Origin of the sequence: Vescimonas fastidiosa (genome assembly GCF_018326305.1) — a bacterium.
In the GTDB taxonomy this organism is placed as follows: Bacteria; Bacillota; Clostridia; order Oscillospirales; family Oscillospiraceae; genus Vescimonas; species Vescimonas fastidiosa.
On the sequence record NZ_AP023415.1, the window covers coordinates 974914 to 1205599 of the forward strand.

The 230686-nt window shown below is 57.5% G+C and carries 204 protein-coding genes, 2 tRNA genes, 1 pseudogene, 3 riboswitches and 1 other annotated feature (2 of these 211 running past the window's edge); of the genes and pseudogenes, 70 read left to right on the top strand and 137 right to left on the bottom strand.

Annotation, left to right across the window (positions count from 1 at the left end; all coding sequences use genetic code 11):
• The 5 genes in view from KI236_RS04785 to KI236_RS04805 are tightly spaced (at most 15 nt apart) and all read left to right on the top strand, a layout consistent with a single transcriptional unit that may run on beyond the window.
• Positions 1-456, top strand: the 3' portion of a protein-coding gene (locus KI236_RS04785; protein ID WP_212819759.1) for a DUF512 domain-containing protein. 843 nt of this gene lie to the left of the window's left edge; only the last 456 of its 1299 coding nucleotides appear in the window; its start codon lies beyond the left edge, outside the window; the stop codon is at positions 454-456.
• A 12-nt stretch (positions 457-468) separates the two neighbouring features.
• Complete coding sequence (der, locus tag KI236_RS04790) at positions 469-1797, top strand: ribosome biogenesis GTPase Der (protein WP_212819761.1); 1329 nt, start codon at positions 469-471, stop codon at positions 1795-1797.
• Positions 1787-2452: a glycerol-3-phosphate acyltransferase gene (locus KI236_RS04795; protein ID WP_212819763.1), complete on the top strand. Its 666-nt coding sequence runs from the start codon at positions 1787-1789 to the stop codon at positions 2450-2452. The genes der and KI236_RS04795 overlap by 11 nt, the downstream gene beginning before the upstream one ends.
• A gap of 15 nt (positions 2453-2467) precedes the next feature.
• Positions 2468-3403 (top strand): DMT family transporter, encoded by a 936-nt coding sequence (locus KI236_RS04800; protein ID WP_212819765.1) that lies wholly within the window; start codon positions 2468-2470, stop codon positions 3401-3403.
• A gap of 15 nt (positions 3404-3418) precedes the next feature.
• Positions 3419-3667, top strand: a complete 249-nt coding sequence (locus tag KI236_RS04805) for a heavy-metal-associated domain-containing protein (RefSeq protein ID WP_212819767.1) — start codon at positions 3419-3421, stop codon at positions 3665-3667.
• A 169-nt stretch (positions 3668-3836) separates the two neighbouring features.
• Here KI236_RS04805 and KI236_RS04810 read toward each other — a convergent pair whose 3' ends face one another.
• The 3 genes from KI236_RS04810 to KI236_RS04820 form a co-directional block, all read right to left on the bottom strand.
• Entirely contained in the window at positions 3837-4667 is an 831-nt protein-coding gene (locus tag KI236_RS04810) for a M15 family metallopeptidase (RefSeq protein WP_228738087.1), read from the bottom strand.
• Between the two features lie 18 nt (positions 4668-4685).
• Positions 4686-5600, bottom strand: coding sequence for a nucleotidyltransferase family protein (locus KI236_RS04815; protein ID WP_212819769.1), 915 nt, complete (start codon positions 5598-5600; stop codon positions 4686-4688).
• A 71-nt stretch (positions 5601-5671) separates the two neighbouring features.
• Positions 5672-6520 (bottom strand): PhzF family phenazine biosynthesis protein, encoded by an 849-nt coding sequence (locus tag KI236_RS04820; RefSeq protein ID WP_212819770.1) that lies wholly within the window; start codon positions 6518-6520, stop codon positions 5672-5674.
• Positions 6521-6669: 149 nt separating this feature from the next.
• Between KI236_RS04820 and KI236_RS04825 the strand changes: the two genes are divergently transcribed.
• Complete coding sequence (locus KI236_RS04825; protein ID WP_212819772.1) at positions 6670-8010, top strand: MATE family efflux transporter; 1341 nt, start codon at positions 6670-6672, stop codon at positions 8008-8010.
• A 132-nt stretch (positions 8011-8142) separates the two neighbouring features.
• Here the strand turns inward: KI236_RS04825 and yqeB are convergent, their stop codons facing one another.
• The gene (yqeB, locus tag KI236_RS04830; protein WP_212819774.1) at positions 8143-8973 is read right to left on the bottom strand and encodes a selenium-dependent molybdenum cofactor biosynthesis protein YqeB; all 831 of its coding nucleotides are present in this window, start codon (positions 8971-8973) and stop codon (positions 8143-8145) included.
• A 120-nt stretch (positions 8974-9093) separates the two neighbouring features.
• Between yqeB and yqeC the strand changes: the two genes are divergently transcribed.
• A complete protein-coding gene (gene yqeC, locus KI236_RS04835; protein ID WP_212819776.1) occupies positions 9094-9765 on the top strand; it encodes a selenium cofactor biosynthesis protein YqeC in 672 nt (223 codons plus the stop codon).
• Positions 9766-9868: 103 nt separating this feature from the next.
• On the opposite strand, the gene KI236_RS04840 is transcribed toward yqeC, so the two are convergent.
• The 4 genes from KI236_RS04840 to KI236_RS04855 form a co-directional block, all read right to left on the bottom strand.
• Positions 9869-11110: a threonine synthase gene (locus KI236_RS04840; RefSeq protein WP_212819778.1), complete on the bottom strand. Its 1242-nt coding sequence runs from the start codon at positions 11108-11110 to the stop codon at positions 9869-9871.
• A gap of 17 nt (positions 11111-11127) precedes the next feature.
• A complete protein-coding gene (locus KI236_RS04845; protein ID WP_212819780.1) occupies positions 11128-11610 on the bottom strand; it encodes a transposase in 483 nt (160 codons plus the stop codon).
• Between the two features lie 75 nt (positions 11611-11685).
• Positions 11686-13167 (bottom strand): pyridoxal-5-phosphate-dependent protein subunit beta, encoded by a 1482-nt coding sequence (locus tag KI236_RS04850; protein WP_212819782.1) that lies wholly within the window; start codon positions 13165-13167, stop codon positions 11686-11688.
• Positions 13168-13188: 21 nt separating this feature from the next.
• Positions 13189-13824 carry a helix-turn-helix transcriptional regulator gene (locus tag KI236_RS04855; protein ID WP_212819784.1) on the bottom strand — a complete coding sequence of 212 codons (636 nt, stop codon included), beginning with the start codon at positions 13822-13824 and terminating at the stop codon, positions 13189-13191.
• Between the two features lie 282 nt (positions 13825-14106).
• On the opposite strand from KI236_RS04855, the gene KI236_RS04860 reads away from it, so the two are divergent.
• From KI236_RS04860 to KI236_RS04895, 8 genes are all read left to right on the top strand, one after another.
• Positions 14107-15504: a YgeY family selenium metabolism-linked hydrolase gene (locus tag KI236_RS04860; protein WP_212819786.1), complete on the top strand. Its 1398-nt coding sequence runs from the start codon at positions 14107-14109 to the stop codon at positions 15502-15504.
• 103 nt (positions 15505-15607) lie between these two features.
• Positions 15608-16801: a knotted carbamoyltransferase YgeW gene (gene ygeW, locus KI236_RS04865; RefSeq protein WP_212819788.1), complete on the top strand. Its 1194-nt coding sequence runs from the start codon at positions 15608-15610 to the stop codon at positions 16799-16801.
• A gap of 135 nt (positions 16802-16936) precedes the next feature.
• On the top strand, positions 16937-17872 hold the full coding sequence (gene arcC / locus KI236_RS04870; RefSeq protein WP_212819790.1) for a carbamate kinase: 936 nt from the start codon (positions 16937-16939) through the stop codon (positions 17870-17872).
• Positions 17873-18176: 304 nt separating this feature from the next.
• The gene (locus KI236_RS04875) at positions 18177-19430 is read left to right on the top strand and encodes a BMP family ABC transporter substrate-binding protein (RefSeq protein ID WP_212819792.1); all 1254 of its coding nucleotides are present in this window, start codon (positions 18177-18179) and stop codon (positions 19428-19430) included.
• A 448-nt stretch (positions 19431-19878) separates the two neighbouring features.
• The gene (locus KI236_RS04880; protein WP_408059043.1) at positions 19879-21390 is read left to right on the top strand and encodes an ABC transporter ATP-binding protein; all 1512 of its coding nucleotides are present in this window, start codon (positions 19879-19881) and stop codon (positions 21388-21390) included.
• Positions 21383-22474, top strand: coding sequence for an ABC transporter permease (locus KI236_RS04885; RefSeq protein ID WP_212819797.1), 1092 nt, complete (start codon positions 21383-21385; stop codon positions 22472-22474). Before KI236_RS04880 ends, KI236_RS04885 begins: the two co-directional genes overlap by 8 nt.
• A 3-nt stretch (positions 22475-22477) precedes the next feature.
• A complete protein-coding gene (locus KI236_RS04890) occupies positions 22478-23473 on the top strand; it encodes an ABC transporter permease (protein WP_212819800.1) in 996 nt (331 codons plus the stop codon).
• Between the two features lie 69 nt (positions 23474-23542).
• Entirely contained in the window at positions 23543-24898 is a 1356-nt protein-coding gene (locus KI236_RS04895; protein WP_212819802.1) for an 8-oxoguanine deaminase, read from the top strand.
• 290 nt (positions 24899-25188) lie between these two features.
• Here KI236_RS04895 and KI236_RS04900 read toward each other — a convergent pair whose 3' ends face one another.
• A complete protein-coding gene (locus KI236_RS04900) occupies positions 25189-25899 on the bottom strand; it encodes a beta/alpha barrel domain-containing protein (protein ID WP_212819804.1) in 711 nt (236 codons plus the stop codon).
• A gap of 248 nt (positions 25900-26147) precedes the next feature.
• Complete coding sequence (locus tag KI236_RS04905) at positions 26148-27251, bottom strand: DUF362 domain-containing protein (protein ID WP_212819806.1); 1104 nt, start codon at positions 27249-27251, stop codon at positions 26148-26150.
• Positions 27252-27331: 80 nt separating this feature from the next.
• Here KI236_RS04905 and KI236_RS04910 point away from each other — a divergent pair, with 80 nt between their 5' ends.
• Complete coding sequence (locus KI236_RS04910) at positions 27332-28213, top strand: RluA family pseudouridine synthase (protein ID WP_212819808.1); 882 nt, start codon at positions 27332-27334, stop codon at positions 28211-28213.
• A 164-nt stretch (positions 28214-28377) separates the two neighbouring features.
• Here the strand turns inward: KI236_RS04910 and KI236_RS04915 are convergent, their stop codons facing one another.
• The 8 genes from KI236_RS04915 to KI236_RS04950 form a co-directional block, all read right to left on the bottom strand.
• Complete coding sequence (locus KI236_RS04915; RefSeq protein ID WP_186918186.1) at positions 28378-30066, bottom strand: recombinase family protein; 1689 nt, start codon at positions 30064-30066, stop codon at positions 28378-28380.
• Between the two features lie 125 nt (positions 30067-30191).
• Positions 30192-30458 (bottom strand): DUF6870 family protein, encoded by a 267-nt coding sequence (locus KI236_RS04920; protein WP_186918185.1) that lies wholly within the window; start codon positions 30456-30458, stop codon positions 30192-30194.
• A gap of 447 nt (positions 30459-30905) precedes the next feature.
• Positions 30906-31328, bottom strand: a complete 423-nt coding sequence (locus KI236_RS04925; protein WP_186918184.1) for an RNA polymerase sigma factor — start codon at positions 31326-31328, stop codon at positions 30906-30908.
• 505 nt (positions 31329-31833) lie between these two features.
• Complete coding sequence (locus tag KI236_RS04930) at positions 31834-32022, bottom strand: cysteine-rich KTR domain-containing protein (protein ID WP_178870371.1); 189 nt, start codon at positions 32020-32022, stop codon at positions 31834-31836.
• Positions 32023-32055: 33 nt separating this feature from the next.
• Complete coding sequence (locus KI236_RS04935) at positions 32056-32454, bottom strand: DUF3887 domain-containing protein (protein WP_186918183.1); 399 nt, start codon at positions 32452-32454, stop codon at positions 32056-32058.
• Positions 32438-33139: a YhfC family glutamic-type intramembrane protease gene (locus tag KI236_RS04940; RefSeq protein ID WP_186918182.1), complete on the bottom strand. Its 702-nt coding sequence runs from the start codon at positions 33137-33139 to the stop codon at positions 32438-32440. Before KI236_RS04940 ends, KI236_RS04935 begins: the two co-directional genes overlap by 17 nt.
• Positions 33140-33153: 14 nt before the next feature.
• Positions 33154-33807, bottom strand: a complete 654-nt coding sequence (locus tag KI236_RS04945; RefSeq protein WP_186918181.1) for an SdpI family protein — start codon at positions 33805-33807, stop codon at positions 33154-33156.
• On the bottom strand, positions 33797-34075 hold the full coding sequence (locus KI236_RS04950; RefSeq protein ID WP_212819811.1) for an autorepressor SdpR family transcription factor: 279 nt from the start codon (positions 34073-34075) through the stop codon (positions 33797-33799). The genes KI236_RS04945 and KI236_RS04950 overlap by 11 nt, the downstream gene beginning before the upstream one ends.
• 182 nt (positions 34076-34257) lie before the next feature.
• Between KI236_RS04950 and KI236_RS04955 the strand changes: the two genes are divergently transcribed.
• Positions 34258-34617 carry a helix-turn-helix transcriptional regulator gene (locus KI236_RS04955; RefSeq protein ID WP_178870382.1) on the top strand — a complete coding sequence of 120 codons (360 nt, stop codon included), beginning with the start codon at positions 34258-34260 and terminating at the stop codon, positions 34615-34617.
• A 199-nt stretch (positions 34618-34816) separates the two neighbouring features.
• On the opposite strand, the gene KI236_RS04960 is transcribed toward KI236_RS04955, so the two are convergent.
• The 25 genes from KI236_RS04960 to KI236_RS05080 all read right to left on the bottom strand — a co-directional run bounded on the left by KI236_RS04960 (position 34817) and on the right by KI236_RS05080 (position 55566).
• Complete coding sequence (locus KI236_RS04960; RefSeq protein WP_212820660.1) at positions 34817-36175, bottom strand: relaxase/mobilization nuclease domain-containing protein; 1359 nt, start codon at positions 36173-36175, stop codon at positions 34817-34819.
• 143 nt (positions 36176-36318) lie between these two features.
• Complete coding sequence (locus KI236_RS04965; RefSeq protein WP_186918179.1) at positions 36319-36612, bottom strand: CD1845 family protein; 294 nt, start codon at positions 36610-36612, stop codon at positions 36319-36321.
• A gap of 160 nt (positions 36613-36772) precedes the next feature.
• Positions 36773-37120, bottom strand: coding sequence for a plasmid mobilization protein (locus tag KI236_RS04970; protein WP_186918178.1), 348 nt, complete (start codon positions 37118-37120; stop codon positions 36773-36775).
• Positions 37117-37296: a DUF4316 domain-containing protein gene (locus KI236_RS04975; protein WP_186918177.1), complete on the bottom strand. Its 180-nt coding sequence runs from the start codon at positions 37294-37296 to the stop codon at positions 37117-37119. Before KI236_RS04975 ends, KI236_RS04970 begins: the two co-directional genes overlap by 4 nt.
• Before the next feature lie 10 nt (positions 37297-37306).
• Positions 37307-37906 (bottom strand): defense against restriction DarA-related protein, encoded by a 600-nt coding sequence (locus KI236_RS04980; RefSeq protein WP_212819813.1) that lies wholly within the window; start codon positions 37904-37906, stop codon positions 37307-37309.
• A 9-nt stretch (positions 37907-37915) separates the two neighbouring features.
• Positions 37916-38872, bottom strand: a complete 957-nt coding sequence (locus KI236_RS04985) for a hypothetical protein (RefSeq protein ID WP_186918175.1) — start codon at positions 38870-38872, stop codon at positions 37916-37918.
• Between the two features lie 163 nt (positions 38873-39035).
• On the bottom strand, positions 39036-39404 hold the full coding sequence (locus tag KI236_RS04990) for a cysteine-rich VLP domain-containing protein (protein WP_186918174.1): 369 nt from the start codon (positions 39402-39404) through the stop codon (positions 39036-39038).
• 4 nt (positions 39405-39408) lie between these two features.
• Complete coding sequence (locus tag KI236_RS04995; RefSeq protein ID WP_186918173.1) at positions 39409-39585, bottom strand: hypothetical protein; 177 nt, start codon at positions 39583-39585, stop codon at positions 39409-39411.
• Entirely contained in the window at positions 39582-40352 is a 771-nt protein-coding gene (locus tag KI236_RS05000) for a DUF4366 domain-containing protein (protein ID WP_186918172.1), read from the bottom strand. The genes KI236_RS04995 and KI236_RS05000 overlap by 4 nt, the downstream gene beginning before the upstream one ends.
• The gene (locus tag KI236_RS05005; protein WP_186918171.1) at positions 40349-40606 is read right to left on the bottom strand and encodes a DUF4315 family protein; all 258 of its coding nucleotides are present in this window, start codon (positions 40604-40606) and stop codon (positions 40349-40351) included. Before KI236_RS05005 ends, KI236_RS05000 begins: the two co-directional genes overlap by 4 nt.
• Before the next feature lie 18 nt (positions 40607-40624).
• On the bottom strand, positions 40625-42280 hold the full coding sequence (locus tag KI236_RS05010; protein ID WP_186918170.1) for a CD1108 family mobile element protein: 1656 nt from the start codon (positions 42278-42280) through the stop codon (positions 40625-40627).
• Entirely contained in the window at positions 42261-44654 is a 2394-nt protein-coding gene (locus tag KI236_RS05015; RefSeq protein WP_408059044.1) for a VirB4-like conjugal transfer ATPase, CD1110 family, read from the bottom strand. The genes KI236_RS05010 and KI236_RS05015 overlap by 20 nt, the downstream gene beginning before the upstream one ends.
• Positions 44575-44958, bottom strand: a complete 384-nt coding sequence (locus KI236_RS05020; protein WP_186918169.1) for a PrgI family protein — start codon at positions 44956-44958, stop codon at positions 44575-44577. Before KI236_RS05020 ends, KI236_RS05015 begins: the two co-directional genes overlap by 80 nt.
• Positions 44936-45544, bottom strand: a complete 609-nt coding sequence (locus KI236_RS05025) for an MT-A70 family methyltransferase (protein ID WP_212819815.1) — start codon at positions 45542-45544, stop codon at positions 44936-44938. Before KI236_RS05025 ends, KI236_RS05020 begins: the two co-directional genes overlap by 23 nt.
• A complete protein-coding gene (locus KI236_RS05030) occupies positions 45541-46326 on the bottom strand; it encodes a DNA-methyltransferase (RefSeq protein ID WP_212819817.1) in 786 nt (261 codons plus the stop codon). Before KI236_RS05030 ends, KI236_RS05025 begins: the two co-directional genes overlap by 4 nt.
• A 15-nt stretch (positions 46327-46341) precedes the next feature.
• Positions 46342-47208: a VirB6/TrbL-like conjugal transfer protein, CD1112 family gene (locus KI236_RS05035; protein ID WP_212819819.1), complete on the bottom strand. Its 867-nt coding sequence runs from the start codon at positions 47206-47208 to the stop codon at positions 46342-46344.
• Between the two features lie 11 nt (positions 47209-47219).
• Complete coding sequence (locus KI236_RS05040) at positions 47220-47432, bottom strand: Maff2 family mobile element protein (RefSeq protein WP_212820662.1); 213 nt, start codon at positions 47430-47432, stop codon at positions 47220-47222.
• Between the two features lie 100 nt (positions 47433-47532).
• Positions 47533-49371 carry a VirD4-like conjugal transfer protein, CD1115 family gene (locus tag KI236_RS05045; protein WP_212819821.1) on the bottom strand — a complete coding sequence of 613 codons (1839 nt, stop codon included), beginning with the start codon at positions 49369-49371 and terminating at the stop codon, positions 47533-47535.
• Positions 49358-49792, bottom strand: a complete 435-nt coding sequence (locus tag KI236_RS05050; protein ID WP_212819823.1) for a PcfB family protein — start codon at positions 49790-49792, stop codon at positions 49358-49360. Before KI236_RS05050 ends, KI236_RS05045 begins: the two co-directional genes overlap by 14 nt.
• A gap of 83 nt (positions 49793-49875) precedes the next feature.
• Positions 49876-50589 (bottom strand): antirestriction protein ArdA, encoded by a 714-nt coding sequence (locus tag KI236_RS05055; protein ID WP_212819825.1) that lies wholly within the window; start codon positions 50587-50589, stop codon positions 49876-49878.
• Positions 50576-51643, bottom strand: a complete 1068-nt coding sequence (locus tag KI236_RS05060) for a DNA cytosine methyltransferase (RefSeq protein ID WP_212819827.1) — start codon at positions 51641-51643, stop codon at positions 50576-50578. The genes KI236_RS05055 and KI236_RS05060 overlap by 14 nt, the downstream gene beginning before the upstream one ends.
• The gene (locus tag KI236_RS05065; protein ID WP_186918161.1) at positions 51633-51986 is read right to left on the bottom strand and encodes a DUF7768 domain-containing protein; all 354 of its coding nucleotides are present in this window, start codon (positions 51984-51986) and stop codon (positions 51633-51635) included. The genes KI236_RS05060 and KI236_RS05065 overlap by 11 nt, the downstream gene beginning before the upstream one ends.
• Before the next feature lie 282 nt (positions 51987-52268).
• Positions 52269-53729, bottom strand: coding sequence for a ParB/RepB/Spo0J family partition protein (locus tag KI236_RS05070; protein ID WP_186918160.1), 1461 nt, complete (start codon positions 53727-53729; stop codon positions 52269-52271).
• A gap of 535 nt (positions 53730-54264) precedes the next feature.
• The gene (locus KI236_RS05075; protein ID WP_212819830.1) at positions 54265-54990 is read right to left on the bottom strand and encodes a ClpP family protease; all 726 of its coding nucleotides are present in this window, start codon (positions 54988-54990) and stop codon (positions 54265-54267) included.
• A gap of 48 nt (positions 54991-55038) precedes the next feature.
• Entirely contained in the window at positions 55039-55566 is a 528-nt protein-coding gene (locus KI236_RS05080) for an SLOG family protein (RefSeq protein ID WP_408059045.1), read from the bottom strand.
• Between the two features lie 155 nt (positions 55567-55721).
• Positions 55722-55844, top strand: a riboswitch (FMN riboswitch).
• Between the two features lie 87 nt (positions 55845-55931).
• On the opposite strand from KI236_RS05080, the gene KI236_RS05085 reads away from it, so the two are divergent.
• On the top strand, positions 55932-56537 hold the full coding sequence (locus tag KI236_RS05085; protein ID WP_212819834.1) for an ECF transporter S component: 606 nt from the start codon (positions 55932-55934) through the stop codon (positions 56535-56537).
• A gap of 92 nt (positions 56538-56629) precedes the next feature.
• Here KI236_RS05085 and KI236_RS05090 read toward each other — a convergent pair whose 3' ends face one another.
• Positions 56630-56920, bottom strand: coding sequence for a hypothetical protein (locus tag KI236_RS05090; protein ID WP_212819836.1), 291 nt, complete (start codon positions 56918-56920; stop codon positions 56630-56632).
• Positions 56921-57077: 157 nt separating this feature from the next.
• Here KI236_RS05090 and spoIIP point away from each other — a divergent pair, with 157 nt between their 5' ends.
• On the top strand, positions 57078-58214 hold the full coding sequence (spoIIP, locus tag KI236_RS05095; RefSeq protein ID WP_212819838.1) for a stage II sporulation protein P: 1137 nt from the start codon (positions 57078-57080) through the stop codon (positions 58212-58214).
• On the opposite strand, the gene KI236_RS05100 is transcribed toward spoIIP, so the two are convergent.
• The 10 genes from KI236_RS05100 to KI236_RS05145 all read right to left on the bottom strand — a co-directional run bounded on the left by KI236_RS05100 (position 58206) and on the right by KI236_RS05145 (position 68780).
• Complete coding sequence (locus KI236_RS05100; protein WP_212819840.1) at positions 58206-59624, bottom strand: hypothetical protein; 1419 nt, start codon at positions 59622-59624, stop codon at positions 58206-58208. The two genes, spoIIP and KI236_RS05100, sit on opposite strands and share 9 nt — an antisense overlap.
• Positions 59621-60358 (bottom strand): ATP-binding cassette domain-containing protein, encoded by a 738-nt coding sequence (locus tag KI236_RS05105; protein WP_212819842.1) that lies wholly within the window; start codon positions 60356-60358, stop codon positions 59621-59623. The genes KI236_RS05100 and KI236_RS05105 overlap by 4 nt, the downstream gene beginning before the upstream one ends.
• Before the next feature lie 13 nt (positions 60359-60371).
• Positions 60372-60863, bottom strand: coding sequence for a hypothetical protein (locus tag KI236_RS05110; RefSeq protein WP_212819844.1), 492 nt, complete (start codon positions 60861-60863; stop codon positions 60372-60374).
• Positions 60832-61623 carry a hypothetical protein gene (locus KI236_RS05115; RefSeq protein WP_212819846.1) on the bottom strand — a complete coding sequence of 264 codons (792 nt, stop codon included), beginning with the start codon at positions 61621-61623 and terminating at the stop codon, positions 60832-60834. The genes KI236_RS05110 and KI236_RS05115 overlap by 32 nt, the downstream gene beginning before the upstream one ends.
• Entirely contained in the window at positions 61620-61970 is a 351-nt protein-coding gene (locus KI236_RS05120; RefSeq protein ID WP_228738088.1) for a GntR family transcriptional regulator, read from the bottom strand. Before KI236_RS05120 ends, KI236_RS05115 begins: the two co-directional genes overlap by 4 nt.
• A 386-nt stretch (positions 61971-62356) precedes the next feature.
• Positions 62357-62839 (bottom strand): 2-C-methyl-D-erythritol 2,4-cyclodiphosphate synthase, encoded by a 483-nt coding sequence (ispF, locus tag KI236_RS05125; RefSeq protein WP_212819850.1) that lies wholly within the window; start codon positions 62837-62839, stop codon positions 62357-62359.
• On the bottom strand, positions 62836-63573 hold the full coding sequence (gene ispD, locus KI236_RS05130) for a 2-C-methyl-D-erythritol 4-phosphate cytidylyltransferase (RefSeq protein WP_212819852.1): 738 nt from the start codon (positions 63571-63573) through the stop codon (positions 62836-62838). Before ispD ends, ispF begins: the two co-directional genes overlap by 4 nt.
• 165 nt (positions 63574-63738) lie before the next feature.
• Entirely contained in the window at positions 63739-64806 is a 1068-nt protein-coding gene (locus KI236_RS05135; protein WP_212819854.1) for a helix-turn-helix domain-containing protein, read from the bottom strand.
• A 123-nt stretch (positions 64807-64929) separates the two neighbouring features.
• Entirely contained in the window at positions 64930-66270 is a 1341-nt protein-coding gene (locus KI236_RS05140) for a butyryl-CoA:acetate CoA-transferase (protein ID WP_212819856.1), read from the bottom strand.
• A gap of 206 nt (positions 66271-66476) precedes the next feature.
• The gene (locus tag KI236_RS05145; RefSeq protein WP_212819858.1) at positions 66477-68780 is read right to left on the bottom strand and encodes a tetratricopeptide repeat protein; all 2304 of its coding nucleotides are present in this window, start codon (positions 68778-68780) and stop codon (positions 66477-66479) included.
• A gap of 606 nt (positions 68781-69386) precedes the next feature.
• On the opposite strand from KI236_RS05145, the gene KI236_RS05150 reads away from it, so the two are divergent.
• Both KI236_RS05150 and KI236_RS05155 read left to right on the top strand, forming a co-directional pair.
• The gene (locus KI236_RS05150) at positions 69387-69737 is read left to right on the top strand and encodes an Asp23/Gls24 family envelope stress response protein (protein ID WP_212819860.1); all 351 of its coding nucleotides are present in this window, start codon (positions 69387-69389) and stop codon (positions 69735-69737) included.
• Positions 69738-69759: 22 nt separating this feature from the next.
• Positions 69760-71433: a DAK2 domain-containing protein gene (locus KI236_RS05155; protein WP_212819862.1), complete on the top strand. Its 1674-nt coding sequence runs from the start codon at positions 69760-69762 to the stop codon at positions 71431-71433.
• 160 nt (positions 71434-71593) lie between these two features.
• Here KI236_RS05155 and pfkA read toward each other — a convergent pair whose 3' ends face one another.
• A complete protein-coding gene (gene pfkA, locus KI236_RS05160; RefSeq protein ID WP_212819864.1) occupies positions 71594-72571 on the bottom strand; it encodes a 6-phosphofructokinase in 978 nt (325 codons plus the stop codon).
• A 138-nt stretch (positions 72572-72709) separates the two neighbouring features.
• Between pfkA and KI236_RS05165 the strand changes: the two genes are divergently transcribed.
• From KI236_RS05165 to KI236_RS05185, 5 genes are all read left to right on the top strand, one after another.
• A complete protein-coding gene (locus tag KI236_RS05165) occupies positions 72710-72970 on the top strand; it encodes a hypothetical protein (protein WP_212819866.1) in 261 nt (86 codons plus the stop codon).
• Between the two features lie 561 nt (positions 72971-73531).
• Entirely contained in the window at positions 73532-74524 is a 993-nt protein-coding gene (locus KI236_RS05170) for a C40 family peptidase (protein ID WP_212819868.1), read from the top strand.
• A gap of 348 nt (positions 74525-74872) precedes the next feature.
• Positions 74873-75733 carry a transporter substrate-binding domain-containing protein gene (locus tag KI236_RS05175; protein ID WP_212819870.1) on the top strand — a complete coding sequence of 287 codons (861 nt, stop codon included), beginning with the start codon at positions 74873-74875 and terminating at the stop codon, positions 75731-75733.
• A gap of 87 nt (positions 75734-75820) precedes the next feature.
• Positions 75821-76552 carry an amino acid ABC transporter permease gene (locus KI236_RS05180; RefSeq protein WP_228738089.1) on the top strand — a complete coding sequence of 244 codons (732 nt, stop codon included), beginning with the start codon at positions 75821-75823 and terminating at the stop codon, positions 76550-76552.
• Position 76553: 1 nt separating this feature from the next.
• A complete protein-coding gene (locus KI236_RS05185; protein ID WP_408059056.1) occupies positions 76554-77282 on the top strand; it encodes an amino acid ABC transporter ATP-binding protein in 729 nt (242 codons plus the stop codon).
• Between the two features lie 131 nt (positions 77283-77413).
• Here KI236_RS05185 and KI236_RS05190 read toward each other — a convergent pair whose 3' ends face one another.
• From KI236_RS05190 to trpS, 6 genes are all read right to left on the bottom strand, one after another.
• Positions 77414-77836 (bottom strand): flavodoxin, encoded by a 423-nt coding sequence (locus KI236_RS05190; protein ID WP_212819874.1) that lies wholly within the window; start codon positions 77834-77836, stop codon positions 77414-77416.
• 36 nt (positions 77837-77872) lie between these two features.
• Positions 77873-78424, bottom strand: a complete 552-nt coding sequence (locus tag KI236_RS05195) for a DUF3793 family protein (RefSeq protein WP_212819876.1) — start codon at positions 78422-78424, stop codon at positions 77873-77875.
• A gap of 149 nt (positions 78425-78573) precedes the next feature.
• The gene (locus tag KI236_RS05200) at positions 78574-78969 is read right to left on the bottom strand and encodes a Fur family transcriptional regulator (RefSeq protein WP_212819878.1); all 396 of its coding nucleotides are present in this window, start codon (positions 78967-78969) and stop codon (positions 78574-78576) included.
• A 256-nt stretch (positions 78970-79225) separates the two neighbouring features.
• Positions 79226-80224, bottom strand: coding sequence for a GGGtGRT protein (locus KI236_RS05205; protein ID WP_212819880.1), 999 nt, complete (start codon positions 80222-80224; stop codon positions 79226-79228).
• A gap of 16 nt (positions 80225-80240) precedes the next feature.
• A complete protein-coding gene (locus KI236_RS05210; protein ID WP_212819882.1) occupies positions 80241-80933 on the bottom strand; it encodes an iron-sulfur cluster assembly scaffold protein in 693 nt (230 codons plus the stop codon).
• A 326-nt stretch (positions 80934-81259) separates the two neighbouring features.
• Positions 81260-82264 (bottom strand): tryptophan--tRNA ligase, encoded by a 1005-nt coding sequence (trpS, locus tag KI236_RS05215; RefSeq protein WP_212819884.1) that lies wholly within the window; start codon positions 82262-82264, stop codon positions 81260-81262.
• A gap of 198 nt (positions 82265-82462) precedes the next feature.
• Here trpS and gltX point away from each other — a divergent pair, with 198 nt between their 5' ends.
• The 3 genes from gltX (at position 82463) to KI236_RS05230 (ending at position 86837) form a co-directional block, all read left to right on the top strand.
• Positions 82463-83947 carry a glutamate--tRNA ligase gene (gene gltX / locus KI236_RS05220; protein ID WP_212819886.1) on the top strand — a complete coding sequence of 495 codons (1485 nt, stop codon included), beginning with the start codon at positions 82463-82465 and terminating at the stop codon, positions 83945-83947.
• Complete coding sequence (locus tag KI236_RS05225) at positions 83947-84564, top strand: stage II sporulation protein M (protein ID WP_212819888.1); 618 nt, start codon at positions 83947-83949, stop codon at positions 84562-84564. Before gltX ends, KI236_RS05225 begins: the two co-directional genes overlap by 1 nt.
• Before the next feature lie 176 nt (positions 84565-84740).
• A complete protein-coding gene (locus tag KI236_RS05230; protein ID WP_212819890.1) occupies positions 84741-86837 on the top strand; it encodes a glutamine synthetase III family protein in 2097 nt (698 codons plus the stop codon).
• Between the two features lie 289 nt (positions 86838-87126).
• Here KI236_RS05230 and KI236_RS05235 read toward each other — a convergent pair whose 3' ends face one another.
• The 8 genes from KI236_RS05235 to KI236_RS05270 all read right to left on the bottom strand — a co-directional run bounded on the left by KI236_RS05235 (position 87127) and on the right by KI236_RS05270 (position 97877).
• Entirely contained in the window at positions 87127-89412 is a 2286-nt protein-coding gene (locus KI236_RS05235; protein WP_212819892.1) for an EAL domain-containing protein, read from the bottom strand.
• Positions 89405-90064: a signal peptidase I gene (locus KI236_RS12250; protein ID WP_212819895.1), complete on the bottom strand. Its 660-nt coding sequence runs from the start codon at positions 90062-90064 to the stop codon at positions 89405-89407. The genes KI236_RS05235 and KI236_RS12250 overlap by 8 nt, the downstream gene beginning before the upstream one ends.
• Complete coding sequence (locus KI236_RS05245) at positions 90064-92553, bottom strand: hypothetical protein (RefSeq protein WP_212819897.1); 2490 nt, start codon at positions 92551-92553, stop codon at positions 90064-90066. The genes KI236_RS12250 and KI236_RS05245 overlap by 1 nt, the downstream gene beginning before the upstream one ends.
• A 20-nt stretch (positions 92554-92573) precedes the next feature.
• Positions 92574-94142: a hypothetical protein gene (locus KI236_RS05250; RefSeq protein ID WP_212819899.1), complete on the bottom strand. Its 1569-nt coding sequence runs from the start codon at positions 94140-94142 to the stop codon at positions 92574-92576.
• A gap of 80 nt (positions 94143-94222) precedes the next feature.
• Entirely contained in the window at positions 94223-94963 is a 741-nt protein-coding gene (locus KI236_RS05255) for a S24/S26 family peptidase (protein ID WP_212819901.1), read from the bottom strand.
• Between the two features lie 249 nt (positions 94964-95212).
• Positions 95213-95941: a hypothetical protein gene (locus tag KI236_RS05260; protein WP_212819903.1), complete on the bottom strand. Its 729-nt coding sequence runs from the start codon at positions 95939-95941 to the stop codon at positions 95213-95215.
• Between the two features lie 378 nt (positions 95942-96319).
• Positions 96320-97093, bottom strand: a complete 774-nt coding sequence (locus KI236_RS05265; RefSeq protein WP_212819905.1) for a hypothetical protein — start codon at positions 97091-97093, stop codon at positions 96320-96322.
• Positions 97077-97877: an EAL domain-containing protein gene (locus tag KI236_RS05270; RefSeq protein ID WP_212819907.1), complete on the bottom strand. Its 801-nt coding sequence runs from the start codon at positions 97875-97877 to the stop codon at positions 97077-97079. Before KI236_RS05270 ends, KI236_RS05265 begins: the two co-directional genes overlap by 17 nt.
• Before the next feature lie 53 nt (positions 97878-97930).
• Positions 97931-98014: riboswitch (cyclic di-GMP riboswitch) on the bottom strand.
• 193 nt (positions 98015-98207) lie between these two features.
• On the opposite strand from KI236_RS05270, the gene KI236_RS05275 reads away from it, so the two are divergent.
• The 3 genes from KI236_RS05275 (at position 98208) to KI236_RS05285 (ending at position 99780) form a co-directional block, all read left to right on the top strand.
• A complete protein-coding gene (locus KI236_RS05275; RefSeq protein WP_212819909.1) occupies positions 98208-98777 on the top strand; it encodes a manganese efflux pump MntP in 570 nt (189 codons plus the stop codon).
• Between the two features lie 12 nt (positions 98778-98789).
• Positions 98790-99605: a TrmH family RNA methyltransferase gene (locus KI236_RS05280; RefSeq protein ID WP_212819911.1), complete on the top strand. Its 816-nt coding sequence runs from the start codon at positions 98790-98792 to the stop codon at positions 99603-99605.
• 99 nt (positions 99606-99704) lie between these two features.
• Positions 99705-99780: transfer RNA gene (locus tag KI236_RS05285), tRNA-Ala, on the top strand.
• A 296-nt stretch (positions 99781-100076) separates the two neighbouring features.
• Here the strand turns inward: KI236_RS05285 and KI236_RS05290 are convergent.
• Together KI236_RS05290 and KI236_RS05295 are read right to left on the bottom strand one after the other, a co-directional pair.
• Entirely contained in the window at positions 100077-100781 is a 705-nt protein-coding gene (locus KI236_RS05290) for a DUF421 domain-containing protein (RefSeq protein ID WP_212819913.1), read from the bottom strand.
• A 108-nt stretch (positions 100782-100889) separates the two neighbouring features.
• On the bottom strand, positions 100890-102161 hold the full coding sequence (locus KI236_RS05295) for a chloride channel protein (protein ID WP_212819915.1): 1272 nt from the start codon (positions 102159-102161) through the stop codon (positions 100890-100892).
• 297 nt (positions 102162-102458) lie between these two features.
• On the opposite strand from KI236_RS05295, the gene serC reads away from it, so the two are divergent.
• Both serC and KI236_RS05305 read left to right on the top strand, forming a co-directional pair.
• Complete coding sequence (serC, locus tag KI236_RS05300; RefSeq protein ID WP_212819917.1) at positions 102459-103547, top strand: 3-phosphoserine/phosphohydroxythreonine transaminase; 1089 nt, start codon at positions 102459-102461, stop codon at positions 103545-103547.
• Positions 103548-103972: 425 nt separating this feature from the next.
• Positions 103973-104878 carry a D-2-hydroxyacid dehydrogenase gene (locus KI236_RS05305; protein WP_329958968.1) on the top strand — a complete coding sequence of 302 codons (906 nt, stop codon included), beginning with the start codon at positions 103973-103975 and terminating at the stop codon, positions 104876-104878.
• 1023 nt (positions 104879-105901) lie between these two features.
• On the opposite strand, the gene atpC is transcribed toward KI236_RS05305, so the two are convergent.
• The 19 genes and pseudogenes from atpC to KI236_RS05395 form a co-directional block, all read right to left on the bottom strand.
• Entirely contained in the window at positions 105902-106318 is a 417-nt protein-coding gene (gene atpC, locus KI236_RS05310) for an ATP synthase F1 subunit epsilon (protein ID WP_212819919.1), read from the bottom strand.
• Between the two features lie 9 nt (positions 106319-106327).
• Positions 106328-107710, bottom strand: coding sequence for a F0F1 ATP synthase subunit beta (atpD, locus tag KI236_RS05315; RefSeq protein WP_212819921.1), 1383 nt, complete (start codon positions 107708-107710; stop codon positions 106328-106330).
• Positions 107711-107734: 24 nt separating this feature from the next.
• Positions 107735-108607: an ATP synthase F1 subunit gamma gene (atpG, locus tag KI236_RS05320; protein WP_212819923.1), complete on the bottom strand. Its 873-nt coding sequence runs from the start codon at positions 108605-108607 to the stop codon at positions 107735-107737.
• Positions 108608-108638: 31 nt separating this feature from the next.
• A complete protein-coding gene (gene atpA / locus KI236_RS05325) occupies positions 108639-110144 on the bottom strand; it encodes a F0F1 ATP synthase subunit alpha (RefSeq protein WP_228738115.1) in 1506 nt (501 codons plus the stop codon).
• A 30-nt stretch (positions 110145-110174) separates the two neighbouring features.
• Positions 110175-110879, bottom strand: a pseudogene (locus tag KI236_RS12115) (F0F1 ATP synthase subunit delta); the annotation flags it as partial.
• A gap of 7 nt (positions 110880-110886) precedes the next feature.
• Positions 110887-111330: an ATP synthase F0 subunit B gene (locus tag KI236_RS05330; RefSeq protein WP_212819927.1), complete on the bottom strand. Its 444-nt coding sequence runs from the start codon at positions 111328-111330 to the stop codon at positions 110887-110889.
• Positions 111331-111365: 35 nt separating this feature from the next.
• Complete coding sequence (gene atpE / locus KI236_RS05335; RefSeq protein ID WP_212819929.1) at positions 111366-111596, bottom strand: ATP synthase F0 subunit C; 231 nt, start codon at positions 111594-111596, stop codon at positions 111366-111368.
• 526 nt (positions 111597-112122) lie between these two features.
• The gene (atpB, locus tag KI236_RS05340; RefSeq protein ID WP_212819931.1) at positions 112123-112794 is read right to left on the bottom strand and encodes a F0F1 ATP synthase subunit A; all 672 of its coding nucleotides are present in this window, start codon (positions 112792-112794) and stop codon (positions 112123-112125) included.
• 17 nt (positions 112795-112811) lie between these two features.
• On the bottom strand, positions 112812-113135 hold the full coding sequence (locus KI236_RS05345; protein WP_212819933.1) for a hypothetical protein: 324 nt from the start codon (positions 113133-113135) through the stop codon (positions 112812-112814).
• Positions 113136-113395: 260 nt separating this feature from the next.
• Positions 113396-113944 (bottom strand): LOG family protein, encoded by a 549-nt coding sequence (locus KI236_RS05350; RefSeq protein WP_212819935.1) that lies wholly within the window; start codon positions 113942-113944, stop codon positions 113396-113398.
• A gap of 109 nt (positions 113945-114053) precedes the next feature.
• Positions 114054-115094: an AAA family ATPase gene (locus KI236_RS05355; protein WP_212819937.1), complete on the bottom strand. Its 1041-nt coding sequence runs from the start codon at positions 115092-115094 to the stop codon at positions 114054-114056.
• A gap of 69 nt (positions 115095-115163) precedes the next feature.
• A complete protein-coding gene (locus tag KI236_RS05360; protein ID WP_212819939.1) occupies positions 115164-115676 on the bottom strand; it encodes a Gx transporter family protein in 513 nt (170 codons plus the stop codon).
• 11 nt (positions 115677-115687) lie between these two features.
• Positions 115688-116089: a NusG domain II-containing protein gene (locus tag KI236_RS05365; RefSeq protein ID WP_212819941.1), complete on the bottom strand. Its 402-nt coding sequence runs from the start codon at positions 116087-116089 to the stop codon at positions 115688-115690.
• The gene (locus KI236_RS05370; protein WP_212819943.1) at positions 116064-117080 is read right to left on the bottom strand and encodes an FAD:protein FMN transferase; all 1017 of its coding nucleotides are present in this window, start codon (positions 117078-117080) and stop codon (positions 116064-116066) included. Before KI236_RS05370 ends, KI236_RS05365 begins: the two co-directional genes overlap by 26 nt.
• Complete coding sequence (recR, locus tag KI236_RS05375; RefSeq protein WP_212819945.1) at positions 117077-117676, bottom strand: recombination mediator RecR; 600 nt, start codon at positions 117674-117676, stop codon at positions 117077-117079. The genes KI236_RS05370 and recR overlap by 4 nt, the downstream gene beginning before the upstream one ends.
• Before the next feature lie 4 nt (positions 117677-117680).
• Positions 117681-118325, bottom strand: coding sequence for a ribulose-phosphate 3-epimerase (rpe, locus tag KI236_RS05380; RefSeq protein ID WP_212819947.1), 645 nt, complete (start codon positions 118323-118325; stop codon positions 117681-117683).
• A gap of 412 nt (positions 118326-118737) precedes the next feature.
• Positions 118738-119973, bottom strand: coding sequence for an aminopeptidase (locus KI236_RS05385; protein ID WP_212819949.1), 1236 nt, complete (start codon positions 119971-119973; stop codon positions 118738-118740).
• Positions 119974-119987: 14 nt separating this feature from the next.
• Complete coding sequence (trkA, locus tag KI236_RS05390; RefSeq protein ID WP_212819951.1) at positions 119988-121346, bottom strand: Trk system potassium transporter TrkA; 1359 nt, start codon at positions 121344-121346, stop codon at positions 119988-119990.
• Positions 121343-122224: a YihY/virulence factor BrkB family protein gene (locus KI236_RS05395; protein WP_212819953.1), complete on the bottom strand. Its 882-nt coding sequence runs from the start codon at positions 122222-122224 to the stop codon at positions 121343-121345. The genes trkA and KI236_RS05395 overlap by 4 nt, the downstream gene beginning before the upstream one ends.
• 325 nt (positions 122225-122549) lie before the next feature.
• Here KI236_RS05395 and KI236_RS05400 point away from each other — a divergent pair, with 325 nt between their 5' ends.
• Genes KI236_RS05400 through KI236_RS05410 form a run of 3 tightly spaced genes read left to right on the top strand, consistent with a single transcriptional unit; the run spans position 122550 to position 124197 of the window.
• Positions 122550-123002, top strand: coding sequence for a hypothetical protein (locus KI236_RS05400; protein ID WP_212819955.1), 453 nt, complete (start codon positions 122550-122552; stop codon positions 123000-123002).
• An 18-nt stretch (positions 123003-123020) separates the two neighbouring features.
• The gene (locus tag KI236_RS05405; protein ID WP_212819957.1) at positions 123021-123677 is read left to right on the top strand and encodes an ImmA/IrrE family metallo-endopeptidase; all 657 of its coding nucleotides are present in this window, start codon (positions 123021-123023) and stop codon (positions 123675-123677) included.
• 22 nt (positions 123678-123699) lie between these two features.
• Positions 123700-124197: a hypothetical protein gene (locus KI236_RS05410; protein WP_212819959.1), complete on the top strand. Its 498-nt coding sequence runs from the start codon at positions 123700-123702 to the stop codon at positions 124195-124197.
• A gap of 126 nt (positions 124198-124323) precedes the next feature.
• Here the strand turns inward: KI236_RS05410 and KI236_RS05415 are convergent, their stop codons facing one another.
• From KI236_RS05415 to KI236_RS05460, 10 genes are all read right to left on the bottom strand, one after another.
• Positions 124324-125946, bottom strand: coding sequence for a peptide ABC transporter substrate-binding protein (locus tag KI236_RS05415; protein ID WP_212819961.1), 1623 nt, complete (start codon positions 125944-125946; stop codon positions 124324-124326).
• A 31-nt stretch (positions 125947-125977) separates the two neighbouring features.
• Positions 125978-127138 (bottom strand): DEAD/DEAH box helicase, encoded by a 1161-nt coding sequence (locus KI236_RS05420; RefSeq protein ID WP_212819963.1) that lies wholly within the window; start codon positions 127136-127138, stop codon positions 125978-125980.
• A 384-nt stretch (positions 127139-127522) separates the two neighbouring features.
• Entirely contained in the window at positions 127523-129934 is a 2412-nt protein-coding gene (locus tag KI236_RS05425; RefSeq protein ID WP_212819965.1) for a glycogen/starch/alpha-glucan phosphorylase, read from the bottom strand.
• Complete coding sequence (gene glgA / locus KI236_RS05430; RefSeq protein WP_212819967.1) at positions 129931-131382, bottom strand: glycogen synthase GlgA; 1452 nt, start codon at positions 131380-131382, stop codon at positions 129931-129933. The genes KI236_RS05425 and glgA overlap by 4 nt, the downstream gene beginning before the upstream one ends.
• 1 nt (position 131383) lies before the next feature.
• Positions 131384-132481: a glucose-1-phosphate adenylyltransferase subunit GlgD gene (glgD, locus tag KI236_RS05435; RefSeq protein ID WP_212819969.1), complete on the bottom strand. Its 1098-nt coding sequence runs from the start codon at positions 132479-132481 to the stop codon at positions 131384-131386.
• Positions 132478-133695: a glucose-1-phosphate adenylyltransferase gene (locus KI236_RS05440; RefSeq protein WP_212819971.1), complete on the bottom strand. Its 1218-nt coding sequence runs from the start codon at positions 133693-133695 to the stop codon at positions 132478-132480. Before KI236_RS05440 ends, glgD begins: the two co-directional genes overlap by 4 nt.
• Positions 133692-135548, bottom strand: a complete 1857-nt coding sequence (glgB, locus tag KI236_RS05445) for a 1,4-alpha-glucan branching protein GlgB (RefSeq protein ID WP_212819973.1) — start codon at positions 135546-135548, stop codon at positions 133692-133694. The genes KI236_RS05440 and glgB overlap by 4 nt, the downstream gene beginning before the upstream one ends.
• Positions 135549-135717: 169 nt before the next feature.
• Positions 135718-136914 (bottom strand): 5-bromo-4-chloroindolyl phosphate hydrolysis family protein, encoded by a 1197-nt coding sequence (locus KI236_RS12255; RefSeq protein ID WP_212819975.1) that lies wholly within the window; start codon positions 136912-136914, stop codon positions 135718-135720.
• Positions 136915-137092: 178 nt separating this feature from the next.
• The gene (locus tag KI236_RS05455) at positions 137093-138307 is read right to left on the bottom strand and encodes an L-serine ammonia-lyase, iron-sulfur-dependent, subunit alpha (protein WP_212819977.1); all 1215 of its coding nucleotides are present in this window, start codon (positions 138305-138307) and stop codon (positions 137093-137095) included.
• 208 nt (positions 138308-138515) lie between these two features.
• The gene (locus KI236_RS05460; protein WP_212819979.1) at positions 138516-138965 is read right to left on the bottom strand and encodes a sortase family protein; all 450 of its coding nucleotides are present in this window, start codon (positions 138963-138965) and stop codon (positions 138516-138518) included.
• Positions 138966-139602: 637 nt separating this feature from the next.
• Between KI236_RS05460 and KI236_RS05465 the strand changes: the two genes are divergently transcribed.
• From KI236_RS05465 to KI236_RS05530, 14 genes are all read left to right on the top strand, one after another.
• Complete coding sequence (locus KI236_RS05465; protein ID WP_212819980.1) at positions 139603-140151, top strand: hypothetical protein; 549 nt, start codon at positions 139603-139605, stop codon at positions 140149-140151.
• Positions 140148-141875, top strand: a complete 1728-nt coding sequence (locus tag KI236_RS05470; protein WP_212819983.1) for a carbon starvation CstA family protein — start codon at positions 140148-140150, stop codon at positions 141873-141875. The genes KI236_RS05465 and KI236_RS05470 overlap by 4 nt, the downstream gene beginning before the upstream one ends.
• Before the next feature lie 935 nt (positions 141876-142810).
• Positions 142811-143857 (top strand): Fic family protein, encoded by a 1047-nt coding sequence (locus KI236_RS05475; protein WP_212819985.1) that lies wholly within the window; start codon positions 142811-142813, stop codon positions 143855-143857.
• A gap of 420 nt (positions 143858-144277) precedes the next feature.
• Entirely contained in the window at positions 144278-145402 is a 1125-nt protein-coding gene (locus KI236_RS05480; protein WP_212819987.1) for a restriction endonuclease-related protein, read from the top strand.
• Entirely contained in the window at positions 145395-148478 is a 3084-nt protein-coding gene (locus KI236_RS05485) for a pPIWI_RE_Z domain-containing protein (protein WP_212819989.1), read from the top strand. The genes KI236_RS05480 and KI236_RS05485 overlap by 8 nt, the downstream gene beginning before the upstream one ends.
• On the top strand, positions 148468-150942 hold the full coding sequence (locus tag KI236_RS05490; RefSeq protein ID WP_212819991.1) for a pPIWI_RE module domain-containing protein: 2475 nt from the start codon (positions 148468-148470) through the stop codon (positions 150940-150942). Before KI236_RS05485 ends, KI236_RS05490 begins: the two co-directional genes overlap by 11 nt.
• 392 nt (positions 150943-151334) lie before the next feature.
• A complete protein-coding gene (locus tag KI236_RS05495) occupies positions 151335-152939 on the top strand; it encodes an N-6 DNA methylase (protein WP_212819993.1) in 1605 nt (534 codons plus the stop codon).
• The gene (locus tag KI236_RS05500) at positions 152926-154053 is read left to right on the top strand and encodes a restriction endonuclease subunit S (RefSeq protein WP_212819995.1); all 1128 of its coding nucleotides are present in this window, start codon (positions 152926-152928) and stop codon (positions 154051-154053) included. Before KI236_RS05495 ends, KI236_RS05500 begins: the two co-directional genes overlap by 14 nt.
• A complete protein-coding gene (locus tag KI236_RS05505; RefSeq protein ID WP_212819997.1) occupies positions 154050-155450 on the top strand; it encodes a hypothetical protein in 1401 nt (466 codons plus the stop codon). Before KI236_RS05500 ends, KI236_RS05505 begins: the two co-directional genes overlap by 4 nt.
• Positions 155451-155454: 4 nt before the next feature.
• Positions 155455-158778 carry a type I restriction endonuclease subunit R gene (locus KI236_RS05510; RefSeq protein ID WP_212819999.1) on the top strand — a complete coding sequence of 1108 codons (3324 nt, stop codon included), beginning with the start codon at positions 155455-155457 and terminating at the stop codon, positions 158776-158778.
• A gap of 66 nt (positions 158779-158844) precedes the next feature.
• Complete coding sequence (locus KI236_RS05515) at positions 158845-159855, top strand: O-acetyl-ADP-ribose deacetylase (protein ID WP_212820001.1); 1011 nt, start codon at positions 158845-158847, stop codon at positions 159853-159855.
• A 5-nt stretch (positions 159856-159860) separates the two neighbouring features.
• Positions 159861-160208, top strand: coding sequence for a hypothetical protein (locus tag KI236_RS05520; RefSeq protein WP_212820003.1), 348 nt, complete (start codon positions 159861-159863; stop codon positions 160206-160208).
• 85 nt (positions 160209-160293) lie between these two features.
• The gene (locus KI236_RS05525; RefSeq protein ID WP_212820005.1) at positions 160294-160611 is read left to right on the top strand and encodes a hypothetical protein; all 318 of its coding nucleotides are present in this window, start codon (positions 160294-160296) and stop codon (positions 160609-160611) included.
• Between the two features lie 81 nt (positions 160612-160692).
• Positions 160693-161328, top strand: a complete 636-nt coding sequence (locus tag KI236_RS05530; RefSeq protein ID WP_212820007.1) for a vWA domain-containing protein — start codon at positions 160693-160695, stop codon at positions 161326-161328.
• A gap of 123 nt (positions 161329-161451) precedes the next feature.
• Here the strand turns inward: KI236_RS05530 and KI236_RS05535 are convergent, their stop codons facing one another.
• Complete coding sequence (locus tag KI236_RS05535; protein ID WP_212820009.1) at positions 161452-162528, bottom strand: DUF6076 domain-containing protein; 1077 nt, start codon at positions 162526-162528, stop codon at positions 161452-161454.
• Positions 162529-162838: 310 nt separating this feature from the next.
• Between KI236_RS05535 and KI236_RS05540 the strand changes: the two genes are divergently transcribed.
• The 5 genes from KI236_RS05540 to KI236_RS05560 all read left to right on the top strand — a co-directional run bounded on the left by KI236_RS05540 (position 162839) and on the right by KI236_RS05560 (position 166992).
• Positions 162839-163048 (top strand): helix-turn-helix domain-containing protein, encoded by a 210-nt coding sequence (locus tag KI236_RS05540; protein ID WP_212820011.1) that lies wholly within the window; start codon positions 162839-162841, stop codon positions 163046-163048.
• Complete coding sequence (locus KI236_RS05545; protein WP_212820013.1) at positions 163045-163482, top strand: helix-turn-helix domain-containing protein; 438 nt, start codon at positions 163045-163047, stop codon at positions 163480-163482. The genes KI236_RS05540 and KI236_RS05545 overlap by 4 nt, the downstream gene beginning before the upstream one ends.
• Positions 163483-163790: 308 nt before the next feature.
• Positions 163791-164198 carry a hypothetical protein gene (locus KI236_RS05550; protein ID WP_212820016.1) on the top strand — a complete coding sequence of 136 codons (408 nt, stop codon included), beginning with the start codon at positions 163791-163793 and terminating at the stop codon, positions 164196-164198.
• Between the two features lie 104 nt (positions 164199-164302).
• Complete coding sequence (locus KI236_RS05555) at positions 164303-165505, top strand: tyrosine-type recombinase/integrase (protein WP_212820018.1); 1203 nt, start codon at positions 164303-164305, stop codon at positions 165503-165505.
• The gene (locus KI236_RS05560; RefSeq protein ID WP_212820020.1) at positions 165469-166992 is read left to right on the top strand and encodes a tyrosine-type recombinase/integrase; all 1524 of its coding nucleotides are present in this window, start codon (positions 165469-165471) and stop codon (positions 166990-166992) included. The genes KI236_RS05555 and KI236_RS05560 overlap by 37 nt, the downstream gene beginning before the upstream one ends.
• 94 nt (positions 166993-167086) lie before the next feature.
• On the opposite strand, the gene KI236_RS05565 is transcribed toward KI236_RS05560, so the two are convergent.
• From KI236_RS05565 to uvrB, 20 genes are all read right to left on the bottom strand, one after another.
• Positions 167087-167641, bottom strand: coding sequence for a hypothetical protein (locus KI236_RS05565; protein WP_212820022.1), 555 nt, complete (start codon positions 167639-167641; stop codon positions 167087-167089).
• A gap of 56 nt (positions 167642-167697) precedes the next feature.
• On the bottom strand, positions 167698-168849 hold the full coding sequence (locus tag KI236_RS05570) for an XRE family transcriptional regulator (RefSeq protein ID WP_212820024.1): 1152 nt from the start codon (positions 168847-168849) through the stop codon (positions 167698-167700).
• Positions 168850-168955: 106 nt separating this feature from the next.
• Positions 168956-169720 (bottom strand): DUF5986 family protein, encoded by a 765-nt coding sequence (locus tag KI236_RS05575; RefSeq protein ID WP_212820026.1) that lies wholly within the window; start codon positions 169718-169720, stop codon positions 168956-168958.
• A 149-nt stretch (positions 169721-169869) separates the two neighbouring features.
• Positions 169870-169945, bottom strand: a tRNA-Pro gene (locus KI236_RS05580).
• A gap of 567 nt (positions 169946-170512) precedes the next feature.
• A complete protein-coding gene (gene metK / locus KI236_RS05585; RefSeq protein ID WP_212820028.1) occupies positions 170513-171697 on the bottom strand; it encodes a methionine adenosyltransferase in 1185 nt (394 codons plus the stop codon).
• A 99-nt stretch (positions 171698-171796) separates the two neighbouring features.
• Positions 171797-171925: riboswitch (SAM riboswitch) on the bottom strand.
• A gap of 200 nt (positions 171926-172125) precedes the next feature.
• Entirely contained in the window at positions 172126-172905 is a 780-nt protein-coding gene (locus KI236_RS05590) for a PhzF family phenazine biosynthesis protein (protein WP_212820031.1), read from the bottom strand.
• A gap of 12 nt (positions 172906-172917) precedes the next feature.
• Positions 172918-173598 (bottom strand): DUF2461 domain-containing protein, encoded by a 681-nt coding sequence (locus KI236_RS05595; protein WP_212820033.1) that lies wholly within the window; start codon positions 173596-173598, stop codon positions 172918-172920.
• A gap of 427 nt (positions 173599-174025) precedes the next feature.
• The gene (locus tag KI236_RS05600) at positions 174026-175216 is read right to left on the bottom strand and encodes a pyridoxal phosphate-dependent aminotransferase (protein WP_212820035.1); all 1191 of its coding nucleotides are present in this window, start codon (positions 175214-175216) and stop codon (positions 174026-174028) included.
• 443 nt (positions 175217-175659) lie between these two features.
• Positions 175660-176694 (bottom strand): rod shape-determining protein, encoded by a 1035-nt coding sequence (mreB, locus tag KI236_RS05605; RefSeq protein ID WP_228738090.1) that lies wholly within the window; start codon positions 176692-176694, stop codon positions 175660-175662.
• A 136-nt stretch (positions 176695-176830) separates the two neighbouring features.
• Entirely contained in the window at positions 176831-177772 is a 942-nt protein-coding gene (locus KI236_RS05610) for an AEC family transporter (RefSeq protein ID WP_212820039.1), read from the bottom strand.
• A gap of 1 nt (position 177773) precedes the next feature.
• Positions 177774-178454, bottom strand: a complete 681-nt coding sequence (locus KI236_RS05615) for a ComF family protein (RefSeq protein WP_212820041.1) — start codon at positions 178452-178454, stop codon at positions 177774-177776.
• Complete coding sequence (recD2, locus tag KI236_RS05620) at positions 178451-180661, bottom strand: SF1B family DNA helicase RecD2 (protein WP_212820043.1); 2211 nt, start codon at positions 180659-180661, stop codon at positions 178451-178453. The genes KI236_RS05615 and recD2 overlap by 4 nt, the downstream gene beginning before the upstream one ends.
• A 12-nt stretch (positions 180662-180673) precedes the next feature.
• Positions 180674-181051, bottom strand: a complete 378-nt coding sequence (locus KI236_RS05625; RefSeq protein ID WP_212820045.1) for a hypothetical protein — start codon at positions 181049-181051, stop codon at positions 180674-180676.
• Positions 181048-183876 (bottom strand): excinuclease ABC subunit UvrA, encoded by a 2829-nt coding sequence (gene uvrA, locus KI236_RS05630; protein ID WP_212820047.1) that lies wholly within the window; start codon positions 183874-183876, stop codon positions 181048-181050. The genes KI236_RS05625 and uvrA overlap by 4 nt, the downstream gene beginning before the upstream one ends.
• 39 nt (positions 183877-183915) lie before the next feature.
• Entirely contained in the window at positions 183916-184260 is a 345-nt protein-coding gene (locus tag KI236_RS05635; RefSeq protein WP_212820049.1) for a DUF2116 family Zn-ribbon domain-containing protein, read from the bottom strand.
• A gap of 249 nt (positions 184261-184509) precedes the next feature.
• Positions 184510-185001 carry a Cys-tRNA(Pro) deacylase gene (gene ybaK, locus KI236_RS05640; protein WP_212820051.1) on the bottom strand — a complete coding sequence of 164 codons (492 nt, stop codon included), beginning with the start codon at positions 184999-185001 and terminating at the stop codon, positions 184510-184512.
• An 11-nt stretch (positions 185002-185012) separates the two neighbouring features.
• A complete protein-coding gene (locus KI236_RS05645; protein WP_212820053.1) occupies positions 185013-185723 on the bottom strand; it encodes a TraX family protein in 711 nt (236 codons plus the stop codon).
• A complete protein-coding gene (locus KI236_RS05650) occupies positions 185701-186597 on the bottom strand; it encodes a DMT family transporter (protein WP_212820055.1) in 897 nt (298 codons plus the stop codon). Before KI236_RS05650 ends, KI236_RS05645 begins: the two co-directional genes overlap by 23 nt.
• Positions 186594-187247 carry a DUF1643 domain-containing protein gene (locus KI236_RS05655; protein WP_228738091.1) on the bottom strand — a complete coding sequence of 218 codons (654 nt, stop codon included), beginning with the start codon at positions 187245-187247 and terminating at the stop codon, positions 186594-186596. The genes KI236_RS05650 and KI236_RS05655 overlap by 4 nt, the downstream gene beginning before the upstream one ends.
• 217 nt (positions 187248-187464) lie before the next feature.
• Positions 187465-189429, bottom strand: coding sequence for an excinuclease ABC subunit UvrB (uvrB, locus tag KI236_RS05660; protein WP_212820057.1), 1965 nt, complete (start codon positions 189427-189429; stop codon positions 187465-187467).
• A 309-nt stretch (positions 189430-189738) separates the two neighbouring features.
• Here uvrB and KI236_RS05665 point away from each other — a divergent pair, with 309 nt between their 5' ends.
• Genes KI236_RS05665 through KI236_RS05695 form a run of 7 tightly spaced genes read left to right on the top strand, consistent with a single transcriptional unit; the run spans position 189739 to position 196789 of the window.
• Positions 189739-190299, top strand: a complete 561-nt coding sequence (locus tag KI236_RS05665) for an HrpE/YscL family type III secretion apparatus protein (protein ID WP_212820059.1) — start codon at positions 189739-189741, stop codon at positions 190297-190299.
• 12 nt (positions 190300-190311) lie between these two features.
• Positions 190312-190833 carry a hypothetical protein gene (locus tag KI236_RS05670; protein ID WP_212820061.1) on the top strand — a complete coding sequence of 174 codons (522 nt, stop codon included), beginning with the start codon at positions 190312-190314 and terminating at the stop codon, positions 190831-190833.
• 18 nt (positions 190834-190851) lie between these two features.
• Positions 190852-192582, top strand: a complete 1731-nt coding sequence (locus KI236_RS05675; RefSeq protein ID WP_212820063.1) for a V-type ATP synthase subunit A — start codon at positions 190852-190854, stop codon at positions 192580-192582.
• A gap of 10 nt (positions 192583-192592) precedes the next feature.
• Entirely contained in the window at positions 192593-193891 is a 1299-nt protein-coding gene (locus tag KI236_RS05680) for a V-type ATP synthase subunit B (RefSeq protein WP_228738092.1), read from the top strand.
• Between the two features lie 10 nt (positions 193892-193901).
• Positions 193902-194516, top strand: coding sequence for a V-type ATP synthase subunit D (locus KI236_RS05685; RefSeq protein ID WP_212820065.1), 615 nt, complete (start codon positions 193902-193904; stop codon positions 194514-194516).
• Complete coding sequence (locus KI236_RS05690; RefSeq protein ID WP_212820067.1) at positions 194513-196336, top strand: V-type ATP synthase subunit I; 1824 nt, start codon at positions 194513-194515, stop codon at positions 196334-196336. Before KI236_RS05685 ends, KI236_RS05690 begins: the two co-directional genes overlap by 4 nt.
• 18 nt (positions 196337-196354) lie before the next feature.
• Positions 196355-196789, top strand: a complete 435-nt coding sequence (locus tag KI236_RS05695; RefSeq protein ID WP_212820069.1) for a V-type ATP synthase subunit K — start codon at positions 196355-196357, stop codon at positions 196787-196789.
• An 814-nt stretch (positions 196790-197603) separates the two neighbouring features.
• Here the strand turns inward: KI236_RS05695 and radC are convergent.
• A complete protein-coding gene (gene radC / locus KI236_RS05700) occupies positions 197604-198275 on the bottom strand; it encodes a RadC family protein (protein WP_212820071.1) in 672 nt (223 codons plus the stop codon).
• A 273-nt stretch (positions 198276-198548) separates the two neighbouring features.
• Between radC and KI236_RS05705 the strand changes: the two genes are divergently transcribed.
• From KI236_RS05705 to KI236_RS05720, 4 genes are all read left to right on the top strand, one after another.
• Complete coding sequence (locus KI236_RS05705; protein ID WP_212820073.1) at positions 198549-199037, top strand: NADH-quinone oxidoreductase subunit NuoE family protein; 489 nt, start codon at positions 198549-198551, stop codon at positions 199035-199037.
• Entirely contained in the window at positions 199034-200929 is a 1896-nt protein-coding gene (locus tag KI236_RS05710) for an NADH-quinone oxidoreductase subunit NuoF (RefSeq protein WP_212820075.1), read from the top strand. The genes KI236_RS05705 and KI236_RS05710 overlap by 4 nt, the downstream gene beginning before the upstream one ends.
• Positions 200930-200932: 3 nt before the next feature.
• Positions 200933-202639 carry a [FeFe] hydrogenase, group A gene (locus KI236_RS05715; protein ID WP_212820077.1) on the top strand — a complete coding sequence of 569 codons (1707 nt, stop codon included), beginning with the start codon at positions 200933-200935 and terminating at the stop codon, positions 202637-202639.
• A 172-nt stretch (positions 202640-202811) separates the two neighbouring features.
• A complete protein-coding gene (locus KI236_RS05720) occupies positions 202812-204011 on the top strand; it encodes a coenzyme F420-0:L-glutamate ligase (protein WP_212820079.1) in 1200 nt (399 codons plus the stop codon).
• 175 nt (positions 204012-204186) lie between these two features.
• On the opposite strand, the gene KI236_RS05725 is transcribed toward KI236_RS05720, so the two are convergent.
• The 11 genes from KI236_RS05725 to KI236_RS05775 all read right to left on the bottom strand — a co-directional run bounded on the left by KI236_RS05725 (position 204187) and on the right by KI236_RS05775 (position 218545).
• On the bottom strand, positions 204187-205176 hold the full coding sequence (locus KI236_RS05725; protein WP_212820081.1) for a sensor histidine kinase: 990 nt from the start codon (positions 205174-205176) through the stop codon (positions 204187-204189).
• Complete coding sequence (locus KI236_RS05730; protein ID WP_212820083.1) at positions 205173-205844, bottom strand: response regulator transcription factor; 672 nt, start codon at positions 205842-205844, stop codon at positions 205173-205175. Before KI236_RS05730 ends, KI236_RS05725 begins: the two co-directional genes overlap by 4 nt.
• Positions 205845-206492: 648 nt before the next feature.
• On the bottom strand, positions 206493-208565 hold the full coding sequence (locus KI236_RS05735) for an ABC transporter permease (protein WP_212820085.1): 2073 nt from the start codon (positions 208563-208565) through the stop codon (positions 206493-206495).
• Entirely contained in the window at positions 208562-209326 is a 765-nt protein-coding gene (locus KI236_RS05740) for an ABC transporter ATP-binding protein (protein WP_212820087.1), read from the bottom strand. Before KI236_RS05740 ends, KI236_RS05735 begins: the two co-directional genes overlap by 4 nt.
• Positions 209327-209601: 275 nt before the next feature.
• Positions 209602-210711, bottom strand: a complete 1110-nt coding sequence (locus KI236_RS05745) for an AfsR/SARP family transcriptional regulator (RefSeq protein ID WP_212820089.1) — start codon at positions 210709-210711, stop codon at positions 209602-209604.
• Positions 210705-212258, bottom strand: coding sequence for an amidohydrolase (locus tag KI236_RS05750; protein ID WP_212820091.1), 1554 nt, complete (start codon positions 212256-212258; stop codon positions 210705-210707). Before KI236_RS05750 ends, KI236_RS05745 begins: the two co-directional genes overlap by 7 nt.
• Before the next feature lie 369 nt (positions 212259-212627).
• Positions 212628-213644 (bottom strand): serine hydrolase domain-containing protein, encoded by a 1017-nt coding sequence (locus KI236_RS05755; RefSeq protein WP_212820093.1) that lies wholly within the window; start codon positions 213642-213644, stop codon positions 212628-212630.
• A 12-nt stretch (positions 213645-213656) separates the two neighbouring features.
• Positions 213657-214364, bottom strand: a complete 708-nt coding sequence (gene cuyB, locus KI236_RS05760) for a cysteate racemase (protein WP_212820095.1) — start codon at positions 214362-214364, stop codon at positions 213657-213659.
• Positions 214365-214376: 12 nt separating this feature from the next.
• Positions 214377-215417: a DmpA family aminopeptidase gene (locus tag KI236_RS05765; RefSeq protein WP_212820097.1), complete on the bottom strand. Its 1041-nt coding sequence runs from the start codon at positions 215415-215417 to the stop codon at positions 214377-214379.
• A gap of 106 nt (positions 215418-215523) precedes the next feature.
• On the bottom strand, positions 215524-217146 hold the full coding sequence (locus tag KI236_RS05770) for an amidohydrolase (protein ID WP_212820099.1): 1623 nt from the start codon (positions 217144-217146) through the stop codon (positions 215524-215526).
• Positions 217139-218545 carry an APC family permease gene (locus KI236_RS05775; RefSeq protein ID WP_212820101.1) on the bottom strand — a complete coding sequence of 469 codons (1407 nt, stop codon included), beginning with the start codon at positions 218543-218545 and terminating at the stop codon, positions 217139-217141. The genes KI236_RS05770 and KI236_RS05775 overlap by 8 nt, the downstream gene beginning before the upstream one ends.
• A gap of 319 nt (positions 218546-218864) precedes the next feature.
• Between KI236_RS05775 and bsh the strand changes: the two genes are divergently transcribed.
• A complete protein-coding gene (gene bsh / locus KI236_RS05780; RefSeq protein ID WP_212820103.1) occupies positions 218865-219860 on the top strand; it encodes a choloylglycine hydrolase in 996 nt (331 codons plus the stop codon).
• 373 nt (positions 219861-220233) lie between these two features.
• Here bsh and KI236_RS05785 read toward each other — a convergent pair whose 3' ends face one another.
• Entirely contained in the window at positions 220234-225489 is a 5256-nt protein-coding gene (locus KI236_RS05785; RefSeq protein ID WP_228738117.1) for a CehA/McbA family metallohydrolase, read from the bottom strand.
• Positions 225490-226024: 535 nt separating this feature from the next.
• Here KI236_RS05785 and KI236_RS05790 point away from each other — a divergent pair.
• A complete protein-coding gene (locus KI236_RS05790) occupies positions 226025-227245 on the top strand; it encodes a YibE/F family protein (protein WP_212820107.1) in 1221 nt (406 codons plus the stop codon).
• Between the two features lie 272 nt (positions 227246-227517).
• On the opposite strand, the gene KI236_RS05795 is transcribed toward KI236_RS05790, so the two are convergent.
• From KI236_RS05795 to KI236_RS05805, 3 genes are all read right to left on the bottom strand, one after another.
• A complete protein-coding gene (locus KI236_RS05795; protein WP_212820109.1) occupies positions 227518-227754 on the bottom strand; it encodes a hypothetical protein in 237 nt (78 codons plus the stop codon).
• A 93-nt stretch (positions 227755-227847) separates the two neighbouring features.
• A complete protein-coding gene (locus KI236_RS05800; RefSeq protein ID WP_212820111.1) occupies positions 227848-228054 on the bottom strand; it encodes a hypothetical protein in 207 nt (68 codons plus the stop codon).
• Positions 228055-228175: 121 nt separating this feature from the next.
• Positions 228176-228610 (bottom strand): hypothetical protein, encoded by a 435-nt coding sequence (locus tag KI236_RS05805; RefSeq protein WP_212820113.1) that lies wholly within the window; start codon positions 228608-228610, stop codon positions 228176-228178.
• Between the two features lie 1046 nt (positions 228611-229656).
• Positions 229657-229899: a binding site (T-box leader), on the top strand.
• Between the two features lie 40 nt (positions 229900-229939).
• Here KI236_RS05805 and asnB point away from each other — a divergent pair.
• Positions 229940-230686, top strand: the 5' end (the start) of a protein-coding gene (gene asnB / locus KI236_RS05810) for an asparagine synthase B (RefSeq protein ID WP_212820115.1). Its footprint extends 837 nt past the window's final position; 747 of the gene's 1584 nt are visible here — the first part of the coding sequence; its start codon is at positions 229940-229942; its stop codon lies beyond the right edge, outside the window.

Below are 230686 nucleotides of genomic sequence, written 5' to 3' on the forward strand. Positions count from 1 at the left end.
TACGAGGGCTACCGGCAGCTGGAGAACGGCGTGGGTATGCTCCGCTCCCTGGAGGGTGACCTGCTCCGAGCCCTGGACCTGATGGATCAGCCCCCTGCCCCCTCCCCCTTCACCATTGCCACAGGCCGGGCCGCCGAGGGCTTTATGGGCCACCTGCTGACCCTGGTGCAGCAGCGCTTCCCCCAGGTACAGGGCAAAGTGGTGGGGATAGACAATGACTTTTTCGGCCACACCATTGATGTGGCGGGTCTTTTGACCGGGCAGGACCTGGCCGCCCAGCTGCAGGCCTGCAAGCCTCTGGGCCGGGTGCTGATCCCCCTGCATATGCTCCGGCATCAGGAGGATGTATTCCTGGACGACTGGACCGTCCCTCAGCTCTCGCAGGCGCTTAATGCGCCGGTGCAGGTGGTAGGCATTGACGGCTTCGACCTGTGCGATGCCATTTTCGGACTGTAAGGAGGTAAACCTATGGCAAAACCTATGATCGCTATTGTGGGCCGGCCCAATGTGGGCAAGTCCATGCTGTTTAATAAACTCATCGGCCGCCGGCTCTCCATTGTGGAGGACACCCCCGGCGTAACCCGGGACCGCATCTACGGCGAAAGTGACTGGTGCGGCCGCAAATTCACCCTGGTGGATACCGGCGGTATTGAGCCCAATACCGACAATCAAATCCTGGCCTTCATGCGCCAGCAGGCCCAGATCGCCATTGATAATGCCACCGTTATCGTCCTGGTGGTAGATAGCAAGACCGGCATGACCGCCGCCGACCAGGAGGTAGCCGGAATGCTCCAGCGCTCCAAAAAGCCCATTGTCCTGGCGGTGAACAAAATGGACGCCACAGGCCCCGTAGACCCTGAGTTTTATGAGTTCTACAACCTGGGCTTAGGCGACCCCATCGCCGTGTCCGCCATCCACGGCCATGGCACCGGTGACCTGCTGGACGCCTGCCTTCAATACTTCCCCCCCGAGGACGGGGCGGAGGAGGATGACGATGTGATCCAGGTGGCCATCATCGGCAAGCCCAATGTAGGCAAGTCCAGCCTTACCAACCGCATCTTGGGCCAGGAGCGGGTCATCGTCAGCAATGTGGCGGGCACCACACGGGACGCCATCGACTCCTATTTTGAAAACGAGACCGGCAAATATAACTTCATTGACACCGCCGGTATGCGCAAAAAGTCCAAGGTGGACGACACCATCGAGAAGTACAGCGTCCTTCGGGCCACCATGGCCATTGAGCGCAGCGATGTGTGTCTGATCCTCATCGACGCCAATGACGGCGTCACCGAGCAGGACACCAAGATCGCAGGTCTGGCTCATGAGGCCGGTAAGGCCTGCATCATCGTGGTAAACAAGTGGGACATGGTGGAAAAAGACGGTAAAACCATGGACCGGATGCGCGAGGACATCCGCCGGGACCTGAGCTACATGACCTACGCCCCCATTCTGTTCATCTCCGCCCTCACGGGCCAGCGGGTAACGCGGCTGTTTGAGCTTATAAATTATGTGCATAACCAGGCCTCCACCCGCATCACCACGGGTATGCTCAACTCCGTCCTGGCCGATGCCCAGACCCGGGTGCAGCCCCCCACGGACAAGGGCCGCCGCCTGAAGATCTATTACATGACCCAGGTGGGTGTTAAGCCCCCCCATTTTGTGATCTTCTGCAACGATAAAAAGCTCTTCCACTTCTCTTACCAGCGCTATCTGGAAAACCAGATCCGCAGCGTGTTCGGCCTGGAGGGCACCCCCATCATTCTCTCCATTCGTCAGAAAGGAGACGATGAAAATTAATATGTCCATCTACTTTGTAGTGGGGCTGACGCTGCTGGTTTCGTACCTGCTGGGCTGCTTCAACGGCTCGGTGGTCACCTCCCACTTCATCATTCGGGACGATGTGCGCAAGCACGGCAGCGGCAATGCCGGACTCACCAATTTTTACCGCACCTATGGTGCCAAATACGCCCTCATCGTGATTTTCTGTGACATGGGCAAAACCGTCCTCTCCTGTCTCATCGGCGGCTATCTGATGCTCTGCACCAACGGCGGCTGGACCCTGGGGGTGCTGCTGGGCGGCATCGGCTGTGAGCTGGGGCATATGTTCCCGGCCTACTACGGTCTCAAGGGCGGCAAGGGTATCCTCTCCGGCGGTGTGCTGGTGTGGATGCTGGACTGGCGCATGGGCCTCATCGCCTGGGGTCTTTTCGTCCTTCTGTGGCTGCTGACCCGTTATGTATCCTTAGGCTCCATTGCGGCCACAGCCAGTATGCCGGTGTCAGCGTTTTTCGTCTTTCACCATGATCCGCTGCTGACCCTTCTGAGCGCGGTCGTGGCGGCGCTGGTCATCTACTGCCACAGAGAAAATATCCATCGTCTGCTCCACGGCACGGAGCACAAGTTCCGCTGGCATGTGAACCCCATAAATCCCGACGAAAGCGATTCGGAATAGAGAAAGGAAACAGCTATGAAACACAACCAAGTTCGCCAGGTAGTGTTCCCCGTCATCACCGCTATGATCTGGGGTACCTCCTTCGTGGCCCAGAGCACCAGCACCGAGCATGTGGGGGCCTACACCTTCAATGCCGCCCGTTCCTTTGTGGGTTTTTTGGCCCTGCTGGTGGTCATTCAGATCTTTGACGCGGTAAACCGCCGCAAGCAGGCCTCCGCTTCTCCGTCCCAAGAGCAGTCCGCCCCTGCCGAAAGCCGCAAGACCCTGGTCATCGGCGGTATCTGCTGTGGCTTCGCTCTGGCCCTGGCCTGCAATTTGCAGCAGTTGGGCATGGTGGCCGGTGCCGGCGCCGGAAAGACCAGCTTTATCACCACCCTCTATGTGGTGCTGGTTCCCATCTGCGGGCTGTTTCTCAAGAAAAAAGTCTCTCCCGCTGTGTGGCTCAGTGTTCTGCTGGGCGTAGCGGGCCTGTACTGCCTGTGCATCAAGGACGGCTTCACCATCGCTCCCAGCGACCTTTTGGTGCTGCTATGTGCCTTTGGCTACACTCTGCACATTCTGGTTATTGACCACTTCACCCAAAAGGTGGACGGCATTAAAATGAGCTGCATTCAGTTCCTGACCTGTGCGGTGATCTCCGCTGTTTTGATGCTCATTTTTGAGCATCCCACCTGGGCGGACATCACCCCCTGCATAGGTTCCATCCTGTATGTAGGCGTTTTCTCCAGCGGTGTGGCCTACACCCTGCAAATCCTGGCTCAAAAGGACTCCAACCCCACCATTGTGGCCCTCCTCCTGAGCCTGGAGAGCGTATTTGGAGCCGTGTCCGGCGCCATCTTCCTGCACGAAACAATGACCGCTAAGGAGCTGATCGGCTGCGTACTGATGCTGATTGCCGTGGTGCTGGCTCAGATCCCGTTCCCTCTCAAGAAAAAAGCAAAAATCGCCTAAAGGAGGCAATTTACTATGACAGAAACCATTTTGAAAATTGATGGTATGATGTGTGGCATGTGCGAAAACCATGTGTGTGATACGATCCGTAATCAGTTCACCGTAAAGAAGGTCAGCGCCTCCCACACCAAGGGCATCGCCACCATTATTTCCCCGGAGCCCCTGGATGAGGAAGCCCTCCGCAAGGCTATCGCCGAAACCGGGTACGAGCTGAAAAATGTGGAGTCCAAGCCCTACGAAAAGCGGGGCCTCTTCCACCGCTGAAAAAGCTTAAAAACAAGGAACGGTCCATCCTGAAACCGTTCCTTGTTTTTTTGCCGCGCAGCACCCATCCATAGAGGGATTTTTGCCTAAGCCGCTGCCTATGAACAAATAGGAAATGCGGTGAGACCCGGATCGTCTCACCGCATAGGATGCGTGCTTTTTTAATGCTTTAATGGGCGGTGCGGCCCAGGTACTCCTCCAGGGTAATGCCCCGCTCATAGATCTCCTTAGCCACCTGGCAGCCTACATAGCGGTAGTGCCAGGGCTCATAGATGATGCCGGTAATGTCGGTGGTGCCGTTGGGATAGCGGAGAATAAAGCCGTAGCGCCAGCTATTGGCCATGAGCCACTGTTGGGTGGGCATACTCTCCTGGGACTCGTCCAGGTTCCAATTGTTGGTGTCGATGATGTCCACCGCCAGGCCCAGCTGATGCTCACTGGTGCCGGGAACAGCCACCTCTTTGGCAGCCAGCCGCCGGGCCTCCTCGTCGCCATAGCCCTGATTTTTGAAAGCGCTGATCTGCCTGTCGAAATTTTCCTGTTGCATATCCCAGGTACGGTAAGACGAGCAAATGTAGGGGGAATAGCCCTGGGCGCGGCAGTCATCCATCATTTTTTGCAGCTGCGGATAGCAGCGCTTGTCTACGCCCCGTGTATTATCCAGCGGCTCAATATCCACGGAAAATCCTTCGGGCAGGGGATTCCAGGGATTCACCAGCACCAGGTTCCATACGCCGTCAGTCTGTTCGCCCTCGGTATAGCTGCCCTGGGTGGGCGCAGGCTCCGGGTCAGGCTCCGGTTCCGGCTCGGGGGTAGGCTCCGGCTCCGGGGTAGGGGCGGGGGTAGGCTCCTCAATGTTGGGCTGATCAGAGATATCGGGTTTCTTGTCCTCGCCGCCGCGCAGTGCTAAAAACAGCACCAGGGCGATAACAACTACACCCAGGGCGATGCCGCCCAGCCAATAGGGATTTTTGTACCAAGGTGATTTTTGCATTTTCATTTTATTGCCTCCGCTTGCTCACTGATGGAGCGTTTTGGGATAGACCCCGGCGTCGTGAAGCCGCTGCAGCTCCCGGGCGACGGCTTGGCGGTCCTCGTGATAGGTCATGCCGAACCAACGGTCAGCCGAGTGCAGCACCGAAACGGACAGCTTCTTTTCGGCAATGCGCTGGCCCACCAAATTGGGCAGCAAACACTCCGCCTTGCAGTTGTCCCCCGCCTCATAGCGCAGGAAGTCGTGGAAATAGGCCTCCAGCTCATCGAAAAACGACGGCATAAAGCCCCAAAAGTTCATGGATACCACCGTGTCCGGTGAAAGTGTACCCTCCACCTCGTCGACAATGGTGCCGTCGGGATCCAGCCGGATTTTCAGAGTCTCCTTTACGCCGGTCAGGTGGCCGTTTTCCACCTGGCAGACCCCTCGGGACACGGTGCCGTTGGCACTGACGGTATTTTTCAGCAGGTAGCCCACCATAGTGGCGCTCCCCTGCTCCGGCAGACGCTGCAGCTCCGCATACATAGCCCGGTAGGCATCCACGCCGTAGTAGTCGTCGGCATTAATGACACAGAAGGGCTCCTTCACATAGCTCCGGGCGCATAGAACAGCGTGGACCGTTCCAAAGGGCTTCTGCCGCTGGGGCGGGATGGTATAAAAGTCGGGCACACTGGTAAAATCCTGCACCGCGTAGCAGACCTCCACAGGGGAACCGTCGGCAGCGGTACGGCGGGCAACATAGTCGCCGCAGATGCGGTGCATCAGATCCACCATGTCGGGCTTAATGATGAAAACCACCTTGGTAAAACCGGCTCGAATGGCGTCATAAATGGAATACTCCATCAGGATCTCCCCGTCGGGGCCGACTCCGTCCACCTGCTTGTTGCCGCCGTAGCGGGAGCCGAGACCTGCCGCCATGATGACCAGCGCTGCTTTCATATCCTGTGCCTCCTGTGTTTCTTTTGAATGATGCCATATATTATATCATATATGTGAGGTAATTACAAGTCTCACAGGTCCATTTCGCCGGAAAGGCTCAGCACCGCCTGACCGCCGATGCGCACTCGGACCGCACCGTCCTCCGCCGTAAGGCGGCTGTAAATACGAGAGGGGCGCCCCATATGCTCTCCCTGAAGGAAGAGGTTTTCCTTCTCCGGCTCCACCAGGCCCCGCTCATAGAGATAGTAGGTCAAGGCGCCGTTGCTGGTGCCGGTGGCACACTCCTCGGGAATATCGTATAGAGGGGCAAAATTGCTGCAATAGACCTTGTCCTCCCCCAAGCAGAACATATGCACCCCTGTCACATCGAAATGTTTGGAAAGGGCCGTGACCGTCTCCTCATTCTGCTTTGCCCGCATAAGCGTCTCGTGATCCGTCACGGGCATCATAATGTCCGCCAGGCCCGTGCTGACGATCTCCGGCTCCAAGCCCTCGGGGCGGTCCGCCAGCGTCAGGCCATAGGTCCCGTACAGCTCCGCCCAGCTCTCCTGGGGCAGCACGCCCAGGGTCTTGGGCGGTGCCATGTCCATCCACACGGTTTCGCCGCTGACGCCGATGTCCAGCTTCCCGGCCCAGGTATGGGCGGTGTGGGTGCCATCGCCGATGCGGCCCAGGCGCCGCAGTAGCGCAAAGGTCGCCACCGTGGCGTGCCCGCACAGGTCCACCTCCCCGGCGGGCGTAAAGTAGCGCAGATGCAGGCCATCCTCCCCCTGTTCCACGAATACCGTCTCCGAATGCTTCAGCTCTGCGGCTACCTGCTGCATCACCCCCGGCTCCAAGACCTTGTCCGCCAGCACCACTCCCGCCTGGTTGCCTCCGAAAACCCGGTCGGTAAAGGCGTCCATCACATATACTTTCATAGCTGCATCCTCCTGATTTTTTCTCTATTATAACGCACCTGATTTTACTTCGCAAGAGTCCATCTTGACGAACGCTTTTTCCTCTGCTATACTATTTTTGTGAAATTGAATTGCGGTGATCCGCTGAAAAGAAAGGAATTTCATCCAAAATGCAAAAAAAGCAGAGCCTTCTCAAGCAATTTTTCCACTTCTCCGCAGCCACGGTGGCCTCCCTCATGGTCTTTTCCCTCTACTCCATCGTGGACGGTCTGTTCGTGGCCCGAGGCGTAGGGGAATACGCCATGACCGCCGTGAACCTGTCCGTACCGTTTGTTAATCTCTTATTCTCCATCGCGGTCATCTTCGCCGTGGGCACCTCCACCATCATCGCCTATCTCCTGGGCCAGAAAAACGCCCAGAGTGCCAACAAGCTGTTTTCGCAGAATTTGGCGACCCTGGTGGTGATCGGCGTGACTATTTCGGTGCTGGTGCTGGCGTTCACAGAGCCCCTTGCCCGGCTGCTGGGGGCGGAAGAGGTCACCCTAGAGTACACCATACATTATTTGCAGGGCCTGGCCCCCTTTGCCGTGTGCTTTATGATCTCCTATAATCTGGAGGTACTGGTGAAAACCGACGGGCGGCCCCGGCTGGCGCTGGTCACCGTTTGCGTGGGCTGCGTGACCAACTGTGTGCTGGACTATCTGGCCATTTTCCACTGGGGCCTGGGCATCTGGGGCGCAGCGGCGGCCACGGGTTTGAGCCAGCTGCTCACCTGCATCATCTACCTGACCCATTTCCTGGGAAAGCATACCACCTTCCACCCGGTGCGCTTCCGCATGGACTGGAAGATCTACCGCCGTCTGCTGCCCATCGGCATCTCCGACGGACTGACAGAGCTGTGTAACGGCCTGATGATCTTCCTCTTCAACCACACCATTCTCCGCTGCATCGGCACCGACGGCCTGGTGGCCTACACCATCATCGCCTACGCCAATACCCTGGTCATCAATATCACCATGGGTGTAAGCCAGGGCAGCCAACCCCTTATCAGCTTCCAAAATGGCCGAGGCGACGGGACCGCCATCGGAAATCTGCTGCGCTATGGGCTGCGTACCATGTGCGGCATCGCAGCGGTGTGCTTCACGGTGCTGTTTTTGGCAGCTCCGAAGCTGGTGGCAGTTTATCTGCCGGAGGCGGGAGCGGAGATGCTGACCTTCGCCACGGATGCATTCCGGCGCTACAGCCTGTGTTACCTGCCGGTAGGATTCAATATCTATATTGCAGGCTTCCTTACAGCCATGGAGCGGCCGCTCCCGGCGGTAAGCATCTCTACCGGACGGGGCCTCATCCTCCAGGGCAGCATTCTTTTGCTGCTGGCTGCGGTGCTGGGCGGCAGCTCCATTTGGTTTGCGCCGGTAATTTCGGAGGTGCTGTGCCTGGGCCTGTCGGTGTTTTTCCTGCTACGGCTGCGTCGGACGCATCCGGTGTTTGCCAAGGGTAAACCCGCATAAGCTTATATTTTAAATAAGCTCCCTCCGTAATGCCATATGCTCCCTCTATGAAAGACAGCGAGAAAATAGGCTGTCGATCATGGAGGGAGCATTCATCTTTCGCCAAAAATTCAGCATTGCCTCCGGGCATTGTCAAGGGCCAAAGGCCGCCCCGGGACCTTCATTCAGGAGCATATCCGGCCTGCATCCGAAGTGCAGCAGTGCCTCCAACACACCGCCGCCCACGGCCAGGGCCTTGTCCGAGGCCCGGAAGCAGTGATCCCGCTTGCACCGAGGGTCTATGTCGCCGCACTTCATGCCCTGGGGCACCGTGAGCCCTCCCTGCAGCAGGCCCCGCAGGCAGCCGTCGATGGTGCAGCGCATGGGAACGCCGCCCACCAGCGCCGCCACCTGGCCCGCTTTTACCATTTGACCGATCTCCATTTTCGGCTCAAAAACCCCTGCCGCCGGTGCGCGCAGTACCCGCTCCAACCCGTAGCCGCCGACAATACCGGGAATCCCGGTGTTGGGAATGGGTGTGCCACGATAGAGTACCCGCCCCAGGGTGTGGCCGCGCATGGTCTCCACGGCGGCGTGGCAGTCCTCCCCGGCGGTGAAGCCGGGCCCCACGCCAATGACCACCGGAGCCATGTCCCGGCTGGTGCCCAGGTTGCGCTTGGCCAGAATGGCATCCACCAGAGCCGCCGGATATAGCTCGGGCAATAATGCGCAGGCCGGATCCGCCACCACGGCTATCTCCCCCGCCCCGGCAATGTCCAGAGCCTCCCGGGCCGAGTCCGTCCGCCGGGCCCGCACATCCTCCACCAGCACCTCTCGCAGACGCAGCGCCTCGGAAAAACACACCGTGCGCCGGATGGAGGTGGGCTGGGGCAGATCTGTCATGATGATTTGAAATCCCGCCCGGTGCAGCCGCAGGGCAATGCCCGTTGCAATATCCCCTGCGCCGCGAATGATCACTGCCATACTATCATGATCCTTTCAAAAGAATAACGCTGTGTCTATTTTACCTTTTTCTTTCCCCTCTGTCAACTGGACAATACCCGCCGGCTGCGGTATACTATTTGAAAAAAGGAGGCCGCAGCCATGAAACTCGCTCCCCTTCTGAAAATTGAAAAAGGCGTCACGGCCATCATCGGCAGCGGCGGGAAAACCACCCTGCTGCGCACCCTTTCAGGCGAGCTCCCCGGCCGGGTGCTGCTGTGTACCAGCACCCACTTTCAGGGTTATGCGGACCTGCCCACGGTGCTGGACCCCACGGAGGCCGATTTGCGAAAGGCCCTGGCAGCGCACCCCATTGTCTGCGCCGCCGGACGCTCCCCCACGGGAAAGCTGGTAGACTGCGGCCTGCCCTATGAGACCCTGGCGGACCTGGCGGACTTCGTGCTGGTGGAGGCGGACGGCTCTCGTCGGCGGCCGCTGAAGGCCCATGCGCTCCACGAGCCGGTGATTCCCCTCTGCACCCGTCAGGTCATCTGCGTGGTGGGCCTGTCGGGCCTGCACCGCCCGGTGTCAGAAGTCGTCCACCGGCCGGAGCTGTTCTGTCCCTTGGTAGGCTGCACCCCGGAGGACGAGGCTACACCGGAGCGGGTGGCCCGTGCCTTGGTGCAGGAGCATTTGGCGGATACTTATTTTTTGAATCAGGCGGAGAGCAGCTCCGCTTTGCAGGATGCCAAAATCATAGCATCCCACCTCAAGCCTCAGGGCTCTTCCGTGGTAGCCGGAAGCCAGTGGGAGAAAAGCTATTGTGTGCTTTGAAGCGTTTGCCGCCCGGAGACGGGAAAAATCCACAGGATTTTTCGGCAGTCACAAAAAACGGACCTGTCGGGTGACAGGCCCGTTTTTATGTGTAGAACGGGAATTACTCCACCGTCACGCCCCGCTCGGCGAAGCCCTTGACCATGAGCTCCAGATCCGGCTCGATATGCAGCGGCTCCCCGGCGGACTTGATGGCGTTGGCCACATCCTTCAATCCGTTTCCGGTGACCACAGACACCACGGTGGCGTCCTTCTCAATGAGGCCCTCCTGGCAGGCCTTCTTCAGGGCCGCCGCGCCGGTGACACCTGCCGGCTCACCGAATACGCCGCAGGTGCGGCCCAGCAGACGCTGTGCGGCCAAAATCTCCTCATCGGTGACGCACACGGCGATACCATTGGACTCCCGAATGGCAGCCAGAGCCTTGTCGGCGTTCCGGGGCACACCCACGGAGATGGAGTCGGCAATGGTGTTCTCCTCCATGGGCTCCCAGGGCTTATTCTCCTGGATGGCCCGGTTGATGGGATAGCAGCCGTAGGACTGGGCAGAGATGAGTCGGGGCAGCTTGTCGATAAAGCCGATGGCGTACAGGTCTTTGAAGCCCTTCCACACCCCCGCGATGGTGCAGCCGTCTCCCACGGAAATGGCCAGATAGTCGGGCATCTCCCAGTTCAGCTGCTCGGCGATCTCCAGGGCCACGGTCTTTTTACCCTCGGAAAGGTAGGGGTTGATGGCGGCATTGCGGTTGTACCAGCCGTACTTCTCAATAGCCTCAGCGGACATCTTGAAGGTCTCCTCATAGTTGCCCTTCACAGAGATCACATTGGCGCCGAAGATCATCAGCTGAGCCACCTTGCCCTTGGGAGCCCGCTCGGGCACAAAAATATAGGTCTTAAAGCCCGCAGCGGCGGCGTTCCCCGCCAGGGAGGAGGCGGCGTTGCCGGTGGAGGAGCAGGCGATGGTCTTGGCGCCGGCCTCATAGGCCTTGGCCACGGCCATAGCGCTGGCCCGATCCTTCAGGGAGGCGGTGGGATTCTGCCCGTCATCCTTTACCCACAGCTTCTTAATGCCCAGCATCTCGGCCAGCTTGGGCTCCTCATACAGGGGGCTCCAGCCCACCCGCAGGGGGGTGTCAGGGGTGGTCTCCTCCACAGGCAGCAGCTCCCGGTAGCGCCACATAGACCGATTTTCCCGGTTGGCCAGCTTCTCCTTGGTAAGCACGGACTTAATGTAGTCGTAGTCGTAAATAATGTCCAAAATCCCGCCGCAGGAGCAGTTGGTCAGGTCGGGCGTAGCCTCATAGGTTTTCCCGCAGCGGACGCACTTGCCGTATTTTACATTTTTCATGTTGTGTTCTCCCTCAATTAAATGTAGTATTCATCCTCCGCCCAGTGAGCGGGATTGTCGCCAGTGTATTGCCAGATGCGGAGATAATCCGCCTCGTTGCGAATAACATGGTCGAAATAGGAGCGTTGCCAGAGCTTCCGGCCTGGTGTGTTCATCATCTGATTGATTGCCTTCGTTGTTCTGGATTTGAATGCCCCGATCACGCCACTCAAATTATGCGTAGGGGCGGGGCTCTGCCCCGCCCGCTGTACAGTCAGCAGGATATGTATGTGGTTTGGCATAATGATATATTTGTCGATAACCACTTCATAGCGTTCCGACAGCGCAAGCAATTCGTTCTCCACGACCTTCCCGAACGGGCGGGGTAGAACCCCGCCCCTACTCACATCAGAGAGACATTTCCGCTTTTTATCGGTACAAATCGTAACAAAGTACGCGCCGTTTTCGCTATAATCATGCATGGGCAGTCGGCATCTTTTTCTTTTTGCCGTATGCTCCATTTCCCCCATCTCCCGACAATAAAATCCCAGGGGCGGGACGGCTGTCCCGCCCCTGCGGCGAATTTGGGGTTTTTCTTACAGATTCTTCAGCAGACCCGTTGCCTCGTTGAACTCGCAGATCAGCTCGTCCAGCTCCTTGGCCTGGGCGTGAACGGCATCCCAGGTGTTCTTAGTGTCATACCACTGGGCGTTCAGGTCCTCCACGGTCATGCCCTGCTGCTCCACCCAGGTGTAATACTTCAGGTTGTGGACGCGCTTGCGCTCGGCATAGCCCATCTCCATCATGCTGTCGGTCTTCAGACCCAGCATATGCAGAGCGTGGTCCATGGCGGCCTCATGGGCATTGTATGCGCCATGCATCTGATTCAGCTCCTCCACCCGGCTGGCGTACATGGCAGCGGAGTCGGTGAGGACGGTGGCGACCACATCGTTCTCGGTGAGCTCATAGTACTTGGCCATCTTGATGCAGCACAGCACATTGGCGATGCCGGAGATACCCAGCCAGCTCATCTTCTCCACCTGCTCGTCGTCCATGCCCAGCTCGCTCTTCATATAGGCCTTGCCCTCCTCGGTGTTGAACAGGCGCAGCAGGCGCTGGGAGTCCTCATCATCGATGGCAATGGCCATGTCGGTGTTCTTCACATTGTGGATCCAGGGGATGTGCTTGTCGCCGATACCCTCAATGCGGTGGCCGCCGAAGCCGTTATCGAGGATGGTGGGGCACTGCAGGGCCTCACCCACAGCCAGCTTCAGGTGGGGATAGCGCTCCTTCAGCAGGTCACCGGCGCTCATGGTGCCGGCGGAGCCGGAGGTGAAGCAGGCGCCGGCGAAGTTCTGGCCGGGCTTCTTCACAGCCTCAAACAGGTCAGCCAGGGCATAGCCGGTGACATTATAGTGCCACAGGGGATTGCCCATCTCGGCAAACTGGTTGAAGATCATCATGGTAGGATCCTTCTTCAGCTCCCAGGTCTTGTCGAAGATCTCCTTCACATTGGACTCGCAGCCGGGGGTAGCGATGATCTGTCCGGCAATGCTCTTGAGCCAGTCAAAGCGCTCCTTGGACATATCCTGGGGCAGGATAGCCACAGACTCGCAGGCCAGGAGCTTGGAGTTGAAGGCGCCGCCGCGGCAGTAGTTGCCGGTGGAGGGCCAAACAGCGTGATGATAGGTAGCGTCGAACTGACCGGTGACCAGGCGGGGAGCCAGGCAGCCGAAGGAGGCGCCCACCTTGTGGCAGCCGGTGGGGAACCACTTACCGGACATGGCAATGATGCGGCAGGGCACGCCGGAAAGCTGGCTGGGGATCTCCACATAGTTGGGCACAGCCTGGAACAGGCCGCCCTTCTCCTTGGCCTCATTATGCCAGGAAATGCGGAACAGGTTCACGGGATCCACATCCCACAGCCCGGTCTTGGAGAGCTTGGCCTTGATCTTCTCGGGGATCAGGTCAGGATTCTGCATCTGAGCGATGGTGGGAATGATGATGTTGTTTTCCTTGGCCTTTTGGATGTTATGCTCCAGGCCGGTCTTGTTGATGGACAGATCGATTTTACCCATATTTATTTTCCTCCTGTAATTTTACTTCTTGTTAGCGTCGATATAAGAATAAAGCGTATATTTGGAAATACCGAAGTATTTTGCCACTTTGTCGCCGGACTTAGTCACCAGGAAGGCTCCGTTCTCGTTGAGGAACTGGATAGCCCGGATCTTGTCGTCCTTATTCATCAGAGCCACGGGCTTGCCCACCAGGGCCACAGACTGATCAATAAGCTCGTCCAGCACATTATTGACATTGATAATGCGCTCCGGCTCCGTTTGGACCCGGTCGTCGGTCTCCAGCATATCTCCGATGGTCTGCTGGATCATCAGCAGTCTGGACACATCGTAGTTGATAGCCAAAATGGCCACCACCAAGCCGCGGCTGTTGCGGATATAGATAGAGGAAGATTTCAGTATCTTCCCATCCGGCGTCTTGGTCAGATAGCTCAGGTGATCCTTGGGCTGCGCGCTGTGGTCGAGCATCTGCTCCAGAGCCACCTGGGAGGCACCATCGCCGATCTTCCGCCCGGACACATGGCCGTTTACGATATAGACGATGGAGTGATCCATCCGGCTGCTGCTGACCTCGTGAATGACCACCTCGCAGTTGCTCCCAAACTGGGCCGCAATGCCATCGGCTATTTGCTTCAGCGATTCCAATCGTTTTGTCTCCATAGCCCCACCTTTCCCTGCGGCACAGCCGGACTGCCCCGCATCCTATAATTTTCTATACCATCCATTAACAAGGGCAAACACGCCCGCCCCTATTAACCGATGGTATCATAATAGCATATTTTTTGTAAAAATCAATCCCTTTCCAAAAAAATAATTTGGTTTCATAAATTTTTGTTTGACATCGGCGCAAGTTGTGATATGATAGGTTTGTGTGCAGAATCGACAACACTCGATTCGTCTGCCTCAAGCTGTTTAATATTTTTGAAAATATGGAGGTTCACTATGGATTTTGAAGCCATCAAGAAAGCCGCGGAAGGCTATAAGCCTGCAATGGTCAAGTTCCTGCGCGACATGATTGCCATTCCCTCTGAGTCCTGCGAGGAGGAGGGCGTTGTCAAGCGCATCGCCGAGGAAATGAAGTCCCTGGGCTACGACAAGGTCGAGTTCGATAAGCTGGGCAATGTCATCGGCTGGATGGGCTCCGGCGACAAGATCATCGTCATCGACTCCCACATCGACACCGTGGGCATCGGCAACATCGAAAACTGGGAAGCTGATCCCTACAAGGGCTACGAGACCGAGGACATCATCTATGGCCGCGGCAGCAGTGACCAGGAGGGTGGCATGGCTTCCGCCACCTATGGCGTCAAGATCATGAAGGACCTGAACCTGATCCCCGAGGGCTACAAGCTGATGGTGGTGGGCTCCGTTCAGGAAGAGGACTGTGACGGTATGTGCTGGCAGTCCATTGTAAATGAGTATTTCGGCGGTCCCGAGGATGCCCGCAGCAAGGTGGAGTTCGTCATTTCCACCGAGCCCACCGACGGCGGCATCTATCGCGGCCACCGGGGCCGTATGGAGATCCGCGTGGATATGCACGGCGTTTCCTGCCACGGCTCCGCTCCCGAGCGCGGCGACAATGCCATTCATAAGATGGCCGAGGTCATTCTGAACATCCGCGACCTCAACGAGAACCCCGCCGACGGCTCCACCGAGATCAACGGCCTGGTGAAGATGCTGGACCCCAAGTTCAATCCCGACCATTACGAGGATGCCCGTTTCCTGGGCCGCGGCACCTGCACCACCAGCCAGATCTTCTACACCTCTCCCTCCCGCTGCGCCGTGGCCGATAGCTGCTCTATCTCCGTCGACCGCCGCATGACCGCAGGCGAGACCTACCAGTCCTGCCTGAAGGAGATCGAGGACCTGCCCGCCTGCAAGAAGTATGCCAAGGATGTGAAGGTCTCCATGTATATGTATGACCGTCCCGCCTGGACCGGCCATGTCTATGAGACCGAGTGCTTCTTCCCCACCTGGATCAATAAGGAGTCCGCTCCCCATGTCCAGGCCCTTATCGACGCCCACCATGCCCTGTGGGGCACCGAGCGCCTGATGCCCACCGAGCTGGCCGCCTCCAAGCGCCGCGGCCGTCCCCTGACCGATAAGTGGACCTTCTCCACCAACGGCGTTTCCATCCAAGGCCGTTATGGCATTCCCTGCGTAGGCTTCGGCCCCGGTGCCGAGTCTCAGGCCCACGCCCCCAACGAGGTGACCTTCAAGCAGGATCTGGTGACCTGCGCCGCTCTGTATGCCGCCGTTCCCGGCCTGTATAAGCCCGAGAATAAGGATGGCTCCGCCACCTCCTTCCGTCAGGAGCTCACCGGCAACGACATCAAGTAATTTTCTCTGACCCCTGTTCTTCCCGGTGCGGGCGGTGTGCCGCCCGCACGGCGAAGGCCCTTTAGACATCCGTTTTATTCTGACAATTAAGGAGATAATCAATATGAGCAAGACTGTTGAATTGGCCCGTCATCTGGAAACCCTGCGCATTAACAATATGTATAAGAGCGATTTCTATTGGACTTGGGACAAGACCGATGACGAGATCGACGCTATCTTCACCGTGGCCGATGCCCTGCGTGACCTGCGTGAGCGCAACAAGAGCACCCGCATCTTCGACTCCGGCCTGGGCATTTCCCTGTTCCGCGACAATTCCACCCGCACCCGCTTCTCCTTCGCCTCCGCCTGCAACCTGCTGGGCCTGGAGGAGCAGGTCCTGGACGAGAAAAAGTCTCAGATCGCCCACGGCGAGACCGTCCGGGAAACCGCCAACATGGTCTCCTTCATGGCCGATGTCATCGGTATCCGCGATGATATGTATATCGGTCAGGGTCACACCTATCAGAAGACCTTCATGGATGCTCTGGAGGAGGGCTATCGGGACGGCATTCTGGAGCAGCGCCCCACTCTGGTGAACCTGCAGTGCGATGTGGACCACCCCACCCAGTGCATGGCCGATATGCTCCATGTTATCCACTACTTCGGCGGCGTGGAGAACCTGAAGGGTAAGAAGGTCGCCATGACCTGGGCTTACTCTCCCTCCTACGGCAAGCCCCTGTCCGTGCCCCAGGGCGTCATCGGCCTGTTCACCCGCTTCGGCATGGATGTTACCCTGGCTCACCCCGATGGCTACGATGTGATGCCCGAGGTGGAGGAAGTGGCCCGGAAGAATTGCGAGAAGTACGGCTCCAAGTTCCACAAGACCAACAGCATGGCCGAGGCCTTCAAGGATGCCGACATCGTGTATCCCAAGTCCTGGGCTCCCTTCGCCGCCATGGAGGAGCGCACCAAGCTGTACTCCGCCGGTGATCAGGCTGGCATCGATGCTCTGGAGAAGAAGCTCCTGGCTCAGAATGCCGAGCATAAGGATTGGGCCTGCACCGAGGAAATGATGAAGCTCACCAAGGACGGCAAGGCTCTGTATATGCACTGCCTGCCCGCCGACATCACCGGCCTGAGCTGCAAGGAGGGCGAGGTGGACAACTCCGTGTTCGACCGCTATATCGTGCCTCTGTATAAGCAGGCCTCCTATAAGCCCTATATCATTGCCGCTATGATCTTCATGTCCCAGGTGAAGGACCCCGTCAAGACCCTGATGGAGCTGGACGCCGCCGACAATCATCGTAAGCTGCACTAATTGACCTGAAACCATTCGATAGCGGGAGTGCTGCCAAAGGCTCCCGCTATCGCCCTTACTGTCCGGGCAGCCAAATCGCCCGCATCCTGTAGGGGCGGACGACTCTGTCCGCCCGCAAGAAAGAGGTATGTTTATATGAGCAAGCGTATCGTTATCGCCTTGGGCGGCAATGCCCTGGGCAACACCGCCGCCGAGCAGCTGGCTCTGGTGAGCACCACCGCCAAGGCCATCGTGGACCTCATCGCTGAGGGCAACGAGGTCGTCATCGCCCACGGCAACGGCCCCCAGGTGGGCATGATCAACCTGGGTCTTTCCACCGCCGCCGAGGCCGGTGCCATCAAGGCCGATATGCCCTTCCCCGAGTGTGGCGCCATGTCCGAGGGCTACATCGGCTATCATCTGCAGCAGGCCATCGGCAACGAGCTGTCCTCCCGGGGCATGACCAAGCCCGTGGCCACCATCGTCACCCAGACCGTGGTCTCCGAGGATGACCCCGCCTTCCAAAACCCCACCAAGCCCGTGGGCGCCTTCTATGATAAGGCCACTGCCGACCGTATCGCCGCCGAAAAGGGCTATACCATGGTGGAGGATGCCGGCCGTGGCTACCGCCAAGTGGTCCCCTCCCCCAAGCCCTTTGACATCGTGGAGGCCGAGTCCATTAAGGCCCTCTTTAATGCCGGCCATGTGGTCATCGCCGTAGGCGGCGGCGGCATTCCCGTGGTTCGCAAGAACGGCAAGCTGTGCGGCACCCCCGCCGTCATCGACAAGGACTTCGGCAGCGAGCTGCTGGCGGAGCTGCTGGACGCCGATGTTCTTGTGATCCTCACCGCCGTGGAGAAGGTGGCCATCAACTTCAATAAGCCCGACCAAAAGGGTCTGGATGATCTGACCCCCGCCCAGGCCAAGATCTATATGGACGAGAACCAGTTCGCCAAGGGCTCCATGCTGCCCAAGGTCCAGGCCGCGGTGAAGTTCGCCGAGTCCAAGCCCGGCCGCACCGCCCTTATCACCTTGCTTGAAAAGGCCAAGGACGGTATCGCCGGTAAGACCGGCACCCGTATCCATCAGTAATTTTCACAAATTTAGCCCAGGCGCGGGAGAGGAAATTCTCCCGCGCCCCTTTGTCAATCTTCATCCTTTACAAATTTTTCAAACGGTTTTATAGCACTTTTCACAAATTCATCATTTGTCACAAGAAAATGCAGGGTACAAAAAAATTTTTTTGGTAAAAATGAAATTTTTGGTTGAAATTTTTGAGCCTGTACGCTATAATAACCTTGATGTATGTGAATGTCGGGCCTGCGCCCGTTATTCAGACAGCCGGAAAAATTATCATCCTTTTCGGCTGCCACATATTTTAAGGAGGAAAATCTGAATGAAAAAGTTCCTTGCACTGCTTCTGGCCCTGGTTATGGCTCTGAGCCTGTTCGCCTGCGGCAAGAAGGACAACGACTCTGACAAGGCCAAGGTCAAGGTCGGCTTCATCACCCTGCACGACGAAAACTCCACCTACGACCTCAACTTCATCAACGCTGCTAAGGCGGCCATCAAGAATCTGGGTCTGACCGATGCTGACTACATCCTCAAGACCAACATTCCCGAGGGCCAGGAGTGCTTCGACACCGCTTGCGACCTGGCTGAGAATGGCTGCAACATCATCTTCGCCGACAGCTTCGGCCATGAGCCCTTCATGATCGACGCCGCCAAGAAGTATCCCGATGTCCAGTTCTGCCACTCCGCCGGCACCCGTGCCCACACCGATGGCCTGCCTAACTATCACAATGCCTTCGCCTCCATCTACGAGGGCCGTTACCTGGCCGGTATTGCCGCCGGTATGAAGCTCAATGAGATGATCGATGCCGGCCAGTTCACCAAGGACGAGGCTAAGATCGGCTATGTCGGTGCCTTCACCTATGCGGAAGTTATCTCCGGCTACACCTCTTTCTATCTGGGTGCCAAGTCCGTCTGCCCCTCCGTCACCATGGAAGTTACCTTCACCGGCAGCTGGTACGATGAGGCTCTGGAGAAGGAAGGCGCTCAGCAGCTGATCGCCAATGGCTGCAAGCTCATCAGCCAGCACGCTGACTCCTTCGGCGCTCCCACCGCTTGCGAGAACGCCAAGGTCCCCAATGTTTCCTACAACGGCTCCACCAAGGACGCCGGCCCCAACACCTACATCATCTCCTCCCGTATCGACTGGGCTCCTTACTATGAGTATGCCATCAAGGCTGTCATGGAAGGCAAGACCATCGACACCGACTGGACCGGCACCCTGGCCACCGGCTCTGTGGTTCTGGAAGAGATCAATGACGCTGTTGCCGCTAAGGGCACTGCCGAGGCTATCGAGGCCGCTAAGGCCAAGCTGGAGAAGGGCGAGCTGCATGTCTTCGATACTTCCACCTTCACCACCCGTGCCGACGACAAGATGAACTCCTTCAAGGTCGACACTCTGAAGGTTGACGGCGATGGCCACATCATCTCCTACATGGCCGATGTTGACACCGATGCTAACTACACCGGCGACACCGAGGCCATCAAGGAAGGTTACTTCGCTGAGTCCAGCGCTCGTTCCGCTCCTTACTTCGATCTGCAGATCGATGGTATCACCCTGCTGAACACCAAGATGTAATTTCTTGCAGCACAACGCAAAAGATGGACTGCTCCGGCAGTCCATCTTTTTTCTGTCCCTTCCTTATATTGTCATTGCGAGGGCCCTCTGCGCCCGTGGCAATCCGTAACCCCTGGCTCCCCTGCGTAAGTGGAGCCGCCAAGCTGGCTGAGGGGTCGCCGCACATTGACCCCACCCCCCCAGGGGTAATTTTTTTATCTCTCCCGCGGCGATTCACCTCACTATTTTTACCCCATCGGCAAATCGCACAAAGACCGTTTCTCATTCTTGTATAACCTAACATTTTTTGTATATACCTAACAATTTTTTTGTAAATTGCGATTTACAATCATTCACATGTATGTTAAAATAAGGTGTATTGAATCTAACCCCGGCGTTTTACGAGGTGTTGCAGCCAACTGCGCCGAAAGAAAGGATGACAGCCTTGGAAAAAAAATGCGCAATTAGAATGGAGAACATCACCAAGCGCTTCGGCAGCAAGGTCATCGCAAACAAAGATGTGAACCTTGATCTGTACGAGGGTGAGATCCTGTCTCTGCTGGGCGAAAACGGCAGCGGCAAGACCACGCTGATGAATATGCTCTCCGGCATCTACTTCCCCGATGAGGGACAGATCTATGTCCACGACCAGCCCGTCACCATCGCCTCTCCCAAGGACGCTTTCGACCTTGGCATCGGTATGATCCACCAGCACTTCAAGCTGGTCGACATTTTCACCGCCACGGAGAATATCATCCTGGGCTTGGAGGGCAAGCTGGACCTGAACAGTGCCCGCCAAAAGGTCAAGGACATCTGCCAGAAGTACGGCTTCGACATCGACCCCGACATGAAGATCTACGATATGTCTGTTTCCCAGAAGCAAACCGTGGAGATCGTGAAGGTCCTGTTCCGCGGTGCCGACATCCTCATTTTGGATGAGCCCACCGCCGTGCTGACCCCCCAGGAGACCGATAAGCTCTTCGCCGTCATGCGCAACATGAAAAAAGACGGCAAGTCCCTTATCATCATCACCCACAAGCTCCACGAGGTGCTGGATGTGTCCGACCGAGTGGCTGTGCTGCGCAAGGGCGAGTACATCGGCGATGTGATGACCAAGGATGCCAACCAGCAGTCCCTTACCGATATGATGGTGGGTCACAGCGTCACCCTGAATATCAACCGTCCCGACCCGGTGAATGTTACCCCCCGCCTGGAGGTAAAGGACCTCACCGTGTACGATGAGCTGGGCGTCAAGCGCCTGGACAATGTCACCTTCACCGTCAATGCCGGCGAGGTGCTGGGCATCGCGGGCATCGCCGGCTCCGGTCAGCGCGAGCTACTGGAGTCCATCGCAGGCCTGTATCCCATCAAGTCCGGCTCCGTCCTTTTCCATAACCCCGAGACCGGCGAGGAAAAAGACCTGGTGGGCCTGGACCCCATGGACATTCGCAAGAGCGGCATCGCCATGAGCTTCGTCCCCGAGGACCGTCTGGGCATGGGCCTGGTGGGCTCCATGGGCATGACCGGCAACATGATGCTGCGCTCCTGGCGCAAGGGCAAGGGCGTGTTCCTGAACCGTAAGGACCCCGAGGCACTGGCCCAGCGCATCTGGCAGGAGCTGGAGGTGGTCACTCCCAGCACCAGCTTCCCCGTTCGCCGTATGTCCGGCGGTAATGTGCAGAAGGTCCTGGTGGGCCGCGAGATCGCCCAGCAGCCCTCTGTGCTGATGACCGCTTATGCCGTCCGCGGCCTGGACATCAATACCTCTTATACCATTTACAACCTGCTCACCGAGCAGAAGATGAAGGGTGTCGCCGTTGTGTATGTAGGCGAGGACCTGGATGTTCTGCTGGAGCTGTGCGACCGGATCGTGGTCCTTTGCGGCGGCCAGGTCTCCGGCGTAGTAGACGCCCGCAAGACCGACAAGCGCGAAGTGGGCGCCTTGATGACCCGCGTGGAAAGAGGCAAGGAAAATGCATAAGAAGCAATCCCTATTTCAGATTTCTAAGCGTGATACATTGCCTCTGTCCAAGGCGCTTCTGATCCGCGGCGGTATTCTGCTGCTGGCGCTGGTTTTCTGTGGCCTGATCACCACGATCCTCACCGGCAAAAATCCCCTCAGCGTGTATGCCACCATTCTCTCCGGCGCATTCGGCACCTCCCGCCGTATCGGCGTGACCTTCCGTAATGTGGCCGTTCTGCTGGGTATCTCCCTGGCCGTGACCCCCGCCTTCAAGATGCGCTTTTGGAACATCGGCGCCGAGGGTCAGACGATGATCGGCTGCCTGGCCACCACCAGCTGCATGATCCTGCTGGGTGACAAGGTTTCCACGCCTCTGCTGATCGTGATTTCTCTCATCGCTTCTCTGGTGGCCGGTGCCATTTGGGGCTTCCTGCCCGCCTTCTTCAAGGCCAAGTGGAACACCAATGAGACCCTGTTCACCCTGATGATGAACTACATCGCCATGCAGCTCACCTCCTACTTCATCATTATTTGGGAGGTTCCCAAGGGTGCCGGTAAGATCGGTATTATCAACCAGGATACCCGGGCCGGTTGGCTGCCCTCCATTGGCAATGATTTCCTGCTGCCCATCCTTGTTGTGGCCCTGATGACCGGCCTTATGTACATCTATCTGAGCTACAGCAAGCACGGCTATGAGATCGCCGTGGTGGGCGAGAGCCAGCGCACCGCCAGCTATGCCGGCATCAAGGTAGACCGGGTCATCATCCGCACTATGGTTCTCTCCGGTTCCCTGTGCGCTTTGATGGGCTTCCTGATGACCTCTGGTATCGACCATACCCTCACCACCACCATCGTGGACAGCCGCGGCTTCACCGCCGTCATGGTCTCCTGGATGTCCAAGTTTAATCCCTTTATCATGATCGCTGCCTCTCTGCTTTTGGTGACCATGGATCGCGGCGCCAGCGAGGTATCCAGCTCCCTGGGCCTGAACCATTCCTTTGCTGATATTCTGACCGGTTTCATCCTCTTCTTCATCATTGCTACCGAGTTCTTTATCACCTATAAGGTCACTCTGCGTAAGAGCAGCAAGAAGGAGGCGTAACGGATGACTTTTAACTTTATTTCTTTCTTCCCCCGTGCTGTTATGCAGGGCATCCCGCTGCTTTTCGGCAGCACCGGCGAAATCCTTACCGAGAAGTCCGGCAACCTGAACCTGGGTATTCCCGGCATCATGTATGTGGGCGGCATCAGCGGCGTTATCGGCGCATTCTTCTATGAGCAGTCCGCCTCCGGCGCACTGAATCCCTTCCTGGCCGTCCTCATCCCCATCCTCAGCTCTCTGCTGGGCTCCCTGCTGATGGGCCTGCTGTACTGCTTCCTGACGGTCACCCTCCGGGCCAACCAAAATGTTACCGGTCTGGCCATGACCACCTTCGGCGTGGGCGTCGGCAACTTCTTCGGCGGCTCCCTCATCAAGCTCACGGGCAGCAATGTTCCCTCCATTGCCCTGACCAATACCAGTATCTGCTTTAAGACCACACTCCCCGGCGCCACCACCACCGGCTGGTTCGGCGAGCTGTTCCTGTCCTACGGTTTCCTGGCGTATCTGGCCATCATCGTGGCTTTGGGCACCTCCTACTTCCTTAACCACACCCGTCCCGGCCTGCACCTGCGCGCCGTGGGTGAGAGCGCTTCCACTGCCGACGCCGCCGGCATCAATGTCACCAAGTATAAGTACCTGGCCACCTGCATCGGCTCCATGATCGCAGGACTGGGCGGCCTGTACTATGTTATGGACTACGCCAACGGCGTCTGGTCCAATAACGCCTTCGGTGACCGCGGCTGGCTGGCTATTGCGCTAGTCATCTTCACCATCTGGCGTCCCAATGTCAGCATCCTGGCCTCCATCCTCTTCGGCGGCCTGTACATCCTGAACATCTATCTGCCCACCCCCGGCGGTCAGATGGCCATTAAGGAGCTGTACAAGATGCTGCCCTACGCCATCACCCTGGTGGTGCTGATCGTGGTTTCCCTGCGTAAGAAGCGGGAGGATCAGCCCCCTGCGTCCCTCGGTCTCTCCTACTTCCGCGAGGAACGCTGACACCGTATAAAAAGAGTAGGCCCGTATAGGGCCTGCTCTTTTTTCTTATGAATTAAAGGAGGATAAACTATGTCTACCCTGCTGATCAAGAATATTTCCCAGCTCGTCACCTGTGACGACAGCGACCGGGTCCTGACCCAAGTGGACATCCTGTGCAAGGACGGCTTCATTGAGAAGCTCGGCCCGAACCTGGACGCCACCGCCGACCGCACCATCGATGGCTCCCATATGCTCTGCTATCCCGGCCTGGTAAACACCCACCATCATCTCTACCAGGTCTTTTCCCGTAATCTTGCCAAGGTGCAAAACATGGAGCTGTTCGACTGGCTCAAAACTCTCTACGAAATTTGGAAAAATCTGGACAGCGATGTGATTCGTCTCTCCTCCCTCACAGGCATGGGCGAGCTGATGAAGCACGGCTGCACTACCTGCTTTGACCATCATTATGTATTCCCCGCCCACGCCGGTGACCTGCTGGGCACCCAGTTTGCCGCCGCCGATGAACTGGGCATCCGTATGTACTGCAGCCGTGGCAGCATGGACCTGAGTGTGAAGGACGGCGGCCTGCCCCCTGACAGCGTGGTGCAAACCGTGGAGGAGATCATGAAGGACTCCGCCCGGGTCATCGAGCAGTATCACGATCCCTCCTATGGTGCCATGCACCGGGTAGCCCTGGCCCCCTGCTCCCCCTTCTCCGTCTCTGCCGACCTGCTGCGCGAAAGTGCCATTCTGGCCCGGCAGTACGGCGTGCGCCTGCACACCCACCTGTGTGAGACCAAGGATGAGGAAAACTTCATGCTCCAGCGCGAGGGTGTCCGTCCTCTGGAATATATGGAGCGCCTGGGCTGGATCGGCAAGGATGTGTGGTATGCCCACGGCATCCACTTCAATGACGAGGAGCTGCACGTCCTGGCCAAGACCGGTACCGGCGTTGCCCACTGCCCCATCAGCAACATGAAGCTCTCCTCCGGCATCGCCCGCATCCCCGAGATGCTGAAGCTGGGCGTGCCCGTGGGCCTGGCCGTAGACGGCAGTGCCTCCAACGATGGCTCCAGCCTCATGGAGGAGCTGCGTGTGGCTTTCCTGCTGCACCGGCTGAATTCCAGCCGCGAAGCCCCCACCGGCTACGATATTTTGAAGATGGCCACCCGCGGCAGCGCCCGTCTGCTGGGCCGGGACGACATCGGTCAGATCGCTGTAGGTAAGTGCGCCGACCTGTTTATGATCGACAGCCGCCGTTTGGAGCTGGTAGGCTCCTGCTACGATCCCAAGTCCGTCCTGGGCACCGTAGGCGTCCGCGGTCCCGTGGACTATACCGTGGTAAACGGCAAGGTCACCGTGGAGCATGGCCGTCTCACCACCATCGACGAGGAGGAGATCGCCTTCCAGGCCAACCGGAAGTGCGATGCCTACCTGGCCATGTAACCTAAAAACGACGCGCTGAATCGGAGAGCAAAATCCGCTCCGATTCAGCGCGTCAAAAAAGCCTCGCAGAGTTTGCCGCCCGCAAGCGGCAAAGGAATAAAATCATTTTCTCTCGCGACATGTGCGTGAGAGAAAATACCTCTCAGGCTGCCAGTGTGGAATTTGTCCGTCACAGACGGGCAAATTATGCGCGCAGCAGACTGTGGGCCTTTTGTCGGAAAAACCCAGAGGGTTTTTTCGACAGTATAAATCGGAGAGGAAAGTCCTCTCCGATTTTTTACTCTTGTTTTTTATTCCTCATTGAGCATCTCGTCCACCTCTCTGCGGTGGGCCTCATACCAGTCCCGGTACTCCTGCATATCCTTAGCAAACAGATCCTTGCTGCTGGGGGGCGTGTATGTAATGGCGTTGGCCCCGGCCCGGATAGCCGACAGAATCGTTTCGTCCGTAGGCCCACCGGTGGCAATGATGGGCAGCTCCGGGTATTTCGCCCGAATCTCCGCCACTATTTCCGGTGTCCTGGCCGCGCCGGACACATTCACAATGTCCACCCCGGCCGCCAGGCGCTTGTCCAGGTCCACATGCTCTGACACCACCGTGAACACCACCGGTATTTCCACCATGCTCTTGATGTCGCGGATGGCATCGTTGGTGATCATGGCGTTGCACACCACGCCGAAGGCGCCCAGCTGCTCCGCAGCCGCGGCCATGTTCACCGACCGCTGCCCGTTGGTGTAGCCGCCGCCCACTCCGGCAAATACCGGCACATCCGACACGCTGATTATGGCTTGCGTTATGCTGGGCTGGGGTGTAAAATTATAAACAGCGATAACGGCATCGGCGTTTATATTCTTGATAATCGCCACATCCGTGGAAAAAACCAGGGATTTGATACGCCGCCCGAACACCCGGATGCCGCTGCACTCGCTGATGCACCGGGGTATCTGCAATGCGTGCTTGCGCAGCTCCCCCTCGTAGGTGGGTACAAATTTCTGCTTCACTGTCTCACCTTTCTCTCAAACCAATTAAAAACTTATGTTAACTAATTCTACCATAGGTGTAATTTTTATTCAAGATAATTGTGTCGAATGGGAAATTCTTTTCAGTTTATTCACATTTGTTAAATACTTGCCAGCCTATATTTCCCCGCGCCTCCCGCTGTAAAAGGCTGCGCACAGATTCCGCCCATAGGGCAGCAAATCTATGCGCAGCGATCCGTATTTTAGCTCCGAAAAAGCCGGTATCCCCCTCAGATCTTCACCAGCTCATATTCCCGGGTGCCCAGCCCCAGCTTCTCGGCGTGCTCCAGGCAGCTCATCCAGTCGGTATCCGGGTGGATACGGTGGAAATAGTCGTGATCGTGGCAGTCACCCGCATCGGCGGCCGTGTCCCGCAGCGGAGGCTGGGCGTTTACCGCGTCCACGCAGGCCATGTCCAGGGCCACCGGATCAAAGGAGGCGAACATCCCCACATTGGGCACGATAGCCGCGTCGTTTTCCGTGTGGCAGTCACAATTAGGGGATACGTCAATAACCAGGGAAATATGGAAGCAGGGCCGCCCATCCACCACTGCCTTGGCGTACTCCGCCATTTTTCGGCTCAGGTTGGTGTGGGACTCGTCAAAGTTAATGGTGATGGCGTTGCGGGCGCACACAGCGATGCACCGTCCGCAGCCCACGCACTTACTGTGGTCGATGGATGCCTTACGGTCCTCCACGGTGATGGCGCTGTGGGCGCAGATCTTGGTGCAAACCTTGCATCCCACACAGCGCTTCTGCTCCACATGGGGCTTTCCGGCGTTGTGCTGCTCCATTTTACCCGCGCGGCTGCCGCAGCCCATGCCAATGTTCTTCAGGGCGCCGCCGAAGCCCGCAGATTCATGGCCCTTGAAATGGTTCAGGGAGATGAACACATCCGCGTCCATTATCGCCCGGCCGATCTTGGCATTGCGCACATATTCGCCGCCCGCCACCGGCACCTCCACCTCGTCGTTGCCCTTGATGCCGTCGGCAATGATGACCTGGCACCCGGTGGTCATGGGGTTAAAGCCGTTGAGCATGGCTGTGTCCAGATGGTCCAGCCCGTTTTTGCGCCCGCCGACATAAAGGGTGTTGCAGTCGGTGAGGAAGGGCTTACCGCCCCGCTCCTTCACGAAATCCGCCACGGTTTTCGCCCAGTTCGGCCGAAGGAAGGCCAGGTTACCCGGCTCCCCGAAATGCATTTTGATGGCTACATATTTTTTGTCGAAGTCAATTTCGCCCATACCTGCGGTTTTCATCAGGCGTGTCAGCTTCTGCTGCAGATTTTCCCGGAAATCCGCCCGAAGATCCGCCCAGTATACCTTAGATGCCATAAAAACAGCTCCTTCTCTTACTTGTTGTTTTCATGGTATCATATTCCGCCGAAAAAATCCACCCCGGAGGCATAAAAATCATGCGTTTGCTCACCCACATTGTCACCCCCCAGGAGGATGGCCTCCCGGTCAAGCACCTGCTGCAGCGGCATTTCGCCCTATCCTCCACCCTGCTCAAGTCTGTAAAATGGCGCGAAGGCGGCATCACCTGTAATGGCCACCCTGTCACGGTGTCCGCTCGTTGCCGCGCCGGCGACCGGCTGACGGTAGATGTGTCCGACCCACCCTGTCACAACCCAAATCTCCATCCGGTGGATTTCCCCCTGTCCATTCTGTGGGAGGACGAGGACCTGCTGATTCTCAATAAACCTGCCGGCATCACCGTCCACTGCGCCGCTCTGACCCGGGAGCCGGTCACCGTGGCCGGTGCCGTAGCCCACTATCTCCACAGCGATCAATACCACGGGGTGAACCGCCTGGACCGAGGCACCACCGGGGTCATGGTGGTGGCCAAAACCGGGTATATCCATGCCCGCTGCATGGCTCTGCTCCACTCCGGCGATTTTTATCGGGAGTACCGAGGCATCTGCCTGGGTACCCCCGCCCCTGCCGCAGGCTCTATCGACCTGCCCATCGGCCGCCAAGCCGATTCCCTCCTGCAGCGCCGCATCGATCCCCAAGGCGCCCCGGCCCACACGGATTACGAAGTTTTGGAGACCCAAAACGGTCTCTCCCTCCTGCGCCTGGTGCCCCAAACAGGCCGCACCCACCAGCTCCGCCTTCATATGTCTGCCGTTGGCCATCCCTTAGTCGGAGACTGGCTCTACGGCACCGAGGATAAAGCGCTTCTTCCCCGCCCGGCCCTGCATTCCTATGCCGTTCACCTGCGCCACCCAATCACCGGCCAAGAGCTGGATGTCACCGCGCCCATCCCGGAGGATATGCTCCGCTTACTCCAATAAAAGCAGTCCAAAAGCGGGAAAATAGCAAAGAAACACAAAACACACGCCAAATTTTATCCGTAGGAGCGGACCCTGCGGTCGCCTTCCCCACCACACTTTATGTAACTTTTCGTATGGGCCATATTTATTAGGAAAACTCACAAACCGTTGTTCTGCTGTGGGCATCAGCCCACAGCCAGTTGGGAATTGAGCTCGATATACTCAGCCATACGGCGAAACTCATCGGCATATTTGAATTTTACGCTGATGTTTCCGCCTTCGTAAACCTTGATATGGTCTACAAGTTCAATGAGTATGTCGCGTGTCAGCTTTTCGATGTTCTGATATTTAAGGAACGCCGTCAGAAACGGACTTTCCGCGTCCATACCATTTTCAAGCTGATCCCGTTCTGCCCGCAGGGTGCGGAGAACGGCATTGATGGACTCGGCCTGCTGTTCGTAGTCCTCGCTCATGTGCCGGTAATCGGTATGAGTAATCTCGCCGTCTTTCCAGTCTTGATAGAGAGCCTGTTTGTAGCGCATGATTTTGGACAGCTCTTTTTCCTTAATTGCTATCATATCTTCCAGACGGCAAGACTTGCTCTTTTTCAAGGGAGCGGCATTGATACGGGAAACAAGCTCCGAATAGGTGACTGCCAAATGTACCTGCTGTTGGATGGCGAACAACACGCCAACCTCCAGACGGGTATTTTTTATGGAGTGCATCGTGCAAGCGGTTTTTGAAAGGCTCTTGTAAGTCCCACATTGATAATAGACATAAGTGCCTTTTGAAGCGATCCGGGACATAGCCCTGCCGCAGTCAGCACATTTCAGAAAGCCGCTGAACAGATAGAGTTGTTTCTGCTTGGGTGCTGTACGGGTGTCCCGCTTCAGCAGCCCCTGCACTTTGTCAAAGGTTTCCCGGTCTATAATGGCCTCGTGGGTGTTTTCCACGATAAACCATTCTTCCTCTGGCACACGCTCTTGAATATGGATTTTGTAGCTTTTCACCCGCTGGCGGCCTTGCACCATATCCCCCACATAAACACGGTTTTTCAAAATCGTGTCAATGGTGATTGTGCTCCACATAGGATTTCCCTGGGCATTGGGGGCATTGTATTTCAAGCCTTGGCTTTGCTTATAAACGGTGGGACAAGGAACGCCGTGGTCGTTGAGGTAGAGGGTGATGCCTCGCTTGTTCTTTCCCGACAGGAACATGGAAAAGATGCGTTTTACAATTTCAGCGGCCTCCGGGTCTACCAGTAAAGCGTGTTTGTCCTGCGGGTCTTTGATGTAGCCATAGGGAGCATAGGAGCCGATAAACTCACCGTTGCGCCGTTTCATATCAAATACCTGTCGGATCTTCTTTGAGGTCTGATAGCAGTATTGATCGTTCATAACATTGGTGATCGGCACAATGATATTGGAAACACTATCCGGGTTGCGGTAGCTGTCCACGCCCTCGGCCAGACTGATAAAGCGAATGTTGAGCCGCACAAACAGGTTTTCTATCAGATTTCCTGCGTCGGTATAGTTACGGGAAAGCCGGGAAAGGTCTTTGACAATTACGCAGTTGATTTTCCCGCTGTAAATATCGGCCAGCAATCTTTGAAAATCCTCGCGGTCTGTGTCCGTCCCGGTCTTGCCGTCGTCAACATACACATCGTTTTCGTCCCCCTCATAGAACTCGTCCATGTGGGTTTGGTGATACTGTTCCAGCAGAAGCCGCTGGTTGACTACGCTGTTGCTTTCGTCCCGTCCACGGAGCAAGTCCTCTTTGGAAAGGCGGATATATTTACCCAGCCGCCAGCGCATCGATTTATAAGAAGTAGGGGAATTGGCGGTGTTGTTCCCCCGGTTTTTGGTTCGTGCCATTTGTCCTCCTTCCCTATCACATTACACCTATATTATACCTCTGTCCGGGCGGGACAACAAGGATGCTTTTGACAGCCCCAGCCTCGGGACACTTTGTCTCGAAGCAAAAACCGGACTGTGTAAAATCACAGTCCAGCTTTCATGCGGAGAAAATAAGAGGTCAAAAGCTCTTGAAGCGGCGGCCCATCATCGGCAAATTCCAGCTTAATCACCATGTCTCCGTAACGGAAACAATAGGGATTTTTCATTATGGCCAGCATATTCGCCGCCCGCTGCTCCTTCGGGAGAGTGTTATCAAAAGTCATTCCACTAACATCCACAAGTGTGTCTTTGTCTACGGCGGCAATATCAATGCGGCGCATCGATTCGAGTTGCGCGGCAGTTACTTTCATATAGCACCCTCCTTAAAATGTGATTTTGAAAATTGCGGTTTCCTGTTGCATGGGAAAACAGGAAGGGCCAGCACCCGGAAGTGCTGGCCCTTCGTCTTTCTCCACCTCGGGACACTCTGTCTCGAAGCTGTTTTATAGAATTGGGAGCGCCGCGCTCATTTTCTTGCCCTGCCATAAGACAGCGATATTCGGCGCGACGCTCCCGCACAACGGATAACTGCGGCCCGGAGGAACAGGCGGCCAGCCTGTCCAACTGCGGATCATGGCCGTGGACTGGCCCGGCCCATTTGCGGCGCTGGTGTTGTTCGCTCGTTCCCGTGGAGGAAGTCACAGCGCACCCGCCGCTCGGCTCCCCGCGCTATGCTCGGGGCCGCCCGTTATTCCATTGTGGAGAAGAAACCTCCTCTCATATACCACCAGAAAAAAGGGGGTAAATGGAGATGCTGATTAGAGATTTTTTCTCAAATATTTTTTCATGGCCTCGATCCCGCACAGGACGGAACTGCGGACAGCGCTTTTGTCCACGCCCTCGTCCCGAGCAATCTCCCGATAGCTCTTGCCGAGAATGAGGTGGGCATCCACCCGGCGGCCCTGAATCTCCGGCAGGGAGTTGATGGCGTTCCAGAGGTGGCAGAAGCGATCCATGCGCTCCAGCAGCTCCTGCGGGGACGGCTCATGCACACAGGCGGAGTATTCGATCCCGTCATCGCAGTCGAGGGAATAGTACGCCTTGTTGTAGCGGACGCGCTCGGCGTGAGCGGCCTCGGCCAGCTTGCCAGCCCGGAGCTCGGCGGCCACTTCATCGGGAACCTCGATATATTCGTTGGTTAAGTACCAAGGGTAATAGTCTTTCAAATTGATGGTAGTCATTATATTTTCCTCCGTTCAGATTTTGGTGAGTGGCGATCTGGACGGAGGGGCGGCGGGGATCGACAGCCGGGGTCGCCCCTACCAACCTCGGGACAAAGTGTCTCGAAGCTGGCAAATTGGAAAAGAAAAGCGCCTGCACAGCGCAAAGCCATGCAGACGCACGAAATTGTATTTCTATTTATAGACTTAAATATTTCATGTTTATGGTCAGACTTGCCCGGAGGTGGGACTGAGCTTTTTTTAGCTGGTGGAGATCATGCAGGCTATGGAATAGTAAAATGGACACGGCGATACCTCCCGGATACCGCCGTGTCCTCAAAAAAGGGCGACTTTAACACGCCCCCCGTATTCCAATTTTCAAAGCGGAAAACGGCGGCTTGAAATATAATGTTTCAAACCGCCGCAACATCGCAAACGCAAGATCGTTGTGTAGCAACGGTTTTGTGATTGGGTGTTTATGCTGTAACAAAAGAAAGAGCCGATAATCCGTGCTTACAGCTACGGGTTATCGGCTCTGCGTCTGTGCGTCTGGCTCTTTGATAACTGTTGTTTTAAGTTGTCTTACGCTTATCAATGTTTCTTGCTTACACTTCGGGCAATATAAAGGGTAATTTACTAAGATGGTATCTACCCTAATTCGATCTCGGGTTTTATTCCCACAAATCGGGCATCGTACCCATTCATTTTCATTCATGCTATTAGACTCCCGTAAATATTGATGCGGAATTTATTGCTTGACGAAGAAACCTGCCACAGCTCCATCTTCAAAGAAACTCACCGTATAAGTTAATTTACCGCTTTCATAGTTTGCAATCTGGATAACACGGACAAATTCTTTCCCATCATCCGTTTTCCCCGAAGCAAATGAAACATCACCATAATCCTCAAATGCGCCAAGGCTTTCTACGGTCTTTCCGCTTGCCTCAAAAGTCGACGCATCCACGGCGGGGTTATTGTAAATTTTCGCAACGCCCTCATAATCAAAATCATTCAAGGCATCAATTAGCACGCGGGCATTTTCTGTTAGTACTTCTGTGTCGGCCCACTCTGGCAATTTATTGCTCCCGCAAGACGCAAGTGCAACAATGGCTACAAGGCAGAATAGGACTTTAACAATTTTCTTCATTTTGAAACACTCCTTTTTTATATTTCATAGTGAACAGTAATAGCACAATCGAGGCAACAAAAAGTAACATTTCAAGTACAGATGGAGAGAGCCCATAGTTAAGCAGTATCACAGAGAAATCGTATACGGTATGAAGAACAATCGCCAACATCAAATACCGATATTTCTTTTTATGAAAAGCGTAAAAAACAATAAACGAGAATGCAATTTGAGCAATTTGAGTAGAGATACGCTCTACCCCCGCTAATGCAACGCTCGCTCCTGTGCTGGCAAGATAATCAGAGGAAAAAAGGATAAGAAAGATATTGTTTATTCCAACTGATAAAGCCTCTATTCCACCATGACCAAAGCCGTAATATAATGGAATATTATTAACGGTGCAATCTCTGGTAACAAAATGAAATGCTATGTACCTACCAAATTCTTCTATAAGTGCTGCGGTAATAGAAATGAAAAGCATATATCCAACCGGGTTTGAAATCTCAAAAATCTTGTAGGCATCTATACTTTCCAAAATCGAGAGAACTGGTTGCCTAATGCATACCTGCGAGATCAAGTAAGTACACCCGCCGACTAAAAAAATTTTAAGACTTTGCTTCGATTTTTTTAGAAGAAATGCAAAAACAGCAGTTGGCACTCCAACACAAATTACGATATTGAACCACGCGCATATTATGCCAATCATCTAAAAGCCCCTCTTTATGCGCTTTTATTCTGGCTATCAACTTTTTCCCCAATATACGAATAAATGATAGGTGCCAGCAAAGCAATTATTGTAGCCAGAATGGTTAAACCTGCAAGTCCGTTATCAAGTGGTATAAAAGAAATAATTATATATACAAACCCACAAATAACCCAAATTGCACCTGCAAATCTATGAGTTTTATTCCAGTTATCGGGGTTGCTTTTTGTCCACGGTAATTTATATCCAGCAATACTGTTTGGCTGGTTTTTGGGAAGATAATTACCTGCAACAATAAAGAGTACCCCGACAATAGCCAAGACAATTTTGGTAATATTCAGTCCATATCCCGCCGCCTTAAAAAGAGAAAGAGGAACAAAGATGACCGAAGCCAACGGAACGGCCCAAAAACAAAGCCCCTTTGTAATAACCGAAAGGTGTTGTTTGGATTTGTCATTTTCGGTTTTAATGGCAACAACCAAGTGAATGGCAAGCATAAAAAGGGGGATGCCCCATGCTCCGATATTTTTTCCAATAAATCCATTCGCCTCCCCAACGCTGTTCCAATGAATAGGCATTTGATTGGGTAATTGTCTATACAATAGCGCTGATACTACCAACGGCAACACACACACGATTGATGACAATACCATGCGTTTACTAATTTTCATTGTCCTTACCTCCTGTAAATTGGGAAACCCAAATTAAAACATCTTCAAAGACGGTTACATTGAGTTCATAAAATATGAAGTTCTTATATTTTGTCTCAAGCACAAGACCAGCCTTTTTTAATTGGTTCAAGTGATGAGAAATGGTAGCCGCTGACAAATCAAAGTGCTTCCCAATATCACCAGCCGAAAGGCGCCCGCTCTTTAGTAGTTCCAAAATATCTCGACGAACAGGATCGGAAAGAGCTTTCAATGTATCATGTAGTCCCAACGCTAATTCACCTGCCTCTATTTTGATGTTTATCTAAATTCCATTATACTCAAATCAAGTCTCATGTCAACTGCTATTTTGAAATTCATCGAAATATGATGAAATTAAATATGTAGTAGTATGAAAACATAAATCGTTCAAATACTAACACCTGAAATGTAAAATTACATTGGGTGATGTCTATGCGATTTGAACGCGATGAGCGCAAATTTGATTTCCACGATATAGGGCGCGAGATTAAGCGCAAAAGAGAAGCCAGCGGGATGACACAGGAACAACTGGCCTTTATCATTGACCGCGATCCCCGTACCGTCATGTACCACGAAAACGACGGCCAACATCCCAGCCTGAACATCTTCTATCAGTTGGTGACAAGGTTCGATATATCGGTGGATCAGTTCTTTTATCCAGACAAGGGAGCCGCCAGCGGGTGCAAAAGCCGCATTGATGTGATGCTCAGTTCTATGGACGAAAAGGACTTGCGGCTGGTAGAAACTATAATCCGGGCAATCAAAGACGCCAAAGAAACGGGGGAAGTGTGAAAACGCGGACTCCGTTTTTTTGCGCCATTTTCGGGGCTGCACGGAACGGCAAGCAGGGCGAGTGTATAGACACTCGCTATTTTTGCGCCCCGAGGGGCCCGCAAAAATGCTTGTTGGGGAGCCTCCCCAAACCCGGCAGACTTCGGGACAAAGTGTCCCGAAGTGGCGGCGCATAGTGCCTTTTGTCTGCGGCCTGTCGCTATCGCTCCTGTGCCTTATTTTCCCGCCCGCCGGTTACGCCGAGCAGATGATCGATGTTGGCCTTGATCGCTACGGCCTCCCGCATATCCTGCTGGGCCTTGCGATATTCCGCATAAAGGGTCTTTTTCTTGTCGGCCAGCTCACGGCGGGACTTTTTGAGCGCGTCCATTTTGGGGAGCTTGGCCCCGGCCAGTATATCATTCATAGCAGCCTTGGCTGCCCGGTAGCTGGCAAGCTCGGCTTCATGCTCGGCAAGATATTTCTTGCTGTACCGCGCCGCCTTGTAGCCGTCGAACACGGGGCGGGTCTTGGCATGCTCCACCGTAGCCGCCATGAGCTCGGAGGCTTTGGCAAGGGCCGCCTCGGTGTCCCGCAGCTCCCCAGCCAGCGCATGAAAGCGATCCACGGCCCCGGAGGTTTGGGCGGCCAGCGCGTCATAGTCGCCCAGCTCATGATCCCGGAGGTATTGCAGAGCAGCAGCCATCTGTTTGAGGTTGTAGACCTTGGCCCACCGTTCATAGGCCGGACCCTTGCCCTGGCTCAACCGCTCTTGAATGTCGATTATGAGATTGATCCGTTGAGGCGGCGGGACCTCGTCCGGGATCTCCGGGGCAGGCCGCTCCCCGGCAACCACCGCCCGGATGTCCTCGGGATCATAGCCGTCCCCCAAGGTGGATGCCCGGAGCCGGGTGGGTTTCTTCTGCCCCGGTACAAGGAACGAGATCACGCCGCCCCGCCCACGCTTCACGGCATACCCGGCTCCCTCCATAAGCCGTAGGAACGCCTCGAAGTCGGCGGGCTTTTTTGCCAGCGCGTCCCCGATGGCAAGGCGAAGCCTCTGCTGTGCAGACGGGGGACGCTCACCGATCCATTGGCCGTAGTGGAGGAAACGCCCCTTGCTGTGCAGCTTTGGGTTGGTAATCACGGACAGATCATTTTCAAGGCATACCCGGTCAGAGAGCCGCCGCAGGGCGCTGGCCGATCTGAAAAAATCCCGGTATTTGTGGGCGCAGTCCAGCGCGGTTGAATTGTAATAAATGTGGTTGTGAATGTGGTGACGGTCTGTGTGGGTGGCAACGAAAAAGGCGTGTTTGCCCTTTGTCCAGCGCATGGCCGTTTCGTAGCCGACGCGGTTTGCCTCCTCGGGGGTAATCTCTCCGGGCTTGAACGACTGGCGGATCTGATAGCACAGCACATCCGCATCCCGCCGCTGTTCCCGGCCTGTGATGGCTTTGTATTTTGCCTTGGAGAGCAGGAACTCCGCATCGGCGGTCATGTGGTCGCACTCATAGCAGGAGATCAGCTCCCCGCCCTCGGTCTTGTCCGGGTTCTGCCCATATTCAAAACGGTCTTTCAGCGATTGGGCGATGGTTTCCCCCTTGCTGATGTGGTGAGCCTTTAGGTAGGTCGTGGCCGTGGATATTCCCCCTTTCCAAGAGAAAAGCGGCGGCTACGCATAGCCGCCGCCTCGCTGCTTCGGGACAAAGTGTCCCAAAGTAATCAGTCCGTGATAAAGCATTTCAAAGAGTAGTTGAGCCCGTCCAGCTTGCAGATCAGCCACTCGGCTACGGCTGGCAGGCCAAAGGGAGAAAGGAGAAAAGCCATCACCAGCCAGGTGATCCCCCACGGGGTATGACTCTGAATGAACAGCTCAAACAACCCGCCTACTGCGAAAACAAGGGACAGGATGCCAGCTACCCAAGACGCAACAGAAACACTAAAACTCAATACCGCTACGATGAGTGTGAGCGCCAGCATGAAAGGGGCGGCGACGATTTTCAGAATGATCCGCATAACTTGATACCTCCTTGAAAATTGAAAGTTTTTTCCTACATGATAATTATACCTCCGTCCGGGTGGGACAACAAGGATGCCTTTGGCTTTCCCCACCTCGGAACACTTTGTCCCGAAGTCGAGAAAACCGGGGGACGGCACGAGGCCATCCCCCGGACATTCAGAGCGCCGTCACAGCAGAGAGTTTTTTGAGCAGATCGGAGAGCGGCTCCCACAGGGCCGCATAGTCCTTCTGAAGCTGGGCAATCTCCTCGGGATAGATGCCCCCGTAGGTGTTGACTTGGATCGCCACTTGATTGAGGTTATTCGCACACCGGCGCTGTAAGGACACCAGTTCCCGGATGTCTGAGAGGTCAACATGGAGCACATACCCATTGAGGGCCATCTTGCGGACATAGGCGCTTAGATTGCTGATCCCGGCCTCGGCCATGCGCCCTTGAATAGCCTTCATCTCGTCGGGGCGCACCCATACATAAATCGGCATACTGCGGACGCGCTTTTTTGTCATCGCTCCTCGCGCTCCCGGCTGCGGCGCTTGTTGGGCGGCTCTTTCACCTTATCCAGTTCCTTTTCCTGTTCCGGGAGCAGATCCGGGAGCTGGTTGTTCAGAACACCGTCGATCATGTTGTAGTTATGCTCGGCGGCGATCTCCGCACTTTTCATGGGATTATATCTTTCTTCCATTTTGATCCTCCTATCGGTCGCCCCGGTCGGGGGCTTTTTTCTTGGGGCCAGGATCGCCCCGGTTGGCCTCGGTCAGAGCAACGGCCTCCTTCATCTGCTGGGCAATCGGCCGGGGCCTGCCGCAGCTTTCCCGCCGCAGCTCGGAAATATCGGGGGCGGAACGGAGCTCATAGTCGGACACCTGCTTTTCCGTCAGCGGTTTGGTGTAGGTCAGATGGCCCCACGCCACAAACGCGCCGCCCTCCACAGGGATGCGCTGATCGTAGTTGACGATCTCATCCGGGGCGTTATGGGGCGGCTTCGGGAATGTGCCGATGTCCACAGGCCGCTGGGTGGAATAATACTTGTAAAGGCCGGGGGCCTCGATCTGCACGATCTTGACCTTGAAAAGCCGCTGGTAGTCCTGCACCCGGTCTGCAAAGTCCTTTTCCATAGCGGTCAGATCGTTCCCGTAGTGCCCCCACTCATATTGACGCTGGCCGTTTTTGTCATCGTAACAGGCCCATGTGACATAGGGGGACGGAGCGGTGGGATTTTCACCCAGCGCAAAGCCCCTGCCGTTTTCCAACATGACAGCCTTCAGAATGGCATAGCCTTGATTTTTGTCCATTGTACCTCCTTATCGTGACATATCCTTTTCCGTTTTCCGGGCAAAGGACTGGAGCTGGTAAGGGCTTTGGCCGTCCTCGGGACGCAGGAAGTCCAGACGGGCCGCCGCCCGGATCGCGTTCTGGTTGAGCTGCCGCTGCCACGCGCCCTGGCTGGGAGCCCACTTGAAGCCCTCGGACTTTAGCACCCGTCGCTGATCCTCCGGGGGCTTTTCATCGAAAAGCAGTTGCAGACGGTTCTCGGCCTCGTTGATCTTGGCCTCGCCGCCGGGGAAAGTCCAGCCCACAAACTCGCTGCGGTTTTTCAGATCGTCAATGCGCTGGCGTACCCGGCGAATATTGGCGTTGTTGTTTGTCAGCAGAAAAGAGGGGTAAGGCACCGGGTCTTTGCGCCAGTCATTCGCCATAGAGGATTGCAGCCTGCCAATATCCTCGTCGGACAGGCCGGGACAGCCCTCCAAGGTCTTGTGCTTGCGGTAATAGGCATTGACGCTTTTCATGGTGGCTTGTAGTTTCTCCAGCCCCGTCAGCTTCTTTTCCAGCTTTTCCACGGCAAGGTCATCATCGGCGCTGATCCCGCCTGTACCCACAGACCTGATCTTATCCAGCAACTTTTCAATTTCCATGTACTCGCCCATATTGCGGTCACGGGCGGCGTTCTGCTTTTCCTTTTTGCGTACCGGGAAATTGCCGCCCCCGGCGATCAGAATAGACGGTACACGGCCATCAATGACATGGGACTCGTTAAGGTTTGCGGCCAGTTTTTTGGCGTAGCGGTCAACCAGCGCGTCGATCTTGTCATGGTACATGGGATCGACACGGGCCTTCTGGCGTTCCGCTATGGCATACGCCTCATCCACCATCTGGCGGTAGGCGCTGGTAGCCGAGCCGGGCTTGTAGTCGGAAAAGCTGTTCATATCCTTTGCCCGCTTTGCCGCCACCTCGCTGATTTCATAATATTTCGGCATGGTTCCTCCTTTCAAAAATAGCCCTACTTCGGGACAAAGTGTCCCAAAGTACAGCGTAAAAATGTTGACAGCATCGGGGCCAAACAGGGGCGGGCAGTAAAAACATACGGCCCACCCCTAAAGCGGCCCCCAAAAGCCTTGAGATACCGGGCTTTTTTCGGGCCTAATTGTCAACAGACCAGCCCCGTTTTTTCTTCATGTGATCCCGCTGCTGGCGACGGTGGGCTTTCTTGGCACAGGCCGGGGAGCAGTAGCGCGTCCTGCCGTCCGGGAGAAAGACGCTGCCGCAGACCGGGCAGAGCCGGGTTTCCGGGGCGGGGCCCTCGGCGGTCAGCCCCGCCTCCAGCACAGGATCAAGGGGCAGGACGGCATCCCGGAAGTAACGACAATAGGCACCCGTCCAGCATTTCCCCAGCATATAACACTCGCAATCCAGCGGTAAGCAACCGTATTCCCGGTCGTAGTTGGCGCACCACTTTGTCACCAGCGCACGGATTTTTCCCTTTTCCTCTCGGGTCAGCTCACGGGCCACAGCATCACCTCCCGCCAGCCGAGGGTTTGAGCAAATCCCGGTAGCAGGACATACAGGCGATGCCCCGCCAGTAGGGACAGCCGTGACAGCGGGAGCCCTTGGGTGCCTTGGACGGGGGCGGGGTCTGAATGTGGGACGGCTTTTTCATCATGGCCTCATAGGGGCTTTTCGTAAAGTTCATGCTTCGTCCTCCTCTCCGGGTTCGGGATCGTCCTCGTCCCACGGAGGGCCGTCATCCTCAAAATCGTTGTAAGCGTCCATTTCTTCCTCGTAGTCATCCTCGGGCGCAGCGGCCTGCTGGTGCTTGGGGCGGTAAATCTTGAAATACCACCCGGCCCCGCCGCCAACGGCGAAGATGGCAAGCACAAGGATCAGCGGCCCGGCCCCGTTCTTTTTCGCGGCCTCCTCGGGTTCGGGTTCCGTGGTAGGTTCAGGATCGGGCTCCGGGGTCACGCCCGCACACTCGCCCATATTGACGGAGCAGACCGGGCAATCGGTGTTGATCGCACCCACCACGCATTTCTCCTTACAGGCGCAGGCGGGCAGTTCAACGCCAGCGGACTCCATAGCAGCCAGCAGATCAGCCTCGTCCACAATGCTGAAAAAGTAGGTTTCGTACTGATCGCCGTCCTCGTCGGTGGGCTTGTCGTAGTCGATGACGATATAGAAAGTGTTGCCGCCGCTGGTCTGGACAGAAATAAACTGCTTGTTGGTGTTCTTGTCATAAAGCAGATCGCGGGTCACTAGGTTGCCCTCCTCTGCAAAGCCCGCGCCGGGTTCAATGGTGGGCGCGGGTTCGGGCTCCGTTGCGGGCTCGGTTTCCACCACGGGCTCAGTCTCATAGTCCATGTACTCGTCGCCGCCCCCGGCATAGGCCGTAACAGAAAAACCGCATAAAAAAACGACGGAGCAGAGCGCCGCCATCAGCATCCTAAATCCTCTTTTCATACAGTCTCCTCCTTGTCCTCAGACTTCGGGACACTCTGTCCCAAAGCAGCCTTGCCGCCGTTCTGGATGGACTGGAGCAGCAGGGGCAGATCGGTGAGAGAAATACTCATGCCCCGCACGATGTCCACGATCTCGCTGTTTTCCGCCTCGTGCTTTTTCTGTTCCAGCTCCTTCAGACGGGCCTGCTGTTCCGCAATCTTGGCCTTGACCTTTTCGATCTCAGCCTCGATTTTTGCGCTTTTGCTGATTGCCATATTCAAAAATCCTCCTTGTCAATAAAGTTTGCCGTAGGCATATAGGTGGGACTGCCAATAGCTGCTGTTCAGATTGGCGTAACTGATGGGGTCGCCGCAATGGAGCATCCAGCCATCCCCCACATAAATGCCGCAATGGGAAACGCCCGGGGTGTCATAGGTTCCCGTGAAGAAAACCAGATCGCCGGGCTTGGGGTTATTTGTCCGGGTGGAAATGTTGTAGAGCCCTTGGGCTCCCAGCCGCCCGAAGTCCCAGCCGCATTGATTATAGACATAGGACACGAAGCCGCTGCAATCAAAGGAAGTGCTGGGATTGGAGCCGCCCCACACATAGGGGAAGCCCACATATTTTTCCGCCTCCGCCAGAATAGCCGCAAAGGTTTCATCGGCCAGATATTCCTCCGGGATGTCATGCTCCGGGGGCGGGTTGGTGTACTTGGGCACATAGCCGGACTCCGGGAACAGATCGGGGCGGTTGCCCAGCGTAGCCATATAGAGGGCATACCGGGAAAGCTGTTCCTCGGACATGGTATAGATCGGAACATGGGACAGGTTGAAATTTTCCAGCGTGACATAGCTGATGTAGTAATCGTAGTACACCCGGTATCTGTCCGTATGGGTATTGCCCTCGTCATCCGTCCATGTGTCCGTTTCGTAGTAATAGCGTTCCTCCACCACCACTTCCTCGGTCAGAATGTATTGCTTTTCAAAAAGGGATTGGAGCGTACCTTGTACCTCATCCACCGTCCACGCCCCTTCGTGGAGAGCGGAAAGCATGGAAATCAGCACATAGGGATCATGCTCGATCTCGTCGAGGTCAAAGTGGTATTCGTCATAGCCGTGGGTTCTTTCGTAGCTGGCAAGATACTCCCGCAGCTCGTCCTCCAAGGCACAGTAGGCAGCTTCGGCTCCCAAAATATCGGCATCCTCGGATACATAGGTGCTGGCCGCCACCGCCCCCACAAGACCGTTGCCAACCGACGCCATAGAAGAAACGCAGGACTGGAGAGAGAAGATCAGCAGACAGCAGGCCAGCGCAATAATTACGCCCACGGGATGCCGTTTGACAAAGGCCAGCGTCCGGGCTGCCAGCTTTTCCGTGGTGACAGCCGTTTTCTCAGCGGCCTTTGCCCCTTGCTTTGCGGCCTCCCGCGCCTGTTTCGCATACTGCTTTTGGATGCGCCGCTTTTGCAGATACCGGGAAAAGGCCCCCTTGTCCAGCTCGGGATGCTCCAGAGCCGCCGCCCGAAACTGATAATCCGCCGTGGCCTTGATATGCCTGGCCTCGGCCTTGCGGACTGCTTTTGCCGGGTGTTCCCGGATGGCCTTTTTTACATGGCGCGTACCATGCCGCAGAACAGACTCGCCCACCAGCTCGGAGCGGTGAGCGCCCTCGGTGCCCACATTTTCATGCTCCACCTCGTAGATTTTGCCGTGGACAAATGCGTGAACGCTGCCGCCAGCCGCCCGGCCCGCCCGTTTCACCGGGCCGGGGCGCTTGGGCGGCTTTTGCTTTGCCAGCTTCTCCTTGGCCTTGTCCAGCTTTTCGCCCCGCTTTTCCATACGGAGCTTGGACTCCGCCGCCTGTTCCTGCCGGCTCTTGTGTCGGAATTTGGATTTAGGGGACTTCGGGACACTTTGTCCCGAAGTGCCGTTACTCGCCTTTTCGCTCATGGGCCATATCCTCCGGGCGGGTCGTCAGCAGATCGTAAATCTCACCACGCGGGAAACGGTCAATAAACGGGATGGTCACATTTCCATAAAACAACAGGCCCTCGCCCGAATTGGAGTGGGTGATGTAGGAAAGCTGGTGCTCCGAAATGCCGAGCTGTTTTGCCAAAATCGCCCGGTCACTCTGGGCCTGTGATAGCAGCACCATGAAATCGGTGTTGTCCAGAATGTTTGAGATCTCCGCGCTGGCCAGCAAGTCCTTCACATTTTGCGTCAAGGCCGACGGCACACAGCCCTTTTTACGGAGCATTTTCCAGACGGCCACAAAGTAGCTGGCGGTCAACTGGTCACGGAGCAGAACATGGAACTCGTCGAAGTAGCACCAAGTCGCCACCCCCGCCCGGTAGTTTTCATCTACTGCCTGGGTGACAAACTCATTGGTAATGTGCATGGCGATCTTGCGGAGGTTTTCACCCATGCCCTTCAGCACGATGCACACCACCCGGTTTGAGGTCTGCACATTGGTGTGGTGGTTGAACAGGTTAAGGGAGCCTGTGCAGTAGAGTTCCAGCGCCGTTGCCACCCGCTTTGCCTCGGGCTCGGGCTGTTTCAGAAGCTCCTCATACAAATCTTGAAGCAGGGGCGTTTTTGCATTTTCCAGTCCCAGCGCCATCTCCCGGTAGACCTGCCGCACACAACGGTCAATGACCGTTCGCTCGATGGGCTGTAAGCCCTCCTTGCCGCCCAAAATTAGCTCACACAGGGACAAGAGGAAATCCGCCTTCATGGATAGAGGGCTTTCGCCGCCATTCATATTCAGTTGGATGTCCATCGGGTTTAGGTGGTTGGGGCTGTCCGGGGCAATCTCAATCACCTGGGCTCCCAGCCTTCGGGCCAGCGGGACATATTCACCCATTGGGTCAACAATCACAATGCGGTCATTGGTGGCGAGAAATACATTGAGCAGTTCACGCTTGGCCGCGAAGCTCTTACCACTACCTGTTGAGCCGAGGTACATTCCGTTGGCCGACTTCAGCTTTTTGCGGTCAGCCATGATGACATTGTGGGAAAGGGCGTTCATGCCGTAGTAGAGGGCCTGCCCGCCCATGCGGAGCTCACGGGTCATAAAGGGAATAAAAATCGCCGTGGAGCTGGTGGTCATGCCCCGCTGGATCTCCAGCTCGTTATAGCCGAGGGTCAGCGCGGAAACAAACGCCTGCTCCTGTTGCCAGTCCAGACGCTTTAAGGCGCAGTTGTACTTCTGCGCGATGCCGCCCACGGTAAACACATCGTTTTCAAGCCGCTGGCGGTTGGGGGCCATGTTCACCACCGTAAAGGTCAACAGGAACATTCGCTCGTTGCGGGACTGGAGATCGGCCAGAAGCTCCGCCGCGTCCTTGCTGAAAGTGATGAGGTCGGGCGGCAAAATCTCCATATCGTACCCTGCCCGGACAGCCTTTTTCTGTTCCTCGGCCTTCATGCGGCCAATGTCGGAGATTTTTCCCTTGATGGTCTTAATGGCCTTGAGCTGATCCACCGTCTGAATGTGCATGGTAACGGTCAGCTCCGCGTCCAATTCCAAAATCTCGGCAAGGAGCTTGTCAGAGAGCTCCGACGCCAAAATCTGCAAATAGGACGCCGCGCCCCAATACCGGCCCACCCGGAAAGTGTGGCTGTCCCGGAAGTCAAAGCTATCCGGGGCGATGTAGTCCTTGGTGCCAAGGCCGTGTTTGGGAATGTCACTCCACGAAAAGCGGAACGGCTCCCGGTTGCCGGGGTGCATCTGGCTATGGAGCAGGGCCAGACGATCCCGCCCGTCCAGCGGCTCCGACTGAACGCCCAGCCGATGGAAGTTGCCCATCACATCGGCCTCCACACGCTCCAGACGGGGCCGGGCCTCGGCCACGCCCTCGGCGGGCAGTCCAAAGGTGATATATTTTGTGCGCTCAATGCCGTTGTTGCTTTTGGCAATCTGGTTTTTCAGCATGGAGGTGTACTCCTCCCGGACGCTGTTGAACTCGTCCTCAGCGGGCGGGATATTCACCTTGTAGCGGCTGCGGTCACGGGAGCGGCGGTTGATAAAGGAAAGCTGGAACGGCAGGGAGCTGTCGAAGTAATTGAGGAATGAGCTCCAGCCGCCAAAGATGGCCGTCTGATCCTCGGTGGACGCTACGGAATAGTTGATATCCTCGTATTCCACGGTTTTCGTGTAAACGCCGCCGGGGAGCTGGCACACGCCGTCCGGGTGCATGGCGATATAGGGAATGGTCTGCTGGGCCGAAAGTCCGGCCCGGCCTTTAGCGGCCCTTGCGGTGCCGCGCTTTTTGGGTTTGCTTTTTGTCTGCAATAGGCTCCTCCTTTCCCGCAAACGGAGCATAGATATTCTGCGTTTTGTACGGTCTGATGCCGGGCCGGGTGAACTTGGCCCGAATGATGTTCCGCACCACCTTTTCAAAGGGCAGGCCATCCCGCTCATACATCGCCAGCATGAACGCCGGGAGCATCACCACCAGCATGACGAACATGGCCCCGGTGCTGCCAAAGGAGCTCCGGGAAAACAGATAGGCCGGGATGCCCACCAACGCCGCGCCGCCAAAGCAGACGAGTTGGCGCTTGGTGAGGTTAAAGGCGATTTTGGTTTTGATTTTGGATAGGTCGTTAGGTACATTCACATACGGCATGATTGGCCTCCTTTCTGCCGTTTTTCACTTCGGGACACTTTGTCCCAAAGTCCGGGATCGTGGGCTCCACCTCGTTTCCCCACACATCCCAGCCGGGCGGGGTCTGCCTTGCGAACAGCTCCACACGGGGCAGATCACCCATGAGGGCCACGATCTTGTCACGGGCCTCGTCGGGCTTTTTGCTGTGGGCTTCAATGGGAGAAATGATAAACTGATGGACATTGGCCGCCTGCCGCTTGGGGTGGCCCCGTGTAGCCAGCAGACAGATTTCAGCGTTGCCCCGCGTCCAAAAGCCCAGCCCGTAAAACCAGCTATCCACTTTTTTGTTCTTTTTCAGCCAGACAAAGGCCACGCTTTTATAGGTAAAGCCCCACGCCTCTATGAGCCGCAGGGCCTCCGGGAGCTGGGGAAAAGTCGCCCACAAAAAAAGCGCGCAGTCCGGGGCCGCAAGCTCGGCCACAGGCAGCGCGCACAATTCATTGATACTCATGGTGGGGTAATGGTTCTCTGCCGCCCCTTGCAAGCCCTTTTGGGCGTACCGCCAAGGGGGATCGGCGTAAATGATAGGATATTTACCGATAGTCATTCTCCTTTCTCACCGCGCTCCACGGCCAGTCGCGCCTGTTCAATGCGCTGGACGGCGGGGCCATAGATGGCCGGGGCGCTTTCAAAGCAGACGAAACGGCGGCCCGTGTTGAGGGCGGCCACGGCGGTGGTCCCGGAGCCAGCACAGAGATCGGCCACCACCTCGCCGGGGCGGGTGTAGGTCTTGATAAGGTACTCGCACAGCTCCACGGGCTTTTGCGTGGGGTGGGTAGGGTGCGCCACCGTCTGCACAAACAGCACATTTCCCGGATAGCGCCGCCCGTCATTGGATGCCGAGCCCTGGCGTTCAAACTTGCCGTAGTTGGGACTCGATCCCTTGCGGGCGTGTACCTTGCTGTACGGCTCTCCATAAGTAAACTGCGGGAAGTAGGCCGGGGACTTCTGGTAGAACACCAGAATGTTCTCCGACTTTTTCAGCGGGGCGCGGTTGGCATTGAGAAAGCCCGTCCCGCGTTCCTTATACCATATCCACTCATAGCGGAGCATGGCAAGGTTGGATGCCCCCAGCACCTTGTCATAGGGGCATTGAGCGAAGAACAGGGCCGCACCGTCGGGCTTGACTGCCCAGCGCACCGCCTCCCACAGCGCATCCAGCGGCAAGGGCACATCCCAATAGTTCCGGGTGGTGCCGTAGGGCGGATCGGTCAAAAGCATATCCACCGAATGACGGGGCAAGGACAACAGCCCCTTGATCCCGTCCATGAGAAACAGGCCCTCGGTCAGCTTCGGGACACTCTGTCCCAAAGTGGAAGTATCGGCCATAATCACGCCCCTTTCTCAATGTGCGCCAAAGATACTTTTGCTGATAGACCCGGTTTTGAACAGCATGAAGCAGAGCAAAACCGTGTACCCCACACAGCCCCAAATGGCCCCGATGGGGTCGCCGCTGGTGGAGATACCCTGCACCAACACGCCGTAGATGCCAACGCACAGCAGAATGAGCAAGCCTTGGAAACCGACGGCGAACAGGGATTTTAGATAGTTCTGGCCCATCTGTCCGACTTCCCGGTTAGAGAGGGTCGCCACGGGGATGGGGGCCAAACTGGTCAGCATATAGATTTCCAGCATACGGCCATAGACAAGAACGAAAATAATGATGTTCAGCGCAGTCATGGTAAAGCCAATCAGCATGGACTGCATAAACAGCCCCAGCAGCTCCCCAAGGCCCATCGTTTCCAAGGTGGCCTCCAGCGTATCCAGCATCCCCGGCGTGATGTTGGTGGAACCTTGAATAATGCCAGAGGATCGGGCGATCACGCTCTGCGACACATCGAACACCGCGTTTACAATATTGAATGTGTTGGAGAGAATGAGGATGGCCGCCGCCGTTTTGAATATCCACTTGAAGAATATCCATGTGTCGATGTCATGCAGATTGTTCCTGTCTATGAGCATCTGGATCAGTTCATAGGTTGCAACAAAGGTTAGGATCAGTCCGGCAATCGGTAAAATCACCGTTTCGGATATTTGCCGTATGAGGGAGAAAACCCCGGCGTTCCACGCCGCCGGGGGTGTTCCCACCTGTACCGCGATTTCTCCGACTCGGGTATTCACCGTGTCAAAAAGCCCCGTGAGGTTTCCCATGATTCCCTCGATCAGAAGCTCTTTCAGCCATTCCGTGATCCATTCGGTGAGAATACCCATAAGCCGTTACCTTAAAACAGGCCAGACAGCAGGGGGATCAGAGTGGTGCCAATCACGATGATACCGCCGCCAGCCATGAGCTGCTTCATGCCCTGGCTTTTCGCGCCGGGGTTGTCGGAACCATAACCTTCCAGCAGATTGACCACGCCCCACACGCCAAGGCCAGCGCCGAGAGCAACAACAAGGGTCTGCAAAGTAGTGATAGCGGAAGCGAAAAACTGCATATATTCCTCCATTTCTCCGGGGTCATAGCCCCGGCCATGAAAAAAGCCGCCCGGTGTGGGCGGCAAGTGACTGCTTCGGGACACTTTGTCTCGAAGTGAATTATATAAAAGCGTCGGGATCGTCGATGTCGTCATAGCTCAGGATGTCCTCGTCCTCGGCTGTGAGCGCATCTTCGGGCACCGCCGCCTCGTACACCTCGCAAACCTCATTCAGCCCGGGCCGCCTGCGGCGGTTTATGAGCTTGTCGAGGTCAAAGGCGTTTTTGGTTTTATCGGCCTCTGCCGTGTATCGGTAATTGGGGTGCTGCTTCAAATCGTACTTTTTAGAGAAGAACGGCGGCAGGCCCCGGAGCTGCAAAATGCACTTGTCTCCGGGCATGGTCGCCAGTTCGCTGGGGGTCATCAGTTCCCGGCCCAGCCGCTGGGTGTTCTGGTTGTAGCTTTCAGACTGCCCACGGGAGCGGCCCTCGGTCTGCATGGAGATGGTGGCCTTGCCCAGCCAGTTCTCGGATATTTCCTTGATGGTACTGGACTCACGGCCACCGAGAAAAATCACGCTGTCCATGTTGCCGAGGATTGTCTCAGCGTTTTTATCGTAAATGGCCTTGCATTGGGCCAACTGCTGGTACAGCAGACACAGACTGACCTCACGGGAGCGGATAACGGCGCAGAGCTTTTCCAGCCCCGGCACCTGTCCCGTGTTAGCCGCCTCGTCCCAAAGCACCCGCACATGATGGGGCAGGCGGCCCCCATGCACATTGTCCGCCCGCTCACAGAGCAGATTGAACATTTGCGAAAAGGCCAGAGCCACCAAAAAATTGTAGGTGCTGTCCGTGTCAGAGATGACAAAGAAAGTAGCTGTTTTCCTATCGCCCATGCGGTCAAGCTCCAGCTCGTCATAGGACATAATTTCCCGGAGCTGGGGAATGTCAAAGGGAGCCAAACGAGCGCCGCAGGAAATAAGGATCGATTTTGCCGTCTTGCCGCTGCTTAACTTGTACTTTTTGTACTGCTTCACGGCGAAGCAATCGGGCTTGCGCTTTTCCAGCCCCGCAAACATATAGTCCACGGCGTTCATAAAGTCCTCGTCATCCTCCTTGACCTCCATCCCGGAAATCATGTCCACCAGCGTGTTCATGTTTCGATCCTCGGCGGGGCCCTCAAAGATGATATAGGCGATAAGCGCACAATACAAAAGTGTCTCGGCCTTCGTCCAAAACGGATCGCCCTCCTTGCCCTCTCCCTTGGTGTTGGAGATCAGCGCATTGACAAACTTTAGGATGTCGGCCTCGTTCTTGATGTACGCCAGCGGGTTATAGTGCATGGACTTGGAAAAATCAATGCTATTAAAAACCTTGATTTTATATCCACGCTTTTTTTGCAGGAAATAGCCCACCTGCCCGAGGACGCCGCCTTTTGGATCGACCACCACATACGAGGAATGGGCTTGAAGAAGCTGGGGCGTGAGCCAGAACCGGGTTTTGCCCGAGCCGGACGATCCGATGATACAGGCGTTGAGGTTGCGGGCATTGGCCGGGATCTTCGGGCGGGTGTTCATGGTGAGAAGCTCCGTCCCGGTGAGAATGACATTGTTCTCAAACTTTGGATCGACAAAAGGCTGGATGTCTTTAGGCCCGCCCCAACGGGAGCTGCCGTATTCCTCATCCCGGCGATATTTCTTGGCGTTCTTGCTCTTGAAGTAGATCAGCAGGCGAAAAGCCACCGCACCCACAAAGCCAATGAGCCAGTCAAAGGGATCAAGCCCCGGCGAGAAATTCGCAAAAGCCACGCCGATGGTCTGCATGAGCCCCAGCAGTTTTTCCTCGAAGTTCGCACCAGCGGCCAGACGGTAGGCCGTACCCATTTTCAAGCAGGCCCAGCCGATGAACAGATACGGGATATTGGGGAGTACATATTTTCTGATCTTATCTGTCCGCATGGGTCGCCTCCTTTACGCGCTCCTTCTGGCGGGGCTTGTCCTTGGCAAGCTGATCCGCCGCCCGTTTGAGCTGTTCCCGGATGGGGACGCGCCGGGACTTGGATTTATCCAGCACCTTTCGGGAGTATTCAGAAAAACAGGCCGTCATCGCGTCGGCCTGTCCTGTCTTGAAGAAAAGCAGATATTTGTCCGGCCCGGTTTTGTAAAAGGCATAGTCCACATTCCACTTCCGGGCTACCCGGTCAAATACCTTGGGCGCGTCCACCTCGATACTGCTGGTGGCCGCGCCGTGGGCCATGAGCTTTTTCACGCTCTGTTTGCCGTGGGGCGTTTGGGCCTCCCGGCGGGCCTTGGCAACCTTACGGCCAACGGCCCGGAGCGCATAGGCAAGGCTCCGGGCCGTCAGCTTACTGGCTTTCATGGAAATTGCGATTGTACGCCGGGAAATATCTTCGTCAACCAGCTATACCACCTCCTTGCTTTGGGACAAAGTGTCTCGAAGTGCTAACGATCTTCATGTCCCGGAATGATAGGGTGCCTGCCCGTGTCCCGGGCGGAGCCGTCAATAATTTCTTTGTAGGCTGCCATCTGCTCCCGGATGGAAAGCTGGGGGTATGCAAATACCCGGTGCTCTGCGGGAATGTCCTCGATCCCGTGGTACAGCTCTACAAAGTTATTGCTTACTCGGGTCAGATAGCCGCCGGGGGCGAAGTGCCCGCCCTCGTTCAGCCGCATATCCCGCCCGTATGCCTCGAAGTCAAAATAGTTGATTATATCTTCGGGCACCTCCAGCCGCTCCATGTCTTCCACATAAATGCGCCCCAGCGTTTCATCGTCCGATACGCCGGGGTGCAGATCGTAGCAGTCCAGATTGTGAACGAGGTTGATGATGTCGGCCACGCTGGAAGTGTGGTCGCCCTTGTTGAGAACGGCCTCCAGCGTTTCCAGCTTACCTTGATCCAGATCGGAGAGCAGATGGGCCAGATGGTTGAGCTCGTCCAGATTTTCATATTCGTTCAGATAGTCATACAGGCCCAGCACATCACCGTCAAAAGAAACAATGAAAATCTCTTGATACCGAACACCGTCCACGCCGATCCGCTTTAGGAGCGCCTGTACTTCTTCGGTGGTAGTGGGAAACTTCAAGGGTTCTCCAACCTCTACGCCATAGTCGGCGTATTTCCCGGCATTAGTAACATAGGCTTCAAACAGGGTCATGCAGCACCTCCTTGATCCCCGCCATAATGTACTCGGCACAGGGCAGGGCGATGGCGTTCCCCAATGCCTTGTAGCGGCTGGCCGCCCGTATTTCCTCGCCGTCCGCACCGTATTTTGTCCAGCCCTCGGGCAAGCCCATCAGATGCTCGCACTCCAGCTCCGTGGGAAATCGAACAAAGCCCCCGGCGGGATCGTCCTCATACCAAAAGGCAAAGGGAGCCACGCCGCCCGCTAAAAGAGTGGGAAAAGGGTCAGTTGGTAATCCGAAGCTGTTTCGGAACGCTTCTGGCGTCCTGTCTTTGGCCGACGCCCGCATACGGAAGCATTGAAAGGGTCTTGTGACGGGTACGCGCCCCCCTGCTTCAAGAAAAGTGCCTCGATCTCCTTCGGGGGAGGACAGCCCGCGATCTCCGCCAGCTTCAGAAAGTGGGTGCATTGGGCGGGGCTTAAATAGTATTTCGTGGGAGCGTCGGCCTCCAAAATCTGCCACGAGGAAGATACGCTGCCGTCGTGCCAGTCGGGGGCTTGCCCAATATTGGGCGTCCATGAGCCGCCATGAGAGGTCAGGCGTTCCCCCTCGCACCATTCCGGCTCCTGCCCATCTTCCAGAAGCAGGCATTGGAACATCAGCGGCGTTGAACGCGGATAGCACGGCTCTAAAGTCCATCCGGTCATTTGAAGAAAACGCTCCCATGACGTTTTCCCAAACAGCGATAACTGGAAATAGATTGTCAGTTGCATCCCTCATTTCTTTGATAATGCGGATCGCTTGAAAAAACAGGCTGGACTTTGCGCCAGCCAAGCCGTCCCGGTTGCCGATTTGGGACAGGTTTTGACACGGCGATCCAAAGGTCAGCACATGGACGGGCGGGATGGCCCCGCCGTCCATGCGGGTGATGTCGCCCAAGTGGGCCATATCCGGGAAGTGCCGTTTTGTGATGGAGATAGGGGCCTTTTCGATCTCGCTGGCCCATACCGGGGTGATCCCGCAGCGGGCTGCCGCCAGCGGGAACACCCCGATCCCATCAAACAGGCTCCCCAGCTTAATCGTCATTTCGTCTGCGGCCCTGTCCCTTGACGGTCAAAATGCCCTCAAGGGTGGTCGCTGTGATCCCCAGCCGCTGGGCAACGGCGATGTCGTTTTTCATGGCCTCGGTGACGGTATGGCCGCACACCACCAGCACATGAGAGCGTCGGAGCAGGTCACGGCTCATATCAATGCCGCTTTTATGCTCCTCAGGAACAGCGTCGTTGAGGAACAGGGGCAGATACAGGGTGGGACAGATGGGCGAAAAGCCCGCCTCATACACAGCGCGGCAATACTGCGCCGCCCGTTCCGCATTTTCGCTGTCGCCGCCGTACCATGCGGCGGTAACATACGCAAGGGGTCGTTTCATATTGAATACCTCCGATATTTTATAATGTAGGTTCAGCCCAATCCCCCCGCCCTTTCCCAATCATGGGAAAGGGGGCGGCTCTGGAGGATATACCCCCGTCGCGCCGCTGGGAGTAGCACAGCCGGGGCCGCCCGTCAAGGGCAAGCCGCCGCAAGCGGCGGGGCCATGCCCCCTTGACAGGCAGCTCCCGACTGCGCTTTGGTTTGAGCGGCGACGGGGGATAAATCCAAAGAGCCCTCTGCGAAAGGGCATGAAAAAACCTCGGGACAAAGTGTCTCGAGGTTACTTCTCCAAATCCGCCTTTTTCTCGGGCTTTTTCAGCTCGGGCGGCTGTTTCTCTTTCCATTCGTCCAGCAGGGACATGATCTGCTCCTTCATTTTGACAGGAGTGACCTCCTTGCCAAAATACTTTTCCAGTTCGGCCATAGAAATAATCACGCCGCGATCCTCCTTTTTCTTTTCACTCAGAATACCATCAATCACATCGCCGTTGAGCTTGCCCGCCTGATCCAGCTCCCGAAGCCGTTTCGCCTGGGCGTGGGAGGGCGAGGACTGCTCACCGTCGATAGACACGGCAATCAACCTCTGGTTTTTCGGTTTGATGTACGAGAGCTCCACGGCGGGCATGAAACCCAGCCCCTTCTCGTCCACCTTACTCAGCAGCTCCGGGACAAGGGAATTAAGGCGAAGATACCGCATGACCTTTTTGTAGTTCATATCGTGCGCTTCGCCAACGATCTCAACAGAGCGTTTTCCCACATCACCGGGAGCAACGCCGTCCAGCCGCCCGCCCTGGTGCTTGATGGCCTCCACTTCCAAATCCAGCAGGGAGGCCAATTCGCTGGGAAGTGTCTGATCTCGCTGCTTGTTACTGTCCCGCATGGCCTGCACAGCTTCTTGGTCGGTCATATCCCGGACAATAAAGGGCATTTCCTCCAGCCCTGCCAGTTCACTGCCGCGAGTACGGCGGTGGCCCGCGATAATCTCAAAACCGTTGCCGTCTTTCTCCGGGCGGGCAAGGCCGGGAACCATAACGCCGTTTGCTTTAATGGATGCGACGGTTTCCTGCATCTTGGCGTCGTCCGTGACCTTGAACGGATGGGGACGGAATGTGTGGAACGGGTGGAGTTCGGAGAGTTTCAGATAGACCAGCTTGCCCTCCTCCACAGGACGGGGCGGGGGCGTAGGTGTCTGGGGCTCCGCCGCGATCCCGGCACCGGGGCCAGCACCACCGCCAGCGGCGGCCTGTTCCGGGGCGGGAGCCTCCTTGACCGTTGCGGCCTTTTTACCTTGGGACACTTTGTCTCGAGGTTTGGGCGGCTGGGCCTCGTCGGGGGCCGCCTTGTCAGCCTTGGGTGGGCGGTCCCTGCGAGGCTTTGCCGCCGTCTGCTCTTTGTCTGCCTTGGGTGCGGCCTGCTCCGTTTTTTCAGCCTTCGGGGGACGGCCACGGCGGGGCTTTTTCTGTTCAGCCGCAACCTCCTCCTGCGGCTTTTCCTCCGGGGCCTGTTCAGTCGCTTTCTCGGGCTGGCTGGGAGTGGGAGCCTCCGGGGTAAGCGGTTCGGCCTGTTCCACAGCATGGCGGGCCGCCGCCCGCTGTTCTGCCATCAGCTCCTCGATTTTCTCAAAGGGTACAACCACATCGCCGGGAGCGGGCTGGGCCGGGGTAGTACCGGGCCCATCAGCTACGGGAGCCTCGGGGGTGTTATGCTCCTCCGCGCCCGTGGGCTGTTTCTTTTCTTCCATTTGCTAACCTCCTATCTTTTTGTAATGTTGCACAAAATTTCACTTGAAAATTTTGCACTTATTTTTTTGAAAAATCCTGCCTCCTTCCGAGCTTTCCACGCAAAAAAGCCGCCCTTGGTCTTGACCGGGCGGCCTTTTGCGTAATGTGATAGCTCTGTTTTATTTTGTTGGGTGTTGTAGGCTCCGAAAAGCCTTGTATTTGTAGTTTTCCTATTTTATAGGGCACATAGGGGCCGATGACCCTGTTGCGGTGCCCAAAATTTTTGCGCTGCCTTACGGCGGACGCTTAAAATTTTGACCGCGGCCACTCGCTCACTTCGCTTCCTCTGCCACCGGCAGCGCTCAGTTCGCTCCCCACATCGGCCCGTCCTACCGCACACCGCACTCCTTCACCTGTGTAGGGGCGGACACCTCTATCCGCCCGCTGGACTTGCACTGCACTCCCTAAAAAACTGTCATTGCGAAGCCAGTGACCGATGTCACTGGCTGTGGCAATCCGCCCTCTTTATCTTTTTTCCTCTTACTCCTGCCGCTCTCACGCCTCGCTCTCCCGCTTCTTCCCCTCGTCAATGGCCCGGTATAAGGCCGCCAGCGCGTCCTTCAGCGTGCCCACCTGCTGCATCAGTCCCAGGGCCACGGCGTCCTCGCCGTAGAGCACGCTGCCCACATCATTGGCCATTTCGTCCGTGCGCAGCATCAGCTCCCGGAAGGTCTCCGCCCGGATCTGGGAATGGGCCGCCACAAATCGCACAATGCTCTCCTGTAGCTTGTCAAAATAGCGGTAGGTCTGGGGCGCAGCGATCATAGTTCCGCTCATACGCACGGGATGAACCGTCATGGATGCCGACGGGGCGATCATGTTAATTTTCCCCGACACCGCCAGCGGAATGCCGATGGAGTGTCCGCCGCCCAGCACCAGCGTAGCCGTGGGCTTGGTCATCCCGGCAATCATCTCCGCCAGAGCCAGGCCCGCCTCCACATCGCCGCCCACGGTGTTCAGCAGGATCAGCACCCCGTCCACCTCCTCCGACTCCTCCAGAGAAGCCAGCAGCGGCAAAAGATGCTCATATTTCGTGGTTTTAGCGCTGTCCGGGGCGTTGGTGTGTCCCTCGATCTGTCCGATAATGGTCAGGCAGTGGATGGTCCCATGCCGGTTGGTCACCACCGAAGATCCCAGCTCCACCAAGCGCTCGGTTTTCGTCTCCGACTTGGTGTCCTTCTCCTGATTATTTTCCCGGTCGGGTGTGTTTTGCTGCGTCATAGCGACCCCCTCCTTTTCTGAAGGGTAGCATGTCCGCCGCAGGCGAAATTATACGCCGTCTTTGTTCTTTTCCAGCACCGAAGGTGTGTCCACGATGTCAAGTCCCCGCCTAAGCGCGTAGGCAATGGTCTGCTGCGTCCCCCCGGGCAGCCCGTCATGCACGGCAATGAGCATAGACGCATGGTCCACCAAATACCGATTGCGCCTCTGCATACATCCCGGCGAATACGCCTCCTGCAATACCGTCTTATAGTCACAGCGAGCCAGCAGCGCCTCATATCGCGCCCGGTCGGCCCGATCCCATCGCTCCGCCTGCCCGGCATAGGGAATGGCCGCCTCCAGGGAAACCTCCCCATGCTCTCCCCGGAGCCGCAGCACCGCCTCGCAAAACCAAAAATCGCACCCCCGGGCCATGCCGCACAAGAAGTGCCGAAACCCCTGCTCATACGCCGTCTGCACCGCCTGAAACAGCCGCTCCTGCAGCGCCCGGCAGCGCCTGTCGCTCTCATGGACGCCCCAAGGCAGCTTTTCCGGCCTGTGCCCGGTGAAGCTGCAAGACACCTGCCTGGCCCGCACATCCATCGCCCCCTTTTTCTTTATAATAGAACAACTTTTCGATTTTGTAAAGTCTTTTTTGTAAAATTTTAAAAATTTATACAAATTTTCGTCCAAAAAAGTACTTGCAATTTCTCCCATACAGGTATATACTATGTCCCAGTGAACAAACGAATATTTGTCTTCGAGGCGGGGTGTGATTCCCCACCGGCAGTATAGTCTGCAAGCGGCCCCCTGGGGCTGCACGAACCGGTGCGATCCCGGTACCGACAGTATAGTCTGGATGAGAGAAGGCGTGTACAGCATATTTTGGTATGCTCTTTTTAATGCGTGCACCTTGGGAGACAGTTTCCGGGTGTTCCACACATTGAAAGGAGTATTTTTTTATGACTCAACAGCAAAAAACCCATCGTCTGGCCGTGTCGGCCATGCTCACCGCCGTAGCCGCCGTGCTGCAATTTCTGGAGTTTTCCATCCCCCTGGTGCCCTCGTTCATCAAGCTGGATTTCTCCGACCTCCCCGCCCTGCTGGGTACCTTTTCCCTGGGCCCCGTGTACGGCGTGGCCATCCAGCTGGTGAAAAACCTGCTGCACCTGCCCTTCGGCTCCAGCGCCGGTGTGGGCGAGCTGTCCAACTTCATCCTGGGCGCGGTGTTCGTATTCGTAGCTGGTGCCATCTATAAGCACAGCAAGAGCCGCAAGAGCGCCCTGGTGGGCTCCGTGGCCGGTGCTGCCGCCATGGCACTGATAAGCATTATCACAAACTATTTCATTGTCTATCCCGCCTATGTGGTGCTGTATAACCTCCCCCTGGACGCCATTGTGGGGATGTACGAGGCGATTTTGGGCGGTGTGTCCCATGTGCCCACGGAGAATGCTCTGTTTAACTGTCTGCTGGTGTTCAATATCCCCTTCACTCTGGCCAAGGGCCTGCTGGACACGGCTCTGTGCTTCCTCATTTATAAGCCCCTGTCTCCCCTGCTGCACCGCTGAAATCAAAAGATTTATCCCTCTCCCAGAAGTGGGAGAGGGATTTTTTGTGCAAAAAGCGGGGGCCTCCATAACCGAGGCCCCCGCTCCGCCATTCACTTTTTCCGGCCCAGCAGGAAGAACACCGCCGCCGTAGCCGCCGCCACAGCCGAAGCACCCGCCGCCACGATCAGCAGCACCTGCTTGTGTTCCTTGGCCGTCTGCTTCACCTTGTCCCAGGTGCAGCCCGCCGCCTTGCAGGTGCAGTCCTTCACGGCGCCTGCCGTCGCGCAGCCCACCGACTTCACGACCCCTGCGCCGAAGCCCAAAATAGCCTTTCCCGTCTCGCACAGCGCGTCCAGCACGCGGCCGCCCGCCTCGCGCACGGTTTCCATGACCTGTTCCATATATGCGCACCTCCTGCAATTCAGAAATTTTGTTGCCTATATTATAGTAGTTTGTCCCGCGCCCGTCAAGAATATTTCGGTAACAAAATCTCCCGCATAATTCTCGAATCGCCGGAATATGCTTGTCTATCCTGATTTACAAAGGGAGGCACCCGGGATGAAGAAATTTCTGCGCCGCAGCGGTGCGGCCCTCCTGGCCGCCTGCACGGTCTGGACGCTTATCGTCACGGTGGAAAGCCGCTCCGTCCCGGCAGCCCTGTCCGCCATGCGCAGCTCCTTCCACCTGCCCAATATGCTCATGCAGCTGGCCCTGGGCGACCTGACAGGGGAAAAGGAGATGTCCCTGTCCACGCTTCTCTGCCTGGGCCAGTCGCCGCTGCTGTGGGCCGGGTACGGAAACCTTCCCGATCCCCCGCAGCCGGATATACCTGCGGAAGAGACCGCGGTACCCGATGCTCCCGCCGACACCGATGACCTCACCCAGGGCCTCACCTTCGCCGACAATGGCGCCCCCAGTCAGACGGTGATTCCCACCTCCTCCAAGAGCTACACCGTGTCCGGGAATGTCTACATCAAAAACGGCTCCGATCACGCCCTGGACCCCGCCGCCTTCGACGGTACCTTTCCCGCCCAGCCGGGAGACAGCACCCAGCCCCAGGTGCTGATCCTCCACACCCACGGCAGCGAGGCCTACACCATGCCCGCCGGGGAGGAATACGAGGCCAGCGGCAGCTATCGCACCATGGACACCACCAAGAATATGATTCGCGTAGGGGACGAGATCGCCGCCGTTCTCTCCCGGTACGGCCTGTCCGTCCTCCACGACCGCCAGATCCACGACACCGATTATAACAGTGCCTACGACAAAAGCTACGACAGCGCCGCCGCCTATCTGGAGAAATACCCCTCCATTTCCTTTGTCCTGGATATTCATCGGGACGCCATCTCCGATGCCGACGGCAACCAGTATAAGGTGGTGTCCCAGGAGGACCCCCGTGCCGCCCAGCTGAGCATCATCATGGGCAGCAATTACGATGCCTGGCTCTCCAATCTGCGCCTGGCCGTGGCCGTGCAGTCCCACCTAGCCCATGACCATCCCACCCTTATGCGTCCCATCACCCTCCGCTGGTATGGGTATAATCAGTCCCTGAGCACCGGTTCCCTCCTGGTGGAAGTCGGTGCCGCCGGCAACTCCTTGGACGAGGCCATTTACGCCGCCCGTCTCTTCGCCCGGGGCTTCGCCGAAACCCTCGGCTGCACCGAGCCGGGAAATCCCACTTCCCCCTCAGCTTGACCAGGCGATATTCGGCCTCTGCATAGCCCGGACGATCTGCCCTGCACCCTGATGGAGCAGCCCGCACCGGATGCCTTGGGCATACACCAGCCCCTCTGCCGAGTAGACCTCCACCATCACGTCTACCTGGTTGATGTTATCTACATTCCAGGCGATGGCCAGATTCCCGTCCTTCAGAACCATAGACATATGCTCAAAATCGTCCTCCCAATCGGACTTTAACGGGCTACACACCATGTCCACTTGCCCCGGGTCCTCGTTCTCGTCCTCCCAGATAAAGCATGGCTCTTCCTCACGATAGAGAATGTTCAGGTCCATGATCCGGCAGTCAAACAGCTTCTCCAGTCCGTCCTCCCGATACTCCAGCACCGTCATACGCTTGCCCACAGCCACCACGCAGAAGTCCTCGCCCCGCCGCACCAGTATCGGCTCATATTCCGCGCCCTTGCTTGTCTGGCCGGCTTCACCGTTGCTGTCGTAGTAAGTCACTTCTGTCTCCTTTTGGCCGATCTTCCCCATGTCCAGGGTCTGCACCAGCCGGAAGGTCTCCGCGTCCAGCATCTGCAGCGTCAGCTTCTCCCCCTCCGCTAAAAACAGCAGAATATACTCTCCGTCCTCGGTGGAGCTGAGATACGCCACCCGCTGCCTTTCAATGTCCAGGGGATAGACCAGCTGAATCCGCTCCTCCCCCGGCTCAGACCAGCTCTGGGCCATCAGCCACAGGCCGAAGCCCTCCGGGGCCCAGTCTGCCTTGGGCTGCACCGTGGGCCCAAACCCCACGGTCATTACGGTCCCCTCCTTTGCCGGTGCCGACCAGGAGTGAAACCCGTTTTCCAGGTATGACGCATACACATTCGTAAAGTCCACCCCGTCAGAGTAGCGCATAACACCCATGCTCATCCAGTCCTCCTGCCCCACGGGAATCCGCAGCATCGGGAAATCTATGCTGAGCAGATCGTCATACCGCTCCTTGACCTGCTCATCGTTCCGGCTGCTCCCCGGGACCACGGCCAGGTCGTAATAGGCCATCTTCTCCGCCGGGCGAAACAGAACGCTCTGCTCGTCCGGCTGCGCCAGACTTTGCAGGTAGTCCTTATCCGGCTTCATCACATAAATACCGTACTCATTGTCCCACACAGCCCCGGTGTAGCTCAGTCCTTTGGCGGAAAACCGGCTCTTTGTCTCCTGGGTCCGGGTGCCCAGGTCATGCTCCGTGGTCCAGACCACGCGGCTGCTCAGCAGGTCTTTTTCCGTCAAATGCAGTCCCTCCGCTACCGCCGGATCGCCCCGCTGGGCCACGCAGGTAAATTCCACCTTGTCCTGTGCCCTGCATAAAAGCAGGGTCATCATGGCCAGTCCCCCCAGGGAAAGCACGAATAAGATCACCGTCATAATTACAATTCGCTTCATCTCTCTCCCTCCTCCGTCAGGCTCTCAATGGCGTTTCGAATGCGGTCGCCCCGGTAATCGTAGGTCTTTTTGATGCAGGACAGCAGATCCTCCCCCGCATCCTCCAGCTCCTGCACGGTCACATCCCCCACGATCTTCCCCTCCCGCAGCAGCACGGCCCGGGAGATAAAGTCCTTCACCTCCTCCAGCAGATGGGTGGACAGGATCACCGTCTCCCGCTCTGTGAGAATGCCCAGCAGCACCTTGTAAAAGTCCTCCCGGTTGAAGATGTCGTTGCCTGCAAAGGGTTCATCCATGAGAATGTAGTCCGCCCCCTGGGACAGGGCCATCACCACCTCAAACTGATTCTGCATACCCACGGAGAAGCCCCGCAGGGCCTTGTCCATAGGCAGGTTAAAGAATTCCATCAGGGTCTTAAACCGCTTGTCGTCAAATTTTGGGAAATGCTCCCGGTAAAAATCCCGGTGCGCCTTGGGCGAGAGCCGGGGGAAGAAGCTGTGCTCGCAGGTGGCAAAGCTGAGCCGGGCGATGTTGCCGCAGCCCAAAGCCTCCCCGTCCAGCGTTACCGTTCCCCGGCAGCGCGTCAGGCCCAGGATGCACTTCATCAGCGTGGTCTTCCCGGCTCCGTTTTCCCCGAAAAGGCCCACGATCTGCCCCGGCTCGAAGGCCACGGACACATCCTCCAGCGCCGTCTTTTTCCCGTACTGTTTCGTAATATTTTTCGCTTCCAGCATATTCCTTCCCTCCTTAAATCGGCAGACATCCCGCCGGCGTTGCAAACCGCCACACCAGGTAATACGCGCCCAGCAGCGCCCCGCAGAGCACGGCGCACCGCACCAGGCACCACAGCGGCCCCCGGAGCAGATACCCCGCCATGATCCGCCGTCCCTTCGGCAGCCGGCCCATGAGATACAGGCTCCGGCTCCCCTGGCTGAAGCTGGCATAGAGCATGCCCATCCACACCAGGAGCATGAACAGGAAAAAGGCCATCAGCCACCCGGCGCACCCGGCAAAGCGGGAAAAGGGCTCTATCTTCTCCCCCGTCAGCACCCTTCTTTGCAGGGACGAGCTGTAAGTGTACAGGTTGCTGCGGGCCTCTCCGTACCGAATTAAAAACCACACTGCCGATGCTGCGCCGCCCATCACGCCGATGCCCGTACACTGGGACACGGTGCTCTCCTTGTCCGCATTGGGCGGCAGCAGTCCCTCAAGCCCGCCAATCATCCACCGCTTCTTCACACATATCACCTCCTGACCAACTTATCAGTGCGGCCCATATGACCACCATCTCCCCAATGACAATGCCCACCAGGATCCGGCTGCTTTCCATCGGCACCCAAAAGCTTCCCAGGGTCAGCGCCACGGCAATGCCCATAAGGGGTCCGCCGACCTGCCCCGTCCATTCCTTCTGGGCTACATCCATGCACCCCACGGCGCAGGCCAAAAGGCCCACAATGCCCCCGATCCATGCGAAAAAATCGCTTATCGGCAGAATATGGTGCAGCAGGTTGCTTCCGTAAAAGGCCAGCACCAGCGACTGGGGCCCTATGTCCATGCTCTCTGCCGCCAGGCCCACCCGGTAGCGCATCACCCCGTAGAGCATCGCCGCCGCCATAGCCCAGTATAGGACCAGCATCATAAAGTAGTACCCCGTCCATAGCCTGCGCACCGTCCCCGGCTTTACCCGCAGCCGCCCCACGGTGTAGGCGGTCTTTGCGCCCTTGCCGCCGCCGGTACGGGCCATGACGGTACACAGCAGCCCGAACCCCCCCGCCAGGGGCGCCGCCGCCCGGCTGACCTCGGGTATCTCCGACAGGTCGTAGGCCTCGTATATCCATTGCACCACGCCGTTTTCATCCATATAGCTCTCCCTCTCCACGCCCTCCGGGAGCAGATAGAGAAGCAGGCCCGACAGCAGCACCGACACGACCATTATCGCCAGCCCCTTGAGAAAGCAGCTCCGGGCCGCCAGGCCCAGCACCGAAATGTACCGACTCATTCTCTCTCCTCCTCGTCATATAGCTGCCGCAGCAGCGCCACGGCCTCCTCTTTTTTTAGGCCCATCCGTTTCATGGCTGCCACCGTCTCCTGGACCTCCGAGCGGAACAGCTCCTGTCGTATATTCTCCACCTGCTGAGGCGATGCCGTAATGTGGCTTCCCGCCCCGGGTCGGGACTGAATGAGTCCCTCCTCCTCCAGCTGCCGGTAGGCCTTTTGTACCGTGTTGGGATTCACCGCCAGCGTAGCCGAAACCAGCCGCCGGGACGGCAATTCGTCCCCATCCAAAAACCGTCCCGCCGCCAAGCCCTGCTTCACGAACCGGATCATCTGCAAATAGATCGGCATTCCCTCCACACTCCGAAACGCCTCAAAGGAAATCACAGCACCCACACCTCCCATCTAAAAATTTCAAATAATCTCCGTAGGGGCGACCCTCGCGGTCGCCCGCCTCACGAACTCCCAAGCCCTCCGTAGGGGCGGACGCCTCTGTTCGCCCGCCGTACCGCACTCCTGGCAAAAAACCATGTCATTGCGAAGCCAGTGCGCACACTGGCTGTGGCAATCCGCCTCCCCCGTCCCCTCGGCCCCCTTGCCTAAAGGGGGCTATCACGGCAAAGCCGTGACTGGAGGATTCTACACCCGCACTTCCCTAAAAAAATTGTACTACACGCATAATACAGTTCTCTTAACCGTATTATACGCATAGTACAGTTCACTTGTCAACCCTTATTTTATCTTCTTTCCACCAGCGCCACCGCGTGGGCCGCCATGCCGCTGCCGTCGCCGGTAAAGCCCAGGTGCTCCTCGGTGGTGGCCTTCACCCCCACCTGCTCCGTCTCGATGCCCAGGGCCCCGGCGATATTGGCGCGCATCTGCGCCCGGTACGGGGCCAGCTTCGGCGCCTGGGCCAAAACGGTGGCGTCCACATTCACCACGGTTACGCTCCGCTTTGCCAGCTCCCCGGCCACTCTTTTCAGCAGCACCAGGCTGGAAATATCGCGAAACTCCTCGCTGCTGTCGGGGAACAGGCTCCCGATGTCCTCCAGCCCAGCCGCCCCCAGCAGGGCGTCCATCACCGCGTGAACCAGCACATCCGCATCCGAATGGCCCTCCAAGCCCTTCTCCCAGGGGATGTCCACGCCCCCCAAAATCAGCCTTCGTCCGGCCGTCAGCCGGTGTACATCGTACCCGTGGCCAATTCGCAAATTTGTCATGCTCTCCCCTCCCGAGCCCGCAAAATAGCCTCTGCCATCGGCAGATCCATGGGGCGGGTGATCTTAATATTTTCACTGTCTCCGCTCACCAGCTGCACCTGCTTGCCCAGCCGCTCCACGGCAGAGCAGTCGTCGGTGATCTCCGCCCCGCAGGTGAGGGCCGACTGCAGGGCCGCCTTCAAAAGCTCCGCCTGAAATACCTGGGGCGTCTGCACCGCAAAGAGGGTCCGCCGCTCCGGTGTAGAGCGCACGATTCCGTTCTCGTCCGCCACCTTAATGGTGTCCGTCACCGGCACCGCCGGGGCCGAGGCGCCCGTCACCCCGGCGCTCTCCACCACCGCGTCAAACAGCTCAGGCGTAATCAGGGGACGGGCCCCGTCGTGTACCGCAATCAGCTCCGCCCGGGGGTCTGCCTCCAAGGCCCCCGCCATCACCGACTCCGTCCGGGTCTCGCCGCCCCGGATCACCTTCACGGGCTTTTGCAGGGCGCACCCTTTGCAAAGCTCCGCCAAAGGCACCAGCAGGTCCTCCCTGGTCACCAAAATAATTTCGTCCGTCCGCTCCGATGCGTCCACCGCCCGGAGGGTATGCTCCAGCACCGTCCCCTCTCCCAGCGGCAGCAGCAGCTTGTCCTTTCCCATTCGCCGGGATTGGCCCGCCGCCACCACTACCGTGGTGCAGAAGGGTCTGGCCGGTTTCCGCAGACCCCGAATTTTATCGAGCAATTTTCCCATGATCTTACCTCCGGAAAACACCACCGAAAAGTTAACATTTTAGGCGGCTGCTGCCAACAGATTCATAGGCTGTCAGCCGCATAAACGTCCGCCTTGAGTGTAACATATCGCCGCCATAAATGCAACAGCAGGCTCCCGACGGAAATCGGGAGCCTGCTCAGTTTATTATTCTCCGAAAACAGCCGCCGCCCAGTCGGGCAGGGTGTCATACCATGTACTCGTCACCTGCCCGTCCGCATAGTCGTAGGCCACCAGAGGCTTATAGTCCCAGTCCGTCCTCACCAGCAGCTCGTTGACGCCGTCCCCGTCACAGTCGGCAATGGTGTAGCCGATGTCGGCCAGCGTCTTCGGCAGACGAAAAATGATGTTGGCATCATAGAGCGTTCTTGCCCCACCCTGATGCTCCGAAGGCCGGTAAAATAAAAGATTCCCTTTCCCTTCCCGCATAAGACAGGTGTTCTCCAGGCCAAAGAGGGGCTTCGCCGTTTCTATATTGTCCACCGCAACGGGCATCGACGTCTGCGTAGTCTGCCCCACTATGCCGGTAAGCTCTCCCCCGCCGGTTCGGTCGTCATAGGTAAAGCGCAGGTAGCTTTGCGTCCATTCAATGCCCGGGCGTAAACCGATATTTTCCGAATCCTCCCAGGACGTGTCGGGAGGCAGCAGCTCCTTATCCGACAGGCCGCCGTCATAGTGCAGATACAGGAGCTTTCCCTCGTATCCCACGACGCATATATACTCCCCCGAATTTTCGGAGCCGGGCATCTGCTCCACATAGAGCAAATCCACCTTGGCGCAGTTCACCTCATGGTGGTGCTTCGCCTCCTGCGCCGCCCGATATTCCCGCACCGCGCGGGGAATGACCAGCACCCCCGCCGCCGCGATCACAACGGCCAGCGCCGCCGCCAGCAGCTTGCTGCCGAGCTTTTTCCTCTGCACCGTTTCTTTGGAAATTTCCATTACGGTCTGGATAGGCTCGCTGTTTCTTTCCTCTGTCATCGTCTGCTCCTTTCCCTCATCCGCAGGCATCCGGCAGCGCAGCAGAGCGTCGATACTGACGGAAAGTGCCTCCGCCAGCGGCTCCAGCAGCGTCACATCGGGGTAGCTCAGCCCCCGCTCCCACTTGCTGACGGCCTTATCCGTCACATGGAGCCTATCGGCCAGCTGCGCCTGGGTCATGCCCAACTGCTTTCGGTTTTCGGCGATGTATGTGCCGAAGATCTGTTTGTTCATAGGCGTCACCTCGATCTTATGATAGCGGTAGAGTAGGCTGCCGGCAACCGACCGGCGGTAGAGTGCAGCCTGCGCACAGGAAAAGGGGGCGGACAGCGCCGTCCGCCCCTGCTGAGCTTTGGTTTATCTTCTATTGTGGGGATACCAGATCTTCTGCTTTTCGGCCTCCCGGATCAGCTCCTCCCTAAAGTCGGGATGGGCGATGGAGATGAGCTTTTCCGCCCGCTCCCAGACGCTGAGGCCCTTGAGACATACGCAGCCGTATTCCGTAACCACATACATGGTATTCACTCTTGTATCCGTGACCACGGAGCCGGTCTGCAGGGTGGGCCGGATGCGGGAGCCCAGGCTTCCGTCCTTATTTTTATGGGTAGAGGACAGGCAGATGAAGCTCTTGCCGCCCTTGGACAGATACGCGCCCAAAACGAAGTCCTGCTGGCCGCCTGCGCCGGAGATCTGCTTGATGCCCGCCGTCTCACCGTTCACCTGGCCATACAGGTCCACATCCACGGCGTTATTAATGGAAATGAAATTATCCAGTGCCGCCACGGTGCGCACATCGTTGGTATAGCTGATGGGCGCAGCCATGCAGGCAGGGTTATCGTCCAGATAGTCGTAGAGCTTTTGGGTTCCGGCGGCGAAGGCGTACACCTGGCGGCCCCGGTCCAGATTCTTGCACATACCCGTCACCTTGCCCGCCAGGGCCAGGTCCACGTAGGCATCCACATACATCTCCGTATGTACGCCCAGATCCTTCAGGTCAGACTCGCACAGCATGGCGCCCACGGTGTTGGGCATACCGCCGATGCCCAGCTGCAGGCAGGCGCCGTTGGGGATCTGCTCCACAATGAGCTTGGCCACGGCCTTATCCACCTCGGTGGCGGGGTTGGAGGGCTGGATACCCATGGGGTCGTTGCGCCCCTCCACGATCATGTCCACCTCGGAAACATGGATGCAGTTGTCAAAGCCGCCCAGACACCGGGGCATATTCTTGTTGACCTCCACGATGACCACCTTGGACTTTTCAATAACAGCCCGCAGATGGGAGGCGGAGAGGCCGAAGTTGAAGTAGCCGTGCTTATCCATGGGCGTCACCTGGAACATGGCCACATCCGGGGGAGTAATGTGGTCGGTATAGTACCGGGGCAGCTCGGAATAACGCATGGGCTCGTGGAAGCCCGCGCCGCTGGCAATGTGGTGACGCTCCACCGCACTCATGTGGTGGGAATTGAAAATAATGTGGTGAACGGGGTCCTCAATGTCAAAAATGGCCGGTTTCCACAGGCTGATGCCGCCTCGGACCTTCACATCCTCCAGCTCCGGGGCCCGCCGGGCCAGAGCCTCGTCCAGCACCCGGGGATGGATGGCGCAGAAGCCGTAGTCCACCCAGTCGCCGGACTTGATGACCTTCACCGCCTCGTCCGCCGTAGTCAGTTTTTGCCGGTATATCTCTTTGTAATCCATATCTTTTCTCCTCCAAGTCTCCTGTGCTTTGCCAAAAGCACTTTTATACATTATAGCACCGGGAATCAGCAAAAAACAGCGTCTTTGTGAAAATAATATCATTTTGGCGAATTGCCTAATTTTTGGCAAAAATCTTTTCGCTGTATTGTGCGGAAATTCGCGCGACAAGGTAAGCTCCGGGGCTTTAGGGGCAAAGTGATTCTGCATCACTTCTTTTGCATTCCCTTCTTTTGGCGCAGGACGCGGCCTAAGAGAACATCGCCGCCCAGAAGAGTGCAGCCGATGAACCAGTAGTCCGCCGCCTCCGGAGGCGCTTCCTCGCCCAGGGTCAAGAGGACCAGGATGCCCGCCAGGATCAGCAGCACTCCCAGGACTATGTACAGAATGCACACGCCCTTGGGCAGCCTCGGCTGACGCTGATTGACCTTATACAGGATAAAGCCGGCGCTGGCCGCAAAAAGCAGGGTAAATACACCGCTGAAAAGCCGCTCCGAGGGAACGCCCCCCCAGATGCCGATGCCCAAAAACGCCGCAAGGCCCAGCAGCAGGACACCGGTGACGCGCAGGGCGGTGGCGGGAAACTTGGGGGCGGCGGGCTTGGCGGACAGACGCTCCAGTCCCTCGGCGGCACCGGGGACATTGTGCTCCTTGGCCAGGGTAAAATATTTCCGGGCCTGGTCTAAATCCTTCTCCACGCCGATGCCCTTTTCGTAGAGCAGCGCCAGGTTTTTCCAGGCCAAGGGAACGCCCATATTCCCGGCTTTTTCATAGAGCTTAGCCGCGCGGGCCGGGTCCGGCGCGCAGCCCAGGCCGTGCTCGTAGCAGAAGGCCAGATTATTGGTGGCGGTATCGTCGCCATTTTCCGCCCCCTTGCCGTAATAGAAAAAGGCCTTGTCCGCATCCTTTTCGCAGCCCAGGCCCCGCTCATAGCAGTAGCCCGCCTGGCACTGGGCGCCGGGGTGGCCCTTGGCCGCGGCTTTTTCGTACAGTGCCAGGGCCTGGGGATAGTCCTGGGGGATGTCCCGGCCGGCAAAATAGAGGTTGGCCAGGCAGTAGGCGGCGGCCTCGTCGCCCAGGTCGATGGCTCGGCGGTAGAGGGAAACGGCCTTTTGGGGATCCTTCTCCACACCCAGTCCTCCCTCATAGCATACGCCCAGGGCCCGGACGCCCTCGGGATAATTCTGCTCCGCCGCCCTGGTGTAGAGCTGCACCGCCCGGGCCATGTCCTTTTCCACGCCCTGCCCATGCTCATAGTGCAGTCCCAGGAAAAACTGGGCTCGGGGATAGTCCTGATCGGCGGCCCGGGCAAACAGCTCTGCGGCCTTCTCCATATCCCGGGAGACACCGCCGCCGTAGCGGTACAGAACGCCCAGATTGCACTGGGCCTCGGGGCTGCCCAGGCGGGCAGACTGTTCGTAAAGCTCCGCCGCCCTGCCGATGTCCTCAGGTACGCCGCGGCCGGCCTCGTAGCACAGGCCCAGCTGGCAGATGGAGGGGGCATGGCCCGCCTCCGCCCCCCGGCGGAAGCAGTCGGCGGCCTTATTAGCGTCCCGGGACACACCGTGTCCGTAGGCATAGCACAGGCCCAGGCGGTACAGGGCGTCGGGATAGCCCTGGTCGGCAGCACGGCTGAAGCACTGGGCGGCCATCTCCGCCGATTCCGCAACGCCGTAGCCGTTGTCATAGCAGCGGCCCAGCAGGTGCCAGCCCCGGGCAAGTCCCATTTCTCCGGCCCGGCGGAAGCAGTCGGCGGCTTTTTCGTTATCCTCCTCCACGCCCTTGCCCAGATAGTACATGACGCCCAGGGCGCACAGGCCGTCGGCGCTGTCCCCCTTGGCGGCTTCGCCATAGAGCAGGACGGCCTTTTTGCAGTCCTCCTCTACGCCGTTTCCGAACTCATAGCACAGACCCAGCAGGTACTGCGCCCGGGCTAGGCGCTGCTCGGCGGCCAGGGAAAGATAGTGGACAGCGGAGGCGTAGTCCTTGGGAACGCCCACGCCCACATAGTACAGGGCGCCCAGGTTGCACTGCGCCTGCGGATAGTTCATATCGGCGGCTTTTTCATATAGGGAAACGGCCTTAGCCAGGTCCTTTTCCGTGCCCTGTCCATTTTCATAGCACACGCCCAGATCGCTCATGGCGGGGGCATAGCCCATGTCGGCACTCTCCTTAAAAAGTGCAAAGGCACGCACCGGATCCATCTTGACCCCGGCGCCGCTGTCGTAGCAAACGGCCTGCCAGTAAAGGCCCACGGGATCGTCCGGCGCGGACTGGCTGAACCAGTAAAAGGCCTGGTCCGGGTCCTTTTGTACGCCGCCGGTACCATAGAGATAGTTCACGCCCATCTGCACGGCGGCGGCACAGTCGCCGCTGTCGGCGGCCTGGCGGCACTCCTCCAGGTATTGCTGACGGCGGCGGTGGGTGTCCGCCAGCTTCAGCAGCTCCGGAGAGAAAACCACCACATCGGGCTGCTGCGGCTCGGACTGGTTGTGGGGATATTGCTCTGCCATGGGAAATCCTCCTTGCGGGGCGCAGGATAAAATGCGCTTTGCGCCCTTTTTCGGCATTTTATCACAAAGTAGGGCGAGGGGCAAGGGGCAGAGAGGAAAGTTGAAAGAGGAACGGGGAAAATGGGGGATTTTTGAGGGTGCGGGGGTTAACGGGCGGCGGGATGAGGCACCCCGCCCTACAATGCACTCTTTAGGCAAGGGGGCCGAGAGGACGGGGTTACGGATTGCCACGGCCAGTGTGCGCACTGGCCTCGCAATGACATGGGGTTTTGCATGGGGTGCGGGGGCTTCCTAAGAGTGCGTAGGGGCGGGGCTCTGCCCCGCCCGCGGGCGACCGCAAGGGTCGCCCCTACGGAGGCATTACCAGCTTGCGGTGGGGAATCGACGGGCGGACAGGGGCATCGGCCCCTACGGAGGGTTTTATGGGGTGCAGGGGTACATTGGGTGGAATTACCGGGTGAGATTGGGGATGATATGGGTGGGGATGAAAATTTGGGGCTTGTGCTTTTTATATTTTTGTATTATAATGAAGTGCTAATATGTTTTATTACTACCATTTTGCGTTACTCTGCAAACCGATATCCTACGAAGAAAGGAAGTTTGTTTATGGTTAAAGTCCTTACGGATCAGGGCGAGATCGGCATCAGCAACGCCGTTTTCACCACCATTACCGGTGCCGCCGCCACCAACTGCTTCGGCGTAAAGGGCATGGCCTACCGCAGTATGACCGACGGCATCGTCCATCTGCTGCGCCCGGAGGCTATGAGCAAGGGCGTGAAGGTCACCTACAACGATGACAACACCGTTTCCATTGAGCTGCACATCATCGTGGAAAACGGCGTGAATATTGCCACGGTATGCCGCTCCATTATGGGAGAGGTCAAGTATGTGGTGAGCAAAAACACCGGCGTGGAGGTCCGCGATGTGAATGTATGCGTGGACTCCATCACCATGTGACGCCGCCAGAAGGAGAAGCTACATGACTGACAGAATCAGCGGCAGCGCATTTAAGCAGATGGTTCTTTTCGGCGCTGCCTGTATCACCATAGAACGAGAAGCCATCAACGATCTGAATGTTTTCCCCGTGCCGGACGGAGACACCGGCACCAACATGAGCCTGACTATCCAGACCGCCGCCACGGAGCTGAAGAAAAATCAGCCTGTGTCCGTGTCCGACGCCGCCTCCATCACCGCCTCCGCCCTGCTGCGGGGCGCCCGGGGCAACTCCGGCGTTATCCTCTCGCTGCTCTTTCGGGGGATGTCCAAGCATCTCAAGGGCATGGAGGAGGCCGACGGCGTACGGCTGGCCGGGGCTATGAAGGAGGGCGTGACCACCGCCTACGGCGCGGTGATGAAGCCCGCCGAGGGCACGGTGCTGACGGTCTCTCGCCTGGCGGCGGATCGGGCCGCCGAGGCCGCTCAGGAGTGCAACAGCGTAGAATATGTGCTGCAGGAGGCCATCCGGGCCGGGCAGGAGACTCTGGCCCAGACCATTGATATGAACCCGGTTCTGAAAAAGGCCGGTGTGGTTGACGCAGGCGGAAAGGGGTATTTGGTGATCCTGGACGGAATGCTGCGGGCCCTGCGGGGCGAGGCGATCCCGGAGGTGACCGGGGAGCCGGCGGAAAGCAAGGCGGACTTCTCCGCTCTCAGCGAGGAGGAGATCACCTTCACCTTTGACACGGTGTTCATCGTGCGCAAGTGGGAAAACACCTCCATTGAGCCCCTGCGGGCCTATCTCAGCACCATCGGCGACTGCCTGGTCATCGGTGAGGACGACGAGGCGTTCAAGGTCCATGTGCATACGGATATTCCCGGAAATGCCTTGACCGAGGCCCAGAAGTACGGCACTCTGGAGCTGGCAAAGATCGAGAATATGCGCACCCAGTACGAGGCCGTGGCCGCCGGGCGCAAGGCCCAAAGCACCGACGACCTGGACGAGGTAGAGCGGGAGCTGGAGAGCATGGAGGAGCCTGCCAACGCCCCGGCGGAGAAGCGGTACGGCTTTTTGGCTGTGTGCGCCGGCGAGGGGCTGGCCACGGCGTTCCGGGATCTGGGCGTGGACCGGATCGTGTCCGGCGGACAGACCATGAATCCCTCCACGGAGGCCATTTTGCAGGAGGTAAACCGGACACCCAGCGAGGTGGTGTTCATCCTGCCTAATAATAAGAACATCATCATGGCGGCCCAGCAATGCGTGGGGCTTACGGATAAGCAGGTCATTGTGGTGCCCACGGCCACGGTGCCCCAGGGTATTACGGCCATGATGAATGTGGACCTGGAGGGAGACGATCCCCAGGCCATTGCCGAGGCCATGGCCGAGGCCGCTCAGGCCGTGACCACCGCCCAGGTGACCTACGCCGCCCGAAATTCCGACTTTGACGGCTTCGCCATCAACGAGGGGGACTATCTGGCCCTGGAGGACGGAAAGCTCTTCGGCACCGACCGCAGCATTGAACCGCTGCTGGCAAAGCTGGCGGAGGACGCCAAGGCCCGAAGCGCCGAGTTTGTGACGATCTTCTACGGCGAGGATGTGACGGAGGAGGACGCCCGGAAGGCGGAGGCCGTCTTTACCGACACCTGTCCCGACGCAGAGGTCAGCGTGCTGGCCGGTGGGCAGCCGGTGTACTATTACATTGTGTCCATTGAATAAGATACAAAAACTGACCCCCGGCGGGGCTTTTCCGCCGGGGGTCAGTTTTTGTTGGGGAGACGGGGGTACGGATTGCCACGGGCGCTTTGCGCCCTCGCAATGACAGGTTGTACGAAGTGCGATGCGGCGGGCCGATGTGGTCATCGGCCCCTACTATTTTTTACACGCCGGTCATGGTTTCCATGACGGCCAGCTCTTCCGGGTCCAAGGTTTTTTGCATACGCAGGCCCTCGTCTATATCCATGTCGATAATGCGTCCGTCCCGATAGCAGATGACCCGGCTGGAGCGGCCCTCGGCCAGGACGCGAACGGCCTCCACGCCCATGCGGGTGGCCATAACCCGGTCATGGGCCGTGGGACTGCCGCCCCGCTGAATGTGGCCCAGGATGGTGACCCGGGGATCCAGCCCCAGCTCCCGGCGTATCTCATCACCCACGGCGATGCCGCTGGCGGCGCCCTCGGCCACCACGATCATGAAGTTGGTTTTGCCCCCCAGGCGGGCCCGACGGATCTTCTCCACCACCTGATGTTCAAAGTCATAGGGCACCTCGGGTACCAGCACGGCGGTGGCGCCCACGGCCATAGCCACATACAGGGCCAGATACCCCGCATGGCGGCCCATAACCTCCACCACAGAGCAGCGCTCGTGGGACTGCATGGTGTCCCGAAGGCGGTCAATGCACTCCACGGCCGTGTTGGCAGCGGTATCGAAGCCGATGGTATAGTCGGTGCAGACAATATCCTCGTCAATGGTGCCGGGGATACCCACCACCGCGATGCCGCGCTTGCTCAGCTCCTGGGCGCCGCGAAAGGTGCCGTCGCCGCCGATGGCCACCACGCCGTCCAGTCCCAGAAGCTTGCAGGTATTCACGGCCCGCTGCTGGCCCGCCTCGGTGCGGAACTCGTCGCTGCGGGCGGTATAGAGCATAGTGCCGCCGCGGTTGATGATACGGCTGACGCTGGCGGAATCCATGGGCATAATGTCTCCGTTAATAAGCCCGCTCCAGCCCCGACGGATACCCACGCACTCGATGCCCCGTCCCAGGGCCGAGCGGACCACAGCCCGGATGCAGGCATTCATGCCCGGAGCATCGCCGCCGCTGGTGAGGACGCCGATGCGTTTCACTGCGTTTTCCATTGATGAAATGACTCCTTTCGGAATGATTTTTTTCGATTATACCATACTTATGCCGGAATGTGAATCCTGTATTTTGGGTTGCCGGGTGGGGTGGGGCGTGGTATACTTATTTAATATTGATATGTTAGGAGGACAGACATGCATCCGGATTTTGCGGTTTTAACGCCCCGGTGGTTCAAGCGGGCGTTTGTGTATACGGGGAGTATCGGGGAGTTCCGGTACCGGTTTGCCAACGACAGTGAGAACCATTTGATCCACGCCGCCGTATATACCCATTTTTGTTATGAGGTGGCCACGGATGTGGAGGAAAAGGATTTTTCCTGGGATGACGCCGGCGTAGAGGAGCTGAAGGGGTGGCTCCAGCAGAAGTGGGAGGAGAAAAGCAACAAGAGCGAGTGAAGTTTTTCAGGGGACGGAGATTACAGATTGCCCCAGGCGCTTTGCGCCCTCGCAATGACAGGTTACAAGAAATGCGGTGGCGGCGGGGCCCATGTGCCCCGCCGCCACAAAATATAATGTAGGGCAGGGCCCGCGTGCCCTGCCGGGGTGCAGTGGTTATCGGGCGGCGGGGTGAGGGCACCCCGCCCTATGGAGGTGTATCGTGGAGGTGCGTAGGGGAGGGGCTCTGCCCCTCCCGCGGGCGGGGAAATCGGCGAAGCGCCGCCGGTGGCGGATGCAGCGAGCCGGTTTCGAGGAAGTGCCCCGATTGGCGGACACGACAGTGGCCGGGAATCGGTTGGCACGACGGTGGGCAAGAGAACCCCGCCCCTACGGAGCGTTGCATGGAGTGCGGTGGGCTGTGGATGTCAAAAAGTTGGGTGGATTTTTGGTAATTTTTAACCATTTGAAAATTTTGTTATTATTTTGTAATTTTTGTGTAGCTTTTTTGATAGACTTGTGTTATACTAAGCTTCGTTAGCGAGAGAACCCACACTCCCAACGGAAGAAGGTCCTTACTTTATGTCAAGAAAGTTATGCAGTCTTTGTTTGGCGGTAGCCGTGTTTATTTCCACCCTGTCCATTGCCTACGCCGATGATATGGCGCGGGTAGAGCCGACGGAGGGGGATTATGCGCTGGCGGTGGCCGCCTTGGCGGACGCAGGGCTGGACACCGGCTTTGTTTCCGGCCGGGCCAGCACCCAGCGACTCTATGAAAGCGGTCTGCCTGCGGGCGGACAAGACGCTTCCCTGAATGAATTACAGTTTTTGGCTCTGGACGAGATGGAGGCGGAAGCCCTCTCCCGGCAGGCCCAGCGAGAGCAGCTGGCTGCGAACCTGGCGCTGCTGGATCAGTATGACGGCGTGAAGCTGGCAAGCAGCGCCACCGTCTACTCCGATGCGGGCAGCACCGACAGCGGCCACACCATCGACTCCGGCAAGGTAGCCCGGCTGGAGGATATTGACGCCACAGGCCGGTGGTACCTGGTCTCCTTCAGCAGCTTCAGCGGCTATATTTCCGCCGATGTCTGCACCCCGGTGGACTACAGCGAATACGACGGCACCGATGCCGTGCGCACCCAGGCGGAAATCGATGCCCGGACCAAGACCTCTTACTCCGTGTCCTTCGGCTCCGGGGTGGTATCCGGCAGCAGCAATCTGCGCAGCGCCATTGTGGACTACGCCTATAGCTTCCTGGGCACGCCCTATGTGTACGGCGGCGCCAGCCGCTCCGGCACCGACTGCTCGGGTCTGACCATGCAGCTCTTCGCGCAGTACGGCATCTCCCTGCGCCATGGCTGTGCAGCCCAGTATTACGCCAGTCAGCCCGTCTCCCGGTGGGAGCTGCAGCCCGGGGATCTGGTGTTCTTCTACTCCGGCCTCGGCCATGTGGGCGTCTACATCGGCGGCGGTCAGTTCATCCATGCCAGCGACAGCGGTGTGGTGGTGGCCTCCCTGTACAGCAGCTACTGGGCCGGTAATTACTACGGCGCAGGACGCATTTTGGTCGACTAAAAAGTACATATCCTCTCTTTATGGAGGAAGCCCCAAAAACGGGGCTTCCTCTTTTTCTGTTTCGTGGGGCGGGATACCAAGGTAGAAGGTTCCATGCCGCATATATGTATAATTATTCATATATGCAGGATATTCCTTGTGAATTATGCTGTGGATTTTCTGATTCTCTCTATTTTCAAGGGTGATTTTTCACAAAACAAGTAAAAACTGCGAATTTTTATGCAAAAACCTCTTGACATTCATGCATATCGGGCGTATAGTATGCATTGTCAAGGGGAAATCCCCCATCTATATACCGCACGGTGGTTCCAACAGAGCCACTTCATAAATTAGAAAGGAAAGATGATAATGAAAAAGTTCGTATCCCTGCTCCTGGCCCTGCTGATGATCGCGAGCCTGGCAGCCTGCGGCAAGAAAGCCAATGATGACAAAACCACCGACGATTCCCTCTCCATTCTGGAAAATGTTGTAACCTGGAACGATGTGGAGCCCTACCGCGTTCTGGTGCAGAAGGGCGACCCCAAGGGGCTGCTGCCCGGCATCAACAAGGCCATCGCTGAGCTGACCGCTAACGACGGCGCCAAGATCAAGGAGATCGAGGAGAAGGTTGCTTCTCAGGATGTCAACACTCCCGATTCCGTGGGCACTGAGCTCCCCGACACCGCGCCTAAGAGCGAGAGCGGCAAGCCCGTGCTGGTCGTTGGCACCAGCCCCGACTATCCTCCCTACGAGTTCTACTCCGATGCTGCTATGACCCAGTTCGCCGGCATCGATGTGGAAGTGGCCAAGTTCATCGCTGACTCCATGGGTATGGAGCTGCAGATGGAGGCTATGAACTTCGATAACCTGGTGACCTCCCTGGGCAACGGCGACTTCGACATGGTGCTGGCCGCCTGCGAGTATAGCGAGGAGCGTGCCCTGGCTTGTGACTTCTCCGACCCCTACTACACCGATCTGCCCCCTGTCATTCTGGTAAAGACCGCCAACCTGGACAAGTATAAGACCCTGGACGACATCAACAAGGCCGGCGTCATTATCGGTGCTCAGAAGAACACCACCAAGGCCAATGCCGCTGCGGATATGTTCCCCGAGGCTGCTAACGGCATGGTGCTGGAGGCCCTGGTTCCCACCCTGATTACGGAGCTGAAAAATGGCACCATCGACCTGCTGGTGCTGGACGGCAATGTGGGCATGAGCTATATTAAGTAATCTCCCCTGCTGATAACTGCACGCGTGCAAGGCTCCAGCCTTGCACGCCTGTGCGCTGTACAGAACTTTTGAAAGGATGCTCCGTCTATGTCGTGGAATGATATGTTTGTCAACATGGGCAACACCAATTTCTTTAATTTTTCGTTTTTACCTAAATACGCAGGAGCCTTTGTACGGGGCTTTGAGTATACCCTGCTGCTGGCGGTGGTATCCGTGCTGCTGGCTGTGATTCCCGCCCTGCTGCTGGCTCTGATGCGTCTAAGCAAAAATCGGTTTATCAAGACAATCGCCGGGGCATACATCGCTCTGTTCCGCTCCACTCCCCTGCTGGTACAGCTGTCCATCATCTACTTCGGTTTGTTCCACTACATTCAGCTGCCCCGGACCCTGCTGTTTGGCTTCATAGCCATTAACCGTTTCGTACCGGGCGTGGTAGCCCTGGCTCTGAACAGCTCCGCCTATGTGGCTGAAATTTTCCGGGCGGGCATCCTGGCCGTGGACAAGGGGCAGACGGAGGCCGCCCGGTCCCTGGGCCTGTCCTCCTGGCAGAGCATGCGTCTGGTGGTGCTGCCCCAGGCTATCAAGAATGTGCTGCCCGCCCTGGCCAATGAGGTGGTAACCATGGTGAAGGAAAGCTCCATCTGCTCTGTTTTGGGCATGGCGGAGATTATGTACACCGCCCAGGCCGTGGCCGGAAACAGCTACATTACCCTCTCCCCCTATGTTCTGGCGGCAATCATCTATTTCTGCATCAACTACCCGGCCTCCAAGGCCATCGAAGCCATTGAAAGGAGGATGCGTCGTGGCGACAAGCAATAAGCTGATCTCCGTGCAGCACCTGGTGAAGGAGTACAACCATGGCACCGTGAAGGCGCTGAACGATTGTAACCTGGACATCGCGCAGGGGGAAGTGGTGGCCATCATCGGCCCCTCGGGGTCCGGCAAGTCCACCCTGCTGCGCTCCCTGAATCTGCTGGAGGAGCCCACCGGCGGCCAGATCTTTTTTGACGGTGTAGACCTGGCGGATAAGTCTGTGGACATCAACCTGCACCGGCAGAAGATGGGCATGGTATTCCAGCATTTTAACCTCTTTCCCCACAAGACCGTGCTGCAAAACATCACCATGGCGCCCCTGGCGCTGAAGAAAAAGACCCCGGAGGAGGCGCAAAAGCAGGCCATGGAGCTGCTGGAGCGCATCGGCCTGGCGGACAAGGCGGGCGAGTATCCCAATATGCTCTCCGGCGGCCAAAAGCAGCGTATCGCCATTGTGCGGGCCCTGGCTATGGACCCGGAGGTGATGCTCTTTGACGAGCCTACCAGCGCCCTGGATCCGGAAATGGTGGGTGAGGTGCTGGACCTGATGCGCAGCCTGGCCAAGGAGGGCATGACCATGGCGGTGGTGACCCACGAAATGGGCTTCGCCCGGGAGGTAGCCGACCGGGTGGTGTTCATGGCCGAGGGCAAGATCCTGGAGGAGGGCAGCCCCGCAGAGCTGTTCGACAGCCCCAAGGATCCCCGTCTGCAGGATTTCCTGAGCAAGGTGCTGTGAGAGGACACCAGCAGTCAAAAAATTTCATGGACCCCCAACACGATTTCAAGAGCGCCCGGCAAGAAAAAGACTTGCCGGACGCTCTTATGTTGTCAAAACGGAGATATTCAGCCCCTCCCCGGGGCTGCTTCTCAGGCAGCCAAGGCCTTTCCGAGGGCGCGGCAGGCCTCCAGTGCCGTCTCGTCGGGCGCTTCGGCGCAGACCACGCTCTCGCACACCAGGTTCAGCCCCGCATCGTCGCAGTCTTTTTCCCAGCTGCGCATCCACTGGCCGTCGCCCCATCCGTAGGAGCCGAACAGTGCCGCGCGTTTGCCGCTGAGGCTGCGCTTGCACGCATCGAACATCGGCTGAAACTCCATCTCCTCCAGCACCTCGCTGCCCATGGCGGGGCAGCCAAAGGCGATGGCATCGTAGGCATTCAGGTCTCCGGCCTGCACCTGGTCGGGCGTCAGCAGCACAGCCTCTGCGCCGGCGTCGGTCATACCCTGGGCAACGGCCTGGGCCATCGCCTCCGTATTGCCTGTACCGCTCCAATACACAACAGCAGTTTTCATTTTCGTAGATTCCTTTCTTATAATGGATTTATAGAATCAAACCGCGACGGCAAGCTGCTCAAGCCTTGAGCCGCTCTGCCAAAGTGCGCAGTAGATCTCCGTGCATTTTCTGTATTTTGCGAATAGTGTACGGGCCTTTTCCTCGTCTCCGTAGACCTTCCAAAGCCCCGCGCACTTGAAGCCGCAGGCGCGGTGGTCAATGAAGCCCTTCACATCCTCCGGCGGATAGCTGAGGAACAGCCCCACCTCGTGGGGGAATTCCCCGCTCTCCCGAAACCGGCAGACAAGCCTTGCCACACAGCGCGCGCAGCTCTCCTCGCCATAGCCCGCCTGCCGCAGCAGCTGGGCCGCCTGTGCATCCCGCAGGTCCCGCCGTAGCTCGGCAGGCCGGTAGAGGTAAAGGAGCGCCTGGCCACCCGAAAAGCGGATTGGCAGCAGACAAAGGCCCTTCGGTGACAATCTCCGGTTCAGTCGCCGTATATCGGATAGCAGCGCCCGGCGGTCCTCGCAGGGGCAGGGAAATAAGCTCCCTGTCTTGATCCCCGCCAGTGTCGGCGCACCCTGTCGAATCAAAATTTCTTCGCACATTTTCTCATGCCTCCTTTGGCAGTAGTATGCGTAAATTTTCTTTGATGTTTCCGTTTTTCTATTAGTTAGACGCGTCTAACTAATGGGCTTTTGAAAAGCCGCCTTAGCGGCTTTCCTTACGGATCGGGTCGTTGCGCAGTCTTGCAGTCTTAGCGCTCCTGACGCTCCCCCACGATGCTTTTATTTTTCTGCTCTCTGCAGGCGGGGCAGATATAACGGATCCGGAGATCGTAGGAGAGGATCTCCTGCCCCAGGGCCTGCTGGATCTGGCTCTGCATATCCGGCAGACGAACATCCGAAATTCTCCCGCACCGGCTGCATATCAGGTGGTCGTGCCGCTCCGTCCGGTCATAGCGGTCCGGCGAGCCCGGCTCCGTGATGCGCAGCAGCTGTCCCTCCTCCGCCAAAGCGTTCAGATGCTTGTATACCGTACCCAAGGCGATGTTGGGATGCACTTTTTTCATCTCCAGGAACACCTGCTCTGCCGTAGGATGCCGCTGCAGCTCCCATACGGCGCTCAATATTTCCTCTGCATATTTCGGCATACGACATCCCTCTCAAAAACAAGAATGATTCTTATTCTTGTTTTTATTATACTTATATTCCTCCGTTTGTCAAGGGTTATCAGTCTATCCGCCGAAAATTTGTGTTTTCCTTTGGCTGTCCCGGCCCCTGGCATATGCGGTTTAAGCGTGGGGTATATAAAATGTAGGAGCGGTATAGGGATGGTGTTTTTTCCCCTTTACCGCTCCTACTTGCGTCTAAAATATAATATTTATGCGGCTCTGCAAGCCTATCGCCTTACTTAATAGCTTCTGCCACAGCCACAGCCACGGCCACGGTGGCGCCCACCATGGGGTTATTGCCCATGCCCAAAAAGCCCATCATCTCCACATGGGCAGGCACAGAGCTGGACCCGGCGAACTGGGCGTCGCTGTGCATACGGCCCATGGTGTCGGTCATGCCATAGGAGGCAGGGCCGGCGGCCATGTTGTCCGGGTGCAGGGTACGGCCCGTACCACCGCCGGAGGCCACGGAGAAATACTTCTTACCCTGCTCGATGCACTCCTTCTTGTAGGTGCCGGCCACAGGATGCTGGAAGCGGGTGGGGTTGGTGGAGTTACCGGTGATGGACACATCCACGCCCTCGAAGTGCATGATGGCCACGCCCTCGCGCACATCATCCGCGCCGTAGCAGCGGACGCTGGCCCGCTCGCCCTCGGAGTAGCGGATCTCCCGCACTACCTTCAGCTCACTTGTGTAGTAGTCAAACTGGGTCTGCACATAGGTGAAGCCGTTGATACGGCTGATGATCTGGGCGGCGTCCTTACCCAGGCCGTTGAGGATCACGCGCAGGGGCTCCTTGCGGGCCTTGTTGGCGTTTTTCACAATGCCGATGGCGCCCTCGGCGGCGGCGAAGGACTCGTGGCCCGCCAGGAAGGCGAAGCACTTGCTCTCCTCGCTGAGGAGCATAGCGCCCAGGTTGCCGTGGCCCAGACCCACCTTGCGGTCCTCGGCCACAGACCCGTCGATGCAGAAGGACTGCAGGCCCACGCCGATCAGCTTGGCAGCCTCGGCTGCGGTCTTGACTCCGGCCTTCAGCGCGATGGCCGCGCCCACGGTGTAAGCCCAGCAGGCATTTTCGAAGCAAATGGGCTGGATGCTCTTTACGATCTCATAGGGGTCAAAGCCCTTGGCCTTGCAGATTTCCCGGCACTCCTCCACGGAGCCGATGCCGTACTGAGCGAGGACGCCGCTGATCTTGTCGATTCTTCTTTCGTAGCTTTCAAACAGTGCCATAATTTCGCCCTCCTCCTTATTCCTGTCTGGGATCGACATACTTCGCCGCATTGTCGAACTGACCATAGTGACCCTTGGCCTTTTCCAGGGCGGTGGCTGCGTCGTCGCCCTTCTTGATAAAGTCCATCATCTTGCCCAGACTGATGAACTCGTAGCCCACGATCTCATCGTCCTTGTTCAGAGCCACTCTTGTCACATAGCCCTCGGCCATCTCCAAATAGCGGGGCCCCTTTTCCTTGGTGGCAAACATGGTGCCCACCTGGCTGCGCAGGCCCTTGCCCAGATCCTCCAGGGAAGCGCCCACCGCCAGACCGCCCTCGGAGAAAGCGGACTGGGTACGGCCATACACGATCTGCAAAAACAGCTCCCGCATGGCGGTATTGATAGCGTCGCACACCAGGTCGGTGTTCAATGCCTCCAGAATGGTCTTGCCGATGAGAATTTCGGATGCCATAGCAGCGGAATGGGTCATGCCGGAGCAGCCGATGGTCTCCACCAGAGCCTCCTCGATAACGCCGTTTTTCACATTCAGCGTCAGCTTGCAGGCGCCCTGCTGAGGAGCGCACCAGCCGATACCGTGGGTGAAGCCGGAAATGTCGCCGATCTCCTTAGCCTGGACCCACTTTCCCTCCTCGGGAATAGGCGCAGGGCCATGATAAGCGCCCTTGGCGATGGGGCACATATGCTGCACTTCGCTGGTATAGATCATAATAGCCAAATCCTTTCTATGTGATATGTTTCTGCTGTTCTCAGTTCACTTCGATTATAACAAATATTTTCCTTCTTTGCAAGGAACTATACATTATAACATCTTCAGCGTGTCAAAAAGCCTCGCAGAGTTTGCCGCCCGCAGGCGGCAAAGAAATAAAATCATTTTCTCTCGCGACATGTGCGTGAGAGAAAATACCTCTCGGGCTGCCAGTGTGGAATTTGTCCGTAAAAGACGGACAAATTATGCGCGCAGCAGACCGCAAGTCTTTTGTCGGAAAAACCCGGAGGGTTTTTCGACAGTCTCATCTTGATATGATCTCGCCCTTACTTCGCCACAAACCCTATCTTGCGGTATACCTTGCTCAGGGTCTTTTGGGCCAGGTAGGCAGCGTGCTCCGCTCCCTCCTTGTAAACGCTCTCCAGGTACGCCTTGTCCTTCATAATGCGCTCGGACTCCTCCCGCAGGGGCCGCAGCAGCTCCACCACGGCCTCGCCCACAGCGGGCTTGAAAACGCCGTAGCCCTGGCCTGCGAACTCCGCCTCCGCCTCCGCCAAGGTCTTGCCGGTGGCGGCGCAGTAGATGGTCAGCAGGTTGGAGATGCCGGCCTTATTCTCCTTGTCAAACTTCACCGCCGTCTCGCAGTCGGTAACGGCGCGCTTAAACTTGCGCATGATGTCCTCGGGCTTGTCCATCATAAATACGCATCCGTCGGGGTCGGACTTACTCATTTTGCTTTCGGGATTTGCCAGGCTCATGACCCGGGCTCCCATTTTGGGGATAAAAGCACCCGGCAGGGTAAAGGTATCTCCGTACACGCTGTTAAACCGCTGGGCAATGTCCCTTGTCAGCTCCACATGCTGCCGTTGGTCCTCTCCCACCGGCACCAGATCCGCCTGATACAGCAGAATATCCGAGGCCATCAAAACCGGGTAGGTGAACAGTCCCGCGGTGATATTGTCCGCGTGCTGCTTGGCCTTGGCCTTAAACTGGGTCATGCGGCTCAGCTCACCAAACTGGGTGTAGCAGCCCAGCACCCAGCTCAGCTCCGCGTGCTGGGGCACATGGCTCTGGATGAACATGATGTTTTTCTTGGGGTCCAGGCCGCAGGCGATGTACTGGGCCAACTGGTTCACACTGCGGCGGCGCAGGGTAGCCGGGTCCTGCCGCACGGTGATGGCGTGCATATCCACGATGCAGTACAGGCAGTCATATTCCTCCTGCAGATCCACCCAGTTGCGAATGGCTCCCATGTAAGAGCCCAGGGTCAGCTCTCCGCTGGGCTGAATACCGCTGAATATCCGCTTTTTCTTCTCCACTGTGTTCTCCATTCCTTCATTACTCCTTCCGTAAACAGGGCCGAAGCCCCATTTTATTCAAATCATCGTTATGGTATCACCTTTCCCGCAAAAAAGCAACGGGATATGCTTTTTTTCTTGACTTTTTCCCAAGTTAAAATATAATAGTATGGTATATTTTTATTGTGGATTCGTATCCCCATTTTGATTTTTCTGCGGAGGTTTATTGCCATGACACTGGATCACAGCTATTTTGAGCAGATGGAGGCCAAGATTCCCCACGGTCAGGTGCGCACCCGTTTTGCCCCCTCACCCACGGGATATATGCATGTGGGCAATCTGCGCACGGCCCTGTACACCTGGCTCATAGCCCGCAGCCACGGCGGCACATTTATTCTGCGCATTGAGGACACGGACCAGAGCCGCCTGGTTTCCGGCGCCGTGGATGTGATCTATCGCACCATGGCCGAGTGCGGCCTCACCCATGACGAGGGTCCCGATGTAGGCGGCCCCGTGGCCCCCTATATCCAGTCCCAGCGCCGGGACACCTACGGAAAGTATGCCCGGCTGCTGGTGGAAAAAGGCGCCGCCTACTACTGCTTCTGCGAAAAGGCCGAGTCCGAGGAGGACAGCGGCGACTTCAGCCGCGCCGCCGACCCCTGCCGGAGCCTAACGGCAGAGCAGGTAGCCGAGAAGCTGGCCCAGGGCCTGCCCTATGTTATCCGGCAAAAGATCCCCACAGAGGGCTCTACCACCTTCCACGACGCCATTTTCGGCGACATCACCGTGGAAAACAGCACGCTGGACGACCAGGTGCTCCTCAAGCGTGACGGCCTCCCCACCTATAACTTTGCCAATGTCATCGACGACCATCTCATGGGCATCACCCATGTGGTCCGGGGCAGCGAGTACCTCTCCTCCGCCCCCAAATACGACCTGCTCTACCGTTCCTTCGGCTGGGAAATTCCCACCTATGTCCACTGCTCCCCGGTGATGCGTGACGCTCAGAACAAAATGTCCAAGCGCCACGGGGACCCCTCCTATGAGGATCTGAAGGCCCAGGGCTATCTCACGGAGGCCATTGTCAACTATGTGGCCCTCCTGGGCTGGAGCCCCAAGGGCGATTTGGCCGAGCAGGAGATTTTCACCCTGCCGGAGCTGGTAAAGGCCTTTGATATTGCGGGCATTTCCAAGTCTCCCGCCATTTTCGACCGGGCCAAGCTGGACCATTTTAACGCCGTGTATCTCCGGGCCATGGCTCCGGAGGCCTTTGCCAAGGTGGCCGAGCCCTATATCCGCCAGACGGTAAAGGGCGATTTCGACATAGCCGCCATCGCCGCCCTGCTCCAGGCCCGGTGCGAGCGCCTTTCGGACATCCCTGAAAAGGTGGATTTCTTCGACGCCTGCCCGGACTATGCTATCGAGTTTTTCACCAATAAAAAGGCCAAGACCGATCCTGCGGTCTGCAAGGATATGCTCCAGGCCGCCATTCCCATGCTGGAGTCCCTTTCCACCTGGACGGTGGAGAGTGTCCACGACGGCCTCATTGCCCTGGCCGAGAAGCTGGAGGTAAAGAACGCCAAGCTCATGTGGCCTGTGCGCATCGCCGCTGCCGGCAAGCTGGTCACCCCCGGCGGTGCCGTGGAGATCTGCGCCATTCTGGGGAAAGACGAGACCCTCCGCCGTCTGCGTGCGGGTCTCGCCAAGTTGGGCTGATGGAAAACTGCAAGCGTCTTTACGCCGACACTCTGGCGTTTTACCGCCGGGAGCTCAGCGGCCCGGTGTTCACCGCCGGCTGGGCCTTTGCCGGGATCGTGGTGCTGGGCTTTGCCTTCAGCCTGCTCTCCCCCACCCGGGCCGATGCCGTCATCGCCTATTATGCTCAAATGCTCGGCCAGTCCGGCGTGGCGGATGAAGGCGGCAATATTCAGTTTTTTGCCCTGCTGATGAATAACCTGGTGGCCATGGCCCTGTCTTTGGTCTACGGACTCATTCCCTTTCTCCGTCTGCCCGCTCTGACCCTGGGCACCAACGGCGCTATCCTGGGCCTGTTCGCCGGCTACTATATGCGGCAAAACATCTCCCTGCTCAAATACCTGCTGGGCATCCTGCCCCATGGCATCTTCGAGCTGACGGCTCTTATCCTCTCCGCCGCCATGGGTCTCTACCTGTGCAGCACCGTGACCAATGCCCTGCGCAAAAAGCAGACCGGCGTCCTCCGCCCGGCCCTGCACCGCTGCTGCCAGATTCTCTACCTCTGGGTCCTTCCCCTGCTCTTCATTGCCGCCCTGGTAGAAACCTATATCACCCCGATTTTATTCAATTTGGTATAATTGATATAAAAGCCCACACCCCTTGCAACCTGTCATTGCGAAGCCAGTGCGCACACTGGTGTGGCAATCCGCATCCCCCGTCCCCAAAAATATCTTCCCTATTCCCTCAAATTGTTCCCCCCGCACACGCGAAATCTATATAAAAACTGCCGCGGACGCGGCGAAAGGAGTTTGCAATGGACGAACCCACCAAGCGTATCCCTGAATTTTTCGGCTGCATGGTCTTTAATGAGGACAAAATGCGACAGCGTCTGTCCGCCGATGCCTATGAAGCCTGGCAGCAGTGCATGACCCACGGCACCCCCTTGCCCCGCTCCATTGCCGACCAGATCGCCGCCGCCATGAAGGACTGGGCCACCGAGCTGGGCGCCACCCACTATACACACTGGTTCCAGCCCATGACCGGTGTCACCGCCGAAAAGCACGACAGCTTCATCACTCCCTCCGGCAACGACTCCGTCATCATGGAGCTCTCCGGCAAGGAGCTGTCCCGGGGCGAGGCCGATGCCTCCTCCTTCCCCTCCGGCGGCCTGCGGGCCACCTTTGAGGCCCGGGGCTACACCGCCTGGGACCCCACCTCCTATGCCTTCGTAAAGGACAAAACCCTGTATATCCCCACGGTTTTCTGCTCTTACAGCGGCCAGACCCTGGATAAAAAGACCCCCCTCCTGCGCTCCATCAGCCGCCTGGACCAGCAGTGCCTGCGCATTCTGCGTCTGTTCGGCAACACCGAGGCCCACCATGTCATTCCTCAGGTAGGTCCCGAGCAGGAGTACTTCCTCATTGATAAATCCATGTACCAGCGCCGGGAGGATCTGAAGCTCTGCGGCCGCACTCTTTTCGGAGCCCGCCCCCCCAAGGGCCAGGAGCTGGACGACCACTATTACGGGGCCATCAAGCCCCGGGTAGCCAAATTCATGCAGGAGCTGGACGAGGAGCTGTGGAAGCTGGGCGTGTTCGCCAAAACAGAGCACAACGAGGTGGCCCCGGCCCAGCACGAGCTGGCCCCGGTCTACACCGACGCCAACACCGCCACCGACCACAACCAGCTGACCATGGCGCTGCTAAAAAAAGTAGCCGACCGCCACGACCTGGTGTGCCTGCTCCACGAAAAGCCCTTCGCCGGGGTCAACGGCAGCGGCAAGCACGACAACTGGTCTTTGGCCACGGACACCGGGGAAAACCTCCTAAAGCCCGGCAAGACCCCCAGTCAGAACGCCCAGTTTCTCCTGTTCCTGGCGGCCTTTATCAAGGGTGTGGACGAGTATCAGGACATTCTCCGCTGCTGCGTCTCCTACCCCGGCAACGACCTGCGCCTGGGAGGCAGCGAAGCGCCTCCGGCGGTCATCTCCATCTTCCTGGGCGATGAGCTTACCGCCGTGCTGGACTCCATTATCCAGGGCACGGCCTATGTGGACATGACCAAAAAGAAGCTGGAGATCGGTGTGGATACCCTGCCGGAGATTCCCCAGGATACCACCGACCGCAACCGCACCTCTCCCCTGGCCTTCACCGGCAACAAGTTTGAGTTCCGTATGCTGGGCTCCTCCCAGTCCATCGCCAGCCCCAACACCGTGCTCAATACCATCATGGCCGACGAGCTGGGCCAGTTCGCTGACATTTTGGAGCAGGCCCAGGACTTTAAGTCCGCCCTCCAGACCCTGCTCCATGACACCTTCAAGGCCCACCAGCGCATTATTTTCAACGGCAACGGCTACGACGACTCCTGGGCCGAGGAGGCCCAGCGCCGGGGTCTCAGCAACCACCGGGACACCGTGGACAGTATGCCCGCCTACATCGATCCCAAGAACATCAGCCTGTTCACCCGGCACGATGTTTTTTCCGAGGTAGAGATGCGGGCCCGGTACGGCATCCACCTGGAAAATTATTGCAAGATCACGGCCATTGAGGCCAACACTCTCCTTTCCATGATCCGCCGCAATATTTTCCCCGCCGTCTCCCGCTACACCAGCGACCTGGCCCAGGCCGTCCAGCGCAAAAAGGCCCTGTATCTGGACTGCTCCGCCGAAACGGACCTGCTGCAGCAGCTGACGAATTTGAATAACGAGCTGTATACCACCGCCCAGTCTATGGCCCAGGCTTTGGAAAATGCCCCGGCCTCCGAGGGGGGCCTTGCCTCCGCCCGGTACTACCGGGATGTGGTCTATGCCCTGGAGTATAAGGCCAGCCACCTGGTCAATGAGCTGGAGGCCAATACCTCCGCCGAATACTGGCCCTACCCCACCTACGCGGACATTCTCTTCAGCGTGTAAAAATTTCCATAAAAAACTCTCCGGCAGATCGCCGGAGAGTTTTTCAGTGTGCCAAAAAAAGCCTCGCAGAGTTTGCCGCCCGTAGGCGGCAAAGAAATGAAATCATTTTCTCTCGCGACATGTGCGTGAGAGAAAATACAGCTCAGGCTGCCAGTGTGGAATTTGTCCGTCACAGACGGACAAATTATGCGCGCAGCAGACTGTGAGTCTTTTGTCGGAAAAACCCGGAGGGTTTTTCGACAGTCTCAAAAAATCTCCGGCAGACAAGTCTGCCGGAGATTTTTTTCAGTTAAAGCCTGCCCCGGTTCATTTGGATAAATTCCCGGTAGTCGCTGAATTTCATAGGCTTGGAGAAATAGTAGCCCTGGATGACATCGCAGCCCATTTCCTCCATCTGCCGGAAGGTCTCCGCGTCCTCCACACCCTCCTGGGTGATTTTCGGACTGAGCTTATGGGCCATATCGATAACACTTTGCAGGAGCAGCTTATCCCGGTCGGGATGGGGGCCGGAGGCCAGAAGCTCCTTGTCGATTTTAATTTCATCGAAGTCCAGGACCTTCAGGGCCGCAAAGGAGGAATAGCCCGTGCCGAAGTCGTCCAGGGAGCACAGGAAGCCCGCCTCGTGAAGCTCCCGCATGACCCCGGAGAGATACTCGTAATTCTCGTAGGCAAAGCTCTCGGTAAACTCCACGGTGATGAACCGGTCCCGAATACCGAACTTCTGCTTAATGCGCTTATAGTACTCCAAAAAATCCGGCTGGATGGCCGTGACCCGGGACACATTCACGGAGAAGGGATAGATCGGCTCTCCCTTTTTGGCCGTGCTGGCCGCATTCTCGCAGGCCTTGTAAAACACGAAGCGGTCCAGGTTGTTGATAAAGCCGTTTTCCTCGAAAATAGGGAGGAATTCACCGGGGGTGCGGTAGCGGTCGATCTTGGTGTCGAACCAACGAACCAAAATTTCGCTGCCGTCCATGCCGCCGCGCTTCAGGTTATATTTGGGCTGGTAGAAAATGTGGAACTCGTTGTTTTCAAAGGCCCGCTGCATACGGCCCTCGATCTCGGCCTTCTTCAGGTAGTTATCCCGGAGGGTGTCCCCGTAGAACTCCAGAGAGACGGCACCGGTCTTGAAGGTGGGCTTGGCGTCCACAATGTTGAGCTTGTCGATCATTTGACCCACGCTCCGGTCCTCCTCCCGGCCCACCTCGTAAATGCTGTAAGAAATGTGCAGCTTATACTCGTCGTCCTGGGGGAATTTATAGCGCACCACCTGCCTGTACAGGCCGTCCAGTCGGCTGGTCAGGGCCTTTTTCTCCCGGTAGTGGAGCAGGAGCAGATAGTGCCCGTCTCCAGCATAGGCAAAGGTCTCGGAGACCAGCATGGCCTGAGCGCAGCAGTTGCGCAGGAACCGCAGCACCGCCCGGTTCTGCCGGTCGCCGAACTGCTCGGAGATATAGCGGAAGTTGTTCACCCGGAGCATGACGATGGCAAATTGGGTCCCCTTGAGCCGATTCACGATGCTCTGGGCCTCCGCCTCGAAGCCGGAGCGGGTGAGGCAGTCCAGGTCTGCGTCCACGGTAGTGAGGGTCTTTATTTTTCGGTTCGTGCGGATGCGGTCCACAATGGCAAAGGCCAAAAAGCCCAGGAGCATCAGGCTCAAAAAGGCCACGGTGCCCCAAATGGTATTGAGCACCTGGCGGCCGGAGCCGTAAAGCTCGGTCATCTCATATAGTCCCACCAGGATCAGCCCGCCGCAGCCGCTGCCCAGAGGGCGGACGGACAGGGCGTACTGCACCGACCCCACCTCCACCACAGCCGACTGCTGCTTCCCGGTGGATAGGGCGGTGGTGATGCGGCTCATGGTGTCCCCGTCGGTGATGATCTGCTTAAACAGTCCCTCGGTCACGGAGCCAAAACCCGGGTCCACGGCGCTTCCCACCCGGATCTTTTCCAGGATGATGCCGTCGTGCTTGCACAGCAGCACAAATTCCGAAGCCTGGACGCTGCTGATATACTGGCCGCTCTCCTGAACCAGCGCCTCCAGGGAAACCGCCGTGCGCATATACAGCAGCACCACCCCGTCCACATAGGCGGAATTGCAGGGGGCAAACACGCCGAAAACCATGTTGGCATTGTCATACTGGAACAGGCGGGAGACGGCGCTGCGTTTTGCTTCGGCCAGGTCCGTAAGCTCGCTGTAGCCGGTAACGCTGTCTCCGCCGGGGGTGTAGACCGCGCCATCCTTCGTGTAGAGTATGGCCACAAATTTGTCCCCGTCGGCCACGCGCATGCCGGAGCCCGTGCTGCGCAGCCGCTCCACCGCCCCCTCTAAGGACCCGGCCTCGCTGACCTCTGAGGCGCAGTAATCCGCCCGCATTTTCAGGGCACCGAACTGCTCCTGCAGCTGTACCGCCTGCTCCCCGGCATAGTTTTCCGCCCGGTCCAGGGCCTGGCGGTCGATGCTCTGGAGATAGCCGCTGCTCACGGAAAACAGATGGATGAGGAAGGACATGCACAGGATCACAATGAGGGTAAAGATCGACGCCTTTCCGTATTTGGCCAGGAATTTATTCATCTGCCTCTCCTCCCTCCTCGTTTCCCCGGTTTTCCTCGGGGGTAAGTCCCTGCTCCTCCAGGCGGCGCACCTCCCGGGCCACCAGGCGATGGAATTCCTCTTCCGTCAGGGTGTCCTCGTCCTGCTCCTGCAGGGTCTTTACCACCGCGGGAATGAAAACAAATCCGCACACGGCGAAAAACAGGGCAAACACCAGCACCATGCCCATAGGCGTGGAAAAGAGCCTGCCCAGGGCCGTCATGAGGGGCAGGTTCTTCTCATACACGGCCACAATGTCCTCCGGCTGCACTGTCCAGGGATCCAGCAGGGACAGGGGGCTGTCCCCGCAGGTCTTATAGCCCTCCGGGGTTTGCTCGGTAATGCGGTGGGTGATGTAGCTGCCGTACACCGCAGAGCCCGTATCGCGGCAGACAAAGACGATTACATCCCCCACCTGCACCGCCTCTGCCGAGGTACTTTTGGCGAGAATGTAGCTCTTTTCCGGGATGGTAGGCTGCATACTGGCCGTTTCCACCCATAGGAGGGTACGGTCAAAGAGAAACAGAGTCTGTCCGCTTTTCTTTTGCAGGAAGAAAAGCAGCGAAGCCGCCACGATCAGCAGCAGAGCCCCGTAGAACAGGATCTGCGAGAGGATTTTCTTGCATTTGTCCATTATTCGTTATCCTTGTTGTCTTTTTTCCGGCGCAGGAGCCGGGCCAGAAAACCGGTCTTTTCCGCCGGAGGCGGGACAGGCTCCGGGTTTTCCCGGCTGTCGGCCAGGAAGCCGCCTACATCGTCCAGACCCTTTTGGGCCGGGCGGCTGTAATCCATGGCGGCGGGATACTGTATCGGCGGAAGCAGGTGCTCCTCCTCCCCGCTCTCCGTCTCCCTGTCGGCAGCGGACGCCGGTGCTGTGGCGGCGGGGCTGAAATAGTCGGCGGTATGGACCTGCTTCTCCGGGGTAGCCTGGGCATCCGTAAGCTCCTCCGGGGCCGGAATGGTCTCCCAGGCGCCGGGGGTCATCTCCTCCCCCTCCGGCTCCCCGCAGGTGACGATGGGTAAGATCTCCTCCCGGGCCGGGGTAGGCTTGGCAGGCTGGGCCCGCTCCGGCTTTTGGGCCGGGCGCACCAGGCCCCGGTCCAGCAGTTCCTCAAAGGGCAGCGGCTCATATTGGGCGGTGTCGAAGGTCTGCTCCGGCTCCGTTTTTTTCAGGTCAAATTTCTTTTCCAGGCGCTCTATCAGCTTCCGGGCCGCAGCAAGCTGGCCATCGGTTTTTATCCGCAGCAGAGTGGGTGTGGCGGCGTAGCGCTTCACGGCGGACACATCCGTCACCTTAAATGCCTTGGGCAGCTTCCCGGGCTCCAAAGCGATGTAGAGCAGGACCTCCCCCGCCTTAATGGTAAGCCGGGCCAGCACCGTCTTGCCCAGGTAGAAGGCATAATTGGTGCGTCGAGGGATCATCTTCACGGTCTCGTAGCTGCGCAGGGCGTCCACCAGCTGGGCAAACCGGGCCTTGGCAGCTTCGTCCGCCAGGCGCAGACGGGCCTCCATATCCTTTTCCAAGCGAAGGTTGCTCTCCCGGGCGTCGTAGAACGCGGCAGCCTTCAGAGCCACCTGCACGGCAAAGGCCATGTCCCGGGGCTGCCGGGGCGCAGCGGGCTGCACCGCTGTAAAGTCCTCCGCCTCTACCGGGTCCGCCTCGTCCTCTACGGTGAGGGTAAGCCGGGCGTTCAGGGTAGGCGAGGTAGCCGAGGTGAGGATATTTTCCTCTGTCCGCTCGTCGCTGCTGCGGCAAAACTCCAGATACTGGGCCGCCGCCGCGCCGAATAGCCCTCCCACATACTTCTGGTCCGGCTGCAGGATCGTCTCCTCCACCGTGAGGCCGCAGCCGCTCTCCTCGTAGCTTTGCAGGTAGGTCCACAGGTCCAGGCACTGGCGGAAATACTTGTTTTTCAGGATGGCATTGGTGCGCAGGATAGGGGGCTTCACATAATTGCGCCCCATCTCCCGAACGAAGTCCGACTCTATATAGGCCCGGGTGATGTCGTTAAGCTGCTCCACCCGCTTCCACAGACGAGAGCCGAAATAGCTTTTCTGCACGCCCTTGACATCGGTTATCTTCTCCGAGCGCTGGATGTTGATGGTCACCAGGGACTTGGCCTGGCCGTGGTAAAAGGAATCCGTGAAGCGGACGCTGCTGATGCGCTCGTCCACGCCGTTTTCCAGGGCAATGCGGTAGCGCTCGCTGACGAAGAAATAGAGGTTTGCCAGCAGCGTATTGAGGAACTTATTTTCATAGGTGAGGATAGAATCCTCCCGGATGATATTGAGCATCTTGGAGGGGGTCACATCGTCGCCGTCCACGCTGGAGATAAAGTCCGTGTGCTGGCAGAGATGGGCCACGGAGCGTCCGGTGATCTTCCGTGTCAGCTCCATGGGGCGAATCTCCTCCGTCTCGGCAATGAAGTGCGAGGGCCGACGCAGAAGCTCGTCGATGGCGGGCAGGGCCTGCTCAATGCGCTCCACCCAGCCCTCGTCCAGGGCGCGGAGCATCTTCTTTTCGCTGAGCTTGATGGTCGCTTCTCCTGCAGAGAGGGCCGAGAGGACCTCCACGAACTCCCCCTCTTCGCCGCTGTATTTACCGGTGGGACGGATAAGGCCCCGGCGCAGCAGAGACTCGAAGCTGTCCCCGGGGAAGCTCTCCGGGGCAAAAACTGCCGCCGGGGCGTCCTTTTCCCGCAGATCCAGGGTGGCAGCCAGGTCGGTCCATTTTTTCAGGGCGTTTTTCAGTGCGCCCTCGCTTTTCAGCGGGAGCAGGGCGGGGGTTTTTTCAAACCGGCGCAGCTGGGACACATCCTGGGCCTTATACCGGGGGCCGGAGGCCGCCTCTGCGCTTTGGGCCAAAAGCAGGCACAGGCTGTCCTCAAAAAAAGCAAGGGCGGCTATACGCTTGCCGCCCGCCGTGAAATAGATGCCGGTCCAGGCTGTGCGGTAGCGCACGCCGCTGAAAGACAGCAGGGCGTTGGCCGCTGCCGCGCAGCTTTCCTTGACGCTCTCCTGGGAGAGCATCATCTGCGCGGAAAAGGACAGGCTGAAGCGGGCGCGAAGGGTGGGATCGGACAGAGCGCGGGTATTCTCTATTTCAAAAGCTGTGGTGGCCATATCCGTCCCACCCTCCTATTTTAATACATTTTCTGCAGACGCTGCAGATACTCGATGCTCTCGGCCATAGCGCCGGGGCCGAAGAGGGAGTCCATCATAGCGATGAGCCCGCGAATTTCGCCCCGGATCAGGGAGAGGTTGAGGCTTTCAAACTTACGGAAAACCTTGGTAACAAAGATGTAGTCGATGGCCTCCGTCTCGGTGCCGCCGCAGGCGATGTAAACCGGCACGAAGTCCTTTAGCTGCTTCATAATACGGTTGCCGAAGGCAATGCGGAAATGCTGGATAACATACAGGTCCAGCTTTTCGATCTTGTCCAGAGCCTCCCGGCTCACGGGGAAGTCCAGCTTGGCCTGCTCATACAGCCGCTCCACCTCGGAATAGGCGATCTTCTTGGCCGGGGTCTTGGGGGCCTCAAAGGGGATGCCCTTGCTGTCAAGGTTGATGACGAAGGCACGGTCATAGACCTTGTCGGAGACGGAGAAGGTGGAGTCATCGTTGTTGATGGTGCCGATGTACCAGACATTCTGGGGAATTTGCAGGAATCCGTCCCGCAGATGGGCCGGGTCGTTCTCCCAGGAGGAGGGCACCAGCTCAATGCGCCACTCGTCGGGGTTGGGCATTTCCAGCACCGAGAGCATCTCGGCGAAGTAATACTCCACCCGGGAGATGTTCATTTCGTCCAGAATGACCAGGTTAATTTCGTCGTTGTACCCGGCCTCGTAGATTCGCCGCAGCACATCGGTCTCGTTGAATTTTTTTGTAAATTCATTAAAATAGCCGAACAGCTCGTTGCGGTCCCGCCAGGAGGGCTGCACGGAGGCGATGGTGGCGTCATTTTGGAAGTATTTGCCCATCATGTACGGCAGCGAGGTTTTACCGGTACCGGAGATACCCTGGAGGATCACCAGCTTCGTGCAGGCAAAGCCGGAGAGCATCAAGCGGATGGTGCGCTCATCGTAGTACAGGCCGTTGTTGGTGCAGGCGAAGTTGCGCATATCCTCGCAGATGTCCCGGAGGGTCATGCCCCGCTCATAGACCGGGGGCGTGTAGTAAATATACTTCTCGTCCACGGCGGCCAGGCGGGTAAAGCGGGCGGCCGGGGCGGCGGGCAGGTTGGCCTGGGGCTGCTCCGAATCCTGCTCCTCGGCAGGCTCCTCGGTAGACTCCATAAGCTCCTTGAACTGGTCATAGGACAGTCCCGCCTGTGAGACCTTCAGCTGCATGATCCGCTCCTTTTCGGAGGTCAGGCGCAGGACATCCCGGTGCAGGTCGGCGATTTCCTCCAAAAGGTCCTCGTTTCCCACGATGCCGCGGCGGAAGCGGATGTACTTCCGCACGGCCAGCACGGCCAGGAAGATGACCCCCGCCCACACGGCCAGCACCAGCAGGAACGCCAGAATGGAGAATATCCAGTCGAACACGCCAAAGTTAGGTGCCTCGTCGGCCCAGATTTTGAAGTAATAGGGCAGGTTAAAAATCTTGATGATGCCCAGGACGATCCCCTTAACGACCATCAGGACGCCGCCCAGCATATTGTCAAAAAAGGCCTTGAACCAGGTCAGAAAGCCGTATAAAAAGTCATGCATAGCAGATTTTCCTTACAATTTCAGTGCGGATTGGTGTGTATGTAGGGTCTTAACCCAGGAATGCGGTGTACCTCGGGGCGTTAAGACTTGATTTCCTCGTTATTGTTTTCCTTCTCCTGCTGCTTTTTCAGGTACTCCTCCACGGCCCTTTGGCGGATAAGCTCCTCATCGGCGGCGGAGATGACCTTCTTGCCGGAGTTCTTCACAGACATAAAGGCCATAACGAACTTCACAAGCTGATAGATAAAGAACAGGATAAGCGGCAGCAGGATGCACACGCCGAAGCCCACCTGGGTGCTCAAGAAGTCCAGCACCTTGCCCAGGGCGGGAATCTTAGAGCCGGTGTACACGGCGATGATGGTGCCGCGGCTGACCTGGCCGCCGTCCACCAGGTCGTTGTTGTCGCCCTTGGTGGTAACAGAGACCAAGGTGCCGTTTTCGTTGCGCTCCACGGCCACGATACGGTGGGTGTTATAGTCCACGGTGTCAGAGCCGTCCAGCTTCATCTCGAAGGTGATGATGTCCCCCACCTCCAGGGCGTCAAGGGCGGCGTCGTCCTCGGCAATGTACTTGCTCAGGAGCATGGTGCCAGCGGAGAAGCCGGCGGGCTTGTCGGCAGGGACGCCGGCAGGCTTTTCCGCGTCCATGGACTCGGTTTTCACATTCAGAAAGCAGGTGCTTCCCACGGTGGGGACATTTTTTGCGTTGGTGCCGGCGGAGACGGCCACAATGGACACGCCTACGCACAAAACCACCAGCACCCAGATAAGCACATCCACCACGGTGCCGATGATTTTCTTTGTATTTTTCTTTTTTTCCATTCCCGTTTAGCTCCTTTGTATGATTTGAGGAGTGCGATGCTTGCTTTTGTAGGGTATTGCGGCTTCCCGCAGCAGGGCCGGGGCTTTGCCTGCAGCTCGGGTGCGGGAGATACGCCGGTCGGCGGGGTGATAGCGCCCCGCCCTACGGATGCATAGACAAAGGATGTGTAGGGCGGGCTGCCCCCAGCCCGCCGGGGCCGGGGATTTCCCCCCGCAGCGCCCCCCAGGGCGCCGCAGGGAGATTTATAATTAGATACCCAGGTCGAAGGTCAGCTTAACCGTACCCTGGAGCTTATTCGCTGTAGCTGCTGCATTAAAATAGTCACTGTTTACATTATCAGATGTACCGTCAATATATGTATAAACAGTAACTTTAACAGAAGTCGCAGAAGTCAGGGAAACAGTTGCCGTGCCCTGCGTAGTGGTGTCATTTAGCAGAATGGGCTCCTGTGCATCGCCGACAAACACAGCTGTAGAAATAGCAGCATCATCTCCGGCTGCCTTCTCAAAAGCAATGGAAAGGGTCTTATTACTGGCAGGTTCGGAGTCCTTTGAAAGAGTCAGCCAAAACTCGCTCTTCTGCATATAGTCTCCATTCCCGAGGGCAATCGTCTTTCTACCCAATACCGCATCCGTCGCATGATTGCCGTTTTTATTATTTGCGGTATACCATGTCTTTGCGTCAATTTTATTGGTGTTGTCTGTGTCACTGGCGATTTCAGTTTCAGTATAGGCACAGGGGTAAACAGTTGCTGCAGCTGCATTAGTTTCCTTGGTAATTGCAGAAGTTTCCTTACTTGTGCTATTGTCCTTAGTATCAATCAGCAGATAAGTTGCATTGGACTTGGCAGTCACTTGCATGTTCGTGGCCGTAACAGTGGTGTTCATCGAAAACCACGCATAGGTGGAGGTTCCCACGAAGAGTGCCGAGACCAGCAGCATACACAGGGCGGGAATCAATTTTCTGAACTTTTTCATTTGTTTTTCCTCGCTTTTCTTTAGTTTTTGTATTTATCCAAACCGTCTCAGTACGAAGTCGGACGGTGAAGGAACGAAATAGTAAGGGGAAAGATAGCCTCCCTTGCCTAAAGGGAGAGAGACCCGCGGCGGGTTTCCGTGGGTCGCAAGGGGTACAGGTGGGACGGGAGCAGAAGGCGTGTCCCGCCCCACCGGGAAAAGAGGGTCTATTTTGAGGGGTCCCATAACTGCCGCAGCGGGGTCCCTCGCCGCGCTTTTGCGCGGGAATGGAAACGCATCGGACGCTATGGCGAAGGACCCCGTGAGCAGTTGGGGTAAGTTAGGGGTACGGCGGGGCGGGGCGTCGGGAACGCCGCCCCCTACGGGGGTGTGCGGGAGTTATTCCTCGGCCACCACATTCATAACCATGTCCACCTTGAACTCGCCGCCCAGGATGTCGTCGGTGCAGTCGGGGTCGTTGCCCTCGATCCAGATGACCACGGTTATTTTGGATATATCCCCGGGCTTAAAGCCCGCCACCCGGCCCTGGGCCACAGAGCCGCTGGCGGCGAAATTGGTCATGGTGCGGTTATCCGGGTCCACCTCCGGCAGGCCGCTGCCCCCGGTGCGGGGCTTGGCATAGTCGGTATAGTCGCCGCTGCGGGTATATTCCTTGGTGAAGCTGTCGTAGTAAAAGGGTGTATAGTACAGGCGCACGCGAATGGCCGAGTCCACGCCGATGGTCTTGCGGGAGATGACCAGGTCATAGTCATAGGTAATGGTGCTCTGGCCCACATTCTTGGCGTAGAAGGTGTAGGCCACATAGTTTTCCCCGTTGTGCTCGCCGTCCACATCGTTGAGGTCGGCGGGAAGAGAGTTGCCGTCGATGTTGGTAACATCCTTCACGGCCTTAGAATTGAGATAAGATACGGGGTTGAGAAATTTATCCGATTCGCAGAGGGTGAGGTAATATTTGCGGTCGGTGAGGTTATTGATCTTCACCGTAAAGCTGCCGTACTTGGTGAACAGAATGGAGATGATGTACACGATGATAAGCACCAGGGTAATGAGCCCCAGCACCGGCGGCACGATCTTCTTATACAGACGGTAGCGCTTGACCTCCTCCGCCGACCGGGTCAGCACGGACCCGGGCTGTTTAGTTGAAACCGGCAAGGGATGCCACGCTCCTTTCCGATAAAAGGTCTGTCAGTTCTTTTTCCATATACAGGCTCCGGCCCTCCGTCCGCAGGCCCGGGGCCGGGGTATAATATGCGCACTGGGCCTCATTGAGCCCCCGCAAAACCGTCTCCGCAGGCACCCCCACAGCCAGGGTCTGAATGCCCAAGGCTCCGGCGAATTGTATATAGGCCGCCATGCCCGCAGGAAAGTCGCCCTTACGGTCCCGCTCCAGCAGCAGCAGATCCGGGGCCGCCAGGGGCAGTACGGACATGGGAAAATCCGCCCGGCCAAAGCCCTCCACGGCCACCTTGCAGCCCAGAGAGCGAATATGCAGCAGGGCGCTTTGCAGGTCCTTGGGCGGCAGGCGCAGCAGCTCCGGAGCGAAGGACAGGCACACCGCCTCGGCGCACTTGGGGTCCGCCGCGCGTAAAAGCCGTGTCACCTCTGCCGCCAGGGTCCCGCGCCTCACCAGAGACACGGGACACGAGAGCAGAAATAGGGAGATGCCGCGGGCCTGCGATTGCAGGGCGGGCAGAGCGCCCAACACCACCCGCAAATTGCGCGCGGTGAAGGAGGAGGCGCTCTCCCGGTCGTCCTCCAGCGCAGGCATATAGTCCCCGGGATCAAGGGTTCCATAGTCCACACTGTTGACCAAGGCCCGGCTGCGCAGGCCCGCGACATTGGAGAAGAGGCAGTCGTAAATGGGCGTGCATTTCAGCTCAATGGGCCGCACGCCGCTGTCGATGGTACGGGTAACGGAAATATTCAGCTTGTCCATCCCGCACCTCCATACCATCCGAAAAAAAATAAACCCCGGTTGCAATCTCTGAAAATTGCAACCGGGCTGACTTAGATGAGCAATAAGTCCCCTTGGCTTTGCGTCACTGTCTCACGGCAGTTTTGCCAAACGATCTTAACTTCAGGATAAAAGTACCATAATCGTCCCCTTCTGTCAAGTATTTTTTTTCGGTTTTTTAACGCCCCTCCCCCAGCCCCTCCCCCGACAGGGAAACATTGACTTTTCCCTAAAATTATGAGATACTATTTGGATATTATGGATTCTTGTCGGTATGCATTTGCAGTCCGGCCCGACAGGGAGGAAACACAGATGAAACTAACGGAACTGGCGCTGCTGGCGGTGGGTCTGTCCATGGACGCCTTTGCGGTGGCCATTTGCAAGGGTCTGTCCGTGCAGAAGCCGGGATGGAAGCACTACCTGACCGTGGGGCTGTGGTTCGGCGGCTTTCAGGCGCTGATGCCCACCCTGGGCTACCTGCTGGGCACCACCTTTGAGCGATACATCACCTCGGTGGATCACTGGGTTGCCTTCGTGCTGCTGTGCCTCATCGGCGGAAATATGCTCAAGGAGGGCTTTTCCAAGGAGCAACAGGAGGAGAGCGCCTCCTTCGGCTTCAGGTCTATGCTGCCTTTGGCCCTGGCCACCAGCGTAGACGCCCTGGCGGTGGGCATCACCTTTGCCCTGCTGCCGGATGTGCATATTTTCCGTGCCGTGGGGCTTATCGGGGCCATCACCTTCTGCCTGTCGGCGGTGGGCCTGAAGGTGGGCAATATCTTCGGGCTGCGCTACAAGAGCAGGGCCGAGATCGTAGGCGGCGTCATCCTTATTCTCATCGGTGTGAAGATTCTGCTGGAGCATCTGGGCGTTATCAATTTTTGACGGAGGAAAACCATGGCGGATATTCGGGAGATCGCGGATTTTTCCGCGCCGGAGCTGGATATTTTTGCACGGCTGCGGGACAGTCAGCTGGCGAATTGGGAGTGTGCGGAGCAGGGCGTCTTTATCGCCGAAAGCCCCAAGGTCATTGCCCGGGCGCTGCAGTCCGGCTATGAGCCCATCTCGTTTTTAATGGAGCGCCGCCATGTGGAAAATCAGGCCAAGCCCCTGCTGGAGCGGTGCCCGGAGGTGCCGGTTTTCACGGCGGAGGAGCCGGTGCTGGCCCAAATGACGGGCTTTCACCTGACCCGGGGGATGCTGTGCGCCATGAAGCGCCGGACGCTGCCCCGGGTAGAGCAGGTGTGCGCAAATGCCCGGCGGGTGGCGGTCTTGGAGCGGGTGATGAATCCCACCAATGTAGGCGCCATCTTCCGCTCGGCGGCAGCACTGGGCATGGACGCGGTGCTTTTGACGCCGGAGTGCAGCGACCCGCTGTATCGCCGCAGCACACGGGTGAGCATGGGAACGGTGTTTCAGATCCCCTGGACCTATCTGCCGGAGGGAAGCTGGACGGAAAAGCTTCATGCCCTGGGCTTTCGCACGGCGGCTATGGCTCTGCGGGCGGATTCGGTGCGGCTGAATGACCCCCGGCTCCTGGCGGAGCCGCGCCTGGCCATCGCCCTGGGCACCGAGGGGGACGGTCTGGCAGACGGCAGCATTGAGGACTGCGACTACACGGTGTGCATCCCCATGGCCCATGGGGTAGACTCGCTGAATGTGGCAGCAGCCAGCGCCGTGGCCTTTTATCAGCTGGGCCGGGTGCAGGAATAAAAAAACAGAAAATTTGGAGAAAAATGTGTTGACAAATGCCCGGAAGTATACTATACTAAGTAAGTCGGCAGCCAAGGCGCCGCGAAGTGAATAGAACCTGGGGGTATAGCTCAGCTGGGAGAGCGCTTGAATGGCATTCAAGAGGTCAGCGGTTCGATCCCGCTTATCTCCACCAGGAAAGTTCCGAAATCTGCGGATTTCGGAACTTTTTTTGCACTTTTAGCGTGACTCTTGAAAATTCCGAAAAAGTCGTGCATAACGCGTACATAATTGCCTGGTTTTTGGGGTGTCAAAACGAGAGTCAAAACCCAGATTTTTACATGATTTTTTGGCCTTTGAAAAAAATTCTTATTTTATAATCAGGCTGCCAGTGTGAAATTTGTCCGTCACAGACTGACAAATTATGCGCGCCGCAGACTGCAATCCTTTTGTCGGAAAAACCCGGAGAGTTTTTCGAAAGTCTCAACCCCCTTACCTATCTGCCAGATCTGCCGGCTCCCGCTTGCTCTCCATGGGGAACACCGTCACCTGATTTCCGTCCGCCATAGCCAAAAACACCTCTCCGGCCTCCCTGTACCCCTGTTTTTCCAGCTGCCGCACAAGCCAGCTCTCGTCCTTTCCGATCCGCTGCAGATTTCCCCGCAGTATCACCCCATCCTGGATCACCGAGGTCTGCAGCAGCGTCTGGTCCGGCTGCATGGATAGGTCCGCCGGTGTAGCGGGCCTCTGCATCTCCACGGGCAAAAAAGTCACCGTACCGTTGTGCTCCAGCAGCGCCGTCTGTATCTGTCCCAGGTCAAAATATCCCCCGATGCGGCAATACATGAGAAAGTCCCCCAGATCCATCTTGGTCTTTTTCAGATTCTCCCGGTAAATCACTCCGCCGTCCATCAAAATCAGCGGCTTTCCCGTAATGATCCGTCGAGCCCCCAGGGATTTGTTGGTCCATAGGGAAATGCACACCGCCGCCACCGCATACACCACCATGGCAACCAGCGAATTTTCCGGTGTGTCCAGCTCCGTGGCCATCTCCGCGGCGATGGAGCCCACGGTGATGCCGATAACATAGTCAAACAGGTTCATCTGCGATACCTGCTTGTTTCCCATGAGCTTTGTCAGCAAAAACATGGCCGCCAGGGACACCAGCGATGTCACGGCCACCTGCACGAGATCCATAAAAATACCTCCCCAACCATACTTTTCCTCAGTATGGCCGGGGAGATGATTTTTTATCCAAAAAGTCCTGGCAGCCCTTGCGTCAGCAGGATTTTTCGCCGTTTCTTTTTATCCGTTCTTATCCTCATTTTCATTGGTGTGGATGTTGATAAACTCCGCCCGCATCTTGGAATAGAGGATGGTCTGGCTGCTGTACAGTCCGCAGTAGCCCGACAGCAGATAGCTGATGGCGCAGGCCATAGCAAAATACAGCAGGTCCCCGGTGCCGAACAGCTCAATGCTCAAAAACACGGACGCAATGGGACAGTTCACCGCTCCGCAGAACACCGCCACCAGCCCGATGGCCGCTCCGAAGCCCGCCGGAAGTCCCAAAAAGCCCCCCAGCACGCACCCGAAGCAGGCGCCCACGAAGAAGGAGGGCACCACCTCGCCGCCCTTGAAGCCGAATCCGATGGTCACAGCGGTAAACAGCAGCTTCAGCAGCCACGCCCAGCCCCCGACCTCTCCGCCGATGGCCCGGCTCACCACCTCCATGCCTGCGCCGTTATAGTCCGTGGTGCCCACCAGCAGCGTCAGTCCTATGACCAGCACGCCGCCCACAAAGGCCCGGATAAAGGGATTGGGCAGCAGCCTCGCCGCCCTGCGACCCGTCTCCTGCAGTCCCCGGCAAAACAGGATGCTCACCACTGCGCACCCAATGGCGAGTAAAATCACCAGCACCATGGTCCAGGCGTCCAGCCCCGGGTCCGCCACCGTAAACCGCGTAGGCGGCACCTTCATCATCAGGCTCACCAGATAGCCCACCAGCGCCGCCGTCAGGCATGGAATAAGCCCCGCGTAGTAAAATACACCCACGCTGATGACCTCCATGGCAAACACCGCCGCCGTCAGCGGCGTTCCGAACAGGGCTGAGAACACCGCGCTCATGCCGCAGAGGGTCGCCAGGGGCAGGTCCTTTTCCCCCAGATGCAGCAGCCGCCCGGTGGTGTGTCCGATGCCACCGCCTATCTGCAAGGCCGCGCCCTCGCGCCCGGCGCTTCCGCCCCCCAAATGGGTCAGTACCGTAGACACAAAGATCACCGGCACCAGCAGCACCGGCACATTTTTCCCGAAATGCACCGACTCGATTACGGCGTTGGTGTCCTTTCCCTCCACCTTTGTCACCCGGTACAGCCCCGCAATGATAACGCCCAGCACCGGCAGCAAATACAGCACCCACGGATGGGCCAGCCGCACCTGGGTGGCGTAGTTCACGCCGATGTGGAACACCGACCCAATGATCCCGCCGATGCCGCCGATGAGTCCCCCCACCGCCAGCCACTTGCCCAGCACCGCCGGATACGCGCCGATATGTACCATGAGCTTTTTCCACTTGTCCATCCCGTGCCGTCCTTTCCCGGAGATCCGCCAAAATTCTCCCTATTTTATACCATCTTTGCCCCTCCCTGTCAATCGCCGTCTATGCATTTTTCCCCCGAAGCCCTGCCACGGCCTCCACGGCGGCAAGGTTCCCCGCCCCCGAAATTTCCCCCCTCTATCTGTCCCTCTGAAAATTTTTTAGATAAACTCAAAAAATGTGGATTTTTATGGTTGATTCTCCCGACGGAATGTTCTATACTATATCTGTATGAATCGTAAATCCCCGATTACATTACACAAACAGGAGGTACTATCAAAATGAAGTATAACCGCACTTTTAATTTTTCCGCCGGCCCTGCCATGATGCCGGAGCCTGTCCTGGAGGAGATCCGTGACGAGATGATGAACTACCGCGGCAGCGGTATGTGCGTCATGGAAATGAGCCACCGCTCCAAGGTGTTCCAGCAGATCATCGACGAGGCCGAGGCCGACCTGCGTGAGCTGATGAACATTCCCGATAACTACAAGGTCCTGTTCATCCAGGGCGGTGCCACCCTGCAGTTCGCCGCTATTCCCTGGAACCTGATGAAGAATGGCAAGGCTGTGTATGTGGAGACCGGTGCCTGGTCCAAGAAGGCCATTGCCGAGGCTAAGAAGTACGGTGAGGTCATTGTGGCCGCCTCCTCCAAGGATAAGAATTTCAGCTATATTCCCGACTGCTCCGACCTGGACATTCCCGAGGATGCCGACTATGTCTACATCTGCGAGAATGAGACCATCCACGGCGTCACCTGGAATAAGCTCCCCAATACCAAGGGCCATGTCCTGGTGTCCGACCAGTCCTCCATGTTCCTCTCCAAGCCCTGCAATGTCTCCGACTATGGCATGATCTACGCCGGTGTGCAGAAGAATGTAGGCCCTGCCGGCATGGTGGTGGTCATCATCCGTGAGGATCTGATCCGTGAGGACATCGACCCCAAGATGCCCGTCTACATGAGCTATAAGACCCACGCTGACAACGGCTCCATGTACAACACCCCCAACTGCTGGGCCATCTACTGCTGCGGCAAGGTGTTTAAGTACCTCAAGAGCATCGGCGGCCTGGAGGAGATGCACAAGCGCAACATCGCCAAGGCCAAGGTCATCTATGACTTCCTGGATTCCTCCAAGATGTTCAAGGGCACCGTGGAGCCCGAGTTCCGCAGCCTGATGAATATTCCCTTTGTCACCGGGTCCGCGGAGCTGGACGCCGAGGTGGTCGCCGCTACCAAGGCTGCCGGCTATGATAACCTCAAGGGCCACAAGTCCGTGGGCGGCCTCCGCGCCAGCGTCTATAACGCCATGCCCATCGAGGGTGCCCAGGCTCTGGTGGAGTTCCTGAAGAAGTTCGAGGCCGAGCACAAGTAATATAAATAATTAAAGCCGTGGCGGACACCCCGTTCGCCACGGCACCCTCAAAAAACGCATCCGTAGGGGCCGATGATCCTGTTGCGGTGCCCAAAATTTTTGCGCTGCCTTACGGCGGACGCTGAAAATTTTGACCGCGGCCACTCGCTCACTTCGCTTCCTCTGCCACCGGCAGCGCTCAGTTCGCTCCCCACATCGGCCCGCACGCAGGCACTTCTTGCAACCATCCGTAGGGGCCGATGCCTACATTGGCCCGCCCCACCGCATTTCTTGCAAAAAACTGTCATTGCAAAGCCGGTGCGCACACTGGCTGTGGCAATCCGTCCCCCTCAAAAAGTCCCTTGCCTAAAGGGGCTGTGGTTAAAGCCGACTGAGGGATTCTTCCCCGCACCCAATCAAAAATAAATTATAAGGAGATTACAATTATGCGTATTCTGGTTACCGACGGTATGGATAAGACCGCCATGGCTCAGCTCCGTGAGATGGGTCACGAGGTCGTCGAGCAGTTCTATGAGCCCGATCAGCTGGGCGCCGCCCTGAAGGATTTTGACGCCGTGGTGGTCCGCTCCAAGACCAAGGTCCGCGCCAATCATATTGACGAGGCCAAGACCGGCAAGCTCAAGCTCATTATCCGCGGCGGCGTGGGCGTTGACAATATCGATGTCAAGTACGCCGAGTCCTGCGGCATCACCGTGAAGAACACCCCCCGTGCCTCCTCCCAGTCCGTAGCCGAGCTGGCCATGGGCCATATGTTCTCCTGCGCCCGTTATCTCTCCATCGCCGGCCACACCATGCGTGAGGACAAGTGGGAGAAGAAGGCTTACGGCAAGGGCATCGAGCTCCAGGGCAAGACCCTGGGTATCGTGGGCTTTGGCCGCATCGGTCAGCACCTGGGTGTCATGGCCAAGGCCATCGGCATGAAGGTAGTCGCCTTTGATATTTTCCACATCCCCGGCATCGAGGAGCAGCTGGGCATCCCCTATGTGGAGATGGATGATCTGCTGGCCCAGGCCGACTTTGTTTCCGTCCACGCTCCCGCTGTGGATGGCGGCGCTCTGATTTCCGCCGAGAATATCGCCAAGATGAAGGACGGCGTGGTGATCATCAATACCTCTCGCGGCACCAATGTGGACGAAGCTGCTCTGCTGGCCGCCCTGGAGTCCGGCAAGGTCCGCGCCGCCGGCCTGGATGTCTACGCCGATGAGCCCGCCACCAATAAGGCCCTGTATAGCCATCCCATGGTTTCCTGCACGCCGCACATCGGCGCCGCCACCCTGGAGGCTCAGAAGCGCATCGGTGCTGAAATCGTTGACATCATCAAGAACTTCTAATTCTTCGCTTCTATCAAAAGCAAGAGGATACTTCGGTATCCTCTTGTTTTTCCTTTTGTTCTCCCCAAATTCTCCCCGTAGGGGCCGATGACCCTGTTGCGGTGCCCAAAATTTTTGCGCTGCCTTACGGCGGACGCTGAAAATTTTGACCGCGGCCACTCGCTCACTTCGCTTCCTCTGCCACCGGCAGCGCTCAGTTCGCTCCCCACATCGGCCCGCCCTATAGAAGTCACACTCCTTGAAACGCTTTCGTAGGGGCGACCCTTGCGGTCGCCTGCCCCACCGCACTTCTTGCAACCCCTCCGTAGGGCGGCGTGCCCTCACGCCGCCGCGATGGTGCGGTGGTTATCGGACGGTGGGCTGAGGGCAGCCCGCCCTACGCAAGCGTTTCAACATTTCCGTAGGGGCGGACGCCCCTGTCCGCCCGCCGCACACCGCACCCCCATGAAAAACCAATGTCATTGCGAGGCCAGTGCGAACACCGGCCGTGGCAATCCGTACCCCCGTCCCCATGGCCCCCTTGCCTAAAGGGGGCTGGCACGGCGAAGCCGTGACTGGGGGATTCCTCACCGCATCACACTCCTTGTAACGCTTCCGTAGGGGCCGATGCCTACATCGGCCCGCCCCACCGCACTTCTTGCACCCCTCCGTAGGAGCGGACGCCTCTGTCCGCCCGCCGACAACGCACCACACTCCCTACAACCCTTCCGTAGGGGCGGGGTTCTACCCCGCCCGTCCGTGCTTGTTCGCATCTCCTTGCTTTGTGTAGGGGCGGACGCCCCTGTCCGCCCGCAATATTGTGAAAACCCTTGTAGGGCGGGGCCCATGTGCCCCGCCGCACACCGCACCCCCATAAAAAACCAATGTCATTGCGAGGCCAGTGCAAACACTGGCCGTGGCAATCCGTACCCCCGTCCCCAAAGTCCTCCCCCCTTTCACTCTCCATGCCACACGAAAAAGCCACCGCATCGACCCGATACGGTGGCTTTCCCTATTTCACTTTTGCGCCGAATTCTCCGGCCGTCACTGGCCCTTCATCATCCGCACAGCCGCCTGCCGGGCCAGTGCCCGATGCAGCGCGATCTGCGCGCGCTTCACATCCAGGTCCGCACTGTGCTCCGCCAGCCGCTCCCGGGCCCGCTTCTCGGCAGACTGGGCCCGAGCCAGGTCAATGTCCTCCGCCCGCTCTGCCGCACGCACCAGCAGCGTCACCTCGTTGTGAACGATGTTGGCCACGCCCAGGTTTACAGCCACGAATTCCTCCGTGCCGCTGTCCTTTCGGGCCGTGACCACGCCGTCCTCAATGGCCCCCAGCATCGGCGCATGGTCCTGCAATACGCCTACGCTGCCCCCGGAAAAGGGCAGCTCCACATAGCTGACCATGTCGTCATACACGGTGCTGGCGGCGGTGACGATCCGGATATGGATCCCGTCTTTCATAGGCACCTCTTACATCTGCTTGCGCTTAGCAAGCACATCGTCGATGGAGCCGCACATGAGGAATGCCTGCTCCGGTATATCGTCGCACTCACCGCCCAGGATGATCTCAAAGCCCCGGATGGTATCCTCCAGCTTAACATACTTGCCCGCCAAGCCCGTGAAGTTCTCAGCCACATGGAAGGGCTGGGACAGGAACCGCTGAATGCGGCGGGCCCGGTTCACCGTGGCCTTATCCTCCAGGCTCAGCTCGTCCATGCCCAGCACGGCAATGATGTCCTGCAGGTCCTTGTATTTTTGCAATACGGTCTGCACAGCTCGGGCCGTGTCGTAATGTCTGCGTCCCAGCACATCCGGCTCCAGGATACGAGAGGTGGACGCCAGGGGGTCCACCGCGGGATAAATGCCCAGCTCGGAAATGCCGCGGTCCAGCACCGTCGTGGCGTCCAAATGGGCAAAGGCCGTGGCCGGAGCCGGGTCCGTCAGGTCGTCGGCAGGCACATAAATGGCCTGCACGGAGGTAACGGAGCCGTTGCGGGTGGAGGTAATACGCTCCTGCAGCGTACCCATCTCCGTAGCCAGGGTGGGCTGGTAGCCCACGGCGGAGGGCATACGCCCCAGCAGGGCCGAAACCTCACTGCCCGCCTGGGTGAAGCGGAAAATGTTATCAATGAACAAAAGCACATCCTGTCCGCTGCTGTCGCGGAAGTTCTCCGCGATGGTCAGACCCGACAGGGGTACCCGCAGACGCGCTCCGGGGGGCTCGTTCATCTGTCCGAATACCAGCGCCGTCTTGCTGATAACGCCGGACTCGGTCATTTCGTTCCACAGGTCATTGCCCTCCCGGGAGCGTTCGCCCACGCCTGCGAACACGGAGTAGCCGCCGTGCTCGTAGGCCACATTGCGTATAAGCTCCTGAATGAGCACCGTCTTTCCCACGCCGGCGCCGCCAAACAGTCCGATCTTGCCGCCCTTGGAGTAGGGTGCCAGCAGATCCACCACCTTGATGCCCGTCTCCAGGATCTCGGTGGAGGGGATCACATCCGTAAAGGAGGGCGCTGCCCGGTGAATGGGCATCCGCTCCGCCTCCACAGGTCCCTTGCCGTCGATGGGGTCGCCCACCACATTGAACATCCGCCCCAGGGTGGCCTCTCCCACAGGCATAGTCACCGGAGAGCCGGTGTCCACGGCGGTGCAGCCCCGGGCGATACCGTCGGTGGAGAACAGCGATACACAGCGCACCGTGTCAGAGCCCAGCTGCTGCATGGCCTCCATGACCACCTTGCGGTCCTCCAGTTGAATTTCGATTGCGTTGTAAATGTCCGGCAGATGTCCGGCAGGGAACTGCACATCCACCACAGGGCCGGTGACCCTTCTGACAATACCGTTTTTCATAGTAGCCTCCTATCGTAGGCGGAATTACTTTTTCGCCTTTTTCAAGGCATTGGCACCGCCGACGATCTCCGCGATCTCGGTGGTAATGGCCGCCTGGCGCACCCGGTTGAGCTTCAGGCTCAGTTCGCTTATCAGGTCGCCGGTGGCGTCGGTAGCGGTGCTCATGGCGGTCATGCGGGACGCCTGCTCGCTGACCTTGGCCTCCAGCAAAACGGAGTAAACCATGTTGTCCAAATAAAGCTGCACCATATTTTCCAGCACGCTCTTGGCGTCCGGCTCGAAAATATAGTCGTTGGTCGCCTCGTCCTTTTCCTCCGTCTCCAGCTTCGCCGGCAGCAGCTGCATCTGGCTGGGCACCTGCTGCAGAGCCGAGTAAAAGCGCTGATAGACCAGGTGGATTTCATCCGCCTCGCCGCTCAGATACAGTCGCTTCAGGTAGTCCGCCACCGGCAGCGACTGGGCCGTGCCCGGGGTGTCGCTGATGCCGTCAAAGGTATGCCGCACCGGCAGACCCGACTGCGCGATCACATCCCGGCCCCAGCTGCCGCACACCACCACCGAGCACTCCCGTGTGTCGGCGCGCACCAGCTCCTGGGCATAGCGCAGGATGGCGTGGTTATACACGCCGCACAGGCCCCGGTTCCCCACGAACACCACATAGCACACCTTTTTGATTTCGCCCCGGGGACGCAAAAATGGGTTGTCGTACCCGCCGTTTTCCCCGGCCAAAAGCTCGCTGAGAATGTGCCTGCTCTGCTGGGCGAAGGTGCGTATGCCGCCCAAGCCCTTCTGGGTGCGCCGCAGCTTGGCCGAGGCCACCATTTTCATGGCCTTGTTGATCTGCTGGGTGTTTTTAACACTCTTGATCCGTGCCCGGATCTCACGCATACTGCCCATATCCTTCTCCCCTTTCTTCGGTCAGTCAGCCTCAAAAGGTTTCCTTAAAGGACTTGAGGGTCTCCCGCAGCTTATCCAGCATATCGGCAGGGATCTTCTTACCTGCGCAGATGGTGTCCACCAGCTCGGGCATAGCCTGCTTCACATACTCCACCGCTTCCCGCTCGAATCGGGGCATATCCGCCAGATCCACATCGTCGGCGTAGCCCTCGTTGGCGGCGAAGATGGCAATGACCTGGTCCTCCACCGCCCGGGCGGCGAACTGGTCCTGCTTCAGCAGCTCCGTCATGTGCTGGCCCCGCAGCAGCGTAGCCTGGGTAGACGCATCCAAATCGGACCCGAACTGGGCGAAGGATGCCAGCTCCCGGTACTGCGCCAGGTCCGTGCGCAGGCGGCCCGCCACCTGCTTCATAGCGGGAACCTGGGCCGCGCCGCCCACACGGGACACGGACAGGCCCACATTGATAGCCGGCCGCGTGCCGGAGTGGAACAGGCCCGTCTCCAGGAAGATCTGTCCGTCGGTAATGGAAATAACATTGGTGGGAATATAGGCGGAAATATCGCCCGCCTGGGTTTCGATAATGGGCAGTGCCGTCATGCTGCCGCCGCCGGAGGCCTCGTCCAGCCGTGCCGCCCGCTCCAGAAGCCGGGAGTGCAGGTAGAACACATCGCCGGGATAGGCCTCGCGTCCGGGGGGACGCTGGAGCAGCAGGGAAATTTCGCGGTACGCCGCCGCCTGCTTGCTCAGATCGTCGTAAACGATCAGCACATCCTTGCCCTTGTACATGAAATATTCGCCGATAGCCGCGCCTGCATAGGGGGCTATGTACAGCATCGGCGCAGGCTCGGAGGCCGAGGCGCATACCACGGTGGTGTAGTCCATAGCGCCCAGCTCCGTCAGCTTGCGCACCACATTGGCAACCGTGGACTCCTTCTGTCCGATGGCCACATAAATGCAGTGTACACCCTTGCCCTTTTGATTCACAATGGTATCCAGGGCAATGGCGGTCTTGCCGGTCTGGCGGTCGCCGATGATCAGCTCACGCTGGCCCCGACCGATGGGCACCAAAGCGTCGATAGCCTTAATACCTGTCTGCAGGGGTACGGTGACGCCCTGCCGGTGCAGCACACTGGGCGCCGGACTCTCCACGGCCCGGAAGCCGTCGTTCTGAATGGGCCCCTTGCCGTCCACCGGGCGGCCCAAGGCGTCCACTACGCGGCCGCACATAGCCTCGCCCACGGGCACCTCAATGATGTGGCCCGTCCGGCGCACGGTGTCGCCCTCCTGAATGGTGGAGAAGTCGCCCAGCAGCACCACGCCCACATTGTTCTTGTCCAGGTCCATCACCATGCCCCGGAGGCTTCCCTCAAACTCCAGCATTTCCCCGGCCATCACATCGGCCAGGCCCGACACATGGCAGATGCCGTCGGACACGCTGATAACCTTGCCGGTCTGATAAACATCAATGGAATTGTCCGTGCCGCTGAGCTTTTCACGAATGCTCTCCAGCACCGACAGCTCCTCCTGGTCATCCATGCGGCTGTTGAATTCCACCTCCTGGCTCAGTCGGTCCAACTGATGCGCCAGGGTTCCGTCGTACACGGTGTCGCCCACCTGCATACGCACGCCGCCCACCAGGCCGTCGTCCACCTCATTGCGCACGGAGAGGAAGGTCTCGCAGAGGATCTGCGTCACCTTCTTCATCTCCTCGTCGGTGAGGGGCTCGGGACTGGCGATAGAAATATTTAATTTCTTCAGTTCATTCATATTCAAAATATCACTCGGCATTGCTGCCACCACTTCTTTTACCTGCTCAATGTAGCGCTCCACCAGGGCCTGGCGCTCCGGGGCGAAGGTACTGGTTTTCAGAGTCTCCCCCGCCTGGCTTGCCACCTGGCGAATGACCTGGGCGCTCACCTGGCCGTGCATCTGGCTGCGCAGCTGCTTTTCCGTCTGGATAGCGTTGCGGCGCAGGGCGTCGGCCTCCTCGGTGCGGAGCTTCTCAGCCTCCCGGCTGCTTCGCTCCACCTGGGCCCGGGTCTCGGCCAGCAGGGCATCCTCCTGCTGCCGCGCCTGGTCCCGGGCCTGGGCCACATCTGTGCTGAGCCTTTGGGACTCCAGGTCCGCCTGGTGCGACTGCTCCAGGTCCTGAGCGATTTTCTCCTTTCGCTCCTTGAACATACGGACGATCATTTTCCGCGTGATAAGGAACAGCGCGCCGAACAGGATCACGAAGTTGATGACTGCGAATAGGAAGTCTTTTATGGTCATATTCGCCTCATTTCTCCTCTCTCGACCCTGGGTCGCCGCCCACAAGATGCCGTGTCAGGGCATCCACCAGCTGGGGCATCTGCTCCTGGGCCTGGGCCCGAAGCCGCTCCTGCTCGTTTTGGATGCGCCCATGGGCGTCCTGTATATCCCGGGCTGCCTGGGCGTGTGCCGCCTCCAGCACTCGGGAGCGTTCCTCCTCGTCGGCCGCTTTTCCTTCTGCAATCAGCTGTTTGGCCTCAGCGCTTCGCTCTTTCCAGCTCTCGCGCAGGGCGGCGGCGTTCTCCTCTTTCTTCCGCTGCGCCTCCCGGCCCTTCTCCAGGCCTGCGTCAATGCCCGCCTGTCGCTGGTCCATAAACTTGATCAGCGGGTCAAACAGGAATTTTTTCAGCACAAACAGCAACGCAAAAAAGCAAATGATGGTCCAAATCACTTCTGACACATTAATGCTCAAAGCGTGTGCCTCCTTTTTTTCTCTCGGGATGTGGTTTAGACCTTAGCCACCAGCATAAAGGCGATGAGCAGACCGTAAATGGTCAGTGCCTCCATCAGGGCCATAGCGATGATCATGCTGGAGCGGATGTTGCCGGCAGCCTCGGGCTGACGGGCGATGGATTCCATAGCCTTGGAAGCGGTGATACCCTGGCCGATAGCGGGGCCGATGGTACTCAGAGCAACAGCCAAAGCGGCTGCCAGTGCGATGATTGCGGATGAAGTCATGTTTTGTTCCTCCTAAAGTGATCTGTATTTTTTATTTGTCTTGCACATGAATAAATAAAGTATTTGCGCTTGTGGCGTGTCATTGCGAGACCGGTGCGCACACTGGTCGTGGCAATCCGTAACCCCCGTCCCCTTGGCCCCCTTGCCTAAAGGGGGCTGTCAGCGAAGCTGACTGGGGGATTCCACGCAGGCACTCCTTGCCACGCACTCCGTAGGGGCGGGGTTCTACCCCGCCCGCCGATAACGCAGGCACTTCTTGTACCCGTCCGTAGGGGCGGACGCCTCTGTCCGCCCGCGATCCACGCAGGCACTCCTTGCCACGCACTCCGTAGGGCGGGGTGCCCTCACCCCGCCGACCGGTCTTGCATCGCACTCCCGGCAGGGCACGCGGGCCCTGCCCTACAAAAATGCCCTGTAGGGCGGGACCCATGTGTCCCGCCGCACACCGCATTCCATATAGTGTGTCATTGCGAGACCGGTTCTCAAACCGGTCGTGGCGATCCGCTCTCCTGCATAAGGCGTTTTCTCACTCTTCTTCTCCCACTGCCTCCTCAATATAGATGGACAGCAGCATGGTAAACACTACCGCCTGAATCAGGCAGAACAGCAGGCTCATCACCTGCATCACCAGCGGCAGCACCAGAGGGAATATTCCCGAGAGCTGCTCGGTGACCATTTCCTCGCCGTAGAGGTTGCCATACAGTCGCAGCGCCAGGGAGAAGGGCCGCACCACCTGCTCAATGAGGTTCAGCGGCAGCATCAGGATAAACGGCGAAATAAAGGTCTTGAGGTACCCCAAAAAGCCCCGCCGCTTCACGCCCACAATGTGGGTGGTGAAAAAGGCAATGACGGCCAGGCCCGCCGTGGTAGACAGATTCGCCGTGGGTACGGCAAACCCGTGCCCCGCCCCGGGCAGCAGCCCGGAATAGTTGCTCACCACAATAAAAATGAAGAAGGTGGCCATCACCGGGAAATACCGCCGGGCGTTGTCCCGGCCCATGTTCCCTGCGAAATAGTCCTGCAGCTTGGTCACGGCCATTTCCGCCGCGCTCTGGATGGGCCCCGGCACCTCCTTCAGCCGCCGGGTGGCCAGCCATGATACAAAGCCCAGCACCACGATGATGACCCACATGGTCACAACGGTTTTTGTCACCTCCAGTGGCCCGATGGAAAACAGAATATTACTGGTATGCTCCATAATTTCTTTGTCTCACCTCAATTCCTACCGTCTGCCGACTCCGGATTTTTTTCCATTTGCTTCTTGCTCAGCCGATAGTTCAGCCCGATGCCCACCAGCGACAGGCCCGCAGCCGTGCCGATGATGGTCCCGTAAAACGGCAGAGGAAGCAGGTTCCGGGTGAAATACACCACCGCCAGCGCCGCGATATTCACCAGCATCCGCAGCATACTGCCCGCCATTACGGCGTTGGTACTGTCTTTTTCCACGGCCCGCCGGGTGATCTGTGCGTTTCCGAAAGCCACCAGGGCGCCAAAGGCAAATCCGATGCCCCCGGCCAGCAGATATATTCCCACGGACATAGCCCTCCTCCTTTCCGCCGCCCCCGGTCATCCCGTGGGGCGCTGCTTACAGCATCACGGTTTAATTGTATCATACCATAGTTTTTTTTACAAATAAAATTTTGCGGTTTTTTAGCGTTTTTTGATTCTTTTAGGATACAAAATTTATTTTCCGGAAACTATAGTGAAAAATAGTATCCTCCGCAGATTTGCGCAAAGAGGGCATTCTACGCAAAAAAGCAGGCTCCGCCCCGATTTGTGTCAGGGAGAAGCCTGCTTTTTCAGCAATTTTCTGCATTTTCTGCCAAGATATTCTGTATTTCCCGCAGATCGGACGCAAAGTGAATGCCCTCCTGCCGCTCCGGGGAGGAAAGCCCTGCCTCCACCATGCGCTGAAGCTGTAAGCGCAGCGGCTCATAGTACCCGTTGAGGTTATAGAGAATGCAGGGAGCCTTGGTCAGCTTCAGGGAGGATAAGGACATGACCTCCGAAATCTCCTCCAGAGTCCCCGTGCCGCCGGGAAAGGCGATGAAGGCCTCCGACCGCCGGATGATCTCCGTCTTGCGCTGCGGAAAGTCCGGCTTCACAATAAGCTCCGTCAGCCCCGTGTGCTGGTAGTCCTCGTCCATGAACATCTCCAGTTCCACGCCGATCACCTCGGCTCCGGCTCCCAGAGCGCTGTCTGCCAGCAAGCCCATGAGTCCCGTTTTGGAGCCGCCGTAAATAAGACGGTTCCCGCTCTCGCCGATCCACCGACCCAGCTCCTGCACGGCTGTCGCCAGGGCGGGGTCGTTTCCTTCATTTGCTCCCAAATATACCGCAATATTCATGCCGCATTCTCCTTCACCAAATCTTCAACTTTTTCGTCACCGTTTTCTTCACCGAATTGGCACCGAAATGCACCGATTTTCACCGCCTGTCGGTGACATTTTTTCAGGCTCATTCGTCGATCTTCCCCCTGGCGCTCAGCACATCGTCGGGAAGGATCTGCATCAGGTCATCCCTTGTAACATTTTCCATTTTCGCCAGGCGGTTATTCTGGGCCACCAGGATATGCTCAAAGAGATTGCGCACGCCTCGGGCGTTGCCGAAGGAGTCGTCGGCGCTCTCCTCGGCGATGAAATCCCGGACCAGCTCCTCGGTGCCCTGGGCCAGCACATAGCAGCCCTTCTTGCACTGCATCTTGAAGATGGCCACCATCTGCTCCGGGGTATAGTCCTCAAACATGAGGAAGCGGTTGAACCGGGACTCCAGGCCGGGGTTGGAGTGGATGAAGCGGTCCATCAGCTCCGTGTAGCCCGCCACGATGACCACCAGATCGTCCCGGTGGTCCTCCATAGCCTTTAGGATCGTATCGATGGCCTCCTGGCCGAAGTCGTTTTCGCTCTTGCCGTTGAGAGCGTAGGCCTCGTCGATAAACAGCACGCCGCCCATGGCCTTTTCGATGACCTTTTGGGTCTTTAGGGCCGTCTGGCCCACATAGCCGGCCACCAAACCGCTCCGGTCCACCTCCACCAGCTGGCCCTTAGAGAGAATGTCCAGGCTGTGATAGATGCGGGACATGATACGGGCCACGGTGGTCTTGCCGGTGCCGGGGTTGCCGGAGAACACCATGTGCAAAGACATATCCGTAGTGGGTAGGTCATGCTCCCGGCGCAGCTTGTAGACCTGGACCATGTTGATGAGGCTGCGCACCTCGGTCTTAATGGCGTCCATGCCCACATAGCTGTCCAGCTCCGCCAGCAGATCCTCGATCTTCTCCTTGGGGGGAATTTCTTCCTTTTCCTCGGGCTTAGCCGCCTGGGTTTGGGGGGCGGCCTTTTCCGGTTTTTCGGTTTTTTCGGTTTTTTGCGGCCGGGCCGTCCTGTTCTCCATCAGGGGAGTGCCCCAAAAATCCGTGTCCATGCTGCGGAGGTTCCGCTCGGTCATGGAGCGGATCAGGTCCATTTGCTGCAAAATGATCTCGTCTTTTCTATCCATATCACACGCTCCTCACCAGTTAAAATTTGTCATTACGAAGCCTCTTCGCTCCCTCGGAATGACAGGGATTTACCGATTAAAATGTATATTTTTCATAGCCTGGAACAGAAGGCTTGCCACAAAGCCCGTCAGCGTCCCCGTAAGCAGGGATACCCCCAGCAGCACCGGCAGATACCCCAGCACCGCCGTGCCGCCCAAAACGATCATGGCCGCGCCGATCTGGCCTATATTATGGGCCGCCGCTCCGGCAATGGACACGCCGTAAACAGACAGACCCCGCACCCGGCGCAGAGCGATCATCACAAGCATAGCCCCTATGCCGCCCATAAGGGAAAACAGCAGTGCCGAGGCATTCCCGGCAAACAGAGAGCCCAGCAGGCATCGGGCCACTAAGATAACCAGCGCCGGGACAGCCCCCAGCTGATACAGGGCGAACACCGTGACGATATTGGCAAGGCCCAGCTTCACCCCCGGCAGAGGCACCAGGAGGGAAACGGGAAAGAGGTTTTCCAGGGTACTCAGGCCCAGGGCCAAAGCCGTTAAAACGGCGCAGAGGGCCAGATTTTTCGTTGTAAGCTTCATCTCTCCGCCCCCTATCCCAGCACCACATCCGGCGAGGGGGCCTTCCCCTCCAGGGTGACGATGACCTGCTCCGGCAGGCACACAATACTCTGGCCCGCCCGGGTAATACGCCCGGTGTGCAGGCAATCCTGTCCGGGGCAGTCGCTGTCCGTTACGGCGGCACCGGTTCTGTCTAAGGTGACGGTCAGATGATAGGCGCCGTCTATGGAGACGGTTTTTTCCTCCGCCAGGGAGGAAAGCTCCACCCGGGCCACCACCTGGCCCCGGTGCTTGACGGTGGCGGTGAGTGCGCCGCTATTTTCTCCGCCGTAGGCAAGCCATGCCGCCGCCACACCCAGCAGCAGCACCGCCAGGACCACCAGGGCATCCAGCGGCTTCGGTTTCAGTTCAGGCTGGGACCTCTTGGAAGTCATAGTCTGCCCCCTTTTGGGAAATATGGTCGGCCAGGCCGGGGGTGTAAAGCACCCGCCCGTCCGCCGTGATGAGAACCAGGTCAAAGGCCCCGCCGCTCTGCCGCCAAAAGTCGCAGGCGGCCTGCTCCCCCATGACATAGAGGGCCGTGGAGTAGGCGTCGGCCATAGTCCCGTTTTGCCCGATGACCGTTACCGAAAGCAGGTCCGTTTGGGCGGGATAGCCGGTACGGGGGTCCAAAATATGCTGATAAACGGTGCCGTCCGCATCGGTAAAATACCGCTGGTAGCCTCCGGAGGTGACGGCAAACACATCCGTCAGGTCTAAGGTCATGGCATAGGCGTCGGTTTTTTTCGGGTCCTGCACCGCCACGCTCCAGGCTGTGCCGTCGGGCTTTTGGCCGCAGACATAGACATTGCCACCCAAAGAAACGGCGGCCCCGGTGACGGCATACTGCTTTAGCACCTGTGCCACCCGGTCGCTGGCGTAGCCCTTGGCGATGCCGCCCAGGTCCACGGCGCAGCCGGCGTCTAAGGTGACGGTCTGCCCGTCCAGGTGGACACGGTCGCTCCCCACCAGGGGAAGCAGGGCATCGATTTCGCTCCGGGACGGGACCCGGGGGCTGTCTGTGGTGATGCCCCAGAGGGAGACCAAGGGGGCCACGGTCATATCGAAAAGGCCGCCGGTTGCCGCGCTGTAATCCATAGCATTTTTCAGCAAATTCGCCGTTTCCTCGCTGACTGCGGCGCTGCCGTTTTCGTTTAACTTATAAATGTAGCTGGTAGAGACCGTTCGGGAAAGCTCCTGCTCCAGGCGGTTTATCTCCCGGGCGGCAGCGGCCAAAGCCTCCTGGCCGTCCTCGCCGTAAGCCACCAGGCTCATGTAGGTGTCCATGGCGAAAATGTCCTGCCGGGCGGGCTCCTCCGTCTTGCCGCAGGCGGTGAGGCCGCAAAGCAGCAGCGCCGCCAGGGCCGCGCACATCCATCTTTTCACAGCTCCCGCCGCCCTTCCAGGGCCCGCATCAGCGTGGCATCGTCGGCAAACTCCAGATGTCCGCCCACGGGGATGCCGTAGGCCAGGCGGGTGACCTTGACGCCGAAGGTCTTTAAAAGGCGGGAGAGGTACATGGCCGTGGCCTCGCCCTCGGTGTCGGGGTTGGTGGCCATGATGACCTCTCGAATCCCCCCGGCGGCTACCCGCTCCACCAGAGACTTGATCTGCAAATCGTCGGGCCCCACATGATTCATGGGAGAGAGAACGCCGTGGAGCACATGATAGCGGCCATTATATTCCCGGCCGCGCTCGATGGCCAGCACATCCCGGGGGTCGGCCACCACGCAGATGGTGCTCTCGTCCCGCTTGGCAGAGGCGCACACAGAGCAGAGGCCCCCGGCGGTGAGGTTCTGGCACACGGGACAGAGGGTGACGCTCTTTTTGGCGTCTACAATGGCATCGGCAAAGGTCTGGGCCTCCTCCATAGGCAGGCTCAGGACGAAAAAGGCCAGGCGCTGGGCGGACTTGCGGCCCACGCCCGGGAGCTTGGCAAACTGCTCCGTCAGCTTTTCCAGGGGTGCGGGAAAGAATTCCATAAGCTCAACCTCTCAGGGCCCGGATGCGGGCGGGAATATCCTCAGCCTTATAGACCGAGGAGCCGGCCACCAGCACATTGGCGCCGGAGGCGATGCAGAGCTTGCAGGTGTCGGGGTCCACGCCGCCGTCCACCTCCAGCTCGCAGAGAGGATTCATGGCGTCGATATAGGTGCGAATCTGCCGGACCTTGGGCATCATGTCGGCCATGAATTTCTGGCCGCCGAAGCCCGGCTCCACGGTCATGACCAAAATCAGCTCCACCTCATTGATAAACGGCAGCACCGCGGAGGCAGGGGTCTTGGGCTTTACCACTACCCCGGCCTTTTTCCCCTTGGCGTGAATTTTTTTCAGGGCCAGGTGGATATTTTCCTCCGTGTCCGCCTCCACATGGCAGGTGACGATGTCGCCCCCGGCATCGCAGAACTGCTCCACATACCGCTCCGGGCGGTCGATCATCAGGTGGACATCCAGCGGCAGCGCCGTCACCGGGCGGATGGACTTCACCACCGGGATGCCGATGGAGATATTGGGGACGAACAGGCCGTCCATCACATCCACATGGACATAGTCGGCGGAGTCGATGCGCTGAATGTCGCGGCCGAGGTTGGCAAAGTCGGCGGACAGAATGGAGGGGGCAATTTTAATCATGGCAGAGGGTCCTTTCTTAGGTGGGTTTGGCACCGGGCCGGAGCGGGGCGCATAAGATGGAGCAAGCGGTGCGGGGCGAACAGAAGGGCCGGCTTCCCGCCTGCGCAGTGCGCCCGTCCCACCGGCTCTCGCCCGCCGCTTTTCAGATAGGGGGTCGGCGGCCCAGCCGCCGGCCCCCGGTGGGCATACTTTAACGCGTACATTATACCGCAGCAGGAAACATATTGCAATGGAGAAAATGCAAACCCTCTGCCGATGGGCGGAGGGTTTGCGGCTGTCGAAGATTTCTTCGAAATTTTCCGGCAAAAGGATCGCAGTCTGCAGGCGGCAAAACTCTGCGAGGCTTTGTGAAACGCCGACCCCCTCCGCCCACCGGCGGAGAGGGTCCGGCATATCAAATCAAAATACCCAATCAAAGAGCGAAGTTGCCGTTTACGAAGATGGGCACTTCCCGGCCATCCCGGGTCGTACCTACGATGGAGAGGTCGGCGGTGCCCACCATGAAGTCCACATGGGTGACGGAATCATTGAGGCCGTGGGCCTTCAGCTGCTCTTTATCCATGTCGCGGCCTCCCTCAATGCAGGGGTAGGCCTCGCCGAAGGCGATGTGGCAGGCGGCGTTTTCATCAAAGAGGGTGTTGTAAAACAGCAGCTTTTGGTTGGAGATGGGGCTATCGTAGGGGACCAGGGCCACCTCCCCAAAGTAGGAGGCCCCCTCGTCCACGGAGATGGCCGCCTCCAGCACCTTCTGCCCCTGCTCGGCGGAGACAGAGACGATCTTCCCCTCCTCCACGGTCATGCGGAAGCCGCTTATGATGTTGCCGTCGTGGACCAGGGGCACAGACGCCACCACCACGCCGTTGGCCCCAGTGCGCAGGGGCGCGGTGAACAGCTCCTCCGTGGGCATATTGGCAACAAAGGGCTGGCCGGCGCAGGTGCAGTCGTCCCCGGCCTCCCAGATGTGGTCCCGGGGCAGCTCCACGGTCAGGTCGGTACCCAGGGAATTGGTATAGTGCAGGGTCTTCAGGTGCAGGGTGTTGAGCTTTTCCTTGCGCCGGGAAAGATTTTCCAAATGCTCCTGCCAGCGGCGGACGCTTTGCCCGTCGCCGGTGATACGGACGGCCTTGAAAATCGCCTCCCACAGGCTCTCCATGGCCTGCTCCTCGCTCAGGTCCGGGAACACCCGCTTCGCCCAGGAGGGAATGGGGATGGAGGCGATACACCAGGGGAAGCCGCTGCTCATTTGCAGGCGGTAAAAATCCTTCAGAGCCTTGCCGCTCTCCCGGAGGGAGCGCACACGGCGGTCCGGGTCCACGCCCTTGAGATGCTCCGGGTCCTCGGCGTCAATGGCCAGATAAGCGGCGCCCTGATTGGCATAGTCGTTAAAGAAATGCTGCCGCCACAGGGGCACCTCGTCAAAAACGGCGTCATCGGCCCGGAGGAATTTTTCCCGGGCCAGGTAATCGTCGTGCCAGTTCATCACTACCTCCCGGCAGCCTGCATCGTAGGCCGCCGTGGCGCACAGGCGGGCAAAAAAGGCGCACTCCACTGGGCTGGAGATGACCAGGGTCTGGCCCTTCTCCACATGGAGGCCCACCTGAATGAGGAGCTTGGCATATTCTTGCAGTTTTTCCTGCATAGGGTCCATTGCGAACACTTCCTTTATTTCAAAATATCCATCAAGTCGTCGGCGGCCATGGACTTGGTCACCACCACCACATGATCGCCCTCGCGGATGCAGGTATTACCGTCGGGAATGACGATCTCCTTATCCCGGGCGATGGCCCCCACCAGGACGCCGTTTTTAAGGGGCAGGTCCTTCATGGGCTTATCCAAAAGCTCCCGGCACTCGGGGCCGGCGGTGAACTCCAAGGCCTCCACCTGGCCGCCCATCATCTTATACAGGCTCTCCACGACGCTGCCCTCGGAATTGGCCAGGGCCCGGACATAACGGGTGATCTGGTTGGCCACCAGGTCCTTGGGGCTGATGATGCTGCCGATGCGGGTATCCTGGACCAGGTCCATATAGTTGGGCCGGGTCATCTTGGCCAGGACCTTCCCCACCCCCGCCCGCTGGGCACTGAGGGCCATGAGCAGGTTCTCCTCGTCCCGGTCGGTGAGAGAGACAAAGGCATCCGCCGCAAACACGCCCTCCTCCCGCAGCAGGTCATTGTCGGTGCCGTCGCCCTCGATAATGAGGGTATCGGGCAGCTCCGCAGAGAGAATCAGGCACTTTTGATGGTTCATCTCCACGATCTGAGACTTGATGCCGCGCTTTTTCAGCTCCCAGGCCAGGTACATGGCCGTGCGGCTGCCGCCCAGAATGGACACAGCCTTGACCTTGGGCTGTGAATGGCCCAGGCTATGGAGCATGTGCTGCAGCTGGCCCTTGGCGCCGATCATATAGAGCTTATCCCCGATTTGGGGGACAAAGGCGCCGTTGGGAATGACCATTTCCCCTTCATGGACCGCCACGCAGAACAAAACCTTGGCCAAAGTATGGCTGCTGAACTCACTGAGGGAGCGGCCTGCCACATGGGTCTGCGCCGTTACATCAAAGCCGATCATATCAATGCGGCCCTGGGCAAAGGGCTCCACGGAGAAGGCCGAGGGGGTGGAAACGATTCGGGCGATCTCCTGGGCGGCGGCCAGGTCGGGGTTTATGACCATGTCCAGGCCGATCTCCTTTTTCAGCATATCGGCATCCCGGCGGTACTCGGTGCTGCGGACTCGGGCGATGGTGTGGCCCGCCCCCAGCTTTTTGGCAATGAAGCAGCAGAGGAGATTCGTCTCATCCAGATTGGTCACGGCGATGACCAGGTCCGCCGACTGGGCTCCGGCCTCCTTCAGGACGCTGATGGAGGAGCCGTTTCCCTGGATGCACATGACATCCAGGGCGTTCTCCGCCCTGTGCAGCGCCGTGGGGCTGCTGTCTACCATGGTAATATCGTGGTGCTCTCCGGCCAGCTGGCTGGCAATGGCATAGCCCACTTTACCGTTTCCCACAATGATGATTTTCATTCTGTCTGTTCCTCCTCTTTTGGCAAGGGGACGCTTTTCGCGCTCCGATAAGCAAGGCGCGCACCGTTATACTCCGCGCCCATAATAAGCACCTGGCCGGTCATATACAGCCACAAAAGCACCACCACGATGGTAGCAATGGAGCCATACAGCTCCGAATAGTGGGCCACCTGCTCCACATAGTAGGAAAAGGCCAGGCTCAGGGCCAGCCAGGCGGCCATGCTCAAAAGTACACCGGGCACCACCTCCCACAGCGGACAGCGGCGGCCCTGGGCCACCATGTTCATCGGCACCAGCACCAGCAGCATCACAACGCCCAAAAGCACGAAACGAAGGCTGCCCCAGAGGTCGATGAAGCTATCGGACAGGCGGACGAACTTGGCGGCAAAGGCCAGGGCCCGGTGGCCCACCGTGGTGAGGACGATGCTGGCGGCGATGGTGACGATGAGCCAGAGGGTGAAGAAAAAGTTGCGCAGGGTGCCGCCGATCATACTGGCGGGCTGGGAGACCCCGTAGGCCTTGCGCACGGAGTGCATCAGGCAACTGGTGGCCCGCATGGGAAACCAAACGGAGAAAATCAGGCTGAACACCAAAAGCTGCCGGCTGGGGCTGGTGGACACATACTCCAGGTAGCTGCGCATGATGCCCGCCACCTGCTCGGGCAGAATGTGGCTGACGGTGGACATAAGCTCCTCAATATCTAAATTCATTAGGCCCACCAGGGTGCTGATGAAGATGAGCAGGGGAAAGATGGCAAAGAGCAGATAGTAGGTCAGGGCAGCGCCGTCCCGGGCTACATCGTGGCCGTAATAGCGGTCGAACAGATCCTTGACCAGGGTAAAGGGCTTCAGGTGCTTTCCCGTTTTTTTCTGACCCATAGCGGCTCCCTCCTTCCCTTGCTCCCGGCTGCATGGCTGTATGACATAGTAATGTATATTATAGTGACTGTCGAAAAACCCTCCGGGTTTTTCCGACAAAGGGTTTGCAGTCTGCTGCGCGCTGAATAATGTATATTATAGCATAGTGCATTCCTAAAATAAACCCCCCTAATTTTTGGGGTGAATTTCTCCGAGAGGAACAAATTCACTGTCAGATTATATAAAAATTTTTTTCATTTTTGGAAAACTTTTCCTATTGGCATTTTGTAATTTCTATGGTAAAATAAACAAAATCCAATTCTGCATAGAAAAAGAGGGTCTTATTATGGATAACTTGACGAAAATTGTTCGTACCGAAATCTCCCGGCAGTACAAGAGTGTGCGGCAGTTCGCCTTAACGGTAGGCATTCCTCTGTCCACCATCAACAGCGCCCTGCATAATGGCATAGGCGGCTCCTCTTTCGACACCGTGGTGCAGATCTGCAAGGTTTTAGGTATCAAGGCTCTGTCCGATGACTCCGCCTTCTATCTCACCGACGACACCCAGGAGCTGCTGACCCAGTACGCCCAGCTGGACAGCTACGGACGCCACACCGTGGCCACCGTGCTGAAGGTGGAGGCAGAGCGCTGCCATGACGCGGCGGATACCTTCTCCGGCCAGGCAGCGGCCTACGGCGGCAGCTTCACCAGCGTGAATATGCCCACCAAGAATGCGGCGGACGCTGCGGATGCACTGCGGGTACTCAAGGCCAGAGACAGCCTGGAAAACAAGGAATAACAGAAAGGGATCCTTCCTATGACGGCCGTGCAGCGGGAGGCTCACGCCTTTTTAGCACAATTCCACCATAGGCCATTTACTGTTACAGATCTGGAAAAAGCCCTGCAGGAGCAGGGCTTTTCGCTGGTGGAGTTCAGTAGGCTCTCTAACTGCAAGGAGGTCGGCACCCTGCTCACCTCCCTGCAGCTGGTTAACTACGCCTCGGGCCTGTCGGCCTTCACCTACCAGGACGCAAATCTGCGGATCGTGTTCCTGCAGGAAAACCTGTCCCAGCACGAGCAGATGATCCTGCTCAGCCACGAGCTGGGACACATTTTGTGCGGACATCTGAACCGGGCCGCCACCACCGGGCCGGGGTCCGGCATTTTGGAGGAGCAGGAGGCCAACGACTTCTCCGCCCGGCTCATGCGCTACAACGAGACCTGCCGGCCCCGGCGCACGGCCACGCTCATAGCCCTGTGCCTGGCGGTGCTGGTGCTGGCGGCTGTGGTGACGGTGGGGGGCGTACACCGCGGGAATCCCACGGTATATCTCACGGAGTCGGGCCAGTGCTACCACAAGGCGGACTGCAAGTACATCGTGGGTAAGGACAACACCACCGCCGTGACCCTGCGGCAGGCCAAGGCGTCCGGATACGACGCCTGCACCTGGTGCTTCGGGCACAGCGGCACATAAATATATTCGGAGGAAGAATGCTATGCACACCAAATCCGAAAAATGGGATTATGTCATCACCGGCAAGCCCTACGGCATCATGCGAATGGTGATCGTGGGTGTTATTGCCGCGTTTTTCATTGTGCTGACAATCGACCAGCTTCAGCCCGGCCCCAATAAAATGCCCTTCATCGCCCTGGCCTTCGGCGGCATAGCCACCCTCATGTCGGTGACCTTTGTAAGGCTCATAGTCCGCTATTTTTACTATAAAATTTGCATCGGGCCAAAGGGTTTTTACTTCAAAACCAACCCCTTTAACGGAAAATATTACGAATACACCGAAATTGAGCGGTGCGGTAGGGGGACCATCAAAGTCCATCACGCCGCCACCCTCGCCGCCCCCGCTCAGGTCAGCCGTCAGTTTTTCCATTTCACCGACCACAGCGGCAAAAAACACGAGGCCATCCTGGAAGGCACCCTGAACGAAGATGAAATCACCATCCTGATCAGCCGCATAAACCATGCCCAAAAAGAAAACTAACCCAAAAAGACGGCAGCCGTGCGTATAGGCGCAGCTGCCGTCTTTATTTTTTACCCATCCACTGTTCCCGCCCACGGGAGGGACAGAGTCGTCCGCCCCTACGGAGGCGATATTAGGGACGGTCTTTTACTTGCTGGCCTTATGGACCGCATAGAAGAAGTACCGGCCTAAGCCGTCGCCGAAAACGCCGGTGTAATGCTCCGACAGGCTCCAGCTTATAGTGCTGTAATACAGCGGGATCACATTGCCCTGCTCCAGCAGCAGCCGCTCGGCATCCTCCAGATAGGCGTCTCGGGCCTCCTGGCTGACGGACACAGCCGCTACGCGCAGGAGCATATCATAGGCGCTGGAATAGAAATTGGCGTAGTTATCCTCGTTACCCTTGCGCCAGCTATTGAGGAAGCCCGTGGCATCGTTGCGGTCGCTGCTGACGCGCAGGGCGGCGATGGTGTACTCGCCCCGGGCCAGGGCCTGGTCGATTTGGGCGGTGGTGACGCCCTGCAGGGTCACATTCAGGCCCAGCTTCTCCGTCCAGGTCTTTTGCAGGAGGGCAGCCAGGGAGTCGGTGATACCGTCGGACTCATAGAGCATGGTCACGGTGCCCAGCTTAGCCAAGGCGCCGGCGGTATAGCCCGCCGCCTGCATCAGCTCCCGGGCAGTCTGGCAGTTTTTCTCGTAATTCTCGCTGTCGTTATCCACGGCAGGGCCGAGGTCACGGAACTGGCCGCCGGCGGTGCTGCGGATGCCCCAGGTCACCAGGCCCTCGGCCGCCGGATGGGTGCGGGCACCCAAAAGCTCGGCGATGGCGTTGCGGTCGATGACCAGGCCCATAGCCCGGCGGACATTCTCATTGCTGGTGAGGCTGGAGAGCTGGTTCAGCAGGACCACACTGGTCTCAGGATAGCTATCCGGGGTCCAGCTGTCAATTTTCTTGGCGACGGCCTCCTCCGTCAGACCCAGGACAAAGTCCACTTCCCCCCGGTCATAGAGAGAGTTGGCGGTCTTGGCATCGGCGGTGAAGCGGAAGGTGAGATTCTCCGGGCCCAGGCGGCGCTTATCGTGATAGTCGGCGCTCTGGGTCAGGGTCAGGGTATCGCCCTCCCAGGAGGAAACGGTGTAGGGGCCGTTGCTGACCAGGGTGGAGGCGGACATAGACCAATTCTCCTGCGCGACTGCGGCGCTCTGCACGGGCATGGTGGCCGCCGCCGTGCAGACACTGTCGATGAAATACGGGCAGCGGCCGCTGAGCGCCACCACGAAGGTCTCCTCGTCCGGGGCGGACACCTGGAGGGCCTCCGCATCCCCGGCCCGGGCCGCGGTGTAGCCGGCCACCATGTCCAGCAGCTTGGCGTTTTTGGAGCCGGTCTCCGGGGCCACCAGGCGCTTCCAGGCGTAGACAAAGTCCTGGGCGGTGACCTTGGTGCCGTCGGACCAGGTGGCCGAACGGAGCTTGAAGGTGTAGGTCTCCTGGCCCTCGGCGGTGGCGTCGCACTGGTAGCTGCGGGCCATACCATTTACGGCGGTGGTGCCGCCGCTGCCGTCAGACTGCAGCTTCATCAGGTTTTCAAACAGGTGGCTCACCACGATCTTTTCCTCATCCGCAGAGGCCAGGGCCGGGTCCAGGGTGGCGGGAACGCGGCCAAAGCCCACCCGGAAGGAAAGGCTGTCCTCCCGGCGGCAGCCTGCCAGCAGGCCCGCCACCAGGGTCAAGGCCAGGAGCAGGGCCGCGTATCGCTTTAGTTTTTTCATAGGCTAACTCCTTATTTTGTGCGCTTTCATATCACTTCTTCTCCGGCACCACGCAGCCCCTTTCATCCACCGTGGCGGGGATGATCTGGCTGCGGGTATTGCGGGCGATGTCGTCCAGCCGCATACGGCTGGGGAAATCCGACAGTAAGGTATAGGCCACGCCGTGGCGCTTGGCACGACCCGTGCGGCCGATGCGGTGGATGTAATACTCGTTTTCATCGGGTACATCGTAGTTAAACACCGCATCCACATCATCTACATCTATGCCCCGGGCGGCCACATCCGTTGCAACGAATACATGGAGCTTTCCCTCCCGGAACAGGGCCATCACCGCCTCGCGCTTGCGCTGGGGGATGTCGCCGTGGATGCACTGGGCGTCCAGGCCGCGCATTTGCAGGAACTTGGTCAGGCGCTCCGTGGAACCCTTGGTATTGCAGAAGCACATGACGCGCTCCAGGTTCTCCCCGGCGATGATGCGGGCAATGGTATCTACCTTTTGGTCCGAGGGCACCTCCAGACGATACTGCAGGATGTCGGGCTTATTCTCCTGGGTGGCCCGGACAGTGATCTCCTCGGGGTCCCGCTGGTAGACCCAGGAGATGTCCATAACTTCCCGGGAAATGGTGGCGGAGAACATGCCGAGATTTTTACGGTTGGGAACCTTGTCCAGAATGCGGGTGACATCGTGGATAAAGCCCATGTCCAGCATACGGTCGGCCTCGTCCAGCACCACGGTCTGCACCTCCTTCACCGAAACGGTGCGGCGCTTCATGTGGTCGGACAGGCGACCAGGGGTGGCCACCACGATCTGAGGCCTACGCTTGAGGGCGTTGATCTGCTTGCCGATGGGCTCACCGCCGTACAGGCAAACCACCCGCACGCCCTCGTGGCACACGGCCACCTCCCGCAGCTCCTGGGTGATCTGCATGGCCAGCTCCCGGGTGGGGGCCAGGATCAGGGCCTGGACCGCCTCGCTCTCCCGGTCGATACGCTCGATGATGGGCAGGCCGAAGGCCATGGTCTTGCCGGTGCCCGTGGGGGCCTTGGCGATGACATCCTTCCCGGCCAGCATGGGGGGAATGCACCCGGCCTGGACAGGGGTGGAAACGGTATAACCTTTGTTTCTGATGGCGCGCATAGTGGGCTCGGAAAGGCCGAAGCTGTCAAAGGGCACGCCCTGGGTAATATCCATACTTTCTTCCTCTTTTTTTGCTCATAAAATTTCAATTTCCATTTTACCACAAATGTCAACCGATGAAAAGAGGGGAAATATAGGGCGGGGATACGGAGGTATAGAAAGCGGCGGCACCGGAGGGATGCCGCCGCTCAGCGTGTCAAAAAAGCCTCGCAGAGTTTGCCGCCCGCAGGCGGAAAAAAATTAAAATCATTTTCTCTCGCGACATGTGCGTGAGAGAAAATACCTCTCAGGCTGCCAGTGTGGAATTTTGAGCCAAGGGCTCAAAATTATGCGCGCAGCAGACTGCAAGCCTTTTGTCGGAAAAACCCGGAGGGTTTTTCGACAGTCTCAGCGGTGGCACCGGATGGGTGCCGCCGCTTTGGGAAACTCATATTCTCTTTACTCCTTGCAGGGGACATGCCAAATATCCCGGGCGTAGTCCCGGATGGCCCGGTCGGCGGCAAAGCCGCCGCTGCGGGCGATATTGTGCAGGCTGATCTGGTTCCAGCGCTCCCGATGGCCATAGGTGTCGATCATGCGGCGGCCTGCGTCGCAGTAGGAGACGAAGTCCGCCAGGAGCAGGTACTGGTCCGCCGGGCAGTTATCCCCGAAGAGCAGGCGGCGGTAGATGTCCTCATAGCTGACGCCGTCCCGGAAGCCGTCGCGAATGCCGTCCAGCACCCGTCGCAGCACAGGGTCCCGGTCGTACAGCAGCTTGGGGTCATAGTGCCGGGAAAGGGCCGCAGCCTCCTCCGCCTTCAGGCCGAAGAGGAAGATATTCTCATCCCCCAGCACCTGATGCATCTCCACATTGGCCCCGTCCAGAGTGCCCACGGTGACGGCTCCGTTCATCATAAACTTCATATTGCCCGTTCCGCTGGCCTCCTTGCCGGCGGTGGAGATCTGCTGAGACACCTCGCTGGCGGGCATTAGAGCCTCGGCCATGGACACCCGGTAATTCTCCAAAAACACCACCTGAAGCCTGTCCTTGCAGAGAGGATCGTGATTGATCTGATCGGCCAGGGAGCCGATGAGCCGGATGATCCGCTTAGCCACGGCGTAGCCCGGGGCGGCCTTGGCCCCGAAGAGGAAGGTCTGGGGGCGGAGGTCCATGTTGGGGCTATCCTGCAGGCGCTGGTAGAGGTAGAGGATGTGCATGACATTCAGCAGCTGCCGCTTATACTCGTGCAGGCGCTTGACCTGGACATTGAACACGGCATCGGTGTTTAGTATCACTCCCTGCTGGCGCTTGGCCCAATGGGCGAAGCGGGCCTTATTCTCCCCCTTGATCTCCTCCAGGCGATGCAGCACGGAGGTATCGCTTTCATAGGCGTCCAGCCCTTGCAGCTGCTCCGGGTGCAGGAGATAGCCGTCTCCGGTAAGGTCGCAGATGAGACTGTGCAGGCCGGGGTTTATCTGGCTGAGCCAGCGGCGGTGGTCCACGCCGTTGGTGACATTGTGGAACTGCCCGGGGCACATCTCATAAGCGTCCCGGAACACATCCCTGCGCAAGATCTCCGAGTGCAGGGCGGACACCCCGTTGACGCTCATGCCCCCGGCGATGCAGAGATTGGCCATGCGGACGCCGCCGTCCCAGACGATGGCCAGCTTTTCGGTTTTGGCGGGGTCGTGGAAGTGCTCCTCCACTTGTCGCTGCCAGCGGTGGGCAATCTCCACGATCACCTGCCAAATACGGGGCAAGAGGGTCTCAAACAGGGTCTGGGGCCAGCACTCCAGGGCCTCGGCCAGGACGGTGTGGTTGGTATAGGCCACGCTGTTTTTGGTGATGTTCCACGCCTCATCCCAGCCCATGCCCGCATCGTCCATGAAAATACGCATCAGCTCCGGGATGACCAGGGCCGGGTGGGTATCGTTGATCTGAATGACATTTTTCTCGTGGAAATTGCGCAGGGTGCCGTACACCTCCAGGTGCTTGCGGGTGATGGACTGGACGGTGGCGGAGACGAAGAAATACTGCTGCTTCAGGCGCAGGGACTTGCCCTCATAGTGGTTATCCTCGGGGTAGAGGATCTTGCTGATGGCATCGGCCATGGTGCGCTCCTCGCTGGCCTGGAGATACTGGCCCTGGCTGAAAAGCTGCATATCCACGCTCTTGGGGCTGCGGGCCTGCCAAAGGCGGAGGGTATTGACATGGTCGGTGTCATAGCCGGCGATCTCCATGTCGCAGGGCACGGCCAGGACCCGGGTATAGTCCTCATGCACGACCATGAGCTGGCCGCCGTCCCACTTGGTGCGGACGGTGCCGCCGAGGTGGACCTCCTCCGCGTCCTGGGGCCGGGGCAGCAGCCATGCGCCGCCTATATCCAGCCAGTCGTCGGGCAGCTCCACCTGCTGGCCCTCCACGATCTTCTGCTTAAAAATACCCAGCTCATAGCAGATGGAGTAGCCGGTGGCGGGAATGTTCAGGGTGGTCATGCTGTCTAAATAGCAGGCGGCCAGGCGGCCCAGGCCGCCGTTACCAAGCCCTGCATCGGGCTCCTGCTCGAAAAGATCGGCGGCCTTGAAGCCCAGCTCCTCCACCGCCTGGGTCAGGCTCTCCAAAAGGCCCAGGTTATAGGCGTTTTTCAAAAGGCTGCGGCCCATGAGAAACTCCAGGGACAGATAGTGGACCTGGCGCTCCTGGCACCTGTCCCGCTCCTCCCGGGTGGTAGCGCCCCGCTCGGCCATACAGTCCCGCAGGACCATGGCGCAGGCCCGGAGCATATCTCCGTCTCCCGCCTGCCGGGGCGAGCAGCCGCAGTTGATGCGCAGTCTTTGGATAATGGCTTCCTTCAGTGCTTCCTTGGTCATTTGGTACTCCTTGTTTGTCCGGTAATATGCTGATAGAGGGATTCGTAAGCGCCGGCGCTGGCGTCCCAGCTGAAATCATCGGTCATGCCGCGCTTTTGCACCTGGCGGAAGCGGTGGATGTCCGTGCGGTACAGGTTCACCGCCTGGGAGATGACATACTGCATATCGAAGGCGCTGTAATCGGCGAAAACGAAGCCGTTGCCGTCCTCCTGGCCCAGCTGGCAGGAGCGGACGGTGTCGGCCAGGCCGCCGGTCTGACGCACGATGGGTACCGCACCGTAGCGCATGGCGATCATCTGAGAAAGTCCGCAGGGCTCGGAGCGGGAGGGCATCAGAAAGAGGTCACTGCCGGCATAGATGCGGTGGGCCAGAGCCTCATTGTAGCCGATATAGGCGCACAGACGGCCCTTATAGCGGTTTTCCGCATAGCGGAAGAAATCCTCATATTGCCCGTCGCCGCTGCCCAGGATCACCAGCTGGCAGCCCGTCTGCATCACAACATCCAGGCTCTCGCAGATGAGGTCGATGCCCTTATGCCCCACCAGGCGGCTGACCACGGAGAGCAGGGGAACATCGCTCTGGACCTGGAGGCCCAGCTCCTTTTGCAGGGCTTTTTTGCAGTCGGCCTTGCCCCGCAGGCGCTGGGCCGAGAAATGGGCCGTCAACTCCGGGTCGGTGGCAGGGTCGAAAACGGCGGTGTCGATGCCGTTGACAATGCCGGTGAACTTCTCGCCGCAGCGCTGGACCACGGACTCCATGCCCTCGGCGTAGGCGCTCTGGTGGAGCTGCCGGGCATAGGTGGGGCTGACGGTGGTGACGGCATCGGCGCAGAGCATGGCCCCCTTCATCAGATTCACGCAGCCGTCCATCTGGAGGGTGCCGTCCTCGTACCAGCCCCGGTCCAGGCCGAAGAGGTCCTCCACCGTCTCCGGGCCGAACTTTCCCTGGTACTCCACATTATGAATGGTAAACACTGTGCGGATGCTGCGCAGGGCGTCCCAGCGCCCCGCCAGGTCCTGCCGGTAGATGGGGACCAGGGCGGTCTGCCAGTCGTTGCAGTGGATGACATCCGGCACCCGATCCAGCAGAGGGAGAAGGTCCATCACCGCCCGGGAGAAAAAGCCGAAGCGCTCGCCGTCGTCCCCCTCCCCGTAGAGGCGTCCCCGGGCAAAATAATGCTCGTTATCCACAAAATACCAGGTGACGCCCTGATAGTCCAGAGAAAACAATCCGCAGTATTCATGCCGCCAGGAAAGGTCTACATAGATGTGCTTGCGGAAGGTCATTTGCTGCCGCCACTGGGCCGCAATGGTATTATACAGCGGCAGGATCACTGCTACCCGGTGGCCGCGCTTTGCCAGGGCCACCGGAAGGCTTCCGGATACATCCGCCAGACCGCCGGTTTTGCAGAAGGGGGCGGCCTCCCCTGTTACATAGAGAATATTCACCTTATACCTCCGCGCCCTTGCCCAGCACCAGGGGATATTTTTCCGTACCCTCCAGGTGTACGCCGGGGCCGACCTTCACATCTTTATCGGCAATGACATGGCGCAGCTGCGCGCCACGACCCACCACCGTGTCCTTAAAGAGAATGCAGCCGTCTACCACGGCGCCCTTTTCCACCCGGACGCCACGGCTGAGAATGGAGCTATGCACGCTGCCCTGGATGTCGCACCCGTCGTCCACCAGAGAATTTACGCAGCCACCCTGGGGATCCATATAGGTGGAGGCGGCGTCGTTTTCCTTGGCATAAATAGGGCGCTGAGGGCAGAACAGGTCCTGCCGCACCGCCGGGTCCAAAAGCTGCATACTGCTCTCATAGTATCCGGCCACATCGGTGATATGGGCGGCAAAGCCGTGAAAAACATACCCGTGGATATGCATTTCCTTTGTAAGCCCCTGCAGCACACACTCCTGAAAGCTGTACTCGTGGCGGCTGACGAACCGCTCCACCAGGCGGAGCAGCAGCTCCGTCCGCAGCAGGAAGATCTGCAGGCAGCGGTTGCCCCGGCGGAGGTTTTCCACCACCTCCCGGACCCGGCCGGTCTCATCGGCCATCAGGTACATACCGTCGCCGGTGGAGGGGGCGCACACCGCCGTAACATCCGCGCCGGTGTCTATGTGGGCCCGGAGCACGGCCTGAAGGTCGATATTCAGGGCCACATCACTGTCGGCCAGGAGGACATAGTCCTGGCCGATGTGCCGCAGGTAATCCCTGACCACATCCAGAGCCTCCAGCTTGCCCCGGAATCGCCCGTTGCCCCGGGCGCTGTTATAGGCGAATACCGGCAGCAGCGTAAGCCCTCCGAAGCTCCGGGAGAGGTCCCAGCTCTTGCCGCCGCGCAGGTGGTCCATCATGCTCTGGCACTTGCCGTGCATCAGAACGCCTACATCCCGGATACCGGCGTTGACCATGTCCGAGAGGATGAAGTCCACCATACGGTAGGACCCGCCAAAGGGCACGGAGCCGTGGATGCGGGGCTCTGTCAGCTCCCGCAGGCCGTTGGATTTTTCATAGGAAAAGATGATGCCGTGCATTCCGTTCATACCTTTTTCGCCTCCTGTCCGTGGGTTTTATCCAGCATGGCTCCGGCGGGGACGGTCTCCCCGGGGGCCGCGTGAGCCTGAGGCCCCAGCACCGCCACGCCCCATTTGTCGGGGTCCTTGGCGGTCTCCGGGCCGGCCCCCACATGGGCGCCCTCCCCTACCACACTGTTTTCGCCCAGGATGGCGTATTCCACCCGGGCGCCCTTTTTCACCACCGCCCCGGGCATAACCACGGAGTAGGTGACCTGAGCCCCCTCCTCCACCACGGCGTTGTAGCTGAGGACCGTATTTTTTACCTCGCCGCGAATGTCGCAGCCCTTGGCCACGGCACTGTTGCCCACATCCGCCGTGGCCGCAAAGAAGGCGGGCGGACAGGAGGGGGTGCGGCTGTAAATGGGCCAGCGCTTATCCAGCAGGTTCAGGCCCGAGCCGGGAGCGAGCATATCCATATTGGCGTCCCACAGGGAGTCCAGGGTGCCCACATCCTTCCAATAGCCCTCGAAGCGATAGGCCACCATTTTCTCCCCGGCACGGAGCATGGCGGGGATGACATTTTTGCCGAAGTCGTTGGAGGAGGTGGGGTCCGCCTCGTCCTGCAGCAGGTACGCCCGGAGCTTTTTCCAGGTGAAGATGTAAATGCCCATGGAGGCCAGGTTGCTCTTGGGATGGGCGGGCTTTTCCTCGAACTCCGTAATGGTATCCCGGTCATCTACATTCATAATGCCGAAGCGGCTTGCCTCCTGCCAGGGAACCTCCATAACGGAGATGGTGCAGTCGGCCCCGGCCTCCTTATGGCGGCGGAGCATCCGGGAGTAGTCCATTTTATAGATATGGTCGCCGGAGAGGACGGCCACATAGTCCGGGTCATACAGGTCTACGAAGCCGATATTTTGATAGATGGCATTGGCGGTGCCCTTGTACCACCCGGCCCCGGAATTGCTCTGATAGGGGGGCAGGATATGTACGCCGCCGTTCATGCGGTCCAGCTCCCAGGGCTGGCCGCTGCCGATGTAGCTGTTCAGCTCCAGGGGACGGTACTGGGTCAGCACACCCACGGTGTCGATGCCGGAGTTGGTACAGTTGGACAGGGGAAAGTCGATGATGCGGAACTTCCCTCCAAAGGGGACGGCAGGCTTGGCCATATCCCCGGTAAGGACATAGAGCCGGCTGCCCTGGCCCCCGGCCAGCAGCATGGCGATACATTCTTTTTTCACGGATGATCCGCTCCTTTCTTCTGCTTAAAGGCTCCCCGGCCTTGGAGATACACCGCGCCCAGGGGCGGTATGCGCACACGGATGGAGGTTTCGCGGCCATGGGACGGGGACGCCTCCACCGGAATGGGTTTTTCATTGACGATGCCGCTGCCGCCCCACCGGACATCGTCGGTGTTAAATACCTCTCTGTACTCCGCCCTTTTCGGCACGCCGAAGCGGTACTCCTCCCGGGCCACGGGAGAAAAATTCACCGCGCATATAAGCTCCCGGCCCTTGCGGTCCCGGCGGAGAAAGACCAGGATATTATTGGAGCTGTCGTCCGGCACCAGCCAGGAAAAGCCGTCCCAGTCCGTATCGTTTTCCCACAGGGGCGGATTGTTCTTATAAAACCGGTTCAGCGCCCGGATGCAGCCGTGGGCAGCGGACACCGCCGCATCCTGCAAAACGGACCAGTCAAGCTCTCCTGCAAAGTCCCACTCCTTCCACTGGGGCAGCTCCCCACCCATGAACAGCAGCTTGCACCCCGGGTGGGCCAGCATATAGGCCAGAAAGCTCTTGACTCCTGCCAGCTGCATGGCTTCATCCCCGGGCATTTTACCCCGGAGAGAGCCCTTCATGTGGACCACCTCGTCATGGGAGATGGGCAGTACAAACCGCTCGGAGAAGGCGTAGACCAGGGAAAAGGTCACATCCTTGTGGTGGTACTGGCGGAAATAGGGGTCCATTTTCAGGTAGTGGCAGAGGTCGTTCATCCAGCCCATGTTCCACTTCAGGTCAAAGCCCAGGCCCTCGGGCCCCGTTACATGGGGCCAGGCGGTGGACTCCTCGGCAATCATCAGCGCCCCGGGCTTTTCCCGGTGGACGGCGGCATTGAGGAGCTGCAAAAACGCCACCGCCTCCAGGTTTTCCCGGCCGCCGTTTTTATTCCTGCGCCAGTGGGTGCGGCCATAGTCCAGATACAGCATGGAGGCCACGGCATCCACCCGCAGGCCGTCCATATGGTACTCCCGAAGCCACCACAGGGCAGACGAGAGCAGGAAGCTGCGCACCTCTCCCCTGCCGTAGTCAAAGACCCGGGTGCCCCAGCCGTCGTGCTCCCACTTCAGGGGGTCATCATATTCATAGAGGCAGGTGCCGTCGAACCTATATAGACCCTGCTCGTCCTTGCAGAAATGGGCCGGGACCCAGTCTAAAAACACCGCCAGACCCGCCCGGTGGAGCCTGTCTACCAGGTACTTGAAGTCCCGGGGGGTGCCATAGCGGGAGGTGGGGGCGAAGTAACCCGTACACTGGTAGCCCCAGGAGGCATCCAGAGGGTACTCTGTCACCGGCATCAGCTCCACCGCCGTGTAGCCCATGTCCGACACATATTCCGCCAGCTCGTCGGCCAGCTTGCGATAGTCAAAGGGGCTGCCGTCGGCGTAGCGGCGCCAGGAGCCCAGGTGGACCTCGTAGATATTCAGAGGCCGCTCCAGCAGGGGCTTCTCGGCCAGACTCCGCTGCCAGGCTCCATCCTGCCAGACATAGTCCAGGGGGGCTAATTTGCTGTCTGTCTGGGGGCGGGTGGCTGTATGGAAAGCGTAGGGGTCGGCCTTCCACACCCTTTTGCCGTCTGCTTGGGTGAGGCAGAATTTATAGCTGTCGTAGGCCTTTGCCTCCTCCGCCACGCACTCCCACACGCCGTCTCGGCAGGTCATTTCCATAGGCTCCCAGCCGGAAAAATCGCCCGCCAGGCTCACCGACCGGGCGTGGGGCGCCCACAGGCGAAAGCGGTAGCCCTTCTCCACCGGGTGCGCCCCGAACCAATCCGCCGCCGCGCACCAGGTGCCGCCGAAAAACGCCGCTCTATCCACCGCTCTCGCCTCCTCTATTTTTCAAAATTTTACCACGGTCCCCGGTGTTTTTCTGCTGAAAACCGTCTCCGTTTTTGCGCGGCAAGGCTTTACCGCACCTGCGCCCGTGTCTCAAGAAATGCACGGAAGCGACGACCGCCCTGAAAACAGGCAGTCGCCGCTGCATATTTTATTCTTCCTCCTGCTGCACCGCCGCACCCAGGCCGAAATCCTCGGCCACGCTGCCGCTGTCCCGCCGGAGCATCTGCTCCATGACACGGATGTCGCTGTCCACATCCATGGCATCGGACTGATAGAGTTGGTCAAGCTGCCGCTCAAAGCCCGCCACGATATTGTCCATGGTGCTGGCAATGCGCTGCTTGGCCTGGGACACATTCTCACCGCTGACGCCGGACTCCTCGAAGTCGGCATAGCTATCCAGGAGCTTTTGGGTGGTGGGCAGGTAATAATTCAGGAAGGTAGCCGCCTTGGCTTTCTTGGCCGGCTCCTCCTCCACAATGCGGAATATCTTGCCGGCCAGGTCCTCCAGGCGGTCGATCTTGGCGCTGATAACGGGGTCTGCAATGCGGTCATTGGCATAGCGGATGTCCCGGAGCTGGCCGCTGTAGCCCTCCCGGGTCTCCTCCGGGATGGGCTGTGCCTCCTTTTGGGCCTGCTCCAGGTCCTCGGCCGCCTCAAAGGTGCGCACCAAGACGCCCCGGCCCAGGTCCAGATAGGCCTCCTTGCCCCAAAAGCCCTTCTGCACCATCTGCTCCAGGTCGTTTTCCACCCGGCGGGGGGACACATCTGCGGCGGCGGCCAGCTGGGAAATGGTCACCGTGGGCTTCTTCCCGGCGATGGCCTGGTACTTGGCATAGCGGCGCAGACGGCGGCGCATCCAGTGGCTGCCCAGCAGCAGCCCCAGGCCCCCGGCGGTGATGCCCATGGGAAAGAACACTTCCTCCAAAAACCAGGCCCAATGGCCGTCCTGCAGGAAAAACAGGTAGTCACTGACCTTGCCAAACAGGACAATACTGCCGATAATGGTCAGAACAATTCCGATGTTCCGCAGTACATTGGCATTGCCATCGGAAACCTTGGGCGTGCGGCGGAGGATACTGCTCCCCTTCTTTTTTGTCTGTCCGGCGGAGCTGCTCTTTTTCTCCGCACTCCCGGGGGCGGTTTCTGCGGTGTCCTCCGTCTCGGCTGTGATGATCGTGGACTGCGTACCCCGTCCCGACTTACGCTTGCGGTCCGAAAGCTTGGCAAAAAGCACAATAAGTCCCACAGGCCAGGCAAAGGCAAACAGGATGGCAATGACCACCCACGACCACACCTCGTTTTTATCCGGCTTATTCGGTTGTCTGGGGCTTTTGCTCTCGGCCATGGTCTATTCCCTCCTGCGTAGTGCATTAGACATATTGATACGCTATATTTTACTCTTTTTCCGGCCCTGCGTCAAGGAACGGCGGACATTCTTTGCAAAGTTTTGCCAAAAATACAGGCGGCCCTTTCCGGGCCGCCTGCAGGCGTGAAAAATGCAAATCCTTTTATGCCGGGAGATTTTATTTTCCCCGGCGGGTATAGATGCGGGCCAGGCCGCCTTCGGCGGTCTCCCGGTAGCGCTGGTTCATATCCAGGCCCGTGTAATACATGCTTTTCAGCACCATGTCATAGCTGATATTCCGGGTGCCGGTGAGGAAGTAAGCGATGTTGGCCGAGTTGATGGCGCGCATGGCGGCCACGGCATTGCGCTCGATACAGGGCACCTGTACCAGGCCGCAGATGGGGTCGCAGGTGAGGCCCAGATGATGCTCCAAGGACACCTCGGCGGCGTACTCGATCTGATGGATATTATAGCCGAAGGCCTGGCAGGCAGCGGCGGCGGCCATGGAGCAGGCTACGCCCACCTCCGCCTGACAGCCGCACTCAGCCCCGGAGACGGAGGCATTGCGCTTGGCCAGCTCACCGAACAGACCCGCCACGCCCAAAGCATGGGCAATGTCCAGGTCGGACAGGTTCCGCTTATCCTTGAAATAGTACAGCACCGCCGGCAGCACGCCGCAGGCGCCGCAGGTGGGGGCGGTGACGATGGTGCCGTTGTCGGCGTTCTGCTCGCTGACAGCGTAGGCATAGGAGCAGACCTTCTGGCACTCCACCAGCTCCGGGTGCTTGGTCTCCACGATATGCTCGAACATATACTTGGCCTTGCGCTGGATGTGCAGGCCGCCGGGCAGCTCGCCGGTGCGGGAGAGGCCCTCCTCCACGGAACGCGTCATCACATGCCACACGCCGATGAGATAGTCCCAAATGTCGGGACCCTCATTCATCTCTATGTACTCCACCAGATCCACATAGCGGTACTGGCAGAACTGCAGTATCTCGGCAAAGGAGTTTTCCATGTAAGTCTCCTCGCCCTGATTATCTTCCTCCCGGCCCTCGATAACGATGTCGCCGCCGCCGATGCTCTCTATGCGGATGCGGCCCAGCTCCTTGCCCTCCCGCCAGGCAATGAGGTCCAGGGTGTTGGGATGCTTCAGGCCCCGGGGGTCCTCCTCTGAGAAAATCACCTCCGCCTCAATGGGCGCAAAGGCGTCCCGCAAAGCCCGGTCGGTGCCGTGGCCCCGCCCCGTTTTGGAGAGGGAACCGTAGAGAATGGCCTGAAATTTATCCGCCTCCGGATGCTCGTCCCGAAACAGCACCGCCGCCCGGGCGGGGCCCATGGTGTGAGAGCTGGAGGGGCCGGTACCTATTTTATAAATATCTCGAATGGATCGCATGTCCTTCCTCTCCTTGTATAACTTATAATTTAATATTGTATCCCGCAGCGGGAGGCTGGGCTACATTTCCCCTGCCGCCGCGCTCGGCTTCTTCCTTATTATAAATTATAACATCCGCGCCTGACAATGGCAAGAGGCCGAATAGCCAAAAAGTCCGGGTGTAAAAATTACGCGTGCGGCAAACCGAAGCCTTTTCGCCTGTCTCCGGTCACACCGGCTCCAGGCCCACAATATAGATCTCATACTCCCGCCCGCCGGGAACGCAGGTACACAGGTACAGGGACGCGGCGGGCAGAGGCCCGGACTTGGGGCGGATGCCGCAGTCGCTCCAGCCGGTGATCACAAACCGGCAGCGGTAGGGCCGAGCGGCCACGGTGACGGTGTCCCCGGGGGCAATATTCCACAGACCCCGAAAGCCCTGTCCCGCATGGTCCAGGATATAGGGCCCGTACCAGGCGGCCAGGTCCGGCCGGTCCACGATGCTCTGAAGCCGCTCCGAGGTGGCCAGCAGCACCCGGCGGCAGTCTACGGCGATGTCGCAGGCAGGCACCGTCAGCGCCGCCGGCTCCCGCAGCAGCTGAGCCTCCCGCACCAGCCATCCCGCTGCCACCGCCGCCAGCAGCAGGAAAAACAGCCGCACCCGTCCTCTCTTCCCCATGGGTCTCCCTCCTGTTTCCGTCTGTTAAGAAATAGGATACCCGGGAAGCGTCCGTTTCTTGCGGGTCGGACGCAAAAAAATGCAGCCGATTAAAGGCTGCATTTGAGACTGTCGAAAAAAGGCTTGCGGTCTGCTGCGCGCATAATTTGTCCGTCTGTGACGGACAAATTCCACACTGGCAGCCCGAGCTGTATTTTCTCTCACGCACATGTCGCGAGAGAAAATGATTTCATTTCTTTGCCGCCTGCGAGCGGCAAACTCTGCGAGGCTATTTTGACACGCTGAAATGCAATCTGAAAAGGGCTGCATTTCTCTATATTCTGCGGATTTCGCGGTTTTTATAATAAATTATTTCCGCGATAAATATGTATTTTTATAATAATACTCCCTTTTCCTGCAAAATGCAAACAGAATTTTTAACAGAATCTTTATGAATAATTTGTGTATTTTAACACTTGTATTTGTTAAAAATATGGCATATAATTCGTACAGCCTTTGGGGTTACATTTCCCCAAAGGGGAATTAATTGGCGTAAATTTCTCTAGAGGAGATTTTAGGCCGTTTTTTCGTTTTTATCAGTTCCTATGATACGAGATATTAGCAGAACTGAACGCTAAGAGGAACAGGAGGAATCCGTATGCAAAATCTGACACGCACAGAGGCGGTAGACAAGCTGCTGGGGCGCTACGCCGGATACTATGACATTTCTTCTGCCCAAGAGGATCAGGCTCCGCTGGTGGCCACCTGCGCTTTCCACGCCATGTCGGAAAAATATGTGCTGAGCAAGAAGGCGAAGCTTTGGCAGGCCGGAAGCCATGAATATGTGTATCTGTTTTCCGTGCCGCACCTGACGGAGGAGATCTACAACTCCTGCCGGGACTATGCGTATGCCAGCGGCATGGAGCTGATCGAGCCGGGTCCCACGCATATGTACAGCTACATCACCGCCATGTTCCTGTGCGACAGCTGCGATAAGGCAGCCAAAAAGGCTCTGCGGAAATGCCGCATCTACAAGAGCTTCAAAATGGCCTTTTGGGGTTGGATGGATTTCCACTCGGGCCTGGCGGTGCTGGAGGAGGGAAAAGCATTTTCCAACGCCAGCGGAAGAAGTGCAGCACAGCTTTTGGATAAAACGCTGTTTTGTAAAGCAAAGAGAAAACTGTTAGGAAAGGAGAAAACTTTATGAATGCTGCATTGTTTTTGATCATTGGCATTGTCGTGTTGGTCATAGGTTACATCTTCTATGGCGGCTGGCTTGCCAAAAAGTGGGGTATTGATAACAGCCGTGTCACCCCCGCTCATGAACTGGAGGACGGCAAGGACTACTGCCCTGCCAAGGCCCCCGTGCTGATGGGACATCACTTCTCGTCCATCGCCGGTGCCGGCCCCATCAACGGCCCCATTCAGGCCGCTGTGTTCGGCTGGGTGCCCGTGATGCTGTGGGTGCTCATCGGCGGCATCTTCTTCGGCGGCGTGCATGACTTCGGTGCCCTGTTCGCTTCCATTCGCCACAAGGGCCAGTCTATCGGCGAGGTCATTGGCGACGCCATCGGCCCCAAGGCTAAGAAACTGTTCATCATTTTCTCTTATCTGACCCTGATCCTGGTGGTGGCTGCCTTCGCATCTATCGTTGCCAACACCTTCAAGGCCACTTACACCGCTGACGGCGCTGTGGATGTTGCGGCTTCCTCCGCAAATGCCTCCACCGCTATCATCTCCATCATGTTCATCCTGATGGCCATTGTCTTCGGCTTCTTCGTATACCGCCGCAACGCTCCTCTGGGCGTGGCCACCGTTATCGGTGTTATCGGTATCGCCGCTTGCATGTACATCGGTCTGAACTGGCACCCCATCTACCTGAGCTACACCGTGTGGATGATCATTGTGGGTCTGTACATCGGCGTCGCTTCCGTCACCCCCGTGTGGATCCTGCTCCAGCCCCGTGACTACCTCAGCTCCTTCCTGCTGTACGGTATGATCATCCTGGCTGTGGTAGGCATTCTGGGCTGCCACCCCGTTGTGGATATGCCCGCCTTCACCGGCTTCAAGGATACCCTGGCTCCCAGCGGCACCTCCCTGGGTTATATGTTCCCGGCCCTGTTCGTGACCATCGCCTGCGGCGCTGTGTCCGGCTTCCACTCCCTGGTGGGCTCCGGTACCACGGCTAAGCAGCTGGATCAGGAAAAGGATGCCAAGCCCATCGCTTACGGCGGTATGCTCATTGAGTGCGCTCTGGCTCTCATCTCCGTGTGCGCCGTGGGTTACATCTGGGCTAAGTACTCCTCCGGCGAGACCGTGACCCCCACCGTGGTGTTTGCCACCGGCCTTGCCTCTATGTTCTCCGAGGTGTTCGGCAGCGGCTGCTACAATGCAGTTTACTCCATGCTGATCCTGGCCGTTTCCGCCTTCTGCCTGACCTCCGTGGATACCGCCACTCGTCTGGCCCGGTATATGTTCCAGGAGCTCTTCACTCCCCAGGGACAGGATGTCAAGGACCTCACCGGCTGGCGCAAGGTCATCACCAACCCCTATGTTGCAACCGCTATCACCGTGGTGGCCGGCGTTGCTCTGGGCCTGACCGGCTATGCCAAGATCTGGGCTCTGTTCGGCGCTGCCAACCAGCTGCTGGCTGCTCTGGGCCTGCTGGCCGTGTGCTGCTGGCTGGGTAAGATCGGCCGCAACAACAAGATGTTCTACTTCCCCATGTTCTTCATGCTGATCGTGACTCTGACCTCCCTGGTGTTCACCATCAAGGCACAGGTCGCTGGCATCATGGCCGGCGGTCAGGGCGTGGCATGGTTCTACATCCGCGGCATCATCGGCGTACTGCTGGTGATCCTGGCTATCGACCTGGTGGTAGAGGGCATCAAGGCTCTGGCTGCACAGGCAAAGCAGCGGACCGCCGCGTAACCCCTATTCCTAAAAATACTTTCCCTATTTTCCTATCTCCTCAAATAGCAAAGCGGGGCAGCCAAAAGGCTGCCTCGCTTTGTTTATGCCTGCGGAAAAAACCTCCGGGTTTTTCCAGCAAAAGGAGTACCAAACAAACGATATACGCCGGAGTTCAAGAGAATGGTTGTAGAAACCATGAAAAAAGAACATCTGAGTATCTATGCAGCGATGCAGGAATTCGGAATTAACGACCATACTTCAGAGGGGTATTATGATTCAAATGAAGCAACTTTAGCCTAATGCGGGGCGGCACATCCAAAAGGTGCTGCCATACCACCATCCAAAGCCACACGGTCTGTGTTTGCAGACCGTGTGGCTTTACAATTTCTAAAAAATATTCTCAATAGAAATGATAAATTCGAACACATTACCCACTTGGATAATGTAGTTCGGATTATCATTCTTTGGTCCGAGTAGTGCGGCTCGAACGCACGGTCTCCTGCTCCCAAAGGGATGCTGAACACTTTTTTCGCTTGTTTATAGCGGTTTTCGGCGCTTTTTAATTTGTTTCACTTACTCTTTGACGCTCTTATCTCCGCTGTTTCCGGGTGTTCCAGCGCCGTCTGTGGTAATCTATGTGGTCAAAAACGCTTCCCGCCCGGTTTTCGGTGAACATTCACCGGTGCCGGATGGGAAGCGTTTCTCGTTGCTGTGTGGTCTGTATTGTAACTCTGGGGAGGGTGTTATGCAAGTGTTTTCTGCGCAGACAGCAGCTCAAAGGTTGAGCCGCTATAGACAAAGAATTGGCGGGAAGATAGGCAGAGGTACTTTTCTTGCTCCCTGGGTATAAATCCCTTAATACAGGCATAATAGTAAGGGATTTACGGCACAGCCTATTGACTATTCCCTTATTCTGTATTATCATTTAAGGGAAAACGAATGGAGGTGAGGGGATGAGAACCTTCAATTACTCCGCAATCAAGGAGCAGAAGTGGGACTCGGATATTCTTGGCCTGATTGCGGCCATATACAAGGAAGCCGGCAAGCAGGAACTGTATTTGAAGCAGCGCCCGGAGGAGCTCGAAAAACTCGTGGAAATTGCCAAGATACAGAGCACCGAGGCATCGAATGCCATCGAGGGCATCGTCACCACGAGTACCCGAATCCGGCAGCTCGTCGAGGAGAAAACCACGCCGAGAAACCGTGACGAGCAGGAAATTGCCGGATACCGCGATGTGCTGAGTATCATTCACGAGAGCTTTGACGCGATACCAATTACGCAGAACTATATCCTGCAGCTTCACAAAATCCTCTACAGCCACATGAATAACCCGCTTGCGGGCCGCACAAAAAGCGTGCAGAATTATATCACTGCCACTTATCCGGACGGTCATGTGGAAACGCTGTTCACCCCGCTTGCCCCTTATGAAACGCCGGAAGCGCTGGACAGAATCTGCGAGGAATACAATCGTGTGATTGGCAACATGGAACTGGAGCCGTTGATTGCAATCCCGGTTTTCATCCATGACTTCCTGTGCATTCACCCGTTCAATGACGGCAACGGACGAATGAGCCGATTGCTCACAACGCTGCTTCTGTACCGAAGCGGATTTTATGTCGGCAAGTATATCTCCCTTGAAGCCAAAATCGCCAAAAACAAGGACCTGTATTACGACGCGCTTGCACAGGCGCAAACTGGCTGGCACGAAGGCAACGAGAATGTAGTGCCCTTCATCAAGTACCTGCTGGGAACGATCCTTGCCGCCTACAAAGACTTTGAAGATCGTGTGGCGCTTGTGGAAACCAAGCTGTCCGCATTGGAAATGGTGCGCAGAGCAAGCAAGAATAGAATCGGGCGGTTCAATAAGCAGGACATCCGGGAGCTTTGCCCGACGCTCAGTGACAGTTCCATAGAGGGGGCCTTGCGTAAGCTGATTGCAGCCGGCGAGTTGAAAAAAGAAGGTCGTGGGAAGAACACCTGTTACTTCAGACTGAATTAAATTTCCGTCAAATTAGAGGGCCGCACCTGTTCATACAAGCAGGTGCGGCCCTTTTGGTCGCCTAAAAGGTCGTGCACAATAACGCTATAGACAAAGAAGAATCAATTTCCGCAGTAAGCACGAATAGCCTGTGCAACAAATTTTGACATGTCCTCGCCGCCTGCCCTGTCTGAAATGCTCATCAGCCACAATATACGAAGAGAGTGAAAATGTACGAAAAGAGTGAAAATGCTTCTTGACAAGCCGTAAGGCATTCCTTATAATTACACCTGTACACGAGAAAAGTTAAAAGCGCATCGATTCGGTATATATAGACTTTGTTTCGCAATTTGTATATTCCAATCACATTGTATTTTCAACGGTTCTCTTGTACATATCAAGAGAGCCGTTTTATTTTGTTTTAAGGCAGGAGGGATTTCTATGGATACGGCATTTATGCGAAAAACATTCGCGCTGATTGCAAAAGGATTGATTGAGAAAGAACAGTTGCTGCAAATGGAACCGACAAGGTATCCCTACAGCAAAGCTTTGCAGCATGGAATCAACATGTTTTTAGCCGCAAGTCAATGGGCGGGGAGTCAAGCCGCTGTCGAGTATCCCGACGAGGCCTCTTTCCTTGCGCATTTTATCACCAGACCTATTGAGGAGTGGTTCGATACATGGGAATCGGGAGCTGTCGAGCAATTGCATCTTCAGGAAGAGCCTTTTTATGCCTATGACGCCTTTGCGTATCAAAAAGCCGGTAACGTATATGTTCCCAGCTCGGATTGCTATGAGTTCCTGGAAACGCAGGACAGTGACATCATGAACGGAACAGACGAGCGTATTCTCTATGAAAAAATAATTACATTAAGTCAAGAAGATTACTGCAGGGTCAGAAGATATATCATCGAGCATCCGATTATCACACTCGAGGATAGGCGCACCATGTCTCTTGAACTGGCCGATGATCCGATGGCCAGAGACGCCTTCCAGTTTGCTTACGAGGAAATTACGGAGGAAAGCTACCGCTGTCCTCAATGCGGATGGACGATGATGCAAGGAAAGTATGGCTACAGCTGTCACTCGACCCATTGCACAGATACCCTCCCCGAATTCACGGATGAGATGAAACTGGACATTTCGGCTGGTGATCTCTATCGGTTAAAGAAAGGCATTATGCGGTATTTTGCCACACCGGGAAAGCTTGAACTTGAAATTGCGGCGTTTTGTGAGAAAAAGAAGCTTCGCTGGGCATTGTGGCCGCAGATGGACCGCTATGATGTGGAGATCCGGTTCCCGGACGGGGATATTTGGGAAATTGACGCAAAGGCATATCGAAATCCCATCGCGCTCCGCACGAAGATTCAGAATGACGGTGGGTTCCCTTCCGGGGACTATGCGCGCGGCTATTTTGTGATCCCCAGCGAATACACAGTCAATCAGCGAAACTATACCGCGATCATCAACCGCGTACTGAAGGATCAAAAAAATGTAGAGTGTGTGACCCTGAAGGCGCTGAAAACCGCAATTGCGAAGAAGGAGGCGGCATGCAACGATGAATAAGACCAAAGACGGCTGGTACACTCCGCTTGCGGCACAATTTCAAGGCATAGACGAACCCATGCCGCTTGCCAGATTCGCGGCGATCGAAGCGGTTCTGCATTTGCTTGCCCTGAACGCACCGGCCACCGATCCGGCAAAGGCCTATCTGTTATTTACCCAATATCAGCTTATTGGCACAACGGCGTGCACAGATATGGAACACACCTTGCAGCAGGCCCGGCACACATTGGGGTACTATCGTTCTCAAAAATACTGGCAGGATGATTTGCGGGCATATCAGGCTCCGAAATATGATGCAGTTCGCGCTTTTTCGTTTGAGAAATCGGGGGAAAGTCGTTCGTTTTCCAAAGCAGAGGGGGAATATCCCTATCCGTATGAGCAGCGCCAAAGGGAGTGGGAACGATTTTGGACGGAAAGACTTGAAGAAGCCAAGCCGACTTCTTATGCCGGAGCCGGAACATATCGCTATCCGTATCTGAATCTGGAAACCGGGGAAACCGAAACTGTTTCAGTCAGATTTGACAGTGACTGTACCGCACCCGTTCCACCGGGAATTCCTGAAAAAGGACGCAGAGAACCAATTTCCGTCACTCTGGACGAACTGCTGAACACCGCAAAGGAAATGGCCGGGATGCATCCCGGTGACCCGTGCTGCGAGATTTTATCGACCAATATTCTCAAGCAGATCAATGGGGCTTCCGTCAGTACATGTACGAAGCTCACGATTCTTGAGGTCGTCAATATCGTTGGCATGGTTGGCGCGGGCAAATCCACGCTGATCAAGGTATTGGCATTTTGGTGTCATAAAAATGGGTGCCGGATGACGATCGTTGTTGACACGGTAGCCGAAGTCATGAACCTGCAGAAATATTTATCAGCCTTTGGGGTTGCGGCAAGCCCGTTGATTGGCCGCGGTGAAAGGCTGAAATATATCAATCAGGTCGCGCAGCCCTGTGAGACCTGTTTGCCGGCAGAATTTTCTCAATACTTAACGCCGTTATGTTTGGTTGATGGGATGGATGCGCAGCATAGTGAAGCGATCGCTTTCGGCAAAGAGCCGTGCTACGCCCTGAAAAAAGGGAACAAGAATCACCTGTGTCCGTATTTTCATCAGTGCCTGGGCACCAGAATGCTCCGTGAATGCTATACCGCTTCCGTTGTTATCACAACAGTTGCGGGCTTTGCGGCATCTCGGGTAGGAGCGCAGCGGGAAACCTTTCTGGAGTTGGTAATGCGCGGCTTTGATGTGGTCGTCTTTGACGAAAGTGACAGAGTTCAAAAAACGCTTGATCACTTTTTTATGCCGGAAACGAGCTTTAATAGCTATATCCGCGAATGTGCCGAAGATTGCAGCGCCTATATGCGGCTGAGCAGCAAACGCAGAGAGGAGAATCTGGCCGAGCAGAGATACGATGAAATGCAGCGCCAGAGCGTGACAGTCCTGAGCTGTCTCGTAAAATCTCTGCACCATGAATTGGGTACATGGAAGAAAATTGCGCATGGCGATCCTTTCTCGGCACTTACCCTCTTAGAGGATATGTACCGGGATGAGTCGGAATATAGAATTCCATATGCCGTCTATCAAGCCATCTATGACCTGATCGATATGCAGGATGAAGACGGCATCCGTCAAAGTACGCTATGGGCCGTTCTTGAGAGCTCCTGCAAGAGTACCGACGAGACATTCTTTAACCAAATGTACCGCATTTGGCTGAATGAGCTGGGCGATGATTTTTCGCGGCCAAAGAAGGATAAAGTGAAACAAATCCAAGATGCCCGCATCAAGCTTATTTTGCGGCTCATTTATTTTGATCACTTTATCCGAGACCTCAGCGATGCGTATGAGGCCAGCCATGAAACCTCTTACGGACAAAATGAACTGTTCGGATTCCTGCAGACCCGTTTTCGGCAGCAGCAGTATTTCCTGCCCTCTGCGCTGTGCGGCAACCTGTTCGGCCTGAAAAAGACAGACGACGAAGACATTATTCTGTTCCGCCAGTTCGCGTTTGGCCGAAGCCTGATGAAGGATCTTCCGTATCTGCGCACTGACGCACAGGGCGATCCTGCGGGTCCTCATGTGATCATGCTGTCCGGTTCCAGCTGGGCGGAGGGCTCCTATGAGTACCACATCAATCGGCCGGTGAACTATATCCTTGAGGCAGATGGTGAGAAACGCGCATTTTTAGAAAAAACGCGATTCTTTGAATCCGGTTTTCCGGAGCGTATTTCCGGTGCGTCGGATGATCAGCGCGTGGTGCAGCTGCGGTTTGCGACCGAACGGACTGTCGATCTGATCGTCAGAGAATATGAGAGAAGGGCCGGGAAGATCCTGTTGGTCGTCAACAGCTATGTTCAGGCACAGGAAGTACAGCGAACACTGGAGACGGCCCTGCGGAAGGTCAATTGCCCTGCACAGGTTTGCCGGATGATCTCTGATGCCATCAGCAGCGAGAATGTTCAGGGAACGGTGCGCCGGGGGGAGGTCAGCCGGTTTGCCGGGATGAAAGAGGAGATCCTGATTGCGCCCGCTATGGCGATCGAACGCGGACACAACATTGTCGATGAGTACGGCCACTCTGCCCTTTGCGCGGTGTTTTTCATGGTGCGGCCGATGGCTGTTCCTGACGATATCCAGCAGAAGGGCAGCAAGCTCAATGGATTTGTGGAATCCCACTGTCATCGAGGGCCACAGGAATCTCTGTTCGCATACAATGTGCGCATCCGACAATTTGCAGCACAGCAGTGGGCCAAGATGAGCAAAAGCAAATCGTTTGGTTTGGCTGAACTGGATGCCGAAGAGCGGAAGGATGTGGTTGCAACACTGTTTGTTTTGATCCTTCAGATTTTTGGCCGGTTGGCGCGTGTGACGGATGTGACAAAGCCGGAACCGCATGTTTATTTTATTGACGGCGCATTTCGCGCCCGCGAAGAAAAGCAAGGTGACTTTGACTGTCTCTCCGAGTTGGGCAGGTACTTAGATGCATTGATGACCTGCAAAGACAGTGCAGAAATTGCCGAAACGCTGTATGCTCCATTTTATAAAGCTTATCGAAAGGACATTCCGTATGAATCATAAAATCTATCCGCTGGCATATAAACTGTCTCCCAAACAAACCTGCACCCTGTATTATTTGGGGTTTCCCGCATCCTGGAAAACAACCCTGCTGAACATCGCACGGAAGAAGAACCCAAAGTTCAAGGATGAGTATGGACTTCCAACGAATGCGCTAAAGAAGTTGGTTGACAGCTGGATGGAAGGTATCATCGCGTTAGCTCCATTAAAAATGGGAAGCCATGATGAGCGTTGGATTACATCCTGCTATGAATACTCCGAGAAGAATATTCATGCATTGTGCAGCATTATTAAGACTTGGGTAAAGGCCACTTATGTCACACCCTCAAAGGCAGACCCCATAGTCAAAAAGCTCGCAAAAGAATTTTGCGATACGATGAATTGGGAAGAACTTGCGGCGGTTCAATCCACGGATGAAGTCTGCCTTACACTCGAAAATGGGACGGTTAGTGAAGCTGCTTATCAGGCAATTCCTCTTTTGGCAATCAACCGTCTACTGGGGAAAAAGATTGCCCTGAGCGGGCAAACGCTGCGCCTGTGCTATGCCGCTAAGAATCAGCTGATCAGCGATCCGATCACAGATATGAAAAGTCACCATCAATACTCTTTTGTATTTGATCTATCTGTACAGACAACTCCTCCGGAAAGAAAAGCGCTGCTGCTGTGCCAGATGAGCATTCGCCGCTGGATCCCCGATAACTACAATAAAGAGCGAACCCCGTTTTTAACGAATGCCATTAATTCCTATATTAAGATTTCCGAGGATAAATATTGCCAAGTTCCCATCATCTATGGTTACACGGCCAAACAGCCCATATGGAAAGAACAGGACAAGGAGTGCTACAATATTTGGGGATATGAGCAATTACCATCGGTGGAAGCTGTTGTAAAAAATCCCGCAGCATACGCGAAAAAAATTCTTCTTCCCTACAAAAACGGCATGGCCGGCTTTGCAACTTCCAAAATCGGAACAGGTGTGTCCGTTGTTGACAAGGCGTCACTGTACAGGGCAGTGTCTGCTCTGCTCGGAGATATGATTTGTGAGCAGCCCGAAGCGGAACGGGTCATGCTGCGAGGGCAGAAACTCAAAAAATATTACTCCCCGCAGGACTATGAGGATTCTGAAGATTTCCGGAACTGGGTCAGCCGATGCACGGAGACAGACCAAATCACATTCGAGCTGTATGGCCTGTGGAAGGATGCTTCACAGCAAAGACTGCTGAAACAGATTGAGACCAAAATTAAACAGGATTTTGGCGACGAAAAGGATACATCCAGCCTGAAAGTGCGGTATGTGTGTAAAGAAGTCGGCAGTCTTGCAGATAGCATGCCGGACGATAATCTGCAAACGCAGATTACACGATGCGGTGAAATCGCCGTTCTATTAGGCGATACCGATGGGGTAACGGCTTGTATTTTCATTTTGCCCGGGCAAGAGAACTATGGTGTTGGCGACCCAAAATCTGTCCTTCGCAATGCATTCGCCCGAACCGGCCGAGTTGTGCAGTTTGTTACCCCCGGCGAAGATGCCAATCAGAATAAAATTGAAAATGCTGTGTACGACCTCTATCGGCAGTTAGGTGTGGTGACCCTGCTGGATCCTAAACATAAACAACCTGATTTGGCGCATACACCCTGTATGGGCATGCATTTATGTACGCAAGTTCAAGGAATCTCAAATAAAGCTCGTTTTCTTCCGCTTTACATTACGGTTGATTTAACGGAAGGAAAGACTCGAGTGCATTGTGATGCGTTTTCAAATCGGACCGTTTCTTATCGAGAGGCTTGCATCGAAATGGCACAGCTTTTCTGGAAAAGTGATTTGGAACAACGCTGTGTTGATGCAAGCCGCACTCCTGCAAAACAAAAGCTCATCGAGCTGAAAAATCGGTACGATACGCTGGAAAACGGTGTGCTGGTCTTTGTCCAATCCGATGGAAATACACGAGCGGTATGGGGCGGTATCTCCGACAAGGAGATTGGCGGATATGCCATGATAGGTGAGTATTGTCCATCTCAGATCAATGTTGGAACGCCGCAAAGCCCATATTTACTCTCATTAGCAGATTCGGGCGTGCGGATAATCCGAATCAGGAGCAACCAAGAAGTTCCGGATTATTTCACGGAGTTGAGCGTAAAAGCTACTGACGATAATTTACAGCATTCTTCCACATCGGGTATTTTTAAATACGAAGATGTGTATTGGGGCATTCATATGAAGCCGAATGATAATCGCTACACATGGAGCTTTAGAGAATCTAAGATCAATTACCCCCTGCATCCATTTGCGGAAAAGGATATGATTGAGCTGTATCCACTGCAGCTTCAGCCGGGAGATGACGCAGCAAGCTGGATTTTCTATGCAAACGCACTGCGCGACATTTCAATTCAGTATAATCAGTCGACGGTTCTCCCTTTACCGCTCCACTTGGCAAAGGCTCTTGAAGAGTACCTTTTCAACGCATAATTAATAGGCATTAAAATCAGGCACTACCTCTGTTTCTTTGAGGTGGTGCCTGTATTTTTCAGTGTTGATTTTCTCAATGTAGCTGAATAGAGTTGGAATTTGACAGGAATTCGACGAATCTATCATTTCCTTGCTTTTTTCTGCCGAATATGCTATCTTTAATAATGATACTATCCATTGGATTGGGCCTTGGCAGTATGGCTGCAATAGACCAAAAGCTCTGCCATTTGGCAGAGCTTTTTTATATCGATACAGAGGAGAATGTCTGTGAGTTATAAAAAGCTCCGGAAACTGCTCGCTGATAAGGATATGAGGAAAAAGGTGGATATTAACCCAGCTTCAATCACCATAATGGGGCGAAATGGGCATGTTACCTTTGATTGGAGGACACTATGGCAAAGAAAAAAGCAGAAGAAACGATCAACCTGGACAGCATCCTTTTTAAGTGCCGCGATATTTTGCGGGCGGCTCGGAATGCCGGTTCTTTCTTTGAAAAGCGTGATATGATGCTGGCTCTCGTCTTTCTTCGCTTTATAGGTGAAAAGTTTGAGGATGGAACAGCTAAACTCCGTAAAGATTTGATTGCACAGGGGCTTGACCCGGATGATCCCGAAATCTTTGCGGCGTTCTTTGATGATGCCACTTTTACAGATGGCACATATAATTTGCCGCTGGAAGCGCGTTGGTCTACTATTATCAACACGCCCGCGCCTCAGCTCAATGTTGCGCTTGATACGGCGCTACACAGCATTGCCGCCAGCAGCAAGCAGCTTCGCGGCTGTTTTGTGGAGGGAACATTTACTGCTCGCAACCTTGCGCCGAATGACATCAAGAAAGTCGTTGATGAGGTCAACAAGATCAGCCACAAGGCATTCGGCAAGGAAAAAGACCTCATTGGCCGTGTATACGAATATTTTCTCAAGGAGTTTGCTGTCAATGCCACAAAGGAAGAAGGCGAGTTTTACACGCCTCACGATGCTGTTCAGCTGATCGCAGCTATGATTGAACCGTTTGATGGCACCTTATATGACCCTTGCTGCGGCTCTGGCGGTATGTTCATTCAGAGCGCCGATCTTGTTAAAGCCAAGGTTGGTGATATTAGCCGAATCAATATTTACGGTCAGGAAAAGGAACCTGCAACCTATCGCCTTGCCAAGATGAACCTTGCCCTGCGCGGCATTAGCCATCATCTTGGCGGCGAGGCCGATTCCTCTTTTACGCACGATTTGCATAAAGGCCTATATTTTAATTACATCATGGCGAATCCGCCCTTTAACTTGAAGGGCTGGTACGACGAAAATCTCAAAAACGATCCCCGCTGGGCGGACTACGCCACACCGCCGGAGAGCAACGCTAACTACGCCTGGATCCTGCACATACTCTCCCATTTGAAAGCCGCTGACGGCGTGGCCGGATTCTTACTGGCAAATGGCGCATTGGGTGATAGCGACACCCTCGAAATTCGTAAAAAACTAATTCAGAAAGACAAGGTGGAGGCCATTATCATTCTTCCTCGTGAGCTTTTCATTACCACGGATATTAGCGTCACACTTTGGATCCTAAACCAAAACAAGAAGGGCGGGAAATATCACAACAGGACTCTGCGCGATCGCCAGCACGAAATTCTGTTTATGGACCTGCGTACATGGACGGAGAATCCAGTTAAAGGCGAAAACAAAAAGAAAGTGCTTTTGGATGAAGTGCAGATTCGGCGGGCCGCCGACATTTATCACACATGGCAGAATGAAGGAACGAATGGTGCGGACTACGCCGTGCCGGAGCTTTACCGCAGCGTGGGGATGGATGAAATCGAAAAGCAGGGCTGGAGCCTTATTCCCAGCAAGTATATCGAGTTTATCGACCACGATCTGGAGATCGACTTCCCTGCGGAAATGGCTCGCATCCAGCAGGAAATGCACGCGGTGCTGGCGCAGGAAAAGCAGTCCCAGAAAATGCTGGAGGACGCATTCAGGGGGATCGGCTATGGGATTGAATAAGCGTTGCCTAAAAGGCTTGATAGAGCATTCGGATTTACGAAATACGGACGGGCTCTATGGCGAAAGCGATGTAATGGGAGTTGGTACAGATAAAAGCATGTTTCCAACAAAAGCAGATCTTAATGGTGTAAACCTTCGCAATTACAAATTATTTCCTCCGGGATCATTTGCATATGTTGCAGATACATCTCGTAGAGGTAATAAAATAGCACTTACATATAACGATACAGATAAAATATTTATCGTTTCAACTTGGTATGTAGTATTTAAGATATGCGATTCTGCAAAAGATATAATTACTTCAGAATACTTATTTCTTTATTTTAATAGGGCTGAGTTTGACAGGTATGCACGAGCGAATTCTTGGGGATCAGCGCGTGAGTATTTTTGGTTTGAGGATATGGAGGATATTGAAATCCAATTGCCCGACCTGCCGACACAGCAGAAATATGTCGATATCTACAATGCCATGGTTGCCAACCAGCAGGCATACGAGCGTGGCTTGGAGGACTTGAAGGTTGCGCTAGATGCCCAAATTGACAAGATCAAGCATTCTGCGCCTCGCATGCGAATTGGCAATATCCTTGATGAAGTAGATAACAGAAATAGTGAGGGTGTAATCAAGAATGTTCAAGGGATAAATATCTCTAAGCAGTTTATGCCCTCTGTTGCGGACATTAATGGTGTTGACTTGAGAAAGTATAAGGTCGTTCAAAAAGGCCAACTTGCGTTCTCGGGAATGCAGACGGGTAGAGACGAGTGCATCAGAATTGCTCTTCACGACACTGAGCAGCCTATAATTATTTCACCAGCCTATACAGTTTTTGAGGTGAAGGAGGAAACAGTTATACCAGAGTATGTTATGATTTGGTTTTCTCGCAATGAGAGTGATAGACGCGGGTGGTTTATGAGCGATTCAAGCGTTCGTTCAAATCTTGACCTTGAAAGATTTTATGAAATTCAAATCCCAATTCCAGATAAAAAGTTACAAGAAGCGGTAGTAACTTTTTATGAGGTTTATATCACCCGCAAAAGAATCAATGAGCAATTGAAAGCACAAATCAAAGACATCTGCCCGATACTAATTCGCGGCTCGTTGGAGGAAGGAAGATGATGGAAACATTCCGTTTCCAATTTAATACAGAATATGCCAGGAGCTTGCGGGATGCAGTGAATGACCGGCGAAAGCAGTCTATCGATAATATGCATGCTGAAAAGCAAATAAAGGGTTCATATTGCGCATGGGACCGTACTTGTGCTGCAATGGATCGGTTGGAAGATACACTCGATTATCTTAACGATGTTGAACTTGGGAAGGATAAAAAGTCTCGCTCTGCATTTGATTTTTATGATTTTATCAATAATGCCTATATTGTAATCGATTGCATAAAAACAATAGGCAGAATATTCAGAGTCGATAATCGGTTAATTGAAGAAATAGAAAACTCGACATCAATTTTCAAAAATGAGCTCGGGGACAAAAGTACCGACCAAAAATATTTCGAGTATGTCCGCTCTCTGTGTTCTGTGCATCCTCTCTGCACAAATCGCCAAAAAGAGTTTCTGAATAGCAGTCAATTTCACTGCTGCCCGTTTGTTTCGTGGCAGGGGCCCACTACCTTGTACAATAACAAAAAAGCCGATCTTATGGCGTTCATTTACCCCTCGGACCCTCACGAAAAAATAATCCAACTCGGACTCTATGTTTCGCAGTTTGAGCAGTACTTAGCAAAATGGATCGACTTTATCCCGAAAATCATTGAAGCAAAGAATACATACACCGACAGGGAATACGAGCGGCTACGTGGCGAGAAAGTAAAGAGCCTTGCTGAGCTTGATAATAACATCGTTCAATGGCTGAAGTATTTAAAAGATGAATACTCGAAGAGATTTGACTCCGGAAGTGATTGCCTATTTGATGAATATATCCGCTTTTTTACCATAGAGCTGTCAGATTCTCGGAACAATATTGCTTTGAAAAAATATCAAAATGCAATTATATATGCGTTGGGATTTTTGAGGAACGAGTTGCAAAATATGTCCTACGATGGCTATGAAAATAACGGGATCGAACACCCCGAAGCATGGCTGGAAACCACTTTATTTGATTCCATTGGCTATATTTCACCCAATGACGGTATTTTCACCAAATATGCATACAATCTTCAAAAGGTATACTACTTAGAGCCGAATGAAAATTACAGCGAATATGATAAGATTTATGCACGAGGGCTTTTGGAAGAACCCTCGAAGCTCATCAATCAATATGTGTATTTTACAAATACGGAACCTGATGTCGAAAGGATGATCCTCGTTCAACTTGCCTTGTATCTCGATTCTTTAACGAGGAAAAGTTTTCTGAATAAGAACATTCCTAATACGCTGACATATAGAATGAAATTACTGACCGACGAGCAATACGCCGCACTTTTTGCGGAAGAAAAGCGTACCGAAAGTTCAGAGTATACGGAAAAAGACTTATTGAAGCTGCTGGAAAAATATGGAGGATAACGCCATGTCTAAACTTCAAAACTTTAACGGGCATTTTTGCGAATCTGAATATGAATATGCCTTTATTGCCTTCTTGGAAAAAGAGGGCTGGCAGTATTTGCAGGGAAGCAAAATTAACCGCCAGAGCCGAATGGATGTGCTGTATTCCGACGATTTGGAAAGTTTCTTGTCCGACACCAACCCGGATCTGCTGCCAGACGAGATCCATAGCATTATGGATTCCGTTCGCCTTGTCGGTGCAGAAAGCGATTTTGCAACTCTGCACAAGGTCTATGGCTGGATGGTGTACGGCGTTCAGTTCACGCCCCAAAGCGGCTTGCCTCGAATGGTGCCCCTAATCGACTTTGAAAATCCCAAGAAGAATATTTTCCGTTGTGTTAATCAGTTTTCCGTAGAGTATATCAATAACGGCCAAAAGCAGACCCGCAGGCCGGATGTGCTTTTGTTTGTCAATGGGCTGCCTGTCTGTGTAATGGAACTTAAAAATCCGGCGGACGCCAATGCAACGATTTACGATGCATGGGAGCAAATCAACATCCGTTATTGGCGTGATATTCCTCATCTGCTTCATTATTGCCCGCTTGCCTGTATCTCGGACGGTGTGAAAACTCGGCTTGGCACCGTTCGTACTCCCTATGAACATTTTTATGCATGGCGCAGAGTGAATGACGATGATGCCGTCTCTACGCTGCCTTTTGAGGAAACTGAAAATATGGTAAAGGGTGTTTATGCACCCGAAAGATTTCTTGAAATTTTCCGTGATTATATCTACTTTCAAGACAGCATTTATGACAGTGATGAGTGTGAGATCGTCTGCCGTTATCCGCAGTTTTTTGCCACAAGGCTTTTGAAGCAGAGTATCGTAAAATCCGTAGAATCGAAAAGCGGAAAAGGCGGTACATATTTCGGTGCTACCGGCTGCGGGAAAACCTACACAATGGCCTTTCTCGCTCGCCAGCTTTCCCTGTGCTGCCCCGAACTCGGCTCCCCAACCATTATTATGATCGTTGACCGCGAAGAGCTTCAAAAGCAAGGAGCGAAGCTGTTTACAAAGAGTAAAGAGTTTCTAAATCTCGGCGAAGTTAGCGTTGTTCCCAGCCGAAAGGAACTCCGCAGCGAATTAAGTTCCAGAGAAAGCGGTGGTTTTTATATTTGTACCATTCAAAAGTTCTGTGATCGAGAAGATGACAAAATCGGGCTGATAAATGACCGCTCCAATATTATCTGTTTCTCTGACGAGGCGCATAGGACTCAGCTTGAACATGCAAAGAAGATTCAGTTTAGCAAAGATGCGGATGAAAATATGAAAGCAATGGTTTCCAAACCATACGCCAAGGTGCTCAAGGAGGCTTTTCCGCAAGCTACCTTTGTTGGCTTTACAGGCACGCCCATTGCAGAAACCTACCAGACTTTTGGTGACGAAATTGACCGCTATACAATGGATCAAGCGGTAGCTGATGGACTTACTGTGCCCATCAAGTATCATCCCCGAATTGCAAAGGTGCTTTTGGATAATGAAAAAGTAAAACAGATCGAAAACTACTACAAATTCTGCGCTGATAACGGGTCAACAGCAGAAGATATTGAATCCAGTAAGAAGGCAATGAGTTCCATGGAAGTCATTCTCGGTGAGCCTTCCCGCTTGAAACGACTGGCAGCAGATATCCACGACCACTATATTTCTTCCTGTGCAAAAGATCCTGATAGAGTGCAGAAAGCGATGATCGTCTGCTCCTCGAGGTCCATTGCCTATGAGCTTCTCAAAAAATTCCAAGACAGCTATCCCGAATGGTTTGTCGAAAAGAAAATTGCGGATGGTGTTGCTGCAACGGAAGAGGAACTAAGGGAATTAAAGCCCATGCCATTTATGGCTATGGTCGCAAGCGTTGGCAGCAATGATAATGCGGATATGTATAACTATCTCGGCGGCGTTAAAAATGATAAACGCTCCGATGCGCTTGACGCAGCATTTAAGCATGAAAAATCCAACTTCCATATTGCAATCGTAGTGGATATGTGGATCACTGGCTTTGATGTTCCGACACTTACATATATGTACAACGACAAGCCTCTAAAGAAGCATTTGCTGATTCAGACGATTAGCCGTGTAAATAGGAAATACCCCGGCAAAGAATACGGCATGATCGTAGATTACATTGGCATTCGCAACAATATGCGCGAGGCAATGAAGTTATACGGTGGCAACGCATCGATTGCTCCCACGGCTGATGATGTTGAGCAGGCAACTACCGTATTCCGTGAAGAATTGACGGTGCTGAAGGGCCTATTTGTCACTTTCGATTTAAGCCCGTTCTTGAATCCCAATGGAGACCCCTTAGAGCGGTACAGACTCCTTTCAAAAGCAGCTGAGTATGTGTTCGTATCAACACAAGAACTGCAGAGCATAAGCAACAATGGGAAATCCATTAAGCCAGTATCCTTCAAAACCTATTTCTTGAAAACCGTAAAGAGAATGCGCATGGCATTTGATATCTGCCAGCCGTCTGGAGAACTTGGCGAGGAAGAGTCGGCTTTGGCACAATGCTTCATGGCAATAGCAGGATTTGTACGCAAAATGAGCGGAACAAGTGATGTTGATGCCGAAACCATGAACCGCTATGTGGCCAAAATGGTGGAAGAGGCACTTCGATATAACAAGGTAGAAAGTGTTCTTGCAGAAGGAGAGCAGGAGGACATCTTCAGTCCTGAATTCTACGAAAAACTATCCGATATAAAAATGCCAGCCTCAAAGTTGGAACTCCTCATCAAAACACTTAAAAACCAAATTATTGAGTATAACAAAACAAATCAGGTAGCCGCAAAGAAATTTCATGAAATGCTTGAGAAAACAATCGCAGAGTATCATCAGCGCCGCAAACAATTAACCTCGGAGGAAGCTGGAGAAACGCAAGAACAAGCCTCAGAAGATATTATTCGTAGCGCCACCGAGCAGGCCTTAAAAATCTTACAGGAAATAAACGAAAGCCGCGAAAGCTTCCGAAAAGTAGGACTGACCTTTGAAGAAAAGGCTTTCTATGATATTTTAATCGCCTTGCGCGACCATTACAATTTTGAGTATGGTCAAGACAAGGTCGTTAACGGTATTACTGTCAATGATAAATGCAAGGCTTTGGCGAAAAAGGTCAAGGATATTATTGATACAAAATCTTCGTTTGCTGACTGGCTTAATAACCAAATTGTGCGCGATCAGCTTAAGTTTGATATCAAGGTATGTCTGATTAAGAATGGCTACCCACCGCAATACAGTCCTGAAGTGTTTCAAAAAGTTATGGAGCAAGTCGAAAATTTTGAAGAAAACAACGGATAATGAATTCTCGACTATCATTTTTGCTCAATCTGATTACTAATTTTAAAAAACTGAGTTGGTGACACTATGCCCCTTATCATCGTTCGCAACGACATCACGAAAATGGCCGTGGACGCCATTGTCAACGCGGCCAAGGAGTCCCTGCTGGGCGGAGGCGGGGTGGATGGGTGCATCCACCGGGCGGCGGGGCCGGAGCTGCTGGCCGAGTGCCGACGGCTTGGCGGCTGCAAAACCGGCGACGCCAAGATCACAAAAGCCTATCGTCTCCCCTGCCGGTATGTGATTCACACCGTTGGGCCTGTGTGGCGAGGCGGCGGGCATGGCGAGCGGGAGCAGCTGGCCTCCTGCTATCGGACGAGCCTGGCGCTGGCCCAGGCGCATGCGTGCGAGACGGTGGCGTTCCCGCTGATCTCCTCCGGTATCTTCGGCTACCCCAAGGACCAGGCGCTGCGGGTGGCGGCGGACACCATCGGCCAGTTCCTGCTGGGCAGCGACATGACAGTCTACCTGGTCATTTTTGACCGCGCCGCCTACCAGATCAGCGGCAAGCTGTTCGCCGATATCGCCGAGTACATCGACGACCACTATGTGGACGCCCACACCGACACACGCCGGGAGCGTCTGCGCGGGAGCTTTGGCCTGCAAAGCCAGCCGCTGAGCGTTTACGAAGATGCCGCACCGCAGTACGCTTCAGCTTCCGTGGCCTCAGGCAACCTGGACGACCTGCTGGCGCATCTGGACGCCGGATTCTCGGAGACCCTGCTGAAGCTCATTGACCGCATCGGCAAAAAGGATTCTGAAATCTACAAAAAGGCCAATGTGGACCGCAAGCTGTTCTCCAAGATCCGCAACAATCCGGACTATAAGCCCTCCAAGTCCACGGCCATCGCCTTTGCCATCGCCCTGGAGCTGAACCTGGACGAGACCCGCGACCTCATCGCCCGGGCGGGCTATGCCCTCAGTGCCAGCAGCAAGTTCGATGTGATCATCGAGTATTTTATCGGGCGGGAAAAGTATGATATTTTTGAAATAAACGAGGCGTTGTTTGCCTTTGATCAGAGCTTGTTGGGGGCGTGAGGATAATGAAAAATCAGATGGATTGGGAGTTCTTCTTTCGGCAGTTGACCGCCGGCATGAACATCGATGAAACCTGCTTTTATTTCAGTGATGACCCCAATGAGGAAGAACATTATCTCGGCTGCTTACCACAGTACGACAAGCCGTACTGGGTAGGTTACTGCGATGTAGACGGCGGATGCGAATTTGATACAGCGGAAGAGCTTGTTCAGGCGAAAATTTTTAACGGAAAAAGTCTTAAGGAGCGCTGGAGCCGTGTTGTAATTTGCAGCATTGAGGGCTTAGGTTATGAATACTGGCTAAGCAGCTTCGATCATGTGCCGACAGAGCCAGAATGTAATTCAAAATCATAAAAGCGCAAAATATGAGCTTTACCTGCTATCCCGAAAGCACCCGCCCACCAAAAAGAAGAAAGTAGAGAAAAGGAGCCACAATGTCATGGATATGCAACGAGCGAAAGAACTGCTAACCATTTTAGCAGACGGCACTGACCCTTTGACCGGCGAGGTCTTGCCGGACGACCATGTATGCAACAAAGGCGAGATCGTTCGCGCACTGAACTGCGCCGTGGAGGCGTTATCTCGCAAGCGGAAAAAAACGCTGCCGGAGAACACCGGAAAACCGTGGACAGAGGAGCTGGATCAAGAGCTGTGCCGTTTGTTCGACGAGGGCATGAAGAAGAAAGACCTCTGCGCACACTTTGGCCGCACGCCCGGCGCAATCGAGTCCCGCCTGCAGCGGCTGGGGAAAATGTAAAAATGTCGCCCCACAGGTGACCAAACCCTCCTTCGGCTGCGCTACAATGAGAGCGCAATCAAACGAAGGAGGGTTTTCATTATGACAGAATTGGTTTTCATCCTGGATCGCAGCGGCTCCATGGCGGGGCTGGAGGCGGACACCATCGGCGGCTTCAACTCCATGATCGCGAGGCAAAAGCAGGAGGCGGGCGAGGCCCTGGTCTCCACGGTGCTGTTTGACAATGAGAGCGTGGTCATCCACGACCGCCTGCCCCTTGCCAAGGTGCCGCTCATGACGAAAAAGGAGTATTTCACCCGAGGCTGCACGGCGCTGCTGGACGCCGTAGGCGGGGCCATCCACCACATTGGGAACATCCACAAGTACGCCCGCCGGGAGGATGTGCCGGAAAAGGCCCTGTTCGTCATCACCACCGACGGCTACGAAAACGCCAGCCGCCGCTATAACTACGAGACGGTGCGGCGCATGATCGAGCGTCAGAAGGAAAAATACGGCTGGGAGTTTTTGTTCCTGGGTGCCAACATCGACGCCGCCAAGGAGGCGGCCCGCTTTGGTATTGACGCCGACCGAGCAGTGAACTACAAGTGCGACGAGGAGGGCACGGCGCTGAACTATGAGGTCATCAGCGCCGCCGTGTGCAGCGTTCGATCGGCCCAACCTCTCAGCGCCGACTGGAAACGCCGCATTGATGAGGATGTGAAGAAAAGGGGGAGATAAATTTCAGGCAACTTCAAGCCACCACGCCGCTCAATTTCTGCCACGCTATAAGCAAAGAATAGGCGCTGCCCCCGGTCAAAGGAATGGCCGGGGGCAGCGGCTTTTTTACTTTCCTATCACACCTCACAGCGCCTTCAGCTTCCGGCAATATTCCGACTCCGCCATCTCCCCTGCCTGAAATGCCGCCCGCAGCTCCTCCGCCACGGCGACGATGTGATTCCATTCATCGGTGGAGATGGTGCCCCGCTGCTTCCGGCCCTTTAGGCGGTTATAGGTGCGGGCATACTCCTTGGCGGCGGCCTCCCGCAGTTTCCGTTTCGCCGTCTCATGGGCGCCCACGCTGCGGCAGGTCTTGCCGTGCTGGCCGAGGATGGGGCGGTCGCAATACTGGGTGTTATACCCGCCCACGGCCACGAACCAGTGTCCGCAATTCTTGCACCTGCGGGGCAGATTCCCTGCGGCAATCCCCCTCGTCAAGTCCAGATAGAAAAAGGCAATCAAGTCGTCGAAAGTGGAGCGCTCCGCCATCTTCGGCTTCCCGGTTTTCTCGTCCCGGTACGGGATAAAGGATATGTGCGCCGGGAAATCAAAGCGGAATGACGCCACGGGCGGGTCGTAGTACGGGTCGGATTCCTCGTCTATATCCGCCAGCTTTGCCTTCTCGATCCCATCCTTGAAGCGGCCATAGGCATCGATATAGTTCTCCCGCTTGCAGGAGGGCAAGCCCTCAAAATACGCCGACAGCATCCACTGGGTGTTGCGCCGGAAGTCGCTCAAGTCCTGGCCGATCCGGCTGAGCCGGGCTATCCAGCGCGCATAGTCGTCGTGGGCCTGCGTCCCCCGGGTCATCATCTCGTCCCACATCTCCCGGCAGTCCTCGTCGCTGGTGAAGCAGGACGGCGCATCCTCCCGCCGCAAAAGAAGCTCATACAGCGGCAGCTTCCGCAGCAGATGCCACAGCCGCCGAAACGCCTCGTTGGCGATCCCGGCGCTGGACGGGTCCCGGGCGGCGAAAAACATCTGCGCCTCGGCAGCAAATTCCTTGGCCGCAGCGCCTATATCCAGCGTGAGCTGCCCCGACACCTCCAGCGCCTCCGCCGCAAAATATCCCAGCGGGTACTCCTCCCCCGCCACGATCACGCCCGCCGATGTGAAGTCGGCGGAAAAGAAATCCACTGCGTCATGGCTCATCCGAAACATAGTCGTACCTCCATACCCGATTGATTTTTTGCGTGCGTGCCGATATTTCCAAAACGCCTTGCAAATGCGTTTTTATCTGTTATACTCATAATACCCGATAAGAGAAACATTGTCAATCGGGTATATTCCATCTATGAAAGGGGGGGCAGCCCATCCACCATTCCATCCAAAAAGAAAGCCGCCGAACTGCGGCAACAGTCCGGCAGCACGCCGCGCTTCGGAAAGCGCAGACGCCATCTGCCACAAGTCTAACAGAGAGGCCTCCGAAACGCAAGTTCTTTTTCTCTGAATTTGAAATAAGGAGTGTTTTATGAAACGATCCGACTACACCGACTACGACCAACTTCCGCTGTTCCTCAACGCAGAAATGGCGGCCAAGCTCCTGGGGATCTCCCTCTCCAGCGCCTACGAGCTCATGCACGAAGAGGGCTTCCCGGCCCTGCGCATCGGCAATCGTATCGTCGTCCCCAAGGAAAAGTTCTGCCGCTGGGTAGACCGGCAGACGGGAGGTGCCCGATGAAGCGCACCCTGCCGTGGCAGACGCCCGCCCGAAACTACTACCCCCTGCCGAAAGTCCTTTGCCGGCTGGGCCTGTCCCCCGGCGAAATCGCTGTGTACTCGTTTCTCATGTACTGCGAAAACCGCACCACCTACCAGTGCTACCCCAGCTACCGCACCATCGGCAAGGCCGTGGGCATGAGCCGTAACACCGTTGCGAAATATGTCCGTCAGCTGGAGGAAAAGGGGCTTATCCGCACGGAGCACACCACCGTCACGCTGAAAGATGGCCGCAAGCGAAACGGTTCTCTGCTCTACACGATCCTCCCGCCGGAGCAGGCCGTGGAGCAGTTCAATCGGCGGCAGCTGGCCAAAGCGGAAGCCGCCGCCGAGCGCCGGCGCATACAAGATACGCTGGCCAAACAGGCCGCAGAAGCCCCGCCTTCGCCCCTGTGAGCTGCTGTGTGACCTCGCCGGAGCGAAAGCGGGTGAAGATAGCACCCCCAGGGCTTTTGAGCGGTTTCGGACCGATTTTCGGTGCGCCGAAATCGGGGCAGGAGAAAGGCATTGGCGCTTTTCCGCACCTATGCCGTTCACGGCAGCCCGCAGTGCGGGCTGCCACGGGGGTTTGCGGGATTTTGAGATTGACGCTGATTTAGGGGCTCCCAATATGCTTTGGCGCTATTCTTTGGGAAAATGCCCGTTTGCCCCGTGTTTTCAAGGGTTTTGGGCGGCGCAGACATACGAAAAAGGAGGAATTTTTAATGGACAACAACGGGAAAAGCCGACACTCCGTGTGGCTGTCAGACGAAGTGTGGCAGGAGGTGGACGCATTCTACAAGCTGGATAATTGTCCCACCCGCAACGAGTTTGTAGAGAAGGCCCTGCGGCAGTACTGTGGCCGTCTGCACGCCGAACGGTCGGTCGCATACCTGCCCCGCGCGCTGCAGGAGATGCTGGAGGGCACACTGGGCATGTTCGGCGACAGGTTGGGTAAGATGCTGTTCAAGCTGGTGGTGGAGCACAACATGACCAACCATCTGCTGGGCGGCGACATAGACATGACCCGGGACGAGTACAACAAAATGCGCGGCAGCAGCGTCCGGGAGGTGGCCTCTACCCACGGCAGCATCTCCTTTCGGGATGTGCTGCTGTTCCATCGGGAGGAGTAAGCGGTGCAAAATTTGCCGCGCCGTAAGCAAAGAAAAGGGAAATCTTTCAGTAGCTTTCCCCCGCAGCTTGTGGTATGTTGTGTTGCTGCAAGGAGGTGGCCTTAATGGCAAAACGAAGACCTGCCGGTGACGGCATGGTACGAAGGCGTGACGACGGACGCTGGGAGGGTCGCATCGTCATCGGCCACCGGGAAAACGGCGAGCCGCTGTTCCGCCACGTCTATGCCAAGACGCAAAAGGCCCTGCTGGACAAGCTGCACCAGAACATCGAGTGCTACCGCGATGTGGAGCTGACCGAGGACAGCCGCATGACGCTGGGCCAGTGGCTGGATCGCTGGCTCACGGAGTACAAGACGGGTACGGTGCGGCCCGGTACCCTCGAGGGCTACCGCCGCTACATCGAATACTACATCAAGCCGCAGCTGGGCGACAAGCAGATCTCCCTCCTCTCCCAGCAGGACATCCAGCGGATGTACCGCCGCCTGAAAACGGAGGGGCGCATCCACGAGCACCCCGAGATGGGGCATCAGCTCTCCGACTCCATGGTGCGCCACATCCACTCCACGCTCCACGCCGCACTGAAAGACGCGGTGCAGGCCCATGTCATTCCCAGGAACCCCACCGAGGGGACAACGGTGCCCAAGCCCAACTACAAGCCCAAGCGTATCCTCACCCGCGCGGAGCTGGACGCCTTCCTCGCAGTGGTGGAGCAGGATGAGGTGTGGCGTGACTTCTTCCAGACGGAGCTGATGACCGGCCCGCGCCGCGGTGAGATCTGCGGACTGCAATGGAGCGACTTCGACGAGGAGAGCGGTATGCTGAAGGTGTGCCGCACTCTCCACAGCCAGCGGAAGGGCGAGTACACCGTCGGCGAGACGAAGACCAATCAGGGAATGCGCACCATCATCCTGCCGCACAGCGTGACTGAAATCCTGCGGCGGCGCAAGGCGGATGCCATCAGCCAATGGATATTCCCTGATCCGGTGAAGCCGGAAGATCCCGTCGATCCCAACGCTGCGTATCGCCACATGAAAACGCTCCTCCAGCGGGCGGGTCTGCCCAGCATCCGCTTCCACGATCTGCGTCATACCTTCGCCACCCACGCCCTCACCAGCGGCGTAGACGCCAAGACACTGTCCGGTATCCTGGGCCACACCAACGCCTCCTTCACGCTGGATACCTACACCCATGTCACCTCGGATATGCAGAAGACAGCCTCTGGCATCGTGGGTGGCTTCATGGAGGACATCTTCGGAAAGGAGTTGAAACCGTGGCAAGAAAACGAAAAGCCGGCGACGGAACAGTAAGACAACGAAAGGACGGGCGGTGGGAAGGTCGCATCGTCATCGGTTACGATGACAACGGCTATCCCAAGACGAAAAATGTCCTCGCCAAGACAAAGAAGGAGTGCATCGAGAAGCTCCAGAAGCTCAAGGAGGAATGCGGCGGGCTGAAGCCGGAGAAGGTGCGGCCCGAGATGCCCTTCGGGGACTGGCTGACATACTGGTACGAGAATCATTCCAAGCCCAAGATCCGCCCCACCACGCAGGAGACCTATGAAAGCCGCATCCGCCTGCACATCATCCCGGAAATCGGTGACATTTCACTGAATAAGCTGACGCAGAACGACCTGCAGCAGTTCTACGGTCGGCTCAAGAAAAGCGGCCGAAAGCGGTTCACCGACAAGTACGGCGAAGGGCTGTCCGACCGAATGGTGCGCATGTGTCACGCCACCTGCCGCTCCGCATTGGAGAAGGCGGTGCAGGATGGGCTGATCCGTGTGAACCCGGCCATCGGCTGCAAGCTGCCGCCCAAGAAGGCGCGGGAGATGCAGGTGCTGACGCGGGAGGAACTTCAAAGGTTCCTCATTCAGGCGAAGTTCGAGGGCTACTACGAAGTCTTCCTTCTGGACTTAGCCACCGGCCTGCGCCGGGGTGAGCTGATGGCGCTGCAGTGGGACGACCTGAACTTCAAAACCGGTGTGCTGAATGTAAACAAGCAGGTCTACGATGTGCGGGGGCAGCTCCAGATCAGCACGCCCAAGACGAAGAACTCCGTCCGCAAGATCGTCCTGCCGCCTGCGGTGGTGGCAGTGCTGCGGGAGTACAAAAAGGCGGTGGACTCCCGCTGGATGTTCCCGTCCCCAGTAAAAGAGGATTGTCCCATCACCCCTGGCGTAGTGCGCCGCAGATTGCAGCTCATTCTGGAGCACGCAGGATGCAAACATGTTAGATTTCATGATCTGCGCCACACCTTCGCAACGCTGGCACTGGAAAACGGCATGGATGTGAAAACACTCTCCGCCATGCTGGGGCATGTGTCGGCGGCCACCACGCTGGACATCTACACCCACATCACCGATGATATGCAGCGCACAGCCGCCGCCAACATCGACCGCGGCATCGGCAAAGCAGCGCCGCAGGAGGACGCTTCAGAGCCGGGGCGGGAAACCGTCCCGGCCACGGCGGACAAGCCGAAAATGACCAACTTCAAACCCTATGTGGGCCGCAAGCGCAGATCCGGCACCGGCTGTGTCAGTGAGATCAACGACCACCTCTTTGAAGGACGCTATTCTCCCAAATGGCCTGATGGTAAAAAGCACGCCCGCAATGTCTACGCGCACACCCGCGAGGAGTGCGAGGAGAAGCTGAAGGTACTGATTGTGGAGATGAAAGCGGAGATCGCGGAAGCAAAGCGGCTGATGGCGGAGGGAACGCTGACACCGCAGGCAGTGGAGAAAAGCAAGAAAAAAGGAAAGAAGAAAGGAAGCAAAGCAGACAAAGAAAAAGAGTAAGCGTAAGTGAAAATAATCACCGCCATGGGTGCCAATTTTACGGCATCTATGGCGGTGATATGGTATTTTATAATTTTTGGATATGATACACGACTTAACCATTTATCTTTCTGGCCAGTTGGTTCCGTAAATAAGGACGAATGGATGCGACGATGATTGCGCGAATTTTTTTCTGTTGACCAAGCGTAATGGAAGACTTGTCCCTTTTATTAAACATTTTCAGGATAAACTCGTAATCATCATATCCATCGTAACCATTGTATTCACAATCAAAGGCCCCTTCATCATACAGCTTTTTTAAAAGCTTTCGAGAGAAGAATTCCGGTGAAAGAGAAATGAAGTGATTGTCTTCAACTGCATGGTACAATTTAAACATTTTCTCTCGAACTGCAGCTTCATCGTCCAAGTCGTCGCGACCAAACTTTTTGATGCAGGAACTTCCTATGGGAAACAAAGTGTTCCCGTTTATAGCATTTTCAATAGTGAATAGATAGTATAAATGCTCTTTGCCGCAAACACAGGATTCGCTAAGAGTATCATCCTCTTCACAATCAGCGATTTCCCATTCTGCTACCGCAGTATCCCAATCGCTGGATTGAGACAATTCAATTACTCTTTTGATGAGTCGTTCCACGTAAATGCTTGCCATAGGCAATACACCACCTTTCTCTGTCGTTAAGTTTGCTATTATAGAAATACAGTAAATTACTTGCCGCGCTTGATTTGAATCGCCTTAAAATCGATTATCCTCGAAACAGCTAATGTGCCAGTCGGGAGATCGAGTAGATATTCGACTTCTATCGGACTAATGCTCAGCCCGTACTCTACAGATAATTCATCCATAAACTCTTCGGCTGTAAAAACATTTTCCTGAAGCAACATCATGACGGATGCCTTCAGCAATGCTGGAGAAGCAGTAATGAGAACATCATCTAATGGCTCCTCTTTTCTTTGGCCGCGTCTTTGCATGATTCTAATCAACGATTGGTAGTCCTCTTTTGTGATTATATCAAGCCTTTCGGCTCTTCGAATCATTGCGGCAATAGAAACTTTCCATTTCTTCTTAAGTTGCTTGTAGTAAATGATTGTCTGTGGGCCAGCTTCTGCATCTTTTCTGAAAGTCTCTTCCGGAAGCAAAAAGGCTGCAGCAAAGTCATTGGCTTCACGCTCCCTACGCTTGAATTCCTCTTTTGAGAGTTCTTCAATGTCTTCGCTCCATTCATGCAAGCAAATATGTCCGAGCTCATGGGCTATATCGAAATGAATACGTGCAGCAGATGTTTTATTGTTAGAATATGCGATGAGATAAGTTGGCATATCTGCCGTTCCCACAAACTGACTAAATGCATCGACATCATCTGTACTTGTAGAAAAAGAAGTGACCAAAATACCATGTTGCTCAACAACAGATATGATATTATCAATTGGGTCACGCCCAAGTCCCCATGCATCTCTTAATGCATAAGCAGCTTCTTCAGGGGTAACATCTTCGGGGAGATCAAGTGGTTTATACACGGGGAAAGAAATATAATCCTGCAATAACGAATATACCTGCGCAAGAAAGTCCATTTTCACAATTTGTTCGCTACGATATTTCTTGTTGGTGGTAAGAAGTGAACGAAAATAAACTGTACCTTCTGTATTAGATGCAGGATGTTCGTAAAAGAATTTAACAGGAAAACTAAGCGCACGGGATAAACGGTCAACAAGCCCTTTGTCGGTTGGCTGACTTTTAGAAATCTCATACATTGACAGTGTTTGGCGTTGGCAACCAACTTGTTCTGCTAATTCGGCAACGGTTAAACCTCTATATATACGTGCTTTTTTCAAGCGTTCACCATTAAACTGGGTTTTCATATGGGGCGCTCCTCTTCAAATAATAATTGTTGATTGACTCGTTATCTGTACCTTCGGGAAGCCATATAAGGACCGCCACTCTGGCGATCCTTATATGGCCAATCTATTAGCCGTCTTTTTGAGCGGAAGTTTCCGAAGTCCGTCTTTCGGGTTTGCCTTTCTTGCGAGCCATAGCTTTGGCTGTAAGGGAAAGCCCGCGTCCGGGATTGTTCTCCGGTGCTGCAGGATCGGAAACTTTCTCTACAACAATACTCTCGTCGGCGTTAATGTACATAGACCAGTCGTGCTCGCTTCCCTGGGCAATGTCCAGGGAGGGAGTGACCATAACGGCACGGATATTTGTTAACCGATATCCCACTGTGTCAAATAACACCAGGACATGGTGGCGAACGATGTCGACGTTGCTTCCTAAATCTCGCAACAGCGTCTGAACTAATTCCGCAAGTCGTTCTTCGTCGGAGAACTCATGAGGAATGAGACAAAGCTGCCGTTGATCTGCCAAAAGATCCTGGTTGAACTGGCGAGCCATCATATCGATGTAGTGCATCCGTTTGCGTTGTCGCTGTCGCTTGCATAATTCTGTGAATCGTTTTTCCCGCATGAAGGTGAGAATGCATTGACTGGATTTTTCAAAAATCACCAACATCTCCCACGGACCACGATGCGCTTTTGCGATAGTGCAATCTTCTGTATCCAGTGTCTTAATAACATTGGTGTTCAGCAAATCCCAGATACGAGCGGGAACGCTGTTCCGAGTTTGGAGATCATTGCGCTGAATATCAGCTTGAATGTCGTCGCCGACAGCATCTTCCACGCAACGAACGATTTTGGCAATCAGGTCAGGAGAAAAGGAAATGATGTTCGTGTGCATACTGCACCTCCTCAGGAGTTGATGACTAAATTATAGGCGTTTTGCTTGAAAATGTCAAGACCTATATTTGAGAGCACCAATCAACCCCTGCGCCGCAATAGACAAAGAATAAGAAAATCCCTCTGAAATCAATGATTTCAGAGGGATTTTGGTCCGAGTGAGGTGACTTGAACACCCAACCTCGACATCCCAAATGTCGCGCCCTACCAGTTGAGCTACACCCGGATATTCACTTTTCTGTCATTATACCACGGCGGGGAGGAAAATCAAAGATTTTCTGTCTGTGGTCATTCCTGTGGTCAAAGCCGCTTTTGTGCCGTTTTCGGCGACCAGAGAAAAACCAGCAAACGCAGGCGCTGCAAGGCTTTGCGGCGTTTCGCCTCACCCTATCCCGGATACAACCACGGCACTCCCAAATGTCGCGCCCTACCAGTTGAGCCACACCCGGATATTCACTTTTCTGCCATGATACCACGGCGAGCGGAAAAAATAAAGATTTTCTGTCTGTAGTCATTTATGTGGTCAAAGCCGCTTTTGTGCCGTTTTCGGTAACCGGAGGAAAACCCGCTATCGCCCGTGCCGCAAGGCTTTGCGGGCTTTTGTCCAAGCCGCGCATGGATAGGGTCTACGCACTCCCAAACCAGGCGCGATACCAACTTCGCTATACCCGGATAAAGATACGCCGCCCGCTTCCGGGCGGCGTATCTACTATACCAGCTTTTTCTCCCGCTTGCAAGGGGAAAATTTGTCCTGTGGTCTTTTGAATTCCGGAGGCCTTTTCTCCCTGCCGGATTACAGCCCCAGCGCCGCCTTCAGCTCGTCCACCCGATCGGTCTTTTCCCAAGCCACGCCCAGGTCCTCCCGGCCCATATGGCCGTAGGCCGCCAGCTTACGGTAGATGGGCTTTTGCAGATCCAGATCGCGGATGATAGCCGTGGGCCGCAGGTCAAATACCTTCTCCACAGCTTCCTCCAGCTTATCGTCGGACACCTTACCGGTACCGAAGGTCTCCACCAGCACGCTTACGGGCCGGGCCACACCGATGGCGTAGGCCAGCTGCACCTGGCAGCGATCCGCCAGGCCCGCAGCCACTACATTCTTGGCCACCCAACGGGCTGCGTATGCGGCGCTGCGGTCCACCTTGGTGGGATCCTTGCCGGAGAAGGCGCCACCGCCGTGGGGTGCGCTGCCGCCGTAGGTGTCCACGATGATCTTGCGTCCGGTGAGGCCGCTATCGCCCTGGGGACCGCCGATAACGAATCGGCCGGTGGGGTTCACATAGATCTTGGTGTTCTCGTCCAGCAGATCGGCGGGCACGGTGGGCTTGATGACCAGCTGGATCATATCCTCGCGGATCTGCTCCAGAGATGCCTCCGCGGCGTGCTGGGTAGACAGCACCACGGTATCCACCCGAACGGGCTTGCCGCTCTCATCGTACTCCACGGTGATCTGGGTCTTGCCATCGGGACGCAGATAGTCCACCAGCCCCTGCTTGCGCACATCCGTCAGGCGCTTGGCCATTTTCTGCGCAATGGAGATAGCCAGGGGCATCAGCTCCGGGGTCTCATTGCAGGCGTAGCCGAACATCATACCCTGGTCGCCGGCGCCGTTGTCCAGAGCGGCATCGCCGGAGCTCTTCGCCTCCAGGCTTTTATCTACGCCCAGAGCGATGTCGCCGCTCTGCTCGTCGATATTGGTGATAACGGCACAGGTGTGGCCGTCGAAGCCGTACTTGGCCCGGTCATAGCCGATGTCCAGCACCACCTGGCGGGCGATCTTGGGAATGTCCACATAGCAGCTGGTAGTGATCTCACCCATAATGTGGATCAGGCCCGTGGAGGCGCAGGTTTCGCAGGCCACGCGGCCATGGGGGTCCTTCTCCAAAATCGCGTCCAAAACGGCATCGGAGATCTGATCGCAGATCTTATCGGGATGCCCCTCGGTAACGGATTCGGATGTGAATAATCTTCTTGCCATGATTTTTTGCTCCTTTTCGTATAAATTTTTGCAAATCCCCTTTTGGAGCTATGAAAAAAAACACGCTCCGGTATTCGACGGATCGTGCTTCAAAATCGCTCCTCATCTGTCGAAGGACGAATGTGGGACTATCACTTCCACATTCAGCATACTCGTCGGATTTGGCACCTTGCAATGCAGGTTGCCGTGGTTTCATCGGGCCGATCCCTCAACCACTCTTGATAAGGTATTCAGTTTATGGGTTTTGCTACATTATATTATAGGGCCGCCGCGGTACTTTGTCAATTCCGCAAGAAATAAACCTATATTTTGCACAAATACCAGCAGCAAAATCCATCTGAAACTATCTATATAACACATATTTTTTCGTAGTGACAAGAAAACAGCTGCGCGGGACGCCCTTTGCAGACATCCCGCGCGCCTGTCTGTCATTCAATGCAAATACCCGCCACGGAATACACCGCCGCCTTGCCGCTCATCCGGATCCGATCTCCCTCCCGGGTGCAGTAGAGCGTGCCGCCCCGCGGGCTGGCCTGGTAGGCGACCAGGCTGTCCTTGCCCAGCTTCTCCGCCCAGTAGGGCACAATATGGCAGTGTCCGGAGCCGCATACCGGGTCCTCGGCCACGTTGCACTTAGGCGCGAAGCTGCGGGATACGCAGTCCACGTCCTTGCCCGGAGCCGTCACGTGGAGCAGCAGGCCCTCCAGCCCGCGCACCTTTTCCTGGTCCACCGTCATCTTCCGCACGATCTCCTCGCTGCCGAACACGCACAGCAGGTCCCGGCCCATAAACGCCTTTTCCGGCATGGCGCCGCCCATGGCTGCCGCCATTTCCTCCGTCACCGGGACGGGCTTCAGCTCATAAGCCGGGAAATTCATCTCATACAGCTGGCCTTTTTTTGCCACCGTCAGGTCTCCGGACAGCGTGGTAAAGGTCACCTCCGTCCGGTCCTTTTCCACAAATGTCATGATCGCACAGGCGGTAGCCAGGGTGGCGTGGCCGCACAGGTCGATCTCCCCGCCGGGGGTAAACCACCGCAGGTAGTATTTCTCCCCCGCCTTCACGGCAAAGGCCGTTTCCGAGAGATTATTTTCCAGCGTGATCTTCATCATCGTGTTCTCGGGCAGCCACTTTTCCATCACGCACACGGCTGCAGGGTTTCCTGCAAACACATGGTCCGTAAAGGCATCTATCACATACTGTCGCATTTGTTTTCCTCCTTATTCCTCCGGTCTGCGGGCAACCGTGGCGCACAGGCCCGCAAAATACTTGTAAAAGGGCACCAGCAGCTTGAAATTCTCTAAAATCTCCTCCGCCAGCTCCGGCTGGAAAATCTTCTCGTCCAGGGGCAGCTCATGGGAAAGAGTAATGGATTTCTTCTGAAACCAGGGCCGCAGGCGGTCGCTGACCTCTCCCCTGCTACGGGCGTAGCTGTCGCCATTGAGGGTGAAAATGTCCTGCTTTTCAAAGCCCCGCACCAGCTTCTCAAATTTCGCCGGATGCGCCTGCAGATCCCGGCGAAATGCCTCCATCAGCTCCGCCGGAGCCTGCCAGAAGCCCATGCCGTAGCTGTAATACTCCGGCGCGATCTCGAAATAAAAGGTGGGCCGACCGGTCCAGTCCTTGTCCCCGGTGCGCACGCAGAACCACAGGTGGTCCTTGTAGGGGCCCCGACCGAAAAGCCGCCGGGCATCCCGATAAATGCGGCTTGTTTTCAGCATCAGCGGCTCCCGGGGCAGCATCGCCTGCACGCCCTCATAGACCTGCTCTCCCAGAGCCCGGGTGGGCTCCAAAAGCTGGGTCTGGTACTGCTGCTTATGCTCCAAAAACCAGCCCCGCTCATTGTTAAAGCGGATACCCCACATAAAGTCCACCGTCTCCTGTGTATAGCCCTGAAACATACGGCTCCCTCCTGTTTGATCTGTAAATTTATAATAAGTATATCCTTTATCGCGGCAAAAAACAAGGGGACATTCCCGGCAAAGTAATGTGTCATTGCGAAGTCAGTGACCGATGCCAGAGAAAATCGTCGAAGCACTACCCGTGCGGGAGGGGCAGAGCCCCTCCCCTACGCGCCACCAGAAAATCCACCGCACCCCATGCAAAAACCCTGTCATTGCGAAGCCAATGTACACACTGGCTGTGGCAATCCGTACTCCCCTGCGGGGATAACCTTTTCGGCGCACCGCACTCCTTGTATCGCGCCGGGTTTATACCGCAACTCTTGTAATTGCGCAGGGCGGGGTGCCCGCACCCCGCCGCATACACCGCCCCCACGCAAAAGGACGGACGCCCCACAAGCGTCCGTCCTTCCCAATTCTGCAAAAATTATCTGTTATTATAGGCCTGAATGCCCAGGGCCAGCAGGTCCATGGCCCGCTCCAGATCCGCCTGCTTGAGAACATAGGCAATGCGAATTTCGTTGATGCCCTTGCCGGGGGTGGCGTAGAATCCGCCGCCGGGGGCAAACATCACCGTGTCGCCGTGGTCGTCGAAGTGCTCCAGCAGCCAGATCTGGAACTTCTCCGCGTCGTCCACCGGCAGGGCGGCCATGGCATAAAACGCGCCCTTGGGGCACTCGCATACCACCCCGGGGATCTCCTGCAGCTTGCGCATCACCGTGTCCCGGCGGCGCTTGTACTCGTCCCGGACGGCGGCGAAATACGCCGGTCCCACATCGTACAGAGCGGCGGAGGCCACCTGGTCGATGGTGGGCACGCACAGACGGCACTGGGCATACTTCATGGCGTGGGCCATCAGCTCCTTATTCCGGGAAATGAGGCAGCCAATGCGTGCGCCGCAGGCGGAAAAGCGCTTGGAAACGGTGTCGATAACAATGACATTCTCCGCCGCGTCCTCAAATTCGCCCAGAGACTGCAGCGGCTCCCCGGCGTACACGAACTCCCGGTATGCCTCGTCGCCGATGATGAACAGGCCATGCTCCTTGGCAATGTCCACCATCATGCGCATCTCCTCCGGGGTCAGCACGGTGCCGGTGGGGTTGCCGGGGTTGGTACACATAATGGCCCGGGTATGCTCGTTGATCTCCGCCTCGATCTTCTTGCGGTCGGCGTAGTGGTAGCCCTCCTCGGGCTTGGTGGGAATGGGATGGATGGACGCGCCGCAGGTGCAGACCATGGTGTTATAGTTGGGATAAAACGGCTCGGGAATAAGAATCTCGTCCCCGTCGTCCAGAATGCAGTTCATGGCGATCTGCAGGGCCTCGGAGCCGCCGTTGGTAATGAGAATATCCTCCGGCGCAAAATGCATATTCAGCTTGGCATAGTAGCCGCGGATGGCCTCGATGAGCACCGGCATACCGGGGGACGGGGCATACTCCAGCACCGGCTGGTCAAAATGCTTCACCGCGTCAAAATAGGCCTTGGGCGTCTCAATGTCGGGCTGTCCGATGTTCAAATGATAGATTTTCTTGCCTTTTTCCTGGGCCGCCACCGCATAGGGATGGAACTTGCGCATGGGGGAAAGGCCGCACTTTTCCACTTTCGTTGAAAACTTCATATTAGCTCCTCCTATTTTTTTCACACGGAGAACCTCTCTCCACCTGTATCATACTCCGTCCGGCCATAAATAACAAGCCATAAATCCTCCAAAAAAGCGCCACAAGGGAAAAAACCTTGTGACGCTGAGACTGTCGAAAAACCCTCCGGGTTTTTCCGACAAAAGGATCGCAGTCTGCTGCGCGCATAATTTTGAGCCCTTGGCTCAAAATTCCACACTGGCAGCCTGAGAGGTATTTTCTCTCACGCACATGTCGCGAGAGAAAATGATTTTATTTCTTTGCCGCCTGCGGGCGGCAAACTCTGCGAGGCTTTTTGACGCAAAAAGCGCCACAAGGGAAAAACCCTTGTGGCGCTTTGTATTTTAATGAAACTTGTCATTGCCAGGCCGGTGCGCACCGGCTGTGGCAATCCGTTCTCTGCAGGATTTTTCGCCAGCAGCTTTTAGTTCATCTGCCGCCGACGGGACAGGTTCACCGTGCCGTCCTGCATAGCGTTCAGAGACTCCAGGCTCTTGCCGGTGCCCTCGGCCACGCAGGAGATGGCGTCCTCGGCCACCTGGGTGTGAATGCCGGTCCGGGCCTCCACCAGCTTGTCAAAGCCCTTTACCAGGCTGCCGCCGCCGGTCATGACGATGCCGTTGTTGGAGATGTCGCCCACCAGCTCCGGGGGGGTGCGCTCCAGAACGCTGTGGATAGCCTCCAGAATGCGCTCCACCGGCTCCTCAAAGGCCTCCAGCATCTCGGAGGCGTGTACGGTAATGGTCTTGGGCAGGCCCGTCACCAGGCAGCGGCCCTTCACATCAATACTGGCGTCCTCCTCCTGGGGATAGACGCAGCCGATCTCGATCTTCATCTGCTCGGCGGTGCGCTCGCCCACCAGCACATTGTGCTTGCGGCGCATATACTTCACCACGGCCTCGTTGAACTGGTCGCCGGCCACCTTGATAGAGGCAGATTCCACCACACCGGACAGGCTGATCACCGCAATATCGCTGGTGCCGCCGCCGATGTCCACCACCATGTGGCCGTCGGGCAGGGCGATGTCGATGCCCGCGCCGATGGCAGCCGCCACAGGCTCCTCAATGAGGTACACCCGCCGTGCGCCCGCCTGGATACCCGCATCCACCACGGCGCGCTCCTCTACCTCGGTGATGCCGGAGGGCACGCAGATAATAAGCCGGGGCTTAAAGAAGAAGCTGCTGCCGCCGGAAATTTTGCGCATAAACTCCTTGAGCATCCGCTCGGTCATGTCGTAGTCGGAGATAACGCCCTCCCGCAGGGGACGAATGGCCACGATGTTGCCGGGGGTACGGCCCAGCATGGCCTGGGCGTCGGCGCCCACCTTCAGCAGCTTGCCGCTGTTTTTGTCGATGGCCACCACCGACGGCTCGTTGAGCACGATGCCCTTGCCCTTCACATACACCAGAACGGAAGCCGTTCCCAAATCAATACCAATATCCTTTGCCCATGCACACATAGCTTTGCACCTCATCGTTTCGTCAAAATATGGTCGCGGCGAAATCCGCCGATTCTTACCTAAAGTAGTATTATAGAGTGTCTCTTTCCATTTTGCAAGGGATTCTCTTTCATTTTTTCAAATTGTTCCCGTTTATTTACAAAATAGTCACCAACAGCCACAGGGGCACCGTCACCGCCGCGCACAGGGTGGAGAGCATCACGCACCGGGTAGCCAGTCCCCAGTCCCCGCCGTACTGCCGGGTGAACAGGGCGCAGCAGCTCCCGCAGGGCATGGCCGAAAGCAGCAGCAGGGTCTGCCCCGCCGCCGTCAGCTCCCCTATGCACAGCCGCCAAAGTCCCAGCACCGCCGCCGGGATAAGGACCAGACGCAGGGCCGTCAGAGCCCATGCCTTCCCGTCCCGGACCAGGGCACGCAGATCCCCCTCGCCCAGCTGCGCCCCCACTAAAAACAGCACCATGGGCGCCGTGGCGTCCGCCGCCATAGACAAGGCCTTGGCCACAAATTCCGGCAGTCTCAGCCCCGTGGCAAACAGGAAAAAGCCTATGGCCACCCCCGCCAGTCCCGGGGATAACAGTCCCCCCAGGGCTGAGCGCCGGGGCCGGCCGCACCCGGTCTGGATCAGCAGAATGCCCACCGTGAAGATCAGCACATCGTTTACCAGCTCCACAACGGAGGCCAAAAACAGCATCTCCTCCCCCAGCAAAAGCCGGATAAGAGGCATACCGATGAGCCCTGTATTGGCAAAGGCGGCGGCAAAGAGGAGGATGCCCCCGGGCACACCTCCTATTTTACCCGCCTTCAGCCAGATCCATGCGCACGCCGCCCCCAGGGCAATGATTATCAGCGCCCACACCGCCGCCTGGCCCGCCTGCCGCACCAGCTCCCGGTCGGCCTGCACCCGAGCCATAGCATCCACCACCATGGCCGGCCACAGAAAATTCACCAGCACCGAGGACAGTCCCTCCACCTGCCGGCTCTGTAAAATTTTCTTTTTTGTAAAAAGGTAGCCCGGTATCGCCAGCAGCAGAAAAACGCCCACCGACGAGACCGCCTCCAAAAAAGCCCGGGTCTGCATCTTACTTCTTTTCCTCCGCAGCCGCCAGAGTCAGGCACAGCACCTCCTTGGCCCCGGCCTCCTTCAGCACCCGTACGCACTCGGCCAGGGTGGCTCCGGTGGTGCGGATGTCATCAATGAGCAGCAGCCGCTTCCCCGCGAACCGCTCCGGCTGCACCGGCTCGTATACGCCCAGCACATTGGCCCGGCGCTCCTCGTGGCTCTCCATGCCCGACTGGGCGGGGTTGTCCACCACCTTGCGCAGGGTCTCCAGGGGCTCCGTGTGCCAGTCCACGCACAGGGACGCAGCCAGATAGCGGGCCTGGTCAAAGCCCCGCTTTTTAAGCCGTTTTTTGCTCACCGGCACCCAGGTAACGGCGTCAAATTCGCCGGAAAAATTCTCCGCCGCGCACTGGGCCATCATCTGTCCGAAGCAGGACACGGCCCCCATTTTCCGCCCGAATTTGAAATCCAGAATGGCCTTTCGCACCGAACCGTCATAGTAGAGGGGCGCGGCGCACCGGGCAAAGCCCGCCTCCTCCACCGCCCGCTCTCCGGTATAGGGCAGGGATTTTTCACACTTATCACACAGCAGGTCCTTCCCCGTCACCGCCCCGCAAAAGGGGCACCGCCGCGGCAGGAAAAAGTTCAGTATACCCCGCTCCGCCTTGTCTAAGGCCTCGTTCAAGTCTGTTATGCTCACGCTTCCGTTCCTCCCTCTTTCAGTCTCCGCCGCAGGCCGCTGTACCGGCGCGTGCGGCGGTCGTTTTCCGCCATCTGTCCGGGAATGGTGTCGTCTCCTACCATAATCAGCAGCTCCCGGGCCCGGGTCATAGCCGTGTACAGCACCCCCCGCACCAGCAGTCCCGGCGCCGCCGGAGCTGCCAGCAGGATCACCGCCTTGTATTCGCTGCCTTGGGCCTTATGTACCGTAATGGCGTAGGCCATGTCCAGCTGATTCAGCATGTCCGCGGTGTAGCCCACGGTGCGGTCGTCAAACCGCAGGGTCATCAGCTCCCCAGAGGGGTCTATCTCCTCCACAGTGCCCACATCGCCGTTAAAGATACCGGTGCCCATGGTGCCGTCGTCCTTTTCCCACAGCACATCGTAGTTGTTTTTGGTCTGCATCACCCGGTCGCCCTCCCGGAAAATGAGGTCGCCGAACTGCTTTTCGTTCTTTGTCCGGGACGGCGGGTTCAGCGCCGCCTGGAGGCAGCGGTTCAGCTGCACCGTGCCGCACTCGCCCCTGCGGGTGGGGGTCAGCACCTGGATGTCCTCCGGGGCAATGCCCATTTTTTCCGGCAGCCGGGTCTTGCACAGCTCCACCACCGTGCTCACCATTCGCTCCGGCACCCGGCGGCACAGGAAGAAAAAGTCCCCTTGGTTGGTTTTCAGGTCCGGCCCGATGCCGCCGTTGACCAGGTGGGCGTTGCGAATAATATAGGACTTGTCCGCCTGACGGAAAACCTCTTTCAGGGCAACCAAAGGAACCCGTCCGCTGCGAATGAGATCGCTGAACACATTCCCCGCCCCCACCGAGGGCAGCTGATCCGCGTCGCCGATCATCACCAGCCTGCATCCGGGCCGCAGAGCCGAGAGCAGCGCCTGCATCAGCGGCAGGTCCACCATGCTCATCTCGTCCACCAGCACGGCCTCCGCCTCCAGGGGGTCGCTCTCCCCTTTTTTGTAGGTCACCCGGCCCGTCAGGTCGTTGTAGCTCATGCCCAGACACCGGTGGATGGTCTGAGCCTCCCGCTCACACAGCTCTCCCATTCGCTTGGCCGCCCGTCCCGTAGGGGCCAGGAGCAGAATGTCCAGTCCCATTTTTTCAAACAAATGCACAATGGCCCGGGTCGCCGTAGTCTTACCCGTGCCGGGTCCGCCGGTGAGCAGCAGCACCCCGGACCGGGCCGCAAGGGTCACCGCCTCCCTTTGCAGCGGCGCATAGCGGATACCCTGGGTCATTTCCATTTCCTCAATGACACCGTCCACGCCCCGGACCTTTCCATAGGGGAAGCGCAGCATGCTCAGCAGCTTATTTGCCACAAAGCACTCCGCCTCATATAGCTCCGGGGTGTAGCAACCCAGGACACCCGCCACCTGCTCCTGGCGGATGGCTCCCTGCTCCACCATGGTATCCAGGCACATCTCCACCCGGTCCGGCGGCAGACCGATCAGCTGTGCCGCCGCCCACAGGAGCTTTTCCCGGGGCAAAAACACATGGCCGTTTCCCTGGTTGTGCTGCAATTCATACAGCAGCGCCGCCTGGGTGCGGCAGGGGCTGTCGCCGTCAAAGCCCATGCTCAGGGCCATCTCGTCCGCCCGGGAAAATTCCACCCCGAAGCTCTGCCCGGCGAGCAGATACGGGTCCTCCCGGAGCCTTTGCAGGGCCTGGGCCCCATAGACCCTATGGGCCTGCACCGCCAGATGCACCGGCAGGTCATACCGGGCCATAAACTCCATGGTCCGCCGCAGGCCCGTCAATTCCCGAAATGCCTTGGATAGTTCCATGGCCTTTTTGGCTGTAATGCCCTTTATTTGGCTGAGTCGCTCCGGCTCCTCCTCCAGCACCCGGAGCGTGTCCGTACCGAATCGCTCCACCAGCCGCTCCGCCGTGGCCTGTCCCACCCCCTTGAGGATGCCGGAGGCCAGATAGCTGACGATCTCCTCTTCCTCCCGGGGCATACGCCGCTCCACCTGCTCGCAGGTGATCTGGGGCCCGTACAGCGGGTGGGTGATCCACACCCCCGTAACGGTCATTCCCTCGCCGGGGGCGGCATAGGGGATGCACCCCACCACCGTCACCACCTCTCCCTGCTCCGTCAGCAGGGAGAGCACCGTGTACCCGTTTTCCTCATTCTGGAAGACCACCGACTGTACGGTTCCCTCCACTGTGCATCGCTCACCCATGGCTTATCCTCTCTACTCTATGATCCGGTCCAGCTCACCCCGGTCCAGCACCATGATTTTATCAAACCGCTGCGCCAGCAGCTGCACCCGCCGCGCTCCCTCTGCCGTGAGGCCGCAGTCCACCACGGCAATTTCCGCCGATCGCCCCAGCTGGGCCCGCACCTCCAGCAGTGCCCGGACCCAGCCCTCCAGGGCCTCTGCGCCGCCGCAGGCAGGCAGCACCAGCACCGCCGGCACCTCCGGAGGCCGTCTGCGCAGGAGTACCCCCGTCACCAGCCACACCAGGGCCGCAATGCCCACCGCCGCTAAAAACGCCAGCACGCCGTTTCCCATCCAGTCCACCGTCATCACCTCACACCAGTGTATGCCAGGCGAAGGCAATGGGGTCATTTCTCCAGCACCTTTTTCAGGTATTGCCCGGTATAGGACTTTTCGCACCGGGCCACCTCCTCCGGTGTGCCCACCGCCACGATCTCGCCGCCGCCTACGCCCCCCTCGGGGCCCAGGTCGATGAGCCAGTCCGCGGACTTGATCACATCCAGGTTATGCTCGATGACCAGCACCGTATTTCCTCCGTCCACCAGCCGCTGCAAAACCTCCAGCAGCTTCTTCACATCCTCCGCATGGAGGCCCGTGGTGGGCTCATCTAAGATGTAGAAGGTACTGCCCGTGGACCGCCGGGAAAGCTCCGTGGCCAGCTTCACCCGCTGGGCCTCTCCGCCGGAGAGGGTGGTGGAGGACTGGCCCAGCTTCACATAGCCCAAGCCCACATCCATCAGCGTCTGCAGCTTCTCCGCGATCCTCGGCAGGGCCGCGAAAAACGGCAGTGCCTCCTCCACGGTCATGTCTAGTACCTGGGAGATGTTTTTCCCCTTGTAGCGCACCTCCAGGGTCTCCCGGTTGTAGCGCTTGCCGTGGCATACCTCGCAGGGCACATATACATCCGACAAAAAGTGCATCTCGATCTTCAGCAGACCGTCGCCGCAGCAGGCCTCGCACCGACCCCCCTTGGTGTTAAAGGAGAATCGCCCCGGCCCGTAGCCCCGGGCCTTGGCCTCCTGGGTGGAGGCAAAGAGATTCCGGATTTCGTTGAACAGATTGGTATAGGTGGCGGGGTTAGACCGGGGCGTCCGCCCGATGGGGCTCTGGTCGATGCCCACCACCTTGTCCAGATACTCCATGCCTGTAATTTTCTTGTGCTTTCCGGGATGGGCCTTCATACGGTTCAGCTCCACCCCCAGCTTTTTATAGAGAATTTCATTGACCAGGGAGCTTTTCCCGCTGCCGGAGACCCCCGTCACGCAGGTGAAGGTCCCCAGAGGAATAGAAACATCAATATCTTTCAGATTATGCTCCGCAGCCCCGTATACAATGAGGTTGTGCCCGTTGCCCTTTCGCCGCACCGATGGCACCGGGATAGACCGCTTCCCGGACAGATACTGTCCCGTCAGGGAATCCGGATTCGCCATGACCTCCTCCGGGGTCCCGGCGGCCACCACCCGGCCCCCATTGCTGCCCGCTCCGGGGCCGATGTCGATGAGGTAGTCCGCCGCGCGCATGGTGTCCTCGTCGTGCTCCACCACAATGAGGGTGTTGCCCAAGTCCCGGAGATTCCGCAGGGTAGAGAGCAGCTTGTCGTTATCCCGCTGGTGCAGTCCGATGGACGGCTCATCCAAAATATACAGCACCCCCATAAGGCTGCTGCCGATCTGTGTGGCCAGCCTTATCCGCTGGCTCTCGCCGCCGGAGAGGGTCCCGCTGGACCGGGAGAGGGTCAGGTATCCCAGTCCCACCGACTGCAAAAACCGCAGCCGGGACCGTATCTCCTTCAATATCTGCGCCGCGATGATCTGCTGGGTCTCCGTCAAAACCAGCCCGTCAAAAAACTCGATGGCCCGGTCCACAGACAGGTCCGTTACCCGGTAGATGGACATATCCCCCACCGTCACCGCCAGGGCCTCCGGCCGCAGCCGCTGCCCCTGGCAGGCCGGGCAGGGACACTCGCCCATGTACTCCTCCAGCTCCTTGCGGCTGGCGTCGCTCTGGGTGTCCCGGTAACGCCGCTCCACATTGTTGGCCAGGCCCTCAAAGGCCTGGTGCAGCACGCCCTTGCCCCGGGGCTGGTCGTAGTGCAGCTCCAGCTTCTCCTCCCCGGTGCCGTAGAAAATGACCTTCTTCACCTCCGGAGATAAATTCTTCACCGGTGTCCGCAGGTCAAAGTGATATTTTTTCGCCAGGGCCTCAAAATACATCCGGCTGATGCCGTCGGAGCGGATGGAGTTCCACCCGCTGGCCACCACCGCCCCGTCCAAAATGGACAGGTTTTCGTCCGGTATAATCAGCGCTGGGTCCGCCTTCAGCTGCATCCCCAGGCCCATGCAGGTGGGGCAGGCGCCAAAGGGGCTGTTAAAGGAGAACATCCGGGGCGTCAGCTCCTCAATGGAGATGCCGCAGTCGTCGCAGGCATAGTTCTGGGAAAATTGCAGATCCCGCTCCTCCCGCAGGAGGTTCACCGTCACCAGTCCTCCGCTCTGCCCCGCCGCCGTCTCCACGGAGTCCGTCAGCCGCTGGCGGATGTCGGGCCGGACAATGAGCCGGTCCACCACGATCTCCACCGTGTGCTTTTTGTTCTTCTCCAGGGGGATTTCTTCCGTCAGCTCGTAGAGGTGTCCGTCCACCCTTACCCGGGAAAAGCCGCCCCGCCGGGCGTCCTCCAGCACCTTGGTGTGCTCCCCCTTGCGTCCCCGCACCACCGGGGCCAGCACCTGGATGCGGGTCCCCTCGGGCAGAGCCAGAATCTGGTCGATGATCTGGTCCACCGTCTGCTGGCGTATCTCCTTGCCGCACTTAGGGCAGTGGGGCACGCCCACCCGGGCCCACAGCAGCCGGAAATAGTCGTAAATCTCCGTCACCGTACCCACGGTGGACCGGGGATTCTTGCTGGTGGTCTTTTGGTCAATGGAAATCGCCGGGGAAAGCCCGTCGATGTAGTCCACATCGGGCTTATCCATCTGCCCCAAAAACATCCGGGCATAGCTGGACAGGCTCTCCACATACCGCCGCTGTCCCTCGGCATAAATAGTGTCAAAGGCCAGGGAGGACTTGCCGCTGCCGGAAAGCCCCGTCATCACCACCAGCTTGTCCCGGGGAATGGTCACATCAATATTCTTGAGATTATTCTCCCGTGCGCCCTTAACAAAAATATGATCCTGCATGGTTTCTCCTTTGCGCTGAAAAAGATATAGGCTCTCGGCTCAAATGAGTCCTACCCATATTCCGACTGCTATCAATACTATACCTGCTATTCTGCCTGCGGTCTTTGCCCTTTTGTACCCCAAAAAAGCAATGGTCTCCGGCGTGGTAAACGGCAGTAAAAACACAACAATCCCCATTATTATAACGCCGATTCCCACCATAAAAACGCTCTTTGTAAACGCGCTGACCGCAATGACCAATAGGCCTAAGACTATACCGCCCGCAAAATACTTGATTCTGCGTTCATCCTTCTCATTTTCATCCTTATAGCTTTTCTCGCACCCATCGCTGCAAAAATCCAGCTCACCCTTAACTTCTTTCCCACAATATCCGCACTTTTTCATATCCATTCCTCCGTTGGTCCCCAAACTCATACCCGCATGTTCCCATCCGTAGGGGCGACCCTCGCGGTCGCCCGCCCCACCGAGCTCCTTGTAACCTTCCGTAGGGGCCGATGCCTACATCGGCCCGCCTACCGTGCCCCTTGTAACCCATCCGTAGGGGCGGACGACTCTGTCCGCCCGCTCCACACGCATCTTGTAACGGTGTCATTGCGAGGGCGCTCTGCGCCCGTGGCAATCCGTTCTCCTCTTTCACTCCACAATAAGGTCCGCCGTCCCGGCCCGCAGCAGCGCCATCAGGTCCTTGGGGTCGCACACCACCTGGTATCCGATCTTTCCCGCCGAAACCGCCACCTGGGAAAGGCTCTCCGCCGTCTCGTGAAACACCGTGGGAAACTGCTTTTTCATTCCCACCGGGCTGCACCCGCCGTGTACATAGCCCGTAAGCGGCAGCAGCTCCTTCTGGGGCAGCATGGCAACGGACTTCTCCCCCACGGCCCGGGCCGCCTTCTTCAGGTCCAGGTTCTCCTCCACGGGGATGTCAAACACATAGTATCCCCCGGACGCGCCCTTGCACACCAGGGTCTTAAACACCATCTCCGGCTCCAGCCCCACGGCCCTTGCCACGCTGACTCCGTCGATGGCGTCCCCCTCTCCGTGGGGATAGGTCTTTGCCGTGTAGGCGATCTTCTTCTGCTCCAAGGTGCGCATCACATTGGTTTTTTCCTCTTTATTCTTTGCCATAATGCTCCTCCTTATGTCAAGGTCCGAATTCCCTCCAGCACCAGCAAATGGGCCGGATAAAACACATAAAATGCCCGGCGCAGGCCCTTCGGCCCCGCCTGCCCGTTATAAAGCCAAATCACCGGCAGCGCCGCCACGGCGAAGATCTGTATAGGCATCTCCCCGCCGAAAACCGGCATGGTCAGGCTCCCCATGCCCAGTCCGTTCACCGCCGCCATAGCCAGAAGCAGCCACAGCCGCGCAAGCCTTCCGTCCCGGCAAAGGTACAGCAGCGCCACGGTCACCACGCCCCAGCCGCCGTAGTCTGTCCTTAGCAGCTCCCCGGCGGCAAAGCCCGCCGCCAGCACCAATCCGCAGCCCGCCCAGCGTCCGAAGCCCCGCTCCCGGCCCAGTGCCTCCAGTCCCCGGAGCATTAGCAGCGCCAGGCAAAAAGTGAACAGCACATTTTGCCGCGCCGGGTCGAAAACCACCCCGTTTTCCAAGTTAAACGGTAGCTCCGACACCACCGCCAAAATTGCCAGCCGCCGGAAATATCTCCCAAAATCCCGGGTATGGGCGTAGCCCTCGGCGATAAAAAACGCGAAAATGGGAAACGCCAGCCGCCCCACGCACCGCAAGGCCAGCACCTCCGGCAGCAGGATCGCCCCCACATGGTCCGTGAGCATCAGCGCCGCCGCGATACCCTTCAGCGCCCCGCCGTCAAGCCCTCTGCTTCGCTCCATCCGCTTCCTTTCCGCTTGCCAGCAGCATCACCGCGCCCAGCACACACGCAACGCCCAGGATCATCCACCCGGTCATCCTCTCGTGAAACACCACCACGCCCATCAGCGACTCCACCACCGGCTCGATGTTGGTGATGATGGACGCCCGGCCGCTCTCCACGCCCTCCAGGCCCTTGGTATACAGGTAATACGGCAGCGCCGTGGACAGCACTATCACCAGCACGCACCCCAGCGCCCCCTTAGGCTGCCGCAAAATCGGCCCCAAGGCCGAAAAGTCCGCCAAAAGCACCGACCCCAGCCCTGCCACCAAAAAGGTCCAGTAGATCATGGTGTAGCTGCTGTAGTGGGCCATGCCGTAGTGGGCGAACACCGTGTAGCTGGCATAGCACAGTCCCGAGGCCACCCCCAGGGCGATGCCCGGCAGGGAGGCTGTAGCGCCCCCGCCCAAAACGCCGCTGACCAGCACGCAGCCCACCAGCGAAATGCCCAGGGCCGCCAGCTTCCGCCCCGTGAGGGGCGTTTTCCACAGCACCGCCGAGATAAGCACCACAAACGACGGCGCCAGGTAGAGCAGGATCGCCGCCACCGACAGGGAGCATAGGGTCTGACACTGGAAATACACAATGCTTAAAAGCAAAATGCTCACCAGCCCCGACCCCAGGAAAATAGGCAGGTGCCTTAGCTTAATGCGAAATACCTCCCGGTGCAGCAGGCCGAATACCACCGTCAGCACCACCAGCGTTCCGAAGTTACGCACGAACACCCGGTTTCCCAGACCCATGCCCATCTGGGTCAGCATGCGGTTAGACAGCCCTATGCAGCCCCAGCAAATACCGCTGAGCAAGATAAATATGTACGAAATGCTTTTTTTCATAAAACGCCTCCGCGTTTTCTACTTTTCTTTGCAGCCGGCCGCCGGGCCGCATATTCCTCCACCGGAAAGTCCTCGATCCGGCTGTCCGCACGCAGATACAGCGGATGGTGGGGATGTCCCGCCGCCGAAACCCGTCCGCACTTCACCCACCGGGCCCCATGCTCCTGGCCAATGGCAATCATCTCCTGCAGGCAGTCCCAAAGGTAGTCCCGCTTTTCGATGACGGTCCCCCAGGCCGCCCACACCGTGGGCCGCTCCGAAAGGGACAGAATGTAGTCAAAGGCCCGCATATTTTCCCGGTGCAGCTCGTCATTCAAGACCCACTCCATGTCATCCGGCGAGGTAGCCCGCTGAGCGTATACATTGAACATGATAAAGGAATCAAATCCGTTCCCCAGGGCGATCCGCTCCACGCTCTTGAGGGTGGGGTCCAGGGCCCCGGGTCGGGCGGTGGAGGGGTTGATGCCGATGCAGATCAGGGGGTTTTCCCCCCGGGTCCCCAAAATATATCGGTACTCCGTGTAGGTGTTCGGCACGAACAGCCATTTCTCCACATCGTATTCCTGGCTGGGCTCCAGAGCCCGCCGGAGCTGCCCGTCAAAGCCGATGTCCCCCAGCGTGCGTATGTCCATAGTCGGTATGTGCTGCATAGTTTCTCTCTTTCTTTATAAGCGTACCTAAAAAGCCTCGCAGAGTTTGCCGCCCGCAGGCGGCAAAAAATTGGGATCATTTTTCACCGCGACATGTGCGTGGGGAAAAATACCGCTCAGGCTGCAAGTGTAGAATTTTGCCGCTTGCGGCAAAATTATGCGCGCAGCAGACTGCAATCTTTTTGGCAGAAAAATCGAAGATTTTTCGCCAGGTCCTTTATTTCTGACCCCGCAGCTCAATGATTTGGTCGCGGAGCAATGCGGCGTATTCAAACTCCAGCATCTTGCTGGCTTCCTTCATTTCCTTCTCCAGGCGGCGAATGGTCTCCTCCCGCTCCGCCTCCGTCAGCTTGCGGCGGGCCTTCTTATTCTCCTCCTCCGCCGAGTGGGAGATCTCCAGCACCTTTCGCACGCTCTTGCGAATGGTTTTCGGCACGATACCGTGGGCCTTGTTGTACTCGTCCTGCTTTTTCCGGCGGCGCTCCGTCTCCGTAATAGCCGCCTTCATAGACGGGGTAACGGTGTCCGCATACAGCACCACCAGCCCCTCGGCATTTCGGGCCGCCCGGCCGATGGTCTGAATGAGGCTGGTCTCGCTGCGCAAAAAGCCCTCCTTATCCGCATCCAGAATGGCCACCATGGACACCTCCGGCAGGTCCAGGCCCTCCCGCAGCAGGTTAATGCCCACCAACACATCGAATTCGCCCAGCCGCAGGTCCCGTATCAGCTCCATTCGCTCAATGGTGGCGATGTCCGAGTGCATATACCGCACCCGCAGGCCCAGGCCCTTCATGTGCTCTGTCAGGTCCTCGGCCATGCGCTTGGTAAGGGTCGTCACCAGCACCCGCTCGTCCCGGTCCGCCCGGACCCGTATCTCTGCCACCAGGTCGTCGATCTGCCCGGTAACGGGCCGCACCTCCACCCGGGGGTCCAGCAGGCCCGTGGGCCGGATCACCTGCTCCACGATCTGGTCTGCGCCGTTTCTTTCGTAGTCTCCCGGTGTGGCCGAAACCAGCACCACCTGGCGAAACCGCTCCTCAAACTCCTCGAATTTAAGGGGTCGGTTATCAAACGCGCAGGGCAGCCGGAACCCATAGTTCACCAGGCTCTCCTTCCGGGCCCGGTCGCCGTTATACATGGCCCGCACCTGGGGCAGGGTAACATGGCTCTCGTCCACAAACAGCACGAAGTCCTCCGGAAAGTAGTCCAGCAGCGTCATAGGCGGCGAGCCCGGCTCCCGGCCGGAGATGACCCGGCTGTAATTCTCAATGCCCGTGCAGTAGCCCAGCTCCCGCATCATCTCCACATCGTACCGGGTCCGCTGGTCAATGCGCTGGGCCTCCACCAGCTTGCCGTTGTCCTCGAAAAACTTCTTCCGCTCCGCCAGCTCCCGCTCGATTTCCTCCGTAGCCCGGGCCATTTTCTCCTTGGTGGTCACATAGTGGCTGGCGGGGTAAATGGCCACATGGTCAATGATTCGCTGGGCCTGACCGGTAACGGGGTTAAACTCGCTGATGCGGTCCACCTCATCCCCGAAGAACTCCACCCGGATGGCGTATCCGTTGGCATACACCGGATAAATCTCCACCGTGTCCCCCCGGACCCGGAACATATTCCGCTCAAAGGCCACATCGTTGCGCTCATAGCGAATTTCCACCAGCTTGCGCAGCAGCTGGTCCCGGGGGTACTCCTTCCCCCGGCGCAGGGAGATGACCATGTTGGCATAGTCAATAGGGTCGCCCAGACCGTAAATGCACGACACCGAGGCCACCACGATCACATCCCGCCGCTCAAAGAGAGCCGCCGTGGCGCTGTGGCGCAGCCGCTCGATCTCGGCGTTGATGGATGCGTCCTTTTCAATAAAGGTGTCCGTGTGGGCGATGTACGCCTCCGGCTGGTAGTAGTCGTAGTAGGAGACGAAATACTCCACCGCATTCTCCGGGAAAAACTCCCGGAACTCCTCGCAAAGCTGGGCCGCCAAGGTCTTGTTGTGGGCCAGCACCAGGGTAGGCCGCTGGACCTTTTCGATGACCTTGGCCATGGTGTAGGTCTTGCCGCTGCCGGTGACGCCCAGCAGCACCTGCTGGCGCAGCCCCGCCTCCAGCCCCGCCGCCAGCTTCTCAATGGCCTGGGGCTGGTCGCCGGAGGGGGTATATTCAGATACAACTTTGAATTCTGGCATGGTATTCTCCCGTAATAGCCTTAATAGTACCATCGATTAACAAGGACAAACACGCTTGTCAATCGATGGTATGGTATCTTACTATTATACAGCAATTATAAAATATGTAAATAAGAAATTGAAAACAAATGTTCGTCTTTTTCTCTTTATGTTTCCCTATAAGATATGCCCCTGCCTGTTATCTGTAATTCGTATAAAAAATTCGCAAAAAGTAATTGCATATTTTTTGGGGAAACATTATAATAGCAAGCATGTACACATTTGGCAAACGCAAGCCATCGACCAATCTATACAAGAAGGTGATAACTTATGGAACTGCAAATTCAGGATCTTGTTTCTTCCATCAAAAAAGACGGCATCGACAGCGCCAATAAAGAGGCCGCCGTCATCCTGACCGATGCTAAAAAGCAGGCTGACGCCCTTCTGGCCGAGGCCCGGAAAGAGGCGGACAAGCTGCGCCAGGATGCCCGGGACGACGCCGAGGTGTTTAAGAGCAGTGCCCTGCTCAGTGCCCAGCAGGCCAAGCGCGACGCCGTTCTGGCCTTCAGCCAGGCGGTGCAGAAGGAGTTTGAAAAGCTGCTGGCCTCCGATATAAGCAAAGCGCTGGATGAAAAGGCCCTGGCCGACCTCATTCGCGCCGCCCTCCGGGGGGAGGACCCCGCCGCCTATGCCGCCGAGGTCTCCCAGGTCACCGACGGCATCCGTGCCGAGCTTGCCCGGGAGCTGGAGGCGGGGCTGGAAATTCGCCCGTCTAAGAAGGTGGGGGCCGGGTTCCGCCTGGCCGCCAAGGACGGCTCCGGCTATTTCGACTGCTCTCAGGAGGAGATCGCCCGGATGCTCGACCCCTTCTTCCGGGACACACGCCTGTAAGGGGGTGCCTGCGTGGCTTCCTATTACTATCTCATCTCCAGCCTCCCCATGCTGCGCACCCGAGGCGAGCCGCCCATGGACTACGCCGAGTTTCTGCGCCAGTGCCGCACAGCGGTGAGCCCCGGGGTCTATGAGACTCTGGCCACCCTCACGGTCAGCGCCGACCACGGCCCCTTCCTTTCCCAGTGGGCCGAGTTCTATCAGTCCCTTTCCCGGGAGCTGACCTACCAGCGCAGCGTGAAGCTGGGCCGCCCCTGTCCCGCGCCCTACAACCGGGACCCGGGCATCGTCCGGGCGGTGTCGGAGGCGGTCAACGCCGAAAACCCCTTAGAGGGGGAGCAAATTCTGCTGGACCTGGAGTTTCGCCGGTTAGACGGCATGATCGGCCTGCACAATTTCGACGACCACGCCCTCTATGGCTACGCCATGAAGCTGCAGCTACTGGAGCGGCAGCGTCTGTTCCGGCGAGAGGCGGGCAAGCGGGCCTTCGACGGCCTGGCCGCCCACATCCGTCAGCAGATCCCCAGCCTATAACGAAACAGGAGAATCAAAATGGACAAAGTGACAGGATATGTGACCGGGGTCAACGGAAATCTGGTATCGGCCAGCTTTTCCGGCTCCGTGCGCAAAAATGAAGTGGGCTATGTCCTGGTGGGCGATGACCGGCTCAAGGGCGAGGTCATCCGCGTCAACGGCGACACAGCCAGTATGCAGATTTATGAAATGACGGGCGGCATCCGGGTAGGTGATCCGGTGGAGCTCTCCGGGGAGCTGATGAGCGTAGAGCTGGGTCCGGGCCTGCTGACCCAGGTGTACGACGGCCTGCAAAACCCCCTGCCCCAGCTTGCCGAAAAGTGCGGCTTCTTCCTGCAGCGGGGCGTGTACCTGGACCCCATCCCCAATAAGGATTGGGAGTTCACCCCCCGGGTAAAGCCCGGTGACTCCGTCTCCGCCGGTGATGCGGTGGGCAGCGTGCCCGAGGGCCTGTTCACCCACCTGATCATGGTGCCCTTCGGCCTCAAGGGAGACGACTGGAAGGTCAAGTCCGTCCGGGAAAAGGGCGTTTATAATGTCCGCGACACCGTGGCGGTGCTGGAAAACGGGAGCGGCGAGGAAAAAGAGCTGACCATGGTCTTTTCCTGGCCCGTAAAGCAGCCCATCCGCTGCTACGAGGAGCGTCTGCGCCCGGATGAGACCCTGGTGACCCAGCTCCGCTGCATCGACACCTTCCTCCCCGTGGCCAAGGGCGGCACCTTCTGCGTGCCCGGTCCCTTCGGCGCCGGCAAGACCGTCCTGCAGCACATGGAGGCCAAGAACGCCGATGTAGACATCGTCATCGTGGCCGCCTGCGGTGAGCGGGCCGGCGAGGTGGTGGAGGTGCTTACGGAGTTCCCCGAGCTGGTGGACCCCCGCACGGGCCGCTCCCTTATGGAGCGCACCATCATCATCTGCAATACCTCCTCCATGCCCGTAGCCGCCCGAGAGGCTTCGGTGTACACCGCCGTGACCATGGCCGAGTATTACCGTCAAATGGGACTGGATGTGCTGCTTTTGGCCGACTCCACCAGCCGCTGGGCCCAGGCCATGCGTGAAATGAGCGGCCGTCTGGAGGAGATCCCCGGCGAGGAAGCCTTCCCCGCCTATCTGGAGTCCGTCATCGCCTCCTTCTATGAGCGGGCCGGCAAGGTCCGTCTGAAGGACGGGAAGATCGCCTCCGTCACCATCGGCGGCACCGTTTCCCCCGCCGGCGGCAACTTTGAAGAGCCCGTGACCCAGGCAACGCTGAAGGTGGTGGGCGCCTTCCACGGCCTTTCCCGTGAGCGCTCCGACGCCCGTAAATACCCCGCCATCCACCCCATTGACTCCTGGTCTAAGTACACGGGCGTGGTGGACGGCGCGCGTGTGGAGCAGGCCCGGGCCATCCTCCGCCGCAGCAACGAGATCAATCAAATGATGAAGGTCATCGGTGAGGAGGGCACCTCCGCCGAGGACTATATCATCTACCAAAAGGGCGAGCTGCTGGACGCCGTGTACCTGCAGCAAAACTCCTTCGACCCCATCGACGCGGCCTGTGGCCCCGACCGGCAGAGACACGAGTTTGCCGTGCTCTACGATGTCCTGACCCGCCGCTTCGACCTCAGCGACAAAAAAGAGATCCGCGCCTTCTTCAACCAGGTCCGCCAGGAGTTTTTGGACTGGCACAACACCCAGTTCGAGACCCCCGAGTTCCAGGCCCAGGAGCAGCGGCTCAAGGATTTCTACCTGAGCAAGGCGCTGGATTGAGAGGTGAACCATGATGCAGAAAGTTTATACGAAAATTGAGTCCATCGTGGGCAATGTCGTCACCGTCCGTGCCTCCGATGTCCGCCTGGGCGACCTGGCCCTGGTGGGGGAGAGCTACGCCAATGTCATCAAGCTGGATAAGGACCTGGTGACCCTTCAGGTGTTCAGCGGCACCCAGGGCGTCAGCACCACCGACTCCGTGCGATTTTTGGGCCGCCCCATGATGGTCTCCTTCTCCGACCATCTCTTAGGCCGCATCTTCGACGGCGCCGGTGTCCCCCGGGATAACGGCCCGGCCCTGACGGAGAACATGATCTCCATCGGCGGCCCCTCCGTGAACCCCTCCAAGCGTATCGTCCCCGACAAGATGATCCGCACCGGCATTCCCATGATCGATGTGTTCAACACTCTGGTGGAGAGCCAGAAGCTGCCCATTTTCTCCGTCTCCGGCGAGCCGTACAACCAGCTTCTCTCCCGCATCGCCATGCAGGCCCAGGTGGACATCATCGTCCTGGGCGGCATGGGCCTGAAGTACGACGACTACCTGTTCTTCCGGGACACTCTGGAAAAGAGCGGTGCCATGGGCCGCACGGTGATGTTTGTCCACACCGCCTCCGACCCCACCGTGGAGTGTACCCTGGTGCCGGATATGGCCCTGGCCGTGGCCGAGCAGTTCGCTCTCAGCGGCAAGCGCGTCCTGGTCCTGCTGACGGATATGACCAACTACGCCGATGCCCAGAAGGAAATGGCCATCACCATGGAGCAGGTGCCCTCCAACCGCGGCTATCCCGGCGACCTCTATAGCTGCCTGGCCTCCCGCTATGAAAAGGCCGTGGACTTCGGCGATGCCGGCTCCATTACCATCCTGGCCGTTACCACCATGCCCGGCGACGATGTCACCCACCCGGTGCCCGATAACACCGGCTATATCACCGAGGGCCAGTATTACCTGAAAAACGGCCACATCGAGCCCTTCGGCTCCCTGTCCCGTCTGAAGCAGAATGTCAACGACAAGACCCGCAGCGACCACCGGGCCCTGATGGACGGCATGATCCGCCTGTACAGCGCCTACAGAGAGAGCCTGGAGAAAAAGTCCATGGGCTTTATGATGTCCGAGTGGGACGAAAAGCTGCTGAAATACGGCCACCTCTTTGAGACCAAGCTGATGGACCTGCGTGTGAATATCCCCCTGGAGGAGGCGCTGGACCTGGGCTGGGAGATTTTGGCCCAGTGCTTTGAGCCCAATGAAACGGGCCTGAAATCCAGTCTCATTCAGGAGAGATGGCCCAAGCCCTCCGCCGCAGAGTAAGGGGGCGCCTATGGCTGTTAAACTCACAAAAAACGAGCTGAAGGTGCAGAAGGACCGCCTGAAGCAGTTTCAGCGCTACCTGCCCACCCTGCAACTGAAAAAGCAGCAGCTTCAGTCCGTGGTGATGCAGATCACCGCCCAGCTGGAGCAGGTGGAGCGGGAGTACCGTGCCGCCGTGGACGGGCTGGACGATTGGGTGGCCGTTTTCGCGGAGAACGACGCCTTCCCCCCGGATAAGCGTCTGGAGAACCTGGTGCGTCCCAGCCATGTGGAGTGCGGTCAGGAGAACATCGCCGGTGTTACCGTGCCGGTGTTCCGGGATCTGCAATTCGAGGACATCCGCTATGAGGTAGCGGACTATCCCCTCTGGGTGGATACCGCCGCCGTCCGTCTCCGGGAGATTGCCCGGCTGGACGCCCTGGCCAAGACCCTGCGCCGGCAGATGGAGCTGCTGCAAAAGGAGCTTCTTTCCACCGCCCAGCGGGTGAACCTCTTTGAAAAGGTGAAGATCCCCGAGGCCAAGGAGAACATCCGTGTCATCGGCATCTACCTGGGTGACCAGCAGACCTCCGCCGTAGTCCGGGGCAAAATTGCCAAAAAGAAGCTGCAGGAGGTGAGCCGATGATTGAGAAAATGAAGGTGGTCCACATTGTGACCACCGTGCCGGAAAAGGCCGATATGCTCACCCGTCTGCGGGCTCTGGGTATCGTCCATTTCTCCGAAAAGGCCGCCTCAGACCCCCGGTATCCGGAGCGCTTCGCCGCCTTGAGCCGCATGACCGCAGCCCTGCAGGAGTATCCCGCCCAGCCGGAGGAGGCCCTGCTGTCCGACGAGGAATTTGAGTCCTTCTTTCAGAAGCTCTCCGCCTGCCTGGATCGAAAAAAAGCCTTGCAGGAAAAGCGCACCGCCGCCCATGCGGCTGCGGAAAAGCTGGCCGAGTGGGGCCGCTTCTCCCCCGCCGAGGTAGAGGAGCTGCGCTCCCGGGGCTGGGAGGTCCACATTTACCGCACGGATAAAAAGACCCTGGCGGCCCTTACCGCCGACCCCGACATTTCCTTTGTGCGTCTGGCCTCTGTGGGTAAAATGCCCACCCTGGCCACCTTCGCTCCCCTGCCGGACTCGTATTCCGCCACGGAGTTTCCCCTCCCGGAAAAGGGTCTGGCGGAGCTGGAGCTGGAGCAGGAATACTGTGACCGGGGCCTTGCCGAGTGCGAGGAATTTCTCACCCAGGCCGCCCGGCACCTGCCCAGCATCCGAGATCAAATGCTCAAAACCCAAAATGCCGCCGAATACTCCGCCGTCAGCAACTCCTCCCAGACCCAGGACGGGCTCCTGTGGCTCCGGGGCTACCTGCCCGCCGCCCAGGTGGAGGAGTTCAAGGCGGCCGCTGCTCAGGCCCATTGGGCGTGGGCCCTGGAGGACCCGGACGCAGATGATGACCGCGTCCCCACCAAGGTCAAGTATAACAAGATCACCAAGCTGATGATCCCGGTGTTCGATATTCTCGGCACCGTCCCCGGCTACCGGGAGTACGATATTTCCTTCTGGTTCCTGGGCTTTTTCACCCTGTTTTTTGCTATGATCATCGGCGACGCGGGCTACGGCTGCCTGTTTCTGCTCCTGGCCCTGGTGCTCACGCTAAAGGGCAAGGGCAAGTCCAGCGCCGTCCAGCTTCTGTGGGTGCTGTCCATTGCCACGGTTATATGGGGCTCCCTCACCGGCACCTGGTTCGGCCTGGAGCAGGCCATGGAGGTGCCGCTGCTTAAAAAGCTGGTGATCCCCGGCTTTGCCAACTACCCGGCGTATTTCGATGTCTCCACCACCGCCCAGCAAAATGCCATTATGAAGTTCTGCTTCATCCTGGGCACGGTGCAGCTCTCCCTGGCCTGCGTCATGAATATCCGCCGCAAGCTGACGGAGAAGGACCTGAGCTGGCTGGCAGACCTGGGCTGGCTGGCGGCCATCGACGCCTTGTATTTCGTGGTTTTGTACCTGGTCATCGGCCAGCAGGCCAATCTCCCCGTGGTGGCCGCGGTGGTCATCGCCGGGTTCCTGCTGGTGGTGCTTTTCGGGGGTATGTCCCCGGATAAGAGCTTCGGTCAGGGCCTCAAGGCAGGCCTGGGAAATGCCTTTACGGTGTTTCTCAATACCATCAGCGCCTTCGGCAACATTATGAGCTACATTCGTCTGTTTGCCGTGGGTATGGCCTCTCTGGCCATCGCCCAGAGCTTCAACAACATGGCCTTCGGCTTCAAGGGCCCCCTGGTGGTGGCTGCGGTGCTGATCCTGCTCATCGGCCACGGGCTGAATATCGTCATGGGACTGCTCTCCGTGGTGGTCCACGGCGTTCGGCTGAACCTGTTGGAGTTTTCCGGTCAGCTTGGTATGGAATGGGCCGGAATCGCTTACGATCCCTTCAAAAAACAAGACAAACTAAAAAAATAAACGGATAGGAGATCAATTATGAGTATCGAATTTATTGGTATGGCTTGCGCACTGGGCCTGTCCGCCATGGGCTCTGCATTCGGTTCCGGCTTCGCCGCACAGGCCTCCGTAGGCGCGTGGAAAAAGTGCTACGCCAACGGTAAGCCCGCCCCCTTCATCATGGTGGCCTTCTCCGGTGCCCCCCTGACCCAGACCATCTACGGCTTCCTGCTGATGAACTTTATCCGCAGCGCCGTAGAGGGCGGCTGTGACGCGGCTCTGGCCATGTTCACGGGCATCTTCGCAGGATTGGCCATCGGCCTGTCTGCCTTCTTCCAGGGCAAGGTTGCCGCCGCCTCCGCCGACGCCTTGGGTGAAACCGGCAAGGGCACTGCCAACTACTTCATCGTCATCGGTATTATCGAAACGGTGGCCCTGTTTACCCTGGTTTTCAGCCTCCTGCTCCTGCAATAATAGCCTCTATAAAGCAAGCCCTCCGGCTCCCGCCGGAGGGCTTTTCTCATATCTCCACTCCCATGAAAAAACTGTCATTGCGAAACCAGTGACCGATGTCACTGGTTTCGCAATCCGTATCTCTTTGCCCCCCTTGCCTAAAGGGGGCGGCGAAGCCGTGACTGAGGGATTCTTCTTTTTCCGCGCCCACGGCAGGGCACACGGGCCCTGCCCTACAAGGTGTTGCGTTATCGGGCCCCGGGCGGACAGGGTCGTCCGCCCCTACAAGGAATTCCGTAGGGGCCGGCGTCCCCGACGGCCCATTTACCGAACTTCTTGTTGCGCTTTCGTAGGGGCCGATGATCCTGTTGCGGTGCCCAAAATTTTTGCGCTGCCTTACGGCGAACGCTTAAAATTTTGACCGCGGCCACTCGCTCACTTCGCTGCTTCCGCCACCGGCGGCGCTCGATTCGCTCCCCACATCGGCCCGCCGTACCGCACTCCTTGTAACCCCTCCGTAGGGGCGGGGTTCTACCCCGCCCGCAGGAGGGGAAATCGGCGAAGCGCCGCCAGTGGCGGATGAAGCAAGCCGGTTTCGAGGAAGTGCCCCGATTGGCGGGTACGACAGTGCCCGTCAGTCGGTTGGCACGACGGTGGGCAAGAGAGCCCCGCCCCTACGCACCGCAAAAGCGCCGGGCCTCCCGGCCCGGCGCTCCCCATATCCGAATATAAAAAGCCTCGCAGAGTTTGCCGCCTTGCGACAAAATTATGCGCGCAGCAGCCTGCAATCCCCTTGGTGGAAAATTCCGCAGGAATTTTCGCCAGTTTTCGTCAGTTATATAAGCAGCCCGCTGGCCGCCATGCTCACATAGTCCCCATCGGCCACAATAATGTGGTCCACCAGCTGAATATTCATGGTCCGCAGCGCATCCCGTATCAGCCTCGTGGTGGCGCAGTCCTCCTGGGACGGCAGTGCCACGCCGCTGGGATGGTTATGGGCCAGCACAACGGCCACCGCCCCGGCCCGCAGGGCATACTCCACCACCTGCCGCACGCTCACCGCCGCCATGCTCACATCCCCCTCGGCCAGGCATCGGGAGGAAAGCACCTTACCCTTTCCATCCAGGCACACCTGCCACAGCATCTCCCGCCGACTGCCCGACAGCAGCTCCGCGAAGTATTCCCCGCACTTGTCCACAGAGTTGAGGATGCGCTCCGGCGCCCCCTGCAGCGACCGCTGCCAAATCTGCGGCACCAGGCTCAGCAGCACCGCCGCGTTCTCTCCCACGCCCTCCACGGTGGACAGCTCCTCCACCGGCGCGGAAAACACCCCCTGCAGCGACCCAAATCGCTCCAGCAGCCTATGGGCCAGCTCGTTGGTATCCCGTCGGGGAATGGCATAGTACAGCAGCATCTCCAGTAGCTCGTGGTCCGCAAAGGCCCGGGGCCCGTTCTCCAGCAGCTTCTTGCGCTGCCTGGCCCTGTGCCCCTGATGCACGCTGCCCATATTTCTCTCCCCTTTCGTCTTTTCGTCTGAGTATACCACGGAATCCCTTCCCGCTCAAGGTCTCCTCCCGGTTTTTCACCGGAAAAATCCTTGGCCGCCCTGCAAACTATCGATTTGCACAATTTCCCCCTCTATTTTTTGTCATACCTGCGCCGGTAAAAGATTGTTAAAACTATTGCAATCTTCTCCTGCTATGTTAAAATACACTTGTCGCGCAATCTTTCGCGCGGCAGCAATGAAATGATGATTAGTATAGCAAGGAGAACGGAAATCATGAGCATGAACCAGCGACTTGCCCGGGTCAGCGAGATCATCGCCGACCATGGGGCGCAGCCCAGCCAGTTGATTGCCATTTTGCAGGACACGCAGACAGCCTTCAACTATCTCAGTCAGGAGGACATGACCCTCATTGCCCAGCGCCTGGGCATCAGCACGGCCAAGGTTTACAGCGTGGCCACCTTTTACGAAAATTTTTCTCTGGAGCCCAAGGGCAAGCACATCATCCGCGTGTGCGACGGCACCGCCTGCCATGTCCGCAAGTCCCAGCCCATTTATGACGCCATCCACGACTATATGCAGCTCACCGGCAAGCGCAAGACCGACGCCGACGGACTTTTCACCCTGGAGACGGTGGCCTGCCTGGGTGCCTGCGGCCTGTCCCCGGTGCTGACCATCGACGGCGAGGTCCACGCCAAAATGACCCCGGACTCGGCCCTGGCTCTGCTGGAATCCATTCGTAAAGAGGAGGAGCTTGCCAAATGAGTGTTCTGACCCGAGAGGGCTTCCACGCCCTGCAGGCCCAGGCTGCCGACGCCTTAGCGCGCAGCAAGTCCGCCCTGACGGTGCTTATCTGCGCTGGTACCGGCTGCATTGCCAGCGGCTCCATGAAGGTCTATGAAAATCTCCGCAGCGAGTGCCAGGAGCGGGGCCTCAGCATCTATGTGGGTCTCACCCACCACGGCGAGGAGGAAAAGAGCCTCCACATTAAAATGAGCGGCTGCCATGGCTTCTGCGAAATGGGCTGCCTGGTCCACATCGAGCCCCTGGGCGTCATGTATGTCCGGGTAAAGCCCGAGGACTGCCACGAGATCGTGGAGCGCACCCTTCTGGGCGGCGAAATCATCGAGCGCCTGACCTACCACCAAAACGGCGTATCCTACCCCCGTCAGGAGGATATCCCCTTTTATAAAAAGCAGCACCGGGTGGTGCTCAAGGGCTGCGGTGCCAGCGATGCCGAGGATCTGGAGGAGTACATCGCCAAGGATGGCTACCGTGCCTTTGAAAAAGCCCTGTTCGACATGACGGACGAGGCCATCTGCCGGGAGATTTCCGACTCCGGCCTCCGGGGCCGGGGCGGCGGCGGCTTCCCTGCCGGGCGCAAGTGGGAGAGCGTGCGCAGAAATGTCTCCGATGTGAAGTACATCGTCTGCAACGGCGATGAGGGTGACCCCGGCGCCTTTATGGACCGCTCCATCATGGAGGGTAACCCCCACTCCGTTATCGAGGGCATGATGATTGCCGGTGTCGCCACCGGAGCCACCGAGGGCTATATCTATGTCCGGGCCGAGTATCCCCTGGCCGTAGAGCGCCTGCAGGTAGCCATTGACAAGGCCACCCGTCTGGGCCTGCTGGGCGATAATATCATGGACTCCGACTTCAGCTTCCATATGCACATCAACCGGGGTGCCGGTGCCTTCGTCTGCGGCGAGGGCAGCGCCCTTACCGCCTCCATCGAGGGCAAGCGCGGTATGCCCCGCACCAAGCCTCCCCGCACCGTGGACCACGGCCTGTGGGGCAAGCCCACCGTTCTCAACAATGTAGAGACCTTTGCCAATGTCCCCGGTATTCTCAATAAAGGTGCCGCCTGGTACCGCTCCATCGGCACCGACACCAGCTCCGGCACCAAGACCTTCGCCCTCACCGGCAATGTGGTAAACACGGGCCTGGTGGAGGTTCCCATGGGTACCACCCTCCGGGAGATCATTTTCGACATCGGCGGCGGCATCCAAAACGGCAAAAAATTCAAGGCCGTGCAGATCGGCGGTCCCGCCGGGGGCTGCCTTACCGAGGAGCATTTGGACCTGCCCCTGGACTTCGATTCCCTGAAGAAGGTCGGTGCCATCGTAGGCTCCGGCGGTCTGGTGGTCATGGACGAGGACACCTGCATGGTGGAGACCGCCCGTTTCTTCATGCACTTCACCCAGAATGAGTCCTGCGGCAAGTGTGTTCCCTGCCGGGAGGGCACCAAGCGTATGCTGGAGATTTTGGACCGGATCGTGGTCAACGAAGGTTCCCCCGAGGACCTGGACCTGCTGGAGAGTCTCTCCGACACCATCTCCACCACCGCCCTGTGCGGCCTGGGTCAGAGCGCCTGCAAGCCGGTGCTCAGCACCCTGCGCTACTTCCGGGAGGAATACCTGCACCATGTGGTAGACCACCACTGCCCCGTGTGCAACGGCCGCAAGCGTCGTCTGGAAATCAAGGCGGAGCTGTGCAAGGGCTGCGGCAAGTGCGCCCGCAACTGCCCCATGGAGGCCATTTCCGGTCACCCCCGCACGCCGTATGTCATCGATAATGAAAAGTGCATCCACTGCGGTGCCTGCTGGGGCGCCTGCCCCTTCGGGGCCATTGATGCCATCGAAGAGGAGGGTTAAGCCATGGCAAAAGGAATTATGATTATCGACGGCATCCGCGTTCCCTTTGACGGGGAGAAAAATGTTCTGGCCGTTGTGCGCAAGGCGGGCATCGACATTCCCACCTTCTGCTATTACTCCGACCTGAGCATCTACGGCGCGTGCCGTATGTGCATGGTGGAGGACACCAAAACCGGCAAGATCGAGGCCTCCTGCTCCATGGAGCCCCGGGACGGTATGTCTATTCGCACCAATACGGCGAAGCTCTTAAAGCATCGGCGTATGATTCTGGAGCTGCTCCTGGCCTCCCACGACTGCAACTGTACCAACTGCGCCAAGAGCGGCAACTGCCGCCTGCAGGAGCTGGCCCAGCGCTTCGGCGTGCGCCATATCCGCTTCCCGGACACTCGCCCCCGCTATGAGATGGACTACACCAGCTACGCCATCTTCCGCGACCCCAATAAGTGCATTCTCTGCGGCGACTGCGTCCGGGTCTGCGAGGAGAAGCAGGGCCAGGGTATCCTGGACTTTGCAGGCCGGGGCAGCGAGCTGCAGGTGATGCCCGCCTTCGATAGGAAGCTCAGCGAGACTAAGTGCGTCAGCTGCGGTCAGTGTGCCGCCGTGTGTACCACCGGCGCCATCACCGTCAATGATCAGATCGGCACCGCCTGGCGGGCCATCCACGACCCCCAAAAGCGTGTGGTGGTGCAAATTGCCCCTGCCGTCCGGGTGGCCATCGGCGAGGAATTCGGCTATGCCCCCGGCGAGAATATCCTGGACCGGGTGGTCTCCGCCCTGAAAATCATGGGTGTGGACGAGGTGTACGACACCAACTTTGCCGCGGATATGACCACCATTTCCGAGGCGGAGGAGTTCCTGCAGCGTCTGAAGGCAGGCGGCCCCTTCCCCATGTTCACCTCCTGCTGCCCCGCCTGGGTAAAGTATCTGGAGCTGAACGACCCCAAGTATCTCGAGAATATCTCCACCTGCAAGTCTCCCATGCAGATGTTTGCCTCGGTCCTCAAGGCCAAGTATGCCGAAAAGGACGCCTCCGACGGCCGCACCACCTACCACATCGCCATCATGCCCTGCACAGCCAAGAAGATGGAGGCCGCCCGGGATGAGTTCTTCCATGACGGCACTCCGGATGTGGACCTGGTCCTCACCACCCGGGAGCTGGTGGACATGATCCGGGAGACGGGCATCCACTTAGACGAGCTGGAGCTGGAGTCCCCGGACCTTCCCTTCGGCCTGGGCTCCGGTGCGGCGGTGATCTATGGCGTCACCGGCGGCGTGGCGGAGTCGGTGGTGCGCCACTGCCTGCCTGATAAGTCCAAAAACACCCTGCGTCAGGTGCGTGTTTCCGGCATTCGGGGCGATGAGCCCATTCGGGAGGTCACCTACGATGTAGACGGCACCGAAATCAAGATCGCCGTGGTCAACGGCCTGATCCACGCCAAAGAGCTCATCGCCGACATAGAGGCGGGTAAGCGTTTTTACCACCTGGTGGAGGTCATGAGCTGCCAAGGCGGCTGCGTCGGCGGTGCCGGGCAGCCCTACGGTCTCACCGCCGCCAAAAAGGAACGGGGCAACGGTCTCTATGCCGCCGATGCCTCCGCCCTCTTCAAGCGCGCCGAGAAGAACCCCGTGGTCACCGCCATGCTCTCGGACTTCGGCCCCCAGTGGTGCCATGACCACCTCCATGTCCACTACGGCCACCGGGACCAGTAACGGACCCAGAGTATTTATACCCATCCTCCGGCAAGGACGGCTCCGGCCGTCCTTGTCTTAGTTATAAGTTCTGTTTATTTCTGAAATAATAATTTCATATTTCACTTATGCCGTCAGATAGGGTATACTATAACCCGCTTGAAAAAAACATTACCGTAAAGGAGACTTCTCTATGAGCAGAACCATCGGTACCGTAGCACGCGGTGTACGCGCCCCCATTTTCCGTCAGGGTGACGATGTCGTTTCCATAACCGCCGACACCGTTGCAAACGCCTTGGCCGAGGAGGGCATTGCCCCCCGCGACAAGGATGTAGTAGCCATCACCGAGTCCGTGGTGGCTCGCTGCCAGGGTAACTACGCTACCGTCCGGCAGATCGCTGCGGATGTCCGGGCCAAGACCGGCGGCAAGACCGTGGGCATCACCTTCCCCATTCTCAGCCGCAACCGTTTCTCCCTTCTGCTCTCCGGCATTGCCTCCGGCGCGGAGAAGATCGTTCTGCTCCTCAGCCTGCCCTCCGATGAGGTGGGCAACCATCTGGTCAGCATGGACCAGCTGGACGAGGCCGGCGTAGATCCCTTCCGGGATGTGCTGACCCTGGAGCAGTTCCGCAGCCACTTCGGCTCCGTGATCCATCCCTTCACCGGCGTTGACTATGTAGACTATTACCAGCGTATCATTCAGGAGGCCGGCGCCCAGGCGGAGATCATTTTCTCCAACCGTGTCCAGTCCATCCTCCCCTACACCGACACCGTCATCTGCTGCGACATTCACACCCGCCAGCGCTCCAAGCGCCTGCTGAAGGCCGCCGGCGCTAAGTGCGTCCTGGGCCTGGATGACCTGCTGACCTCCTCCGTGGACGGCAGCGGCTATAACCCCCAGTACGGCCTCCTGGGCTCCAACAAAGCCGATGACGGCCGCGTGAAGCTCTTCCCCCGGGACACCATGGCCGTGGCGGAGGCCCTGGGTCAGGCTCTGTCCCAGCGCACCGGCAAGCATATCGAGGCCATGATCTACGGTGACGGCGCCTTCAAGGACCCCGTCGGAAAGATCTGGGAGCTGGCGGACCCCGTTGTCGCCCCCGGCTATACCAGCGGTTTGGTGGGCACCCCCAATGAGCTGAAGCTGAAGTACCTGGCCGACAAGGACTTTGCCGACCTCAGCGGCGAGGCCCTGCAGCAGGCCATTTCCGAGAAGATTCGCCAGAAGGACGCCTCGGTCTCCCTGGTAGGCAACATGGTCTCCGAGGGCACCACCCCCCGCAACCTGACGGACCTCATCGGCTCCCTCTGTGACCTGACCTCCGGCAGCGGCGACAAGGGTACTCCCATCGTCTACATCCAGGGCTATTTCGATAACTACACCACCGACTAATTCCCTTACCATTTCTTTTCTCTCTTTTTCCTTTTTCCCCTTTTCAGCCGCGCAGGTTTGCCCCCTGCGCGGCCCCTTTTTTCTTTCCCCTGTGCTATATAAGCCGGCCCCGGCAGCGTATCAAAAAGCCGAACTCCTCGGGTCTTACCCCGCCGGAGTCCGGCTAATTTTCTTTTTATCCCTCCTGCCTCAGGTGCAGGGTAAAGGTCGTCCCCTGCCCGGGTCTGCTGTCCACGGTAATGGGAATGTGCAGCAGCGCCGCCGCCTTTCCCGCCAGATACAGCCCCAGTCCGCTGGAGGTCCGCTCCAGACGCCCGTTCTCCCCGGTGTACCCCTTCTCAAAGATCCGCGGCAGGTCCTCCGGGGCGATGCCGATGCCCGTGTCCGAAATGCGCAGGCAGTCCCCCTCCAGCCGGATGGTAATGTATCCCTCCGGGGTGTACTTGATGGCGTTGGAGAGCAGCTGCTCCAAAATACACACAAACCACTTCCGGTCCGTCACCACCGTCCGCTCCGTGGGCTCATAGTGAAGGCTCAGCTTTCGCAGTACAAACTGCGGCCCATACCGCCGCACGGCCTCCCTTATCAGCTCATCCAGGTCGCACCGGGTAATGACCAGATCGTTCTCGCCCCCGTCCAGCCGCAGGTACTGCAGCACCATGTCCACATACTGCTCCATGCGGAATAGCTCCGCCCCCATGGCCCGATGCTCCGGGCTCTCCGCCCCCAGATACAGCTTCATCACCGCCATAGGCGTCTTGATCTGATGCACCCAGGTGGTGTAGTAGTCCAGCATGTCCTGCCGCTGCGCCTCCTGGGCGGCGGTCTCCTGCCGGAGCTGCCTTCCCAGACTGCGGATCATGTCGCCGTAGTCCGCCTGCTCCAAGGTCCTTTCCTCAGGCAGACTATTCCACTCGGTCAAAATGGCCTCCCGCAGCCGCAGCCGCTCCCGGGCCGCCTGCATTTCCCTGCGCAGGTCCAGTCCCAGCAGTAAAAGCCCCAAAGCCAGCGTCAGCACCCCGGCATACAGCAGCGGCTCCCACATAATGCGGTACAGGTAAAACACCACCCATTCCGTCAAAACCGTCAGCACCCACAGCAAAATCGCCACCCGGTTTTTGCGCAGGCAGTCCCCCAGGACCGCCCCCCTGCGTCCCTTTTTCATAGAATGATGTACCCCCTGCCCGGCTTCGTGAGGATCACGCCCTCCAGGCCGCCCTCCTCCAGCTTTTTCCGCAGCCTCGCCACATTTACCGTCAGGGTGTTTTCCTCCACATAGAGGTCGCTCTGCCACAGGCGCATCATCAGCTCCTCCCGACTCACGATCTTCCCCCGGTTTTCCAGCAGCAGCTGCAAAATGCGAAATTCGTTTTTTGTCAGCTCCACCCGTCCCTTTTCCGTGTGCAGGCAGCCATCGCCCAGACTCAGGGTAGCCCCGCAGAATTCCACGGTCTGCCCTGCCCCGGCGATCTCATAGGTCCGCCGCAGCACCGCCTGCACCTTGGCCGTAAGGACCATGGGGTCCACAGGCTTGGCGATAAAGTCGTCCCCGCCCATGTTCAGGGCCATGACGATGTTCATGTTGTCCGACGCAGAGGAGAGAAACACCACCGGCACCGCCGAAATCTCCCGAATCCGGCTGCACCAATAGTACCCGTCCCGGTAAGGGAGCTTAATGTCCATAAGCACCAGCTGCGGCTGACAGGCGGCAAATTCCCCCAAAACATCCGCAAAATCCTCCACGCACCGCACCCGGCTTCCATAGCTCTCCAGCAGCTTCTGCACCGCCAGCGCCAGGGCCCGGTCATCCTCCACCAGTAGGATCTGATACATGCATTTCCTCCTCCCACGGGCATAAGCCAGCGTGTCGAAAAAATCTTTTCGCCCCGCTGCCTAAGTTTTTGAAGCTTTGAAAAAGCTTCAAAAACTACTGATTTCAATGGTAAGGGACACCCTTCTTGGGTTTCCCTCACACACCCTTCCTTACCGTTATCGCAAATCCTGCCACTTTATCGACAGTCTCAGGCTATCTCATAAGAGGTGGCCTTCGCCCATAATAAACCATGTCATTGCGAGACCAGTTCGCAAACTGGTCGTGGCAATCCGCATCCCCCGTCCCCTCGGCTCCCTTGCCTAAAGGGGGCTGGCACGGCGAAGCCGTGACTGGGGGAGTCTTTCCCCGTACTCCCTGCAAAAACCTGTCATTGCGAGACCAGTTCGCAAACTGGTCGTGGCAATCCGCATCTCCCGCCCCCTCGGCCCCCTTGCCTAAAGGGGGCTGGCACGGCGAAGCCGTGACTGGGGGATTCCTCCCCGCACCGCACCTTCTTGTAGCGCTTTCGTAGGGGCGACCCTCGCGGTCGCCCGCCCCACAGACTTCTTGCAAACCACCCGTAGGGGCCGATGCCTACATCGGCCCGCCGTACTGCACCATCAATAATGCTTCCGTAGCGGCGGACGCCTCTGTCCGCCCCCTACGCCTTACCGCACGATTTTATAATAGGTCCGGGCCGTGGCCATATAGATCAGCGTGTACACCGCCGCAAATACCCCGAAGGTGACAAGCGAGCAGACCACAAACAAGCTCGTGCTGGACAAAAGCAAAATGTGCAGCACCTTCTCCAAAATGGGAAATGCAAAGGCCAAATGCATCCCCGCCACCACCAGCGGCAGGAAAAATACCAGCAGCACCTGGCTGTTGATGGTGCTTTTCACCTCCCGGCGGCTCATGCCCACCTTCTGCATGATCTGGAACCGGGCCCGATCCTCGTAACCCTCGGAGATCTGCTTGTAATACACGATCAGCACCGTGGCAAACAGGCACACCAGCCCCAGGATAATGCCCAAAAACAGCAGTGCCCCGCACATGGCCGTCACGGACTCCCGGGCGCCCCACACGGTGTTGCCTGTGATGATCAGGCTTTCACCCGGCTCCTGCTGCTGGGGAAAGGCCGCCTCCTTCAGGTACGCCTTCACATCCCGCTCCAGCTTTTCTCCTACATCACCGTTGGCTCCCCGGCCCGCAAAGCTCGCCGCGATACGCCGGGTATAGTCCGAGGCCGCGTTCCCGTAGACCTGCTTTTGCTGGTCATATAGGTGCGCCAGCACACTCTCGTCTGCTACCACCACGCCGTAGCAGTTGGTGGACAACTCCTCCATGCCGGACCGAATGGGGAACTCGGGCAGCACGGTTTTCACCTGATAGCTGTCCCCCTCTATGGTGATCTCCGTCCGGTCAAGGCCCCTCTGGCGGATGTCCATGGGACACACGGCGATTTCATCCTCAGCCAGGTTCAGCTCCTCCCCGCCCAGGCTGCGGTACATCTCCTGGGTGATATAGGTCATCACGCTGAGTCCCTTGAGACTGTCGGCGGCGTTGCCGTCCGCCTGCCGGCAGTACAGGACGCCGTTTTCATTCTTATAGGAGACCGTCAGATACTCCTGGAAGTCCATCTCCTTTATGGTCAGGCCGTTTTTTCCCGCCCCCTGCTCTACGGCCCGGAGCAGGGTCTCCCGGGGCATATCCTCCGAGTGCAGCAACACGCCCTCATCGCTCCACTGCATATACCGTGCGGAGAGATAATAATCCTGGGGATAGTTCCGCTTCACCGTCTCCTCCGCCCCGGCATACAGGCTCACAGTGGTGGAGATCATCACCAGCACCCCTGTGGCCAGAATTGCGATGGAGGCCAGGCCCACGGCGTTCTGCTTCATGCGGTAGAGAAGACCCGATACGGCAGGCATGTGTTTTTTATTATAATAGAACCTTCTATTCTTTTTCAAGGCCTTCAGCACAAAAATACTTCCGGCCACGAACAAAAAGTAGGTTCCGATGATCACCAGTATCACCGCCACGAAGAACAGGACAATGGCCTTCAGAGGATTCTGGGTAGTAAGGGAAATGTAATAGCCCCCACCCAGGGCCAGCAGGCCCAGCACCAGCAGCGGCCACTTGACCTTGGGTTCCCGCTCGCCCACATTGGCAGAGGAGAGCATCTCCACAGGCTTGAGGCGGGCGATGGTCACGCAGTTGACGCCGTAGGCCACCACATCCAGCACCAGGAAAAAGGCTCCGGACAGGGCCAGGCTCCTGGCATTTATAAAGTAAAAGCCCAAAACGATCTCCGCGTTCAGCAGCTGGCAGATAAGCAGAGAGCAGAGCTTGTAAAACAGCGTCCCCAGCGCAAGTCCCAGCACCACGGATGCCAGGCTGCTAAGGGCTGTTTCGTGGAAAAGCACCCGGCAGATGTGCCGCTTTTCCAGGCCCAAAATATTATAAACGCCAAACTCACGCTTGCGCTGCTTCATGAGAAAGCTGTTGATATAAAACAGCAGAATTACCGACAGCAGCATCATCACCGCCACGCCGATGGACATGAACACCTCGATGTATTGTCCGCCCCGGAGCTGCAGGATGCGTTCGTCGGTCCGGAGGGTGAACACAATGTAAAACACGCATAAAAGCCCTGCCTCAGACAGAATACGCGGGAGGAAAAACCGGCGGTTCTTGCTGATGTTGCTCCGGGCCAGCTTCAGAAAAAATCCCCTTTTCATTCAGCGTCCCTCCCTGTGCGGAGCATGGTCAGGGTGTCGCTGATCTTTTTATAGAGCTGCTGGTCACTGCACTCACCCCGGTAAATTTGGTGGAACACCACACCGTCCCGGATGAACAGCACCCGCCCGGCATGGGAGGCGGCGTCCACGGAGTGGGTGACCATGAGGATGGTCTGGCCCTGGCCGTTGACCTTTTCAAACATCCGCAAAAGGTCCGCCGAGGACGCGGAATCCAAGGCCCCGGTGGGCTCGTCCGCCAAGAGTAGCTTGGGGCCGGCGATCATGGCCCGGGCCACGGCGGCGCGCTGCTTCTGGCCGCCGGATACCTCATAGGGGAACTTGTGCAGGATGTCCTCAATGCCCAGAGACCGGGCCAGGGGCAGCAGGGTCTGCTGCATCTGCTGCACACCTTTTCCCGCCAAAACCAAGGGCAGGAGGATATTGTCCTCAATGGAAAAAGTATCCAGCAGGTTAAACTCCTGGAATACAAAGCCCAGGTTGTCCCGGCGGAAGGCGGCCAGGTCCCCCTCGGGGATGGTCTCCAGGTTTTTCCCCGACAAAAGCACCTCTCCGGCCGTGGGCCTGTCCAGGGCCGCCAGGATATTCAGCAGGGTGGTTTTGCCGGAGCCGGACTCGCCCATGATGGCCACATACTCCCCCTCCTGCACAGAAAAGGTCACGCCCTTCAGGGCCTGGACCCGGTTGCCGCCAAAGCGGGAGGTATAGGTTTTTTTCACTTCATTAACCTTTAAAATTTCCATATTAAACCTCCGAAATCTGATTTACAGGCTTATTTTACGGCAAACCGGGCCGCTCCGCCATCGCTTCGGGTGACAGGGCTGTGACAGTTTTGTAAGGGGGGGGAGCATCGGTGCCATTTGGTGCAGTTTGGTGCAGCTGCGGTGACGGATTTGGGACGGAAGCGGTGACGGATTCGGTGTCGAAGCAGCCCCGGCCCGTCCTGTTTTGCACCCGGCCATAAAGTGCCGCTCCCCGGCCTGCGCAGTGCGGGTCGGGGAGCAGAGGAGCGCGGGGCTTACAGCAGCACAAGGCTGCTCCCGCATTTCATTTGAAGGACGGCGGCTACATCCCGGCTGAGGTCATCCAGGGGAGCGCCGTTTACAGACTGAATTTCCAGTTTTTGGATGGAGTCTCCCGCGCAAAGGGCGCAGATGAGATCCATGAACGCCTCGGCTATCCGCACCAGGGGCACCGGGGCGCAGAGGCACTCTCCCAGCTCGGGCCGGAAATACGCCAGGTCGGAAAGCTGCTGCGCCGTCAGGTAATCGGCCCAGTTGACCTGGCCGCACCCGTAAAGGGCCCGCAGCACCTGGGACATCCAGCCCCCGGGCAGGGACGGAACGGTGCAGACCTCCAAATGCAGCACACGGCCCCGGGGCTCCTTGCTCTCCTGCAGGTGCAGGTGCTTGCTCAGCTCCTGCAGCTTCACCGACGGCTCCACACCCACATCCCGCAGCAGACGGCTGCAAAACATCTGATAGTACTGGGCGGCCTCCCGCCGGGCGTTTCGCTGCAGCAAAATCTCCAGGCGTATCTGCACAATGTCCTCATTATAGGGGTCTATTTCCTCGCAGGCGGACAGGAGCTGCAGGCAGTCGTCATAGAGCTTATTCTCATAGGTCAGGTGAATCAGCCGGTGATAGACCACCAGCTTTCGGTTTTCCAGATAGTACCGGCGCAGAATGATATGCTCCAGGAAGCCGTCGCAGTTGTGCAGGCTGCAATTTTCAAGAAAATCGCCCCGGAAAAGCGACAGCAGGTGCTTCAGCTCCCCTATGGAGTCCATGGTTTCGGGGTCGGCCTGCTCGATTTCCACAATGTCGCAGCGGAAGCTGAAGTGGGGATTGATCCCGACCACATCCTTGCTCACCAGCAAGAACGGCTCTCCGTCCGCCTGCACAAGGGTCTTTTTGATCTGCCAGAGGTTAAAGCGGAGATTATATTTGGCGGCATCGTCCTCGCTCTCGCCCCAGAGAAAACCGATGAGGTCGCTGCGGCGCATTTGGCGGGAGCTGTTCATCAAAATCAGCGCCAGGATGGCGGCGGACTTGCTGCTGATCTGCCCGCTTACATCCACGCCGTCCAGCAGAAACTGCGTCTGCCCCATAAATGTAATACTTAACATAGGCTTGCCATTCTGTTAAACACGACACGGCCACCCTTAATGGTCATGTCCACCTTGACTTCCTTCAGCTGCTGCGGGTCCGTCTGTGTGATGTCGCGATCCAGGATGACGATGTCTGCGTCCATGCCCTCCCGCAGGCTGCCCTTCTGCTTTTCCAGGAAAAGCGCATAGGCCCCGTTAACGGTGTACATCTCCAGGGCCTCCTGAAGGGTGGCGCTGTTGGCAGGAACAGGGTGATTCACGGCGTAATGGATCCCCAGAAGGGGATTGATATGGGTGACGGGTGGGTCGGCCCCTGCGCAAACCGTTATGCCGCTGTCGATGATGCGGCGGAAGCGGTTGGTGGTGCCGTAATGGGCGCCCAGGCGCTGCTGATACATACCCCCGGGATAGCCCCACAGCCCCTCATAGCCGGGCTGCATACACAGGATCACTCCCAGACGGGCGGCCCGCTCCATCTGAGAGGGGGTAATCAGCTCCGCATGCTCGATTCGGTGGCGCATGGCGGGGACATCGTATTTCTCCGCAGCGGCCTCCAAGGCCTGAAGCACCGCCTCAATGGCCATGTCCCCGATGGCGTCAAAGCCGATTTGCAGGTCGTGTTGGCAGCACTCCATGGTGAACTGGGTCAGGGCGTCCCGGGTCAGATAGACCCAGCCGCGCTTGTGGGGAGCATCGGCATAGTCGAAGGACAGAGCGGCAGACCGGCCGCCCATGGTGCCGTCGATATACAGCGCGCCGCCGATGTGCTTCAGGCCCTGCTCCAGGGCGCGCTTACACTCGGTGGTCTGATAGAAAATCTCTATGGTCAGCGGATAGCGGTCCTTATAGCGCACCAAAAAATCGCTGGCACGCAGAGGGGCCTGCTCCGCCTGGGCACCCCGGCACTCCATAGCGGCCACGGTGGTCACGCCGTAGGATAGGGCCATTTTTGAACCCAGGGCCGCCGCCTTATCAAAATCGTCATAGGAATGGGTATCCATCACATTGCTCTCCAGGCGGTTTTCCGCCTGGTTGGTGAAAATACCCGTGAGAATGCCGTTTGCATCCGTTTGGATCCCCGGCAGGGTGAAGGGGATCTTATAATAGAGAATGCCCACCGTATTGAGCATGATGGTATGGCGGTCCAGGGAAAAGATCAGCACCGGCTTATCGGCACAGTAGCGGTCAAGGACCCGGCGGTCCGGGAGGGCCTTTTCCTCCAGGCAGCTGCTGTCCAGATGATAGGCCGTGATCACGCTGCGCTTTGCGGCCTCCCGGCGGAGGATCTGGCCCATCTGCTCGTAATTCCGGGCGGGAGAGAGGTCCACACAGCCGCACTCCAGCCCCAACCGGACCACCTCGAAATGATTATCGATAAAGCCGGGCAGAACCGTGTGGCCCTTGGCATCAATGGTCTGCACCGTGCCGGAGATATACTCCGGCCTGCAGTCTCCCACGCCCAAACGGGAGATCTTGCCGTCATGGGTCAGCAGCCAGTCGGCGCACCGGCCCCCGTCCATACAGAGGATCTTTCCGTTTTTAATGAGAAGGTCTCTTTGGTCCATGACATTTGCTCCTATCTCTGCGGCGGCAAAGGGGTCGGGCTTTCCCGAAAGCACTTTGAGACGCCGGACGGCGTTTTTTAATTTCTCAAACCTCTTCAAAAGCAGCGGCACCCGGGGGAAGGTCCCATTTATGGGGAGGCACGCGCCCGTCTTTACTGCCGTATCCGCAGACCTATTCTTTCTATGGCTCAGTATAGCATATCCCAAGGGGAAAAGGAAGTATCAGCGTGGTGAAAAAGTCTTTTCGCCACGCTGATAGACTGTCGAAAAAACCTCCGGGTTTTTCCGGCAAAAGGATTGCAGTCTGCTGCGCGCATAATTTGTCCGCCTGTGACGGACAAATTATGCACTGGCAGCCTTAAAGTCTCTTTACTCCGCCGTTTCGATAAAGGCGGCCATATTCTCCAAAAAGTCCGCATCGGTCAGCTGGGCTGCCAGGTCATAGCACAGGGAGAGACCTCGGTCGCTGTTGGTGAGGACCACAAGACCGTCTCCGGTCCCTTTATCCCACAGGGCCAGGGACTTGAACCCATCGTTATCGCCCCAGTGCCACTGGAGGTCGGGATGCTTGCGCACCAGACCCACACCCAGGCCCCAGGCAATGGCCTCATCGGCGATGTTCTGCACGGAGCCCATCTGCTGATAGGTACGCTCCCGCAGCCAGCCCCGGCAGCGAAGCAGTCCGATGAGGAACCGGGCATAGTCCGAGGCGCAGGAATACAGCGACCAGGCGGCGTTGGGCTCGGGGGCATTGCCTGTAAGGTCAACGCCGCTGCGCACCCGGCAGGGCTTTCCCGCCGCATCGAAGCCCACAGAGATGGCACTCCCCACGGAGGGAGTCCAAAGCACGGCGGAGCGGCTCATGCGGAAGGGGACGAAAATATGCTCCTCAAACAGCTCCGGCAGGGTCTTGCCCGTGCGCTTTTCCGCCAAATGCTGCAGCAGATAGTAGCCCTGGCCGGAATAGCCGAAGGCCGTGCCCGGGGCAAAGAGCATGGGCATGGGGCGGCTGTGCCAATCGGGCAGGCCGGAGCCGTGGCTGAGAATGTGGCGGGGGGTGATTTTCTCGAAGTCTGCCTCCTCGGACCAGGGGATGCCTCCCAGCTGGGCGGCCACCGGCTCATCCAAAGGCAGGAGGCCCCGGTCCGCTAATTGCAGCGCAAGCACAGCAAACAGGGGCTTGGTCAGGGACGCACATTCATAGAGCGTGTCCTCCGTTACCCCCTCGCCCCCTTCGCCGCGAACGCCGCAGGTGACGGAGCCAAACGCCTCCCCGCCCCGTATCAGAGCCACACTGCACCCGGGAACGCCGAAGCGCTCCGCCTTTTGGGCGAGCAGGGTGGGGTCGGCGCAAAGGCGCTCTGCATTCGTAAGCAAAATACGCATAGAGGGGCCTCCTTAGTAGAGCTTTTTAACGGGATAACCGGCAAAGGCCACGGCGGCCTCGGCCAGGATCTGCGTGGGGTCCGCTACGGAATACGCCAGGGCGCACTGAGAAAAGACTATGGGCAGCTCCGTGCAGCCCAGGACAAAGCGCTCCGCTCCCTGCTCAAGCATAGCATCCAGGGTCTGCCGCAGGGCCGGGATGTCAATGGCGGCCAGGTTTCCGGCCTTCACCCCGTCATAGATGGCGGACATGACCCGACGCTGCCCCACGGCATCGGGCTTGACGACCTTTATACCCCGGTCCGCCAGAAGCGTCTCATAAATACCGGTGCGTATGGTGCCGTCTGTTGCCAGGAGGCCCACGGTGCCTATGCCCTCCCGCTCCAGGCTGTCCGCCGTCAGGCGGAGCATATGCAGCACCGGCAGGTCGGTGTGCCGGCAAAGCTCGTCATAAAACCAGTGGGCGGTGTTGCAGGGCATGGCCAGCACCTGGGCCCCGGCCCTTTCCAGGGCGTGGGCTGAGCGCACCAGCTGGGGCACCGGGTCCTCGCCGCCGCTGAGAATGGCCGCGGTGCGGTCGGGAATATCCGTATTGCAGTCCACGATCACATGGGGAAAATCCTGATCCCGGGCGGCGTCCGTGGCGTGGATGATCTTCTCGAACAGATCCACCGTGGCCAGGGGGCCCATGCCGCCGATGATGCCTATACTCTTTTTCATGGCAATTTCCTCTTACTTTTCTCCGGGCTTATAGAGGTCGGCCAGGCTCTTATAGTGGTTGCCTGCCCGGCCCGTTACGGCGGAGGCGTGGAGCATGGAGCTGATGATGGCCTCATCTACGCTCTCAATGGCCGCCCGGAACACCTCGTCGATATCCTCCTCGTAGACCAGGCGGATAGATTCCAGCCGGTCGCTGCTGTAATGGGCCAGCTTGTTGCCCGTGGTGAAAGCCAGAGCGATCTCGCCGCTGCCATTGCCGGAGATGCCGCCGGTGCGGGCAATGCCGGACTGGGCACGCTTGGCCACACGCTCCAACTGGCGGGAGGACAGGGGTACATCGGTGGCCAGGACTATGATGATGCTGCCCTTGTCCTTCAGCTCCGACTGCTCCTGCCGGTACAGCCGCTCGCCTACCGGGTCTCCTGCCACACGCAGGTCACGCAGGGTGCCGAAGTTGGTCATTACCAGGGCGCCCACGGTGTAGGTCTCGCCATAGAGATGGCAAAGCCGGGAGGCGGAACCGATGCCGCCCTTGAGGGAGTAGCACACCATGCCGGCGCCGGCGCCCACATCACCCTCGGCAAAGGTCTCCGATGCTGCCGCCAGAGCCGCACGGGCGTGCTCCTTGGTGACATGCAGGCCGCGGATGTCGCTGAGGCGGGCATCGTTGCACTCCATGACCAGGGAATTGACCGTGCCTGCATCCAGGCCGATGTCGTCGTTTCGCTCCAGCATATACTCCACCAGCGCCGTGGACACGGTGCCCACGGACAGGGTATTGGTCAGCAAAATGGGGGTCTCCAGGGTGCCCAGCTCCTGCACCTGGACCAGGCCGATGCTCTTGCCGAAGCCGTTAATAACATGGGCCCCGGCCAGGCACTTCTCGTGGAACACATCCCCTGTGTGGGGAATGATGGCGGTGACGCCGGTATGTATCTCCCCGTCGTGGATGGTCACCTGGCCCACACGAACACCCGGCACATCGGTAATGAGGTTGCGCTGACCGTGCTCCATGTAGCCGAAGGTCAGGCCGTATCTGCTCTCTACGCCCATAATCTTATTTCCTCCTAATTTCTTGCCTATAGCGACAAGAGGGCCGCCCGTTCAGCTCGCACAAACATACGCACTGAACGAGCAGCCCTGTCGCTTTTCGTAATCGTTATTTCTTATAAACTACCTTGCCGCCCACAATGGTCATTACGGGCAGGATGTCCTTGATCTCCATGGGATCCACGGTGAAAATATCCCGATCCAGCAGGACCATGTCCGCATAATAGCCGGGCATCAGGCGGCCCTTGACATCCTCCTGGAACTCCGCGTAGGCGCTCTCCTTGGTGTAGGCGTCAATAGCCGTTTCCACATCCACGCACTCGCCGGGATAGAAGCCGCCTGCGGGACGGCCCTGTCTATCCTTGCGGGTAACGGCCATGTAGATATTGGTGAAGGGGTTGCAGTCCTCCACAGGGCAGTCGGTGCCGTAGGACAGATGCACGCCCATGCGCAGAAGGGTGCCGAAGGCGTAGGAGGTGGAGGCCAGCTCCTTGCCGCACAGCTTTTCCACGATGTTCATGTCGTAATCCAGGAAAATGGGCTGGGCAAACACCAGAATATCGTCCTTGGCAATGCGCTCCAGCAGGGCGCGGTCGGTGATCTGGCAGTGGACAACGGCGTGGCGGAGCTTGTTCTTGCCGTCCACGAAGGCCCGCTCATAGCACCCCACGGTGCGGCGCACAGCCTCGTCACCGATGCAGTGGGTGATCACCTGCAGATTATGCTTCTTTGCCAGCTGGCAGTAGCGGTCCATATCCTCCACGCTGATCCACTCCAGGCCGTGGTTTTCCGGATCGTCCACATAGCCCTGGGACATGAGACCCGTGCGGGCGCCCAGGCTGCCGTCCTTGAACAGCTTCAGGGGGCCCAGGGTGAGCCAGGAGCCCTTCTTATACTCGCCCACGGCGTACTCGCCATGGGTCAGGTACTCCTCGAAATCCTTCAGGTTGTTGAAGCAGACCTGATGGCGATAGCGAACCTTGCCCTCGCCGTTATCATACATCTCGTGCAGCAGGCGGAAGGCAGCGGGGGTATCCAGGAAGGTGGTGCCCACATCGTTGCTCTGGACGCTGGTGAGACCGTGGGAAACCGCATAGTCCATGGCATCCCTCATGAACTCATGGCGCTCCTCCAGGGTGAACTCCGGGATAAGACGCTTGGCGATGTTGCAGCCGTTGCCGGTGAAGATGCCGTTGGGCACGCCGTTTTCATCGGTGAGGCAGTCCTCGCCCTTGCACTTGTCTATTTCGCCGGTGCTTTGCAGGATCTCCAGGAGCTTGCTGTTGACGGAAACAATGTGTCCGCAGACGCGCTCCAGCACGATGGGATAGTCGGTGCTGATCTTGTCCAGGTCGTGCCGGTCAGGCAGGCGGCCGCCGTCGGTGAAATAGTCCTGGTTCCAGCCGATGGCATGGAGACCGTTTTTCACACGCTGGGGGTGCTCCTGGGCAAACTTGCGGCACACCTCGATCAGCTCCCCGATGGACTTTACATCGGCAATCCGGGCCTGATTCAGCGTCTCGCTGAACTGGGCAAAGTGCATATGAGAATCGTTGAGACCGGGGATCATGGTCCGGCCGCCGCAGTCCACCCGGACGGCGTCGGCAGGGGCTTCGGAGAGCAGGGCATCGCTGCTGCCTATGCGGCGGATGATGCCGTCCTCAACCAAAACTGCCTGCTCATAATGACCCTTTTCCACATAGACCTTGGCATTATAATACAGCTCAGCCATCATTAGCCTCCTTATTCTCCGCCGCTTCCTTCTTCAGCTTACGGTCAAAGATCAGGTAAACAACGGCGCCGAGAGCGGGCACGGTGAAGCCGATGGAGCCCAGGACGGGATTCTCAATGGCGGAGTTGACGAACAGGGCCAGGAACACGATGGCGGTGAAGATGATGGACACGGGATAGAGCCACACCTTGTAGGGACGCTCGATATTGGGGAACTTCTTGCGCAGGATGGGCACAGCCAGAACGATCAAGACATTGAAGAGCATGTTGCTCAGCACCACCATGTCGGTCAGCTCGCTCAGGTTACGCAGCAGCACCAGGGCGCTGGAGATGACAGCCTGGACAAGGACGGGCACATAGGGGATCTTCTGCTTATTCAGCTTGGTGAAGCTCTTGAAGAAGTGGCCCTCCTTGGCCATGGCATAGTACATTCTGGGCTGGGCCAGGATGAGGCCGTTCATGCTGCCGAACATGGCCAGAACCATGCCCACGGTAACCACCACGGCACCTGCGCTGCCCAGCAGCTTCTTGGCAGCCGCCGTACCCAGATACAGGTCGCCGGCGTCGATCATGGAGGCGATCTCCTCGTGGGGCAGAACCTTCATGATGGCAAAGTTGAAGAGGGCGTAGAGAATCGTAACGCCGCCGATGCCGATGATAAGGGCCAGGGGCAGATTCTTGCGGGGGTTCTTCATTTCCTCGGCCACAGTGTTCAGGTTGGTCCAGCCCTCATAGGCCCAGAGGGAGGCCACAACGGCCAAGGCGATCATGCTGAAAACGCTGGTGTTGTTCTCGGCGGCATAGACGCTGGCAGAGCCAAAGGACAGGTCGGGGGTAACATGGCCGACAAACAGGGCTGCCAGCAGAATGATGGCAACGGGCACCATCTTGGCGATCATGGAGACATTCTGCACCACGGAGGCCAGCTTAACGCCCACCATGTTATAGGCGGTGATACCGAAGATGAGTACAACGGCGGCAATCTTGCAGCCGAAGTCGCTGAGGTGGAAAATGGGCTGGAACACGCCCATCAGAGCCAGGGCCAGAGCAGCCACGGAGCCGGGGCCGCCGATGAGCCAATCCACAAAGCCGTTCATGAAGCCCACGATGGGATGATAAGCCTCATTCAGGTAGACCACACGGCCACCGGACTGGGGCATTGCCGCGCCCATTTCCGCATAGGCCAGACCGCCAAACAGGGAAATGACGCCGCCGATAATCCAGCACAGCAGAGCCAGACCGCTGTTCATGCCCACACGCTGCAGCACATAGGCACCCAGGTAGAAGATACCGGAGCCGATCATGATACCAGCAATAATGCTAACACCACCAAAGGCACCTATTTCTCGCTTTAGTTCTGTTTTTTCTGTTGTCAGGTCGCTTATAGTTTCTTTTTTCATGAGATGCGCCTCCTTTTTTCGGCTATAAAAATAGCCTGTATGTAAATTTATTGTAAAATATTCCCGTTCTCAAAGGTGTTTATACTCGAAAATTTGGGGGTATTTTTATATAAACGCTTTATTAAACCCAATCAACACAGTGTTTTTTAGGGAGAAGGCCCGAACCCCTGTGCTGCATCGGGGCAAAAAAGTCTTTTTCCGTGCCGATTGCGTTATTGACAGCCCGGTATAATATAAGTAAGCATTGCAGGCCCACGACTCCACCCCGGAGCTTTGCAGGGCTTCCGGATGCCGAGACCGAACAGAGGAGGAACCGTTTATGTGTACCGCTGCCGCTTTTCGCTCAAAGGACTTCTATTTTGGGCGCACACTGGACTATGAATTTTCCTACGGGGACCAGGTGGTGATCCTGCCCCGGAGCTATCCCCTGCACTATTTGGAGCAGGAGACCCAGACCCGTCACTACGCCATGATCGGTATGGCCTGCGTGATGGAGGACACGCCCCTTTTTTACGACGCGGTCAATGAAAAGGGCCTTGCCATAGCGGGACTGAACTTCGTGGGCAACGCCTGCTACCATCCCCACGCCCCGGGCAAGGAAAATATCGCCCAGTTTGAGCTGATCCCCTGGCTGCTGAGCCAATGCGCCTCTGTGGCGGAGGCTCGGAAGCGCCTGGAGTGCATGAATATCCTGGACACGCCCTTCCGCCCCGGGCTGCCTGCGGCCCAGCTGCACTGGCTCATTGCCGACCGGGAGGGCTCCCTTACCGTGGAATCCGTGGCAGAGGGACTGATGATTTACGAGAATCCCGTGGGTGTTCTCACCAACAACCCGCCGTTTCCCATGCAGATGCAAAACCTGGCCAACTACCGCCACCTCTCCCCCGACCCTGTGGAGGCTACCTTCGGGCCGGGCCTGTCACTGCCGCAGTACAGCCGGGGCATGGGCGCTCTGGGGCTGCCGGGAGATCTTTCGTCCCAGTCCCGGTTTGTTCGGGTGGCCTTTACGAAGCTGAATTCCCGGTGTGGAGAGAGCGAGGAGGAGAGCGTCAGCCAGTTCTTCCACATTCTCGGCTCCGTGGACCAGCAGCGCGGCTGCTGCCATCTGGGAGAGGGAAAATACGAGATCACTCTTTATACCTCCTGCTGCAACACAGACCGGGGCATTTACTACTACACCACCTATGATAACCACCGCATTATCGGCGTGGATATGCACCGGGAGGACCTGGAGGGCGGGAGCCTTATCCGCTATGCCCCGGTTACAAAGGAGCGCATCCCCATACAGAATGCGCCTAAGGGGGACGGGGTGTAATATTGCAGCGGGGTGAACAGGCCTTTTGACATGATGACGCAAAAACGGTGCAACCGCAAGGGTTGCACCGTTTCTGCAAGGCTGTCGAAAAACCCTCCGGGTTTTTCCGGCAAAAGGTTTGCAGTCTGCTGCGCGCATAATTTGTGCGCCGTAGACACACAAATTCCACACTGGCAGCCTGAGAGGAATTTTCTCTCACGCACATGTCGCGAGAGAAAATGATTTTATTTCTTTGCCGCCTGCGGGCGGCAAACTCTGCGAGACTTTTTTGACACGATGACGCAAAAACGGTGCAACCGCAAGGGTTACACCGTTTCTGCGACTTATGGGAGGGGCATTTCGGATGCGCCCTCTTTTTCATTTTGCCCCGGAGTCAGGTCCGGCGCTTTTTTTGCCGGGTCAGAGTCACACCGGCCAGGGCGGTGAGAGCCATGAGACTGAGCCAGAGGGTCAGGTGCATGGTGTCGCCGGTGGCGGGAGTGAGGGTCTGGCCGCAGAGGTCACACTTACCGTCCTTATTGGCGTCCGTATGGCCCGTGGCCGGGAGGAGACGGGTCTCGGTTTCGCCGCAGGCGCACTTGCGCGTCTCCGCACCGGAGGCGGTGCAGGTGGCGGGGGTGGTGACGGTCCAGGCACCGAAGGCATGGGTGTGATCCGTGCAGATCACATCCGCGCGGTTGCTGATACGGATACGGGGGGCCATGGCGGTGCCATCGGAGAGGACGAAGGTATTGTCATAGGAGGCAAGGCCGGTGGCCTCGATGGCGCAGCCCACCTTCAGGTTCTGCACCTCGCTCTCGGGACAGATATAGCCGTCGATGAACACACGGGCTACCTTGCCCTGAGGATCCCGGACCAGAATGGTCTGGACCTTGCCCTCGGCCATCTCGATGGCGGTGACGATACCCTTGAGGGTGACCAGCCGGCCCAGCACGGAGCCGTCGTTGACCTGAGTGGAGGTGACGGTCAAGGGCGTAACGGGGGTGCCGTCACCGATCTTCTCGATCTTGGTCACGGCCAGCTGGCGCTCGCCCTGATAGGAGCTGGTGGTGCCGCTGACACGGACCCTGTCGCCGATCTTGAAGTCCCCTGCCACGGGGAAGCAGTTGATGCCGCCGGTCTCATCCTGGATATAGATGCAATCGAAGAAGGCGGTATCCTTATCGTGGCCGGAGGCGTTGGAGGTGACGATGCCCTCCACGGTGTACTTGAAGCCCTCCTCGGGCTGCTGATGGATCTGGTCGATGGTGCTGAGCTGCACGGGGTTGAGATAACTGACCAGATTCTCGCAGATGCGATAGTTGGAATAGTTCTTCTCAGCGCCGTTATCCAGCTGGGCCTGGACCTCGAAGTTGGACATGAAGGCCGCGCCGGAGACCACGATGAGGCCCTTGCCCGCCAGCTGCTCGGTGGCCATGACCAGCAGGCGGTTGTCGTTTTCGGCATAGGTGTACTTGGGAGTGCCTGCGCCGCCCTTGCCGTCCTTATCCACATCGATTGAATAGGTGGTGGCGTGGCCGTAGACCACAGGGGATACGGTGGCGGGGAGAGCGGAGGTAGGATTGCCGCCGGCATCCACGGCATAGATGGAGGCGCCGCCGTAGTGGCTGAAGCGCTCGGTGTACAGCTTGTCGTAGGGGTGGTCAGCGTCCACGATGACGCCGCTTGTGAGGAAGTTATCCGTGTTATAGGTGCTGAAGTAGAGTCTCCACTTATCCACACCGTCGGCGGCGCTGCGAACATCATCGTAGGTAGCATCGTCGCTGATGCGGAGGCTGGAGCCCAGGGCCTTCAGCACATCGTTCTGGGTCTCGGCCATATGCTTGATGGCGGGATTCTTCTGAATGACCTCGTAGTTCTCATAGTTGTCGCTCCAGCCGGCCAGGATGACCGTTCCCCCGGCGGCGTTGAAGGCAGCCAGGGCCTTGAGCTCCGCATCGGAGTAGGTCTTGGGGTCCTTTTGGGCATCCGCCAGGCGGCGGCTGGGGGCGGTGAGGATGAGAGCCTTATACTTGGGATTGGAGCAGGCAGCGATGAGATCCGCACCGGTGTTCAGCTGAACGGTACGGACGCTGTGGTCTGCGGCGAGATTGCCGAAGTTGCCCATGCTGTCCTTATAGTTGCCGGACACATACTCATTATAATGAGAGGCGTCGATGCCGATGTAGACCAGGGAGTCGGCATTCAGAACATCCAGGCCGACGGTCTTGGTGAAGGTGTACTCGTTATTCCCCTGCTCCACCACGGCGGTGACCTGCACGGTAAAGACCCGGGCGGCGGTGGGGGTATACTTGAAGGGCACATCCAGGGTGCTGCTCTTGGCGAGGGTATAGCCGGTCTTATCGGTGCCGATGACGGTGCCGCCGATGCTGTAGGTCAGGGACTTGATGGTGGCATCGCTATCCTCACTATTGAAGAAGGTGGTGGTGAGAGTCAGCTCCTCGTCGGTGACGGGGGTGGCGGTACCGCAGACCATGTTGGAGATACCCAGCTTCAGGCTCTCGCCCACCCACACAGGGGAGGTGACGGCCAGGTCGCCGTCTTTCTGGGTGACACGGATGAAGTAGTAGCTGTAGCTGGGGTCCAGAGTGGCGGAGAGCTTGCCGCTCCTGAGCTGGGCGGCGTTATCCCAGGTGTAGGCCACCTTACCGGAGTTGGCCACCACCTCCACCTTGGCGATGGAGTCGGAGGCGTCGGGATCGTTGACGGTGACCTCGACATTCAGCTTATCGGGGATCTCGGTGATGCTGGAGCCCATCATAAGCCCGTTGACGGTGTAGGTCAGCTCCAGATTCTTATCCTCGGTGGCATACATACGCAGAGCGCGGATGGCCTCGTAGATGCCCTGCTCGCTGAAATCGTCGGTGAGGATAACATCCCGGGCATCGTTGGCATTGCCCCACTTGCCTTTGTGGTTATCCTGGTTGTTGGTGGGGGCCAGGTGCCAGCCCTTATCCAGCGCCATGATGTACTGCTCATAGCTGGGATAGTAGCCGCCGGCGCCGATGGCACCCTCGCCGTTACCCACCTCCACCATGTACATACGGCTGTCGATGACGGGATCCCAGTAGTTGAAATCCTTGAAGTTGCCGAAGGTGGTGCCGGGGTGGTTGAACTGGCTGATGGAGGTTGCGCCCTCGGCCTGGCTCAGCAGGGCGTAATAGGCCTTCATGCCCGCATCATCGGTCTTATTATTCAGGGTCTTATTGTTGCGGGAGACGATGCCGGGGGTATTGAAGGTGTTGATATGGCCGGGGCCGCCGGACCAGGTCATCTCGAAGCCGCCGATGGCCACCATGCTGCCGGCGTTGTCCTCGTTGAACTTGGCGATGGTGTCCTTGTAGGTCTTCCAGCTGTGGTTGGCATCGGAATCCTTGACCAAGGAGGTGTCATAGAGGGCGGCCTCCACATTGGGGCTGGAGGAGGAGTCGAAATAGTTGGAGTGGTCGGTGAAGGCCACGAACTGGACATTGGCGCTGGCAGGCAGATTCTCCACATAGCGCAGCGCGTCGGTCAGGGGACCGGCACCGTCGGAATACTGGGTATGGCTATGGAGCTGGCCGAAGTAGTGCTGATACTTTGTGGCGCCGACGGTGAAGAACCAGGTGATGCTGGCGCTCTTGCCATCGGCGCGCCTGACCGTCACCGTGACCTCGGTACGGCCCTGGGGCAGGTCGGCAGCGGGGGTGTAGGTGACGCGGCTATTTTTATAGGTGGCTGTCACGGTCTTGCCGCCCACGGTCATGGTGACGGTGGGGTTCTGGCCGGCATTATCCAGGGCCACAGAGATGGTGGGGCGCTTATTCTCGCCGGTCTGGCTGCCCCGGGCAGGGGTGGGATCGGCAAGGACGGGCTCGTCCTTGACGGTGATCTCAGCGGCGGCGGAGATGGGAATATACTTATTGTCCGCGCCCTTGATGTTCACGGTGAGCTTATCGCCCGTGACGGAGGCGGCGGGGATGGTGACGGTGTAGGTGCCATCCTCGCCCTTCGTGACGCTGAGGGATGTGCCATTGAGCTTGGCGGTGATGTCACCCCGCACGCCGAAGGGGGCGTCCACGGTGAAGGGGAAAGAATAGTCCGTGCCCACATAGGCATCGGGCAGGTCGCCCAGGATCACGGCGGGGTTATTCACGACGCCGTCCGAGATCGTACCCGGGCCCACGGGGTAGAAGGAGAAGGAGTAGATGGTGTAGTCGGTGACATTATACATGGAATAGACCTTGAAGCTGTCACTGTAATACTCCAGCCACTGACTGTACTTGCCGCTAAATTTGGCGGTGCGGTGCTCCATCTCGTAGCCGCCTACGCCGCCGGAGCAGGTGCGCAGGAGCCAATCGGCATCGTCGCTGGCGGTGGCGCTATAAAAAGCGTTGTTGCCGGTGCCGCCCGCGCAGAGGTAGCCGTAGGTCTTGTTATAGAAACGGTAGTAGTCTCCGCTTTTTTCCACGGTGAACACGGCGGCGCCGTTGGCGCAGGCAGCCTTGCCGTCTTTAATGGTGGCGGCGGCCTTGTTGATGGCGGGGCTGGTTGCATTATCGTTCTGCGCAGCCAGGACAGCCTGGGCATTCTGATTGTAGATGACCACCTGGTCGCCGGGTTTGGGGAGACCGGCGGAGGGCTGGTCGGAGTCGATCACCAGGTAGAGCTGCTGGGCGAAGAGGGCTTCGTTATTCCCTATATTATAGTAGCTGCTCCAATTGCCCTTGTCCGCGTACCACTCGATGTAGTTATTGCGGACGGTATTCTGAATATAGAAGCAGTCCTTGGTGGCGGCGGGGGTGATCTTCCAGCTTTGGTTGACCTCGTCCAGGGGCGTGCTGGTGAATTTTGCGCCCATGGCCAGCTTCTTACCATCGGCGGTGGCGAAGGTGTAGGTGCCGTCGGCGTTGACGCCGAGAGTCCATTTATCGGCGGCGGTAAAGCCCTCGAGCTTGCCGTCGGTCAGGGTCACATCGGTGCCTTTGTTGTAGAAGCCGTTGTACTCTGTGGACAGAGTTTTCCCATTGGCGGGGTTGAATACCACTACGGTGTCGCCGTCCTGCAGGGTGGTCAGGTCCGTGACGATGCCGCTCTGGCGGGCGGAAACGGTGTCCAGCTTGTAGAGGGTGAAATTGCAGGGATAGCTATCGGCATAGCCGGAAATAGTCTTGTTCTTATATGCTCTGTACTTATTGTCAGCGCCGGTATTTCCGGCCAGCTTCACGGTATCGGTGCCTTGGCCCGAGAAGGTGAAGGTGCCGTTGGCAAAAGCAACGGCCCACTTGTAGTCGCCTTTCTTAATGCCGTTGTTGTTGCCGCCCGAAGGGGCAATGGATGTATTGCTGGCATCGGTAAGGACAACACCGTCTGCACTTACGGTGATGGTCCATATACCCTCGGATGCTGTGGCTGTGTCACCGTTGACCGCAACGGTCGTCTTGGTGACCCAGTTGCCGCTGAGTTCTTTGGGCGAGCAGCCTTTTTCGTCTACCAGCACATACTGGCCGGTGACTAGCTCATCGCCGGATTTGACCTTTTTGAAGGTCTTTGCCGTCGCATCTGCCGCAAGCACCGCCGCGGGCAACAGCGACAGCAGCATGACCAGCGCCAGCAGAACGGACAGAAGCCGTCTGCTATGTCCTCTCATTTTCAAATATGATCCCTCCTTTTCATTTTGCACGGCGGTCTGCCCCCGGCCCGGGCAGGCGGATCCGTTCTTTCATCATAAAGCCACTATGAAAAATCCGAAACCGCTCTTTTGTAAAACCTGCGCGAAGTACGCAGAGACAGAAAAAGCCGCCTGCCCCAACTGCGTGGGGAGACGACCCTGCACAACCGCTGCAAGAAATGCTACTTAGAATTCCGTCGACCAGGACAGCAGGCTGTGAAGGATGCCGGGAAACGAGAGCAAACTTTTCGTGGTAATGAGGATATTTTACCATATTCGGATAGGGATTGCCACCGTTTTTTTTATTTTAGTGAAAAACAGAGGGAAAGCAACGTTTATATTGTGGAAAATATCCAAATTCGTTCGCTGGATTCGGTCTCTGCAATGGAGAGGGACGCCCTTTCCGGGTTTCCCTCCGTACCGTTATCGCAAGTTCTGCCACTTTATCGGCAGCCTCCTTGACATCGGGGGGAGAAATTGCTATGCTGAAAAAAAAGACACGGAGGTCTCCCCTATGAAGAAAGTCAAGGGAAAAAGCACACGACCGGAGGCACGGGACTGGTGGCGCAAAAACCGGCTGAGCTGCCTGATCCTGGCGGCGGCGGTGGTGCTGTTTTTCGCTGTGCGGGCGGCGGCGGTGAGCCGGGAGCCGTCCCAGAGCCGGGGCGAGGATTACGCCGAATATGAGCGGGGCGTGATTACGGATGTTTTGGCCGACAACACCGAAACGGACGAGGTTTCCGACGGGGGATACCGGGGTGAGCAGCTGCTGCTGGCCACGGTGCGCACAGGGCAGTACAAGGGCGAGACCATGCAGGTGTCCAACTTCGTGGGGCCGCTGTACGGCCAGCCGCTGCAGGTGGGACAGTCGGCGGTGCTGCTGATCTCCACCTATGCGGACGGGACCCACACGGCCACGGTATACGAATACAACCGGGCGGTGGGTCTGGCGGTGATCGTGGGGCTATTCCTGCTGGTGACGGTGGCCGTGGGCGGCAAGGTGGGCGCTAAGTCCCTGATTGCCCTGGCGGTGACACTGGCGTGCCTATTCTATGTGCTGATCCCGCTGCTGATGAAGGGGGCCCCTACCCTGGTGACGGTATTTTTGGTATGCGCATACATCACCGTTGTAACGATGGTCATACTGGGCGGCGTGTGCCGGAAAACCGTGTGCGCGGCATTGGGGACTATTGCGGGAACGGCGCTGGCCCTGCTATTCGGCCTGCTGGCACAGGGAATCCTGCACATTGACGGGCTCAGGCTAACGGATGTGGAGCCGCTGCTCCAGCTGCGGCAGACGGGCACCCCCCTGGGCCTGCGGGGCCTGCTGGTGGCGGGGGTGGTCATCAGTGCCCTGGGGGCGGTGATGGATGTGGCCATGAGCATCTCCTCGGCCCTGACGGAGGTACACGCAGTGGCCCCGGGCCGCAGCGGACGCGACCTTTTCCGCTCGGGCATGAACATTGGACGGGACATGGTGGGCACCATGACCAACACGCTGATATTGGCCTTTTTGGGCAGCGGGTTTTCCTTTATCCTCTACCTCTGCTCCCTGGGGCTGAATCTCCGGCAGCTTATCAGCTCCCCGTATGTGGCCACGGAGGTCATCAGCGGCGTGGCCAGCAGCGTCGGCGTTATATTGGCGGTGCCGCTGACGGCGGCGATCACGGCGGCCATCGTAACGCGGGAAAAAGCCGTCCCCTCGGCGGCGGAAAAGGCCGCAGAGGGAAAGTAAATACGCAAAAAGCAGCGTACCGAAGGCTCCATTCGGTACGCTGCTTTTTTGCGGCGGGTGAGGGCGGATTGCCACGGGCGCAGAGCGCCCTCGCAATGACAGGTTAGAAGAAATGCGGTGCAAGCCCGGGCGGCGGGGTGAGGGCACCCCGCCCTACCACTTTATCGGCAGTCTCACGGGCAGGGCAGAGCCCCGCCCCTACGCATAACAGGTTAGGAAGCGGTTTCGTCGTTGCCTATGCAGAAGGCAGGGGGAATGCTTGAGGAGAGATTCTACTCCCGGGGAGGCACTGCGGAATCTCCTGCATTCTTAAGAATACTTTTGAGGTTCAGAAGAATGCAGGTAGGTGCAGCTATACCCAGGGCAATCAGGATAGCTTGCAGCTTGAGCGGCATCTCAGCATCCGTGGCCCAGTAGTACGCGCACACAAGGGCTATTGCATACAGGACAATGCACGCAAGGATGATTTCTTTTCTGCACCAGGGAATGTCGTGTCTTCTCTTTTTCATACAGGCCTCCGCCTCCTTACCGTTATCGTAATTCCTACCACTTTATCGGCAGTCTCACGGGCAGGGCAGAGCCCCGCCCCTACGCACAACAGGTTAGGCAGCGGTTTCGCTATTTTTGCGCTTCTTTCGGAAATAGGCCCGGAGCAGCTTAAAATACTCAATGGCAGCCAGGAGGAGGAAAGTGCCGATAAAAAAGTATTCCATAAAAAACCAGTCATGAAAAGTATCAAGAATGCGGGCGCATTGCAGGGCAGTGTAAATGCCCGCGGCGCAGAGGAGCAGTTTGTCGGCTAAACGCATAAGGGTCTCCTTTCGACGCAAAAGCGCATGGTTTTTCTCCGTTTTGTTTGTTAATTATACAATATGCTTCGCTTTAATGCAATGAAAAATTGGAATTTTTGTTAAATCATTGGGTGAGCGCTTATTGGAAGCTGTTTTCGTAGATGTCCACAAAGCCGGTGACGAAACGCGCCTGCCGCAGTTCTTCTTCGGTGCCCTCCGTAAGCTGCCAGCCGTACATCCCATAGAGATTATAGGTGTAAGGGGTAAGGGGCAACATATACAGTTCTTTTTGGACAGCCCAGATGCCCTCACCGTAATGGGTGCGCAGAGCCCGGAGGGCCCTGGCGGGGTTTTTGAAGACGGCCATGCCGTCCTCGTCCGCGCCGATGGCAAAGGCGTCATCAACGGCCAAAAACCGTGCCGTGTCCACCTGGCCCCGGCAATTGCCGCTGCCGACGATATATTCCTGGGTGGCGGGATTCTTCACAGGCCGCCATGTGGTGAAAATTGCAATGAGCAGCACGATAACAGCGGCCAGGGCGGCCCATTTCCAGTGTTTTTTCAGAGTTTTCATGGCAGTACCTTCTTTCTTCATGGTGTGTTTGAGTGAACGGAGCGCAAGGGCGCTCTGTTTTTCGCTTTTAGGGGTTATATTTGTATCATATCGTTCTTTTGATTACAATACAAGGGTAGGAAATTTACAATTTTGTTAAAAAGCATTTACAAGAATTCAGAAAAGGGGCGGGCGACCGCGAGGGTCGCCCCTACGGAGAAGCGGGAACGGGCGGGGTAGAACCCCGCCCCTACGGAGGGTTACAAGAGGTGCGGTGAGCGGGCCGATGTGGGGAGCGAATCGAGCGCCGCCGGTGGCGGATGAAGCGAGATGAGCGAGTGGCCGCGGTCAAAATTTTAAGCGGCAGCCGTAAGGCAGCGCAGAAATTTTGGGCACCGCAACAGGGTCATCGGCCCCTACGAAAGCGCAGCAAGAAGTTCGGTAAACAGGCCGCCGGGGACGCCGACCCCTACGGAGGGTTACAAGAGGTGCGGTGAGAGCGGTATCCCCCAGTCACGGCTTTGCCGTGACAGCCCCCTTTAGGCAAGGGGGCCGTGGGGACGGGGGACGCGGATTGCCACAGCCAGTGTGCGCACTGGCTTCGCAATGACAGGGTTTTTGCAAGGGGTGCGGTGGGGAATCGACGGGCGGGCAGAGGCGTCCGCCCCTACGGAGGGTTTACCGATAGGATTTCGTAGGGGGCGATGCCCACATCGCCCCGCGTCCGTTACAAGAGGTGCGGAAGAACGGGCGGGGTAGAACCCCGCCCCTACGGAGGGTACAAGAGGTGCGGTGAGCGGGCCGCCGGGGATATGCAGGAGGGGCCTTCCTTTGGATTTTTGGGCAAAAAAATACCCGCTTCAAAAGCGGGATCAATCTTACCATACTACGGCGGCGGTGACAATGCAAGAAAAAATTTTGCCGGAGGGGAAATTTTGTCACATAATATGATCTTTTTTTAACAATGGGGCAAAATATTCGGCACATGGAACATTGACGGATGGGGCCCGGGGCGGTAGAATCGGAACATATTTTTCAGGCGGACGATCGCTTTGAAAACCATACTTCCAAATGCAGAGAACGAGACAAGTAGCGCAGCCACTCGGCCACAGCGAGGAGGGGACGGTGGGAGCCCTCCGCACAGAAGCGGCGCGAATAACACTCGGGAGCAGCGATCTGAACGGCTTCGGCTCAGTAGGAAAGACGCGGCGTGCGGCGTTAATGCACAGGGGCTTGCCTGAGCCCCGCAAAGCGGCTGAAAATTCAGCAAATTAGGTGGCACCACGGATGCGCAGCGATTCGTCCTAAAATTTTTAGGAATCGCTGCCACTATTTCGGAGGTGTTTTTTTATGTGCGCAATCATGGGCTTCACATCCCCCAGCCTGACGGCTCAGACCGTTCGTCCGTTCTTTGACAGGACCCTTTCCCGAGGGCCCGACCAGAGCCGCATCGAGCCTGCGGGCACCGGGCAGCTATGCTTTCACAGGCTGGCCATTATGGGTCTGCAGGAGGAGGGCATGCAGCCGTTCCACCTGGGCGGCGACATGGTGGTATGCAACGGGGAGCTATACGGCTTCCGGCCGCTGAAGCGGGAGCTGGAGAAGCGGGGCTTTACCTTCCGCAGCGAGTCCGACTGCGAGCTGATTCTGCCGCTGTACCAGGAGTACGGGCTGGATATGTTCCGGCGGCTGGACGCAGAATTTGCCATGATCATCTACGACCACAAAACCGACAGCCTCATCGCCGCCCGGGACCCCATCGGCATCCGGCCCCTGTTCTACGGATATCTGGACGACGGGAGCATCATCTTTGCCAGCGAAGCTAAGAACCTGGTGGGCCTGTGCAAGGAGATCTGCCCCTTTCCTCCGGGGCACTACTACGCCTACGGACGCTTCGTGCGCTATGCTGACCTGACCACCGTGACCCAGTACAGCACCGACGACCTGGACACAGTGTGCAAAAACATCCGGGAAAAGCTCATTGCCGCCGTGGAGAAGCGGCTGGACGCCGACGCGCCCCTGGGCTTTCTCCTCTCCGGCGGCCTGGACTCCAGCCTGGTGTGCGCCATCTCCGCCAAGCTCCTGGGGAAGAAGATC

Bases quoted from the DNA above. Each gene is read 5' to 3' on its own strand.
- der (WP_212819761.1), top strand. From the start codon at position 469: ATGGCAAAACCTATGATCGCTATTGTGGGCCGGCCCAATGTGGGCAAG.
- KI236_RS04795 (WP_212819763.1), top strand. From the start codon at position 1,787: ATGAAAATTAATATGTCCATCTACTTTGTAGTGGGGCTGACGCTGCTG.
- KI236_RS04800 (WP_212819765.1), top strand. From the start codon at position 2,468: ATGAAACACAACCAAGTTCGCCAGGTAGTGTTCCCCGTCATCACCGCT.
- KI236_RS04805 (WP_212819767.1), top strand. From the start codon at position 3,419: ATGACAGAAACCATTTTGAAAATTGATGGTATGATGTGTGGCATGTGC.
- KI236_RS04810 (WP_228738087.1), bottom strand. From the start codon at position 4,667: ATGAAAATGCAAAAATCACCTTGGTACAAAAATCCCTATTGGCTGGGC.
- KI236_RS04815 (WP_212819769.1), bottom strand. From the start codon at position 5,600: ATGAAAGCAGCGCTGGTCATCATGGCGGCAGGTCTCGGCTCCCGCTAC.
- KI236_RS04820 (WP_212819770.1), bottom strand. From the start codon at position 6,520: ATGAAAGTATATGTGATGGACGCCTTTACCGACCGGGTTTTCGGAGGC.
- KI236_RS04825 (WP_212819772.1), top strand. From the start codon at position 6,670: ATGCAAAAAAAGCAGAGCCTTCTCAAGCAATTTTTCCACTTCTCCGCA.
- yqeB (WP_212819774.1), bottom strand. From the start codon at position 8,973: ATGGCAGTGATCATTCGCGGCGCAGGGGATATTGCAACGGGCATTGCC.
- yqeC (WP_212819776.1), top strand. From the start codon at position 9,094: ATGAAACTCGCTCCCCTTCTGAAAATTGAAAAAGGCGTCACGGCCATC.
- KI236_RS04840 (WP_212819778.1), bottom strand. From the start codon at position 11,110: ATGAAAAATGTAAAATACGGCAAGTGCGTCCGCTGCGGGAAAACCTAT.
- KI236_RS04845 (WP_212819780.1), bottom strand. From the start codon at position 11,610: ATGGAGCATACGGCAAAAAGAAAAAGATGCCGACTGCCCATGCATGAT.
- KI236_RS04850 (WP_212819782.1), bottom strand. From the start codon at position 13,167: ATGGGTAAAATCGATCTGTCCATCAACAAGACCGGCCTGGAGCATAAC.
- KI236_RS04855 (WP_212819784.1), bottom strand. From the start codon at position 13,824: ATGGAGACAAAACGATTGGAATCGCTGAAGCAAATAGCCGATGGCATT.
- KI236_RS04860 (WP_212819786.1), top strand. From the start codon at position 14,107: ATGGATTTTGAAGCCATCAAGAAAGCCGCGGAAGGCTATAAGCCTGCA.
- ygeW (WP_212819788.1), top strand. From the start codon at position 15,608: ATGAGCAAGACTGTTGAATTGGCCCGTCATCTGGAAACCCTGCGCATT.
- arcC (WP_212819790.1), top strand. From the start codon at position 16,937: ATGAGCAAGCGTATCGTTATCGCCTTGGGCGGCAATGCCCTGGGCAAC.
- KI236_RS04875 (WP_212819792.1), top strand. From the start codon at position 18,177: ATGAAAAAGTTCCTTGCACTGCTTCTGGCCCTGGTTATGGCTCTGAGC.
- KI236_RS04880 (WP_408059043.1), top strand. From the start codon at position 19,879: ATGGAGAACATCACCAAGCGCTTCGGCAGCAAGGTCATCGCAAACAAA.
- KI236_RS04885 (WP_212819797.1), top strand. From the start codon at position 21,383: ATGCATAAGAAGCAATCCCTATTTCAGATTTCTAAGCGTGATACATTG.
- KI236_RS04890 (WP_212819800.1), top strand. From the start codon at position 22,478: ATGACTTTTAACTTTATTTCTTTCTTCCCCCGTGCTGTTATGCAGGGC.
- KI236_RS04895 (WP_212819802.1), top strand. From the start codon at position 23,543: ATGTCTACCCTGCTGATCAAGAATATTTCCCAGCTCGTCACCTGTGAC.
- KI236_RS04905 (WP_212819806.1), bottom strand. From the start codon at position 27,251: ATGGCATCTAAGGTATACTGGGCGGATCTTCGGGCGGATTTCCGGGAA.
- KI236_RS04910 (WP_212819808.1), top strand. From the start codon at position 27,332: ATGCGTTTGCTCACCCACATTGTCACCCCCCAGGAGGATGGCCTCCCG.
- KI236_RS04915 (WP_186918186.1), bottom strand. From the start codon at position 30,066: ATGGCACGAACCAAAAACCGGGGGAACAACACCGCCAATTCCCCTACT.
- KI236_RS04920 (WP_186918185.1), bottom strand. From the start codon at position 30,458: ATGAAAGTAACTGCCGCGCAACTCGAATCGATGCGCCGCATTGATATT.
- KI236_RS04925 (WP_186918184.1), bottom strand. From the start codon at position 31,328: ATGACTACCATCAATTTGAAAGACTATTACCCTTGGTACTTAACCAAC.
- KI236_RS04930 (WP_178870371.1), bottom strand. From the start codon at position 32,022: ATGAATGAAAATGAATGGGTACGATGCCCGATTTGTGGGAATAAAACC.
- KI236_RS04935 (WP_186918183.1), bottom strand. From the start codon at position 32,454: ATGAAGAAAATTGTTAAAGTCCTATTCTGCCTTGTAGCCATTGTTGCA.
- KI236_RS04940 (WP_186918182.1), bottom strand. From the start codon at position 33,139: ATGATTGGCATAATATGCGCGTGGTTCAATATCGTAATTTGTGTTGGA.
- KI236_RS04945 (WP_186918181.1), bottom strand. From the start codon at position 33,807: ATGAAAATTAGTAAACGCATGGTATTGTCATCAATCGTGTGTGTGTTG.
- KI236_RS04955 (WP_178870382.1), top strand. From the start codon at position 34,258: ATGCGATTTGAACGCGATGAGCGCAAATTTGATTTCCACGATATAGGG.
- KI236_RS04965 (WP_186918179.1), bottom strand. From the start codon at position 36,612: ATGCGGATCATTCTGAAAATCGTCGCCGCCCCTTTCATGCTGGCGCTC.
- KI236_RS04970 (WP_186918178.1), bottom strand. From the start codon at position 37,120: ATGACAAAAAAGCGCGTCCGCAGTATGCCGATTTATGTATGGGTGCGC.
- KI236_RS04975 (WP_186918177.1), bottom strand. From the start codon at position 37,296: ATGGAAGAAAGATATAATCCCATGAAAAGTGCGGAGATCGCCGCCGAG.
- KI236_RS04980 (WP_212819813.1), bottom strand. From the start codon at position 37,906: ATGGACAAAAATCAAGGCTATGCCATTCTGAAGGCTGTCATGTTGGAA.
- KI236_RS04985 (WP_186918175.1), bottom strand. From the start codon at position 38,872: ATGCCGAAATATTATGAAATCAGCGAGGTGGCGGCAAAGCGGGCAAAG.
- KI236_RS04995 (WP_186918173.1), bottom strand. From the start codon at position 39,585: ATGAACTTTACGAAAAGCCCCTATGAGGCCATGATGAAAAAGCCGTCC.
- KI236_RS05000 (WP_186918172.1), bottom strand. From the start codon at position 40,352: ATGAAAAGAGGATTTAGGATGCTGATGGCGGCGCTCTGCTCCGTCGTT.
- KI236_RS05005 (WP_186918171.1), bottom strand. From the start codon at position 40,606: ATGGCAATCAGCAAAAGCGCAAAAATCGAGGCTGAGATCGAAAAGGTC.
- KI236_RS05010 (WP_186918170.1), bottom strand. From the start codon at position 42,280: ATGAGCGAAAAGGCGAGTAACGGCACTTCGGGACAAAGTGTCCCGAAG.
- KI236_RS05015 (WP_408059044.1), bottom strand. From the start codon at position 44,654: ATGCTCCGTTTGCGGGAAAGGAGGAGCCTATTGCAGACAAAAAGCAAA.
- KI236_RS05020 (WP_186918169.1), bottom strand. From the start codon at position 44,958: ATGCCGTATGTGAATGTACCTAACGACCTATCCAAAATCAAAACCAAA.
- KI236_RS05025 (WP_212819815.1), bottom strand. From the start codon at position 45,544: ATGACTATCGGTAAATATCCTATCATTTACGCCGATCCCCCTTGGCGG.
- KI236_RS05030 (WP_212819817.1), bottom strand. From the start codon at position 46,326: ATGGCCGATACTTCCACTTTGGGACAGAGTGTCCCGAAGCTGACCGAG.
- KI236_RS05035 (WP_212819819.1), bottom strand. From the start codon at position 47,208: ATGGGTATTCTCACCGAATGGATCACGGAATGGCTGAAAGAGCTTCTG.
- KI236_RS05040 (WP_212820662.1), bottom strand. From the start codon at position 47,432: ATGCAGTTTTTCGCTTCCGCTATCACTACTTTGCAGACCCTTGTTGTT.
- KI236_RS05045 (WP_212819821.1), bottom strand. From the start codon at position 49,371: ATGCGGACAGATAAGATCAGAAAATATGTACTCCCCAATATCCCGTAT.
- KI236_RS05050 (WP_212819823.1), bottom strand. From the start codon at position 49,792: ATGAAAGCCAGTAAGCTGACGGCCCGGAGCCTTGCCTATGCGCTCCGG.
- KI236_RS05055 (WP_212819825.1), bottom strand. From the start codon at position 50,589: ATGACCCTGTTTGAAGCCTATGTTACTAATGCCGGGAAATACGCCGAC.
- KI236_RS05060 (WP_212819827.1), bottom strand. From the start codon at position 51,643: ATGACGATTAAGCTGGGGAGCCTGTTTGATGGGATCGGGGTGTTCCCG.
- KI236_RS05065 (WP_186918161.1), bottom strand. From the start codon at position 51,986: ATGAAACGACCCCTTGCGTATGTTACCGCCGCATGGTACGGCGGCGAC.
- KI236_RS05070 (WP_186918160.1), bottom strand. From the start codon at position 53,729: ATGGAAGAAAAGAAACAGCCCACGGGCGCGGAGGAGCATAACACCCCC.
- KI236_RS05075 (WP_212819830.1), bottom strand. From the start codon at position 54,990: ATGACGCAGCAAAACACACCCGACCGGGAAAATAATCAGGAGAAGGAC.
- KI236_RS05085 (WP_212819834.1), top strand. From the start codon at position 55,932: ATGACTCAACAGCAAAAAACCCATCGTCTGGCCGTGTCGGCCATGCTC.
- KI236_RS05090 (WP_212819836.1), bottom strand. From the start codon at position 56,920: ATGGAACAGGTCATGGAAACCGTGCGCGAGGCGGGCGGCCGCGTGCTG.
- spoIIP (WP_212819838.1), top strand. From the start codon at position 57,078: ATGAAGAAATTTCTGCGCCGCAGCGGTGCGGCCCTCCTGGCCGCCTGC.
- KI236_RS05100 (WP_212819840.1), bottom strand. From the start codon at position 59,624: ATGAAGCGAATTGTAATTATGACGGTGATCTTATTCGTGCTTTCCCTG.
- KI236_RS05105 (WP_212819842.1), bottom strand. From the start codon at position 60,358: ATGCTGGAAGCGAAAAATATTACGAAACAGTACGGGAAAAAGACGGCG.
- KI236_RS05115 (WP_212819846.1), bottom strand. From the start codon at position 61,623: ATGAGTCGGTACATTTCGGTGCTGGGCCTGGCGGCCCGGAGCTGCTTT.
- KI236_RS05120 (WP_228738088.1), bottom strand. From the start codon at position 61,970: ATGCCGATCTATTTGCAGATGATCCGGTTCGTGAAGCAGGGCTTGGCG.
- ispF (WP_212819850.1), bottom strand. From the start codon at position 62,839: ATGACAAATTTGCGAATTGGCCACGGGTACGATGTACACCGGCTGACG.
- ispD (WP_212819852.1), bottom strand. From the start codon at position 63,573: ATGGGAAAATTGCTCGATAAAATTCGGGGTCTGCGGAAACCGGCCAGA.
- KI236_RS05135 (WP_212819854.1), bottom strand. From the start codon at position 64,806: ATGAACAAACAGATCTTCGGCACATACATCGCCGAAAACCGAAAGCAG.
- KI236_RS05140 (WP_212819856.1), bottom strand. From the start codon at position 66,270: ATGGATTACAAAGAGATATACCGGCAAAAACTGACTACGGCGGACGAG.
- KI236_RS05145 (WP_212819858.1), bottom strand. From the start codon at position 68,780: ATGGCAGAGCAATATCCCCACAACCAGTCCGAGCCGCAGCAGCCCGAT.
- KI236_RS05150 (WP_212819860.1), top strand. From the start codon at position 69,387: ATGGTTAAAGTCCTTACGGATCAGGGCGAGATCGGCATCAGCAACGCC.
- KI236_RS05155 (WP_212819862.1), top strand. From the start codon at position 69,760: ATGACTGACAGAATCAGCGGCAGCGCATTTAAGCAGATGGTTCTTTTC.
- pfkA (WP_212819864.1), bottom strand. From the start codon at position 72,571: ATGGAAAACGCAGTGAAACGCATCGGCGTCCTCACCAGCGGCGGCGAT.
- KI236_RS05165 (WP_212819866.1), top strand. From the start codon at position 72,710: ATGCATCCGGATTTTGCGGTTTTAACGCCCCGGTGGTTCAAGCGGGCG.
- KI236_RS05170 (WP_212819868.1), top strand. From the start codon at position 73,532: ATGTCAAGAAAGTTATGCAGTCTTTGTTTGGCGGTAGCCGTGTTTATT.
- KI236_RS05175 (WP_212819870.1), top strand. From the start codon at position 74,873: ATGAAAAAGTTCGTATCCCTGCTCCTGGCCCTGCTGATGATCGCGAGC.
- KI236_RS05180 (WP_228738089.1), top strand. From the start codon at position 75,821: ATGTCGTGGAATGATATGTTTGTCAACATGGGCAACACCAATTTCTTT.
- KI236_RS05190 (WP_212819874.1), bottom strand. From the start codon at position 77,836: ATGAAAACTGCTGTTGTGTATTGGAGCGGTACAGGCAATACGGAGGCG.
- KI236_RS05195 (WP_212819876.1), bottom strand. From the start codon at position 78,424: ATGTGCGAAGAAATTTTGATTCGACAGGGTGCGCCGACACTGGCGGGG.
- KI236_RS05200 (WP_212819878.1), bottom strand. From the start codon at position 78,969: ATGCCGAAATATGCAGAGGAAATATTGAGCGCCGTATGGGAGCTGCAG.
- KI236_RS05205 (WP_212819880.1), bottom strand. From the start codon at position 80,224: ATGGCACTGTTTGAAAGCTACGAAAGAAGAATCGACAAGATCAGCGGC.
- KI236_RS05210 (WP_212819882.1), bottom strand. From the start codon at position 80,933: ATGATCTATACCAGCGAAGTGCAGCATATGTGCCCCATCGCCAAGGGC.
- trpS (WP_212819884.1), bottom strand. From the start codon at position 82,264: ATGGAGAACACAGTGGAGAAGAAAAAGCGGATATTCAGCGGTATTCAG.
- gltX (WP_212819886.1), top strand. From the start codon at position 82,463: ATGACACTGGATCACAGCTATTTTGAGCAGATGGAGGCCAAGATTCCC.
- KI236_RS05225 (WP_212819888.1), top strand. From the start codon at position 83,947: ATGGAAAACTGCAAGCGTCTTTACGCCGACACTCTGGCGTTTTACCGC.
- KI236_RS05230 (WP_212819890.1), top strand. From the start codon at position 84,741: ATGGACGAACCCACCAAGCGTATCCCTGAATTTTTCGGCTGCATGGTC.
- KI236_RS05235 (WP_212819892.1), bottom strand. From the start codon at position 89,412: ATGAATAAATTCCTGGCCAAATACGGAAAGGCGTCGATCTTTACCCTC.
- KI236_RS12250 (WP_212819895.1), bottom strand. From the start codon at position 90,064: ATGGACAAATGCAAGAAAATCCTCTCGCAGATCCTGTTCTACGGGGCT.
- KI236_RS05245 (WP_212819897.1), bottom strand. From the start codon at position 92,553: ATGGCCACCACAGCTTTTGAAATAGAGAATACCCGCGCTCTGTCCGAT.
- KI236_RS05250 (WP_212819899.1), bottom strand. From the start codon at position 94,142: ATGCATGACTTTTTATACGGCTTTCTGACCTGGTTCAAGGCCTTTTTT.
- KI236_RS05255 (WP_212819901.1), bottom strand. From the start codon at position 94,963: ATGGAAAAAAAGAAAAATACAAAGAAAATCATCGGCACCGTGGTGGAT.
- KI236_RS05260 (WP_212819903.1), bottom strand. From the start codon at position 95,941: ATGAAAAAGTTCAGAAAATTGATTCCCGCCCTGTGTATGCTGCTGGTC.
- KI236_RS05270 (WP_212819907.1), bottom strand. From the start codon at position 97,877: ATGGACAAGCTGAATATTTCCGTTACCCGTACCATCGACAGCGGCGTG.
- KI236_RS05275 (WP_212819909.1), top strand. From the start codon at position 98,208: ATGAAACTAACGGAACTGGCGCTGCTGGCGGTGGGTCTGTCCATGGAC.
- KI236_RS05280 (WP_212819911.1), top strand. From the start codon at position 98,790: ATGGCGGATATTCGGGAGATCGCGGATTTTTCCGCGCCGGAGCTGGAT.
- KI236_RS05290 (WP_212819913.1), bottom strand. From the start codon at position 100,781: ATGGATCTCGTGCAGGTGGCCGTGACATCGCTGGTGTCCCTGGCGGCC.
- KI236_RS05295 (WP_212819915.1), bottom strand. From the start codon at position 102,161: ATGGACAAGTGGAAAAAGCTCATGGTACATATCGGCGCGTATCCGGCG.
- serC (WP_212819917.1), top strand. From the start codon at position 102,459: ATGAAGTATAACCGCACTTTTAATTTTTCCGCCGGCCCTGCCATGATG.
- KI236_RS05305 (WP_329958968.1), top strand. From the start codon at position 103,973: ATGCGTATTCTGGTTACCGACGGTATGGATAAGACCGCCATGGCTCAG.
- atpC (WP_212819919.1), bottom strand. From the start codon at position 106,318: ATGAAAGACGGGATCCATATCCGGATCGTCACCGCCGCCAGCACCGTG.
- atpD (WP_212819921.1), bottom strand. From the start codon at position 107,710: ATGAAAAACGGTATTGTCAGAAGGGTCACCGGCCCTGTGGTGGATGTG.
- atpG (WP_212819923.1), bottom strand. From the start codon at position 108,607: ATGGGCAGTATGCGTGAGATCCGGGCACGGATCAAGAGTGTTAAAAAC.
- atpA (WP_228738115.1), bottom strand. From the start codon at position 110,144: ATGGATGACCAGGAGGAGCTGTCGGTGCTGGAGAGCATTCGTGAAAAG.
- atpE (WP_212819929.1), bottom strand. From the start codon at position 111,596: ATGACTTCATCCGCAATCATCGCACTGGCAGCCGCTTTGGCTGTTGCT.
- atpB (WP_212819931.1), bottom strand. From the start codon at position 112,794: ATGGAGCATACCAGTAATATTCTGTTTTCCATCGGGCCACTGGAGGTG.
- KI236_RS05345 (WP_212819933.1), bottom strand. From the start codon at position 113,135: ATGTCCGTGGGAATATATCTGCTGGCCGGGGGCATCGGATTTGCCTTT.
- KI236_RS05350 (WP_212819935.1), bottom strand. From the start codon at position 113,944: ATGAATATTGCGGTATATTTGGGAGCAAATGAAGGAAACGACCCCGCC.
- KI236_RS05355 (WP_212819937.1), bottom strand. From the start codon at position 115,094: ATGGATAGAAAAGACGAGATCATTTTGCAGCAAATGGACCTGATCCGC.
- KI236_RS05360 (WP_212819939.1), bottom strand. From the start codon at position 115,676: ATGAAGCTTACAACGAAAAATCTGGCCCTCTGCGCCGTTTTAACGGCT.
- KI236_RS05365 (WP_212819941.1), bottom strand. From the start codon at position 116,089: ATGACTTCCAAGAGGTCCCAGCCTGAACTGAAACCGAAGCCGCTGGAT.
- recR (WP_212819945.1), bottom strand. From the start codon at position 117,676: ATGGAATTCTTTCCCGCACCCCTGGAAAAGCTGACGGAGCAGTTTGCC.
- rpe (WP_212819947.1), bottom strand. From the start codon at position 118,325: ATGATTAAAATTGCCCCCTCCATTCTGTCCGCCGACTTTGCCAACCTC.
- KI236_RS05385 (WP_212819949.1), bottom strand. From the start codon at position 119,973: ATGGACCCTATGCAGGAAAAACTGCAAGAATATGCCAAGCTCCTCATT.
- trkA (WP_212819951.1), bottom strand. From the start codon at position 121,346: ATGAAAATCATCATTGTGGGAAACGGTAAAGTGGGCTATGCCATTGCC.
- KI236_RS05395 (WP_212819953.1), bottom strand. From the start codon at position 122,224: ATGGGTCAGAAAAAAACGGGAAAGCACCTGAAGCCCTTTACCCTGGTC.
- KI236_RS05400 (WP_212819955.1), top strand. From the start codon at position 122,550: ATGGATAACTTGACGAAAATTGTTCGTACCGAAATCTCCCGGCAGTAC.
- KI236_RS05405 (WP_212819957.1), top strand. From the start codon at position 123,021: ATGACGGCCGTGCAGCGGGAGGCTCACGCCTTTTTAGCACAATTCCAC.
- KI236_RS05410 (WP_212819959.1), top strand. From the start codon at position 123,700: ATGCACACCAAATCCGAAAAATGGGATTATGTCATCACCGGCAAGCCC.
- KI236_RS05415 (WP_212819961.1), bottom strand. From the start codon at position 125,946: ATGAAAAAACTAAAGCGATACGCGGCCCTGCTCCTGGCCTTGACCCTG.
- KI236_RS05420 (WP_212819963.1), bottom strand. From the start codon at position 127,138: ATGGATATTACCCAGGGCGTGCCCTTTGACAGCTTCGGCCTTTCCGAG.
- KI236_RS05425 (WP_212819965.1), bottom strand. From the start codon at position 129,934: ATGACCAAGGAAGCACTGAAGGAAGCCATTATCCAAAGACTGCGCATC.
- glgD (WP_212819969.1), bottom strand. From the start codon at position 132,481: ATGAACGGAATGCACGGCATCATCTTTTCCTATGAAAAATCCAACGGC.
- KI236_RS12255 (WP_212819975.1), bottom strand. From the start codon at position 136,914: ATGGCCGAGAGCAAAAGCCCCAGACAACCGAATAAGCCGGATAAAAAC.
- KI236_RS05455 (WP_212819977.1), bottom strand. From the start codon at position 138,307: ATGCGATCCATTCGAGATATTTATAAAATAGGTACCGGCCCCTCCAGC.
- KI236_RS05460 (WP_212819979.1), bottom strand. From the start codon at position 138,965: ATGGGGAAGAGAGGACGGGTGCGGCTGTTTTTCCTGCTGCTGGCGGCG.
- KI236_RS05465 (WP_212819980.1), top strand. From the start codon at position 139,603: ATGCAAAATCTGACACGCACAGAGGCGGTAGACAAGCTGCTGGGGCGC.
- KI236_RS05470 (WP_212819983.1), top strand. From the start codon at position 140,148: ATGAATGCTGCATTGTTTTTGATCATTGGCATTGTCGTGTTGGTCATA.
- KI236_RS05475 (WP_212819985.1), top strand. From the start codon at position 142,811: ATGAGAACCTTCAATTACTCCGCAATCAAGGAGCAGAAGTGGGACTCG.
- KI236_RS05480 (WP_212819987.1), top strand. From the start codon at position 144,278: ATGGATACGGCATTTATGCGAAAAACATTCGCGCTGATTGCAAAAGGA.
- KI236_RS05485 (WP_212819989.1), top strand. From the start codon at position 145,395: ATGAATAAGACCAAAGACGGCTGGTACACTCCGCTTGCGGCACAATTT.
- KI236_RS05490 (WP_212819991.1), top strand. From the start codon at position 148,468: ATGAATCATAAAATCTATCCGCTGGCATATAAACTGTCTCCCAAACAA.
- KI236_RS05495 (WP_212819993.1), top strand. From the start codon at position 151,335: ATGGCAAAGAAAAAAGCAGAAGAAACGATCAACCTGGACAGCATCCTT.
- KI236_RS05500 (WP_212819995.1), top strand. From the start codon at position 152,926: ATGGGATTGAATAAGCGTTGCCTAAAAGGCTTGATAGAGCATTCGGAT.
- KI236_RS05505 (WP_212819997.1), top strand. From the start codon at position 154,050: ATGATGGAAACATTCCGTTTCCAATTTAATACAGAATATGCCAGGAGC.
- KI236_RS05510 (WP_212819999.1), top strand. From the start codon at position 155,455: ATGTCTAAACTTCAAAACTTTAACGGGCATTTTTGCGAATCTGAATAT.
- KI236_RS05515 (WP_212820001.1), top strand. From the start codon at position 158,845: ATGCCCCTTATCATCGTTCGCAACGACATCACGAAAATGGCCGTGGAC.
- KI236_RS05520 (WP_212820003.1), top strand. From the start codon at position 159,861: ATGAAAAATCAGATGGATTGGGAGTTCTTCTTTCGGCAGTTGACCGCC.
- KI236_RS05525 (WP_212820005.1), top strand. From the start codon at position 160,294: ATGGATATGCAACGAGCGAAAGAACTGCTAACCATTTTAGCAGACGGC.
- KI236_RS05530 (WP_212820007.1), top strand. From the start codon at position 160,693: ATGACAGAATTGGTTTTCATCCTGGATCGCAGCGGCTCCATGGCGGGG.
- KI236_RS05535 (WP_212820009.1), bottom strand. From the start codon at position 162,528: ATGTTTCGGATGAGCCATGACGCAGTGGATTTCTTTTCCGCCGACTTC.
- KI236_RS05540 (WP_212820011.1), top strand. From the start codon at position 162,839: ATGAAACGATCCGACTACACCGACTACGACCAACTTCCGCTGTTCCTC.
- KI236_RS05545 (WP_212820013.1), top strand. From the start codon at position 163,045: ATGAAGCGCACCCTGCCGTGGCAGACGCCCGCCCGAAACTACTACCCC.
- KI236_RS05550 (WP_212820016.1), top strand. From the start codon at position 163,791: ATGGACAACAACGGGAAAAGCCGACACTCCGTGTGGCTGTCAGACGAA.
- KI236_RS05555 (WP_212820018.1), top strand. From the start codon at position 164,303: ATGGCAAAACGAAGACCTGCCGGTGACGGCATGGTACGAAGGCGTGAC.
- KI236_RS05565 (WP_212820022.1), bottom strand. From the start codon at position 167,641: ATGGCAAGCATTTACGTGGAACGACTCATCAAAAGAGTAATTGAATTG.
- KI236_RS05570 (WP_212820024.1), bottom strand. From the start codon at position 168,849: ATGAAAACCCAGTTTAATGGTGAACGCTTGAAAAAAGCACGTATATAT.
- KI236_RS05575 (WP_212820026.1), bottom strand. From the start codon at position 169,720: ATGCACACGAACATCATTTCCTTTTCTCCTGACCTGATTGCCAAAATC.
- metK (WP_212820028.1), bottom strand. From the start codon at position 171,697: ATGGCAAGAAGATTATTCACATCCGAATCCGTTACCGAGGGGCATCCC.
- KI236_RS05590 (WP_212820031.1), bottom strand. From the start codon at position 172,905: ATGCGACAGTATGTGATAGATGCCTTTACGGACCATGTGTTTGCAGGA.
- KI236_RS05595 (WP_212820033.1), bottom strand. From the start codon at position 173,598: ATGTTTCAGGGCTATACACAGGAGACGGTGGACTTTATGTGGGGTATC.
- KI236_RS05600 (WP_212820035.1), bottom strand. From the start codon at position 175,216: ATGAAGTTTTCAACGAAAGTGGAAAAGTGCGGCCTTTCCCCCATGCGC.
- mreB (WP_228738090.1), bottom strand. From the start codon at position 176,694: ATGTGTGCATGGGCAAAGGATATTGGTATTGATTTGGGAACGGCTTCC.
- KI236_RS05610 (WP_212820039.1), bottom strand. From the start codon at position 177,772: ATGCAGACCCGGGCTTTTTTGGAGGCGGTCTCGTCGGTGGGCGTTTTT.
- recD2 (WP_212820043.1), bottom strand. From the start codon at position 180,661: ATGGGTGAGCGATGCACAGTGGAGGGAACCGTACAGTCGGTGGTCTTC.
- KI236_RS05625 (WP_212820045.1), bottom strand. From the start codon at position 181,051: ATGACCCCATTGCCTTCGCCTGGCATACACTGGTGTGAGGTGATGACG.
- uvrA (WP_212820047.1), bottom strand. From the start codon at position 183,876: ATGCAGGATCATATTTTTGTTAAGGGCGCACGGGAGAATAATCTCAAG.
- KI236_RS05635 (WP_212820049.1), bottom strand. From the start codon at position 184,260: ATGAAAAAGTGCGGATATTGTGGGAAAGAAGTTAAGGGTGAGCTGGAT.
- ybaK (WP_212820051.1), bottom strand. From the start codon at position 185,001: ATGGCAAAGAATAAAGAGGAAAAAACCAATGTGATGCGCACCTTGGAG.
- KI236_RS05645 (WP_212820053.1), bottom strand. From the start codon at position 185,723: ATGGAGCGAAGCAGAGGGCTTGACGGCGGGGCGCTGAAGGGTATCGCG.
- KI236_RS05650 (WP_212820055.1), bottom strand. From the start codon at position 186,597: ATGAAAAAAAGCATTTCGTACATATTTATCTTGCTCAGCGGTATTTGC.
- KI236_RS05655 (WP_228738091.1), bottom strand. From the start codon at position 187,247: ATGCAGCACATACCGACTATGGACATACGCACGCTGGGGGACATCGGC.
- uvrB (WP_212820057.1), bottom strand. From the start codon at position 189,429: ATGCCAGAATTCAAAGTTGTATCTGAATATACCCCCTCCGGCGACCAG.
- KI236_RS05665 (WP_212820059.1), top strand. From the start codon at position 189,739: ATGGAACTGCAAATTCAGGATCTTGTTTCTTCCATCAAAAAAGACGGC.
- KI236_RS05675 (WP_212820063.1), top strand. From the start codon at position 190,852: ATGGACAAAGTGACAGGATATGTGACCGGGGTCAACGGAAATCTGGTA.
- KI236_RS05680 (WP_228738092.1), top strand. From the start codon at position 192,593: ATGATGCAGAAAGTTTATACGAAAATTGAGTCCATCGTGGGCAATGTC.
- KI236_RS05685 (WP_212820065.1), top strand. From the start codon at position 193,902: ATGGCTGTTAAACTCACAAAAAACGAGCTGAAGGTGCAGAAGGACCGC.
- KI236_RS05690 (WP_212820067.1), top strand. From the start codon at position 194,513: ATGATTGAGAAAATGAAGGTGGTCCACATTGTGACCACCGTGCCGGAA.
- KI236_RS05695 (WP_212820069.1), top strand. From the start codon at position 196,355: ATGAGTATCGAATTTATTGGTATGGCTTGCGCACTGGGCCTGTCCGCC.
- radC (WP_212820071.1), bottom strand. From the start codon at position 198,275: ATGGGCAGCGTGCATCAGGGGCACAGGGCCAGGCAGCGCAAGAAGCTG.
- KI236_RS05705 (WP_212820073.1), top strand. From the start codon at position 198,549: ATGAGCATGAACCAGCGACTTGCCCGGGTCAGCGAGATCATCGCCGAC.
- KI236_RS05710 (WP_212820075.1), top strand. From the start codon at position 199,034: ATGAGTGTTCTGACCCGAGAGGGCTTCCACGCCCTGCAGGCCCAGGCT.
- KI236_RS05715 (WP_212820077.1), top strand. From the start codon at position 200,933: ATGGCAAAAGGAATTATGATTATCGACGGCATCCGCGTTCCCTTTGAC.
- KI236_RS05720 (WP_212820079.1), top strand. From the start codon at position 202,812: ATGAGCAGAACCATCGGTACCGTAGCACGCGGTGTACGCGCCCCCATT.
- KI236_RS05725 (WP_212820081.1), bottom strand. From the start codon at position 205,176: ATGAAAAAGGGACGCAGGGGGGCGGTCCTGGGGGACTGCCTGCGCAAA.
- KI236_RS05730 (WP_212820083.1), bottom strand. From the start codon at position 205,844: ATGTATCAGATCCTACTGGTGGAGGATGACCGGGCCCTGGCGCTGGCG.
- KI236_RS05735 (WP_212820085.1), bottom strand. From the start codon at position 208,565: ATGAAAAGGGGATTTTTTCTGAAGCTGGCCCGGAGCAACATCAGCAAG.
- KI236_RS05740 (WP_212820087.1), bottom strand. From the start codon at position 209,326: ATGGAAATTTTAAAGGTTAATGAAGTGAAAAAAACCTATACCTCCCGC.
- KI236_RS05745 (WP_212820089.1), bottom strand. From the start codon at position 210,711: ATGTTAAGTATTACATTTATGGGGCAGACGCAGTTTCTGCTGGACGGC.
- KI236_RS05750 (WP_212820091.1), bottom strand. From the start codon at position 212,258: ATGGACCAAAGAGACCTTCTCATTAAAAACGGAAAGATCCTCTGTATG.
- KI236_RS05755 (WP_212820093.1), bottom strand. From the start codon at position 213,644: ATGCGTATTTTGCTTACGAATGCAGAGCGCCTTTGCGCCGACCCCACC.
- cuyB (WP_212820095.1), bottom strand. From the start codon at position 214,364: ATGAAAAAGAGTATAGGCATCATCGGCGGCATGGGCCCCCTGGCCACG.
- KI236_RS05765 (WP_212820097.1), bottom strand. From the start codon at position 215,417: ATGGGCGTAGAGAGCAGATACGGCCTGACCTTCGGCTACATGGAGCAC.
- KI236_RS05770 (WP_212820099.1), bottom strand. From the start codon at position 217,146: ATGGCTGAGCTGTATTATAATGCCAAGGTCTATGTGGAAAAGGGTCAT.
- KI236_RS05775 (WP_212820101.1), bottom strand. From the start codon at position 218,545: ATGAAAAAAGAAACTATAAGCGACCTGACAACAGAAAAAACAGAACTA.
- bsh (WP_212820103.1), top strand. From the start codon at position 218,865: ATGTGTACCGCTGCCGCTTTTCGCTCAAAGGACTTCTATTTTGGGCGC.
- KI236_RS05785 (WP_228738117.1), bottom strand. From the start codon at position 225,489: ATGAGAGGACATAGCAGACGGCTTCTGTCCGTTCTGCTGGCGCTGGTC.
- KI236_RS05790 (WP_212820107.1), top strand. From the start codon at position 226,025: ATGAAGAAAGTCAAGGGAAAAAGCACACGACCGGAGGCACGGGACTGG.
- KI236_RS05795 (WP_212820109.1), bottom strand. From the start codon at position 227,754: ATGAAAAAGAGAAGACACGACATTCCCTGGTGCAGAAAAGAAATCATC.
- KI236_RS05800 (WP_212820111.1), bottom strand. From the start codon at position 228,054: ATGCGTTTAGCCGACAAACTGCTCCTCTGCGCCGCGGGCATTTACACT.
- KI236_RS05805 (WP_212820113.1), bottom strand. From the start codon at position 228,610: ATGAAAACTCTGAAAAAACACTGGAAATGGGCCGCCCTGGCCGCTGTT.